Origin of the sequence: Rhodopirellula islandica, assembly GCF_001027925.1 — a bacterium.
Classification (GTDB): Bacteria; Planctomycetota; Planctomycetia; order Pirellulales; family Pirellulaceae; genus Rhodopirellula; species Rhodopirellula islandica.
This window is the reverse complement of record NZ_LECT01000044.1, coordinates 230,686-461,371: the sequence shown is the minus strand read 5'-3', so window position 1 is coordinate 461,371 and position 230,686 is coordinate 230,686. Positions and strand designations below refer to the sequence as shown.

168 protein-coding genes (2 of these 168 running past the window's edge) are annotated in these 230,686 nt (G+C 56.8%); 77 read left to right on the top strand and 91 right to left on the bottom strand.

The genetic code is table 11. From position 1 onward, the window contains the following. Window positions 1-1,074: the 3' portion of an IS110 family RNA-guided transposase gene (locus RISK_RS22985; protein ID WP_047816602.1), read on the top strand. It extends 60 nt beyond the left edge of the window; the window shows 1,074 of its 1,134 coding nt (coding positions 61-1,134); the start codon falls outside the window, past its left edge; its stop codon occupies window positions 1,072-1,074. Between the two features lie 1,230 nt (window positions 1,075-2,304). Here RISK_RS22985 and RISK_RS22980 read toward each other — a convergent pair. The 7 genes from RISK_RS22980 to RISK_RS22950 all read right to left on the bottom strand — a co-directional run bounded on the left by RISK_RS22980 (window position 2,305) and on the right by RISK_RS22950 (window position 11,753). Beyond that, window positions 2,305-3,870, bottom strand: coding sequence for a proprotein convertase P-domain-containing protein (locus tag RISK_RS22980; protein WP_047816601.1), 1,566 nt, complete (start codon window positions 3,868-3,870; stop codon window positions 2,305-2,307). Beyond that, complete coding sequence (locus RISK_RS22975; protein WP_047816600.1) at window positions 3,867-6,527, bottom strand: secretin N-terminal domain-containing protein; 2,661 nt, start codon at window positions 6,525-6,527, stop codon at window positions 3,867-3,869. The genes RISK_RS22980 and RISK_RS22975 overlap by 4 nt, the downstream gene beginning before the upstream one ends. A 347-nt stretch (window positions 6,528-6,874) precedes the next feature. After that, window positions 6,875-7,330, bottom strand: coding sequence for a hypothetical protein (locus RISK_RS22970; RefSeq protein WP_047816746.1), 456 nt, complete (start codon window positions 7,328-7,330; stop codon window positions 6,875-6,877). A 135-nt stretch (window positions 7,331-7,465) separates the two neighbouring features. After that, on the bottom strand, window positions 7,466-8,917 hold the full coding sequence (locus RISK_RS22965) for a GntP family permease (protein WP_047816599.1): 1,452 nt from the start codon (window positions 8,915-8,917) through the stop codon (window positions 7,466-7,468). A 44-nt stretch (window positions 8,918-8,961) separates the two neighbouring features. Then, window positions 8,962-9,708, bottom strand: a complete 747-nt coding sequence (locus RISK_RS22960) for an arginyltransferase (RefSeq protein WP_047816598.1) — start codon at window positions 9,706-9,708, stop codon at window positions 8,962-8,964. A gap of 70 nt (window positions 9,709-9,778) precedes the next feature. Then, window positions 9,779-10,978, bottom strand: a complete 1,200-nt coding sequence (locus tag RISK_RS22955) for a DUF1559 family PulG-like putative transporter (RefSeq protein WP_083435131.1) — start codon at window positions 10,976-10,978, stop codon at window positions 9,779-9,781. 16 nt (window positions 10,979-10,994) lie between these two features. Next, on the bottom strand, window positions 10,995-11,753 hold the full coding sequence (locus RISK_RS22950) for a DUF2306 domain-containing protein (protein ID WP_083435130.1): 759 nt from the start codon (window positions 11,751-11,753) through the stop codon (window positions 10,995-10,997). A 60-nt stretch (window positions 11,754-11,813) separates the two neighbouring features. Here RISK_RS22950 and RISK_RS22945 point away from each other — a divergent pair, with 60 nt between their 5' ends. After that, window positions 11,814-12,032, top strand: a complete 219-nt coding sequence (locus RISK_RS22945) for a hypothetical protein (RefSeq protein WP_236696599.1) — start codon at window positions 11,814-11,816, stop codon at window positions 12,030-12,032. Between the two features lie 168 nt (window positions 12,033-12,200). Here RISK_RS22945 and RISK_RS22940 read toward each other — a convergent pair whose 3' ends face one another. After that, window positions 12,201-13,511: a hypothetical protein gene (locus tag RISK_RS22940; protein WP_047816596.1), complete on the bottom strand. Its 1,311-nt coding sequence runs from the start codon at window positions 13,509-13,511 to the stop codon at window positions 12,201-12,203. 407 nt (window positions 13,512-13,918) lie between these two features. Here RISK_RS22940 and RISK_RS22935 point away from each other — a divergent pair, with 407 nt between their 5' ends. Then, window positions 13,919-15,127 (top strand): M24 family metallopeptidase, encoded by a 1,209-nt coding sequence (locus tag RISK_RS22935; RefSeq protein WP_236696617.1) that lies wholly within the window; start codon window positions 13,919-13,921, stop codon window positions 15,125-15,127. Window positions 15,128-15,341: 214 nt separating this feature from the next. Next, window positions 15,342-16,916, top strand: coding sequence for an acyltransferase family protein (locus tag RISK_RS22930; RefSeq protein WP_083435129.1), 1,575 nt, complete (start codon window positions 15,342-15,344; stop codon window positions 16,914-16,916). Here RISK_RS22930 and RISK_RS22925 read toward each other — a convergent pair. The 5 genes from RISK_RS22925 to RISK_RS22905 all read right to left on the bottom strand — a co-directional run bounded on the left by RISK_RS22925 (window position 16,910) and on the right by RISK_RS22905 (window position 27,539). Next, window positions 16,910-18,136, bottom strand: coding sequence for a pyrophosphate--fructose-6-phosphate 1-phosphotransferase (locus RISK_RS22925; RefSeq protein ID WP_047816593.1), 1,227 nt, complete (start codon window positions 18,134-18,136; stop codon window positions 16,910-16,912). The genes RISK_RS22930 and RISK_RS22925 overlap by 7 nt on opposite strands. Window positions 18,137-18,372: 236 nt before the next feature. Continuing rightward, window positions 18,373-21,885 carry a pyruvate carboxylase gene (locus tag RISK_RS22920; RefSeq protein WP_047816592.1) on the bottom strand — a complete coding sequence of 1,171 codons (3,513 nt, stop codon included), beginning with the start codon at window positions 21,883-21,885 and terminating at the stop codon, window positions 18,373-18,375. Between the two features lie 125 nt (window positions 21,886-22,010). Further along, window positions 22,011-24,683 (bottom strand): MGH1-like glycoside hydrolase domain-containing protein, encoded by a 2,673-nt coding sequence (locus RISK_RS22915; RefSeq protein WP_047816591.1) that lies wholly within the window; start codon window positions 24,681-24,683, stop codon window positions 22,011-22,013. Beyond that, entirely contained in the window at window positions 24,680-25,831 is a 1,152-nt protein-coding gene (locus tag RISK_RS22910; RefSeq protein WP_047816590.1) for a hypothetical protein, read from the bottom strand. Before RISK_RS22910 ends, RISK_RS22915 begins: the two co-directional genes overlap by 4 nt. 52 nt (window positions 25,832-25,883) lie before the next feature. Next, entirely contained in the window at window positions 25,884-27,539 is a 1,656-nt protein-coding gene (locus tag RISK_RS22905) for a sulfatase (RefSeq protein WP_047816743.1), read from the bottom strand. A 353-nt stretch (window positions 27,540-27,892) separates the two neighbouring features. On the opposite strand from RISK_RS22905, the gene RISK_RS22900 reads away from it, so the two are divergent. Then, complete coding sequence (locus tag RISK_RS22900) at window positions 27,893-28,645, top strand: hypothetical protein (RefSeq protein ID WP_236696598.1); 753 nt, start codon at window positions 27,893-27,895, stop codon at window positions 28,643-28,645. 125 nt (window positions 28,646-28,770) lie between these two features. On the opposite strand, the gene RISK_RS22895 is transcribed toward RISK_RS22900, so the two are convergent. Further along, window positions 28,771-30,141: a Gfo/Idh/MocA family protein gene (locus tag RISK_RS22895; protein ID WP_047816741.1), complete on the bottom strand. Its 1,371-nt coding sequence runs from the start codon at window positions 30,139-30,141 to the stop codon at window positions 28,771-28,773. 303 nt (window positions 30,142-30,444) lie between these two features. Beyond that, the gene (locus RISK_RS22890) at window positions 30,445-31,638 is read right to left on the bottom strand and encodes a phosphoglycerate kinase (RefSeq protein ID WP_047816589.1); all 1,194 of its coding nucleotides are present in this window, start codon (window positions 31,636-31,638) and stop codon (window positions 30,445-30,447) included. A gap of 398 nt (window positions 31,639-32,036) precedes the next feature. Between RISK_RS22890 and RISK_RS22885 the strand changes: the two genes are divergently transcribed. Then, window positions 32,037-33,050 carry a hypothetical protein gene (locus RISK_RS22885; protein WP_047816588.1) on the top strand — a complete coding sequence of 338 codons (1,014 nt, stop codon included), beginning with the start codon at window positions 32,037-32,039 and terminating at the stop codon, window positions 33,048-33,050. A 388-nt stretch (window positions 33,051-33,438) separates the two neighbouring features. On the opposite strand, the gene RISK_RS22880 is transcribed toward RISK_RS22885, so the two are convergent. Next, entirely contained in the window at window positions 33,439-34,707 is a 1,269-nt protein-coding gene (locus RISK_RS22880; protein ID WP_047816587.1) for a lactate racemase domain-containing protein, read from the bottom strand. A gap of 129 nt (window positions 34,708-34,836) precedes the next feature. On the opposite strand from RISK_RS22880, the gene RISK_RS22875 reads away from it, so the two are divergent. Continuing rightward, window positions 34,837-35,766, top strand: a complete 930-nt coding sequence (locus RISK_RS22875; RefSeq protein WP_236696597.1) for an ATP-binding response regulator — start codon at window positions 34,837-34,839, stop codon at window positions 35,764-35,766. Window positions 35,767-35,770: 4 nt separating this feature from the next. After that, window positions 35,771-38,302, top strand: a complete 2,532-nt coding sequence (locus tag RISK_RS22870; protein WP_047816740.1) for a PAS domain-containing hybrid sensor histidine kinase/response regulator — start codon at window positions 35,771-35,773, stop codon at window positions 38,300-38,302. A gap of 49 nt (window positions 38,303-38,351) precedes the next feature. On the opposite strand, the gene RISK_RS22865 is transcribed toward RISK_RS22870, so the two are convergent. The 5 genes from RISK_RS22865 to RISK_RS22845 form a co-directional block, all read right to left on the bottom strand. Next, window positions 38,352-41,336: a RecQ family ATP-dependent DNA helicase gene (locus RISK_RS22865; RefSeq protein WP_047816585.1), complete on the bottom strand. Its 2,985-nt coding sequence runs from the start codon at window positions 41,334-41,336 to the stop codon at window positions 38,352-38,354. 176 nt (window positions 41,337-41,512) lie between these two features. After that, window positions 41,513-41,914, bottom strand: a complete 402-nt coding sequence (locus tag RISK_RS22860; RefSeq protein WP_173442716.1) for a DUF3467 domain-containing protein — start codon at window positions 41,912-41,914, stop codon at window positions 41,513-41,515. A gap of 181 nt (window positions 41,915-42,095) precedes the next feature. Further along, window positions 42,096-44,333 (bottom strand): hemolysin D, encoded by a 2,238-nt coding sequence (locus RISK_RS22855; RefSeq protein ID WP_315852661.1) that lies wholly within the window; start codon window positions 44,331-44,333, stop codon window positions 42,096-42,098. Window positions 44,334-44,410: 77 nt separating this feature from the next. Further along, window positions 44,411-45,322 carry an efflux RND transporter periplasmic adaptor subunit gene (locus RISK_RS22850; RefSeq protein ID WP_236696595.1) on the bottom strand — a complete coding sequence of 304 codons (912 nt, stop codon included), beginning with the start codon at window positions 45,320-45,322 and terminating at the stop codon, window positions 44,411-44,413. Window positions 45,323-45,385: 63 nt separating this feature from the next. Continuing rightward, a complete protein-coding gene (locus RISK_RS22845; protein ID WP_047816583.1) occupies window positions 45,386-47,437 on the bottom strand; it encodes an efflux RND transporter periplasmic adaptor subunit in 2,052 nt (683 codons plus the stop codon). Window positions 47,438-47,798: 361 nt separating this feature from the next. Here RISK_RS22845 and RISK_RS22840 point away from each other — a divergent pair, with 361 nt between their 5' ends. The 6 genes from RISK_RS22840 to RISK_RS22820 all read left to right on the top strand — a co-directional run bounded on the left by RISK_RS22840 (window position 47,799) and on the right by RISK_RS22820 (window position 50,329). Beyond that, window positions 47,799-48,332, top strand: a complete 534-nt coding sequence (locus RISK_RS22840; protein WP_236696594.1) for a hypothetical protein — start codon at window positions 47,799-47,801, stop codon at window positions 48,330-48,332. Between the two features lie 148 nt (window positions 48,333-48,480). Then, the gene (gene rplM / locus RISK_RS22835; RefSeq protein WP_047816736.1) at window positions 48,481-48,915 is read left to right on the top strand and encodes a 50S ribosomal protein L13; all 435 of its coding nucleotides are present in this window, start codon (window positions 48,481-48,483) and stop codon (window positions 48,913-48,915) included. Between the two features lie 42 nt (window positions 48,916-48,957). Further along, the gene (gene rpsI, locus RISK_RS22830) at window positions 48,958-49,371 is read left to right on the top strand and encodes a 30S ribosomal protein S9 (RefSeq protein ID WP_047816582.1); all 414 of its coding nucleotides are present in this window, start codon (window positions 48,958-48,960) and stop codon (window positions 49,369-49,371) included. A 12-nt stretch (window positions 49,372-49,383) separates the two neighbouring features. Beyond that, window positions 49,384-49,605 (top strand): translation initiation factor IF-1, encoded by a 222-nt coding sequence (gene infA, locus RISK_RS22825; protein ID WP_007328023.1) that lies wholly within the window; start codon window positions 49,384-49,386, stop codon window positions 49,603-49,605. An 86-nt stretch (window positions 49,606-49,691) separates the two neighbouring features. Further along, entirely contained in the window at window positions 49,692-49,790 is a 99-nt protein-coding gene (locus RISK_RS33695; protein ID WP_390173962.1) for a 50S ribosomal protein bL37, read from the top strand. A gap of 2 nt (window positions 49,791-49,792) precedes the next feature. Next, window positions 49,793-50,329 (top strand): 3-hydroxyacyl-ACP dehydratase FabZ family protein, encoded by a 537-nt coding sequence (locus RISK_RS22820; RefSeq protein WP_047816581.1) that lies wholly within the window; start codon window positions 49,793-49,795, stop codon window positions 50,327-50,329. A 512-nt stretch (window positions 50,330-50,841) separates the two neighbouring features. Here the strand turns inward: RISK_RS22820 and RISK_RS22815 are convergent. Further along, the gene (locus tag RISK_RS22815) at window positions 50,842-52,131 is read right to left on the bottom strand and encodes a glucose-1-phosphate adenylyltransferase (RefSeq protein ID WP_047816580.1); all 1,290 of its coding nucleotides are present in this window, start codon (window positions 52,129-52,131) and stop codon (window positions 50,842-50,844) included. Between the two features lie 71 nt (window positions 52,132-52,202). After that, window positions 52,203-53,177, bottom strand: a complete 975-nt coding sequence (locus RISK_RS22810) for a ferredoxin--NADP reductase (RefSeq protein WP_047816579.1) — start codon at window positions 53,175-53,177, stop codon at window positions 52,203-52,205. A gap of 174 nt (window positions 53,178-53,351) precedes the next feature. Between RISK_RS22810 and RISK_RS22805 the strand changes: the two genes are divergently transcribed. The 3 genes from RISK_RS22805 (at window position 53,352) to RISK_RS33415 (ending at window position 56,993) form a co-directional block, all read left to right on the top strand. Beyond that, window positions 53,352-54,806 (top strand): hypothetical protein, encoded by a 1,455-nt coding sequence (locus RISK_RS22805; protein WP_047816578.1) that lies wholly within the window; start codon window positions 53,352-53,354, stop codon window positions 54,804-54,806. A 13-nt stretch (window positions 54,807-54,819) separates the two neighbouring features. Next, window positions 54,820-56,277, top strand: a complete 1,458-nt coding sequence (hemG, locus tag RISK_RS22800) for a protoporphyrinogen oxidase (protein ID WP_047816577.1) — start codon at window positions 54,820-54,822, stop codon at window positions 56,275-56,277. Window positions 56,278-56,564: 287 nt separating this feature from the next. Next, window positions 56,565-56,993, top strand: coding sequence for an RNA recognition motif domain-containing protein (locus tag RISK_RS33415; protein WP_047816575.1), 429 nt, complete (start codon window positions 56,565-56,567; stop codon window positions 56,991-56,993). 136 nt (window positions 56,994-57,129) lie between these two features. Here the strand turns inward: RISK_RS33415 and RISK_RS22785 are convergent, their stop codons facing one another. Genes RISK_RS22785 through RISK_RS22770 form a run of 4 tightly spaced genes read right to left on the bottom strand, consistent with a single transcriptional unit; the run spans window position 57,130 to window position 69,267 of the window. After that, on the bottom strand, window positions 57,130-58,419 hold the full coding sequence (locus RISK_RS22785; RefSeq protein WP_047816574.1) for a hypothetical protein: 1,290 nt from the start codon (window positions 58,417-58,419) through the stop codon (window positions 57,130-57,132). Window positions 58,420-58,478: 59 nt separating this feature from the next. After that, a complete protein-coding gene (locus RISK_RS22780; protein WP_236696592.1) occupies window positions 58,479-59,276 on the bottom strand; it encodes an SDR family oxidoreductase in 798 nt (265 codons plus the stop codon). After that, the gene (locus RISK_RS22775; protein ID WP_047816572.1) at window positions 59,269-60,456 is read right to left on the bottom strand and encodes an aromatic ring-hydroxylating oxygenase subunit alpha; all 1,188 of its coding nucleotides are present in this window, start codon (window positions 60,454-60,456) and stop codon (window positions 59,269-59,271) included. Before RISK_RS22775 ends, RISK_RS22780 begins: the two co-directional genes overlap by 8 nt. Before the next feature lie 3 nt (window positions 60,457-60,459). After that, a complete protein-coding gene (locus tag RISK_RS22770; RefSeq protein ID WP_047816571.1) occupies window positions 60,460-69,267 on the bottom strand; it encodes a type I polyketide synthase in 8,808 nt (2,935 codons plus the stop codon). 592 nt (window positions 69,268-69,859) lie between these two features. Here RISK_RS22770 and RISK_RS22760 point away from each other — a divergent pair. Then, a complete protein-coding gene (locus tag RISK_RS22760) occupies window positions 69,860-71,527 on the top strand; it encodes a B12-binding domain-containing radical SAM protein (protein ID WP_047816735.1) in 1,668 nt (555 codons plus the stop codon). 319 nt (window positions 71,528-71,846) lie between these two features. Further along, window positions 71,847-73,424: an undecaprenyl-phosphate galactose phosphotransferase WbaP gene (gene wbaP, locus RISK_RS22755; RefSeq protein ID WP_047816569.1), complete on the top strand. Its 1,578-nt coding sequence runs from the start codon at window positions 71,847-71,849 to the stop codon at window positions 73,422-73,424. 39 nt (window positions 73,425-73,463) lie between these two features. Here wbaP and RISK_RS22750 read toward each other — a convergent pair whose 3' ends face one another. From RISK_RS22750 to RISK_RS28440, 6 genes are all read right to left on the bottom strand, one after another. Further along, window positions 73,464-74,672, bottom strand: a complete 1,209-nt coding sequence (locus RISK_RS22750; protein ID WP_047816568.1) for a glycosyltransferase family 4 protein — start codon at window positions 74,670-74,672, stop codon at window positions 73,464-73,466. A 10-nt stretch (window positions 74,673-74,682) separates the two neighbouring features. Next, window positions 74,683-75,780, bottom strand: coding sequence for a polysaccharide pyruvyl transferase family protein (locus RISK_RS22745; protein WP_047816567.1), 1,098 nt, complete (start codon window positions 75,778-75,780; stop codon window positions 74,683-74,685). A 377-nt stretch (window positions 75,781-76,157) separates the two neighbouring features. After that, the gene (locus tag RISK_RS22740; RefSeq protein WP_160311491.1) at window positions 76,158-77,414 is read right to left on the bottom strand and encodes a lipopolysaccharide biosynthesis protein; all 1,257 of its coding nucleotides are present in this window, start codon (window positions 77,412-77,414) and stop codon (window positions 76,158-76,160) included. A gap of 8 nt (window positions 77,415-77,422) precedes the next feature. Next, window positions 77,423-78,052, bottom strand: a complete 630-nt coding sequence (locus RISK_RS22735) for a sulfotransferase domain-containing protein (protein ID WP_047816565.1) — start codon at window positions 78,050-78,052, stop codon at window positions 77,423-77,425. A gap of 226 nt (window positions 78,053-78,278) precedes the next feature. Further along, a complete protein-coding gene (locus RISK_RS22730) occupies window positions 78,279-79,709 on the bottom strand; it encodes an oligosaccharide repeat unit polymerase (protein ID WP_047816564.1) in 1,431 nt (476 codons plus the stop codon). Beyond that, window positions 79,702-80,547 carry a sulfotransferase family protein gene (locus RISK_RS28440; protein WP_053061275.1) on the bottom strand — a complete coding sequence of 282 codons (846 nt, stop codon included), beginning with the start codon at window positions 80,545-80,547 and terminating at the stop codon, window positions 79,702-79,704. Before RISK_RS28440 ends, RISK_RS22730 begins: the two co-directional genes overlap by 8 nt. A gap of 156 nt (window positions 80,548-80,703) precedes the next feature. Between RISK_RS28440 and RISK_RS22720 the strand changes: the two genes are divergently transcribed. After that, on the top strand, window positions 80,704-81,963 hold the full coding sequence (locus RISK_RS22720) for a polysaccharide pyruvyl transferase family protein (protein WP_083435127.1): 1,260 nt from the start codon (window positions 80,704-80,706) through the stop codon (window positions 81,961-81,963). Window positions 81,964-82,120: 157 nt separating this feature from the next. Here the strand turns inward: RISK_RS22720 and RISK_RS22715 are convergent, their stop codons facing one another. Together RISK_RS22715 and RISK_RS22705 are read right to left on the bottom strand one after the other, a co-directional pair. Next, window positions 82,121-82,801 (bottom strand): glycosyltransferase, encoded by a 681-nt coding sequence (locus RISK_RS22715; protein WP_160311489.1) that lies wholly within the window; start codon window positions 82,799-82,801, stop codon window positions 82,121-82,123. A gap of 891 nt (window positions 82,802-83,692) precedes the next feature. Then, window positions 83,693-85,105 carry a membrane protein gene (locus RISK_RS22705; protein WP_047816560.1) on the bottom strand — a complete coding sequence of 471 codons (1,413 nt, stop codon included), beginning with the start codon at window positions 85,103-85,105 and terminating at the stop codon, window positions 83,693-83,695. 434 nt (window positions 85,106-85,539) lie between these two features. Here RISK_RS22705 and RISK_RS22700 point away from each other — a divergent pair, with 434 nt between their 5' ends. Beyond that, window positions 85,540-86,421 (top strand): hypothetical protein, encoded by an 882-nt coding sequence (locus RISK_RS22700; protein WP_236696591.1) that lies wholly within the window; start codon window positions 85,540-85,542, stop codon window positions 86,419-86,421. 64 nt (window positions 86,422-86,485) lie between these two features. Continuing rightward, on the top strand, window positions 86,486-87,814 hold the full coding sequence (locus tag RISK_RS22695; protein ID WP_047816558.1) for a polysaccharide biosynthesis/export family protein: 1,329 nt from the start codon (window positions 86,486-86,488) through the stop codon (window positions 87,812-87,814). Between the two features lie 261 nt (window positions 87,815-88,075). Here RISK_RS22695 and RISK_RS22690 read toward each other — a convergent pair whose 3' ends face one another. Continuing rightward, a complete protein-coding gene (locus RISK_RS22690; RefSeq protein WP_047816557.1) occupies window positions 88,076-90,436 on the bottom strand; it encodes a polysaccharide biosynthesis tyrosine autokinase in 2,361 nt (786 codons plus the stop codon). A gap of 220 nt (window positions 90,437-90,656) precedes the next feature. Further along, window positions 90,657-91,955, bottom strand: a complete 1,299-nt coding sequence (locus tag RISK_RS22685) for a phenylacetate--CoA ligase (protein ID WP_047816733.1) — start codon at window positions 91,953-91,955, stop codon at window positions 90,657-90,659. Between the two features lie 264 nt (window positions 91,956-92,219). Here RISK_RS22685 and RISK_RS22680 point away from each other — a divergent pair, with 264 nt between their 5' ends. The 4 genes from RISK_RS22680 to RISK_RS22665 all read left to right on the top strand — a co-directional run bounded on the left by RISK_RS22680 (window position 92,220) and on the right by RISK_RS22665 (window position 97,801). Continuing rightward, a complete protein-coding gene (locus RISK_RS22680; RefSeq protein WP_236696590.1) occupies window positions 92,220-93,164 on the top strand; it encodes a shikimate dehydrogenase in 945 nt (314 codons plus the stop codon). An 8-nt stretch (window positions 93,165-93,172) separates the two neighbouring features. Then, window positions 93,173-93,937, top strand: a complete 765-nt coding sequence (locus RISK_RS22675; RefSeq protein WP_047816555.1) for a hypothetical protein — start codon at window positions 93,173-93,175, stop codon at window positions 93,935-93,937. A gap of 2 nt (window positions 93,938-93,939) precedes the next feature. Beyond that, window positions 93,940-94,746 carry a uracil-DNA glycosylase family protein gene (locus RISK_RS22670; protein ID WP_047816732.1) on the top strand — a complete coding sequence of 269 codons (807 nt, stop codon included), beginning with the start codon at window positions 93,940-93,942 and terminating at the stop codon, window positions 94,744-94,746. A gap of 142 nt (window positions 94,747-94,888) precedes the next feature. Next, window positions 94,889-97,801, top strand: a complete 2,913-nt coding sequence (locus tag RISK_RS22665; protein WP_047816554.1) for a leucine-rich repeat domain-containing protein — start codon at window positions 94,889-94,891, stop codon at window positions 97,799-97,801. An 89-nt stretch (window positions 97,802-97,890) separates the two neighbouring features. Here the strand turns inward: RISK_RS22665 and RISK_RS22660 are convergent, their stop codons facing one another. The 3 genes from RISK_RS22660 to RISK_RS22650 all read right to left on the bottom strand — a co-directional run bounded on the left by RISK_RS22660 (window position 97,891) and on the right by RISK_RS22650 (window position 101,522). Continuing rightward, window positions 97,891-98,559: a hypothetical protein gene (locus RISK_RS22660; protein WP_047816553.1), complete on the bottom strand. Its 669-nt coding sequence runs from the start codon at window positions 98,557-98,559 to the stop codon at window positions 97,891-97,893. Further along, entirely contained in the window at window positions 98,540-100,615 is a 2,076-nt protein-coding gene (locus tag RISK_RS22655; RefSeq protein ID WP_047816552.1) for a serine/threonine-protein kinase, read from the bottom strand. The genes RISK_RS22660 and RISK_RS22655 overlap by 20 nt, the downstream gene beginning before the upstream one ends. A 73-nt stretch (window positions 100,616-100,688) precedes the next feature. After that, window positions 100,689-101,522 carry a hypothetical protein gene (locus RISK_RS22650; protein WP_047816731.1) on the bottom strand — a complete coding sequence of 278 codons (834 nt, stop codon included), beginning with the start codon at window positions 101,520-101,522 and terminating at the stop codon, window positions 100,689-100,691. Window positions 101,523-101,854: 332 nt separating this feature from the next. Between RISK_RS22650 and RISK_RS22645 the strand changes: the two genes are divergently transcribed. The 6 genes from RISK_RS22645 (at window position 101,855) to RISK_RS22620 (ending at window position 107,819) form a co-directional block, all read left to right on the top strand. Continuing rightward, a complete protein-coding gene (locus RISK_RS22645; protein ID WP_047816730.1) occupies window positions 101,855-102,091 on the top strand; it encodes a hypothetical protein in 237 nt (78 codons plus the stop codon). 306 nt (window positions 102,092-102,397) lie between these two features. After that, the gene (locus RISK_RS22640; protein WP_047816551.1) at window positions 102,398-103,300 is read left to right on the top strand and encodes a DUF1571 domain-containing protein; all 903 of its coding nucleotides are present in this window, start codon (window positions 102,398-102,400) and stop codon (window positions 103,298-103,300) included. A gap of 191 nt (window positions 103,301-103,491) precedes the next feature. Further along, window positions 103,492-103,926 carry a thioredoxin family protein gene (locus RISK_RS22635; RefSeq protein WP_083435124.1) on the top strand — a complete coding sequence of 145 codons (435 nt, stop codon included), beginning with the start codon at window positions 103,492-103,494 and terminating at the stop codon, window positions 103,924-103,926. Window positions 103,927-104,128: 202 nt separating this feature from the next. Continuing rightward, complete coding sequence (locus tag RISK_RS22630) at window positions 104,129-104,797, top strand: signal peptidase II (protein WP_047816549.1); 669 nt, start codon at window positions 104,129-104,131, stop codon at window positions 104,795-104,797. Next, window positions 104,794-107,121, top strand: a complete 2,328-nt coding sequence (locus RISK_RS22625) for an efflux RND transporter permease subunit (protein ID WP_047816548.1) — start codon at window positions 104,794-104,796, stop codon at window positions 107,119-107,121. Before RISK_RS22630 ends, RISK_RS22625 begins: the two co-directional genes overlap by 4 nt. A 32-nt stretch (window positions 107,122-107,153) precedes the next feature. Beyond that, complete coding sequence (locus tag RISK_RS22620) at window positions 107,154-107,819, top strand: HAD family hydrolase (protein ID WP_047816729.1); 666 nt, start codon at window positions 107,154-107,156, stop codon at window positions 107,817-107,819. 33 nt (window positions 107,820-107,852) lie between these two features. On the opposite strand, the gene RISK_RS22615 is transcribed toward RISK_RS22620, so the two are convergent. From RISK_RS22615 to RISK_RS22605, 3 genes are all read right to left on the bottom strand, one after another. Next, entirely contained in the window at window positions 107,853-111,092 is a 3,240-nt protein-coding gene (locus tag RISK_RS22615; RefSeq protein WP_047816547.1) for a serine/threonine protein kinase, read from the bottom strand. Window positions 111,093-111,191: 99 nt separating this feature from the next. Beyond that, the gene (locus tag RISK_RS22610) at window positions 111,192-112,517 is read right to left on the bottom strand and encodes an AAA family ATPase (RefSeq protein WP_390173959.1); all 1,326 of its coding nucleotides are present in this window, start codon (window positions 112,515-112,517) and stop codon (window positions 111,192-111,194) included. 135 nt (window positions 112,518-112,652) lie between these two features. Next, window positions 112,653-113,453, bottom strand: a complete 801-nt coding sequence (locus RISK_RS22605) for a 16S rRNA (uracil(1498)-N(3))-methyltransferase (RefSeq protein ID WP_047816545.1) — start codon at window positions 113,451-113,453, stop codon at window positions 112,653-112,655. A gap of 143 nt (window positions 113,454-113,596) precedes the next feature. Between RISK_RS22605 and RISK_RS22600 the strand changes: the two genes are divergently transcribed. Beyond that, window positions 113,597-114,472, top strand: a complete 876-nt coding sequence (locus RISK_RS22600; protein WP_236696588.1) for a hypothetical protein — start codon at window positions 113,597-113,599, stop codon at window positions 114,470-114,472. Here the strand turns inward: RISK_RS22600 and RISK_RS22595 are convergent. Together RISK_RS22595 and RISK_RS22590 are read right to left on the bottom strand one after the other, a co-directional pair. Continuing rightward, window positions 114,448-115,059: a hypothetical protein gene (locus RISK_RS22595; RefSeq protein WP_047816543.1), complete on the bottom strand. Its 612-nt coding sequence runs from the start codon at window positions 115,057-115,059 to the stop codon at window positions 114,448-114,450. The genes RISK_RS22600 and RISK_RS22595 overlap by 25 nt on opposite strands. Continuing rightward, the gene (locus RISK_RS22590; RefSeq protein WP_047816542.1) at window positions 115,056-116,804 is read right to left on the bottom strand and encodes a membrane protein; all 1,749 of its coding nucleotides are present in this window, start codon (window positions 116,802-116,804) and stop codon (window positions 115,056-115,058) included. The genes RISK_RS22595 and RISK_RS22590 overlap by 4 nt, the downstream gene beginning before the upstream one ends. 220 nt (window positions 116,805-117,024) lie before the next feature. Here RISK_RS22590 and RISK_RS22585 point away from each other — a divergent pair, with 220 nt between their 5' ends. The 3 genes from RISK_RS22585 to RISK_RS22575 all read left to right on the top strand — a co-directional run bounded on the left by RISK_RS22585 (window position 117,025) and on the right by RISK_RS22575 (window position 119,143). Next, the gene (locus RISK_RS22585; RefSeq protein WP_047816728.1) at window positions 117,025-117,516 is read left to right on the top strand and encodes a thiol-disulfide oxidoreductase DCC family protein; all 492 of its coding nucleotides are present in this window, start codon (window positions 117,025-117,027) and stop codon (window positions 117,514-117,516) included. Window positions 117,517-117,610: 94 nt separating this feature from the next. Next, complete coding sequence (locus RISK_RS22580) at window positions 117,611-118,168, top strand: DinB family protein (RefSeq protein WP_047816541.1); 558 nt, start codon at window positions 117,611-117,613, stop codon at window positions 118,166-118,168. Between the two features lie 147 nt (window positions 118,169-118,315). Further along, window positions 118,316-119,143: a class I SAM-dependent methyltransferase gene (locus RISK_RS22575; protein ID WP_047816540.1), complete on the top strand. Its 828-nt coding sequence runs from the start codon at window positions 118,316-118,318 to the stop codon at window positions 119,141-119,143. Between the two features lie 102 nt (window positions 119,144-119,245). Here the strand turns inward: RISK_RS22575 and RISK_RS22570 are convergent, their stop codons facing one another. After that, window positions 119,246-119,791: a membrane protein gene (locus tag RISK_RS22570; RefSeq protein WP_047816539.1), complete on the bottom strand. Its 546-nt coding sequence runs from the start codon at window positions 119,789-119,791 to the stop codon at window positions 119,246-119,248. 808 nt (window positions 119,792-120,599) lie between these two features. Between RISK_RS22570 and RISK_RS22565 the strand changes: the two genes are divergently transcribed. The 8 genes from RISK_RS22565 (at window position 120,600) to RISK_RS22530 (ending at window position 131,009) form a co-directional block, all read left to right on the top strand. Continuing rightward, window positions 120,600-122,159 carry a sigma-70 family RNA polymerase sigma factor gene (locus RISK_RS22565; RefSeq protein WP_047816538.1) on the top strand — a complete coding sequence of 520 codons (1,560 nt, stop codon included), beginning with the start codon at window positions 120,600-120,602 and terminating at the stop codon, window positions 122,157-122,159. Next, window positions 122,159-123,619 (top strand): tetratricopeptide repeat protein, encoded by a 1,461-nt coding sequence (locus RISK_RS22560; RefSeq protein ID WP_047816537.1) that lies wholly within the window; start codon window positions 122,159-122,161, stop codon window positions 123,617-123,619. Before RISK_RS22565 ends, RISK_RS22560 begins: the two co-directional genes overlap by 1 nt. Then, window positions 123,616-124,350, top strand: a complete 735-nt coding sequence (gene uppS, locus RISK_RS22555; RefSeq protein ID WP_047816536.1) for a polyprenyl diphosphate synthase — start codon at window positions 123,616-123,618, stop codon at window positions 124,348-124,350. Before RISK_RS22560 ends, uppS begins: the two co-directional genes overlap by 4 nt. Before the next feature lie 80 nt (window positions 124,351-124,430). Continuing rightward, window positions 124,431-126,092 (top strand): serine/threonine protein kinase, encoded by a 1,662-nt coding sequence (locus RISK_RS22550; RefSeq protein WP_047816535.1) that lies wholly within the window; start codon window positions 124,431-124,433, stop codon window positions 126,090-126,092. A gap of 13 nt (window positions 126,093-126,105) precedes the next feature. Then, the gene (locus tag RISK_RS22545) at window positions 126,106-126,480 is read left to right on the top strand and encodes a hypothetical protein (protein WP_047816534.1); all 375 of its coding nucleotides are present in this window, start codon (window positions 126,106-126,108) and stop codon (window positions 126,478-126,480) included. Between the two features lie 3 nt (window positions 126,481-126,483). Then, window positions 126,484-129,069: a hybrid sensor histidine kinase/response regulator gene (locus RISK_RS22540; RefSeq protein WP_047816533.1), complete on the top strand. Its 2,586-nt coding sequence runs from the start codon at window positions 126,484-126,486 to the stop codon at window positions 129,067-129,069. Further along, window positions 129,066-130,319 (top strand): protein kinase domain-containing protein, encoded by a 1,254-nt coding sequence (locus RISK_RS22535; protein WP_047816532.1) that lies wholly within the window; start codon window positions 129,066-129,068, stop codon window positions 130,317-130,319. Before RISK_RS22540 ends, RISK_RS22535 begins: the two co-directional genes overlap by 4 nt. A 6-nt stretch (window positions 130,320-130,325) precedes the next feature. Next, complete coding sequence (locus RISK_RS22530; RefSeq protein ID WP_047816531.1) at window positions 130,326-131,009, top strand: class I SAM-dependent methyltransferase; 684 nt, start codon at window positions 130,326-130,328, stop codon at window positions 131,007-131,009. Here RISK_RS22530 and RISK_RS22525 read toward each other — a convergent pair. The 5 genes from RISK_RS22525 to RISK_RS32345 all read right to left on the bottom strand — a co-directional run bounded on the left by RISK_RS22525 (window position 130,991) and on the right by RISK_RS32345 (window position 136,258). After that, window positions 130,991-131,374, bottom strand: coding sequence for a translation initiation factor (locus RISK_RS22525; RefSeq protein WP_047816530.1), 384 nt, complete (start codon window positions 131,372-131,374; stop codon window positions 130,991-130,993). The genes RISK_RS22530 and RISK_RS22525 overlap by 19 nt on opposite strands. A 27-nt stretch (window positions 131,375-131,401) precedes the next feature. Beyond that, window positions 131,402-133,096: a SulP family inorganic anion transporter gene (locus tag RISK_RS22520; protein ID WP_047816529.1), complete on the bottom strand. Its 1,695-nt coding sequence runs from the start codon at window positions 133,094-133,096 to the stop codon at window positions 131,402-131,404. A gap of 249 nt (window positions 133,097-133,345) precedes the next feature. Beyond that, complete coding sequence (locus RISK_RS22515) at window positions 133,346-134,713, bottom strand: sigma-54-dependent transcriptional regulator (protein WP_047816528.1); 1,368 nt, start codon at window positions 134,711-134,713, stop codon at window positions 133,346-133,348. Further along, on the bottom strand, window positions 134,710-136,089 hold the full coding sequence (locus tag RISK_RS22510; RefSeq protein ID WP_047816527.1) for a two-component system sensor histidine kinase NtrB: 1,380 nt from the start codon (window positions 136,087-136,089) through the stop codon (window positions 134,710-134,712). Before RISK_RS22510 ends, RISK_RS22515 begins: the two co-directional genes overlap by 4 nt. Beyond that, on the bottom strand, window positions 136,082-136,258 hold the full coding sequence (locus tag RISK_RS32345; protein ID WP_160311488.1) for a hypothetical protein: 177 nt from the start codon (window positions 136,256-136,258) through the stop codon (window positions 136,082-136,084). The genes RISK_RS22510 and RISK_RS32345 overlap by 8 nt, the downstream gene beginning before the upstream one ends. Window positions 136,259-136,475: 217 nt before the next feature. On the opposite strand from RISK_RS32345, the gene RISK_RS22505 reads away from it, so the two are divergent. The 4 genes from RISK_RS22505 (at window position 136,476) to RISK_RS22490 (ending at window position 144,069) form a co-directional block, all read left to right on the top strand. After that, window positions 136,476-139,733, top strand: a complete 3,258-nt coding sequence (locus RISK_RS22505) for a DUF2309 domain-containing protein (RefSeq protein ID WP_083435123.1) — start codon at window positions 136,476-136,478, stop codon at window positions 139,731-139,733. Beyond that, window positions 139,730-141,139, top strand: a complete 1,410-nt coding sequence (locus tag RISK_RS22500) for a proton-conducting transporter transmembrane domain-containing protein (RefSeq protein WP_047816526.1) — start codon at window positions 139,730-139,732, stop codon at window positions 141,137-141,139. The genes RISK_RS22505 and RISK_RS22500 overlap by 4 nt, the downstream gene beginning before the upstream one ends. Before the next feature lie 11 nt (window positions 141,140-141,150). After that, window positions 141,151-142,608: a proton-conducting transporter transmembrane domain-containing protein gene (locus tag RISK_RS22495; RefSeq protein WP_047816525.1), complete on the top strand. Its 1,458-nt coding sequence runs from the start codon at window positions 141,151-141,153 to the stop codon at window positions 142,606-142,608. A 120-nt stretch (window positions 142,609-142,728) separates the two neighbouring features. Then, window positions 142,729-144,069 carry a sugar porter family MFS transporter gene (locus tag RISK_RS22490; protein ID WP_047816726.1) on the top strand — a complete coding sequence of 447 codons (1,341 nt, stop codon included), beginning with the start codon at window positions 142,729-142,731 and terminating at the stop codon, window positions 144,067-144,069. 6 nt (window positions 144,070-144,075) lie between these two features. Here RISK_RS22490 and RISK_RS22485 read toward each other — a convergent pair whose 3' ends face one another. From RISK_RS22485 to RISK_RS22475, 3 genes are all read right to left on the bottom strand, one after another. Continuing rightward, window positions 144,076-145,002 carry a GGDEF domain-containing protein gene (locus RISK_RS22485; protein WP_047816524.1) on the bottom strand — a complete coding sequence of 309 codons (927 nt, stop codon included), beginning with the start codon at window positions 145,000-145,002 and terminating at the stop codon, window positions 144,076-144,078. Window positions 145,003-145,084: 82 nt separating this feature from the next. Then, the gene (locus tag RISK_RS22480; protein WP_047816523.1) at window positions 145,085-146,134 is read right to left on the bottom strand and encodes a threonine aldolase family protein; all 1,050 of its coding nucleotides are present in this window, start codon (window positions 146,132-146,134) and stop codon (window positions 145,085-145,087) included. 40 nt (window positions 146,135-146,174) lie between these two features. Further along, window positions 146,175-146,579: a DUF2853 family protein gene (locus tag RISK_RS22475; protein WP_236696583.1), complete on the bottom strand. Its 405-nt coding sequence runs from the start codon at window positions 146,577-146,579 to the stop codon at window positions 146,175-146,177. A 121-nt stretch (window positions 146,580-146,700) separates the two neighbouring features. On the opposite strand from RISK_RS22475, the gene RISK_RS22470 reads away from it, so the two are divergent. After that, window positions 146,701-149,748, top strand: a complete 3,048-nt coding sequence (locus tag RISK_RS22470; protein WP_173442720.1) for a DUF5060 domain-containing protein — start codon at window positions 146,701-146,703, stop codon at window positions 149,746-149,748. Between the two features lies 1 nt (window position 149,749). Here the strand turns inward: RISK_RS22470 and RISK_RS22465 are convergent, their stop codons facing one another. Then, window positions 149,750-151,045, bottom strand: a complete 1,296-nt coding sequence (locus RISK_RS22465) for an ATP-grasp domain-containing protein (RefSeq protein ID WP_236696582.1) — start codon at window positions 151,043-151,045, stop codon at window positions 149,750-149,752. Window positions 151,046-151,161: 116 nt separating this feature from the next. Between RISK_RS22465 and fae the strand changes: the two genes are divergently transcribed. Next, window positions 151,162-151,659, top strand: coding sequence for a formaldehyde-activating enzyme (fae, locus tag RISK_RS22460; RefSeq protein ID WP_047816521.1), 498 nt, complete (start codon window positions 151,162-151,164; stop codon window positions 151,657-151,659). A gap of 105 nt (window positions 151,660-151,764) precedes the next feature. Next, window positions 151,765-152,649 (top strand): NADP-dependent methylenetetrahydromethanopterin/methylenetetrahydrofolate dehydrogenase, encoded by an 885-nt coding sequence (locus tag RISK_RS22455; RefSeq protein WP_047816520.1) that lies wholly within the window; start codon window positions 151,765-151,767, stop codon window positions 152,647-152,649. A 156-nt stretch (window positions 152,650-152,805) separates the two neighbouring features. Here the strand turns inward: RISK_RS22455 and RISK_RS22450 are convergent, their stop codons facing one another. Next, on the bottom strand, window positions 152,806-154,554 hold the full coding sequence (locus RISK_RS22450) for a hypothetical protein (protein ID WP_083435122.1): 1,749 nt from the start codon (window positions 154,552-154,554) through the stop codon (window positions 152,806-152,808). A 601-nt stretch (window positions 154,555-155,155) separates the two neighbouring features. On the opposite strand from RISK_RS22450, the gene RISK_RS22445 reads away from it, so the two are divergent. Then, window positions 155,156-156,067, top strand: coding sequence for a dihydrodipicolinate synthase family protein (locus RISK_RS22445; protein WP_047816519.1), 912 nt, complete (start codon window positions 155,156-155,158; stop codon window positions 156,065-156,067). 117 nt (window positions 156,068-156,184) lie between these two features. Here RISK_RS22445 and RISK_RS22440 read toward each other — a convergent pair whose 3' ends face one another. The 3 genes from RISK_RS22440 to pyk all read right to left on the bottom strand — a co-directional run bounded on the left by RISK_RS22440 (window position 156,185) and on the right by pyk (window position 158,749). Next, entirely contained in the window at window positions 156,185-156,565 is a 381-nt protein-coding gene (locus RISK_RS22440) for an Hsp20/alpha crystallin family protein (protein ID WP_047816722.1), read from the bottom strand. Window positions 156,566-156,672: 107 nt separating this feature from the next. Next, on the bottom strand, window positions 156,673-157,098 hold the full coding sequence (locus tag RISK_RS22435) for an Hsp20/alpha crystallin family protein (RefSeq protein WP_047816721.1): 426 nt from the start codon (window positions 157,096-157,098) through the stop codon (window positions 156,673-156,675). A gap of 220 nt (window positions 157,099-157,318) precedes the next feature. Next, window positions 157,319-158,749, bottom strand: a complete 1,431-nt coding sequence (gene pyk, locus RISK_RS22430) for a pyruvate kinase (RefSeq protein ID WP_047816518.1) — start codon at window positions 158,747-158,749, stop codon at window positions 157,319-157,321. 105 nt (window positions 158,750-158,854) lie between these two features. Between pyk and RISK_RS22425 the strand changes: the two genes are divergently transcribed. From RISK_RS22425 to RISK_RS22385, 9 genes are all read left to right on the top strand, one after another. Next, a complete protein-coding gene (locus RISK_RS22425) occupies window positions 158,855-159,598 on the top strand; it encodes a hypothetical protein (protein ID WP_047816517.1) in 744 nt (247 codons plus the stop codon). Between the two features lie 38 nt (window positions 159,599-159,636). Then, entirely contained in the window at window positions 159,637-160,716 is a 1,080-nt protein-coding gene (gene bioB / locus RISK_RS22420; protein WP_047816516.1) for a biotin synthase BioB, read from the top strand. 1 nt (window position 160,717) lies between these two features. Beyond that, the gene (locus RISK_RS22415; protein ID WP_047816515.1) at window positions 160,718-161,542 is read left to right on the top strand and encodes an SDR family NAD(P)-dependent oxidoreductase; all 825 of its coding nucleotides are present in this window, start codon (window positions 160,718-160,720) and stop codon (window positions 161,540-161,542) included. A 120-nt stretch (window positions 161,543-161,662) separates the two neighbouring features. Next, the gene (gene rnhA / locus RISK_RS22410; RefSeq protein WP_047816514.1) at window positions 161,663-162,139 is read left to right on the top strand and encodes a ribonuclease HI; all 477 of its coding nucleotides are present in this window, start codon (window positions 161,663-161,665) and stop codon (window positions 162,137-162,139) included. 107 nt (window positions 162,140-162,246) lie between these two features. Further along, window positions 162,247-163,815 carry a phytoene desaturase gene (locus RISK_RS22405; protein WP_047816513.1) on the top strand — a complete coding sequence of 523 codons (1,569 nt, stop codon included), beginning with the start codon at window positions 162,247-162,249 and terminating at the stop codon, window positions 163,813-163,815. A gap of 266 nt (window positions 163,816-164,081) precedes the next feature. Beyond that, on the top strand, window positions 164,082-164,879 hold the full coding sequence (locus tag RISK_RS22400) for a phosphatidylinositol-specific phospholipase C/glycerophosphodiester phosphodiesterase family protein (RefSeq protein WP_236696580.1): 798 nt from the start codon (window positions 164,082-164,084) through the stop codon (window positions 164,877-164,879). Window positions 164,880-165,126: 247 nt separating this feature from the next. Then, window positions 165,127-166,689, top strand: coding sequence for a Gfo/Idh/MocA family protein (locus tag RISK_RS22395; protein ID WP_047816511.1), 1,563 nt, complete (start codon window positions 165,127-165,129; stop codon window positions 166,687-166,689). 30 nt (window positions 166,690-166,719) lie between these two features. Then, window positions 166,720-167,790, top strand: coding sequence for an S-methyl-5-thioribose-1-phosphate isomerase (gene mtnA / locus RISK_RS22390; RefSeq protein WP_047816510.1), 1,071 nt, complete (start codon window positions 166,720-166,722; stop codon window positions 167,788-167,790). 393 nt (window positions 167,791-168,183) lie between these two features. After that, entirely contained in the window at window positions 168,184-168,429 is a 246-nt protein-coding gene (locus tag RISK_RS22385; protein WP_047816720.1) for a carbon storage regulator, read from the top strand. A 337-nt stretch (window positions 168,430-168,766) separates the two neighbouring features. Here RISK_RS22385 and surE read toward each other — a convergent pair whose 3' ends face one another. The 4 genes from surE to RISK_RS22365 all read right to left on the bottom strand — a co-directional run bounded on the left by surE (window position 168,767) and on the right by RISK_RS22365 (window position 172,937). After that, a complete protein-coding gene (gene surE / locus RISK_RS22380) occupies window positions 168,767-169,621 on the bottom strand; it encodes a 5'/3'-nucleotidase SurE (RefSeq protein WP_047816719.1) in 855 nt (284 codons plus the stop codon). Between the two features lie 61 nt (window positions 169,622-169,682). Beyond that, complete coding sequence (locus tag RISK_RS22375) at window positions 169,683-170,405, bottom strand: hypothetical protein (protein WP_047816509.1); 723 nt, start codon at window positions 170,403-170,405, stop codon at window positions 169,683-169,685. A 290-nt stretch (window positions 170,406-170,695) separates the two neighbouring features. Then, a complete protein-coding gene (locus RISK_RS22370; RefSeq protein WP_047816508.1) occupies window positions 170,696-171,709 on the bottom strand; it encodes a mechanosensitive ion channel family protein in 1,014 nt (337 codons plus the stop codon). Between the two features lie 109 nt (window positions 171,710-171,818). Continuing rightward, entirely contained in the window at window positions 171,819-172,937 is a 1,119-nt protein-coding gene (locus tag RISK_RS22365) for a GNAT family N-acetyltransferase (RefSeq protein ID WP_047816507.1), read from the bottom strand. 190 nt (window positions 172,938-173,127) lie between these two features. Here RISK_RS22365 and RISK_RS22360 point away from each other — a divergent pair, with 190 nt between their 5' ends. Next, window positions 173,128-174,642 (top strand): PDZ domain-containing protein, encoded by a 1,515-nt coding sequence (locus RISK_RS22360; protein ID WP_047816506.1) that lies wholly within the window; start codon window positions 173,128-173,130, stop codon window positions 174,640-174,642. A 245-nt stretch (window positions 174,643-174,887) separates the two neighbouring features. Here RISK_RS22360 and RISK_RS22355 read toward each other — a convergent pair whose 3' ends face one another. The 3 genes from RISK_RS22355 to RISK_RS22345 all read right to left on the bottom strand — a co-directional run bounded on the left by RISK_RS22355 (window position 174,888) and on the right by RISK_RS22345 (window position 178,494). Further along, a complete protein-coding gene (locus RISK_RS22355) occupies window positions 174,888-175,817 on the bottom strand; it encodes a triphosphoribosyl-dephospho-CoA synthase (RefSeq protein WP_047816505.1) in 930 nt (309 codons plus the stop codon). Next, window positions 175,807-176,763 (bottom strand): alpha/beta fold hydrolase, encoded by a 957-nt coding sequence (locus RISK_RS22350; RefSeq protein ID WP_047816718.1) that lies wholly within the window; start codon window positions 176,761-176,763, stop codon window positions 175,807-175,809. The genes RISK_RS22355 and RISK_RS22350 overlap by 11 nt, the downstream gene beginning before the upstream one ends. A gap of 99 nt (window positions 176,764-176,862) precedes the next feature. After that, window positions 176,863-178,494: a hypothetical protein gene (locus RISK_RS22345; protein ID WP_236696579.1), complete on the bottom strand. Its 1,632-nt coding sequence runs from the start codon at window positions 178,492-178,494 to the stop codon at window positions 176,863-176,865. Between the two features lie 124 nt (window positions 178,495-178,618). On the opposite strand from RISK_RS22345, the gene RISK_RS22340 reads away from it, so the two are divergent. Continuing rightward, the gene (locus RISK_RS22340; protein WP_047816504.1) at window positions 178,619-179,635 is read left to right on the top strand and encodes a DnaJ C-terminal domain-containing protein; all 1,017 of its coding nucleotides are present in this window, start codon (window positions 178,619-178,621) and stop codon (window positions 179,633-179,635) included. Window positions 179,636-179,645: 10 nt separating this feature from the next. Here the strand turns inward: RISK_RS22340 and RISK_RS22335 are convergent, their stop codons facing one another. The 4 genes from RISK_RS22335 to RISK_RS22320 form a co-directional block, all read right to left on the bottom strand. After that, entirely contained in the window at window positions 179,646-181,085 is a 1,440-nt protein-coding gene (locus RISK_RS22335; RefSeq protein ID WP_047816503.1) for a DUF1559 domain-containing protein, read from the bottom strand. 95 nt (window positions 181,086-181,180) lie between these two features. Continuing rightward, window positions 181,181-182,905, bottom strand: coding sequence for a DUF1559 domain-containing protein (locus RISK_RS22330; protein ID WP_047816502.1), 1,725 nt, complete (start codon window positions 182,903-182,905; stop codon window positions 181,181-181,183). Between the two features lie 26 nt (window positions 182,906-182,931). Further along, a complete protein-coding gene (locus RISK_RS22325) occupies window positions 182,932-183,477 on the bottom strand; it encodes a cysteine hydrolase family protein (protein WP_047816501.1) in 546 nt (181 codons plus the stop codon). A gap of 116 nt (window positions 183,478-183,593) precedes the next feature. Continuing rightward, window positions 183,594-185,165, bottom strand: coding sequence for a sulfatase family protein (locus RISK_RS22320; RefSeq protein ID WP_047816500.1), 1,572 nt, complete (start codon window positions 185,163-185,165; stop codon window positions 183,594-183,596). Window positions 185,166-185,540: 375 nt separating this feature from the next. Here RISK_RS22320 and RISK_RS22315 point away from each other — a divergent pair, with 375 nt between their 5' ends. After that, the gene (locus RISK_RS22315) at window positions 185,541-187,133 is read left to right on the top strand and encodes an FG-GAP repeat domain-containing protein (protein WP_160311487.1); all 1,593 of its coding nucleotides are present in this window, start codon (window positions 185,541-185,543) and stop codon (window positions 187,131-187,133) included. Beyond that, window positions 187,130-188,452: a tetratricopeptide repeat protein gene (locus RISK_RS22310; RefSeq protein ID WP_083435120.1), complete on the top strand. Its 1,323-nt coding sequence runs from the start codon at window positions 187,130-187,132 to the stop codon at window positions 188,450-188,452. Before RISK_RS22315 ends, RISK_RS22310 begins: the two co-directional genes overlap by 4 nt. A 15-nt stretch (window positions 188,453-188,467) precedes the next feature. On the opposite strand, the gene RISK_RS22305 is transcribed toward RISK_RS22310, so the two are convergent. After that, window positions 188,468-189,739, bottom strand: coding sequence for a thymidine phosphorylase (locus RISK_RS22305; protein WP_047816497.1), 1,272 nt, complete (start codon window positions 189,737-189,739; stop codon window positions 188,468-188,470). 261 nt (window positions 189,740-190,000) lie between these two features. Between RISK_RS22305 and RISK_RS22300 the strand changes: the two genes are divergently transcribed. Both RISK_RS22300 and RISK_RS22295 read left to right on the top strand, forming a co-directional pair. Beyond that, on the top strand, window positions 190,001-191,203 hold the full coding sequence (locus RISK_RS22300; RefSeq protein WP_047816496.1) for a type IV pilus twitching motility protein PilT: 1,203 nt from the start codon (window positions 190,001-190,003) through the stop codon (window positions 191,201-191,203). Next, window positions 191,204-192,544 (top strand): ATPase, T2SS/T4P/T4SS family, encoded by a 1,341-nt coding sequence (locus RISK_RS22295; protein WP_047816495.1) that lies wholly within the window; start codon window positions 191,204-191,206, stop codon window positions 192,542-192,544. It begins immediately after the preceding gene. A gap of 1,034 nt (window positions 192,545-193,578) precedes the next feature. Here the strand turns inward: RISK_RS22295 and RISK_RS22285 are convergent. The 10 genes from RISK_RS22285 to RISK_RS22240 all read right to left on the bottom strand — a co-directional run bounded on the left by RISK_RS22285 (window position 193,579) and on the right by RISK_RS22240 (window position 202,007). After that, window positions 193,579-193,965 carry a F0F1 ATP synthase subunit epsilon gene (locus RISK_RS22285; protein WP_047816493.1) on the bottom strand — a complete coding sequence of 129 codons (387 nt, stop codon included), beginning with the start codon at window positions 193,963-193,965 and terminating at the stop codon, window positions 193,579-193,581. 3 nt (window positions 193,966-193,968) lie between these two features. Continuing rightward, a complete protein-coding gene (gene atpD, locus RISK_RS22280) occupies window positions 193,969-195,408 on the bottom strand; it encodes a F0F1 ATP synthase subunit beta (RefSeq protein WP_047816492.1) in 1,440 nt (479 codons plus the stop codon). A 150-nt stretch (window positions 195,409-195,558) separates the two neighbouring features. Beyond that, window positions 195,559-196,449, bottom strand: coding sequence for an ATP synthase F1 subunit gamma (atpG, locus tag RISK_RS22275; protein WP_047816491.1), 891 nt, complete (start codon window positions 196,447-196,449; stop codon window positions 195,559-195,561). Window positions 196,450-196,470: 21 nt separating this feature from the next. After that, window positions 196,471-197,994, bottom strand: coding sequence for a F0F1 ATP synthase subunit alpha (atpA, locus tag RISK_RS22270; protein ID WP_047816490.1), 1,524 nt, complete (start codon window positions 197,992-197,994; stop codon window positions 196,471-196,473). Between the two features lie 73 nt (window positions 197,995-198,067). Then, window positions 198,068-198,751 (bottom strand): ATP synthase F1 subunit delta, encoded by a 684-nt coding sequence (gene atpH / locus RISK_RS22265; RefSeq protein WP_047816489.1) that lies wholly within the window; start codon window positions 198,749-198,751, stop codon window positions 198,068-198,070. A 10-nt stretch (window positions 198,752-198,761) separates the two neighbouring features. Beyond that, window positions 198,762-199,490 (bottom strand): F0F1 ATP synthase subunit B, encoded by a 729-nt coding sequence (gene atpF / locus RISK_RS22260; RefSeq protein ID WP_047816488.1) that lies wholly within the window; start codon window positions 199,488-199,490, stop codon window positions 198,762-198,764. A gap of 10 nt (window positions 199,491-199,500) precedes the next feature. Further along, complete coding sequence (gene atpE / locus RISK_RS22255) at window positions 199,501-199,758, bottom strand: ATP synthase F0 subunit C (protein WP_007327179.1); 258 nt, start codon at window positions 199,756-199,758, stop codon at window positions 199,501-199,503. Between the two features lie 256 nt (window positions 199,759-200,014). After that, complete coding sequence (gene atpB / locus RISK_RS22250) at window positions 200,015-201,064, bottom strand: F0F1 ATP synthase subunit A (protein WP_047816487.1); 1,050 nt, start codon at window positions 201,062-201,064, stop codon at window positions 200,015-200,017. A 26-nt stretch (window positions 201,065-201,090) separates the two neighbouring features. Continuing rightward, window positions 201,091-201,537: a hypothetical protein gene (locus RISK_RS32340; protein ID WP_047816486.1), complete on the bottom strand. Its 447-nt coding sequence runs from the start codon at window positions 201,535-201,537 to the stop codon at window positions 201,091-201,093. Window positions 201,538-201,770: 233 nt separating this feature from the next. Then, the gene (locus RISK_RS22240) at window positions 201,771-202,007 is read right to left on the bottom strand and encodes an AtpZ/AtpI family protein (RefSeq protein ID WP_047816485.1); all 237 of its coding nucleotides are present in this window, start codon (window positions 202,005-202,007) and stop codon (window positions 201,771-201,773) included. A gap of 393 nt (window positions 202,008-202,400) precedes the next feature. Between RISK_RS22240 and RISK_RS22235 the strand changes: the two genes are divergently transcribed. The 4 genes from RISK_RS22235 to upp all read left to right on the top strand — a co-directional run bounded on the left by RISK_RS22235 (window position 202,401) and on the right by upp (window position 207,245). Beyond that, the gene (locus RISK_RS22235; RefSeq protein ID WP_047816716.1) at window positions 202,401-203,711 is read left to right on the top strand and encodes a DUF4912 domain-containing protein; all 1,311 of its coding nucleotides are present in this window, start codon (window positions 202,401-202,403) and stop codon (window positions 203,709-203,711) included. A gap of 3 nt (window positions 203,712-203,714) precedes the next feature. Beyond that, a complete protein-coding gene (locus RISK_RS22230; RefSeq protein WP_047816484.1) occupies window positions 203,715-204,509 on the top strand; it encodes a ThuA domain-containing protein in 795 nt (264 codons plus the stop codon). A 417-nt stretch (window positions 204,510-204,926) separates the two neighbouring features. Beyond that, entirely contained in the window at window positions 204,927-206,303 is a 1,377-nt protein-coding gene (locus RISK_RS22225) for a dihydroorotase (RefSeq protein WP_047816483.1), read from the top strand. Between the two features lie 306 nt (window positions 206,304-206,609). Next, window positions 206,610-207,245 carry a uracil phosphoribosyltransferase gene (upp, locus tag RISK_RS22220; protein WP_047816715.1) on the top strand — a complete coding sequence of 212 codons (636 nt, stop codon included), beginning with the start codon at window positions 206,610-206,612 and terminating at the stop codon, window positions 207,243-207,245. A 459-nt stretch (window positions 207,246-207,704) separates the two neighbouring features. Here upp and RISK_RS22215 read toward each other — a convergent pair whose 3' ends face one another. The 4 genes from RISK_RS22215 to larC all read right to left on the bottom strand — a co-directional run bounded on the left by RISK_RS22215 (window position 207,705) and on the right by larC (window position 213,767). After that, entirely contained in the window at window positions 207,705-209,252 is a 1,548-nt protein-coding gene (locus RISK_RS22215) for a sugar ABC transporter ATP-binding protein (RefSeq protein WP_047816482.1), read from the bottom strand. After that, a complete protein-coding gene (gene pepF, locus RISK_RS22210) occupies window positions 209,249-211,057 on the bottom strand; it encodes an oligoendopeptidase F (protein WP_047816481.1) in 1,809 nt (602 codons plus the stop codon). The genes RISK_RS22215 and pepF overlap by 4 nt, the downstream gene beginning before the upstream one ends. Window positions 211,058-211,139: 82 nt before the next feature. Beyond that, the gene (locus RISK_RS22205) at window positions 211,140-212,426 is read right to left on the bottom strand and encodes a hypothetical protein (protein ID WP_047816480.1); all 1,287 of its coding nucleotides are present in this window, start codon (window positions 212,424-212,426) and stop codon (window positions 211,140-211,142) included. A 117-nt stretch (window positions 212,427-212,543) separates the two neighbouring features. Then, window positions 212,544-213,767 carry a nickel pincer cofactor biosynthesis protein LarC gene (gene larC / locus RISK_RS22200; protein ID WP_047816479.1) on the bottom strand — a complete coding sequence of 408 codons (1,224 nt, stop codon included), beginning with the start codon at window positions 213,765-213,767 and terminating at the stop codon, window positions 212,544-212,546. A 154-nt stretch (window positions 213,768-213,921) separates the two neighbouring features. Here larC and RISK_RS22195 point away from each other — a divergent pair, with 154 nt between their 5' ends. Beyond that, window positions 213,922-214,995 (top strand): LOG family protein, encoded by a 1,074-nt coding sequence (locus tag RISK_RS22195; RefSeq protein WP_047816478.1) that lies wholly within the window; start codon window positions 213,922-213,924, stop codon window positions 214,993-214,995. 314 nt (window positions 214,996-215,309) lie between these two features. Continuing rightward, window positions 215,310-216,779 carry an aldehyde dehydrogenase family protein gene (locus RISK_RS22190; RefSeq protein WP_047816477.1) on the top strand — a complete coding sequence of 490 codons (1,470 nt, stop codon included), beginning with the start codon at window positions 215,310-215,312 and terminating at the stop codon, window positions 216,777-216,779. 29 nt (window positions 216,780-216,808) lie between these two features. Here the strand turns inward: RISK_RS22190 and RISK_RS22185 are convergent, their stop codons facing one another. Beyond that, entirely contained in the window at window positions 216,809-217,534 is a 726-nt protein-coding gene (locus RISK_RS22185) for a pyridoxal-phosphate dependent enzyme (RefSeq protein ID WP_261340230.1), read from the bottom strand. Window positions 217,535-217,699: 165 nt separating this feature from the next. Here RISK_RS22185 and RISK_RS22180 point away from each other — a divergent pair, with 165 nt between their 5' ends. Beyond that, entirely contained in the window at window positions 217,700-218,821 is a 1,122-nt protein-coding gene (locus RISK_RS22180) for a DUF1573 domain-containing protein (protein ID WP_083435117.1), read from the top strand. Between the two features lie 603 nt (window positions 218,822-219,424). Then, window positions 219,425-220,384, top strand: coding sequence for a hypothetical protein (locus RISK_RS22175; RefSeq protein ID WP_047816475.1), 960 nt, complete (start codon window positions 219,425-219,427; stop codon window positions 220,382-220,384). Between the two features lie 55 nt (window positions 220,385-220,439). Here the strand turns inward: RISK_RS22175 and RISK_RS22170 are convergent, their stop codons facing one another. Continuing rightward, window positions 220,440-220,727: a hypothetical protein gene (locus tag RISK_RS22170; RefSeq protein WP_047816474.1), complete on the bottom strand. Its 288-nt coding sequence runs from the start codon at window positions 220,725-220,727 to the stop codon at window positions 220,440-220,442. 179 nt (window positions 220,728-220,906) lie between these two features. Beyond that, complete coding sequence (locus RISK_RS22165) at window positions 220,907-221,878, bottom strand: cysteine synthase family protein (protein WP_047816473.1); 972 nt, start codon at window positions 221,876-221,878, stop codon at window positions 220,907-220,909. Between the two features lie 433 nt (window positions 221,879-222,311). Here RISK_RS22165 and RISK_RS22160 point away from each other — a divergent pair, with 433 nt between their 5' ends. Then, a complete protein-coding gene (locus RISK_RS22160) occupies window positions 222,312-225,458 on the top strand; it encodes a transglutaminase domain-containing protein (protein ID WP_047816472.1) in 3,147 nt (1,048 codons plus the stop codon). Between the two features lie 33 nt (window positions 225,459-225,491). On the opposite strand, the gene RISK_RS22155 is transcribed toward RISK_RS22160, so the two are convergent. The 3 genes from RISK_RS22155 to RISK_RS22145 all read right to left on the bottom strand — a co-directional run bounded on the left by RISK_RS22155 (window position 225,492) and on the right by RISK_RS22145 (window position 229,592). Next, window positions 225,492-226,397: an alpha/beta hydrolase gene (locus RISK_RS22155; RefSeq protein WP_236696576.1), complete on the bottom strand. Its 906-nt coding sequence runs from the start codon at window positions 226,395-226,397 to the stop codon at window positions 225,492-225,494. 133 nt (window positions 226,398-226,530) lie between these two features. Further along, window positions 226,531-227,562: a hypothetical protein gene (locus RISK_RS22150; protein WP_047816470.1), complete on the bottom strand. Its 1,032-nt coding sequence runs from the start codon at window positions 227,560-227,562 to the stop codon at window positions 226,531-226,533. A 209-nt stretch (window positions 227,563-227,771) separates the two neighbouring features. Continuing rightward, window positions 227,772-229,592, bottom strand: a complete 1,821-nt coding sequence (locus RISK_RS22145) for a SulP family inorganic anion transporter (protein WP_047816469.1) — start codon at window positions 229,590-229,592, stop codon at window positions 227,772-227,774. A 427-nt stretch (window positions 229,593-230,019) separates the two neighbouring features. On the opposite strand from RISK_RS22145, the gene RISK_RS22140 reads away from it, so the two are divergent. Continuing rightward, on the top strand, window positions 230,020-230,686 hold the 5' portion of the coding sequence (locus RISK_RS22140) for a 3-keto-disaccharide hydrolase (protein WP_047816468.1). 137 nt of this gene lie beyond the right edge of the window; the window shows 667 of its 804 coding nt (coding positions 1-667); the start codon lies at window positions 230,020-230,022; its stop codon lies off the right edge, out of view.

Here is a 230,686-nt window from a genome sequence, read left to right as displayed (position 1 = left end):
GCCGTCGGCACGCAAGTGCCCCAGCAACTTGCCCACGAAAACAATCCATCGGGACGCCGAAACATGATCGCGCGGATCAAACGGCTCGCTGACAAAGAGCGGTGCCAGCGGATTGTCTTTGCATACGAAGCCTCCGGGCTCGGGTTCGGACTCTCCGACGAACTGCACGAAGCGGGCATCGAATGCTACGTCCTTTCGCCATCACTGTTGCCCACCACCCCGAAGTCCGCCAAGCTCAAGACGGATGCCAAGGACGCTCAAATGCTATTGGAACAAGTCCGTGGTCACGTTTTAGCCGGTAATTCGCTGCCGGTCGTCTGGACACCACCCCAGCGACTTCGTGATGACCGGGAGCTCGTCCGGGCTCGGATCGACGTCGGCGACGAGCTGACTCGCGTCAAACTGAAAATCCTCTCGGGGCTGAAACGACGCGGCATCACCAAGCCGTCGTGGTATCAAACACACTGGACCAAGCGATTCGTTCGCTGGCTGCGAGAAGACGTGATCGCTCAGATGGACTCGGTCGTCGCCGCGACGTTCGAGCGACTAGCGGATCGTTACGAAGCGTTCCGTCAGGAACAGACCAAACTCGACAGCGCGTTGCGAAAACTATCGGGCGAATCGCGTTACGCCGCTGCTCACAAAAGGCTGCGTGAGATCCCTGGTGTTGGGCTGTTGACGGCGATGGCGTTCCTGACCGAGATGGGTGACCTGACGCGGTTCAGCAATCGCCGGCAAGTTGGTGCGTATTTGGGGCTGGTTCCTTCGAGTCATGAAAGTGGGGAGAGTGACAATCGCAAAGGCCGAATCACGCGTCAGGGGCCTGCCAGACTTCGCAAATTGCTCTGTCAAGCGGCCTGGGTATCGATCTCGCGGAGTGAGTCAGCGGCGAAGGACTACCATCGCATCAAACAGGGCCAAAGCAAACGAACCAAGAAAGCACTCGTGGCGATGATGCGGAAGCTCGGGGTGGTGATGTGGCATCGTGCCTTGGAGTGCGGTGTGTCGAGCGAACTACTCGGGCGGAGCGGCCCAGTTGATCTTCAAGAGGCTTCGAGGATGCAAGCTGCCTAGAAGAGAGAACGACCACCGTGCGATGCCACTGAATCCGCAATTGAAGTTGAACCACATCCAACAACCGAACCGTCAGCTGCTAGGAGAGGAATTTTCGTCACAGGGTTGATGCTTGAAGTCTTTTGAAGAGATTCCCGCATTGGCCAAGAGTCCTTCGAGAGTCGCGATCGAATCGTCGCTGGGTCCTACCCGTCGCGGAGAATGATCCGGCTCTCACTTGAATCACCCGCTTTGCGAAGCGAACTCGTTTACTGATCTGACGGCAATCCTGTCACGATCGAATAGCAGCTTGCGATGCAGATCGGAATCTCCCAGCGAGATCCAAAATTCACCCTTGACGAAAAAACCTACATAGCAGCGACGAAAGCCTTGGGTTTCAACCCAAGGTCATCCACGCCTCAACGCACCTCCCAAGTCGCGGAGCGATGACAGCTGGGAACACCCTCCGAACACCTGTCGCCACTCCGTGGCTTTCCTGTCCCGGGGGCGTCACTCCCACCTCGGGTTGAAACCCGAGGCTATCAACTATCACCGCTCCGCGGTTGAACCGACACACACAGCACGCCCAACCAGACCCACCCAAACGCCACCGCGTGAAATCCCCGAGGCCCGTGTAGCAATTGAACTTTCGGCGCGCCCGCCACAACAGTCGCGGAGCGACGAAAGCCGAAAGCCTTGGGTTTCAACCCAAGGTCACCCACGCCTCAACGCACCTCCCAAGTCGCGGAGCGACGACAGCTGGGAACACGCCCCGAACACCTGTCGCCACTCCGCGGCTTTTCCTGTCCCGGGGCGTCACTCCCACCTCGGGTTGAAACCCGAGGCTATCAACGATCACCGCTCCGCGGTTGAACCGACAGACACAGCACGCCCAGCCAGCCCCACCCAAACGCCACCGCGTAAAATCCCCAACGCCCGTGTAGCAATTGAACTTTCGGCGCGTCCGCCACAACAGTCGCGGAGCGACGAAAGCCGAAAGCCTTGGGTTTCAACCCAAGGTCTCAAACGTCTCAACACACCCACCAAGTCGCGGAGCGACGACAGCTGGGAACACGCCCCGAACACCTGTCGCCACTCTGTGGCTTTCCTGTCCCCTCACTCGCGCCGGCCTGAACGGCGTCGCTCCCCTAAAACTTCGTTTTGGGAGAGGTGCATCATGTGAAAACACGCTGAAAAGCGGCGTTGATCAACTGCACGACCTCTGGGAGGGTGCAGCAAGTGCCATTCGGCTCAGGGCTTCGACGTGTCCGGTGTGATGTCGAGGCTCCAGTTGTGTAGCAGGCCAAACCGTTCACTTCGTGTTCCCACGATGACCAATTGCCAAACTCCTTGAACGCTTTTTCCGTTGAATGAGCTGAGACTGGGTTGGTTCTTCAGCCGGCCTTCGGGAATGAACGTGCCTTCGAACGGTGGGCGAGCTTTGGTAATCGGGATCTGCGCGTCGTCATCGAATCGCGTCCGATCGAAGTGATCGTCGTGCCCGCCAACGCTGGTAAAAAGTTCGATCTTGGTTTCGTCGGGGCCGACCAGATAGGCGTCGAGCGATTCATCTTGTGTGTGCGTGATCGACAATTGCAGATTGATATCTGCAATCACGTAATCTTCTTCGATGAAGATCTCGGAGATGACCGTTTTGCGAGGCGGCAAGGCGGAAGCGATATCACTGCGATAGTTGCCGCCCATCAACGAGGTCGATCCCGCCAGCTCGCTCTTGGTGAGCAAACCATCGGCGTTCTGGTCGTACGACTCAAACTCGGCCAACAATTCAGAGGTCCATTCCTCGGCAAACTCGGGCATTGAGATCTGTTGGTCACCGTCCGCGTCGCGTTCAAAGAACCACGGTGGCAAACCTTCCGCGTCCTGGTCTTCTCTTTCCTGGAGTTGGAGCAGATGGACATTGAGTTCGTCGCGAGAAATTTCGCCATCGCGATCCAGGTCGATGCGGCCAAATGGGATCCCCATCGCAACGGTTTCGCTGGCTTCCAGACGCCCGTTTCGGTTTTGGTCGAATCGTTCCATCACGGTGGAAGCGAGGTAATACCGACGGTCCCGACGCCACGAGCGTGAGTCGTCAACCCGTCGAGAAGGCTCGACTGCGCGAACCTCGCTGCCAACTCGCCGGCGTTTCCGGATCAGTTCACTGGACGCGTCGGAAAGCAAGCGTCGGCGAGCGTAACGCTGTGCCAATTCGATGGTGCTGAGCCGGTTGTCTTTGTCGTAATCTTCGTCGAAGGGATCGCGAAATTTCCAGTCGGCGCGCTCGACTTCACGACGGTCGAGGAAGCCATCGCGATTGCGATCGCTGCGTGCGAGCGTGCGTTCGGCTTGGCGGTAGTCATCAGCGGTGTATTGAAACTTCATCTCTCCCAGGCCGAACTCGGGAACCATGGGTTCGTTGTCGAGAGGGCCAAAGGGACGCACGGTGATGTCGGTTTCGGGGTCGACCTCTTGGCCTGAGACGCCGTTTTGCAAGGCGTGATAAATCCTCACGGCTTCTTGCCAGCGCTCGATCGAGTTGTCTCGGTTCAGGTCCATTCGGCGTGCTTCGGCAACTCGTTCCAAATAAGGACGAGAAAGGGCTGTGATTTCTTCGGGTTCGATGTCGCCATCTTGATCACGATCAAGACGCTCCAACGACTCACGAAGTCCCGACTGGGCGTGAGCGACGGTGCCGCCGGAGATCACGGCACCGGACATCAGTGCCAGCGAGGCGGGCAAAGCGAATTGAAGAGCAGTGCGTCGCACGCTTGGAAGGAACTGCGAGAACAGGATGGCACTCCAGGGAGGTCGCATCATCGGCCTCCTCGGTCTCGCGAACGATCGCGGGAAGAGGTCGTTGGGCGGCTGGAGGTTGTCGAAGCGCCGAGCACTTGTTGAAGCACTGCGCCCATCACTTCATCGCTGCTGGGGATGATGACTTCGACCGCTTGTTCACCACGCGAATCAATCGTTTGGACAAGCGTTTCCACCTCAGCAAACAATTGCGGAGGTGCGGTCACAATCAAGGAGTTGCTGGCTTCGTGAACAGCCACGGTCATCTTGGGTTCTAAATCCCGTGCCGCCTGGGAAGCTGATTTCTTTGGCGGGGCCTTCGAGTTGCCACGGTTGTCGCCATTGCGAGCTGCGTCGCGTGCGTCCGCATCGTTTCCGCCACCAGCAGCCGCGTTGGCTTTGCCGGCCCCTTCGATCATGCGGCTGGCGTAGGCTTCTTGAATGGCTTCCGCGACATCCGCGGCGCGAGTGTGTTTGAGCTCGATGACACTCGAGGTTCCGTAGGTTTGCACGGTCGTGATGCTGCGGTCTTTGTCGATGATCTTGAGGTAGTTCTCGATCAGGTCGATGTCGTCCGAGGATCCCTGCGCGATCAGCCGATTCAAACGCGAATCGGATACGATCGTGATCGAACCGAACAACAAGGTCATTGTCCCGTCGCGAGTGGTCAGGAAGCTTCCCAGATAACCGCCCGAAGAAACGGAGGTCATGGTTCCGTTGATCAGTGTTCCGGCTTCACCTTCTTTGGCTGCTTCACCGCCCTCGAGCAGTTCCGCCAGCATTCGAAGCGCGTCATCCGGCCGAATGTGCTTCAGATAGAACGCGATCGGTGGTGACGATGCTGGCTGCAGGGATGTGCCCAGTGAACGCAGGTGCTGCTCGAACTCGTCCAAGGCATCGGTGTCTTCGGACTGCAGGACCAATCCCCGCGCCGTGATTTGGCAAGTGATTGGCTCCGATCGCGATCGCGTGACGGTCGTTAGCAACCGAGCGTCGGCGGGCTCGTCTGTCAGGTTTCGCTTGCTGGTCAGTTCGAGAGCTTTCTGGCTGGGTGGGGGATCCGAGCTCTCGGTGGCACCTGCATCGTCGTCATGGGGGACGCGTTCGAGCACATTGGGTGAATCGGACTCGTGCCCAGGATAGAGAATCACCGGGTTCGCGGACTGCCAAAATTTGGCGCCGGTTTCCAGCAAACGTTGTGCGTTTTTGCCTTTGAAGGGGAGCACGCGCACTTGGTTGGTATCGCTCGAGACGCTGCCCGCTTCGAGACCTTCGACGATGGCTTTGATTTGGTCGATGCGATGTCGTTTACCGCGAACAAACAGGCGTCGATTGCCGGGATCCGCATCGATTCGCGGCATGTCTGGATCGATTTCGTCTGGATCGGCGTACTCGTCCGGCAGGTCCAGCATCTGATCGATCAAGCTGATCGCGTACGTGGGATCGACCGAGTTCAGTTGAATGACTTCGAATTCATCCTCTGCGGTTTGAAGTTCCTCGACCGTTTGGCTGATTTCCTGTTGGGTTTCCGCTGACGCCAAAGCGACAATCGTGCCTGCATCGTCATCCATCGAAAGGCGAACTGTCTTGCCCGACAGCAACGTTTGCAAAACGTTGTAGACCGTGCGAACGTTGCCACCGGGAACCAGGTACGAGCGAAGCTGCATGGGTTCGTTGGAGGTGGCGTTTGACGCATCGGGTTGATCAACCGCTTTGACCAGACCTTCCAACAATTTGACTTTGTCTTCGATGCCAGTGACGAAGATGCTGTTGCCGCCCAGGTCGGCCGACAAGCTGACATCGATCCCGATCATTTCATCCGTGGCCAACCCCAGGTGCGGGCGAGCGACGGTCAAAACATCTTCGGCAGTGACGTGTTGCAACTGGAACGATTGAACGATCGTGCCGTTATCCATCTGGTCCATCTTGAACGCAGACAGAACACGCTGAACGCTTCTCAGTTTCGCAACGGAGTCGGTGACGATCAGTTGGTTCGTTTTGTTGAGAACCGTGGGATTGGTCATCAAGTTCAAGGCGGACAACTCTTGCACCGCGTCTTCGCCGTCAATCTCACCCAAGGAGAAAATGCATTTGACGACGTCGTGCGGCTTTTTTTCGACGAGTTGTTCAGCTTCGATGAACTCGGCCAGCGTTTCCAGCTGTTGCACACCACGCGGATCGGTCAGGTCGATGACCGAAAGCAAGCGACCGCTGCGTACCAACGTGAACCCTTCGGAGATCAAGAACAGGTTGACTCGGTCGATCGCTTCTTGGACCGTGAATTCGCTGTTGTCGGTGTAGGTGAAACTGCCCGGCGGCAATTCGCCGATGTGCAATGCCAAGTCCGCTTCGTCGGCCAACCACTGAACGACTTCACGCCAAGGCACACCGTTGAAGGAGAATCGAATCGTGGCCGCAGTTTGCGAAGCCACCGGTGTCGCGGGAGTCTCGACGGCTGTTGCTGGCGTTGGCACGATCACATCGTCTGCCAAGCATCGGCCGGAAAGAACGGGTGCGGCAACGCCACTGCCGATCCACATCCCACCCAAGGCGGCCCAAGCGATCGCAGCACGAACACGCTGCTTGCGTTTGCTCAGGACTCGACCGTCAGAGGCGGTTTGCGATGAGAAGCATCCATCCAAAGCGACCTGTCGCTTTGGGAAGTTCAATGCATTGTTCATGAGACTGGAAGCTCGGTGGCGATGAAACCAACGGCTTTGATTCGGTGGGAGGCGGGGAGCGGTCGGATGATTTGTCAGCGAAGACGACCGCGGGGGGGAATCCTAGGGTAGTGAATTGTCAACAGAAGTCAATGTTTTCCAGGGGTTTCGGACTTCCGAAGACCGCGGGAAAAAGCAGCCTGTGGCATTCTCACGGCGAGGCTTTGCGACACATTGAGGGTTCTCCCAGCACCCCCCCCGGCACGGAATTCAAAAACGCTTCCCCGAAGAGGTCTTGCGGCTTTTCAAGGCCATTGCACGCGGCAAGCCGCTGGTTGAATTGGACCTGCACGCCTTGGGCGGCGGTCTCAGACGGATTGAATTTGCCGAATCAGGTCGAGAATTGCCTGTGCCTGCTCAATTCCCCCGGCCTGTTTGACGAATTCAGCTCCCACCTGCAGTGTTTCCATGCTGACAGCCCCCGGTTTTGGTGCTGGCGCGGCCGGGGTGCTCGCCGGGGTTGCGACTTCAGGCTTGGCGACGGCTGGCCGGCGTTTCGCGGGGGCAGCCTTCTTGGCTGCTTTGCGTTTTTCTTGCGAGCGTACGTTCCCAACGTCTTGGTATTTGATGCCGTGCTCTTCGAGTGCCGCAACGATTTCCGTGTTTCGAGCCTCGGGATGAGCCTGGATGTAGCGGCGAATTCGCTCGCTCTTGCTCATCGCTGGCTCGTCCGACTTCGACGAGGCTTGGAAGCCGTTGGCGGAACTGGAGGCGGAGTTGTCCGCGGTCGGTTCGTTGATCAAATCGGGTTGCGTCGTATCCATGCAGGTTCGTTCTTGTCGATTTTGGGGCAAATCAAAACACCCCATTTAAATCACTGGGGCCAGAATTTGAAACCGTTCATCGGTACATGTGTGACATCCGGAGCCATTTCTACCGTCGCCTCTGGATCCGATCCATCACACGGCGGGGAAGATCGCCGCGGCAATCACCGTGACCAACAACGCTGAAACTCCCAACGCCGCGCTCATTGGCGAGATCGTTCGCAGGGCTTCTTTCTCTGTCATGCCAGTCATTTCCGAGATAATCCAGAACGCACTGTCGGTCATCCAGGAAATCGGTTTGCTTCCCGCTCCGATCGCCATCGCCAGGTAAACCGGGTGAAAAGGAAGCTCGCCACTGGTTGCCAGCGATTGCAAGATGCTGGCCGAAGTGATCATGGCAATGGTCGCAGAACCTTGGATCGTTCGAATCGCGGTCGTGACCAGGAACGCCAACGGCAACAACCAAAGCCCCGGGAATCCTTGGGCGATCGAACCGACCACTTCGGCGATCCCGGCGTGATAAAGCATTTTGCCCATCGCCCCGCCCGCTGCGGTGATCAAGATGATCGATCCCGCTGAGGCGATGGCGGCGGACACCACTTTTCGTCGTTGGTCGTTGGGGACCCACCGGATCAACCCGAACGCAACGAGGCACCCCAGTCCCAACGCAAGATTTTTATCGCCCAAGCGAATGATCCAGCCCAACAGTTCTGATTCCGCGACGGCTTCGCTTCCGTAGATCGATTTGATCGTCGATCCCAGAGCAATCAAGACCACCGGCAAGGCAATCGGAAACAGTGCCAGCCACAGTGGCGGTTTGGGCGGGATGTCCGCCGAATCCTCATCGGCTGACGCCAGACGTTGAGTTTCCGGCCGAATCTCTTCACCGTCTTCGTCGCGAAGTGGCAAGTCGACAAAGTGGTTGATCACTCTCGCGGCGGCCAGAGCGATCACGCTGGTCACGCTCCCAATCCCCAGTCCGGCGATCAACATCGCACCAACTTCGACTTCCAAGAACGCGGCGACCTGCAGCGGTCCCGGCGTCGGTGGGATCAACGAATGCGTGATCGATCCGCCTGCCAAGATAGCCAGGATGAACAGCACGTAATTCTTGCCTGTTTTGCGTCGGAGGGACCGGGCCAGCGGCAGCATCAAGTAGAAAACGGTGTCGAAAAACACCGGGATTCCCAGCACAAAAGACGCGGCAGCCATCGCCTCAGGAGCTCGTTTTTCCCCGGTCCAGCGAAGCATGGTGTCAACGATCCGCGCCGCGGCACCGGATTGCATCAGCAATCCACCGATGACACTGGCCAATGCAATCACGATCCCGATGGAAGCTGCCGTCGCACCAAACGCATCCGCGACTCGCTCGGATGCACTCTGCCCGACAAAGTCGGCGGCCTCCGATTCTGTGAATTTACCTTCGGCCAATCTCGCCGATGCAAAGGACGACAACTGAGCCGGCGTGGTCAGCATGGCCACCATGATTGCCGTCGACAGCAGCGCCAGAAACGGGTGCAAGCGAAACGCGAGGATCGAAACCAGCACCATCGTCACGGCGAGCGCGACCAACCACCAAATCGTCAAGACTTCTTCTCACAGCGTGGGGAATGGATGTGTGACGCCAGAGTCTACTCCAAGCAGACACGCCATTGCCCGTCGATCAAACGTTCCTGCGGTACGAATCGTGATTTGTAATTCAGGTGTGGGTTTTCGGCGACGTACAAACCCAAGTACACCCAAGTGCGACCGTTGTCTTTGGCCCACTGAATTTGTTGCAGCACCGCGAAGGTTCCCAGGCTGAACTTGGATGCGATCGGATCAAAATGGGTGTACACCGCGCTGACGCTTTCTTGGCCGATGTCCATGATCGAAACGCCGACCAGTTGGTCTTGGTAACGGATCTCAAGCTCAAGCGTTGGCCAACAGGTTGCGATCAAAAAGGTTTCGTAGTCCGACGCACTGATGTCGTCATCGTGTGCCAAGCCGCGAACGTTGCGATGATCGTTGTAAAGTCGTACACGATCCGCATCGACTTGTGGGACTTGCCAACGCCAGGTCAGTTCCCGCTCTGCTTTTTTGAGAACACGACGCAGCGATTTGGTCAGTTTGAAATCCTCGGCTCGCAATCGAATGGGCTGGCAGGCACAGCAGTTCGGGCAATTCGTGTGATAGACAAATTGGCTGCTGCGACGAAAACCAGCCGCCAGCAGCATGTCCGTGTCTTCGCTCTGACGCGGAGGCATTGGGAAGTACAACGGCATGCGAGCTGGTTCGCCATCGATGTACGGGCAGTCGCTGGCAGCATCCTGGACCAGCATCATTCGATGACGCAGGGGAGCAGCACTTTCAGGAAAACTATCGTTCGCGGGAATCATGTCACCCAGCGTATCGGATCGTGGCGGCGATGGATCGGACTACCATTTTATTCCCAAGTTCCGGTCGGAATCAAAGGCCGCTGGTCACCAAGTCCTCGCTCCGGGCAGTCCCGAGTGCGCCCCACACACCATACGGGCTCTCCGGATGAGTGAACGAGGTTGGCGATGAAGAGTCCGCTTGATTGGAAGAGTTGCCAGCAGCTTCATCGACCGATTCGGAGGTGGTGCTGGCGTTGGATTCAGCCGCTTCCGTCAACCGAACCACCGCGGCGGTCGAATCACCATGATCAATCGATTCGATGATGAACTTGACCGCGCCATCCGCCATCAGCACGTTTGCTCCACCCGCATGAAAACTGCCCGCCGAATGGAGGCCTGGGCTGGTCAATTGTTTTCCAACGGAACAACTTGGTGAATTCGGTGGCAGGATCGTGTTGACGGCCGCAATCGCCGCAACCCCATCGGCCCACCGACCGCCCCGCCCGACGCTGGCGAGTTGAACGGATGATTCGTAGAAGTCAGGTCGGTCGACATCCAACGTTTCTCGGCAAGTGCTGGGCGATTCAAAGATTGCCCCGGTTTGTTGAATCGCGGTTTGACCGATGTCATAACCATCGCCGAGATCGTTGCCGATTTCACACATGGCAATGGTGTTGGAGAGGCCATCGGTGATTGTGCGAAAGTGGGGGACATGGGTCCCGGCGAAGATGCCGCGCACCGATCGTGTTGACGAGTGTTCGGCATTCAGCAGGTCGACTTGATCGCCCACGCAAAAGGCATAACTCGTCAATCCAAATGGCTCGGGCGTGGCCGGCGAAGCGGGACACTGCAAGGTTGAAATCTGTGTCGTCCAAGGTTCGTACTGTTCGACCCAGGGTGCCGGCCCCATTGGCGGGTAGAACATTCCGTTGAACTCAGCGGGGTTGGAGATTGTTTCCCACAAGCTGGAGGCTTCAAAGAACGGCAGCAACGCCACCAATCCGCTGAGACGCCGTGAGTTCCCGTCCCGTTCGGATGGGCCTCGAAGCGTGCCTCCCTGGGCAGGAGGAAGCTGCTTGTAGGCGGAGTGGTAGTTGTGCAGCGCGAGTCCAAGTTGTTTGAAGTTGTTGCTGCAACTCATTCTTCTGGCGGCTTCACTGGATGTGCGTACCGCTGGCATCAGCAATCCGATCAGGACAGCGATGATGCCGATGACCACCAGGAGTTCCAGCAGCGTGAATGCATGACGCTGAATCTTGACCGCAGCCGATGTCGACGAACGATCATGCATTCTGTCGATTGGGTCGCTACACCGAGATGGGGATGGAAGCCGTCGCCGGCGTTGTCCTGGTTGTGTTCCGTGACATTGAAGCAGCGTCATGACATTTTCTCCCAACCTCGAAAAGAAACCACGGGACCAACCAACTGGCCCAAGCGAGAAGACGGTGTGCAAAATCAGTTTCTGTTCCCGTGAGAATCGTGAACCCGACGACGACTCGAAGCATCAACGGCGAGCACAGCAGCAGAAAACAGCGTGTTGCCCAAAGACGGTGCTGACGGATCCTCCCGCTCATTGCACTGCGGATCGCGAGCGCCATCGTGATCGCCGTTGCCAGTGACAGCAGTGTGAAGGCGACTTCCGCACTCGGGCCAGCCATGGCGTGCTGGGCCATCACCAAACCGCTAGGAAACAAAAACAACAGGACCACAACGGCTTGAACCCGCCCGATGACACGGTGCCATCTTGGAGTCGGTTTCCGCTTCGATCCACTGAAGAACAACGCGGCACCTTGAACCAATGCGATCGGCCCCGCGACAATGTGAACGTAGAACGCGATGGAGTACCAACCGTGGAAGTGACTTCGGTGAGCCGACAGGAAAACCGAGTCCTTCAGGTTGGCAGGGAAATAGTCCTGGTACGGGAGCAGGAGCTGGACCAAGACACTCACGCCGAGCACGAGCGTCATCGCGGTTGCCACTCGCACCAGCCGGTTCAGTCGTGACGCATCACGGTTGAAAACGGTTCCGCGAGGAGAAGCTTTGAAAAGGGAATGCTCGGAAGCCATCGATTATCCTCCTGCTGGAGTCTAACCGTTTTGAAATCAGCACACCAAATGGATTGCAACATGAACGAATCGAGAGCTCCCAAATTGAACCATCCATCAGCAGAGGGTTCATCGCAGTCCGATGCGCCGCACCAGTGGAATCAGTGCTCCCCCGCGGATGCGACGCTGGGTGTTTGCCCCGTTTGTTTGGGGCGAACCCTGATCGAAATTCGCGGCAAGTTGCAGTGCGAGCGATGTCACACGATTTGCGAAACGTGCTGCGAAGGCGGCCGCACTTGAGGTATTGGTAAGCTGCCACGCATCCTATGGATGCCGTGCATCGTGGTCTGTTCCAACTCAATTTCAGGGTAGCGGAACTCGTCAAGAGTTTCGTTGGTGGCGGGGAAACCGAAAGTCTTGACGACTTCCGCTACGGCCGTAACCCTCATTCCTAGGCGTATTGGACCACTAATGAGGCTGGCGAACGAAACGCCAGTTCGGAACTTCCGCGACACGCTGGGTGGGAGTGCTGTCGGCCGCCGCTGCGGTTGCGGTTGCTTCTCCGGACGGTTGCCGGATGAAGTTCCGCGAGGAGTGTGCCGATGCGGGAGACGGTGATTGATGGCTCAACGAGTCGGTTGCCGAGCCCGTTGGCCAAGACGCTGGTCCAGCCGCATCAGAGGGCAGGAGCAAGTCGTCTTCCTCAGGGTAGGGCGGCAGCAGTTCTTCGAGCGAGGTGTCGAGCAGGTCGCTGGGACTTGCCGGCGAGTCCTCCTGCTTTTCATTTTCGCTGGCCGAAGGCGGGGGTAGAAGCTGCGGCTTTTCTTTCAGCAATTCCTCCACCTTCCGCTCGTCGAGCGAACGTCGCTGCTCGCTACCGACAGGCGGGCCACCGAACGTTTGCGAAGGTTCGATTTCCTCTGGCTCAATCAAGTACTTTTTGTACTTCTTTTCCAACCGTTGGTGTTCTTGGTATTCACGAAAACGCTGGATCTCTTCTGCAGTCAATTGCTGCTTTGGGAGTGGCTCGTTTGCGACCGGGATGTCGCTGGTCAGGGCTGATTTTTCGAGCGTTGGTTCCGACGATGATGTTGTCGAGGGATCCTCGTTTGCCAGGACAGAGAACCCATGGTGCGTGAACTGATCGATGTGTTTCGAGTGCAGCTGAAACCGAGGCGAGTTGGTCTCGGGATAGTGACTTCCGATTGTTTCGTGATCGAGGATCGGGTCAACAGGCTGGGCACCCACTTCGGCCGCAGCGGCTTCGAAGCTGACTTTTCGAGCGTACTCGTCAAAGCGGTCGTAGAATGTCGGATGATCGGCGGTGGGCAGCATGGTTGGACGCAATCTGCTGAAGCCATCGCGAAGTTCGCTTGATTGCAGCGAGTTGGCTTGACACGTTCCCTGGCAACTTGGTGACTGGCACGTCTTGCACCCCATCACTTTGTCACCCAGGTTGCCGGTGCGTGCCGGGTACGAACGCGGCGGCAGATTGGCCATCGGTCGCATGCCGCTGCTGTGGCAGGCGTGGTACCCGTCACCCCAGCTGGCTCCGCAAAAGCGTCCGACCCGCTCGACCATCTCCGGGAACCCAGCTGAGCTGGTGCCGGTCAAACCTGGGCCAGCTGACAACATGATGCCCCCCAACGCGACGGCGCTAATCCAGCGACGTCGAAGCAGGCGATTCACGCGACGGGCCGCGGGAGCGGTCGGGCGTGCGGCGGTTGCTTCGTGGGCGCTGGGAGCGGGCGTGTCAGTGGGTTTTGAAAACCATGTCATGAAACAGACTCAAGCGATGGCGGCGGGGCGAGACGCTTGGCCGCCGTAGCGAGACCAGGCGATCGCATTGGAGCGACGTCCCTCCCAACGATCGGCATGAGCCACCCGACCGCTTCATCTGCCAGAACAGTCGCAAGCGAATTTCGCAAACGCTCTGTGGGTCAGCACGGTTAGTGAATCTACAAGGATTCTGCCAGGAAACGCGAGCGTTGCTGGCGGAGGCTGATTGGCGAGATTGACCAGCTGGCTCGCCGTTTCCAGGAAAAACCAAGGCAATTGAGGCGACTTCCGTTCCGCCAATCCCGCCTTGTGTCGGTGATTGAGTGGTTGCCAACTCGCTCAACTGGCGGTCTCTCGGCAGCTTCGGCTCGGTCGGTTAATTTGGGTGCATGATTCACTCTAAATTGATGGTCGCCATGAGCGACTCCGCTGACGGTTCTGTATCCAACGACGCTCGTTCAAGTCTCGGCTCCGAGGGAGCCCAGGTGATGGCGGGCCTGGCCGATCGAAACGCAAATTTGTTTCGACGTTTGGGAATCGCGCTCGGTGATCCTGCTGCGTGGGTGCGCCTGCCCGACGGAAAAAACATCGGCATCGTGCGTGACTTGGAAATGGACCGAACTCGCGCCGCGGGACAATTGGATTCCGTTCAATGTCCGGCTGATTTTCCGCCCGTCTCGGGATCCGCCAGTGGCGATCGCGAAACCGCGTCCGCTCAATCCGTCGCCCGATTCCTTCAGCTTCAATCGATCGATCAGGTCGTCGTCGACCGAGCGTTCCCGCTGATCTACGCCTGGCACTTGGCCGACGCTGGGATCTCAATCGCCTACGACGATGACTTGGGCGTGATCGATCGCCGCGTCAAAACGGAGCAAGAGATCGAATGGCTTCGGAAAGCTCAGTCGGTCACGGAGTCGGTGATGCGGCAGATGTGTGAAATGATCGCCACCGCGGAGGTCGGTTCAGAAGGTCGATTGATGGTCGGTGGCGAACCGTTGACCAGCGAACGAGTTCGCACGATGGCGGCGGAAGCGTTCATGAAACGTGATTACACGATGAGCCACGGTGCGATCGTTGCGACGTTGCCGGAATCAGCGGATTGCCACCACCGAGGCGACGGCGATTTGTACACCGGGCATCCGGTCATCGTCGATCTTTTTCCACGCGATGAGTCAACTCGCTACAACGGCGACTGCACGCGAACCGTGGTCCATGGAACGCCTAGCGAGACCGTTCAGAAAATGCACACGGCGGTGGTCGCATCCAAGGAAGCCGCCGAGGCAGTCTTGTTCCCCGGAAGAACGGGCGAAGAAGTCCAGTTGGCCGTTGAGAAGGTCTTGGTCAGTCACGGGTACCCGATCTCACGAGGGGAGCAGACGGACGGGCCCTCGATTCAACACGGCACCGGCCACGGGATCGGTCTGGAAGTTCACGAGCCGATCCTGCTGGATCATGGCGGAGGTGAAATGCTCGCCGGTGAAGTTTTCACGGTCGAACCGGGGCTCTATGGACGTCAACATGGTGGTGTTCGCATCGAAGACATGTTGGTCGTGACGGCGGACGGTCCTGTCAACTTGAACCAGTTGCCGATGGGGCTGGATTGGAATCCAAGCTGACGCAGGTAAGCAGGAGTCTTTCGGCCGTCGCGAAAGTCGTCAAGACTTTCGGCGATTGAGGGTGCAAATCAAAACTCTTGACGAGTTTTGCGACCCGAAAAATTCGTTGTGACGCAGCACTCTTGCTTGGTTTTCGGGTCGCGGGATTCAGATCGGTACAGTTCGTTACCAAAGCAACGGTGCGTGCGCCCCCGACATCGAGGAAACTGAAGCCATGAGTGATTCAATGACTTCTGTTTCGTCTCGCCGGCACGACCTGGACGCGTTGCGAGGGATCGCCATGTTGCTGGGGATTTTCTTGCACGCAGCAATCGCCTACTCGCCCGATGCCGGGCGAGGGTGGCCGATCCAAGACTCGCAAAGCAGCGATTTGGTTTCGATGTTCATTGCGCTGGTGCATGGTTTTCGAATGCCGTTGTTTTTCTTGCTCAGCGGCTTCTTCACGATGATGCTGTTTCGGCGCCGCGGGGTTTCGAAGCTGATCGAAAATCGCATCCTGCGAATTGCGATTCCGTTTGTGATTGGAATGTGCACGATCATTCCCGCCATGTGGATCGTTGCTGGCTACATCCAGGCCCACCCTACGGGCATTGTCACCGCCGTCGACCCAACTGATCTGTTGACTCCCGTCGTTCAAGATGACTTGGCAGGAGTGGAAAAAGCGTTGTTGGCAGGCGCCGATGTCAATCAACGATCCGAGCAAGGTGACTCACCCTTCTTGGTGGCCGCGTTCCTGGGACGCGATGACATTGCCAAGGTGTTGTTGGATCACGACGCGGACCCAGAACTGGGAAACCACAAGGGAGAGCGGCCGATCGACGTGATGCGGGCACCCTGGGGAACGACCGAGTTCGTGGCCGGGTTGTTGCAAATCGAAGTCGATCAGGAGGACGTGGAATCCGGCCGGCAGAAAATCGCGACGATGATGGGCGTCACCTTGTCGGAACCGGTCGCCGGTGGCGGCATGGACGCCGTGGACTGGGGCGGATTGATGTTTCTGTTGTTCGAATTTCCGGTGACCGGTCACCTGTGGTTTTTATCGTTCCTGTGCTTCCTGGTGACGGGGTTTGTACTCGTCCTGACGTTGACCCCGCGGGCATGGCGTTCACGATGGGATCTGGCGTCCGTCGTTCGTTCGCCGCGCTGTTTGTTGTGGTTGATCCCGCTGACGATGTTGCCACATTGGTTCATGCGGCACGAAGGCTTCGGGCCGGCGACATCGGTCGGTCTGCTACCGATGCCATCGGTGCTGGCGTACTACGCATTGTTCTTTGGCTTTGGCGCGATTTACTTCGACGCCAATGACCGCGACGGGGATCTCGGTCGCGGATGGAAGATGAGTCTGCCGCTGTCGTTCACCATCCTGTTTGCAATCGGATGGACGCTGCGTGGGCAAACGGAGGGCGGAGGGTTGGTCGCTTCCGTCTTCGTTCAATCCGCGTATGCCTGGATCGTGTCCTTCGGCATGATGGGAATGTTTCGAACCCTATTCGCTCATCCCAGTCGCACACTGCGGTACCTTTCGGATTCGAGTTACTGGTTGTACCTCGCTCACCTGCCGCTGGTGATGTACCTGCAGTTTTGGGTGCGAGACTGGGAGGTCCCGCTATTGGTGAAGTTCACGATTGTCAGTGGGGTCTCAAGCGTGGTGCTGTTGCTGAGCTACCAGATCTTTGTTCGCCACACTCCAATCGGATGGTTGCTCAACGGGAAGCGAAAGCCATCCGTGCCAGGCGCGAACGACGCGCTCGGCACGGAGGTTGTTGCCGCTCAGTTGGTCCGTCAGTGAGACGTTTCCAGGACTTCGCCCTTGGGTTGTCCCATTTGTGAGAGCAGGTCACCAAACCAGTCCACGTTGATGTCGAATGGTTTGCCACCGGCGATCCGTTCAAACTCAATTGCCCGAAGTTCGTTGCTTTGGTCTTCGTCTTCTCCGATCACACCACCGATGCCTTGCATGGCACACTCGACCGCCTTCTTGGCACAGCGACCGATCAAGGCAATGTCTTCGGCGTTGGCAGCGGCGGCGCGACTGAAGTAGCCGCTCTTTTGCACGAGTGTCTTCTCAGCACCCAGCATGTCGGCGAATTGCTTGCCGAACCATTTGCCGGGGTTCACGGCGTCCAGTTTGTAGTGACCGAATGCATCTTTGGGAACGCTTTCGCCTCGCGATTCCATTTCCTTGACGATGGTGTCCACGCCGGCACCTTCCGAGATGAAGATGTTGACGCAATCGTTTTCATCCATGATCGCGCGCAAACGCTTGGCTTCTTCTTCGAGATCAAAACTCATCTCAGGAACGAAGACACCGTGCACATCGCGACGTTGTTGACTGAGTCCCATTTCGGGCAAGAAGTTCAGCTTCTGCAATCGCTCGCGATATTTCGCAGCGGTGGCGGCGGTCAGCCAACCACAGTTGCGTCCCATGACTTCGTGAATGATCAGCATGCGTGGGTTGGCGCTGTGTTCACCCACCACGTTTTCGAAGAACTTGGCACCTTCTTCAGCCGCCGTCCAAGCACCGAGACTTTGCTTGATCGGAATGACGTCGTTGTCGATCGTTTTGGGCAAACCAACCACGGTCAGTTGGTATTCGTGTTTGGCCAAGTAGGCCGCCAAGTCAGCGGCGGTCGTGTTGGTGTCGTCACCACCGATGGTGTGCAACACGTCGACTTCGTCGGATTGCAATCGCTCAGCAGCCACCTGCAGTGGATCTTGGCCTTCGCTGACCAACCCGCGTTTCACGCAATCGGCGACGTTGGTCAGCTTGACCCGACTGTTGCCGATGGGACTGCCACCGTGCTGGTGCAAGATCGCCGCATTCTTTCGCGAATGATCATCGACGACGAAGCTGTCGCCGAGCAGCAGACCTTTGTAACCGGATCGATAGCAGAGGATTTCAATTTCAGGAGCCTGCTCCGTGTAGGCTTCAAGCAGGGCTCCGATGGCCGACGACAGACACGGGGCCAAGCCGCCGGCGGTGAGGATTCCGACACGTTTGATCGACATGAGGTTGGTTTCCGAAAGCTCAAAGGGCGCGAACGCGTGAATTTTCTAAAAGCCTATCGAATCATCGGAATTTCGTCGCCCCGTCAGGAGTGGCATTCTCGGGCGGTCAATTGCTGGTGGGGTTCGAAGTTGCGTTTTGGCCATCAGCTGAAATCGTGCAGATCCAACGCCCGAGCTCCGATTTTACAATTTACAATTGTCAATTTAACTTTTTCAATTGACCGCACGCTCCTCCCTCACTCCACCACCGCCAGCAGATCTCCCGCTTCGACTTGGGTTCCTGGAGGTGTATGGATTTTGGTGACGACGCCGTCAGCGGGCGCGTTGATGGTGGTTTCCATTTTCATGGCTTCCAGCACCAACAACTTTTGCCCCGCCTTCACCTTTTCACCTTCGGCCGCAGCCACCGTGATGACCATCCCAGGCATCGACGCAGCGACATGGGTGGCGTCGGATGGATCGGCTTTCACCGCGGCTTTGATGTCCACGTCCAACGATCGATCGATGACCGAGACTTCTCGGGGTTGCCCGTTGAGTTCAAAGAACACCGTGCGTGTGCCATCGGGATAGGGCTGTCCAACGGCTAGATATTTGACGATCAAACGTTTGCCGGGTTCGATGTCGACGGCGATCTCATCACCCGGTTCCTGCCCATAGAAAAAATTGGGGGTCGGAAGGGTTTCCACGTCTCCGTAGGTGTTGCGATGCTGCGAGTACTCTTCGAATACTTTGGGATACAGCAGGTACGTCACTGCATCACGGTCACTGGGCGCTTCGTGGGTCAGTTCGGCCGCTTGGGCCTTGGCCGCCTCTAAGTCGGCGGGTGGCATGGATGCACCTGGGCGTTCCAGCACGGGGGCTTGGTCACCGAGAATCTTCTGCATGACTTTTTCGGGGAAGCCGCCTGGTGGTTGTCCCATCCGGCCACCAATCAGATCCAGCACACTGGCGGGAAACGCGAGTGCCTTGTTCGTCGTCAGGACCTCTTCCGCCGACATTTCATTGGCGACCAAGAACAACGCCATGTCACCGACGGCTTTGCTGGTGGGAGTCACCTTGACGATGTCGCCGAACAATCGGTTCACGTCCGCGTAAGCGCGGCAGACGCCAGCCCACTGATCCGCCAATCCCAAAGCACGGGCTTGTTGAAACAGGTTGGTGTATTGGCCACCGGGCATCTCGTGGTCGTACAGGTCACCGGTCGCGGGCAGCACATCACTTTCAAACGGCTTGTAGAATTCACGAGCGGCTTGCCAGTAGGTTGCCAGCTGAGTCAACGACTCACCATCCAGCGAAGATTCACGGTCGGTGAAACGAAGGGCTTCGACCAGCGTGTTCAAGTTCACTTGGCTGGTTCCGCCTGACAAGGGCGCCAGTGCCGCGTCGGCGATCTGCAACCCTTCGCCGGCAGCGGCCATCAACGTGGACGCTTGAATTCCACCGGTGTCGTGAGTGTGCAAGTGAATGGGCAGGTCGACTTCGTCACGCAAGGCTCGCAGCAGCTTCACCGCCGCGGCTGGTTTGAGCAGCCCTGCCATGTCTTTGATCGCAATCATGTGAGCGCCGCCCGCCTGCAGCTTCTTCGCCAGATCGACGTAGTACTTCAGGTCGTACTTGGTCCGCCGCGGGTCTTGCAAGTCACCGGTGTAGCAGATCGATGCTTCGCAGATACCGCCTTCCTCGATCACGGCGTCCATCGCCACCCTCATGTTCTCTTCCCAGTTCAGCGCATCGAACACGCGGAACACGTCCATGCCTGCCTGCACGGCTTCGCGAACAAACAGCCGCACGACGTTGTCGGGGTAGTTGGTGTAGCCAACCGCGTTGCTGGCCCGCAGCAGCATCTGCGTCAGAATGTTGGGAACGGCTGCGCGGAGGTCAGCCAGCCGTTGCCAAGGTGATTCCTTGAGAAAACGCATCGACGTGTCAAAGGTGGCTCCTCCCCACATTTCCAGCGAGAACAATTGTGGGGCCAGGTGAGCGTAGGCCGGCGCGATGCGAAGCATGTCATCGGTACGAACTCGAGTGGCCAGCAACGATTGATGCGCGTCACGCATGGTCGTGTCGGTCAGCAGCAGCCCTTTTTGTTCGCGAATCCAACGCATCAATCCATCGACGCCTTCCTCGCGAAAAATGTCGGCGGTTCCGCGAGGTGGCGTGGAGGTGGGCGGGATCTCGGGAACCGGGGCTGGTTCGCGGCGAACAGCGGGTGGACGCCCTGTGACGAGCGGGTTCCCGTTGACAATCGTTTCGCCCAGGAACGTCAGCAACTTGGTGGCTCGGTCACGCCGGCGTGGCAAGCGGAACAGTTCCGGTGTTGTGTCGATCAATCGCGTCGTGGCTTCGCCGGCCAAGAACGTGGGATGATTGACGAGCCGCGTCAGGAACGGAATGTTTGTTTTCACCCCCCGAATTCGAAATTCGTGCAGGCATCGATCCATCCGCCGGGCGGCGGCGGCCAGGGTAGGGGCTCGCGCGGTGACCTTCACCAACATGGAATCGTAAAAAGGATTGACGACCGCGCCACTGAACGCTGTGCCCGCATCGAGACGAACGCCCAGACCAGCTGCACTGCGGTAGTGACTGATTCGGCCGTAGTCGGGACGGAATTCGGCGGCGGGATCTTCGGTCGTGATCCGGCACTGCATCGCGAACCCCATGGTTCGGATGCCATCCTGGGATGGCAGGCCGACCTCTTCACTTTCCAGCGGGTATCCCTGGGCGACCAGGATTTGGTTGCGAACGATGTCGATGCCTGTGACCTCTTCGGTCACCGTGTGCTCGACTTGGATTCGCGGGTTGACCTCGATGAAGTAGAACTCGTTTTGGTCGACATCGAGCAAGAACTCGACCGTTCCCGCGTTCTCGTAGCCACCGCTTGCTTTGCCGACCGCGCGTCCGATTCGCAATGCCGCGTCGCAGATGGCGTCACGCATTTCGGCAGGAAGATTCGGTGCGGGGGCGAGTTCGACGACCTTCTGATGCCGGCGTTGGACGCTGCAATCGCGTTCATACAAGTGAACCAAGTTGCCGTGGCGGTCACCGAGCAATTGCACTTCCAAGTGCCGGGCTCGTTGGACAAAGCGTTCCAGGAAGACTTCGTCACTTCCAAATGCCGTTTTCGCTTCGCGCTGGGCGGCTTCGAGGGAACTTCCCAATTCGCTGGGGTCCATCACCACACGCATGCCCCGACCGCCACCACCTTTGGCGGCTTTCAACATGATCGGATAGCCCAGATTCTCAGCCGCTTCGATCGCTTCGTCGACCGAGGTGACGGCTTGAGCGGTTCCGCCCAACACGGGCACGCCAGCGATTTCGGCCAAGCGACGGGCGCTGGTTTTATCGCCCAGATCTCGCAAGCTTTGCTCGCTGGGACCGATGAACAAAATGCCTGCTTCCGTGAGCGCCTTGGCGAACTCAGGGTTCTCAGACAGGAAGCCATATCCCGGGTGCACCGCATCGATGTGGTGCTTCAAGCACAAGCCAACGATGGCGTCGATGTTGAGGTAAGAACGAATGGGCTCGCCGGGCGTCCCGATTTGGTAGGCCTCGTCGGCTTTGAATCGGTGCAGGGCGTAGCGGTCTTCGTGGGAATAAATCGCGACAGTGCGAATGCCCAGTTCGTGAGCCGAGCGAAACACCCGGGTGGCAATTTCGCTGCGATTGGCAGCCAGGATTTTTCGAATCGGGCGAATGGGGGCGGAGTCAGTGGCAGCAGTCGATTCAGCGACGGTCATCAGGGCGTCCAATGCGGGGAAGTCATAGTCGAATCGTTAATCTACACGTTTCGAAACGCCCGTTCAGCAACCGAGATCGACTTGTTCGGCCACAAAAGCATTTGAATCTCTGAGACCGGTTTCTTCTGCGTCGTCGCTCACTCGACGCCTTCGGTGATGCGGCCGTGCAGATGCTCGATGCAGGTTGCAATCAACGCAGTCCAGCCGGTCTGGTGACTTGCGCCCAAGCCTTCGCCGGTGTCGCCATGGAAGTACTCGTAAAACAAGACTTGGTCCTGCCACAACGATTCGTCGCTCTTCATCCCGCTGCCACGCAAACAGGGCCGAGAGCCGCCTTCTGCGGGCGTGGAAAAAATATTCGACATCCGGCGATTCAGTTCATCCGCCACTTCGCGAAGGTTCATCTTCACACCCGATCCCGTCGGGCATTCGACTTGGATGTCATCGCCGTAGAACTCGTGGTACCGCTGCAGGGCTTCGATCAACAGGTAGCTGGTCGGGAACCAGATCGGCCCTCGCCAGTTGCTGTTGCCACCAAACATCCAGCTGTCTGATTCGCCTGGCACGTAGGCAACGGTGTGTTCTTTCCCACGGACCGTGACGCGAAACGGTTCGCTTTCATGTTTCTTGGAAAGAGAACGAATCCCAAAGTCGGAAAGGAACTCCGCTTCATCGAGCAGGATCTCCAGGACGCGTTCCAAGCGTTCTTGAGTCGGAATGGAAATCAGCATTCGGTGGTGGCGTTTGGTCGTCTGGCAAAATGTGATGTGTTGCACCAAGTCATGGCGATTGTTCAGGAACCATTCCAAGCGGTTGCGGAATCCGGGCAAGTCCGCCAGCAAGTCCTCGTCGAGAATCTCCACCGCGATCAGAGGCAGCAACCCGACCAACGATTTGACTCGCATCGGATGAGTCTCGCCGTCGATCTGAAGCTGGTCGTAGTAAAAACCGTCGTCTTCGTCCCACAGCCCGCCGCTCTCGCCACCATTCATGGCATCCACGATGCGGATGAAGTGATCCAGGAACTTGGACGCCATGTCGGAATACGAACGATCATGGCGAGCCAACTCGAGCGCCATCGACATCATTGTGCCGCAGTAAAACGCCATCCACGCGGTTCCGTCGGCCTGTTCCAGTTCGGCTCCCTCGGGCAGCCCTTTGCTGCGATCGAACACGCCGATGTTGTCCAGTCCCAGGAACCCTCCCGCGAAAACGTTGTCGCCGTTGCTGTCGACCTGGTTCACCCACCAAGTGAAATTCACCAGCAAACGCTGGAACGCTTGCGAGAGAAATTTGTAGTCGCGTTTGCCGGTCTCGGCTTCCATTTGGAAGACTCGCAAACACGCCCAGGCATGCACCGGCGGGTTGACGTCATCAAAGTAGAACTCGTAAGCCGGCAATTGCCCGTTGGGATGCATGTACCATTCCCGCAGCAGCACCATCAATTGCTTCTTTGCAAACGCCGGGTCAATGCGAGCCGCCGGGATCATGTGGAATGCCAGATCCCACGCTGCGAACCAAGGGTATTCCCATTTGTCGGGCATCGACAAAACATCGCGAGCGTACAGGTGACGCCAATCTTTGTTGCGACCGCTGTGACGCGCCACCGGGGGCGTCATCACGTCGCGATCGCCGTCCAACCAGTCGGCGACGATGTAGTGATAAAACTGCTTCGTCCACATCAATCCCGCGTAGGCTTGCCGCGAAACCAAGCGTTGCTCGTCGGTTGCCTTGGGCGGAATGATGGCTTGATAAAACTCGTTGGCTTCTTCACGTCGTTGCGTCAGGACGTTGTCAAAGTCGTCGCCGAGGTCCGGATGAAACTCGCCGACCTTTTCCTTCACGCTCAAGCGAACTTTGACGTGCCGCGTTTCGCCCGCCGCCAAATTCCAACGATAGAGCGCAGCGACTTTGGTGCCGTGTCGCTTGGGATTCACCGCGTCGGTTTGTTCGTCGATGACGTACCGATGGAAGGCGTCTTTGGTGTACGGCGAGAAGTTTTCGGTGCCGAACAAGTGTTCGGAATTGGTTTCGTTTTCCGTGAACAGCAACTCGCTGTCCGGTTGATTCTCAAACGCACAAACAAACGGTTCCAGCGTGTCGTGTCGCGTTTGAACGATGTGAGAATCGATCGCCTGAATGGTCGGCTTTGCCGTGCAGCCTTCGTGCAAGCAACCCCAAACCCAGGTGTTGCGGAACCACAGCGTTGGCAGCAGCGTGATCTCGTGAGCGTCGGGACCTTGGTTGGTGATCGCAATGTCAATCAGCAAATCGTTGTCCGACGCTTTCGCGTACGTCGCCGTCACATCGAAGAAACGATTTTCATCCAGCAAGCCTGTGTCGATCAGTTCGTACTCGCGATCCTTCAGCCCACGATTGGCGTTGATGCTGACCAATTCACGATACGGGTATCGCTGTTGTGGGTAGCGATACATCGCCTTGGCGTAGGAATGCGTCGGCGTCGAGTCCAGGTAGTAATAAAGTTCCTTGACGTCCTCGCCGTGGTTGCCTTCCGGGCCCGTGAGACCGAACAGGCGTTCTTTCAGAATCGTGTCGTTGCCATTCCACAATGCGATCGAAAAGCACAGCCGACATTGGCGGTCCGTGAACCCGAGCAACCCGTCTTCGCCCCAGCGGTAGGCGCGACTGCGAGCGTGTTCGTGAGGAAAATCACTCCACGACTCACCACCCTCCGAGTAATCCTCTCGAACCGTCCCCCATTGGCGCTCGGAAAGGTACGGCCCCCAACGTTTCCAGTTGTTCTCGCGGCGTTCGTCTTCGTCGAGTCGTTGCTGTTCGGCCGTCGTCATGAAGATGCTCGTTGTCTGCGTCGCCAAAGAAACCCATCCAGAACGTAGTGCGTGATCTGGGGAACCGCCAAGGCGGGGGCCAGCCAAACGGAGGCTTCCGCCAGGGTTTCGCCGGCTGAATCGGCAAACCCACCCGGCATCCAAGCAAACAACCAACCGCGTTCATGCCAGATACCAAAGTCCCACAGCAACTCTTCTGCGTAGGCAAGCATCCAAACCACGCCCAGGAACATAGCGACTCGACCGGCGTTGGTTTGCCATCGCGAGGTCGGGCCAGACGGATGAGCAGACACATTTCCGGCTTCCGACCCAGAGGTGTTCTCGGAGGTCTCGGCGATGCGGCACCAACGAAACCAGTAGATCAGCACCATGTAGGGCACGCCGTGGATGATCACGTTGGTCACCGTGAACGCGTAGTCGGAATTGAAGGTGATGATGCCGATGTACCAACACACCGCCGTCGTCAGGACCACGATGTCCTTGCCGGGATTCCAGGCACCGTGGCGGAAACCTCGGTGCAAACTGCGAGCGGCGTAGGCCAGCATGCTGGCCCAGTAGAGCGGCAACGCAATCGTCGCCAGAACGGCCGGCAACCGAATGAAGTCACCCTCGGCAAACCACCAAAAGTGCCTCGGCAGATGGGCGTGCCAGTGGATCAGCGGGTACAGCGTGGCCAGGTAGATCGCAGAAGCATCGATCCACCACCCCACGCTTTCAGCGTCGTGCTCACGGGAACGATAGAGAGCGACCCATCCGTATTGCTGCCGAATGAAATGAAAAACGGCCAGGTACGCAAGCAAACTCCAAAACAGCGTCACACTTTCGCTGTAGATCGCACCGCCAATCGCAAACGCCAACACTGGGGTCAATCCATACAACCAAGGTCGTCGGCGAAGTTCGGCCCCGTCGAAGTAAACACGGAATCCAGTGGAATAAACATGAGCGACATCGATCAGCAAGATCGTCGCAACCCAGGTCCAACCGGGCGTTTCGCCGTGCAGAAACCCGAACGCCGCACCGATGGGCAGCATCGCCAAGGCAACCAAAGCGCTGCCGCCAAACGTCGCCAAGTCCACCGCGGGCGAGAACAACCACGGCAAATGATCGAGGCTGTGTCGCGAATTGGATGCGGAGTCGCAGGTCGTCATTCGCGGTCACAGCGTGGTATGGTTGGATCCAGAGAGAGCAGAACTCGGGCGTTCAATCGACCGTGCTTCCCCACCAGTCCTTGTTCGGTTGCCAGTTGGGTTCCAGCATCGCCGCTTCGCGTTTTTCCAATCGGTCTTTGCTGGGGCCGTGGGCGCGAGCCCAACGCTGCTTGGCCTTTTCAGCATCGAAGCGGGGGTCCGGTTGAGGGAATTTTGCGTTGACCGATTCAAGGTATGCCAGCAATTCCTTTCGCATCGACGCGACTCGTTCTGGTTGCTCCGCGGCAAGGTCGTTTTGTTCGCCGATGTCGGTGGGCAAATGATACAGCTCGTCGTGTGAATCCAAGTGGTAGTGAATCAGCTTGTAATCACCGGTTCGGATCACCGACGATGGGTCACCACCTTGGTTGCCGTAGTGCGGGTAGTGCCAGATCAGCGATCGTTGCTCCAGCGATTGGTCTTCGCCGTCGGTCAACACGGTTTCAAGTGACCGGCCGTCGATGTGTTGCTGAGGACGCAGAGGCAAATCGCAAACGTCCAGGATGGTGGGATACAGATCCGATCCAATCACCGGCACGTCACAGGTCGATTCAGCAGCGATGCTTGCGGGCATTGAAACGTAGTATGGCTCACGCAGGCCGCCTTCCCATTGTCGGCCCTTGCCGCCGCGGTGGGGCAAGTTGCTGGTCGAGTAGGCGTCGCCCGAGGAGACACCGCCGTTGTCGCCGGTGAAGATGACCAGGGTGTTGTCGGCTTTGCCGGACGCTTCGATCGCCGCCATCACGTCGCCGACCGCGTCATCGAGTGTTTCCATCATCCCGGCGTACACCGGGTTGTCTTGAATCTGACGAACGGGCAACGTGCGATCGATCATGAATCGATTGCCGTCGGCGGGTGGCGCAGGTGCTGATTCACGGTACTTCTGCCACAGTTCTTGCGTGGTTTGGATGGGACCGTGAACGGCGTAGAAAGACAGCATCGCAAAGTACGGTTGGTCGTCTTGGCCCTCGATGAACGAAGCGGTTTCTTTTCCCAAACGACGCGTCAGCGATTCGCCATCGGGACCGCTTTCCATCACCGGGTTGTTGTAGGGTGCGAAGAAGCCGCCTGGAGGGCTGCCGCGATGGTGACCACCGATGTTGATATTGAAACCGTGATCGGTCGGCATGGAATCGTCGCCGCCCAGGTGCCACTTCCCGGCAAAGAACGTTTGATAACCAGCTTCGCGAAGGGCTTCCGGCAAGGTCACATCTGCAGCAGGTAGCTCATGAACGTACTCAGCCGGCAGCAGCTCATCACCGCGATTGAATTTCTCACCGGATGCGGCACCGATCCAGTCGGTGATTCCGTGACGGGCCGTGAACTGGCCCAGCTGAATGCTGGCTCGCGAAGGACTGCAGACGCGACAATTCGCGTAGCCCGCCGTGAACCGCATCCCACGTTTCGCAAGTGCGTCGATGTGCGGTGTTTGGTGAAATTTGCTGCCTTCGATTCCAATGTCATGCAGTCCAAGGTCATCGACCAAAATCAGCACCACGTTGGGACGAGCTTCCTCGGCATTGGTTTTCGCCGCCGAAAGGAAAGCGAGCGTGACGACCAGTGTCCAAAGCAGGACCGACAATCGGGCGCTGAAGAGGCGGATCGCAGCGGTTTCCAGACAATCAGATCGTCGCGAAAAAGGGTTGGAGCGGGAGGTGAAATGTCGCATGAAGGGAGCTCTCGGAGGCAGGGACATCAGGGTGGCCACCAATGTAGCTCCGAGGATCGATGAGGTGCAAATTGCGAGGCCGGCAAACCGAGCGCCATCAAAACCGCACCACCTTGCGAGATCCCGCTGACGACAATGGAATCACTTCGACCACACACACGCCCTTCTGAACGGCGATGTCCTGCGGGAACCAATTTCCGTAAGTCGTCTGCAATCAATCACTTGCGTCCCGAACATGACATACGCCCCAAGCGTTTGGCATCCGACTCGCATGAGGGAGAGTTGTCTCGATGAGGATGTCGGGGAATGGATCAAGGACGGCTTCTCCCACTGGATCACTCGGACCCCCACACATGTCACGCTCACTTTGGACTTTCGTCTCGGGCACCTGCTTCGCCGCCTTGATTGCCGTGTTGGCCGGACCACAGACCGCCCAAGCGGGACACGATTCGCCGCTTTACATTGCTGCGGATCACTACCGCGATGCGGTCAGCCACTTCGAGGACGAGGCTCGGCGAGTTCGGACCATCGATCGCACGGTGCTGCGTTTGATCGATGACTTCGAAGACCAAACAAGCGATGTTCGTTCGGCCGCTCGTCATCCAGATCGTTCGGATCGATTGGCACGGGAGTTCAATGACGTCCAGTTTCTGCAGGCCCGAACCGAGCAAGCTGTTTTTGGATCCGGATGTCCCATCATCGCTCAAGCGTTGACGCCTTGCTGGGGGGATGTGCTGGGTTCATTCGCAGCACTTCAGCAGCAAATGGCCTACGTCCAGCCCTACGTTTCCGGTCGCCCGGCGCTGAACTGCGATGTTCATCACGGGAGCGGCTATTTGACACCGGCCTATCCACCGACTCCTTCGGTGGTCTTCCCCGGTCGAACGCCGCTGCCACTTCCTCGCACCGTTCCCCACGTGCAACAGAAACCGATCAGCTATCCTCATCGAGGTTCACGTGACAACTCACGCGATTTCAATCGCGGTCCCTCGCATCGCGACGCACCTCGCCCCGGCAACTACCGAGCCTCCATTCCTTCGCGGAAATCGGTGCCCAAAGGTGCCGAAATTGGCTTGGTGTTGTTGAACGGTTTTCTGAATCGATAGAGGCATTTGGTTGATCTTATTCGCCACGTCGTTTGATGCTCCACGAGCCCCCAGGATTCTTGTTGAATCCGGGGACTTGGTGCATCTGGTTTGGATCACAGGCTGGAAGCCTTTACCACTTTCGGTCAGACCAGCTTGGTCTTGCCGGGGATCGCGAAGGCTGGCTCGGGAAGGGACGCGTTCATGTCCAGGTTCTCGGGGAACAGATCCAACTTCGATTCGTTCACAGCGAAGTCCCACGTCACTTGCTTGCCTGTGTAGGCAGCCATCCGCCCCAGCACCGCGGTCAATGAACTGTCCGCCGTCTCTTTGAACTCGACAATTGGTTTTCCGGCACGAACACTATCGACCAAGTCCTTGTGCTCTTGCTTGTAGGCCGCACCAATGTCGCCTTCCATCGACCACACTTCGTTGCCGTCGTGGTCGCGAATTTCAGCACCGCGGTTCAATCCGTAGATCGTGCAGATGCCTTTGCTGCCGTAGATGACATTGGAGTTGTCGCCTTGAGCATTGGGAATCTGGCGGCACTTGAACGAAACGGTTCGATTGCCGGGATACAGGTAGTCGATGCTCATGCTGTCCCACATCTCACTGCCTTCGGGACGAGTGAAACGACCACCACTGCCGTAAGCCAACTCAGGCGGTCCGCCCATGATCCAGTTGATCGCATCAATGTTGTGAACTGCTTGCTCAGCAATCTGGTCACCGGACAACCAAATGAAATGCATCCAGTTGTAGATTTGGTACTGGGTGTCGCTCATGCCTTCCTTGCGAATCTTGTTCCAAATCCCGTTGCTGCAGTAGCGCGAGGTCGCCGAGATGATGTCCCCAATCGCACCATCGTGCAGTCGTTTGACCGCTTCGACGTAGTTCGTTTGCCGACGATACTGGGTACCGGTCACGATCGATGTTTTGTTGGCGATGGCTTTGTCATTCGCTTCGACGCAAACGCGATAGCCGGCCGGATCGACGCAGGTCGGTTTCTCGGCGAAAACATGCTTTCCCGCGTCAACCGCATCCAGGACATACTGAGGCCGAAATCCCGGCGGTGTTGCGAACAGCACCACGTCAATTTCGGGATCATCGAGAATCCGCTTGTAAGCATCGATGCCGCCGTGCATCTTGGCGGTCTCGACAGCGACCTTGTCGCCATGCCGTTTCGCAAGCGACTCGCAGATCTTGCCAAGCTTGTCGCCTTCCAAGTCCGCGATCGCGGCGAGTGAGACATTGTCGTTGATGGTGAGCGAATCGTTGATCGCTCCCGTTCCGCGGCCGCCGGCTCCCACCAACGCCAATCGAATGTGGGAGTTGGGTGAACTGCTGACGGATTCGGCAGGTTCCGCCCCGCGAATCGGACGGGCCGCTGCCGTGGCGGCGACTCCGGCGGTCAGAGCGGCACCCGTGCCGAGGAAGCGGCGACGGGTCGGTGTTTTGCTGTCAGGGACAATGCCTGTGGCAGCGGGCGAAGCAATGTTCGAACGGGTGTTTTGGGGCATCATTGGCGGGCTCCTGGTGGAGAATGCACGGGAGGGAAGAACACGAAGTTCTGCCTAGTTTAATGCAATCCCACCGCCGCCGCCGCAAATGGGCCAAAACCGGATGACTCGCGTCATCCGGGCTCCTTCTCGTTGCCAGGCTCTGCCTGGCAACGCCATGCACTTCAGGCTCCGCCTGCTGAGACACAAGCGGGAGGCGGAGCCTCCAAGACAGTGTGTTCCCAGGCAGAGCCTGGGAACAAGGGATCTTGAAACCTCCAACGGGCCCATTTCAAAGGGACCGACCTGAAAACTCTTCTCTGCTCAGGCTTCGTCGAGCAAATCGACGGCTGCGAAGGCTTGGCCTTCCAACATTGCCAAGCTGGCTCCGCCGCCGGTGCTGACGTGGCTGACGTCGTCGGCGAATCCGAGTTGGTCCACGGCAGCGGCACTGTCACCACCACCGATGATGCTGACCGCGTCGCCATCCGCAATCGCTTGAGCAACCGCTTTGGTGCCGGCGTCCATCGGTGGTTTTTCGAACACGCCCATTGGGCCGTTCCAAACGATGGTTTTGGCCGACTTGATCACATCGGCGTACAGCTTGGCGGTTTCAGGACCGATGTCCAAACCTTCCATGTCGTCTGGAATCTCACCTGCAGCAACCACCTTCTTGTTGCAGCCAGCGATGTTCCCGAAGTCATCCCCGCAGTGCGTGTCGACGGGCAGGTGCAGCTTGTCGCCGCCTTTGGCGATCAACTCTTTCGCCAATTCGACCTTGTCCTCTTCGACCAACGAATTGCCGACTTTGCCGCCACTGGCCAACGAGAACGTGTAGGCCATCGCGCCGCCGATCAAGACCGCGTCGCAGATGCCCAACAGGTTGTTGATCACGTTGATTTTGTCGCTGACTTTCGCACCACCCAGGATGGCAACAAAAGGACGCTCTGGATTGCTGATCGCATCGGTGAGGTACTGAATTTCTTTGGCGACCAAGTGACCGACCACGCGAGGCTTGCCGGCCATCGCTTCGGGGACAGCGACCATCGATGCGTCTTTGCGGTGACAGGTTCCGAACGCATCGTTGCAGTAAGCGTCGGCCATGGCAGCCAACTTGCCTGCGAACTCCGCATCGCCTTTCTTTTCGCCTGGATTGAAACGCAAATTTTCCAGCACCAAGACCTCGCCAGCAGCCAATGCTTTTGCTTTGGCCGTTGCGTCTTCGCCAACGGTGTCAGTCGCGAAGTGCACGGTGCTGCCGAGCAACTCGCCCAAGCGTTTCGCGGCCGGGGCAAGCGAATACTTTTCGTCGCCTTCGCCACCGGTCGGGCGCCCCAAGTGGCTCATCAAAATCACCTTGCCACCGCGATCAATCACGCTCTTGATGCTGGGCAGCGCCATGCGGATGCGACGGTCATCGGTGATTGCCAGCGATTCGTCCAACGGCACGTTGAAGTCGACTCGCATGAGGACGGTTTTGTCTTGAACGTCGATTTGGTCAATGGTTTTCTTGGCCATCTGCCGGGAAACTCCGAGGGGGTGTTGAGTGGGGTCGATTTCAGCGACCAAGTATCGGGCAGCAACCCAATTTCGCGAAGGGGACCGATGAAAACCCCTGTTTTTCGCGACCAGGCCCCGATCCCCCCACCCAGAACATCCCACCGAGGCTTCTTTTTCTCACGTCGTGCCACCGTCACAACCGAAACAATGAGTGCGGTGACGAAACGCTTGCGGGTCGTCAACAGCACCGGTCCGCCGTGAGTTTTGGTGGAACTGACACACGTCGACCGGGGGTCATTTTGGACGGTCGCTCACACGAGCGATCTTTTTCGCGACAGGAAAATCCATCGGGTTTTTCTTGATCGCAGCCGATTCCAGCGGGGGTGGTGCGAGTGAGAACTGGCACCGGGATTGCAATGCGCCATGACCAAACGGTCACATCATCGCGAGACACCCTGGTCCGAGACAGCCTGGCGGCCAGCGCCACGGGTTGTTCTCCCATCGGAGCCCGCGTGCGAACCGATGCCCGGGTGACTTCGCCGGACCGAGTTGCGGCCGGACAAATGGCTGGTCGCAATCGTTGCAAGCACATCATGGGCGCGATGTTGCTGACGCTGGTCTGCGGCGCCGTGTCAGCGCAATCCCCCGTGGATTCGTCGCCGCGTCGATTCTCGCTGCTGCCGACATCCGGTCCACCTCGCGTGGGATCCACGGCGCATCGACAGGACATTCTCGATGCGTTGCCGATGGATCGCCTGACGGTCGAAGCCAAGCAGCGCATTCTGGGAATCGCCGAAAAGCCAACTCTGTTTCGACGTCTGCCATCGCAAATCATTCCCTGCGACCGGGACATGTTCCTGTTCTTGACTCGCAATCCCGACGTCCTGGTGGGGCTGTGGGATTTGATGGGGATCACCCAAGTCCAATCCACTCGGACCGGCCCTTATCAACTGGACGCCAGCGACGGCGTGGGCACGCTTTGCCGAGTCGATCTGGTCTACGGCGATGCCAACAAACACATCTTTGTGGTCGATGGTTCTTACGATGGCAAAATGACGCCAACCGAAATTCGCGGCAAAGGTGTGTTCGTGCTGGAGTCCACGTACACCGTTGGCGAAGACGGACGCACACGAGTCTCAGGAACCCTGGATTGCTTCGTGCAACTCGATAGCCTGGGCATCGATTTGATCGCTCGAACGATGAGCCCCATCATCGGGCGTTCCGCCGACAGCAACTTTGAGCAGACGGCGCAGTTCATCGCCCAGGTCAGCGAAGCGAGTGAACGCAACCCATCGGCGATGCTGGACATCGCCGCTCGTTTGCCACAAGTCACCCAGCCGATCCGGGACGATTTCTCGAAGACCATCCTGGACGTTGCGCGTCGTGGGCAGCAGGTTGCCGCCCGTGAACGTGAGCAATCGACCGAGTGAGTTGGCCCCCGGAAAGTTCTCTACCAACTGTCGTCGCTCCGCGACCAAGCAGGTTGGCAGGAATGATCGGGTGCAACGATGTGAGCCGTTTGGGCATTCGCCCCGGTTGCACGTGGGAGCAACGACGCTACCCAAAACATTCCAAATGATGAACGACTCCTGCCGAACTGCTTAGGGCGATTTTTTTGGCACGGTTGACCCTTGGGTTGAAACCCCCAAGGCTGTTCGAATGCCGTCGCTCCGCGACTTGGAGGCATGGGATGCAAACCCAGCCTCGGGTCGAATCCCAAGGCTTCGCATCGCGTGACACCATCTCTTCACCCTGGTTGGGAACATGGCGGGCACCTTCTCGTCCTTCTGCAACAACCACCTCTGCACGGCGAGTGCGTCAGTTCAGCGGGGCTTCCCACAATCCCAACGCGGGATTCTGCACGAAGTAAAACTCGGATCCATCGACGTCCGTGTGGAAACCATCCTGCAACGAGTGAACGTCGTAGCGATTCATCAACGCCTCCAGGTCACCCGGAGTGAACCCGACCGAGGCGATCTCTTCATCGCTCAGTTTTCCAGCCGCGTAAACGACTTCGAATCGATTCTCCGGTGAGCCGTGAACCAGGTGAGCCGCTGCGGAGGGATCGCCGGCCAAATCTTCGTTTTCGGCCACTAACTGCATCACCTCGGCTTTGGTGCGATAGCCGTACTTGCGAATCAGCTGGTCGATGCGAGGGTCTTCGCCGAACTCTTCCACGGCGGGACCAATGACCGTCAACCGCCCCCCCGTCGCGATCGCTTTGCGTGTCCGATAGATCGCCTTGTTGCCTAACCAAGTGCTTTTGAATTCGTCTGGGTCCAAGTAGGCGACGACATGCTTGGGTGCCTTCGGCAGATGCGTGATGTTGACCTTGCGAGCCAACTCGGCTGCCCGGAAGAACGTCTCGTGATCGTCGCCGATGTACAGACCTCGCGTGTGCTTGGTCCCGTCCTTCATTTGCTGGATCACGGTCAACGCGTACAGCAGCGGCATGTCATCGCAGAAATGGTCCGAGGCGTAGTTCAAAATCTTTCGCAGAGGCGTGTCGGCGATTCCCAGCGTCTCATCAATCCCAACCATCGCGCTGAGGTAGTGACTTTCGTTGATGCCTGCAACGCCGCCGGTGCCAACGAACACGTTCTTGTTGTAGTTCGCCATCCCAATGACTTCATGGGGAACGACTTGCCCCAACGAAAAGATCAAATCGTGACCTCCATCTCGCAACATGCGATTGACTTGCGCGGGCCAGCTTTGGGTGTAAACGCCACCAGTGACTTCGCTGACGTATTCCGCTGGCACTTGGCCTAGCTCCACCACGTCCTCTCGCCAACGGTGCGGGCGGAACAACTCGTGAGGCACGCCGGGAAACATGTGATCCAATTGGTGCGGCTTCATCGGCGTGTGTGTGCCGAGGGCGGGCATGATGTCCTTGACCCGGTCGCCCAACAATTCATGACACAGCACCGTCAGTTCCCCCGCCCGGCTGAACAATCGCGTTGCGTCGGGAGGCAACAACAGCACGCGTTCGGGCCGCTTGATTGCTTCCAACGTCTGCTTCAGAGCGTCACGAAGATCCTCTGTCGTCAGCGAAGTGGTTTCCGATCCGGAAGAATAGTAGAGGGTCATTCAGCTCGCTCCAGCGACAATTTTGAAGGGGATAGCACACGGTCTCCACCATTGGCCGTAAGATTAGGGGTGGTTCGCTCACCTGAACCACGCCTGTCCTGCTTGCTCAATATGAAAGAGGTAGATGCGATGGCCAAGATCTTACTCGTCGAGGACAGTGCAACCCAGGCGGTCGAAATGACGATGCTGCTTCAGGCAGCCAACCACGAAGTCGTTCACGTGGCCAATGGACAACTCGGGCTCACGCATCTCAAGACTCAAGCTCCCGACTTGGTCATCACCGACTTGGAAATGCCCGAAATCAATGGACTTCAGCTGGTCGAGAACATGCGAGCCAACTTCTCGCACATCCCCAGCATTTTGGTCACCAGCCACGGCAGCGAAGAACTGGCGGCCGAAGCCCTGCGTCGCGGGGCCGCCGGTTACGTCCCGAAAACCCGGATGTCCGATTTACTCAACGACACCATCGTCGATGTGCTGGGGGTCATCCGCAGCGACGCGTCCTACGCGAAACTGATTTCGACGTTGAAAAAGAACGTCTTCGTGTTTGACCTGCCATCCGATCCCGAATTGATCTCGCCGTTGGTGGGCTTGCTGATGCAGGTCAGCGCGGGGATGGAACTGCTACCCAGCATCGAAATGGTGCGACTGGGCGTCGCCGTGGAACACGCTTTGACCAACGCCATGCTGCATGGCAACTTGGAAGTTCCTCGTGACCAACAACCATCCCATGGTCAAGTTGCTCGCGAAGGCCTGATCAACGACGCGATGAAAAGACGGTTGTCGCAGGAACCCTACAAAAGTCGGCTGACTCACGTGGAAGCCACCGCATCCGAACACGCCATTCGCATCGTCATCTCCGACCAAGGCCCTGGGTTCGACACCTCCCACGTGCCGCAAGCCGGTGAACTCGATGCCAGTTCCCTCGCGGCCAGCGCCGACGGGGTGGGACAAGGCGACAAACAGGGCCTGCTGTTGATCGCCAGCTTCGTGGACCAAATGTGGTTCAACGACACGGGCAATCAAATCACACTCGTTAAACGATGCGGTGCAGAGTGAACTGATGAGTAGTGTCTCCGAGTTTCAAACGTCCTCGACCTACCGCGCTCTCGCCAACGCATTGCCGCTGAACTTGTTGATCAAGGCAGCCGACGGGCGACGCGTCTTTGCCAATGACTCCTACCTGAAATGGCGGGGCGTCACCTGGCAAGAACTGGCGGGCAAACACGACGAAGATTTGTTCCCCCCGGAACTCGCTCGCCAATACCGTGAAGATGACCACAAGGTGATGCAAACGGGTGAGTCGTTGCACAGCGTCGAGTCCGCCAAATTGGCCGACGACTCGATCGGATGGATCGAACGCGTCAAAACCGCCGTTCACGACCACGACGGCAACCTGCTGGGCGTCCAGGTTCTCTTTTGGGATGTGACCGCCAAGGTCGAAAAAGAAAAGGCGACCCAGTTCGAACAGTCGCTGCTGACAACGCTGCTGGCCAACATCCCTGATTCCATCTACTTCAAAGACATTGACAGTCGCTTCATCCGTGTCAGTCACGCGATGGCAATGAAATTCGGACGAGCCAGCGTGGATGAGGTTCATGGCCGAACCGACGCCGATATTTTCACGCCGGAACACGCCGAGGGCGCCCGCCTGGATGAACTGCGTGTGATCGAAACAGGTGAAGCACTCGTTGACCGAGTCGAACGCGAAACCTGGCCAGATCGAGAAGACACGTGGTGCATGACCACCAAGATGCCGCTGCGGAATGACGCGGGCGAAATCATCGGGACGTTTGGAATTTCTCGCGACATCACCGACCTCAAACGCTCCGAAGCGGCACTGCACGAAGCCGTCCGAATGGCCGACGCCGCCAACCGATCCAAGAGCGAATTCCTGGCCAACATGAGCCATGAGATCCGCACGCCAATGAATGCGTTGATCGGCATGACGGACTTGCTCTCACAAACCGACCTCGATCCCGATCAACAGGACTATGTCCAGATCATTCAGGAATCCTCCGACGGATTGCTCCGGCTGATCAATGACATCCTCGATTTCTCAAAAATCGAAGCCCGGCGACTCGAACTGGAATCGGTTCCGTTTTCACTCAGCAAGACCGTTGAATCGACGCTTCGGTCGTTTTCACTCAGCGCCTCTCAGAAAGGATTGGAATTGCAGTGCGAACTCTCGCCCAAAATCCCTGATCAGTTGATCGGGGATCCAGGACGAGTCCGCCAGGTGCTCACCAATCTGGTCGGCAACGCGATCAAGTTCACCGATCACGGCGGCGTTCGCGTGCAAATCGAAGTCCTCCGCCAAGCCCCTGCTGCGGGTGGTGATCCCAAAACGTCTGCCAATGGCACCGAGTCGCCCGGTCGCCAAGACACGGTCGAACTACGCTGGAGTGTTTGCGACACCGGCATTGGAATCCCGCCCGCTCAGCAGGATGCGGTTCTCAATCCATTCACCCAAGCTGACGCGTCCACGACTCGTCGCTTCGGCGGAACCGGCTTGGGACTGAGCATCAGTCGCCAGCTCGTGGAGTTGATGGGCGGCCAACTGCAATTGCAAAGTGAAGTCGGCGTTGGCACGACGTTCTCATTCGATCTCAGAATGCCCGTGTGCCCGGCCTCGATGCGGAGCGAAGTGGACGACGAAGAAGAAGATTTGGGCGGCCCCGCCCGCCAACAACTCGCGCCGCTGCACGTCCTTGTCGCGGAAGACGGAGTCACCAACCAACACGTGATCGCCGGGTTGCTGCGTTCGCTCGGCCACAAGTGTTCGATCGCCAGCGACGGGCGGGAAACGTTGTCGAAGTGGCGATCCGAACAATACGACATCGTCTTGATGGACATGCACATGCCCGTCATGGACGGACTCGAAGCCACACGTGCAATCCGCCAAGAGGAATGGGGCACCGACCGACACACGCCCATCATTGCACTCACCGCGGCGGCAATGAGCGAAGACGCCGCTGCCTGCCGCGAAGCAGGCATGGACAGCTACCTCACCAAACCGATCCACAGCCGAAAACTGCGGGACGCCTTGGCGGCCTTTCAGAAAGAACTGCCTCCGGCGACAGATCTGTCACAGGAAGAAACGCTGGTGCAATCGTTCTCGCCCAAACTGCTGCTGGCGAGCGAACAAGATTCGACCACGATCAATGCCGCTCACGCCGCGTTTCCCTCCGCAGGATCCACCTCCAATGCGATCACGCTGTCACCCGAAAACATCGGGTGCCTGGACCTCGATTCGGCACGCTCCCGCATCCCCGGCGGAACGGCCGGCGTGTTGAGACTGGCGTTCGTCTTTCGAACCGAGTGCGCTCAGTTGGTGGACAAGCTTTCCCAAGAGATCCCCGCCGGACTCAACGATGAAACTCGCCGGAACGCTCATACGCTGAAGGGAGCCTGCGGTTTGCTCGGCGCAAAACAATTGCAAGCAGCCGCCGAACGAATCGAGGAAGCCGGCCGAGAAAATCGAGTGCAAGAGACCCCGGAACTGCTCGCCAATTTGCAACGCGAATCGGAACGCGTGCTCAGCGCCATCGATGAACTGCTCCGCCAATCGGACAAAGCTAATCCACCCAAATGAGACTCAATCGGATCCACTGAGCGGCGTCAGCGAGTCAAACCGCCACCCCCTACAGATTCCGCAGTCGCTTGGCGTTCGCCGGTGTGTCCGCCCAAGCAGGATCAATTTTCTGCCCGGCTCGAGCGGCGGCAATCAAATGCTCGACCAACGCCTTGGTGTCCTCGCCGCGAATTTCTGCGACTTGCTGCAACGTGTATCCATCGCGGCACAATCGCCAGGTCCAGTATTCATGCCGCCACGCCGATGGATCAGCCGCTGTCTCATCCAGACGCTCTGAATCCGGACTGGGCTCGGGTTCGATCGCGACAACCTCGACCGGCTCGCTCGGTGGCGAAGCAACGGGTTCCGGCGGGCAGTCGACCTCGTGCTCCGCCAACGTGTTCGCAATCAACTCGAGCAAATCGCTGCCGTATGCCTCGATGAACTCGCTGGATATCCCCTGCACGCCTTCCAGCTGAGTCGCGTTGGCAGGCTTGGTCTGGATCAATCGTTTGATCGTCGATTCGGAAAGGATCCGGTGTGGCGCCACATTCAACGCCGCTGATCGCTTGCGTCGAAACCGTTTGATCCGATCCGAGAGATCTTGATCAAGCAAGTCCTGTGCGTCATTCGAGCTCAAAGGTTCCGCGGCCACGACGCTGACGTCGGCTTGAGGAGTCTCTTCCGAGGGCGGTGTCTGCGTCACTGAAGAAGCAGGCTGAGTTGCAACGGATGGCTCGATATCGCCGGGTTCTTCCTCGGCAACGTCACCAGATTCAATCTTACTAGCCACCTTGGCCAACTTCTTCGCGAGCGGGAATTTCAACTGCAACGACGGCGGCAACGGAACCTGACCGTTCATCACTTGGCGTCCCAGGTCGGTCATGTGAACGGTTGGCCGACGCTCATTCAGTTCTTTCTGATCCAGCAACCCCACCGTCAACAAAGAGTCCATCGCGTCGGTCAACTCGCCTTGCTTCAGCCCCGTCAGCATGCCGTAGGTGCTCAGCCGACTCAGTCGCAACTGCGTGACCTTTTTGTTCTTTGATCCAGCCAGCATCTGAGCAATCAGATTCTTTCCCAATCGCCCGTGCGTTCGTGTGACTCCGCTGAGGATCACGCGAATCGCGGTCGTCAGGGCGACCATGTCGATCCCAGACTGCTCGCTCAACGCGCCGATCGAGCCACTTTCCCCCAGTGCCTTCGCGGTCGACACATTTGCGGCCGCCAAGGCGGAAGGATCCACCTTGGGCATGCATTCGCCCGCCGGGTCACAGTGGTCACATTTCCCGCAATTCTCCGCGTTGGGATCCCCAAAGTATTTCAGAATGACGTGCTGGCGACAGGACGTCGAACGCGCGAACTGGATCACAGAATCCAGTTTTTCATATTCAGCTTGCTTGCGTCGGGCCAGCTCTTCAAAGTCGATTTTCAGCTGATGAAAAGGGACGTCCCGCCGCATGATGTGAACGGCACGACCGCGAAACGGCGGGATGTAGTCGAACGTCTTCAGCTTGGTCAATTCTCGCAACGTGCGGGTCAATTGGACCCGTTCCACACCCGCTCGAGTTGCCAGATAACTCAACCGAACGAACACATCTTCCCCGCGACGAGGCCCCACGATCTTCTCGATCGCGGTCATGACCTGACGCTTCAGCTTGGCTTCGCGAGGCAAGAAATCCAGCAGCGTTGGCACATCGCTATCGATTCGCAGCACCGCTTGATTGGAACTGGCGTCCAACCGTCGGAGAGCACCGGCTTTGGACAACAACGTTTCGGAAGTGCCAATCGCTTCACTGCCGTCACGAACAGCAATTGCCTCCCGCACCTGATCCAGCGTCAACTCAATCGGGTCTTCTTCTCGAGAAAGCAGGTACTCGTAAACCTTCTTCACCGTTTCTCGGGATGGGTAGCGGTTCTCGATGAAGAACTCTTGGATCTGACGATCGGCGTAAGCAAACAGCAGCAGGCACTGGCTCATCGCCCCATCCCGTCCGGCACGGCCCGCTTCTTGATAGTAGGCCTCCAGCGAACCCGGCATGTTGTAGTGCACCACAAACCGGATGTCCGATTTATCAATGCCCATCCCAAACGCATTGGTCGCCACAATCGCGGACAAGTCTCCTTTCATGAACGCCTCTTGCACGCGGCGGCGTTCTTCCGGATGCATGCCGGCGTGATAGACACCGACTTTGCGTCCGGTTTTCTCAGGCAACCACTCAGCGATCTCTTCGCAACGCTTGCGAGTCGCGCCATAGATGATGCCCGCTCCCGATTGCTTCGAAAGGTAATCCCGCAGTGCGTTTTGTTTGGCGACATCGTTGTTGCAGGGCGTGACGGTGAACCGCAGATTCGTTCGCGCGAAACCGGTCACGAACACGCGAGGTTGCTTCAGGTTCAACAACTCGCAGATGTCATCGCGAACCGTCGGTGTCGCGGTCGCGGTCAATCCGATCGTCTGGACGCCGCCCAAGTAGCGATCACGAAATCGCCCCAGACGTGAGTAATCCGGTCGAAAGTCATGGCCCCACTCGCTCACACAGTGGGCTTCATCGACCGCCAACAGACTCACGTTGGCTTTGGGAACCACATCCAGAAATCGACCATTCCGCAAACGTTCGGGAGCCACATAGATCAGGTCCAACTTCCCAGCGGCCATTTCGTCCATGACCGACTCTTGTTGCCCGGGTGATTGCGTGCTGTTGAGCAATCTCGCCTGGATGCCCCGCCGCTGGAGCGTGTCGACCTGGTCTTTCATCAAAGCGATCAGCGGCGACACAACGATCGTGGTCCCCTCTCGGGCCAACGAAGGCAACTGATAACACAGGCTTTTTCCGCCACCAGTTGGCATCACGCACAGACAATCCGCGCCCGAAGCCAGAGCATCGACCACGTCCCGTTGGCCGGCTCGAAACTGGCTCAACCCAAATCGCGGCAACAACGATTCGGGGTCGATGGGCAAATTGGAATTGGATGCGAGAGACGACATCCGATCTTTCGTTCGGTGGGTGAAGGGCGGGCTGGACAGAACTGCGTCCCGGCGACGCAGTGCCATCTTCCGCGATTCAGCCCCCTTTTGCCACCTCGAACCGCTTCCGCGTCAGGGAAGCGATCGGTTTTGACAGCGGCGATCAGATCGCGGTCCAACGCCCGCTGGATCAGCGCACAAAAAAACCACCCCGCTGATAAACAAGCGGGATGGCTTTTGGAATCTCAATTCTCGCGGGTCGATTACGACTTCGCGGGAGCTTGCTGCTGTTGCAGGCCTGGACGAACGCGTTTGTTGATGTCCGTTTCCAGAACGCCAAAAACCGATTCGTGACGAGCGACCGACATTTGCAAAGCGGCGAGCAAACGTTTCGCGGTGAAGAAGTTCACGATGATGCGTTGCTTGACTTGAATGGGGTCCTTTGGCACACCGATTGGCTGTGGGTTCAGGCCGAAATCGATGATCAATTCTTCAGGCGAACCAGTCACGCGGCAGAAGTTCGCGTAGGTTGCGATGGCATTGTCATCGTTGACCTGAACTTGAACAGGAGCCTGAGCTTGAGTTTGTGCCTTCTCAGCGGGAGCGGCTTTTTCTGCGGCGGGGGCTTCAGCCGTCTTGGTTTCGTCTGCCATTAAAATCTCCAAAAAATCAAAAGGGAAACAGGTAAGTTGAGATTCGCGTGTTTTGAGGCCAATGTAGTGATCCCCCCCTGCGTCGCAACGCGAAAGCGACGGTGAAGGATCAAGAATCCAAATTTTTGAATCGCTTGCAAAAACCAAACGTTAAACCACGTCAAATGGAAAGGATGGTGGAAGCCTAGCTCACTCAGAAGTCAAAGTTGAAAGTTTTAATGATCACTCGCCATAAACGTGATCCAAGCGACATCGGGTCCACGTGAACCTTGGCCGCACCGCGAAAACCAGGCCGCAATGGCCAATCAATCCCATCGATCGGCACCCGAGCTTGGTACGAAACACTGCGAGGTTTGATCTGTCCGGTTTGAGGATCGATTTCGGTCTGCAAACTGCCGCCCGTTTGACTGGACATGGATGCGGAGGCCGCTTCGAGGGGCTTCTTCGAGATTTCCTCGATCGATCCGTGGAACGTTTCCAGTCGCCGTGAATCAAGCTTCAGATCCACCTCCTGCGATTCGCGAACCAGTTGCCGATCACCTTGGTCGATGATCAACACCGCTTCGAATGCTTCGGGCGATCCAATCTCGCAGATCAAATCGTCGGCTGTCAGCAAGGCACCTCGATTGCGTTCTTGAAGGGGTGTCCCACTCCAACTTGGTAGACGCCCATCACCGGGATCTTGTTCCTTCTTTTCTGGAGGAGGAAGCACAAAACCATCTCGCTTGGCTCGTACGTTCAGCCGGTCCAACTCCTCCTGTGTCTTGGCCAACAAGCCTTCGATCGATTCCAGCATCTCGACTTGAGTTTCGATCTGGATTTTGGCTGATGTGTCATCGAGCCGTCGCGATTTCAAGTTCGCCAGTTGCACTTGAGCGAGCTTGCGTTCGCCTTGCAAATCAGCGAAGCGAATTTCGAGCTCGGGGTTTTTCAACAGTGCGATCGTGTCGCCGGTGCTGACCAAGGTCCCCACCGGAACAGTCTGCTCCACACGCCCCACGACGCCGGCATAAACCATCCCCGCACGACTGGGGCGAATTTCAAACGCCGCGTCAATGTGGTGCGGCAATGGGATGTAGCACACCGCGGCGACGACCACGCCCAACACGGCGAGCGATGTTAACAACGGTCCGCGTTTCACTTTTGACAATCTCCCAGGTGTGCGGATGAATTTCCACGTTTGAATGACGGGTTGAGCGACCAAACCGGAGAACCCGATCACAGCGAGGATCCGCCCGAGTGCCTGCAGGCCATAGGGTTCGAGAACCTGCATCACGAACCATACGATCGAAAACACAACCACCCAGCGATAAATCACGCTGGCGATCGTGAACAACCCAAACATGAATTGATTGCGAGTGGGCAAGAATGGATCGTCCTGCAACTCCAATCCCAAACACGTCTTTTGGAACCAACGCTTCAGCACTTCCGTGCTCTTTTGACGAAGGTTGGGAATTTCCAAGTAGTCCATCATGATGTAGTAACCGTCAAACCGCAGCAGCGGGTTGCCGTTGACCAAGATCGTGCTGACGACGTTCAAGAACATCATGTTCAAACACAAGTCGTTGATCGTGGTTCCCTGTTCACTGAAGAACCACACAAACGCCGCAATCGACGCCAAGATCATCTCGACGTAAATCCCGCCGGCACCGATCCAGATCCGCTTCCACTTGTTCGGCAACATCCATGAATCAGACACGTTGCAGTACAGGCAAGGCGTGAAGACCAACAGCATGAAGCCGATTTCGTGACACTCACCGCCGAATTTCTTGCAACTCAGCCCGTGGCCAAATTCGTGAATGACTTTCACGATCGCCATCGTTGCGGCCAAGATGATCCAACGATCCGCAGCGAAGAACTGATGGAACGTGGGCAACTTGGCGTAGACCGTCTGGTACTGCGTCGCGAGCAACAAGGATGCCGCCAACAACAACCCAGCAAAGAAGATCAACGCTGGAACGGTGAAGATCCATCCGAAGATGGGCAACATCCGATTGAGGATTTTCTCGGGGTCAATCCCGCGAAAACGAACGGCGAAGACGTTGGACATCTTCCCCATCAATTCCTTGTTCTTTTTCTTTCGCCCACGCTCGCGAAGCGACTTTCCTTGACCGGGTGAATTGCTGATCACCAAACCGCTGCGGTGCAGCATGCCGATGAACTGTTGCAAGTCGCCAAAGGTGATCTTCTGCGGCGCAAACCGCTGTTCGAAACCGTCTTTGATATGCTGCAGACTGACGTGACCATCCAGCATGTTCAGGATGAAATACTCTTCGTCATGAAAACGAAAGTACTGCAATCCCACCGGCTCTTTGACCACCCAATACCCTTGCCCTTGGTAGTGGTGGCGGCTGGCGGTCAAGTCAGGACGTCGGCGCACCGTCAGTGCACGTGACGAACTGCTTACCAGTGATTCAGCCAGAGTGGTCATGGGGCCAGGTGTCGAATGAAAAGGTCAGGAAGAAGCGAGTAACAGGGAAAAGAGCGATCGAACGATCGTTTGGGAGATCACTGAAAGATGATTTCAGCTTCCATCCCGGGCTTGATCATCCAGTTGCCGTTGCTGTCCTTTTGGTTGTCGACATCGACCCAAATGCGATAGCGTTTTTGACCGTCGACTTCACTGCTCACAAATCCAAGGGGAGCTTTCACTTCAAAATTCTGGTCGGGGTCCGCTGTGTTGAACACGCGAACCAACACGGGAACTCCCGCGCGAACAACTCCATTGGATGCCAGCGCGTCGATGTCGCCACCGACTCGAACTCGGTCCAACTGAACCAGCGTCGCGATTGGCGAACCGGGCTGAACCCATTCACCAAGCTGTGCGATTCGCATTTCGATGTAGCCATCAAACAACGCGGTGATCCGCCGGCGGTCCAGTTCAAACTCCGCGATTTCGCGTTCGCTGCGTTTCGCGATGTACTGTGCCTCGGCGATCTTCTTTTGCATTTCCGCCAAGTCGATCCGAAGCAACGCGCGGATGGCTTCGAGGACCTTCTTCTTCATTTCGTAGTAAGGCGTGGCCCCCTTCTCGTAGAGCTCACGGAACGACTCGGCTTCGGCGCGGGCCAACTCTTCGTTGTTGCGAGCGTCCTTCAAGTTGACTTCGTTGGCGGCGTTGAGCTGAGCTTCTTTCTCTTCCGCTTTCTTGAACTCGAGAGCCAAACGTGCCGACGTGTCATCGACCAAAGCCAGCAGATCGTCCTTGGCGACATTCATGCCTTCTTCGATGGGCAAATCAACCAACTTGCCCTCGACTTCAGCGGGAATGTCGACCTTGCGGATGTATCGAACTTGGCAATACTCCGCGATCAATGGGGTCTCGCCCCTCAGACTGGTTTGCGCCGTGGCTGGCTCAGCGCTGATTGCGGCAACGCAAACGCTGGCCAGTGCAGCAACGATCAATCGCCAGGATTTCATCAATGGGAACTCGTGGTGGAGGGACAAGGAGAGAAGATTCGAAGGAGAAGAGAAGGAGGGGAATCAGAAAGCGAACTTGTAAGCCCACTCAAAGACTTCGTGCAGCAACACAAACCCACTGGCTCGTTTGCCGCATTTGACGTCGGCGGTCAGCTTGGTCCCGGGACTCGGAGACACCTTGCTCAGTTCGGTGAGGTCTGGCAGCACTCGCATTTTGATGACCGAGCCATGTTCTTCATTGGATTCCGCTCGCAGCGAAATATTCCCGATGGGCAACTTGGCGGGCAACGGTTCGTCCGGGTTGGACGCCAGGATGTAGTCGACGTCCAATGACTGGATGTTGTTGTCTTGGATGTATTGGTCCAGGTGACCTTCGCGTTTCTCAGGCATCTCGATTTCGAGATACATGGGCTTGGAAAGGTCAGCGATTTCCATCAGCACCTGCCCCGTTTGAATGGGGCGGTTGAGCAGCATCTTTTCGACTTCCCAAGAAACCACGATGCCATCGATCGGCGAACGAATGATCAAATCCTCCGCACGCTGTTCCTTCAATTTCAATTTGGCACGCTGCGCTTCCAGCTTGGTTTGAACCTCCACCTCTTCCAGTTCGATTGCACGCCGCTCGGTGGCCTTCAACTGAGATCGATTGCGAGACTGAGTCCGAATGCGCTGCAGTTCCGCCATCGTGGTTCGGATTTGACCGCGAAGGTCTTCCAGTTCAATGCCGATGTCGGGGTTGATCATCTTCACCAAGGGATCGCCCGCAGCGACGATCGAGTTGTGATCGACCAGCACTTCCCGAACTTCGCCGTCGATGCCCGCGAAGACTTCGCGGCGAGCTTCGGCTTTGAGTGTGCCGTCGGCCTCGAGGTCGAACTCCATCGGAATGAAGATCAGCCCACAAATCAGAGCCGCGATTGCGCCGATCACGCCGAGTGTCTTGGGCAGTGTCCGTGCTCGTAGAACCCAAGTGGCTCGGCCGAGTGTTCGCCACACGGGCATCAAGAACAGGTTCGAGTGAGCTTGCGAGTTGGCGATTGCGCGGGTGCCGTGCTCATAAACCAAGTCACAACGCTGGCGGAAGACTTCCGGAGGAAGATCCGTTTCAATCTGTTCGACAATCAATGCCCCAATGACTTCGCCACGGTGAGCGTCATCGCGATCCACTTCGCCGGCAGCACCCATCTCGGCTTCATGGCCGAGTTTGCGCTGCGGTTCGCGAAGCGGAAGGACAGCCAAGTTCCGGCCGTAAGAAAGGTCCACGTAGTCTTCGAGAGCTTCTTCGATTTGCGGTGGCAAATCTTCGGTGGACCCGTCGTGCCACAAAGGTTCCCCAGCCGCGACAACTCGTGTTGCCAGCAGATTCAATGCTGCAACGATGTTGGAGCGGTTCTCGATTGTGTCTTGGCCGCTGATGGCTTCGACCTTGCACTTGCCGCCCTTTTTGATCGCCACGCTGACTCGGTCGCAACCGATCAAACGCCGGCCTTCGTTGGCGACGATCGCAGCCGTTTCTTTCAAGTCCAATGATTCGTGAGCGGCACGTGCAAACGAGTCGGCTTGCTGCCAAAGCGTTTGACGATCACCGAGCGTCCGCAGCTTTTGACTGCGAAGCCATTCCGCAGCCAACTCGCACATCTGCTGCAGGAACCGCAAGTAGCCGCGTTGTGTGTCCGGAGCGGTGTCGGGGCGTTGAAAGATTTCGATCAAGCCATCTTTTTGGCCGTCGTGCTGCAAAGCACCGAGCACCAGCAAGTAGCGAGTCGGGTTGCCTTCGGCATCGCCGTCGGTGGTGCCACTGTAGGGCGGCACCAACAATGATTGCCCCGACGCAGCGGCGCGGCGGATCAAGCGATTGTGGCGATCGGCGTCTTCGGTGCCCTCGGTCAAAATCGACGGCTCTGCGTTGATCTGGTACTGCAACCGAAGTTGCTGATCTTCGTCGAGCAACCACACCGCACCACCGGCCGCAGCCAGCGCAGTGATGACCTTGGAAAGCAACTCCGGATAAAACTCCGAAGCGGTGGCACCACTCTTGGTAAGAGCTGCGATTTCGTTGACCAAACCGCGGATCTGCGCTTTGGTTTCTTCGACCGTTTGTTGGTTGACCGACATAGGCCTGTCTGACTGCTCGGGCGAGAAGGGGGCGGAAACGTCCAGTGGGCCGACACTACTTAAAAATCCGCTTGGATCGCCACTGGAAGTCGCTTCAAAAGCGGAGTTTGCATTCTTCGCTGGCTAACTGCGCCGCTCAAAAGGAAAACGCCGGTTGACCCGGTCCTTCCCCCCAACGCGACTCGTCGGACAACTCCGAAAACACAGAGAAAATCGATTGCAGCGATTCCCGCTGGACAACTTATACATTTTGTATAACCTCTTGTCCAGAGCCGCATCGGAAAAGTCGCCCAACCCATTTGGCTGTCTTCCGAGTGCGTCCACGATTCCAGCCAACGACCTCGCCGTTTGGACGCCCGTTTTGGATGCCCCCCCTGACCGCACCGCACCCACCGATCGCCAAACGCCCGAGAACCCCGAATCCACTCCAGGCCCCCAAATCTCACCAACCGCTGAATCGCTTCGGTGCCAAGAACTGGCCGAACCCGGTCAGATGCTGAAGTCACTGCAGTGGGAACTGAACCGAATCCAACGCACCGTTCGGCAAACGCTCCAGTCCAAACTGCAGGGACTGGTCGGCCAATCGCTTTCGTCGCTCAACGAAAACCGAGAACTTGCCAGTTCCATCCAAAAGATGTTGGACACACATAGCCTTCGGATTCGATGCCCTCAATGCGGACATGCGTCAATCTTGCGTGTCTCGCCGCGAAAGGGGATGCCAGGCGGAGCGTTTGTGCTCGACCACACCATTGATGGCAAACGCACTTTCCATGGTGGATCGTCTTCCGTCCCGCCAATTCAACTGACGGCAAAACCCGAGCGAAAAGCGACGGCCGCCGCCAAGACTCAAGCTCAACCCGCCGCGGCGGGGACGCCTGAGACCAAGGTTGGCTAGCACGGCTATCCCATTTCGCCCAAAAACCCTACAAACGTTTCCCAAATAGCCCTTGCCGAATTCGGGTTCCGTCGAGTAGGTTCTGCGATTCAAATTTTCGGTGTCCTTTTGTCAGAAGTTGTGAGCAGTGGCTGTTCAACGAACCTACATGGCCAAACCCGGCCAAATCGAAAAGCAATGGCATGTTGTGGATGCCAGCGACGAAGTTCTCGGTCGACTCGCCAGCGATATCGCTGTCGTGCTGATGGGAAAGCATCGTCCTGAGTACACCCCACACGTCGATTGCGGTGATTTCGTGATCGTCACCAACGCCGAAAAGATCGGCATGACGGGCAACAAGATGCGTGACCGCCACTACACTTGGTACACTGGCTACCCAGGCTTGCGTCTGGAAAGCTACCAAGATCGTCGCGACCGCAAGCCTGAAGATTTGCTGTACCACGCCGTCCGTCGGATGCTGCCCAAGAACAAACTTGCTCGCCAAATGCTGAGCAAATTGAAAATCTACGCTGGCCCTGAGCACCCCCACACCGCTCAGCAACCCGTCGAATTGGCTCGCACCGGCAAAAAAGCCAGCGCCTAGTTCCCACATGCCCTCACCGACCGCATCACGCGGGTCTGATCCATGATTGCAGTAAAAAAAGACAAGATCAACGGCGACGCACTGGGAACAGGACGTCGAAAAAGCAGTGTTGCCCGAGTACGCGTTCGTCCAGGCAGCGGAAAAATCACTATCAATGGTAAGTCGATCGAAGATTACTTCGTCAACGACCAACATCGCTACGCGATCACTGAACCCCTCGAAGCCGCTGGCTTGACCGAAACGGTCGACTTGCTGATTCGAGTTTCGGGAGGCGGCATGACCGGCCAAGCCGGCGCTGTCCGCATGGGCCTGGCCCGTGCTCTGTGCAGCCACGACGAGGCATTGCACGACCCGATGCGTGAAGGCAGCTTCCTGACGCGTGATTCACGCATGAAGGAACGTAAGAAACCAGGCCTTCGTGGTGCTCGCCGTGGCGTTCAGTTTAGCAAACGCTAAGAAGGTTCAATTTTGGGTAAGAAAGAAGAAGCTTTTGAAGTCGAGGGCACCGTTACACAAGCCCTCGCCAACACTCGCTTTCGTGTGCAATTAGAAACCGGCAACGAGGTCATGGCCCACGTTGCTGGTCGAATGCGGAAGCACTTCATCCGGATCGTTCCAGGCGACAAGGTTCGCGTGGAGCTTTCGCCATACGATTTGACCAAGGGTCGCATCGTTTACCGCGAACGCTGATCTATGGTCCCGTTGGCTGACGGTTTCAATCGCCGATTTGCTTGCCATTTTCACACGTCTCTCCTCTAAAAATAGCGACCGATACAGTGGCCAAGCCCCACCGGAAAACTAAGAAAGCCAACCACGGCAAACGCCCTGCGAATGCGAAGGCACGCAAGGCAAAGCGGAAAAAAATCAAGACTTGATCGTGGCACGTAGCGAATACATCCTTGATCCGGCCCTGCTGGACGTTGACAAACCGATCGCCGACATTGAAGCGATTCGTGAGTTCAACCCGCAGCGGCACGAGATGGAACAACTGACCGCAATCCTTTACGAGGATCTCGATCAGCATGCCTGCGCGGCTTACAAAGCGATCACAGAGAATGAGTTCTGGGTTCGTGGTCATATGCCTGGCATGCCGCTGATGCCCGGCGTTGTGATGCTGGAAGCCGTCGCTCAACTGTCCAGCTACTACACCCAAAAACATGACCTCCTCGGCGCAGCCATGGTCGGTTTCGGGGGCGTGGATGAAGTGCGTTTTCGCGGGGTCGTGACCCCCGGTGACAACCTGATCGTGATGGTGAAGCTTGAAAAAGCCCGTCGCGGCCGGATGATCGTCGCCCGTTTCCAAGGCGTCGTTGGCACCGACCTGGTTCTGGAAGGCTGCTTGCGGGGGATCCCGATCCCAATTGAAGCCGTCACGCGGCAACTTGGCGTCTCCAAAGAATCCGCCGGCTCTTAAGCCGCCTCGGGGCTTCCTCCCTGAGTCGAGGTCGTTCAGTTTTCTGGTGCTGCGTCTTGACGGGTTCCGGATTTGAGAAGCTCTCCCGAAACAAAGTTTTTGGGAAGGTCAAGCGACGCCGTTCAGGCGTATGCGAGGCCGAAGGGGCCGGGCATGGGAAGCGGCGCATATGGCGCTCCACCGGAAAGCGCGCTGAACGCTCGCTTTCCGACTCCTCCCAACTTCGCCGGGCGTGCCGTTTTGAAGTCTTGCGGTGCCCGACGCTTGTCATCACCCTCCCCCTGGGAGGGTCGAGCGTAGCGAGGGCTGAGCATTGGATCCATTGCCTTCAGCTGGCACCAACTAGCTCGGCGGCGAACCGCCGAGCCACCAACCACTGCAATGACTAAGCAGGTCGGCGGCAGTCTGTTGGCATTTGGACTGTTATGGCAAACGCAACTGTCCCCACGTACAACCGGGGCTAACGCCCAAACGGCTCACATGGGTTTGCCTGATCATTCCTGCCGACGTGCTTAGCAGTTGAACCCGTTTGGAATCTGGCCGTCCTTGATCACAATGCTGATTCCCTCGCGAATTTGCAGGTCATCATCCTCTCCCTGGTGATCGATTTTGGCTTCGTTCAGGATCCGAACGTTCTCGCCGACGCGACAGTTCTTGTCGAGAATGGCACCCTGAATCACGCTGCCAGCACCAACACCGACAGGCAATTTGCCACCGCAGTCGGCATCTTGCATTTCGATGAAGTCGGCTCCCATCACAACGCTGTCTTTGATCGTCACGTTGTCACCGATCACGGTTCGCAGACCGATCACGCTGTTTTCGATCGTGACGTTGTCGCCAATGAGACAACCATCCGCGATCAAACTGCCAGTGATCTTTGCGTCGCCCATGATGGTTGGCGGCAAGAATCGTGGCCGGCTGTAGATCGGTGCATGACGATTGCGAATGTCAAACGGGGGATTCTTGCCGGCCAACGAGAGGTTGGCTTCGTAGAACGAACGAATCGTTCCGATGTCTTCCCAGTACCCGTCAAACAGGTGCAACTGAACCTTGTGGGTGTTGATCGCTTCCGGGAAGACTTCCTTTCCGAAGTCGCTGTGCAGGCTGTTTTCGAGCATGTCGACCATCAGGTCTTTGTCGAAGATGTACAGCCCCATGCTGGCCAGCAAATCCCGACCTTGGCTCTCAATCCCGCGAGCATCAATCCAGCTCGGTTCCATGCGGACCTTGGCGATTTCTTCCTCTGTTTGGGGTTTTTCGACAAATCCCGTCACGCGACCGGTGTCGTCCACCTGCATGATTCCCAATGCCGAGGCGTCTTTCCGTGTCACCGGAATGCCAGCGATCGTCGCGGCCGCTCCCGACTCGATGTGAGTACGCATCATGTCACGGAAGTCCATTCGGTACAGTTGATCGCCCGACAGGATCAGCACGTGTTTGATCCAACTTTCACGCAGGTGCACCAGGTTCTTGCGAACTGCGTCGGCGGTGCCTTGGTACCAATCGGTGCCGGAGTTGACCGTCTGTTGAGCGGCGAGCAACTCGACGAAGCCACCGCTGAAGTGGTCGAAGGTGTACGTCTGACGAAGGTGACGGTGAAGACTCTCTGACAAGAACTGAGTCAACACATACGCGCGATTCAGCCCGCTGTTGATGCAGTTGCTGATCGGAATGTCAATCAACCGGTACTTGGCGGCCAACGGCACCGCGGGTTTGGCGCGGATCTTTGTGAGCGGGAACAATCGTGTTCCGCGGCCACCGCCAAGAATCAACGCGATTGTATTGTTCAATTCCATGATCACTCTCGTGGGATGACGTGCTAGTTAGTGTGAATGGTCGGTAAACGGGAACGTTTGCTTCGGAACGAGCTAGCTTACCAATACTTTTCGAATCGAATGGTGCCGGGACCAGGTGTTTCTGTGGCATCATGAAAACCGGCGGCTCTCAGCAAAGGCAGCATTCCGGGCTGATCGGGAATCTCACCGCCGGGCGGCACATAGCCGATCATGTCTGGGTTGCCACACAAGAACACGTGCGTGTTGGTGGGAGCGAGCGGATCACCGACAAGCTCGGCCAACTTGCCAGAGGTGAACATCGTTTGCAGATACTGTTTTCCGACGTAGTCCGGTCGGTCGGGTTCTAAATTCTTGGGTTCGCGAGTCGTCAGCGGCAGGTAGCAATAGTTCGGGAATCGACGCATCAACTCGTCGTGCTCGCTTTGGTAGGCGATATCGGAGCAGTAGCGGACGCTGGTTGCGATGACGATTTTCCCGAGATGCCCGCGTGACAACAACGTGGTCGCCATCGCATTGTGAGGTGCCTCCCCCGTGCCGGTTCCGAGCATCAAGACGTTCTCGTTCAGGGGAATGTCCCCCAACAGATATCGTCCCGTGATTTTCCGTTCGACACAAATTCGGTCGCCTTCTCCCTTGCCAAATAGTCGCGGCGTGAGTGCCGGCGGCTTGCTCGCAGAGGTCGCTCCGTGGCGGACCAATGTGATGTAGAACTCCAGGTAGTCGATCTGATCGACCGGCGCCAGTTCTCCCGCCTTTGGCGAGTCGGCATCATGCAGCATCGGACATGAAATCGAATACGCTCGGCGCACCAGTTTCCGCGACTTTTTAACAGGGACGTCCTCGGCCTGAGTGCCTCGCAGTCGAGGTTCCCAGTTCCCCAGCCCGATGGCGACATACTGCCCGGGTTCAAATGGCATCACCGGCTCGTCGCACTGGATCCGATACCGAGCCAGATCCTCGGTCAGGTCCATCCGTTTGACGATCGTCGCGTTGTAATGCTGCTCGCGAAGCCGCTGCCTCTCTTCCTCGTCCGGGTAGCCCTGTTCATCCATTTCGTTTTCAACTCCCAGATGCCTTTTTCACGTCGGCGACCCCGCCCGCCTGAGTTACTATAGTGGATGGGGTCGGGCGGCGTGGCAGTGTTCACATCGCAACCACCACGACTGAGTTCGTCCGTCTCGACTTCGCGACTTCACCGCCTCACCTTATCATTCGGACCTCCGATCATGTTTGATCGCCAAGTCTTCTTTCGGCAACTTCCGCATCGACTCTCGATCCGATCAATCACAATTGGCCTCTCGGTCGCCTTTGGCATCACGCTGGGGACGCCGTCGAGTTTGCCTGCGGAAAACTGGACCAGCCTCACAGGCAATCGCACCATCCAAGCCCAGATGGTGGGGCTGTGGAACGACAACGTCATCCTGCTGATGTCCAGCGGACAACGAGTCAGCGTTCCGATGAAATCGCTGATCGCCGAAAGTCGGATTCAGGCGGAAGAGATCGCGACTCGATTGAAGGAACAACGCCAATCGCTGAGCGAAGAACTTCGCCAAGTCGCTGACGCGGAATCCGCCGCCGCTCCGGATCCACTGCCCACGCCACCAGCGCCGCCCGCGTACCAACCGCTGGCTCCCAATCTGCCCATCGACGAAGCGATCGAACAGATCCAATCCCAAATTCGCGAAGGACATTTGGCCGTTGTCGTTGACGCGCTGCCCCCCTCGTTCCGCAGCGAGCTCGATCAACTGGTTGATCTGGCAATGCAAAAGATCGATGCCAACGAATGGAACCAAGGCAACGAGCGTCTGTACCGTTTGGTCGACCTGATCGTGACTCGCCAAAATTGGATTCAATCGCATCCCCGATTGGCCTCGGGCGATCCCAATTCTCCCAGCGCCTTCAATGAAGCGTTTGACGAATTGATCCTGCCGATTGCCAATGCGCTTCGTTCGGGCTTGGCAGACGATGCGATGACACCTGACAACATCCGGCAAAAGGGATTCACCAATTGGGTCCGGGATCGAAGCGAATCAGTGGCTCCTTACTTCCGCCAACTGACTCAGGCCTTTGCCTCTTCGGACCCTCAGTGGGAAGTCGCCAGTTTCCAAGAGGACACCGCGACAATCCAGCGTGCCGGTTCAGGCAGCCAACAACCCGGCCAACGGCGTCCCAACCGCGGCCCAACGCATGAAATGGTTCGAGTGGAGGGCTACTGGATTCCCAAAGCCTTGGCGGATCACTTCCCGAAGTGGGTGGAAGAACAAACGCAGAAGCTCGAAGCGATGGCTGACGGAGGAACCAGCATGGCCGAATTGGCTCAAAACTCCGGCAGCATGAATCCGATGGCGTCGAGCACCATTCAGCAATCCACTCAAATGTTCGAGACGTTCTTGCAGCCGCTCGAATCCGCGGCCGACGCCACCGCCTTCCACGAAGCTTCTGAACAAATGATCGCAACCGTCCAGCCCATGATCAGCATGTTCAGCGCCATGGCGAACATGGGCGGTGGTCGAAACCAGAACGGGATGTCAGGCTACGGCAACTCTGGTTACGGCAGCGGCGAACCTGGGTACGACGACATGAACATGGGCATGGACCCCAGCTACGGCGAACCCATGATGGAAGACGGAAGCATGGACCAAAGCGGTCCGAGCTACGGCATGGAACCGATGAATCAATGAGCCCAATGAATCGATGAAAATTGCGATCATCGGTGGCGGACTGTCAGGATTGTCCACCGCCGCTCACCTGCGTTTGCTAGCTCAAAAGCAGAACAAGCCTCTTCCCCAAATCACACTCTTTGAAGCCGCTGAGCGACTCGGAGGTGTGATTCACACCGAGACGCTGACCGACGACCAGGGCCGCACCTTTGTGATCGATCATGGGGCGGACATGTTTGCGACCGCACCGCCGGCAGCGATTGATCTTTGCGAACAACTCGGCGTTGCGGATCAGCTCCTGCGTCCCAATCCGCTCGGTCGCGGTGCCATGATCGCTCGAGGCAATCAGTTGATTCCGATCCCGGAAGGCTTTGTGTTGATGCGTCCGACCAAACTTGGGTCGATGCTGACGACATCGCTGCTGAGCCTCTCAGGCAAATTTCGCTTGCTGCGAGAACGTTTGATTCCTCGCCGCGATGACAGCGTGACCGACGAGAGCGTGGGATCGTTTGTCCGTCGTCGACTCGGCGAAGAATGCCTCGACAACATCGTCGCGCCCTTGGTCGCTGGCATCTACACCGCCGATGTCGATCGCCTCAGCATGGCGGCAACGATGAAACCGATCTGGGACATGGAGACCAACGACGGTTCGCTTGCCAAGGCAACGTTGCGACGGATCCGAACCGGGGAGGACTCCACCGAGCAAGCCAGCAGTGGCGCTCGCTACGAGAAGTTTCGAGCGTTTCCCAATGGCATGAAGCAATGGATCGACACGCTCGCCGATTTCACTGGGCGTGAGAACATTCGCTTGAACACGGCCGTTCGCTCGATCGTCCCGCTTGCGGATCGTCGCTATCGATTGGAGATCGAATCCGTCGACAACAGCCCATCACCCCAAGAGTTTGATCAAGTGGTTGTTTCAACGCCCGCGCACATCGCGGCGAACCTACTGCAACCACTCAGCGATGAAGCCGCGTCCACGCTTCGCTCAATTCCATTTGCTTCCACGGCGATTGTGGTCATGGCAGTTCGGCGAGATTGCATCCAACGTTTCCCAACCACGTTTGGGTTTGTGGTCCCTCCCAAAGAGAACCGCCGCGTCCTGGCAGGCAGTTTCGCGAGCACCAAATTTCCCCAGCGCGCTCCCGATGACTACGTGATTGTGCGGGCGTTTGTCGGCGGCATGCTGCAACCCGAAATCCTGGAACACAGTGACGACGAGATCACCGAGATCGTTCGAGCCGAACTGGGTGACCTGATCGGACTGGACCAAACTCAGCCACTCAAGGACATCGCTGCGGTGGTGCAAGTGGTGCGTTGGAACAATGCGATGCCACAGTACGAGGTCGGCCACTTGGACAAAGCCCAGCAGATTCGAACCGCAATCGAATCCCTCCCAGGCTTGCACCTGAACACAAATGCACTAGGCGGCGTTGGGATCGCCCCGGTCATCGCAGCATCCAAACGGACTGCGGAACGTATCCTGAAGTGAGATCAAGACTTCGGGTTTGCGGCGGAATCCGAGGGATGCGAAAGGATTGCGATCCGTCCAAAACCCCAGTGGAAACCGTTTTGAGAGCTCTCGAACTGTTTCGTGAATTCCGAGGGAGGGGCAAAAAGATGGGATTGACTGGGGTATCGGGATGGTTCACGCTGCGCAGTCAGTTGAGCACCACATTTGGGTTGGTTGGTTTGTTTTGGAAGCGTTTTCCAGTGAAACGAGCCCGAATGCGAGAGGCATCTTGCCTCGTTGGTGACGGTTTGCAGGGTATCAGATAAGTGACGAACATTTATGTCGGGAACCTCTCGTTCAAGGCCACCGAAGAAGAACTCCGTGGCGCGTTCGAACAGTATGGCGAAGTGTCAGCTGTGAACATCATCATGGATCGAGAGACAGGACGTAGTCGCGGATTTGCCTTCGTCGAAATGGCGGATGCCGAAGGCGCCAAGGACGCGATCGAAAACCTGAACGGTCATGAAATTGATGGCCGTGGTGTGACGGTCAATGAAGCTCGACCTCGCGAGCCACGCAGTGGTGGCGGCGGCGGCGGTGGTGGAGGCTACGGTGGTGGCGGCGGTCGCAGCGGCGGCGGTGGTTACGGCGGTGGCGGTGGCAACCGCGGCGGTGGCGGTGGCTACGGCGGCGGCGGTGGTGGTGGATACGGCGGCGGCGGTGGTGGCGGCTACGGTGGCCGCGGCGATCGCTGAGCCCGAAACCTACGACGAATCATATGCATGAGCGGAAGCCAGTCTGATATCAGATTGGCTTCCGTTTTTTTGCGCCCACTCCGCTTTCGCGCGTGCGCCATCGCCCGCTGATTCGAACTGTCACCTCCGAAGTCGCTCAGTCATCCAAGCCGGTCATCAACGGACGCATGGATGGCATCGAGATTTCGTCATCCCGCGACACCTCTTCCCGCATCGCCCGCAAACGTTCGTACTTCCGGCGAGCCGCTTCGGCCACTTCCGCGTCTTCGTACTTCGGCGAAGTGTCGATGGGCGACTGCATCGAGAGCTTCCCAAACTCATCCAAGATCTCCGTCAGACTCATCGCTGTGCGTTCACTCGTGCCTCGCGAAAGCCGAGTGATCATTTCCATCGACAGGATGCCGGCCGATCGGAAGTGAATCTTGGTGACCACGGGTTCCGCAGGGTACATCCCCATCAAAATCATCTTGTCGAAACGAACCTCCGATGAGATCGTCGGGAGCGGCGAATTGACCGCCTCGTTTCCCAAGTCCAACCGATGCAAACTGGCTCGCTCATCGCTGGTGATATAGACCTCAATCTTGAAGTCATCCGCGGTGGATTCCGGAGGCAAATGCAAGAGCATCAACTCCAACGCCTGACGACCGCCATCGGCGACTCCAGACACCGTGTCATCGCTCTTCTCGAATGCGAACATCAATGCCAACGTCCGCCCCAGCAACACGCCAGAATCCTCCGGCATGCCAACAATCCCCAGCGTCCGAAATCGACTGACCGCCACATTGATCATCGGCTCCGGCTCGATGGTGTAACCGGGACGTTCAATTTCGAAGAATGCTGCCGCGCAATCGGTGCCAAAGTAAACGCGTTTTTGCTCGTCGTAAAACATCTGCGGCTGGACCGACAAACGATGATCCTCGAAGTACTGGTCCACCTGCTGACGAGTGACGGCGGGCAATTTCTGACGGCCTTGCGACGCCATCTCCAAACCAATCGTGATCGCAGACAATCGCCCCAACTCACCGTGCTGGCCGGTGCGAGCCATCGACAGCGGCGCTGAGACGGATGCCCCCGGAGCAACGATCCGACAAGCGTTGGCTTTCGCCATTGTGTAGGCACGCGTCCATTCACGTTCCGAGTCCGGCAATGATTTCAACACCGTGATCTCATCGCGGCGCGGCGCAGATCCAATTTTGCCAACACGAAGGGTCAGTTCGCCGCGTGCATCGTCAGCTGCGTCTTCTGACTTCGAAGAGAAGGACGGCTGCGCAAAACTACCAAGGTTCAGTTCAGGCACGTTCGGCTCACGCTCCTTGCTCGCAGCAGGCTGCTCAGACGTGGACTTCACCACCTGCCACGCAACCATTCCTGCCAACAGGATCACGAGAGCGATCGTCGCTCGTCGAAGAATCAATGGGTCAATCATCGGACTCCCAATCGCCTAAAAACATCTGTCATGAAAACTTGTTTGGGTCCACCTTCGCATCACACGCGAATGCTGACGCCACCGTCGATCACGAGCGTTTGCCCTTGAATCAAATCACTTCCTTCGCCGCACAGAAATGCCACCACGGACGACACGTCTTGTTCGCACAAGCGGCGTTTGCCGACCATCATTCGCTCGCTCGCTGCTTCGATCAGCCCCTCGGAACCCGGCATGCTGGCGATGGCATCCGTGGCAATGATGCCCGGCAACACGCAATTGAAGTTGATCCCACGGTCTCCAAACTCAAGTGCGAGGTGACGCACCAAAGCTTCGAGTGCCGCCTTCGATGCACCGATGGCCCCGTAGTGAGGCACGGCCCAATTGGAACCGTGACTGCTGACTGCGACCAACTTCCCGTGCGAATCCCCGGCCGCCAAATGCTTCCATGCCGCCTGAGCCAACCACACCACAGGGGCCGAATTGCTGCGAAGCACCGCTTCGAAGTTGACGGGCGTCAGGTCATTCAAATCGCGAAAACCGCCGGCCGCAGCATTGCTGACCACAATGTCCAATCCGCCCCATTTCTGCGAGACGCTCTCCACCATCGCTTCCACGTCTTCTTTCGATGAGACGTCGGCTCGCACCAACATCACCGTTCCGCCTGAGTCAGCAATTTCCGTCGCGACTTGGACCGCTTGTTCCTCGGACTTCAAAAAGTTGATCGCAACGCAAGCACCTCGAGCGGCCAGCTCCAACGCAATCGCACGGCCAATGCCACGACTGGCGCCGGTAACGAGCGCTCGCTTGCCAACTAAATCCGCCAATGGTTTCATACTTGATCCTGATCCCTCATTCATGATGATCTTCCAACGAATCTTTGTTTGACTTCATGCTCTCAGCCTTCATCGATGCGTTCCAGTGCACATGAAAGGCATGCAGCCTCTCTTCACAGCGTCCAAAGATCCGACTTGCCTTCTCGTTCATCCCGGCCGCGCCGGCTGAATCCATTCCGGCCTGAACCCGTGGAAAGATCGCTGCATCTTCGGCCAACACCTTTCGAGCCATCGATGCGGCGCTGCGTCCCAATCCGTTCGCAACCATCTTCCCGACAACGCCCGAGCGTTTGGGGCGACGCGTGAATCCGAACACCGTCATTTTGCTGGTTGATATTCCGATGGGAGTGATCTGATAGACCAAACTCATCGTGTCTGTGAACGAAGCCATGATATTTGGGAACACATGCACATGCTGATAATGAGGCCCGAATTCTCCGACCATCCAACGCATCACACGTTCCTCCATCCGAGCTAAAAAGGAATCGTCTCGGGCATCCGTGCGGAATCGAGTTCCCCACGCCATCAACTCATGCGTGCTCTCGCTTTCACCTGGATCGCTGCCAAACGTTTGCGAGTGAACCTCACTGAGATGATAGCTCTCGAGCGAACCTTCAATCGGAATTTTCCAATCACAGGGATACTCCAGTTCCTCTTGCAGAACTTGCCTCCACGACGTCGCATCCGTGTTCGCTGCGAAGTCGCTCACCCAATCATCGTCGCCGAGCGTCGCGAGATCCGATTCATCCGCTCCCTGACTGGCTCCACCAGACAGATTCACGAAGACCAACTGGCCAACCACTCGTACCGGAAAACTCCCCAACCGATAGAGCTCCCGATCGAAGTGCGGAAAATTCTTGGCGGCAGGAATCTTGCGAGTGCGTCCATCACCGCCGTACTGCCAACCGTGGTAAGGGCACTTCAACTCTTTCGCGTGGCCGCCGCCTTCCGTCACCAATTGGCACTGCCGATGCGCACACACGTTTCGCAGAGCCACCAATTCGCCGTCGTGATTGCGAACGATCAGCGGCACGCCCAATCGGTCCAGCGCTTGGTAGTCGCCGGGCTTCGATAGCTCGGTCGTGGTTGTGACCAATTGCCACCCTGCCTGACGCAGCGCAATCCGCTCGCGATCATGAATCGATGGATCGGTGTACCAGTTCGACGGCAACAATGCCGGCTGCGAATTCGTGGCGTGATACATGGCTTAGCGAAGCCAACCGATTCGATAGCCACCGATTCGCAAGATCAGTTCCTGATTCTGACCCACCAAAACCGCCGACATCATGCCGCCGTCGGAACCGCCAGAAGAACCCGTGGTGGTCTCACCTTCCCACTGCACGTGAACTTTCAATGGCTCGCCGGGATCAGGCAAGCGACCGATTTCGATGGAATCAAAGGAGATTGGCAAACTCGGCCGATCAGCAACCCGGTAAGCGAGCATGCCCGCCGCGTACAAGACCGCATCCATCGTGGCTGGCGACAAAACCCATCCCAACAACGGACGAGCCTCGCCTGCCAAGTGAGCGGGACTGGGCGCGACGATGGTCCCGACCGCACGAGGTCGTTTCGCGGGATCTCCACCTGACAAACCGGCGTCGGCATTCCCGAATCCGATCGACCGCAAACACTGAAGCGATGGACCGTGATAGATCGGCGCCTGCTCGCTGGCGTATTCCACCGCAGACTCGAGCATCTCGTCGTTGCCAGGCGACACAACAGGAACACTGTCGTCACCCAACTCGATCGTCGCTGCAAAATGCGGGCGTTGAGCTTGGACCAATCGACCATCTCGGCGACGCAAATCGCTGACCAATGACCAACGGCCCGGCACCGACGGATCTCGCAACAACTCCACCGCGATCGCGTCGTCTGTCATGAACTTGAGCGGCATGGTGGCCGAAACCTCACGGCAACGCACGACCTTGTGATCGGTGCCCCAGCGAGCCGATTCGGCCAGCAGTTCGATCGCCATCACGAACGGCAACGTGGGACGTCCGTTGACCAAGTGGTGCTTCAAAAACAGATCGCGTTCGGGGTCCAATGTCACCGCGAAGGAATCTTGCGCTGTCGCTGGCATGCGTTCCGTCGGATCGATCATGGGCGAGGGACCGGGCAACGTGTTCCCCGCTCGCGACGATTCGGCGGGGAAGAATTTGCGAACATAACGGCGGTCCGTGATCAGCACCTCGGCCTCCTCCCCACCGTGCTCGACTTCGTTCAAAAAGTGCTGCAGACCCTCTTCGGCCGGCATGAATTCCATGCCAATCATATCGAGCGCCAACTTGGCTTCAGGCTTGGTCGCCATCCCAACGTCGCCCCAAGCGTGCCAGTGAAAGGTCACGCATCGCGTCTCGGGACGCTGCTGTCGCAATCGACCGATCAACTTGGCAAGCATCTCGTTGGCAGCGGAATAGTCCGTGTGCCCATTGGCACCGAAACGTCCGCTGATCGAACCGTAGCCGATGAACCATTCCAATGGATCGTTCTGCGTCGCCGATGCCAACGCGATCGTGCCATCGATTTTGGCGGAAAAACACTGCGCCACTTTATCGGGTCGCTTGCGATCAAACCGCGCATCTTGGCCGGAACCGGCACCCTGAATCACACCCCGGATAGGACCGTCCATGCTGCGGATTTTGGCAACAACCTCCGCCACCGCTTCGAAGTCCGAAACATTGACGCTGTGATAGGTGGCCTCAATCGAACGTTCGCGACACTCCTCAAGCGTGAGGTCAATCTCAATGGCCTTTTCGAATTGCCGCCAAGTCTTGACGGGGTTGCCGCCTTCTCGCTGAATGCGCGCCATCTCGGATCGGCGCAAGTCCGCTCGATCTCGCTGAGCATGTTCCCGCACGGACGGGTCGATGTGTGGCACCGGGGCCATCCCCAGTAAATGCAGTTTCAACCCGTGACGTTCGGCCAATGCCATCGCCGTCATTGCCGTGATCCCACGACCTCCGCCGGCAACGATCCAAGTGCCGCCGGGGGTGACCTGAGGCATCTGCGATGAAACATCGAGCGGAGAGTAGCGAGCTTCCGTTGCCAATCGTTTCTCACCGGCGACCGCGACTTCCTCGTCGTAGGACGGAACGGCTAACTCACGAAACACGCCCTCGGCCAACTCATCCGGGCTCGCAGCCTCGATCTGATCAATGATCAACATCGGCGTGTCGCGGTAACCACGCATCCAGGCCTCGATCAACATCGCTTTGGTCAAACCAGCCAATCCGCCGGACTCGGCTGAACGACCATGAATCAGCTTGGAAGACTGAGCCAATTCCGACATCGCGTCGAAACCAAACCCTCCTCCCATCTTCAAGGTGGAGACCAACGACGCCTGAGCCATCCGGTCTTCATCGATCGTTCGCTGCATCCAACGCTGACAAACGCGATAGGGAATCGCGAGCGCATCGGATTGACGCCGCTTCCAACTCGCCGCGTCCAACGTTGTCCAACAAGCCGCATCGTCGTGCGGCGTGGTCAGAAAAAGGTGCGGCGTGGCATCAACAGACCAGACGCGATCCAGTTCGGCATCGAGTTCAGTCAAAGTCAGCTGAGCTGCGATGCGATGAACCGGGACACCTGCCATTTGACACCGATTCGCGATTGCATCGGCGACCGAATTGTTGCCAAGAATCAGCGCGGCCCCGTTCAGTGGACGCATCGCTGGCATCCCGTCGCGTCGCGGTGCCGATTTCGTTCGCATCACGAAACGATGGGTCCCCGAGGCGGGTGCCTGAGACGTCACTTCGGATGAGTCAGAACTGAGATTCAGCGAGGCGTTTTTTTTTTCGTCCGCAGGCTGACCAATCTGCTCCATCACAAACGCGTGGATCGAAGTCAACGTCGGAAAATCCGACAGCTTCAAGTTCGACTCGCGAAGCGATTGCAACTCGTACTGCTGTTCCAGCTCGCCCAGCAACTGAGCTCGCTTGATGCTGTCGATCCCAAGCTCGCCTTCCAAATCCGCGTCCATGTCGATGATGTCTTCGTCGTAACCGGTTTGATCCACGACCAAGTCGATCATCAACCGTTGCAACGATTCGGCGGTGGTGTTGAAGTCCTCTGTGGGATTGGATTCGGGCTGGTCGTTGTGCCCGCGTGCATCGATTGGAGCGGAGACCAACTCGGTGTCTTCGAGTCCTGCTGGATCACCGACCAGTTGCAGGATGTCGTCGAGCGAAGCGAACTGAGCCAACCGCATGGACTGCGTGTCGACTTCCAAGTTGCCCCACTGAACGATTTCACCGATCAGCTGAGCCTTCTTGATGCTGTCGACACCCAGCTCGGCTTCCAAGTCCGCGTCGAACTCGATCACCTCTGGGTCGTACCCCGTCAAATCGACCACGAGGTCAAACAAGAACGATCGAGCGGACTGCAGACGTTCTCGCATGCCGGTGTCGGCAACAGGATTCGCCGCGGTGGTGACCGTTGCCATCGGCTGCATTGGACTGGAAACCACATCGCCATTTTGCATTCCGTTGCGATGATCACTTCCGTTCTTACCGACCGAATGAACGGTCACGGATTCCGCGACGGCAGAGGATGCCTTGACGCCCGAGTCCTGCGCAGATGCCGAACGGGGCTCTTCCTGCGAGACTTCCTGCTGACGTCGACTCCGCCGGGTGACATCGACGACTTCGAATGCTGGCCGCGACGCCGTCAGCGTGCTCGGCTGATGGACATGAGTTTGTGACGACACCACGGAGGCGCTTGCTTTGGAAACCGATTCACTCGATGCACGGGTGGATTGACCAAGTGACTCGTACGCCAACTCGATCAATTGTCGCTGACGATTTGGATCGCGACCGCGGTCATCCGCCGACATGCAGAGCACGTGCGGAGCAACCGTTGCGGTGGCCAATCGAGTCAGCACGTTGTTGGGGCCGACTTCAACCAGTAACTCGCAACCATCGTGAACCAAACGCTCCGTCGCACCGCTGAAGCACACCGGACGCGTCAACTGCGTGACCAAATTGTCAACGATCTCAGATGGCTCGGCCAAATACCGATTCGACACCGCCGACAAAAACGCGAATCGTGGCGGACGCGCGTTCTGGCCCGTGAATCGAGCTCGCAGCATTTCTTGAGCTGGCATCATCTCGGGAGTGTGAAATGCAGCCGGCACAGGAATCACCACCGACGCCATGCCAGCAGACGCCAATTGCTTTTTCGCGGCCGTCATCTGCTCGGGGTCACCAGCGATCACGGTTTGCTGCGGTGAGTTGTGGTGCGAAATGGTGTAGCGAATTTCGGAACCCTGCAAAGCAGCGTCGACCGCCGAAGGCGCTCCACGAACCGACAACAATTCACCTCGTTCACGTGTCGTCATCACCACGCTATCGCTTCGCGACTTGGCAAACTCGATGGCTTGCCGAGTGGTCACAACGCCAGCGCACCAAGCGGCGGTGCATTCGCCAAAGCTGTGCCCCAGCACCACATCGGGACGCAATCCGCGACGCAGCAACGAATCCGCAAACATCGAACCAACTGCCAACACCCACGCCTGAGTCCACCACACATCACGACCGAGTTGCGAGTCGGGATCGTGCAGACGATCCGAGACCACAGGCAAACCAAGCGATTTCAGCTGTTGATCGAAACCGTCCAAGAACGCCCGGCTGGCAGATGAATCATTGGTGTCCAACCAAGCCGGAACAGCCGAGTACTGCGAACCTTGCCCCGGGAACAACCAACCAACACGTGGACTGGCACACTCACTGGAGCGAGCGTTTGGTAGCCAAACCCAACCATCCTTTTTCGCCAAAACCCCGGAGACTTGCTGACGAATAGGCCCTGCAATTGCCGCTGACGCCGCTGCTGACAACTCGCTGTCGTCTTTGCCCAACAAGACCGCTCGACAGGCTGTCACAGAGGAGGAAGTGAACGCCGGCACGCAGCTTTCGCTCGCCGACTTTCCTGAGGCAACCTCGCTCAGAGCAACTCGCAACCCTTCCAAGGTCGCACACTGCAGACGAACAACGAGCGTTCCCGACGACCCAAGCCCCGACTCCTTCACCAAGGCGTCGGCAAGCGATCGCGTCGACACGGAAGAAGTCGGCTGCGGCGTGGATACGAGTGAGGTCGAAATCAAAGGAGTCTCGCCGGTAGGCAAAGTGGACGGCTCATAGTTCATTTGGGGGGAGACACTATAATTAACCCGATATCCATCGTCGGCAACTTCTCCGATCGGAATTGAAACGCTCGAAGAAGACTCGCTGCTGAACTTGGGCGTCAAAGTCGCCGCTATTGCACGAATGATACCCTGACCGCCGCCCAAGTGACCGATTTGGCCGACCAGCTTTTGTGAAGAAATAAATCCTGGCATCCGGGAACGAAGAGCCGATTCGGCTCGCGCCGCCACCACATCACTCGAAAAAGCCTCGGTCGGCTTGGACAACACGCCCAAAATGGTTCGCCCCTGTGCCTTGGCATCGGACAAACGCTGAAGCGTCAAAACCGCCACGCCCTCGCCAGGAATGATCTGGGATCCATCGTCGGGCAAATCTTCCGGGCGGCCCGATGGCAACAGTTGCTCTTTGCGTGCGAGTTGCTCGAAGGCGACCAAGTCCATCCCCCGTTGAGTCACACCGCACAACGCCAAATCAACCGCACCGGCATGCAACTGCTCCATCGCAGTGATCAACGCCAACCCGCCGGAGGCTTCGTCCGCATCGACCGCAAACGCCCCGCCCATCAAGTCAAATGTTCTCGCAATTCGCGATGCGAGCGTGCTGGCCGTGAACCCGCCGGTTTCATCCAGCAAAGCACCGTACTTTTCAAGCGTCAACGTTCGCAGCTCATCAGCAACGACATTTGTTTTTGAATCATCCCACCCCATCGATGCCAGGCTACGGCGGAGGTGCTGAGTGATCTCAGGCAACCGCAATCCAATTTGCAACTCGTTGCTGAACTGGCCGCCAAAAATCGTTCCAACGACCACGCCGACTCGCTCGCGATCAACGGACCATTGCCCGCCGTCGAACTCATCCATCGCCTGTCGAACCGCCTCGATCAGCATCAACTGAGCCGGGTTGGCATTGGCCACCATTTTCGGCGGGATTCGATACGACTGAGCATCGAACTTGAAATCCCGAACGTATCCGCCGCGGCAATGTGGCGTCGTGTAACTCGATCGATCCGAGCCTGGGTTCACACCAAGCCAAGCTCCGCTGCGAGTGCCGACCCATCGGCCTTCCGGCGGATCGCTGATTGCCGATCGACCGCTCTGCAACAACTCTCGAAATGCTTGAAGATTCGCAGCACCTGGCAACACCACACCACGACCCACAATCGCGATCGGCTCCTCTTCTTGATTTGTTTGAGAAGTTGAATGGCGGACCGAAGGCTTCTCTTCGATCACCGCATGAGCATTCAATCCGCCGATACCAAACGCGTTGACCGCCGCCACACGACCATCCGAGGAGGTGCGTTGTTGCCACGGTTCCACGCGGTCAACAATCCGAACCGGTGCGTCAGTCCAATCGTGACGTTCGGTTGGCAAAGCGAAATGGATCGATGGTGGAATCTGTCCGCGACGCATCGCCAACAAACACTTCACCACACCGACCAAACCGGCCGCTTCCAACAAGTGTCCCAGGTTGCTTTTGACGCTGCCGATCGGCAACACACCCTGCTGACTTTGGTTGGCTCGCAACAGCGAAGTCAAACTTTCCAGTTCAGTGGCGTCGCCCACTTGCGTGCTGGTGGCGTGGCACTCCAAGTAATCAATGTTGAGCGGATCCGAATCAACGGCGCGTCGCATCGCCGTTTGTTGACCTTCGCTTCGCGGCGCCCACAGACCTTTGCCTTTGCCATCCGACGCGACACCCACACCTCGCAACGTCGCCAGGACGGGCAGCCCATTGGCCTCCGCAACGCTTCGTCGAGCCACAACGACGGCCACGTAACCTTCGCTGCTGATCAACCCGCTGGCACGATTGTCGAACGGGAACGATCCCGTTTCGCTGCACGCACCTGACTGCGAGAACAACGCCAAGTTGTCGACGTTGTTGAACGTTGCGCCACCGACAACCGCCAAATCCAACCGGTTCGCTTCGATGGCGGACGCCGCATGCTGCAGCGCCAACAGAGACGACGAACACGCCGCATCGATCACCTCGCGACGGCCTTCAAATCCCATCAGTCGCGCGGCCAAAGAAGCCGCCGAATAGGCGTTGAAAGCCGGTGAATGCCCCGGTTCATACCGCGGCCGATCTTGACGAATGGCGGATGAAATCGATGCTTTGACCTGTTTTCTCGAATCAGAATCGACGGATTGCAGCGAAGGAACTTGGTCAACCAACTCCATCGTCGTGTCTGCCATCGTCGCCATGGCAAGCGGACCGCCCAACTCAGTTCCACCACTGTGCCCAACAAAAACGCCAGCCCGAACGGGATCAACTGCGAGCGAACGATCGGATGTGCGATGCAGTGCCGAGGCGGACGACAAACGGCATGTCCCCGAAGCTGCCTTGAGCGCCGCCACCGCGACCTGAGCAAACTGCCGATGCGTCAGATCAAATACCCCGAGCGACCCAATCGCCTGCTCAACCGCAACATCCAATGGTTCAGGTGAAACACAGCCACCAAGTTGCGTGTACGTCTTTCCTGGAACGCCTTTTTGATTCTCGAAGTACAACTCGCGGTTCAAGCGATCTTCCGGCATCGGCGCGATCACCGAACGACCTTCAAACAGCATCTCCTCGAACGCTTGTGCGCTATCAACGCCGCCCGGCAAACGAACCTCAAAACCACAAATCACGCAGTCATCAGGATCGCCACCTTGCTGGACTGTTGCTGGTTTCGCCTTGGGTTGCCCCGTCGCGGAAGCCGGTTTCGCCACCTTGGGTGCTTTCGATGGAACGGCCGACCAGTTCCCGATCATCTGCAACAGTTCCTCACTGCCGATCTCAGGCGTGTCGTCCAAGTGCGTTGTTGCAATCACGTCATCGATGTTTGCACGATCAAAGATGGGATCGTCTCGAAAGTATGGCAAAAACGTTTTTACAAACGGACCAGCCATTTGATCCAACTCTTGCCGTTCGCTGCCTGCCCCAATCGATGCGCTGCTGAGTTGCCGCGGTCGTTTCAGCCGATCTGGTTTTCGAGTCTGCAACCACTTCGTCGTCGCAGAATGAAATGCCGCGTCCAAGGACTGGATTGCCGTGCCCTCGCGTGTGGTCAGATGATACGTCCGGCCATGCAATCGAGGCGTGCTCATCACCTTGCAAATGGCTCGTGCGATCCAGTCCACGTCCACAATGTTCTTGCGTTCGCTTCCTGAAAACCCCAGGTCGCGAAACCACTGCCCATCTTCGGGCAAACCAAATCGCGACGCCAACATTTGGTACATCGAGAATGCACCGTAGATCGTTCGATCGCCTGATACCGGCGACAACCCCGTTCGATCGATCACGATCGAGGGCCGATAAACCGTGAGACTCGACTCGCCGAATGATTCGCGAACGATCCCTTCCGCAATCAGCTTGCTGCGTTCGTAATCGTTGGCAAACGATTGGCCGACCGTTCCTTCGCTTTCCTTCACGCGTCCCGATCGCTTGCCGCAAACGTACGCGGTGGAGACATGGTGGAACTGCGAGATTCCAACCTTCTGGCAAAACGCCACGACGTTCCGGGTACCGTCGACGTTGGTTCGGTAGGGCTCGTTGTCGCCCTGCGGGTCAGCCGGCAGAAAACTCAGGCTCGCTGCACTGTGTAAAATTCGATCGCAGTTGGCCCGCACCCACTCGCACGACTCCTCCTTCAAACCCAAATCGTCTCGGTTCAAATCGCCTTCCAAAATCTTTGGACGTGGCAGAGACACTTGCCAAGCATTCTCGAATCGACCGAGGATTTGCTCCATCCGTTGCTCGGCGGTGAGCTTGCCCTTCGCTCGTACCAAGACCGCGCATTCCGTCCGGCCCCGCAATAACTCAGCCACCACATAAGAACCGAGCATTCCGCTGGCTCCCGTGATCAAGGGCATTCGTCGATAGGCTGAGTCGGACATGCTGAAAGCAGGGCGGTGTTAGCACGCCCTCAAATGGCTGAAGAACAAATGTTTCGTAGTGCCCAAGTCTATTCACCGAATCCCCGGTGCAAATGTCGTGACACAAAAAGATGGCGTTGCCTCATGACCCAAAACCAAAAATCCGAATCAATCGGATCACGCGGGCTGAGTGGATTGTGGCGATCGTTGCTGCCGTGACTCCTGACACCGGCGACCTCTTCCCAACGCGTCATCGAGAATCCAAGCCCGCCAAACTCGTCCGTGCCCGACATCCTGCCGCCCTCAAAACATCGGCTCTTCGGTTCACCGCAGTGCCAATTCACGTCAGCCGCACCAATCTGTCCACTTCGCTAAATCACGAAATTCACGTTGAAAACAGGTTTCTGGTTTGGCTGCCCCACCCAAAGAGACTAGTTTGATTGAGACCCATGGAAGCATGTTCACTCGAACATCCAAGATTGATTCGGCTTTGCTCTGCTCCTGATTTCCTCTCTCAGCTAGACCTGCGATCATGCATTCGACGCCCAATCCGTCCCGGTTGCCGGCATCACCCAGATTGCCCGAGAGCCCCGATTCGCCCGTTCGTTGCCTGATGATTCAGCCCTGCTTCGAACAAACGAACTATTGGAATTTCGTTGAAAGCGCCAAAGCCATTGGCGCGAAAGCCACCGCCCCGCCACTGGGCCTGATGACCGTCGCGGCCTTGTTGCCCCAGCAATGGGAGTTTCGGATCGCGGACCAGAACGTCGCGCCAGTGGAGGAATCCGATTGGGAATGGGCCGACGTGATTTGCACCGGCGGCATGCTGCCCCAGCAACCTGGCATCCTGCACTGGGTGGAACGCGCCAACGCGGAGGGAAAGTTCGTCGTCGTCGGTGGACCGGACCCAACCAGCCAACCACAGATTTACCAAGACGCCGATGCGGTCGTCGTTGGCGAAGGTGAACTGACCATTCCGATGTGGCTGGATGCCTGGCGAGATGGCAATCCCAAAGGTCAATTTGAATCACCGCACAAACCCGATGTGACCACGACGCCGACGCCGCGTTTCGACTTGGTGGACTTCAATGACTACCTGCACGTCGGGGTACAATCCTCCCGAGGCTGCCCGTACAACTGCGAATTCTGCGACATCATCGAGCTGTTCGGCCGGCGTCCTCGCGTCAAAAATCCCGATCAGTTCCTCGCCGAACTGCAACGACTCTATGACTTGGGCTACCGAGGCTGGGTCGACTTCACGGACGACAACTTCATCGGCAATCGCAAACTCATCAAACCGTTGCTGGTTGCACTCAAGCAATGGAACGAAGAGCACAATTACCCGTTTGTGTTCTCCACCGAAGCCAGCATCAACCTGGCCGACGACAAAGAATTGCTGGAACTGATGCGAGACGTCCAGTTCCGCTATGTCTTCCTGGGAATCGAATCACCCGATGAAGAAACGCTGATTCACACGCAAAAACGAATTAACACGGTGCATCCGATCATCGATCGAGTGCGAACGATCTACGACCACGGGATCTCCGTCGCGGCCGGGTTGATCATCGGATTTGACACCGACAAACCGGGCACCGATGTCCCCATGATCCGCTTCATCCAAGAAAGCGGCATCACACTATCGATGGTTGGATTGTTGTCAGCGCTCCCCAACACACAGCTCACCCGGCGGCTATCCAAAGAACGCCGTTTGATTGATTCCGAACACAATTGGATTCAAGACACGGGCGCAAAGTACGAGCTTCGAAGTGTGGAGTCCAAGGATCAAACGATCAGCGGAATGAACTTCGTCACCACACGAGATCGAGTGGAGATCTACCAAGAGCTTCGCAACATCATTGAAAACGTCTACTCGCCGCGAGCCTTCATGGACCGGGTGATCGACACAGCGGCGCGAATCAAAATCGTCAACAAACACGTGCCCAACGCGTGGGAATTCCGCCGTATGTTCAAGGGGTTCCGGACCATCGCCTGGCGAATGCTTCGCGACAAACGCACGCGGTCGCTCTACATCCGCAACTTCGTTCGTGCAGCGATGATGGGACCGACCAAGTTCGAGTACGCCCACACGGTCATGGGCAGCTTCCTGCATTTTGATCTGCAAACCCAGAAGATGCTGGAGGCCCTCGATGTCTCCATCGACTTCGCCAAGCACCACGCCAAATACCCACGAAGCGTCGCCGACATGCCAGCCATGGCCACCCAAAGCCAAGTCGTCTCGCTACCACTCGCACAATCCGAGGGCTGCACCCCTCCCAACTAACTCGTAGCCAGCCAATTCACCCGCAGCCGGATTCGCCAGAATTCGGTTCTGACCACACTGAGATCACATTCGCGACACCCCTGTCGTCAACTTAAGTGTCCGGCGGTTCATTCCCGCTCCAACGAACGATCCGTATCGATTGCGGGACCCTGACCACCCTTAGAAAGGCTTGATGGCACAGCGACTCAAATCCGGTTGAAAGCATGATGAACATCCCTTTTTTTCTGGTCATCGCAATTAGAATGCCCTCGCCCACGCAGCCCCCAGGCCGAGCGGGCCAACTCCTCTCATCTTGACCGTCCAACTTAGTTAGCGATTGATGACGCACTTAGACACGAATCCGCTGCCGGTCGGTGTCGTTTGCACAGACACGATCGAACAACTGGACCCATTTGTCCCCAGCGCCGCAGTCACCGACCATCGCCGCACCCAACGAAACACCTCCAGCCCCAATCGTCGCCGCGCAACTCGGAATCAAGCAACCGGATCGATGCAGGTCTTCCTGACCTGTGTTCCGCTGGTTCTGGGCGACTTGACCGCACTCCTTGCCTCGGGTGCCATCGCTGCAATTCCGCTGATCTTGGCCAACTGGCTCAACCTTCATTCAGGCCTAGGACTCCAGGCTGTGTGCCTATCCGTCTGCTATTTGGTCACCGGATCCATCTTGGGTTTGTACCCAGGCACTGGCATCAGTCCCGTTCTGGAACTTCGTCAAACAGTTCTTGCCGCGGCAGCATCCTTTGCCTTTGTGATGCTTGCCAACATGACCCTGGCAACTCTCAGCACCGGCGAATTCCTGCTCTGCATGCTCGGCATGGCGGTGTCCGCCTTCTTGGTACCGATCGTACGCCTGATCACTCGAAAGCTTTGCTCGAAAACCAGTTGGTGGGGCGAAAACACAATCATCGTTGGCTCCGGCCCTCAAGGGCGTGCCCTGTTCCGATTCTACAATCGTGTCCCGCAACGCGGCCTTCGACCGATTGGAGTGGTGGACTTTCCTCGACAATCCGTGGACGGGCAGTCGGAAGAACTCAACGGCATTCCGTACCTCGGATCGGTGCAGCGACTGGACCGCCTACGCCGCAAACTCCAAATTCGCTGGGCGATTGTCGCCCCGGGTGGATGCGAACAAATCGACATGAACGAAGTCATGTCGCACGCCGGAAACGTTCCCAACCTGCTCGTGCTGCCCTCCCAAGTGTTGCTGCCGAGCCTGTGGACCAACACGCGTGAATGCGCCGGTGTCATGGGAGTCCATCTTCGCGATCACCTTCGAAGTCCCATCAGCCGTTTCGTCAAACGGACCGTGGACCTGCTCGTTTCCGGGACCGCTCTGATCACTCTTTCCCCACTGTTCATTCTGGCGATGCTTTTCATCAAATGGAAAAGCCCCGGCCCGGTCTTCTACGGTCACAAACGAATCGGCATTGGCGGAGAAACATTCAAAGCCTGGAAGTTCCGCACGATGGTCATCAACGCGGACGAGGTTCTCGAACAATACCTCGAGCAAGACCCCGAGATGCGTCGCCAATGGGTGGAGGATCAGAAACTCAAGAACGACCCACGAATCATCCCCGGCATCGGGCACTTTCTACGCAAGACCAGCCTCGATGAAATCCCTCAATTGTGGAACACGTTCAAAGGCGAGATGAGCCTGGTCGGGCCGAGACCAATTGTGTCCGACGAGATTGGCCGCTACCGAGAGATGTACCCGCTGTACCTGCGAGTCCGCCCAGGGATCACGGGCCTCTGGCAAGTCTCCGGCCGCAACGACACCAGCTACGAACAACGCATCCGTCTGGACAGCTACTACGTCTGCAACTGGTCCCCCTGGCTCGACACCTACATCATCTTCCGAACGTTCCGAACAATGCTCTTCCGAGAAGGAGCGTATTAAGGTGGCAAACCACGAACTGCAATCGGCCTCAGGTACTTTTTAGATCGGCTTATGCACGATCCGCTCAATTCCCTCGGTGAATCGGTCCGCGATCTGCTTGATGTCGAAGTGCTGTTCAGCATAGAACCGTCCATTGCGACCAAGCTGCATCCGCATGTCTTCGTCACTCAAAAGACTCATTGCTGACTCAACAAACTCATCATCCGCACCAGGCGGATGGACCAGCCCAGCATTCGCCGAAACAACGGTTCTAGCAGCAAGGTTCTCGAGAGGAACTGAAAGCAAAACGGAGCGTCCAGCGCAAAGGTAGGCAAGGACCTTTGATGGAACGGAATAAAGCCCAGCATCCGGCTCAAGTACGGCAATTAAAATATCCGCAGTCCCCATGACATCAGGGACTTGCTCGAATGGTGTGTAATCATAGACCAGAAGATTATCGAGCTGCTGTTCCCTGGCCTTTTGTTTCAACCACTCCGCACCCAACCCTTCCGATACAACCACAACCCGAGTATCAGGTTCTTGCTGAAGCGAGCTCGCCAGCCTCAGCAAGAGGCCGGGATTGTGCTTCATTCCCATGGTGCCGGTGTAAATCAAACACCGCTTGTCATCCAGTCCTTTTTCTACCGACCACTGGTTCCGCTTGTCACACGGAGGCAACCGATGAATTGGAGCCCAATTCTCAATAACTGTCACTTTTTGTTCAGCTAGTTCCCATTCCTTGGCTAGCGGGAGGAAATCTTCCGTGATCAATACATTCCAGTCGCTTTGCTGAAGCAGTGAACGCTCCATATTGAGATAGTGCCGGCCGATCCATTTCCCTACGACAGGAATCTTCTTACGGAGCAGTTTGTCCGTGGCCACCCCTAAGACATCTTGTAGCCAGAATACAAATGGAACCTGCTCTGTCTTGCATGCCGCAACCAGACGCCGCTGCGCATCCAACGGAGTGTTCGCTGAAACAACGACATCTGGTGCGTATTTTTTCGCTAGCTTGCTGACAAGCATTCCATAATGATTCTCCTGTCTCCATCGCTTCACAAAAGAATACTTATCAAGGGTCTCTGGCAATAAAACCGGCATAACCTCAAGCGTCTCGGAATCATCCGGTGCCTTCTGATGCTCCCCACCAGGAGTGGTCTTGATGGAACCGCAGTACGCGTGCATCACCTCGTTACCGCGGCTTGCTAACTCCCGGCTGAGCTCGATAGGAAATGGATACCCCCCAAAATCATGGATCAAAATTCGCATGGTGCACTAATCAGCTGGGAAACAACTGTTCGCGAGCCTTCCTTAGAAAAGCGAGTTCAGCCTCTTGTTCTGCATGGAGCAGGTCTGGACTCAAGGTCATCGGATGCTTACGAATATCCTGGACTCCCAAACGCTCAAACAAATGAGCACGGGGTGTTGGGTGGCAAAAAAATGCCGGTTTGCCTGCCGCAAGCGTCGCGACGCATGCGTGAACTCGGTCCGAGATAGTCAACTCAGTACCAGCATAAATGGTGAAATAGGTATACGGTTCATCCGATACAACCGCGCCTGGCTGACCATATATTTTCCAAGTCATGTGAGGGCTGAAGCGATGTTCCGGGCGAATGACGGTCAAGCCATCCATCGTTACTGGAAGACGACGGTGATCCAACCGCGCTCCCAGGTAGCACTGCCACTGCCCAGCGGCCGCGAACTTTTTCAGCCATTCTGGCTGCTTGAGAGCCCAATGTCGGTCTAACGCCTCAAATGAAATATCCGCTGCACCAACCACGTTCGCATCGAGCGACGACCGCGACACCGTCATATTCGGCTCGGGATACTGATCGAAATTAACAGTGATGTAAGGATCCATCTTCAACGCGACAGGCTTGTAAGCCCGCGGCCAAAAGAAAGCACTATCGATCCCGCTGTAATTCAACTCGCACAGATCCTTGACATGCTCATACGCATAGGGATCACGCGTGCTGATCATGTCCGGAGGATACTGCTTCAAAAAGTCCCTCGCAGCTGAGATTTCTTCATCCGTATACTTAAAAAACCCCGCCGAAAGCAGGAGTATTTTCACACCGCGGGCTTTCAGTGCCTTGAACGTCGGTTCCCAAATCGCTCGAAACGAGGTGGTCAGCATCGGGCCCTGAAGGACCACATAGTCGACATCAATGTACTTCAATAGCTGAATGTCATTCTTCGGATTACCCGAGTGCTTTTTGTGAAAGGTTCGATAAGCGGGCTGGTCCTGAATTTCGCTGACGTTTCCACCGAACGTTTCTTCCACGATCCACTTGCCACCGACATTGAAGAATGCATTGCCAATGTTCTGGCCCCAAAAACCGTAAACGAGGGCGCCACGTGGTTCCGTTTGCGTCATGACCGTTTATTTTCAGTGTGAGTAGTATTCGGAGAACAGAGAATCGAGATATCGAGCCCTGGAAAAAGAACGCCAAGGAAGCGTACTGAACAAAATCAGGTTCCTTCTTGGAAACGGACCATCGGGTGCTTAACGCAAAATGTACCCGATACTGCTTGCCGCTCATTCCAATCACCGCATTCGACTAACAGAAATCTTAGTCAGCTAAGCGTCAGACTGAAAGAGAGTTCGGTGCTCAAACCTTGACGAATTCCGTTGTGGCAAACAAACCTTTCTAAGCGTCCCATTCCGTAAAATCGCCCCCCAGATCATCTAGAAAAATCGAATTCAGTCGACGTTAAAAACTAACCCTAGTCCAGCCAGAACTCCAAAAATGATTATCCTCGTTCAACCGCGAATCCAAACTCAGAGCGAGCGAGGTGGGCAGCTCCCAGCATGAAGACAAAGTGACTGATCATCACGGAGTAGACAGCGCCCACTAACTCGTATTTGTGAATAAGAAACGGAGCGACGAACAGCATTGGCAACGCGGCGACAAAATGGAGTTTTAAAGATGCTGCGAAGTTTCTTTTCGCAGTAGGAACCAACTTGAGCGTCGCACCCAAATATCGAAAACTCCACGCGACCGCCAAGAGCGTGAACTCACCGGAATAATTGGCGTAGACTGGGCTGTACATCAACGATAGCACTTGATCTCCAGCAAAAAAAGCCACGCAGATTCCAATCAAACAGACGCAGGCGATGGCTGTTACTGCCCTGAGCAGAATGCGAGCTGACTGAATGTTTCGTCCTTCCTGAGCCGATTTCGCTAGAGGTTGCAACAGGGCCTCCCCCATTGACTTGACGATCATGTTTGCAGCTTGAAATGGATAATAGATCGCGGTATAGACCCCTGCTATCTCGAGGGGATGCATGCCCTCCAAAAAGACCGTCGGCAGCGCCCCAAGTATGTAGGCCAGCAACCCCGCAACTCCAAGTGGACACAGCCGCTTCGTCAGATGCCACAACTCATGCTCGCGGACTTGATGCCCGACATTCTCTTCGGTGACTTGAGTGGAAACAACCAACGCCATGGCCTTGACAACGAACCAAGCATCCAGCGTGATCGCAACCAGTAGCCACGCGGCCCCCATGGCGAGCACGGCGGTCAAGAGCGACTTAGTAATCCAAAGCATGCCGATGAAACCAAAAGTGCCGGCAACACCTCGAGCGAGCAGTGACACACCCACCCATTCCACTCGATTGGCGCGTTGGTAAATCCCATAGGTGAATGTCGACTGTGACTCAACCAATTTTGGAAACAGCAGTGCCAGACAAATAATCGCAGTTTCATTTAAGCCGTAGGCAAAGAATACAATACCTATCAAAGCCATAGCGGCGGCCAAATTCAGACACCATCGAAGCCGGTAGTAGTCTCGCAATTGATACTCGCCGTGGATGTCGGTCGTCACTGCACCAACAATCCCGAAATCGGCAAATCGAAACACCATTGTCGCAACTGCCAATGCGGTTCCATAGACTCCAACCGTGGCCGGACCAGTCAAGTGCACAACGCTGGCCAACATCAGCCACTGGAAGAATGTAAACAGCGCCCGCGCGATGACCAGAATCCCGACCCGCCTTTTCAGATTCAAGCTAGGCTTCACGCGTCGCCGTACCCTAACTCTTGAACAAGATCGCCGAACCGCTGCTCGAATCGTTCCGTTAGCAGGGGGGTAAAGTGAGATCTCCATTCGCCGTGCTTACCACTGCGATACTTCTCCGTCTTTGCCAACGACTTTCCCCCGGGTGGCTTCAATCGTGAGTGGTGATAAAACGACAGAATGGACTCAAGCGTCGATTCGGGAACTTGAACATCAAGATGCTGCAGCATTTCATGCCACACCGCCGCGTTGTTTTTAGCAGTTAAATCCTCGAAACGAACGATGCGCATCCGGCTTTGATTCCCCTCCTCTTGAACTGCCTTGATCCACGACTTGATGATATCAGCCAGCTCTTGAAACCGCTCCTCAATGGTATAAACGAGGCCTTCTTCGTCGGTCATCGCTGACATCAATTTGCGGACATCCGCGATGTTCCCAATTTCTCGATGAGAAAACCGCGCCGAGTGATAGCGTGATACGACCAAATCACGTGGGTCTCGTACCACGAAAAAGGAACGCCATTGTTCAGGCTTTTGAAGCTCTGCGAAAGTGTCGTAGCCGATCATCATACTGGTGCACACCGTGTGTTGCTTGACCACCGCAGGCGAGAGCGAACTATGATGCTTCATGACGATCGGACCGTGATGTGGCTTCAAACCACTGGATCGATAGAACCGAGGGTCTGACAAAACAAGACGGACCCATTGGCTTGCAGTCTTCCACACGCAGCAGTGCAGCAAACAATCGACCGTGGGCTGCTGCGATGGAATGAGCGAGTACAACCCGCGACGAAGGGCATATTCTGGACTAGTCGAAATAAAAGGTCGCAGCTTTCTTAAGTGATACAGCACAAATTCACCGACTTCGACTTAGGAACAATGGAAAAGTAACGATCCAAAGAGAGGCTCCTTCCGTCAACAGTCGCACTACCATTTCCGAGAAACCACTATTGACAAACTGACAAAGTGGCGGCATCAGCACGACATACATAGCGACAGCAAGCGGGTTGGTTGAAAATTCGCTCTGGAATGAATTCCACAACATCCGAGCCAAAAAACCGAACCCTACCGCGGCAAAAACCAACCCAATCGGCCCAAAATTAATATACCCTTCTCCGAGAAAGCCTGGAGGCCTGCCGGACTGTTCTCTGGCGTCGCTCGCAACCAACTTCGCTTTGATTTCACGCCCCAACCCAACGTTTGGCTTCTCTGGCCAATAGCTTCGTGGTATCGGCGTGGTAACCCAAGTCAGGTAGGAAAAGCCCCACTTGTATTCCATTTGTTCGGGCACTCTCCCGGTGATGATCGATGTGCCCACAACGGACAGTCCGTTTCCAGATGACGCTAAAGACATGATTGGATTTGAATCACCACGTTCGATCCGATTGTTTCTCAATGAACGGTAGTAACTCATGACACCAAACAAAAAGAGCATCACGAGCGCACACGGCATAATTACACGAGGATTCAGGCCTCTCACAATTACCACGACGACCGCCACTTCCAACACAATGAACACGACGCCACTGCGTGAATTACTCAGAAACGGCATAGCGATCGCCGAGCCAAAGAGCAGCACCAACACACTAATGTCAACCAGACTCGGTCTTCGACGGGTATGCAGCAAAGATGCAACGTGCAGCAAAAGCAAGGGCACGGGAAGGCCGGCAAGTGCGCGGTAGTAGCCCCCGCCTCCATACACGGTACCTGATTCACCCTGAACTTCCTGCCACCGTTTCTGGGAAAGCTGGTCGACTGAAATCCCACCAGTCATCTGAACAAACTTCACAGTTGCTAACAAACTGGCCGTGGCCAAACACAATGCTAGAATGAACATGGATGCAGGGCGATAACTTCCCTTCCCATACCCCACCAACCTAACAACAGGAGCCCGCATTCGGGTGGCAAGATAAGCGATCACGAAAGCAACCACTCCTAAAAGAACCCAAATCGCCCCCCGAATGAAAAACGAGAGGACTTCACCAGACAGCAAAAATTCCCGCCGTGCTCCTTCGCCGAAACTAAGAAAAACAGAAGCCCCCGTCGTCCCAACGATCATGTACAACAAGATCAAATGGACCGGTTCTGCCCAGTGCATCTGTTTGTGGATGACGCCAAGCAGACCGCAGAAGACACACGGCGCAAAAACACCAATTGCGACCAGATGAAACCGGTTGTCCATCAACAGCCAACCACACACAGCCAAGCCAACCGCAAGCGGCAGCGTTACTACCGCAACGAACTTGTAGATGTTATTGGGAGCTAGCAGCTCCCTTGCGTCAATCACGAATCAACCCTAGATGCTTTAACCCGAGCTCATTGAACTTCTGTTGGTCGTCTGATATTACGCTTCGAATTCGGTCCAAGGTGCCCTCGCGTGGCTCCGGTACCTGGACCCGCGAAGGCCGAAATAGCTTTTGTGACAAACTTCGGCGGAGATGCCAAGGAAAGAACATCTTGATCCGTCGCTGATACACATCGCTGTCTCGAAAACGCTTGAGCAACGGATTGCGAATCATTGGCTTTCCTGAACTGGCGTTGAATGCAGCCCCCTTTGAGTCTGGCCAAGTATACCGCGGCACCACCAGAAAGTCTGTAATCTGATCGAGAGTTTCAACGCGATTGGCAACATAGTGCTCAAACTGAACAACGAGAATTGAATTCCTACCAAACTGCTCTACCCATGGTGAGATTTGATGAAAATAGCGAGAAAACCACACAAAGCGACTATCGATCGACAACTCCTGATCAATATCGGCACCGGCCTTTTCCTGCTGAAATTCGTGATGGTATTGAGAGAGGATCCGTCGAATAGGATCACGCACGATGTAAATCAATTTGACGTCGGGACCGAGGCATCGAACGGCCCGCTCGGCCGCCCCCTCGTAACGGGGCCGTTTCGTGTACGAGGTTGACGCTTCTCCACAGATTTGATCGGCCTTGGCACTACTAAACAATCGGGCATAATTCGCGAGTCCTGCCTCGGAGAGCACATCGTCGCTAGCCAAGTCGTCCGGTTCCTTGGATTCCGGAAGAAAAACACTTGGATGTTCATAGAGATCGCGATACAGGGTTGTCGTACCCGCCTTCATCGCTCCGATGATCAAAAAGTCTGGAAGTTTCATGCGTCGATAAATTACAATTTAACCTTAAAGCACCTATGAGAGGCACCGTTTCGGACTAACTTCACAAGCTGCCACAATACTCATCGAAGAAATTTCGAGCGGCAAGCTATTCTCAATCGAAAGACAAGATACCGTCTCGCCGGCACTAGCAAAACCATGAAAATCGCCCTGATCAATATATTCGGATCTTACAATCGTGGTGATGCACTGCTGCTGGAGTCACTCCACCATTCGGTGCGCTCCGTGTTTGGGGACAAAGCCGAAGTATCCGGAATTGCCCACTTCCCAGAACTTGAACAAGTTCACTTTCCAGACGTGCAATGGAACACCCCACCCGGGCGAAGCTATGCAGAAAACCGCTGGTTAAGACGGGCTGAAAACGCGATCAACACAGCTGGAATCTCCCTATACAGCCACATACCGTCCTCCACTTGGCCGTTACCGCTTCCACCAATGCAGCAACGCACTGGCGTTGACGCGATTCGGCGCAGTGACCTAGTGATTAGCAGCGCCGGTGGATTCCTGCTCGACGTGAATGTGTCCATTTACGGAAATCTTTTACAACTGCATTTGGCCAAGCGCTTTGGAAAACCAGTCATTTTGGCCCCGCAAACAATCGGGCCGATCAAATCAAAATACCTGAAACGACTGACCAGGCATGTCCTGAGCCGCTGCGACTTAATCTGCGCGAGAGAGCAACCGACGTACGACTTCCTCACTCAATCACTACAACTGAACCCACATCAAGTGTTTCGGACTACGGATCTAGCATTTGAGCACGATCAGATAGATGCCACAGCAGGACACCAAGCACTTCGTGAACTAGGGATTTCCGCAGGTGATCGCTTGATTGGCGCAAGTGTCGTTGACTGGCCCTTTAAAGAAGAAGCCAATCGCCAGGAGCACCGTCGGCAATACGAACAGAAGATGACTCATGTACTGGAAACACTTTCCAAAGCCCACGATTGCACGGTGCTATTAGTGAACCAAGTCTCGAGCGACCTGCCGTTAGCGAAACGGATCGCCCAAAACGCATCGCAGGAGGGTGCGAGTGTGGTTGCCGACGATGCAAATCGCTCCACTGGAGCAATGCGTGGAATGATCAACCAATGTGACGCTTTTTTAGGCACTCGATTCCACAGCTGTATTTTTGCGATGCTGCAGAACGTTCCAACAACCGCGATCGCATACACTCACAAAACAACTGGGATCATGAGCGACCTCGGTCTTTCACACCGCTCTCATAAGATCGGCTCATTTAACACGCAACAAATAATTGACATCGTCACTGCCGACATTTCGAATCGAGATCGAGCAAGCGACCAGATGAAAAAGGCACGTGAAGGATTGAATTTTCCCAAGTTCGAAAGCATCCTTCGTGACTTTGCTACTCAGCACAACTTGACTCCCAGTTAAGACAGGACAAAATCAAGAGACCAGATGCTTGGGTGTTCGCTCCAGACTCTCATGAGAATGGGCCTCAAGTTAGTACAGGCACTAGATGGCGAACTGCTCGTCGGCTGCGAAGTTCAAACTCCGCCCGACCGGACGCAGCAACCAGAACCACACTCGGCTACTCCACGACGATTCGCTGTAGCGTTTTGTCAAGTGACTCAGAACTCGGCTCAAAAGCATCCACCCAACATTGGGGAGCTTTTGCGGGCCATTGAGCAATCTGTGCGGCTGCCCAAAACACGAATTCATCGACCGACGGAGCGACACCTTCGGTGGGCAACTGATCAGGAATACAGCCCATCGGGGTCGCCAAAACTGGAATTCCACGATCAAGTGCTTCATATACCACAAGAGGCTCTGCTTCGTTCTTGTAACGGGTTGGAAAGACAAGCATATCGATCGAATCGAAAAAGTCTTTTTTTGCCTCACCATAAACCGGACCAAGATAGCTGCGGCGATCAGGTAGTTCACCAACGAACCAGTCAATCGCAGCTTGAGTATTTAGATTTCCCGCTGGACCTGCAATGGTGGCGTTGATCGGCACCGTGGAACATAGTTCCATAAATGCTGCGATCCCTTTCTCTTGCGTTATGTTGCTGAGGAAACCAATGCGACGTATCGATGCGGGCCAGGGTTTCAACGCTTGACCTGTCTCGTCCACAAAGAAGAGGCGATTCGACAATATCACGGTATCAATACCAGGACCGTAATGCTCGCAAATCCCATCCACCATCTTTCGCCCTAATACGATGTGGCGTGAACGGCGACCCGCGATCCAAAAAAAGACAGAAGCAGACAACCTGCGCTGTCGACAGTAAGCAAAGACATGATGATGCGCGAGCAAACGAACCCCACCCAGTCGAGCGACCAACGCGGACACGACCGACCCCCACATCCCAATTCCCGAATCAGGAACCAGGTATAGCCAATCTGGACGCTTCCCCACGACAACCTTCACCACCGTCCATGTTATCACGAAGTGCTTGTAGAGACTCCAAAATCGAACAGCGATCGCTGACTGTTTCTGAATGGGTTTCACAACTAGATGACAGACACCTTTCAGAGCCTGGGCCATTAGCTCGCTGACCGTTGTCTGTCCAGTTTTAGGCGGAGGCAGCACGGTCACCATAGTAACTGCCGGCTTAGAAACATGCATAAATCACACGCTGAACGAAGAAAACGCTAACTGGACACTTAGCTGCAGAATGAAAGACATCTAGGTCATAGTTGGCTTGCGATTCCGTCAGTTGAGACGTGGAGCTCATCGACAGTCACCACATACAGTGAAATCCATTTGACCACAAGAAGGAACAACGGCGAAGCGGGGCCATATGCGACCAAGTTTACTTCGACCGGCTTGAAAGGCATCATCAGTTCGCAGAAAACGCGCAATTGCAATCCGGTTGGATACGTTCAACAGCGTTTCGCCGCGAAAAGCGGCCTGTACAGCATGGATCTTCTTGCGACGAGAGTGAGTGTCAAGAGCAAAACCGCCCCCCCCATTCGTCGGTTCACCACGTCCGCAGGGTTCACCACGCAAGACAAACCCTAATGGCAGCCGGTCCATATTTCCCCGTCGCCTTCAACGATAGAAATAAATTCCCCTCCAATCCAGAGCCATTGGGAAATTCCGTAGTTTGATCTATACCGTCTAAGATCACGAATGAGCCAATATTGAACGACCAATCTATCACGTTACAACTGCTATCCGCTTCATTTGCGATGACAGACCAGCAATCGATCCAAACGCAGAAAGCGTCCAGAAGGCATAGTCATAAGACCAAAACACAGTGACCACTTCAAAGACCAATGCAACAAAGAGCGTTGTAGAAATGACAAAGTAACGTTGGTCAAGCGGGAAGAAGTAGGTGCTGGCTCGACGGGAGAGTTGGAATGCGGTCGATGCAGCTGCGATGAACAAGCCTGTGAACAAGGCCAATCCAACCCAGCCAAAACGCAACCCATTGTTCAAGAATGCATTGTCAACAACCCCTAGTCGCTGGCGTACTGTTGGATCAGTTGGCAATCCGGGTAGGTTTTCGGGTGGGAATCCGGTGCTGTCGACGGTTCCATAACCCAACGGGCCTCCCTCGACAACGATCGGCACATAGACCTGCAAATTGACCAACCGGTTGCGGGTTCCGGTGTAGACAATGGCCTCCTCCTGCTCATCAACGACGAGCACCGCTGCCTTCTTTCGGTCATTGGAATCCGTTTCGAGCAGGCGGACAAATCCGTCCCAATCACTGGCAATCCATCCCGCTGAACCGAGGAAGATTGCAAGCAATGTCCACGCGGCTGGGCGATAAAGCCAGGCAATCGCGAAGCAAGCCGCCAGGACCAGCGTAACGATTGGACCGCGTGAGATTGAGGAAGCCACTCCCAACACAAGCACGATCAGAAGGCCGGGACCGAGCCATCGATTCCACTTCCTCAGCTTTGGAAACCAATCCATTCCCCTCTGAGTCATCAACACTGCAAAGGGGACGAGCGTGAGCAGCACGTTGCTCAGGAAGATTGCGTGGCGAGTGGGTCCACAAGCGCGATAAGCGATCCCGTAACGCAATTGGCCACCAAAACGCACCAGATCATCTCGTGGTGTGAAGACCGTTTCCCAGAGATTGATGCCGGTCCAGGATTCCGCCAGGCAAAGCACTGATATGATCGCACCCACGACGGCGAAGATCGGGGCAAGCCTTGGCAGTGATTCTCGATGCAGGAAGGCGTAGCGTCCCGCTGCGTAGGGCAGCATCCATTGTCCGTAGGCTTGCGCCGCAACGGCGAGTGGTTGCTCTCCGTAGTAGGTATCCACGACGACATGCCAGATTGTGATGGCTCCGATCAAGTAATCGAGCGGCCCCAACAAACGAAAGATCTCGTGCCACGAGTGCGTGCAATAGACCACGAGAAGCACGATCGCAGTCGCCATGGTGACGTTGATCCGAGTGTCCAGCACGACGATTTCGAACCACGTCCCGGCGAGTAGCGAGGCAGCCATCCCAGCCCCTAATGCGGAGTGCTTGCCGTGCTTCCAACCGAACCATCCTGCGAACCCCAGCGACACGGCCAGCATGATCCAGAACGAGATTTCAGCGGTGAGCATGTGCAGGGGAAAGTCGAAGGAAGGGGGGAGATAAGCCAAGTCGATGAGCGGAACGTTCCGTTGAGTTTAGTCAACCGCACAACCACGTGTCGTAGTGGAACCCGGAAGGCTCTGCGACGCACATCCGACAAAAAATCGCTTGCGCGGTTCACTCAGATGCCGGAGCGGCACGGAAGCAGCTTGATCCGGCCTACGAGAGAAAGACGGGACGACGATTCAAACTGGCTTCAGGACTGAACCTCAAACGACTCTGCCAAGCAGGCAGACTTTGCGGACTGTCGGGCTCAATCCGATTTTAAAGCTCGCACGATGGGGGGATTGGTATTCGACCGTCTTTTCTCGACTTCTCCGCTCGCAATTCGCTTGACTTTCCGAAAACACCGGTAGCGATCCCCATCTACGGGCCTCGAACGAGCCACGGTGCAAGTATGAAAATGAAACGAAAACTTTTAGCGACCATGCTGCTGCTGGTCCCGTTCGGCGGTTGTGCATCGCTGGACGACTGCTGCTACGAACACACTCAATCGGCTCGGGCGATGGTCCAGTACGTCAAGTGTGGAAACCCCGATTCGTCCTGCTACCCGCACGACTACAAACTGGGCTGGATCGACGGCTTCTACGAAGTCTCCACGGGCGGAAGCACTTGCCCACCGGCCGTCGCCCCGGCTCGCTACTGGAAGCCTGGCCAGATCCTCAAGGATTGTGACAACAAACGTCACGCCTACTACAGCGGATGGCAGGACGGTGCGGCTCGCGCTGAGCAGTTCCCCGATACACACACCATTCGTATTTTCGAAACTTGCGAATGCCCGTTCCCGCGTTGCGAAGAACCCTGTGCCGATGGCACCAGTGTGCCTTGTGGCATGCCAACGATGGGGATGCCGGTTTCAGACGAGATGATTGAAATGGCCCCGGTTCCCATGCCGACTGCCGAAACGACGGACATCGAGAAATCCTTCAGCGATTTGCAAGCAGCCGCTGCAAAGAAGAATGCGGCAACCAACTTGGAAGTCGGCGTGCTTCCAAACATCGCCGAAGATGGCAACAAACCGTCTTCGACCGAAGTCTCGGCCGGTTCCGTGACTCGCCCATCAGCTCCTGCGAGCGAGCCAGAACTCGTTGCGAGAAAGAACGTTCGATCGATCGAGGCCAAACCTGCTTCGGCTCGAACAACGATCGTCCGCATGGCGGAGCCGATTGCCCAAAGTTTGAAGGCAACCACGGAATTGAACGACGCCAGCGGCAACGCCATCGCCTTGCCCGCCGGCTTCTTTGAAATGATCGAAACCGAACCGGTTGTCAAACTCGCCGAATAGTCGAGTTCCCGTTTTTGCAACACTCATCACACATACATTCCTTGCATTGCGAAGGGACTCAGCAATGACTCGCTCAAAAGAATCGATTCTGAAAAGCGTGGCACAGACCGCATGCGGATTGCTTGCACTGGCTGCGATCAGCACCACTGGCTGTCACCAACACTTGGTTTCATCAGCCGCTCACGCGGTTCCTGCCCACCGGCTCGACCCAGAACTGTTTGCTTGCTCACGTGAAGATCTGGGCCCATTGCCTTATGCAACGCTTGGACAACCGAAACCAGCAGCCCACCGGATTGCAGCTGGCGACACACTCAGCGTTTATGTCTTCGGGGTGTTCCCACCCAACGAAGATGAGACGCCCGTTCAACAACGGACCCAGGCTGTCAACCAGCGTTACTACCCACCACGCGGCAGTGTCGTTGCACCAACCACTGGCCTTCCCATTCAGGTTGACGCCGACGGCAGCATCACGCTTCCGATCATCGGCCGGCTGGATGTCAATCGCCTGACGATGAACGAAGCAATCGAGCGAGTCACCAATCGTTTGATTGAAGAAGAAGTCGTCCAAGAAGGCAAGGAACGGGTCACGGTGGATCTGCTGATCCCACGTGTGAAACGCGTCGTGGTGCTTCGCGAAGACACGCCAAGCACTGCGGTCGCCTTGGTTTCGCCTCAAGCGGTTGATGAAATCCATCGTGGCTCCGGCGAAGTGATTGACTTGCCGATCTATGAAAACGACGTGTTGCACGCCCTGGCCTCGACGGGCGGATTGCCCGGCACAGACGCGGCTCGTGAACTGTACGTGATCCGTGCCAGTGCAGGACTCAACAACAGCTTCATCAGCGGTGGACAGCTGCAGAGCATCGTCTCCGGTGGCGAAGGTGGGCAGTGCAATGCGGGTGTCATTCGCATCCCGCTCGCTGGATGCCCTTGCGACAGCCTTCCGTTCACGCAAGAAGATGTGATCTTGGAAGAGGGTGACGTGGTCTTCATCCCACGTCGCAACGAATACTTCATTTCCGGTGGACTGCTTCCTGGTGGTCGTGTGCCATTGCCACGTGACCAAGACGTCGATGTGATCGAAGCGATTGCTCTGGCCAGCGGATCGGCGGGTGGTCCTCTTGGACGCGATGGAAGTGTCCTGGCAGGCGGAACCCCTGGCTACCTTCGTGAACCCAGCCGAGTTTTGATTCTTCGCACTCTGCCCGACGGTCGTCAAATGACAATTCGTTGCGACCTCGATCGTGCGATGAAAGACTCAAAAGAACGCATTCGAATCCTTCCCGATGACGTGGTGATGTTGCAACAAAAACCAGGCGGAGCCTTCTTCAACGGGTTCCTGAACTACTTCAGTGGCGATTCGATCTTGGTTTCCCTCACACGCGGCGACTGATCTTCGGTTGACCAGCCATAGCCAAAAGGCCGCGAACAAGATTCATGTTCGCGGCCTTTTTTCATTGATTCACATCCATTGCTCGATGTTGGATTCGAAGCAGGTAGGCAGGAACGATTGGGTTGAATTCGGTGCGTCGTTTGGCGCGCTGCCCCCCGGTTGTGCGTGGAAACCGTGGCTAACGCCAAACGGCTCACATACCCGATGACAACTGCGTACCTACTTGGCATCCACCCACGGATGCAATTGGGGACAATCGTTCTACTTTGATTTTGGCTGGCCGTTGGCAGAAATGGTGGCTGCTTTCGGTGCAGCCTGACGGGTTGCTGACGATGTCGGTCGGGTGTAGTCACTCTTGTAGTAACCGTAGTAGCCACCATCGGAGTCGAACTTCTTCCCGGCACCAAAGGCGTTGAGCATGCAACCGAGCATCTCCCCACCAGAACTGTCGATCCGGCGGAGCGTGTTGACCACTTCATCGCGGCGAACATTGGCGACTTTGACCACCAGAATGCCACCGTCCAAACGGGGCATCACCACCACTGGATCCGAGACAGCCAAGACAGGCGGCAAGTCAACCAGAACGAGGTCGTAGTCTTCTTTGACGACTGCCAGAACTTCGTCGAGTCGTTGCGACTGCAACAATTCCGCTGGTGTGTGACTGGACGACCCGGAGGTCATCACAAACACGTTGTCAGCTTCGGTTGCTTTGATCGCCTCAGAGATCTCAAGACGGTCTTCGAGGACATCGCACAGACCATCTTCTTTGCCAAGACTGAAGTAGCGATGAGCACTGGGACGGCGAAGGTCGGCATCGATGACCAACACCTTCAATCCAACCTGAGAAAACGAGACCGCAAAATTAGAAACCACGGTCGACTTCCCATCACCCTGCATGGGGCTGGTGAAACCAATCGTGCGTACGCTTCCGCTTCGAATATCGGGCAGCAAAACAGTGCGTCCCAACCGGAAAGCTTCGGCGTCAGGCGAAAGCTCGGTGGCAATCAGGCCCTTGATGCCTTGGTTGATCGAGTTCAGCTTGCCAACTCGACCGAGACTCGGCAATCCAATGGCATCATCCAGTTCAGCAGCCGATCGGAATCGTCCATCACGAACGTCATTGGCAACCGCCAGGAACAATCCCGAAAACAGTCCCAACATCAATCCACCCAAGCCGCACAAGGGCAGCTTTGGCCAAGACTTTTCACCCGTTCGCGGAACAGCCAGGAACTCATACAGATACCCTGTCAATCCACTGGCGGTATCCAACGCTCGCAGTTGTTGAACAACGCCTTCAAACAACGCCTCTTGTCGGCCGATCTTCTTTTGCAAGATCATGTCCGTGAGTTCGTACTCGATCAGTTCTTTCGCTTTTGTCTCTGCGTCAGCAGCCAGATACGTCAGTTCCTTGCGACGTTCGGAAAGTGCCGCCAGGTCATGCTGAAGAAAACCGACATAGGCTTTCAACAACCCCTCCGGCGTGAGAGCACTGTCGCCAAACATCTCCGCGGGACTGGTGAGATCCTTTTGGTCTTGCAAGAACTCTTTGACCAACGTGATCTCACTTTCGAGTTCCTGCACCTTGGGATGGCCGGGACCAAACACCGAAGTCAAGCGTTGCTTCTCACTGTTGAGTTTCAAAAGGTGAGTGATCTGCGTCCGAGCTTCTTCCGCCTTGGCTGGCATTGCGGCTTTGAATTCAGCGGTGTTGGCTGAGTTCATTTGCAGGCCAGCAAAGACACCGAGACGCTCCAAACTGTCGCTGTCGATCAATGCCAACTTGTCGAGTTGATCGATCGGGTCGGTCGACTCATCCATTTCCTTCAAGGTCTGGTCGACACGCGTCAAACGTGTTTTGACCGTTGATTCTTGGATGTCGAGGTCGAGCAGCTCGTCTTGCAATCGGCGGTAGCGATCTTGATAGATATTGCTGCTGCCTTCTCCCTGAAAGAACAGCGGCGCTTCTTGGCGAGCTTTCAAGTGCTCTTGTTCAGCAGCGATCAAATCGGTTTCGACCTCCGTCTTGGCCTTGTTCACCATCTCGTTGGCGCGGCCCATCACCTGTTCGACCTGATCGATGATGAATTGCTCATAGCGTTTCATCACAGCGGTCAAGATCAACTTGGCGTCATCCGGATCCGTGTGAGTGAATGTGATGTTCAGACTGCGAGCGGTTTTTGCTGAACCATCGCCACCCTTGACGATGGAAAGCTGATCGATGACGTAGTCAATCGCATCCGTCTTCTCATTCAAATGTGTTTCAATCGATGGCAAATCCAACAGCTCATTCTGCTCCAATGCCTCGCCGACAATCATGCGGCTTTGGATGAGCTCCATGTGGTTGGCGAGAATATCCTCGTCCACCATGTCAGTGCCGGTGCTGTTGCCACCCAAACCAGCGCTCTTCTGGTTGATCAAAACCTTGGCGTTGGACTCGTACCAGACCTGCGCGTTCAGAGCATACGCCACACCGGCAGCCAGTCCCGCGATCGACAGAAAGGCAATCAACCAGCGTTGCCGACTCAAAATCTGCAGGACATCCAGCGTTTCTTCCCCGTCAGATGACGCACTGGAGGGGCCGCGGGCGGGAAGTCGGTTGGTCGGTTTGGCAGACTCAGCCATAGATACTTTCTCGAGATCGATCGATTGTGGACCGCAGGGCATGAAGGAATCCCCCTACCGTGACAAACCGATGTTCACTTGCGCCTCCGATATCGTCAAGCGAAAAAGCTGTTTTGCCCTCTTTTCCGGTGCGATGCGTGGTCATTATGACCTCATTCGCTCTCGGGTAGTCGCGCAATCCGGACGATCCGCTCAAATGGCTGGGTGTGGCTACCGTCGTTCATCGACGGTCCACAAAGCGTTTCGATTTCCCCTCGGAGCGTGGTAACGATCCAGCCGGAACCAATGTGATCTCGACTCGCAAAGCCAGACGCTCGCGGAACGCATCTCTCAATTCCCTCATCTGCCCCAAACTGCCAGGCTGAGACTCATTTGAGTCCGGAGATTCAATTTCAATGGAAAGTTGGTCCAAATGATCCTGCCGGGTCGCGATCATTCGAAATTCGGCTTCGGGCACCACCTGGCGAACAATCGCTTCGATGCTGGCGGGAAAAACGTTGACGCCACGAATGACCAACATGTCATCGGCTCGTCCGATCACGCCACCATCCAACTTGACAAACTGACAAGGCAAACCGTGCTCCCAGACTGGACGCACTATGTCACCGGTTCGATAACGTATCGCTGGTCCGCCATGGCGTCCCAAATTGGTCATCACCAATTCGGATGCCTCGCCTGATTCTGCTACGCGCCCCGGTTGACCATCTTCGTCGAGCACAAAGAACTCAGCGATGAACTCGGACTCGATGACATGCAGGCCGCGGTCTTCAGCGCTTGGAAATCCCCAGGCTCCGAGCTCGCTCGCTCCCGCATGATCGATCACTCGGGCTCCCCAGGGTTCCTCAATCGCACGCCGAATCTCCGGGACGCTTCCGCCGGGTTCCCCCGCGACAATCAAGCGTGAAACGCTGCTGCCTTTCAGATCGATTCCGTGTTCGTTCGCAACCGAAACCAAATGCAACGCGTAGGTGGGCGTGCAACACACGACGGTGCACTCGCGATCCAGCATCATCTGCAAACGGGCCGAAGAAGACAAACCGCCGCCGGGAACCACCAAGCACCCTCGTTCGACCAGCGCATCGTTGGCAGACCAAAAGCCAATGAAGGGGCCAAACGAAAACGCCATCATGACGGTGTCGGCTGGACGGACGTCGCCGGCATCCAAAACGTACTGCCAACATTCCAGCCACCAACGCCAATCCTCGGGAGTGTCGTAAATGGGCATCGGCCAACCGCGAGAACCGCTGGTCTGGTGGGCTCGTGAATACGCCTGTCGCGGCTGCGTGAAAAGTTTGGACGGTTCTTCCCGAGAGTTGCCGAGCAAATCTGACTTGGTCAGAAACGGCAACGACTGGAACGTTTCCCAATCACTCAAATCAGGAGCAATCTGAAGAGCCTCGCGATAAAGCGGGTGCTCAGATTCTTTCAGGCGTTGCCAAACGACTTGCAGCCGATCCCATTGATGCCGTCGGAGGCTGGCACGGTCCAGCGAACAGAATTCAGATCGAGAAGGTTGCATGAAGATGTTCGTCGGGTCACGGCAGCGTTCCGGCTGCAAACGGGGGGAGAAAACAACACATTTAAAACCGCAGCCAAGTGCCCAGCATAGCAAGGTCGTGCATCAAGATAGATGACGGTAGACTGGACGCTGAGAGAAGCGACCGGGATCGCATCCTCGACCAAACGCGAGACGGGCAACACCGGTTGATGACGTTTTGACTCCAATCTCCGCTGCCTCGCGTCGCACCCCTCCAAAATCATTCAACGCCTTCCCTGTCACGGCATGCCTCCATCCATGGACGAAAAGATCGAGCCCGTGCTTGCGGTGATCGGGCATCCGGTGGCAGGCAATCCGACGCAGTTCGCACTCGAAAGTGCGTTTGAGCAAGCCAACGTGGATTGCCGCGTCCTGTCGTTTGACTTGAGCCCACAGCAACTGCCCGTCGCTGTGAACGGCATGCACGCAATGAGTTTCCGAGGCGTCTGGATCGACTCCAGTTGTCGCGGCCAGATGTCGGAGGACTCCAACACCGCAAGCAATCTGGGCATCACAGGGATGGCCCCATTGTTGCCTGCCGAAGCACTGCGAAGCACGCCCGAATCCAAACCGGGACAGGCTCCCCCATCGCATTGGCAAGCGATCTCGGTCCGAGAACAAACCTGGACGCAATTGATTCGAGACCAGCTGGAGTTCGGTGGTTTTTCGGTTCAGCAAGTGCTCGTGATCAGTTCCGACACCGCCTCTCGCAAACAGCTCGCGCAAAGACTGGTGACAGAGAATCAACTCGCCGCGAAGGCGTCGATGCAAACCGGGTCATCCGAAAAAGCAATCGCTGCCAAAGACACGGATCCGGATTGTCCGCCAGCCAATGATTCGCCCGCAGAGACCACACTCGATCGCGTCGTGATGGTCAGCTCTCCCGAGGAAATCACGACGACCTCGCTGGCAAATGTTTGGTTGGCCGTGGATGGCCCCGCATCGGAAATCATCGATGCATTCCGCAGCTCGACGACGCCGCCAGGCACAGTGTTGGTCGATCTCAACGAAAACTGGGACGCCAACGACATCAGCGAATGGGAACGCTGCAAAATGGACGCGGGCAGCAACTGCATCACTCGCTGGGACATCCACGCCGCCTGCTTGGCGAAGGTGGTCCCCCTTTGGCTGGGCACCGAAGTTCGCGTCGATGTGCTTCGCGAAGCCATGGAAGAGTACCTTTCCGTTTGAAGGTTCCGATGGAAAAACAATCGTCCTCTCGCTTGACCCTGCAAGACACGCAAATCGTGGAAACGATCGCAAAATTGCAACGTCGGATCAGCGAACGATTCCCCGACTCGGGACTGCAGCATTTGTGCGGCGAATTGCTCGAGGTTGGTCGCAGTGCCTCGCAGCGATCTCAAGAAATCGGTCGCCCGATTCGACGCATTCGCTTCGCCAGTTACCTGTTGCTCGCCGGATTGATCGGATCCTTGGTCGTTCTGATCTTCTCCATCGCACAACCGGCGACGACGGAGTTGTCCAGCGATGACATGAAGCTTCCCAACCTGATCGCGATGGCGGATTCGTCCAGCCAAGTGATGCTGCTACTCAGTGCCGGCATCTACTTTCTGATCTCGCTGGAAACACGATTGAAACGCCGCCGTGCTTTGACTGCCATTCACGAATTGAGATCGATGTGTCACATCATCGACATGCATCAACTCACCAAAGACCCCGAGCGAGTGCTATCCAATTTCCGCGGCACGGACAACTCACCGCGACAAAAGATGACGCCTCTGGAGCTGAACCGGTACCTCGACTACTGCAGCGAGATGCTGTCGCTGACAGGGAAGATCGCGGCGCTCTACGTCAAGAACTTTGACGACACCGCTTCCGTCGCAGCGGTCAGTGAAGTCGAACAACTCTCGTCCGGTTTGTCGCGAAAAATCTGGCAGAAGATCATGATCCTCAACCAGTCGATTGGAATCGCGACTCCGACACGCAACCCCAACCCACAGTGACCATGTCGCCAACCAAATCCCCGAGCCCGAAACCGATTCAAAAGCGACTGCTCGACGCTGCGAGAGAACTTTCCGATCAAGTCGACAAGCTCGAATTCGCAGAACCGGTCACGCACGTCTACAACCCGCTGCGATATGCCTGGGGACTTCATGAACAATACGTGCGCCAAATCGGCGCCAACGCTCACGTGCTGTTCCTGGGCATGAACCCGGGACCGTGGGGCATGGCGCAAACCGGAGTGCCGTTTGGTGAGATCAATGCAGTCGTGCAGTGGATGGGATTGGAAGGCGAGGTCGAACGGCCTGCAAACGAGCACCCCAAACGCCCCGTCGAAGGCTTGAATTGCGCTCGAAGCGAAGTCAGTGGGCGCAGGTTGTGGGGACTGGTTTCAGAGAAATACCCTGACCCGGCTGATTTCTTTCAGCAGCACTTCGTCGCGAACTATTGCCCGCTCGTGTTCATGGAAGCGGGTGGAAAGAATCGAACCCCCGACAAATTGCCCGCCGCCGAACGAGACTCCCTGCAAGCCATCTGCGACGCACACTTGGCAAAAGTCATCACGGCAGCCCCATGGACCGATTTGGTCGGGGTCGGTGCGTTCGCTGAAAACTGTCTCAAGCGAGTCGTGAAATCCATTGAAGGATCCAGCGAACCTCGCACGCCGAAAGCATCGGTTCGGCAAAAAAGTGCCAGCCAACCGCCTTTCCACATCCATCGAATCCTGCATCCCAGTCCCGCCTCCCCCGCGGCAAACAAAGATTGGGCTGGAAAAGTGACCAGCCAACTGACCGACGCCAAAATCTGGTGATCCAGCTGCCCCTGGGGTTTGACCGAGGGTGCAAATTGAACATGTCTCGTCCGCCAATTGGGTCTGCTAGACTGACGCTGTTCGACCATCGGGGGCGGAATTCCCCCCCTCGAAGGAAAATGCACTCGCATGGGGCAACGAATTGGTGGATTCCGTTTCGCAGTATCGCCGTCGCACCCGGCTGACCGCTTACGCAGTCAGTTCCTTGATCGGAATCCTCGTGGTGCTGCTCAATGTTCCCTGGCGGTACACGCAAATCAGCGAGAGCTGGATGGGCGAACCGTTCACGCTGGTGCAACGGGTGCCGGTCTTGGACCCGGACCAAATCGTTCGGGCCGGTTGGCCTTGGCGATACCAAGTGTTGATCGACGAGGGATCCCAAGGCACCTCGGCAAAGTCAAAGCCCAGCAACGCTCTGGCCGCAATTGCGAATCACACCCCACAGTATTGGTCCGGCCGAGCTTTGCTGGGCGACATCCTCTTTGCTTCGGCGCTTATCTATTTCGCGTTTCGACTGTGGTGTTGGCGAGGTGAGCGCATCGCAATTTCTGAAGCTCCCGAACGGACGCGACGGAGATTTGACATCGCCGTTGCCTCGGGATGCTTTCTGCTGCCAGCCAGCCTGGTTTTCAGCAGCAACTGGATTGCCAAGCACCACTTGGCGAAGATTCAATCACTGGAATGCCGTGGTGGTTATCAATTCACTTTTGAAGCCCCTCTATTTCTCGAGAAGAGAATTCCGATCCAACTGCACGCGTCCTTTTTGCGACTGCGTACGGTGGAGCTTTATTCGCCCTCTGAAAAGGCTCTGCAAACGCTGCTTGGCACACCGACACTGCGATCGGTTTTGGTCTTCGATGGGCATTTGCATGAACATTCGCTCGATCCACTTGGTGATGCCATCGAGCTGACCAGTTTGTCGCTCAACCGTTCGCCTGTTTCGGAGAAGGTTTGCGAGGACATCCGAGACTGCAAGCGTCTGATGTACCTCGGAATCGAACAATGCAATCTGGATTCCCAGATGGCAGCGTTGATCAACCAGATGGACAAGCTTCAGCACGTCGATTTGCGCCGCAACCCTTTGAGTCTCAATGCCATCTCCAAACCAAAGTGGGCGTCCACCTGTCGCTCACTGATCCTCAGCCGTCCGAAACCGGGCCAACAGGGACACCTGAATCTGTCCCAGTGGCCGAACCTCGAACGCCTGTCCATTCGCGATTCGATCCGAATCTACAACGATGCGACGCTCCAATTGTCGCTCACGGACATGCCTTCCCTGGAAACGATTGAGCTGGATCGCTCGCAAAAACATTCCTTGCACGCACAGAACCTGCCGCGATTCCGACAAATCGTTGAACCAATTGATCTGATGCTGCTGTATGGTCGTGAGGACCAATTGAATGGCCTGACTCGGTTTGAATCCGTCCACCTGGTGAATGTCCCCAACTTCCGCCGGCTGGAATGTCATGCCGCGGACTTGAAAGAGCTTCGGCTGGAGGATGTCGGTCGCCTGAAAGAGATCTACTTGGGCGTGTACCGGTATGACTCACAGGGCCAGATCACGGCCGAAGATTCGATCGTTGCGGGCGACGATGCGTGGCTGCAACAAATTGCTCAGACGCCCTCCTTGAGCAAAGTTGATTTGGCGGGTGTTCAGTTTCCGCCGGAATCTTACGAACGGCTCGCCTCGCTTTCTTATTTGAAGCACCTCCACCTCCAAAAAGCCAACCTCAAGCACTCTGATTTGGACTGGGTTTTTGGCCTGAACCAACTGCAATCCCTTGCCATCCGCGATTGCCGAATCTCGGCAGAATGGCTTGAGAAATGCCTTGTGCAGCTGCCCAAACTCCGAAGTCTCCACGCCGATCTTTCGGACCTGGATCAGCTGACCATCGCCGAGAATCGAAGCCTGACTTCGTTGGATCATTTCGAGGTTTCCAAGCTGAATCGCCTTGAGCTTCGAAGCCTTCCGCGACTTCGAGGATCGATTCAAATCCGTGGCGAGATCGAGGATTTGCAGTTGGTCGACCTGCCGCTTCTCGATGAACTTTTGATCGAAAGCCCTTGGCCTCGACAGGCGAAGCTGGAAGGGCTCACCAAACTGCGCTACTTCGGCGGTGGCGGTCCCGAGCTTGACGACAGCGTGATCGACCAAATGCTGAAATTCAAACACCTTGATCACTTGATGTTGGCCTACCCCAACATCTCAAAGGAACGACTTCAGGCGTTGGGACAGTACCGGTATCTGACTGGCTTGGAGCTCCCTGGATGTCGTGTGGACGATGACGTGGCGTCACATTGGTCAAAGCTGCTTCGGTTACGAGTTGCGAATTTCGACGACACGCAGGTGTCTTCGCGCACCTTGCATTGGCTGCGTGCGATTCCGTCGCTTCGCAGGCTCTCCATCGCTCGCGTGCCCTTGGACGCCGATGCAAAACGCATTGTCAGCTCGCTTTACCAGCTGTCTTCCTTGAATCTGAGCGGTGTTGATTTCCCAGCTGAAGATCTCAGACGTCTGCTCACGGACGGCAACCTTGAGGCTCTCGACTTAGCTGGTTGCTCCCTCAGTGAGGCACATCTTCAAGTCCTTGCCGACTCCGAAACTCTCCGCCGCGTGGTCTTGAAGGACTGTTTCTTAGAACCAAAACAGATCGCAAATCTGCTTCAAATTAACCCGCAACTGACCTTGGATTTGGGTGTGCACGACCAATCCTTCTTCGTCAATTTTGCACCTCCCTATCGCACTCGATTGATCGGCTGTCGCGTTCGTCGGCCATCCTTTGTGCTACCGAGCAGACGTCCAATCCCCTTCCCTGGATCGATAAACAGCATGATACTGGAAGACTCGTCCTTCCCAGATGACAGCAGCGATCTTTCCATGCTGGAAAGCCAAGACAACACGGTGCAGCTCGTGTCGGGCAGTCAGGCCTCGGAGGATCCCCCGGAGCCACACCAACACATTGTCGTGGACTTGGCTGAGTTTCGGATGCAGTCCGAACGTGCCTTCTCAACGGAGTTGTTTCGGTCGGTCAACGAATTGGCTGCCAACAAGTGAGCGACTGACGGTCACCCAATCCAATCCTTGCGTGCCAACTGCAAACGCACTGATCAAGCGACAACACGAATGACTCACGTCATTCCGAATCAAACGATCGAAGTGGTTCTCTGCTGACGAGAAGCCAACCCACCTAGCACGATCGATCCTCCGACCAGCAACGTGAAACCACCCAGGATCACGATTCCGGTTGCGGTCAAACGTTCCCGCAGCTGCCGATCGGCAATGGCCATTTCAACGACCTTTTTGTCGTCTGGCTCAATCCGAATCAGGATCGCTTTCTCGTACTTCGTCTCATCGCCCACTTGGACACTGCCTTCGTAGCGGCGCACCACCAATTCGTCGCGAATCCAATCAACGTCCAGCGGAATCATCTCGGGCGCGGTCGCCCAATCGTGTTGGGACATCAACGCGTCAACGTAACTTTGGACGGCCCCGCGAGCGTAAACGACGAGCAACTCGTCGGCTTCTTCCACGGAATCACTCGGTCCCGACGTCACCACCACGCTGTATTCGTCTCCATCATTCTTGGACGGCTCATCGATCCATCCGGGGCGGTCAGAGGGATAGATCAAATGCGACAGCGGCGCGACGCTGAGTTCAGCCGCGTCATTCTTGTCCTGTTCCAGCTCGACTTTGATTTCATCGTCGGCAAAGCAGTGACAGGTGGTCGAGGAATTCCAGCCTGGCAGACCGCTCAGGAAGAACATGGCTGCCGCGATCGGCAACCATCGGTATTCAGACGGTTGAGATTGCATCGGCTTTCACCCAAGGAGCTGACAATTGAGTCATCACGATCACGCCGCCGGCAATCAACATGCCCGCGGGTTGAGGGACGGGAACGATTTGGTGCACAACCCATTCACCCACCACCGCGACGGTGACCGCCCACAGGCTCAACCGAACGCGACGCAGGGGGTCGACAGGTTTCCACATTCGAAGCAAAGCAAACAGCAACGCGAAGTGCCCCATCATGGCGGCCGCTTTGGGGACGCCTGATTCCAAGTAGAACGAAACGGGAAGCGCGGTCGCATCAATGTCTCGTCCCAAACCTTCATCCATCGGGACCATCAAAAAATGACCGAGCACGAACGCGAGCAAACCCAAACAGGCTCCCCAGGACGAGGACACCAGGCGGCGGACCAAGCCTTCTCCGTCGCTGCCTTCCCAGAACTTTCCAATCCCTAGCAATCCGAATGCTCCCAGCCAAATCACCAGGGCCATCCACACATAAGGTGCCAAAGCCATTGGCGTGAACGGGGTGCTGCGCATCCCGATCACGGAACTGAGCAACAACAGGACCCCCGCCACAATCATGGAGGTCATTCCCGACGTGGCCCATTCGGCCGACCGTGACAACCGAGTTCGGTCCGACAAGCTGGTTCTCAACAACGATCGAACTTGAGCTTTTGTCATGGTCGGTTTGACCGCTGGGCGAACATTCGCAACGGCGTGAGCATGGGGGCCGCCCTGCCGCAGGCCTTGCGAATCCGTTGACGTTGGCGAATAGGACGTGGGATCCGACAGCTGCAACACGACATGACGAATCACGTAATAAGGAACATAGAAAAATCCCACCATCGACAGCACCGGTAGCAACCAATGCGTGTTGATCAACAAAATCGCGACCGCAGAAACAGCCAAGACCAATTTGATGCCGGGGGACGTTTCCAACGCTCGCCACCACGCTCGTGCATCTGAAAAACTGTTGCGAACAGCTCGAGCGATCGGTTCTTCCCCTGCCGATGAATTCAGAACCATCGACGCACCGCCAGCGTGTGGCGACGCCAATCCGGCGGCAATCACAGGATCGGCGTGTCGACGTTTCTTCGACTGGAAACGGGAGGAATCGCTGTCGAATGGCTTCGATTCCGAAGTCACCACTTCCGCCAAAACTGGCGTTTGGTCCGAAGGCATCGAAGCCAACGAAAGCATCTCCGCGACGTCACGTGGACGTTTGCTGGGATCCTTTTGCAAGCATCGATGAATCACATTTCGATACGGGTTGGGGACCCGGGACAAGTCCGGTGAGTCGGTCAAATGTTTGACGATGATCTCTTGCGGGGTCTCACCATCAAACGGCAGTTCGCCCGTCAGCATCTCGAACAAGATCACACCGAGTGCATACAAATCGATCTCGCGTCCATACTGTCCCCGACCAATCTCGGGGGCCATGTAATGGAACGTTCCAATGCTCTCGGTGTGCCCACTGCGATGGGACGCGGAAATGAACTTGCTGAGCCCGTAGTCTCCGACTTTGACAATGCCATTGTCGTCAAAAAGGTTGCCAGGTTTGATATCACGGTGAACCAAACCGGCCGAGTGCAAATGAGCCACCCCGGCGGACGCACCGGCAAACCAGTGCCGGACTTGCGATTCAAACAAACCGCTGGGCAGCACGTTGCGAGAATCCGATTCGGCGGACTTCGCTGCCTCATCCATCACCTCTCGCAGGTTGGGCCCCGCGACGTATTCCATCACGACCCAAGCTTGGTCATCGGCGTCGCGACACACATCGTGAAGCGAGACCAAATTCAGATGCTTGAGGTTCAAGCAGTGCGAAACACCTCGCAGCTCCACCTCGAGGTTTCTTTGAATTCGTTTGAGCGCGACTTCCTTGCCCGCTTGGCTGACCGCGAAATACACCTCACCAAATCCCCCCACGCCGATGCCACGACGAATCGTGTATCGGTCCAGGACCAGATCGTTGGGGGAGTGGGTGAATTTCATCGGGCGAGATGTTGCCAAAGGATTCGAGTAGTCTGCGGGAAGTTCCATTGTATCGGCCAAAGCACTCATCGCATGCCTTTTCATCTAGACGAGAACGTTCCGTCAGGTTCACTCGGACGGTCACACGGGGAGCCCGATGCTCCCCGTGCCAGACGGATCACAGCGATGAATCGCTGTTTTCTTCATCCAACTGAATCGAAACGTAGGCCTGATTGTCGCCACCATCCAGCTTTTGCATGTAGGAGGTGACATCATCGAGCAGGTTCTCGTCCGAGGGCTCATCCAAGTTGATCTCGCCGAAATACTCGACATCGACCTTCATCGTTTCCTCTTCGACGTCGATTCGCGTGGCAATGTCGTCCAGCAAGCGTCGCGTGTCCGACAATGCACTGTCGTCGAGATGCAGTTGCGTGCTGGTTTGCGCCACACGCAGGGCACCCAAGCGAGCCTGCAGGTTCTCCACTTCGACTTCCAACTGGCGTTTGGCGTCCAGCATGGCGTCCATTCGCTCGGAAGCAGCGGCCAGCGAAGCTTCGCGAGCGGAGAGCATCTGCCGGATCTTTTCCGAGGTTTGCTGGCGAGTTTGGAATCGTTTGAAGCGATTGCCCAAATCTGATTTCACTTGGGCCGACGTGTAAGTGACTCCCCCGTAAGAATAAATCGAGCTTTCGTCACGCAAATCGTTCGTCAGCCGTTCGATGTCCGTTTTCGCTTTCGCCAGCTTCTCGTCCGTCGTGGACAACTCACGTTGCAATCGAACCACTTCGGTTTTTTCCTGAGCGATTCGGCGAGCATTTTGTTGAATCTCGGGTTTCAAATCCACGATCAATTGGCGGGCGCGATTGAGCTCCCATTCCAATGGAACCGCGTCGCTGGCGGAATTGGTCAGGTAAGACCACCCGCAACGAGCGTAGCTGCCAACTGGCGTGGCAATGGACAAACCGGACAACAAAGTGGCAGCGGTTCCTGCCAGCACTAGTTTTTTGAGCATCGTTGTTCTCCTGAGAAAACATTTCGTGGGATTTCGGGGCGGAGTCAGTGCCGCATCATCGTGTTCTTCGTTCCAGGCAGTCGCGTCTTGGCAAACGGGCGCAAAAAAACCGAAAATCCCACTTTCCGGGTGAATTTCGGCGACCTGCAACGGGTCCGATCCGTAGAAAGGCTGTGCCTCAAACTCCTGTTTTCTCTTCCTTTCACGTAATTCCCACGTGTTTCAATCGCGTTCAACGTAGGTTTTCGATAAACCACATTGATTCTTCGGCCCCGATTTTGCCGAACCTAGACCTGGGTGAAGCCATCTGGAATGGTCCTGGGGAAACAACCATGTCAACTTCATCGCCAACACCGAATCCGTCTGAATGGGTGCCGTCTGATACCGGCTCACCACGGCATAAAATCCAGTGCCTCGACTGGGGACGAATCACCGCCCTGTTCGACGCTGAATCGGTCCACACCGCCTTGGGCGATTGGATTGACACGGATCTTTCAGAAATGGAAACACGATTGTCTGCGTTTCAAACGAAAAGCTCCGTCCTGCGTGGTTTAAAAGAATCGCGTTGAGTCATCTGAGCGATTTCACCGCAATCGCCACCGCCATGAACTTTTCGTGACGTCTTTTCACGATTGGATTGGTCCTCACGCTGACATTTTGCTATTGTCGGCCCCGTTCCAGCTTGGTTTTCCGCTGCCTGGATCGCAAATTCCTCCGGATGGTTACTCGGATTGTTCGGGTTGTAGTTGAGTCGACCACAGAATTGGCTGATGCACACTCAGTCGGTCGATCTTGCTTGACGCAGACACATGGACCGCCTTCCCGTGGCGTTTCTCCCACTCAATGCCTGACCCACACCCAGCAAGGAAGCTGAGATGAATACCCCTCGTCGTCAATTCTTGGGACTCGCCGGCGGATTGCTGGCTGGTGGACTCTCTCAATCGAACCTCTTCGGACAAGATCCTCAGTGGACCAAACCCGTCCACCGGGTCGCCAACGCCGCCTTGTCCGCACAGAAGGCTTCACCGGCCACCCCCGTCAGTTCCGCGAAAGCCGCTTTGGTTCGTGGCTTGGAAATGGCTCGTCAATCGCTGACACGTTCCAAAACGGAAGTCAATGATTACACGGCCGTTCTGGTCAAACGGGAACGCATCGGTGACACCATCGGCGAACACGAATTCATGACCATCAAGGTTCGCAATCGCAAAGAGGCGAACGGTCGTTTGGTGCAACCATTCAGCGTTTATTTGGCATTTGCGAAACCTACCTCGGTGAAAGGTCGCGAAGTCATTTACGTCGAGAATCAAAACAACGGCAACATTGTCGCTCACGAAGGTGGCTTCAAAGGCCGCTTTTTGCCAACCGTCTCGATTCCGCCAACCGGGATGCTTGCCATGCGTGGCCAGCGATATCCGATGACCGAGATCGGTGTCGAGAACATGATTTTGAAATTGATCGAACGAGGCGAGAAGGCTCTTCAGTTCGAAGATGTACACGCAGAGTTGCGCAATGGGGCTCGCTTTCAAAATCGTCAGTGCACTTTGCTGCGTTTGACTCAGCCGACCCGTCGCCCGGACGCGGAATTCCATACCGCCGAGGTATTCATGGACGATGAGCTGAACATGCCCATTCGCTACATTGCCCACGATTGGCCGAAGGCCGGCGGTGAACGTGGCGAGGTGATTGAGGAGTACAACTACCTCAACTTGAAGGTCAACGTCGGGCTGACGGACGCCGATTTTGATCCGTACAACGAAGCCTACAACTTCCACTCGTAAAAGCATCTCTGCTGAAAAGCGGACAGAATGCAAACGGAATCCGATGCGGGGAAATCTCGGAAACAGTCATTGCTCTTATGGGAGTACAATCGGTTGTTTCCTTTTCCCTGCCTTGCCTTTCCCTCGGCCGTCCAATTTGGCGGCCGCCTTCCTTTCGGCCACCCCGGCCATGCTGTTCGCGGAGTCTGATCATGCCGTCCATTTCTCGCCCCGCATCACTCGCCGTGACTTCGATCACAGCGGCATTCATCGGCCTGGTCTCGCTGTTTTTCATCGGTTGCAATGGACCGAGCAACTCGGTCCCACCAGCGAATATTCCTGCGGATGCGATCCAGCAAGTCGTCGGCTCAGCGGACAACGAAAGCCTGGTCTTGGTCAAGTTTGGTGCCCCCTGGTGTGGTCCATGTCGACAGGTCGACAAAGAAATCGCTTCCCTCGCATCGACTCTGCCAAAGGACGTTCACGTCGTCACCGTTGATGTGGACGAGCGTCCAGAAGTCGCTGCGAAATTTGGTATTCAGGGCATCCCCCGAATGTTCTTGGTCCGAAATGGCGAAGTCCTGGCTGACGAAGTTGGGTATCGCTCGGAGTCGGAACTGCGGAATTGGGTCGCAAGCTACCAGTGACCTCGGCCTGAGCCCGTCTGCGTTTTTGCAACCGCAGGCCCTGGGACCCCAATTCAAATTTGGGACCCACATTCTGGAACGTTTGCCGGATCTTCTCGAATAGTCATCTGGGAATTTCTGCCGCAGCAATCTACGGTGCTGGCTGATTGAAGCACCACGAACAGGCGACCGAGCCTGGCGTTCCTCCATTTGGCCCGCCCGAATGAATTCAGCCAAAGAGAATCTTTCCGGATACGAATCCGATTCGTCGAACACCGCTGCCCAAACAGCGGCCTTCCCCGCCAGCCGCTACGCACTGTTCTTCGGGCTGGCCGTCGCCGGAGGGGCACTGGACCTGTGGAGCAAAGAAGTCATCTTCCGCTGGCGCGGCCTGCCCGGAACCCAAGATGTTCACTGGATCATCGAAGGCTACTTTGGAATCGAAACCGCTGTGAACATTGGCGCGGTCTTCGGCTTGGGAGCCGGCCAGGGATTGATGTTCGCAGCCATCTCAGTGATCGCCGCCGTGGCGATCGTCGCCTGGCTGTTCTTCTTCCAGGCAGCCCGATCGAGTTGGTTGACATTCGCTTTGGGATGCATCACCGGGGGGATCATCGGCAACCTTTACGACCGCCTAGGATTCTGGTGGGAACCCGGACTGCCCGATCAGTGGCAAAGCGGCGTTCGCGATTGGATTCTCTGGCAAGCGTCGGAGCAATGGAAATGGCCCAACTTCAACATTGCGGATTCCCTGTTGGTCACCGGAGCAATCATGTTGTTGATTCAATCTTTTTTCTTCCCACCTTCGCCGCACAACGAACCTGCTGGCACCGCCTCTCCCGACGATGACATTGCGGCCCCTAGCGAAGGTGCGAAGCCGGCTGCCTCGTGAGAACTTCGTTGATCGCTGCCCCGCGTCACGGACTCGCCCGATTCTTGTGGGTGGGGCGTTGGTGGCTGTTCTGCATGGGGTGCCTGTCGGCGATCCCGCTGGCGATTTACCAGACCGACCTGGGCATGGATCGCTCTCTGGCCGCGATGTTCTCGCCGTCCGATCCCACTCTGAACCAGTACCAACATCTGCAACAAACCTTCGGCGGCAATTTGGTCGTCATGCTGGTCTACGATGACACGGAGCTGATGACACCGGAGGGGGTCGCACGCAACCAAAAATGGACCCAGTCGGCCGAATCGATCGAGGGCGTACGGGGGGTTCTTTCCGTCGCGAAATTGGTCCAGGCATTTGCTTACATCCGCCCCCAGTTCTCACTCCTGGGCGGATCCATCCCATCGAATCCGGAGGCCACTCCAGCACCGTCGAAGATGCTCGCGGAAGACGACCCCGTCGCGAATTCATTTCGAGAACTTTTCGCGGGATACACGCACGGCCGAGATGAGCAGACCGCTGCCATCGTCGCGATGCTTCAACCGGGCCACACCGAGTCAGCCATCAAGGACTTGCAGCGGCTGGCCGACCAAATCCCTTCCCAGCGGGCTCCGGTTCTAGTCGGCGAACCGGTGTTGCTCGATGATGCCTTTGACATGATTCAAGCGGATGGCAACCGACTGGCACTGGGGACAATCGGTTTGCTCAGCCTGGTCATGCTACTGACCCTGCGAGACTACCGAGTCGTTTTGTTGGCCGCGATGGCGATCGCCTGGGCGACGGTCTGCACCCGAGCCTCGATCGTTGCTTTGGGGATGGAAATGTCATTGGTTTCGACCATCTTGATCGCAATCATTGCGGTCATTGTGGTGGCCGCGGTGATGCACCTTGGTGTCCGGTCTCGCGACAGCGCGGGCGAGAACGTGTCATCCAATTCAAGCGAATCGACCGTTCGAGTCATTGCCTTCTTGGCCATTCCGATCCTGTGGACGTGTCTCACCGACGCGGCTGGTTTCGCATCGCTGCTGAAATCGGACGTTCGGCCGGTGCAGCAGTTTGGCGCGATGACCGCCGTGGCCGCCGTAGCCATTGTCGCCGCCTTGATCTGGTTCACCCCTGCTTTGATGAGCCTGCCTTCTGGGAAGCGCGAGCAGTCACATGAGACGCCTCTGGATGATCGACGCTCGCCATCAAAACGATTCCTCGTTCACCTGGTCTCGACCAGTTTGCGTCATCGAAAGCTTTTGTCGATGGCCTCTGTCATCGCCTTGATCTTGTGCACCATCATGGTAACGCGACTCAAAACCGAAACCAGTTTTTTGAGCAACTTTCGTGACAGCAGTCGCATCGTTCAGGCGTACGAGAGGGTGGAACAACAACTGGGTGGGGCGGGCGTGTGGGACGTCGTCCTGCCAGCTCCCGACACCATCACCCCCGAGTACGCAAATCGTGTTCGGGAATTCGAAACTGAGCTGCGTGAATTGGAAGTGGTCGATTCAGTCACGGGGCAAACTCATGGCCTGACCAAAGTCTTGTCGCTCGCGGATGCCGATGAGGTTGCGGCAATGAGTCCGTTGTTGTCGCTCGTCACGCCGGAGGTCCGGCTGGCTGGAATGCGAACCGCCATCCCAACCTTCGCGGACGCGTTGCTGACGTTTGATCCGCCCCAGGAAGGCAGCCAACGTCAATTGCGGATCATGCTGCGCAGCGAAGAAGGTCTGCCCGGTGAAGTCAAACGCAAACTGATAGAGCGGGTCTCCCAGGCGGCTCAGGGCTTTGACGAGCGTTCACTCGTGACGGGCTACTCGGTGTTGATGTCGCAACTGGTCAGCAGCCTGCTGCGTGATCAGTGGAACGCACTGGCGATCGCCTTGACGTTGGTGGGGTTGCTGATCGGAATCGCGACAGGAAGCGTGCGATATGCAATCGTTGCGTTGTTGACCAACACGCTGCCGGTCATGTTCGTCCTGGCTCTGATGGGATTGGTGGGAGGTGGCTTGGATTTGGGATCCGCCATGATTGGTGCGGTCTCCATCGGGTTGTCGATCGATGGTTCCATTCACTTTCTGGCCGGCTACCAACGCGGCCGAGTGGCGGGGCTGGATCCCTCGACCGCAGCCACGGAGGCGGCGACGGATGTGGCGACTCCAATCTTGCTGGCGACATTGGCATTGGTGGTTGGCTTCGGGATTTTGATGACCAGCCCTTTCATTCCCACCGCGACCTTTGGCATGTTGATTGCCGCCACCTTGGCCGCTTCTGCTGCGACCAATCTCATGCTGTTGCCCGCCGTTATCGTTGCCGTCGACCGGCGGACAACCTCCCCTTGATTCCAATCTCACCCTGAAACTCAAGAATGAACATGCACCTTCTCGGCGTCGCCTTGGACATGGACGGGCTGTTGTTCGACACCGAACGAATTTACTTCCAAGTGGGGCAAGTGTTGTTGCAACGTCGTGGGCACACGTTCACATTGGAATTGCAACAAAAGATGATGGGTCGGATCGGGTTGTCAGCGATCGGCCAAATGATTGAGCACCATCGGCTGGATGACGATCCAGTGTCATTGCTAGCTGAATCCGACGTTGTTTACGGTGAGCTATTGCTTGGTGAACTTCGACCGATGCCAGGTCTGGAAGAATGGATCGGGCGTTTGAAAAACAGCGGTTTGCCCTTTGGTTTGGCGACCAGCAGTCGACGCAAGTTTGTGGACCAAATTTTGCCCACCACGCAGTGGGCCAACGACCTGGCATTCGTCTTGACGGGTGACGACGTCACGCACGGCAAACCCAATCCAGAGATGTACTTGAAAGCCGCTGATCGACTTGGTGTGTCGCCATCTCAAATGCTGGTTTTGGAAGACAGTGGCAACGGTGCCAAGGCGGCAGTCTCAGCCGGCGCGGTCACGGTGGCCGTTCCGAACGAGCACACTCAATTGCATGCGTTCGAGGATGTCCACCTGGTCGCCGACTCACTGGCAGACCGAAGATTGTGGGAGCTGCTGCCTTCGAAAAGCGACGTTTCGTAAACGCCAATCAAGAAGGGAGTGTCTCGAAGCGACTCAGTCCTTCCAGTCCACATCCGTTCGAGCGTGCAAGCGTTTGCTGACCTGCGTGTTGCCTCCGGAAACCAAATCCAACTGTTCCAAGACATTGTCAATCGGAATCTGCTGCGCTTCGTGAACCAGAATTGGCGTGACGCCAGGAATCACCACCGTCGTCAAAGATCCCGTGTGAGCAGCTGACACCTTGGGTTCCAACCGTTCTCGCTCCGATTCGCTTCCGACCAACAGCAACAAACGCTGGCGGCCGCCACAGTGCAACAACGGCGGAGAGGCAACTTGCAAAGCGGACTCAATCGTTGTCTGCTCGGTCCACAAGGAATTGCCCCCCGGCTTGCGTTCAAACGTCTGCGTTTCACAAATGCCTGTTTTGACGAGTTGCGCCGTGTTGGTGTCTCGTGAGACGGGAATGGTTTGCGTGTTGGTCATTTCTGATTCATGAGTCAACGCCGCTGCCGCTGAAGTCGATGTGTCGGTGAGATTTTCGGAAGAATGTCGATGCGAGTCGATCACATTTTCGATCACCGGCAAACACTTGGCAACCAAATCGGCCGCCATCGCTTGCTCGTCCCATTCGACCTTGGAGTCCCGCAACGGGCCAAGCAACCAAGTGGACGCGGTCTGCGAATGCAAATCCTCCAGCACAGGATTGAAACGCATTTGGATTTCTTGCGGCATCTCTTCCCAAGGGTTTTCTGTGTCCCGATTGTCACCGGGAACACAACGGATCGCTTGTGCAATTCGAATCGCCATTTTGGTCAGCGTTTCATGCAAGGTCTTCACACGCTCTGTGAATGCCTTCAGTTGCTCCGCAGCTAGTTCCGATGCGATCACATCCAGTTCCATCATCGCCAACTTCTCGACCGACTCGATCTCCATTTCCAGATTTTGCTGGGAGGCTCCCTTTTTGCGTTCTTCGTCTTGTTGACGTCGCAGATCCAAACGGAATTGTCCCAACTCTTGCACCGCGTCGTTGCACCACTTCATCAGCCCTTCGGTGGCTTGCACACTGGAGGTGACATCAATTCGCCCATCGTGCATCCGCACCGAAATTTCGCGGCGCAGCATCACCATTTGAGTTGCAGCCCGACGATCCAGTCGATGCAGAACGTCGCATTCACTCAGCGTCTCTTTCAACAACCGTGTGATCTTGGTTCCTTCCAACAATTCCGGCACAGGAATGCGTGAAATCAAATCGGAAAGGTGGCGGGTGATCGCATCGCTGTCTTGACCAAAAGGCGACTTCGCTTCGTCCAGGTAAGAAGCGACATCCAGGCCACATCGTTTGCGTAGACGCTCGGCGGTCAGCCCGGCGATCTGCCGTGATTCATTCGGATTCCCCAACCAACGAAGCAACAAATGCCTTGCCGTGGTGGGAGCCAACAGGTTTTCTTCCAAAGCCCGAACGCATTTCAGACGCGACACACCAACCGAACGCAACATTGGCTTGGCGAGCATCCCCGCGTCGGCTTGGTCACTGCGGCGAGCTTCCGCCAGCAAGTCCCCAGCGCCGGTGGCATCCACCCACAGGTAATCCACGATGGTTGCCGCTGCGGAACAAGAATCAGGCAGAGCATGATCTCCATCCACCACCACATACGCGTTGCGAAGCGGGTTTCGTGATGCCGGCACACCTTGCCACTGAATCCCCGAATCGCCGGGATAACTGTTCTCCGGCAACATGTAGTGCCCGATTTCAGACACCGCTGCATGCGAATCATGCAACGTCAGCGGTTGATGCGGATTGCCCTGCAACGACACCGTCGAAAGCAACGGCAAAACCGAAGCACTTTCCAGCCCCGCTTCATCCAACAACGTTCGAATTCGTGGCGCCAGATCCATCACCATGCCGCTGGCGGTTCCTCCCGAAAGAGAACCCACGATGTAAACGGAAGGCACGCGGTCACCACAGACGGCCGCCAAGTGATCAATTGATTCGCGAAGTCCCGTGTCAATGCTTTTCGCATGGTCAACCATCGCCAAGCGCCCCAGAGGACGCATGCCTTCGGTCGCGCCGCTGCGCGGCACGTTGTAGATCCAACGTCGGGACAACGAACGAAAATGATCGGTTCGACCTTCTCGGTATTGCTGAGCAGACTTCAGCGGCGTGTGCAGAATGGTTGCGGGAGGGATGCGATCGGATGCCTCCGCCAGACGGGCGGCATGAATGGCGTTCATGTCGGTGTCAATCAACACCGAATGCAAATCCAGCGGGCATGCACTGTGCAGCGTCGCGACGCGACTCCGCAGTTCGTGCAGGCATTCGGCCCCGGCACCGCCGACGGCGACCACCAAGGCGTGACCGGTGACACGTCCATGAAAGATTGCACACCTGGATTGCAAACTTGGCAGATCTTCCACCGCTTCTTGCCGGGTGAGAACGCTAGCCTTGGTCGTTGTCTGAACCACTGTCCCTTCGCGTCCACGCGGGGTGCGGAGAGCCTCGACAAAATCCTTGCAAGATTCAAAACGCCGTTCAGGATCTTTTTCAAGGGCGCGAGCCACGGCCACACGGTCCGCCGCTGGCAACGAGTCCAGCACAGGCGCAGCATGAATGTGTTGTGTCGCCAACTGAGCGATCGTGCGCCCAGCAAACGGCCGCGTTCCCGTCAGCAACTCTTGGTACATCACCGCCAAGGAGTACTGGTCGCTGTTGATGCTGGGCCGGCCATCAAACAATTCGGGCGGCGCGTAGATTGGTGTCAGACCGCCGATCACCGAATGATCGATCTCGCGTAAATCTTTCAGCAACCCAAAGTCACCCACTTTCACGTGCCCACCGACAAGCAACAAGTTGCCTGGCTTCACGTCGAGATGCTGCAATTGGTAGCTGCCATGCAGATAGTCCAGTGCATCCGCCGCGTCATGCAAGTACGAAAGCAATGCCGCGCGAGGGATTCCACACGACCCACGGTCTTGGTGTCGTTTGAGAACATCTTCGAGTGATCCGTCGGCCAACTCCGTCACGATGACCAACCGGTCATTCACAATGCCGAACCGCTCGAGCGTCAACAAGAACGGGTGGTGGACCCCTTTGATCCGTTCCAACGACTTCAATTCGCGGGAACCACGCTTGGCATCTTTGGCACCAAAGACAAATTTAACCGCCTTCTTGAGCCCGCCTGGCGCATTGGCGCGCCACACCTCACCAAAGCCGCCTTCGCCAATCTTCTTTTCCAGCCTGTAACCGGAGATGGGCTCGTAACCTGGTGCGATCGTGTGGGTTGTTTTGACGGTCATCGGGCGACACTGAACAACAGTGAAAAGACTTGGAAGAGAATGATTTGAGTTGTCGGCGAAGCGGATCACCACCTCGTTTTTCAATCCGTCGGGAAAGAATCAAAGAGCACTGAAGTAACTACGGCAGGCTTGATCCAGGTACTCAGGTCGCAACGTCAAAGGCAATCGACGATACCTGCAAAAATTGGCAACCTGTGTCAGCAAATCTCGTGGATGGCAGCGACGTGGCGGGCGATCGTTCTGTTGGTAGTAAGCCAAGAGATGATTGGCCGCTTCCGGGGTTTCTGGAAACCCCATCTGAGAAGCAACGGTTTTCATCAGCGAACGAAACTCTTCTGGGGATGGATCGTTCACAAAAATTTTGTACGGCACACGACGAAGGAATGCTTCGTCGACCAGATCATCTGGATTCAGGTTGGTTGAAAACAAGATGAGCTGCTCGAACGGAATTTGAATTTTCTTGCCGGTCGGCAACGTCAAGTAATCGCAACGATTCTCCAACGGCACGATCCAGCGATTGAGCAATTCTTCCGGCGCGATGCGTTGACGCCCGAAGTCATCAATCAACAAGCAACCACAGTTGCTCTTCATTTGAAGCGGAGCTTCGCAAATGTTGGAGCGGTGATCGTGGCGGACTTCCAGGTTCTCCATCACCAACTCGCCTCCCACCACAACGCTGGGCCGTTGAATCCGCACCCACCGCTTGTCCCACTCTTGAGACTTCAACAATTGACCGTCGCCTTCTGGCACGGGTGCCTCTTTGTGATAGGCATCGTCCTTGACTTTGATCAGATTCCCGTCGTCCAAAATTGCATGCGGGATCCAGATTTCTTGTCCCAAGCACTGCGTCAAACTGCGGGCGATGGTCGTTTTCCCATTGCCGGGAGGACCAAAAAGGAACATCCCGGTGTTGCTGTTGATGGCGGGGCCAATCTGATCGAGCAGTTCGTCTTGATAAGAGATCTTCGAAAGCGAAGCTTGCAAATCATCTCGCTCAATCGGATCCACACCGGCCGCTTGAGCTTCCACACTGAGTGTGTAGTCCGCCAAAGGCACGGGAGCAGGCCCGATGTAACTGCATTGCTGCAGGTGAGTCTGCGCTCGCTTCTGTCCCAACTCGGTCAATGAATAGTAGTAGTCGTTGAACGCAGCCGGTCGCACGTGCGCCACAAACTTTCGGGTTCGCAGTGCATCCACAATTGGCTCCACCAACCGGAACGGCAATCCCATCATCGTCGCCACGTTGCGGCCGCTGATGGTGCCAATCTGATGGATGGATTTGATCGTCAACGCTTCGATGAAGCTGACCGACAACCCGAGTTCATTGAGCGAACGGGGTTCGGCCGGCCAAAACGTATCGTCCGTCAACAAACCGCCAAGCGCGGCGGATTCGAAATTGTGAGTGTCGGTGAGCAGAGCATTCATGCGTGGAGCAAGCAATTGGAGTTGTTCGCAGTGGTACCAAACGACCCTCCCCATTGGGATGGATCCGTCGGCCATGCAAACCTAGCTTGCAATTTGAAACCGAACCGATGTCGGCCTCGATGGTGTACAGAACTCTCAATCGACCACCAGACGCGCCGCCACAACCGATGCAGCCGTCTCAATCCGCAATATTCGGCTTCCCAAGCCAACCGATTCGACACCCAACTCGTTGCACCGTTGCTGTTCCGCCTCGGACACCCCTCCCTCGGGACCAATCAACACCAAGGTCCTCGGTCGTCCATCGAAATTGGATTGGTCGGCCTCGGAAGCTTTCAACGCTTGCCATGAATCCTCCATTGCGATCAGCGGCGGAGAATTTGGCATCGCAACCAAGACACGCTGCCAAGAGACCACGGGAGACTGCCCGGTGGGCTCCGTTTCACGGCTCGCTTGGCCCCCCGAGATTCTTTTCGCCAACGATTCAAATTCAATGGGCGACTCAATCTCCATCAAGGCGTTGCGTCCAGATTGCTTGCACGCCTCGATCACGATCCGCCGAAGTTTGCTGAGCAAATTGTCGGCTGGAGGTCGCTGCGTCCGCTCAAACACCACCGGGAACACGCGGGCGACCCCCAGTTCCGCCAGACGTTCCACCATCTCTTTGGCGCGATCTGGTTTTGGAAAACCAATCGCCAAGTCCACCGCGACAAGGGGTTCCCGATTCACTGTCTCAATCGCATCGCATCGGACCACGCACTCCCGCTTACTGACCGAGACAACTTCTGCACCGGACTGATGGCCGGTTCCATCGAACAACTCGATTCGGTCACCAGGTTGAACTCGCATGACCCTCGCCGCATGAGACGCTTCTTCATCAGGCAATTGCACCACGGGTGCCTGGGTTCGCAAATCGGGTACGTAGTAGCGTCGAGTCATGGGTGTCGGTTCAAACCAAAATCGAAAAGTGACAAGAGACTGAAAAGGTGCAATCGTGCCGGTTGCAGCGATCGATGCAAGGTAACCGAAACAGAAAGTGCTCGGCGAGCGGGGCAGTCGATCTGACTGAATAGCAAACCCCGGTGGCACACGAATCCGAAGAGCGATGCGTGCATCAACACGCTGCGACGGCAGCTTGGCACATGCACCCTCCCACCGGGACAGCCGATTCTTCCCCCGAGAGACCGCCGTCGATGCCGATCCCGTTGCTCAGCCAGGCCGATCAAAGCCACTGGGGATTGTTCCGTCAACCATTCGCGAATTCCCCCGGGATGTCGTTCCCGTCAGAACCTGGGGAGTTCCTGTTTGCGACCCCGGAACACTCGCAAGCTCGCATCTGGTTGGAAACCGTTCTGCGAAACCATGTCGGAATCGCGAATTTGCATGCCCGTCCGGGTGCGGGGGCGACCACTTGGGCGCGGCAGTGGATGGCGACTCACGGTTTGGATGACTTGCCGTTGGATGTCATGGGCACGGATGCCGCGGACTTCGATCGCGACCTTTGCCAGCGATGGTGGTCAGTCGCTCGAGCGAACCAATCCCACGGCATTCACACGTTGTGCATCGTGGATGGATCACCTCCCTCATCGACCCTCCAGTGGTACCAGCAATCTCTGAAACTGGATCCAAGACAAAGCCCCATGACGTTGCTGGTGATGGGGCAGGCAAAATCCTCCGGCGTCAGTCACTCAATGGATGTCTCAACCCAGTCGCTCGCCGGTTGTGTTTTGGCTGCCCTCACTCATGCGGGTCAGTTCCAATCCCGGCTCTCAGAGAGAGCAGCTCAACTGATCGCCGAATGGGCCGCAGGAAACTACCGACAACTCGCGTTTTGGACGCACTTGGTTTTGGCCTGGGGAGCACACTGCCAATGCCAGCGAATCGGCAGCCGAGACCTTCGCCAGTTCAATCAACAACGGCAACGCTGGACCGCTCAACGAGCGACGGAAGCTGCCTGATCTGAAAACGTCCATCGCCATCGAGGTTGCTTCGAGAGATTCGAAGCATCGGTCAGGCTTCCCGATCGTTCCGCCATGAACGTTTGCTTATCGGAGAGAACAAACGTGCCGCGATTGATGATTCGAGCATTCGACGGATCGAGTTGTTCAAAGTCGGGATCCAAGGGCGTCAAGCAATGGTCGTCGCTCCACGCGGCACCAAGTTCGCCCAGGTCATCAACCGTGCCATCTTGGTTGTCATCCCAACCATCCCAGCCCGGTTTGCCATCGGGCCCCGAAACGATCCACACCGCTGCGTCAGGATCAAACCGCTGAACCGACTCCAACTGCCACTTGGATGAACCAGCAACAGGACGAGGCGAGGCGGTAGCGTCCGTGAAAAAAGCCAGCACCTGAACGTCGTTCCAATCGGTTGAGCGGGGCAGGTTCCTATTCTGCGTCCACGCGTCGTTCACCTGATTCAGCAATTCAGCACGCGTCGTATCGGCCACCGACGTTCGATCGGCCACTCCAGCGGACAACCACAAGCCTCGCCAAATGCATCCGGCGAGGACCAAGGCAAGCGTCCAAACGTTCCCGCGGCTCATGAACCCTCTCGCAACCGGTCAAAATATTCACGGGTCTGTTCGCGTTCGTCGCGTGGCAACACCTGATCCTCCAGCGGATCACTCTCTTCGCTGAGATTCGATTCAATCGCGGATTGAATGTCTTCGCGAGTCACGCCTTTGCGGTTGGGGCCGTCGGCGAAACCAGCGATGATCGCTCGGCCGCGTTTGACCTTGCCGCGAACCTGGGTGTCATAGGTGTTGATATCGGTTTCTTCTTCAGGCCGGTCACCTTCGCCCTTGCCGCGTCCCATTCCCATCCCTGGTTGGTCGCCTTCGCCGAATCCATCGCCTTGGCAAGCCTGGCAGCCATCCCCATTGCACTGCTTGCAGTTCATTTGGTTCTTGGACTGCGACAGATCCCCCAGCGCCGACTCGAGGTCTTCCAACTCTGACATCGCTTGCTGCATTTCGCCCAGCTGCCCAGACATTTCTTCCATCGCCTGAGCCGCCGCAGCATCGTCGCCCTGTTGCATTGCGTCGGCGGCTTGCTGCATCGCATCCGCCATCTGTTGCATTTGCTGCATCTGAGAATCGGCCGATTCCGCTTCGTTGAGTTTCTGTTGCAACTTCGCCGCGTCTTCGTTGCGGCCTTCGCGTTTGGCTTGCTGAATTTTTTCTTGCAGCTGCTGTTTCTTTTGCTCGTGATCTTTCGCGGCCTGCTTCATCTGCTCGGCCATCTTTTTGATCTGATCGTTCAGTTTTTCTTTTTGCTGCTCCGTCAGCTTGCCGTCTTTCACTTGATTGGCCAGCTTCTTGATTTCTTCGGCGGCTTTTCCGAAGTCACCCTTTTGAATTTGAGACAACACCTTTTCAGCGGGACCACCTTCGAGCCCTTTCATCTGAGCAAGCGTTTTGCGGATTTCTTCCGGTGACCCGAGTCGATCTTTGCGAGCTTGGATCTGTTCTTTGATGTCATTGAGTTCCAACAACGCATCTTTGCGGTTGAGTGTCTTGCTGTCGGTGATCTTGTCGAGCTGTGATTCCATTTTCTCAAACAGCTCACGGGCTTCGAGCAAACCTTTCGCATCCGCTTCGCGTTTTTGTTGAGCCAGACGCTTCTTCAATTCCGCGGCAGCAACTTTGACTTGTCGAACTTCGCTCGCGTTGACCGCATTGTTCAGCTCGGAAGTGGATTCAGTCGCTGGCTGGATGGCGAAGACCATGACGGCCAAAATAGGAAGGATCGCAAGCGGCAACCAAGAGACACGCTGAGGCGACAGAGAAAACTTCTGCGCCACGTCGAGTTTGCTTGCTCGCCGGGCGGCGTCCTGACGCAACGCGTTTCCGGCGGCGGAGTTGGCATCGGTCGCGGCGCTCGATGAGAGCGCGCTGCTCAAGCGTTCTTTCAGTCCGTATCGCGAATCGACTTCGGCTGCCACGCGCATGACCGAGGGGGCGGAGACCCACATCACGATGGCGGACACCAAGATGGAGATCACGGTGACGGCGGCGGTCCAGCCCATCGCCCATGTCTGAACCGTCACCTCGGACGCATCCAAACCCAATCGATCCAACGGCAACGGCGTGATTGCCATGGCGGCAACAGCGATCGTCGCCACGATCAAGCCAACGAACCACGTCACCGCGAAGGTGCGGCCGAATTGGCCGAACATCATTCGTCGGCGAGCCGCGCGGACCTTCGATTCGACCAGGGTCTTGGCTTCGTCGGGTGACCACTGGGTCAACTCGTCGTGCGGATCCTGCGATGGGACAACGCTGGTCATGGAAAGCTCCGTGGGTGGCCCGCAGTTGTGAACTCGGGACGGGTGCGGTCTTGTTCTTATCATTATAGCGCGGCGGACGCTTTTCCCGCATGCGGAATCTGATTCTCGCGGGCGGAATCTGGTCCTCCCTCGAAAACGGCTCGCCAGATCGGAATCCTGATTCGACTCTCGTCCCAAAATCCTGGGGCCAGAGGTTCCCCCATGACGTACACTTCTGATGATGTCAGCACCCTCCACGACCACCGACGCGAAAATGGCCTCCCAGCCCCCAGTCGACGCTTCGCACGCCCCGGACCGATCCAGCGATTTGCCGGATCCGGACCAGTGCCCCGCGTGCGATGTGGTGATCTACGACGGCCAATGCAACTTTTGCAAAGCGGGGGTGCGAAGCCTTCGGAGGCTGGATTGGGGCGGCAATCGACTGGCTTTTTTGTCGCTGCATGACGAACGGGTCCAACAGCGCTACCCCGATCTGACTCAAGAACAGCTGATGGATCAGATGTACGTGATCGATCAACACGATCAGCGTCACGGCGGTGCTGACGCCGTTCGTTATCTTTCGCGGCGACTGCCGATGCTCTGGTTGGCCGCTCCGGTGCTGCATCTGCCGGGCACCGCCAAGCTATGGCGACGGCTGTATCACGAGTTGGCCAAACGCCGGTATCGATTGGCGGGCAAGTCCTGTGACACCGGCAGTTGCTCAATTCACTGACACGGATCCGCTCAGGCGGGCGTGAAAGTCCGAGCCCGCGCACCACAAGGGAACTCTGGGTGACAGACCCGCACGGCCGGGCTAAAGTTCTTCGATGAGCCAGACACCCCCTTCTTCCGTTCCCAAACCGTTGCCGGAATTGTCCGACGCGATTCGGATGTTCGAGGCCGCACGCGGCCAAATCGAGTTCTCACGGCAGTACCTCCTGGAACTCCTGCAAGCGACGCCGATGGATCGCTGGTTCGAGATCCCGCCGGGCGGCGTGTCCCATGTCGCTTGGCAAGTCGGCCACTTGGCCGTCAGCCAATACGGGTTGCTGATGTTTCGAATGCGGGGTCGCCACCCCGATGACTTGGAACTGATCCCGGGTCGCTTTCGCAAAACCTTTGCTCGGGGCAGCAAACCATCTGCGACGACCGACGGACAACCGTCCGCGCAAGAGTTGCTGGACAAACTGAATCGGGTGTACGAATTGGCGATGGCGGAGTTGGACTCACTGGATCCCACCGAGTTGCTGGTTGAGATCGACATGCCCTACGCGGTGTATCCCTGCAAACTGGGGGCGGTCCTCTTCTGCCCAATTCACGAAGGCTTGCACGCCGGCCAGATCGGAATGCTGCGACGCGGGCTGGGTTTGGAATCTGTTCGGTAAGCAGGTTGGCAGGAATGATCGAGCACAATCATGTGAGCCGTTTGGGCGTTAGCCCCGGTTGTACGTGGGAGCAACAACGCTTACCGAAACAGCCCAAATGCCGAGAGACTCCTGCCGACCTGGTTAGAAATGAAAGAAACTGAATCCATGGAAGTGCTCGAAGAATCCATCTACGACCATCCCAAGTACTACGACTTGGTCTTTGGAGCCGACATTGCCGCTGAGACGCAGTTCATCTTGGAATGCGCCGACACGTTCCTGACTCGCAAACCCAAGCTGTTCTTCGAGCCCGCCTGCGGAACGGGGCGGCTGATGGCTTCGCTCTGTCGCAAAGGCCATGCGACCTGCGGATTGGATCTGAACGAAAAAGCCGTCCAGTTCTGCAACCAACGATTGGAACGCGGCGGGTTCAAACCCACCGCGATCGTCGCTGACATGTGCGACTTTTCACCGGCCGACTTTCGGGCTGCGTTGGGGAAGGCGAAAACGTCCAAGGAACAAGGGCCCGCCTGCGTCGCATTCAACACCATCAACAGTTTCCGACACGTCAACACCGAAGCCGCCGCTCGTGGGCACCTGCAAAGCATGGCGTCCATGGTTCGCAGTGGCGGGATCTACTTACTCGGCGTTCACCTGACCCCGACCACCGTCCCCCCCAGCGAAACAGAATCCTGGTCGGCTCGTCGTGGCAACTTGGCGATCAACACCCACATGTGGACGATCGATCGGAACAAGAAGAAGCGGATGGAGCGTTTTGGAATTCGCTTTGACGTTCACACGCCGAGCCGGAGTTTTCGGATCAACGATGAGCTTCACTTGCGGAGTTACACGCCCGCACAAATGAACCGACTGATCGCAGCGGACGGTCAATGGGAATGCTTGGCGACCTATGACTTCGCCTATGACCTGGACGAACCCATCGCGGTCGACGCGTCGAGCGAAGACGTGGTTTACGTCTTGCAGAACAAAGGTTGAGTCCGAAAATTCGCGATCACATCGGTCCCCAACCAAGTGTCCCTTCGCGGGAACTGGTGGAATGAAATCGGCGCGAATTTTTTTTCTGGATTCTGAAAGGTCTCAAGCACCGCTTGCCCGACCCGATCGACCGACAAAAACGGCTCCGATGACGGCCAACAAACCGGCTCCCGAAAACAGTCCCGCGTTCCGCAGCCAAGCCCATTTGTCGAGCTCCATGACCCGGTACTGGTACATCGCGGGCAGGTCGACTCCATTGCGATTGATTTCTTCCCATTCGCGAATCATTTGGGCCGAACTGACCTCTTGGTAAGCTTGGCGGAACTCGTCGATGTGCCCTTCGGTGGTCATCGGGATACGGATTGTTGCCCAATTCACGGCACAAAACGCTGCGGCAAGAAACAACCCCGCCGCTAGCAAACCCAGTGCCGTGAACAGCACTGTCGGCCGGTTGGCACGGCCCTCTGCTGCTCGAGCGTTGGACTTTTCAACCGTTTCGTCGCCCTCAGCGGTGGGAAGTTGACGCAATTCACCAAGCTTGGGAACGGCGATTTCCTGACCGCAATGCGGGCATGCGATTCGGTCACCCGCTCGAGCGGGACTGACGGCGGCAGGAACTTCACAATGCGGGCAGGGAAGCAAATACATGGCTGAAATCGCGGGTCAAAAGAACAACGCCCGGGTGGACCGAGCCATTCTGGGAACTAGAATCACGGTGTGCTGAGGGTAACACACGACCAATCGCTCCCGTCAGGACGTCACTCTCGTCGAACGGCCTTTGGACGGCAAGCAGGACCAGAATTTCATCTGATTTTCTTCTGCTTGTCTGACCAGTCGATCTCGAGAATCACGTTTGCCTGACCGGACATCCTCTGGATGAGTCGCGATACAACCACAACGAGCTATCGTTCGTCTTCGCTTCCGAATGGGATTCGGTTCGCGCAACAAACGGTCCACCGTCCCTTTTCAGCCTCCAGGATGGAATACCGGGTCAATCGGAAAATTTTTCCAATTGGCAGTTGTTCGGAGGTTCGCAGGTTAACGGGTGGTAGAGTCACTGTGTGTCGGAATTTTCTTCAATGGATGTCGTCGGTCGATCAGTTGATCTGCACCCGCGTCCCTCGCCCTGGCCAGATTCCCAACACATGGACTGTTTCGAATTCGTTATTGATTGATTGTTCTTCTCGAATCCCAAGTGCTTCTCGAACTTCTCCTGACCGACTTCACCAGTGACCCCATGCCAGGCGGCAGATTACGTCTCGACCTCACATTCGGCGTAATTACACTCCGACGACGCGCTGCTCACACGAGTGTCGCCGCCCCCACGACACGGATGTCCCAAAACGAACCAAATTGCCCCGAACGCTGATTCGCCACAGCGTTCTTTGTGACGACCCACCAAACCAACCGCGGTCGTCGACCATAGAAAAGACAGCCACCTAAAGGAGTATCTACTTTGTTTGATCCGATGATGGATGATTTCGACGACGTTTCGGCACAAAGCACCGACGTGGTCACAGGAGGATTCCGCAAGTTACCAGTCGAAGACAGCGAAGACGACAACGCGGTCAGTGTTGCCGATGCGCCCGAAGGCGAAGTCCAATTGGACAGCCCGGACGAACTGATTGCGCTCGACGAATCGGAAACTTGGTCGGACGACCCTGTTCGCATGTACCTGACGCAAATGGGTGAAATCCCTTTGCTGACGCGCCGTCAAGAAATCGAGCTGGCCAAACGCATCGAAGAAACTCGCCGCCGCTTCCGCACGAAGTTGCTCGAGAACCACTACGTGTTGGTCGAAGCCTACAAGACGCTGAAGAAGGTCTATCGCGGCCAGTTGCCATTCGACCGAACCGTTCAGGTCAGTGTGACCGACCGTTTGGAAAAAGAGCAGATCATTGGTCGTTTGCCTCACAACCTGAAAACCCTTCAAACGTTGCTCAACCGCAACCGTCACGACTGGAAAGTCGCGATGAGCAAGAGTGCGCCCGCTCGCCGTCGTGCCGAAGCTTGGCGTGCCCTGGCTCGCCGCCGCCGCCGTGCCGTTCGGTTGGTCGAAGAACTCGGTCTGCGTACCCAACGCATCGAAACGCGAATCGCCTTGCTGGAGAAATTCTCCCGGCGACTCGACGAAATTGATGAGTTGGTGCGTCAGCAAAAACGAACCAAACACGGCCGTGAAGTCCGTGAGCAATTGCTGCACGAGCGTCGTCAGATCCTGACCGCCTGCCAGGAAACGCCCACCTCGCTTCGCAACCGCGTCAAAATGTTGGGAACCGTTTACAGCGATTACCAACAAGCCAAGCGGGAACTGAGCGAAGGCAACCTGCGGTTGGTCGTCTCGATCGCGAAAAAGTATCGCAACCGGGGCCTGTCGTTCTTGGACCTGATCCAAGAGGGCAACGCCGGTTTGATGCGAGCAGTGGACAAATTCGAATACCGTCGTGGATTCAAGTTCTGCACCTACGCCACCTGGTGGATTCGCCAAGCGATCACCCGGGCCGTTGCCGACCAAAGCCGCACGATTCGAATCCCGGTTCACATGGTCGAAACCATGAGCCGTGTTCGCAACGTGGCTCGCCAGTTGTTGCAAGAACTCGGTCGTGAACCCTCGATCGAAGAAACCGCGCGTCGTGCCGATGTGACAATCGAAGAAGCTCGTCGTGTTTTGACGATGAGCCGTTTCCCAATCTCGTTGGACCGTCCCGTTGGCAACAGCGAAGACAGCCAGTTCGGCGACCTGCTGCCCGATGGCACCGCAGAGAGCCCCCAGATTGGTGCGACACAAGAAATGCTTCGTCAACGAATCACCGGCGTGCTGAAGAGCCTGTCCTACCGTGAACGCGAAATCATCAAACTGCGTTACGGCTTGGGCGACGGTTACAGCTACACGCTGGAAGAAGTCGGGCACATCTTCAAGGTGACCCGCGAACGGATTCGTCAAATCGAAGCCAAAGCGGTTCGCAAGCTTCAACAGCCCAGCCGCAGCCAAGACCTCGTTGGCTTCCTGGACTGATGCCAACCTTGGCCGAGATCTTGCAGCAAAGCTGGCAAGTTCATCAATCGGGTAACGTGGACGCCGCGATGCAAATGTATCGCGGCGTTTTGCGTCAAGTGCCCCAATCTGCCGATGCCTGGGTCTACCTGGGCATCGCTCAGTTTGACAAACGAGACTTCACCGGTGCGGTGGACTCGTACCAAAAAGCGATCGACCTGCGTTCCAATTTTCCGATCGCGTGGAACAACCTCGGCAACGCCTTCCGAATGCTCGGTGAGGTCGACCGGGCCGAGGAAAGCTTTGCCAACGCACTGCAGCAGCAACCCGGCTATCTTTCCGCGATCAAGAATCGTGGCACGCTGTGGATCTGGAACGGCGAAATTGAACGTGGCCTGAAATGGTACGAAGAAGGCCTCGCCATCCAGCCCGACAACGCGGAACTGCACCGCAACCTGGGTGTGATCTCATTGCTGCAGGGTGATTACGACCGAGGTTGGAACGAATACCGTTGGCGTTGGCGAATGCCCGGTGTTGGCCGCCCCGCGATCGCAGATCACTTGCGGTCCGCTGGCGGACATGTGCCCGTGTGGTCCGGCCAACCGCTCGATGGCAACACCGTTTTGATTTATCCCGAACAAGGGCTCGGCGACGCGATTCATTTTCTGCGGGTCGCTGGAGCACTCGCTCAGGATGGCGCCCGGGTCATGGTCGTCTGCCCACCGAAACTGATTCCGCTGTTCTCGTCCGCCGTCGGCAGCACCGGACTTGGAATCGAATGCCTGATTCCAGACGTCGATGCCCAATCCGCCTTGATGAGCCTGCCGGCCGGGGCAACGATCGATTTCCAAGGGTCATTCCTCGAAGTGCTGGACGGTCTGTACCAACGCGATGGCAAGCTGCACGACGGCGCCGATTTGTTTGAGAGAACAGAGCCAGGGCAGTACGTGGGCTACTTGGATGTCCCTGCATCCACTGTCCACTACTGGGGAAATTTCCTTCAGCCGTTGAGACAATCCGGCAAGAAATTGATCGGGCTCAATTGGCAGGGCAACCCAGAACACCACGCCGATGTCTATCGCAGCATTCCGTTGGAAACGTTCCGGCCGTTGATCGAGACGCCAGGCCTGAAATCCATCAGCTTGCAATTTGGCCACGGATCGGAGCAACTTGACCAAAGCGATTTGGGAGATTTGGTTCACCGCTTGCCTGACAAACTGGACCAATCCGGTGGACAATTCGTGGACACCGCCGCGGTGCTTCGCAATTTGGATGCCTTGGTCACCACCGACACGGCCATTGCCCACTTGGCGGGATCGCTTGGTGTACGCACGATATTGCTGCTGGGCAAAGTTCCCGATTGGCGTTGGCTCCGATCGGGGGAGACGACTCGTTGGTACCCCAGTGTTGAAATCGTTCGCCAGACCGAACTTGGGGATTGGAAACCGTGTGTCGAAGCGGTCCTATCCAAACTTGCATGACTTCTGTTCCACTTCTCAGCATGAATCTTCCACGTCACGTCGCGATCATCATGGACGGCAACGGCCGCTGGGCGCAGGCACGCGGTTTACCTCGCATTGAAGGGCACCGGCGCGGCGTGACGACGGTGCGTACCGTCACCGAAATGGCCAGTGAACTCAAGCTTGACGCGTTGACGTTGTATTGCCTGTCAAGCGAAAACTGGAAACGCCCGCAGGCTGAACTCGATTTTCTGATGCACCTGCTTCAGCAATATCTCGTCGAGGAACGGCGAACCATTCGCGATCAGAACATGCGTTTGCGATTCATCGGACGACGCGATCGTCTCAGCGAGGAAGTCCTCAAAGAAATCGCGAAGACACAGGCGATAAGCGAGAACAACACCGGCACCGAACTGGTGTTGGCGGTCGACTACGGCGGTCGCGACGAGCTGACACGCATGGCTCGGAAAGTTGCTCAGCAGGTCCAAAACGGCGAGCGGTCCATCGATGAGATCACAGAATCGTTGGTGGATGAAACACTCGACACAGCGGGACTGCCGGATGTCGATTTGATGATCCGGACTGGCGGGGACATTCGCATCAGCAACTATTTGCTGTGGCAAATCAGCTACGCCGAACTGCACTTCACACCGAAATGCTGGCCGGAATTCGAGCGAGACGACTTCCAGGCAGCTTTGGATGAATTTGCCGGCCGACAACGTCGCTTTGGCGGGTTAAACGTGGGGGCCTGATCGACTTCGCGACCCAATCTCCTGCATCGTGGGTATGATAGAGAAGGTGCTGATTTCATTCCGTTTTCTTTCGTTGCCCCATGCCTCGCAGTCGTCTCGGTCCGCTCGCCATTGAATCCCCGCTGGGTCCGGACCCGTCGGCGAGGGACGCGCGTGTGTGGCGTGCCGTGCATATCAAAATGCGGAAGGCAGTCGCTGTTCGCGTGTTCCAAATGCCCTTTGGCGGAACCTTGGAATCCCGGCAAGCCTTCGCGGAAGAATGGGATCGCCTGAAACGGCTCGATCATCCCGCGATCGTCAAATGCTACGGCGGTGGTTTTGAAGAATCGGAAGCCTACCTGGCTCACGAATTGGTCGAAGGACCAACTCTGGCGGAAGAGCTCCAGCGCCGAGGACGATTGCCATGGGAATCGGTTTTGGAATTGGCAGAACCTCTGATCGATGCGTTGATGTATCTGCACGACCGCGACATCGTGCATGGAAGGATCACACCCGACAAGGTCATCATTGCTGGATTGAGTCCGGTGCTGATCGATGTCCGTGATGTTGACGGAACGCCTCCGTTCCGAAACGGCCCCTACCACATTTCACGACCGCCTTCGATCGACCAGATGATGCGGTCGGCCCCCGAAGCCCCCACTCAGAACGATCCGGTGACGGCTCGCACCGATCTCTATCTGTTTGGTGCGTTGCTGTACGAAGCGCTCACGGGCGCTCCGCCAATCACCGGTTCCACGGTTCAAGAAGTCACCAGCAACCTGAAGTATCAATCACCGACGTCGGTGGCGTCCACGGTGATGGAATGTCCGGTGTGGATGGATCGTTTGGTGATGCAGTTGCTCCACAAAGATCCTGGTCAGCGTCCCGTGTCCGCCGCGGCGGTCAAGTTGCAGTTGGCCGAGGTTCGCAGACGTGCGATGTCTCGCAGTGGTGTCGCCGAACATGCCTCCAGTGGATTCAGTCCGTTGTCGGTCACGGACGATGCGGATCGCCAAGAAGCTCGCAAACTGCTGGGCAGGAAAGAGATCACCGCGGACATCGATGCCATCCCGAATGCAACTCCGTGGCATGATCAAGCCTTGGTGCTGCTACCAGTCTTGGCCCTGTTGGTGGGGATGCTGGTCTGGATCGCTTGGCCGTTGAATGAATCCAAGATGCGAAACGAAGCGGAGGAATTGCTGGCCGAAGACACTCGATCCTCGATGTCTCAAGCTCGCATCAGCTACCTCGAACCGATGCTGGCTCAGTTCCCGGATGGCGAACATGCCGAATGGGCCTCCGAGCAAATTGATCGCGTTCGAATGGTCGAAGCTGAACATGCCCTGACTGTCAAAATGAATCGAAACCTACCGCTCCAGAATGAAGCGGAGCGTCTCGTTGCCGAGGCCATGCGGTATCAAACCTTTGGCGACAATGCGACCGCGGTCGACAAGTATCAGTCGATGATCACGGTGCTCGGTGACGAAGAACAGTACAAGCCTCTGGTCAACCTTGCTCGCAGTCGGATCGCTCGCATCTCGCAGTCCGACACCGACCAAACCGAAGCCGCGCGGATCATCACGGACCGTCTGAAAGAAGCCGATCGAATGTTCGTGGAAGGACGGACCATAGCGGCCCGAAAAATTTGGTACAGCATTGAAGAACTGTATGGTTCCAATGCGGCGGTCGAACCACTTGTCGCCACGGCGCAAAGTCGACTGGCAGAAACGTCTGCCGGTGCCGCCATCGACCAACTTCCTTAGCGAGATCGTCTGGATGACTTCCGCCAAAGCGAACCTGGGAATCCCAGCTGCCAAGCAAGGTGTTGAGCCAACCGCTCAGGATCCCCACCGCGTCTCAGGCGATGCCCACCGTTCGATCGTGATTCAACCGGGCTCGGTTGCCCCGGCTTACTGGAGCGAATCTCGCGCCGACGATGCGGCGGAGTGGTCCAACCGCCCTGCGGCGACACTGGCGGTGCTGTTCTTTGTGACGGGAGCCTTTGGGATCCCGCTCTTGTGGCGCAACCCAAACTTCGCAACTTGGCAGCGATTCCTTTGGTCAATCGTGGTGCTCGTTTACACAATCGCACTCTTCGCCGGAGTTGGCATGCTGGTGCTTCACACGCTCGCCCCCGCTGGAGGCAACTGACCGATGTGGCAAGCGTGGTACGAATTTCGAATCGACTACGTTCTGTTCAGCGTCGTGTTCTTGGCCGGCCATGCCTTCATTCTTTCGCGCGTTCGCCGCGCCATGCCTCCCGCCTCATCCACGCATCCGGATTCAGCGACTTCCCCCGCAGCCATCGGGTCGAGTCGCCGGCCGAGGTTGTCATTCTGGATTCTTTTGCTGTTGCTGACCGGCGGGTTCCTCGCAGTCGAAACCGCCGACCGTCTTCAGCGATCTCGATTGCGTCAACAAGTCTTTGGCATCGCCCCCACTTACGCCGCCGAATTGCAACAGCTCGGCCACGCGGGAATCAACAAGGAAACATCGCCGGACGATCCTGTTTATCGGCGCATGATCAACGCCCAAAAGCGTTGGCTGTCGGTCAATCCACAAGTCACCGACATCTACACCATGCGGCATCTCAGTGAATCGGAACTGGCCACTCACTTGCTGACGGAACAAGACCGTCCCACCGGGCAGCCCTTCCAAATCATCGTCGACTCGGAAACGGACTACAACGGCGATGGGAAGATCGAAGGCGTCCGGGAAGGACAGACGGAAATTGGTGAGATCTTTTACGACAGCAGCGTTGAGCAGATCGAAAGGGCCTTCCGTGGCGACACAACCTTTGCCGATCAACCCAGCCACGATCGCTGGGGAGAATGGGTTTCCGCTTACGCACCTCTGTTTGATTCGAAGGGCAAGGTCGAAGCCCTGGTCGGAGTCGACTTCCCTGCCAAACACTACATCCACTCAGTCATCCTCACGCGTCTCGGCGTGATTGGAATGATCGCCGCGCTCATCACTTTGTTCCTGGGCGCGGTCACCAGCATTGGGATGCTCAAAGCCGGCATTGCCGCCCAACAACGCAGCCACGCGTTGCTACAAGACCAACGTGACCTGGCAACGCAAGCTGCCTCGCAAGCGAGACAAGCTGCCGTCACGAAGAATCAATTCTTGGCCAACATGAGCCATGAAATCCGCACCCCCATGCATGGCATCTTGGGCACCACCGAGCTGATGACCCGCTGTTCACTCAACGAGGAACAACGCCACTACATGCACATGATCCAAACGTCGGCAAAAGGACTGCTGACAGTGCTGAACGACATCCTTGACTTTTCAAAGATTGATTCCGGCCTGATGACTTTGGAATCGGTGCCGTTTGAATTGAAAGATCTCCTCAGTCAAACCATGCACGCGGTGGCGAATCTCAAGAACGAGAATGTTCAACTCCAATTCCAACCACCTGTTGGCGTCCCCGAAATCATCGTCGGTGACCCCACCCGACTCCGTCAGGTCTTGATCAATTTGGTCGGCAACGCTTTGAAGTTCACCGAACAAGGACGAGTCACGGTCTTCATCGAAAAGGAGTCCCAGGACGCGACGATCTTGGACACTTCGGAGGACCAAAGTTCACGCATCGTGTTCACCATCACCGACACCGGCATCGGGATGACGGAACAACAGCGAGCCAACATCTTTGAAGCGTTCACCCAAGGCGACTCGTCCACCACGCGCCGCTTCGGCGGAACTGGATTGGGATTGTCGATCAGTTCCCAACTGGTTGAATTGATGGGTGGCCAGCTTCAAGTCAGCAGCGTTCTGGACGAAGGCAGCAGCTTTCGTTTTGATATCCCGTTGCGGACGCCCATTGGCACGACACAGCACGAGATTGAGAAACTCCACCCGCCCAGTGCACCAACGAACTCGTTCGGGCACTGCGCCCAAACACGCGAGTTGTTGCTGGTCGAGGACGGTGCCATCAACCGTACCGTTGCGGAAACGATGCTGCGTGCTCGTGGTCACCGAGTGACTTCGGTATCCAACGCGAAAGATGCGTTGAAACATCTGCGGTCGCAAGCGTTTGATCTGGTGCTGATGGACGTGCAGATGCCAGAAATTGATGGCCTGACAGCCACCCAAATCATTCGAAACGACCTGCCATCGCCGGCCCGCGATATTCCGGTCATTGCACTGACCGCCCACGCCATGCGAGAGGATCGCCAACGCTGCTTGGACGCAGGAATGAATGAATGCCTGACCAAACCCTACCCGCCGGAACTGTTGTTTGACACGATCGAATCATTCACTATCTCTCGCCAAGATGACCAAGACGATCTGCTTTTGCCCCCCACCACAAGCAGGACAACTTCCTCGCCAAGCTCCCCTGTGGATCGAGCTTCCCCCCTGAATCACGAGGTGATTCTTCAGAATGTCGGTGGAGATCTTCAGGTGCTCACCATGTTGGCCCAAACGATTTCCGATGAATTGCCATCCCAAATCGAACAGCTGCAACGGGCAATCCACGCAGGTGCCTGGACTCAAGTTGCTCGGGCAGCACACACTCTGAAAGGAACCGCGGCAGCCATCGGAGCGACTCAGGCGCAAGAAATCGCGGACAGCATGGAAACCTTTTGTTTGGGGGAGACGTCTGAAGAAGAGAGGTCACATTTTCTCGAGAATCGCATGAATGCACTCGTCAGTGCGTTCGAATTGGCCCAAACTGAACTGAAGAAATTTTTGCGTTCTTCGTCCGGATCCGACCACCCCGGAAACGAAACACCATGAAATTGTTGATCGCAGACGACAATCCGGTTTGGCGTAATTTGATTTCGGCAGCCGTCGAAACCTGGGGCTACCGAATTGAACTGGCTGCCGATGGCAACGAAGCGTATCGGCTCTTGCGATCTGAAGACCCGCCCCGCTTGGCGTTGCTGGACTGGTTGATGCCCGGCATGGAAGGGGTCGAGATCTGTCGCCGGATCAAACAGGATCCAGAGCACCCTTTCACCTACATCATTCTGTTGACCAGTCGCGACCGTGACGAGGACATGATTCAGGGTTTGGATGCGGGAGCGGACGATTACTTGACCAAACCGATCGTGGCGCCACTTCTCAAGAGCCGGTTGGCAGCCGCTCGCCGAATCATCGAAGCGGTGCCACCGATGAAATGGACCAAGCCACAAATCGAGGGCTTCGACGTTGAACATTTGATCGGCCGTGGCGCGTTTGCGACCGTTTGGAAAGGCATGCACCGTGCTTCAGGCAAGCCCGCCGCCATCAAAATCATTCGCGCGGACCTTGCAACGGACTTGGTCTTCGAACGCTTCGCTCGCGAAATTCAGGTGATGCGAAAGATGAATCACCCTGGCATCGCCACCATCTACGCCAGCCACCTCGAACGTGACTTGGCGTACTACGCGATGGAATTGATCGACGGCGAATCACTGGCGAATTACATCACCTCGGAATCACCGCGAGCGACGCGGATCATCGAGATGATGGCAACGGTTTGCGATGCGTTGCAACACGCCCACGATCACGGTGTGATCCATCGTGATGTCAAACCGTCCAACATCATGGTGGGCCCTGACGGGCAGCCCAAGTTGGTCGATTTTGGGTTGAGCAAGTCCATGTTCCGCATGAAGCTCCCCACTTCCAACAGCAGCACTCACGACGGGGCTGTCCTTGGAACGCCGCTCTACATGTCACCAGAACAAGCCCGCGGCGACGCCAACAGCGTGGATCATCGATCGGACCTTTACGCGGTCGCGACGATCCTTTATCTGTTCCTGCTTCGCGAGCATCCACACGGTGCGTTGTCGCTCAGTCGAGAGGAAACGATCGACGCCATTGCGAACACGGATCCGCGACCCGCGACAGAAATCAATCCGAAATTCAACCCAAAACTCGAATCCATCCTGTCTCGATGCCTGTCCGACGATCCCGACGAACGACCGCAATCGGCGGGACAACTGGCCCGAGAACTTCGCGGGTTCCTGGACGATCGCGCCGCTTCGCGAATCCCAACTTCTTGATCCGTCATGCCTCGACTTGATGACCGCCTGAAATTGGTGGCGTCCCTGATTCGAGGAACCAACCATGCCGACATCGGTTCGGACCACGGTCACCTGCTGGCCGCTTTGCTGGCAACCGGCAGAATCCAGCGTGGCATCGCGGTCGAAAACAAACCGCAACCGCACCGGAATTCAACGGCCACCTTGCAGGGCCTGAACGCGGAAGTCCGGCTGGGAGATGGGTTGAATGTCATCCAAGAAAACGAACTCGATTCGCTCAGCATTTGTGGCATGGGCGGGCAATCGATCGTTCGCATTCTTGCCAACCATTCCAACCGGTTGCCTGACCAGATGATCCTGCAACCCAACAAAGCCATCGGCTCGGTCCGGCAATGGGCACTGAACAACGGCTACTGGCTGGTCGACGAACAGTGCACCGCAGGCACCCGTCGTTTTGAAGTGCTGCTGCTGAGGCGATCTGGAATGGCTCTCGATCCGGTTTACCGCCGTCTAGCGAGCGTTCGCTTGGAGGAATCCCTGGGCGTGATGTTCGGCCCTTGGTTTCTGCTGCGAAGGGACGAAGACCTGCAGCAACGTTTGGCGGAAGAGCAACGTTATCTTCACGCCAAACAGAAATTGACGGCACCCAGTCGCCAGCGAATGGAAGCGATCGACCGACTGCTGTCCCACGATCACTTTCTGAGTCGGTAGCCGATCTCGCCGAGCTTTTGCCGAACCCGATCCACGTGATCGCCTTGCAACTCGATCAGTTCGTCGGCCTTCTTCACCGTTCCACCTGCACCACAAGCGGATTGCAACTTGCCGAGCAATTCGGGCAAGTCATTGGCTCGCGACGTGAGACCTTCGACCAAGGTCACCGTGCGGCCACCTTTGCGTCGATCCAGTCGAACGCGAGCGGTTTGCTTCTCCGGCGGCAACCGGTCCGCTTCCCGCTGTTTTTCAGCCTCCACGTCAGCTTTTTGCAGCGGCGTGCACTGGCACTCGGATTCCTTCTGACCGCACAAATCGCAGGTCGGTGGAATATCAAACGGGGTTCCCGCGAAAAGACGCGTCATGACGTCGGAGGGGGCAAAAGGGTCGAATCAATGACTCACGAGCGGTCGCTTTCGGGCGGCCATCGGATGTCGTGAGAACGGTTGGTGATGATCCATCCCCACGACGTTCAATTCAATCCCTTCGCGAGCAAATTCGCCTTCGAGTTCATGCAATTTTTCCATCACGCTGTGGTCGATCAGGTGAACATCGCTGAAATCAACAGTGCAGTTCTTGCCTTGTTTCAGGCTCTTTTCAACCACTCGACGCCGAAAACTGATCCAGTTGCTGAACACGGCCGACTCGGTTGCATGAACGCTGACTTCGGTTTCGGATGTTTCATCGAATTCCAGCGTCGGCACAAACAGCGATCGAAGAGGAACACCATTGAACAGGTGAATTGCGAATTTGGTGCCGATCCCGATGCCGATCCCGATCAACAAATCGGTGGCGAGAACAGCCACCAAGGTTGTTGCGAAGATGATCAATTGCTCACGTCCCACACGGTACACACTTCGGAATTCACTGGGCGATGCCAAACGAAATCCGGTGAAAACCAGCATCGCAGCCAACGCGGCCCGAGGGATGTTGTGGATCAATCCAGGCAACAGGGCAACGAATCCGAGCAAAAAGACACCGTGCCACATATTCGCGAATCGCGTCTTGGCTTGATTGTCGAGATTGGCTTTGCTCCGAACGATCTCTGAGATCATGGGCAAACCGCCGATCAAGGAGACTGCCATGTTGCCGACTCCGACCGCCCACAAGTCTCGGTCCAAGTTGGTTTTTCGTTTGTAGGGATCCAACATGTCGACGGCTTTGGCGCTGAGCAACGATTCCAAAGAACCAATCAATGCAAACATCAACACCCACCCCAATGCCGTGGGCAGTGTTTCACTGTTGAGAAACACACTGAAGTCAGGAAACGTGATCGCACCAAACAAATTGAAGGGCACGGTTACCAAGTCGCTCTCACCAACCGCGAATTCTTTTCCCATCAATGTGTACGTGTGGTCGCTGGTCAAATTCATCGCCATTCCCAACGGGATCGCGACCAACAAAACCACCAAGGGGCCGGGGACTTTGTCGATGAAACTGATACTGGTCCGACTCTTTAGAAACGCCAGACCAAACAAGATCACCAAGGACACGCCGCCGATCAGCGCGATCTCGGGGTTCGCGTTCATCAAGAGGTGCGGCAACTCACGTAAAATTTCCAGCGGTTCGCCGGTCGCGGACTGCCCCACAACGATGGGCAATTGCTTGACCATGATGATGACGCCGATCGCCGCCAACATGCCGTGCACGGCCGCGGTGGGGAAGAAGTCGCCGAGGATCCCCGCCCGCAACAACCCGAAGACGATCTGGACCAAACCGGCCACCACGCCAACGGCAAGCGCCATTTTGTAGGCTTGCATGTCCGCCACTTGGTCCACCCCTGCGGTGTAGCCGAAGCTATTCACGGCTCCGAGCACGATCACGATCATCCCGGCCGCGGGGCCTTTGATCGTCAGTTCGCTGTTGCTCAGAAACGTCGTCAGGACCGAGCCGACGATCGCGGTGAACACGCCAGCGATGGCGGGGAAACCGGACGCCAGTGAGATCCCCAAGCACAACGGCAAGGCGATCAAGAACACCAAACCGCCAGCGATCAGGTCGTCTTTGAAATAGCGTTTGAAACCGTTGAGATCGCCTCGTGGCGGCTCGTCGGTGGGGGTGACGGAGGGGTCCGAGGGAGCGTTCATATTGAGATCGGCATCGCAAACTGAGTGAAAACCATTGCCGCCGGAGCGGTCGGCTCACTCAAGAGCATGCATCGTACCAAGGCGGTTCCAGAGCCCGGGCACTCAGCTCCAAGCCGCAATCTTCCCCCGTAAATCACGGCGTCAAACCCAGCGAAGTTTTCCTGCGAAAATCCGTGACAGGATTCGCCAACAGGCTCTCATCGAGGGAACGTGCAAGCGTTTGCGTGAAGACTGCAAAGAATTGCAGGGTCAGTGCAAACCGTAGCGGCCCATCTTGTAGTGCAGCGTTCGGACGCTCACGCCGAGCCGTTTTGCCGTGTTTTCACGATGGAAATCACACTCGGCTAGAACCGCCGAGATCATCTCACGTTCACAGTTTTCGACCGCTTCGCTCAAGGAGGCGGGCAGCACCTTGGTGCCACTGCCCAGCGTCGCGGGCTGCAAATCCGCCGGCAGCTCATGAGAATCGATCACATCGCCCGTGTGCGTCACCACCAAACGCTCGACCAGATTGCGAAGCTGTCGAACGTTCCCCGGCCACTGAGCCCCCACCAACACCCGCATCGCGTCCGGAGCGATTTGCTTCATCGGACGGCCGTGTCGCGAGCAAAAGTGTTGAAGGAAGTGTTCAATCAGCAGCGGAATATCATCGCGGCGTTGACGCAGCGATGGCACCTCGATTGGAATCACATTCAACCGGTAATAGAGGTCTTCGCGAAACGAGCCGTCTTGGATCATTTCCGGCACAGACTTGTTGGTGGCCGAAACCACTCGCACGTCGGTTTCCAAAACGGTTTCACCACCCACGCGTGTGAATCGCCGCGATTCCAACACACGCAGCAAATCCACTTGGCTCTTCGCGGACATTTCGGTGACCTCGTCCAGAAACAACGTGCCGCCGCCTGCCTGTTCGAAGCACCCCGGCTTTTGTCGTGAGGCGCCACTGAACGATCCTTTCTCGTGACCGAACAACTCACTCTCGAGCAATGTTTCCGGCATCGCGCCCAAGTTGACCGCCACGAACGGACCACCACTGCGGTCGCTCAGGTCATGCAACGCACGAGCGACAAGTTCTTTTCCCGAACCACTTTCTCCTTGGATCATCACGGTCGCTTCGGTGGCGGCGACTTGACGGATTTGGTGAAAGACATCCTGCATCGCGGCGCACTGCCCAATGATATTGGACAGTTCCCCCGCATCGGCCAACCGGGTTCGCAGCGTTTGATTTTCCTGACGCAGTTCTCGGTGTTCCCGCGCTTTGCGGACCTGCTGCCGAACCAAGTTCAAATCCAATGGCTTGGAAATGAAATCAAACGCCCCGGCGCGCATCGCATCCACGGCGGTTTCAACGGTGCCGTGCGCGGTGATCACAATCACCGACACTTCCGGGTCGATGTGCCGCATTCGCCCAAGCAATTCGATGCCGTCCATGCCTCCGCCCAATCGAACGTCGGCGATCACCAACTGGAAGTGCCCCGATTCAAACTTGGCCAAACCACTTTCGGCGTCCACGGCGGTTTCGATTCGGTCCGCTTCCTGGACCAAACCTTTTTCCAACCCCGAACGAATGTTGGGTTCATCATCGACGATCAAAACCGAGAATTCGCTGCGGTTCATGCTGATTGACTCAGTGGAAGGAGGACCGTGAACTCGGTGCCTTGAACGGAACGGTGTGTGTCGGATGCGTCGTTCTCAAGCACCCGAAAATCAATGCTGCCATCGTGTTGCCGGACAATCTTGTCACACAAAGCCAACCCCATGCCAGTGCCGTTGTTGCGGGTTGTGAAATACGGATCAAAGACGCGAGATCGAATTTCCTCGGGAATCCCGTTGCCTTCATCACGAACATCGATCCGAACAAATTCATCTTGGCGACTGAGGCGGAACGTGAGTTTTCCGCCGTCAGCCATCGCAGCCATCCCGTTCAATGCCAAGTTCAACAGGACTTGTTCCAAACCGACCGAGTCACCCTGGATCAAACCCACCATTTCAGCCGGGAGCTGAACGTCCAGCTTCACCGATTGCTGCTCGGCTTGTGGACGCAGCAACCGCACCAATCGTTCGATCAAAATCGCCACGTCCACTGACGTGAGACCGATTTGGTTGGTCGACGCGTAATTCCGGAACCCGTCCAGGACATCGTTGATGCGATGAACCTCGGTGTGCAAGACATCCAACAATTCGTCGACTTCCGCGTCTTGTGTTGTCGCGTCCAACCGCTCACACAGCAGTTGAATGTGCAGGGACAGGGCACTCAGGGGGTTCTTGATTTCATGCTGCAATCCTGCGGCAAGCGACCCCAATCCCATGTAGCGTTCCATCCGGCGGAGGCGTTCTTCAATCAATTCCTTTTCCGACACATCCCGCACATGCAGCACGGTGCCAATTTCTTCTCCACGTCGGTTTCGAAGCAAGGTGCATCCCGCTCGCAACGTTTGACGGTGACCTTGGTTGTCGACGGTGTAATCACGATCGCGAATGGGATGATGATACGTCGCGACCTCGTCACGAATTTCGGCGAGCAACGCGTGACGTTTTCCGAGTGATTCCAACGTCCTTCCCAGATGCTCTTGGTCGCAGTTGACCAGTTGCAATCCGCTGGGATTGATGCTGGTCATCCGGCCATTGCGATCCGTGGTGATGACCCCGGCATCCATGCTGGCCAGCACGTCGGTGGAGTAGACTTTGACATCTTGCAGCGTTCGTTCGCTGCTGAGGTAGCCGCGAACAACCCAGGCCAAAGCGATCGCGGTTCCGATGATATTCAGCCCCAGCAACACGACCAATCCGCCCTGCAAACTGAGTTCGCCCGACAATTCGCGAGCGGCTTCGAGGTCGCTCTTGGGCAGGTGTTCGGTCAACTCTGCGAAAATTTCCTGCTCGTGTTGCACGTGGTACAACATCGCCGCTGTGACCGCGAACGCCGTCAAGCTCAACAGTGCAAGCCCCGCGGCGAAACGCCGGACACTGGGTCCATCGTGGTTGTCAAACATCGAGATCGGGTGGTTGGAAGGACAGTTTCATTCGCGGGCGTCGATGCAAGGTTTTGCAGTGCAGGTGTGCAAACAACTGCACACCTGCCGATGACATCCCATTGTCGCTGAAATCGAACACGGGGCCAAAAACCGCGTCATTCCCGCCCTGCAAGCTCACCAGTTGCATTCGTTTTCACCCAAACCTGGCCTTGGCACAACACGTGCTTCGCCAAGCAACCTCTGTTTTCTCGCACACGCCCCCAGAACGCCCAAAAAGGTGTCAGGTACCTTTTTGCGAATCCTGGCCCTTTGGGTCACTTCGGCAAAATTGATTTTGACTTATCTTCTTTGTCATTCGCGTTCGGATTCCGTGTGCCACGCCAGACTGGCCAGATGAAGCTCGCATGACCCAACCCACCCCCTCCACATCGATTGCATCCGGCGTGACCTCCGACAACCGCGATCAAACGGCTCTTTCCTCCGCAGACTTTGACGACACATCACTGCCCAGTGGTCAGATCGCCTCTCCGGCGAAAACGGACCCTCCGCCCTTCGATGTGGTCCATGCGATTCAGCATGCCAGGCACTTTCTACCGGCTCAGGGGCCCATTTCGGTTTTCGTTCACCACAACACCTTGCATGCTTTCGACGACATGCCGTTTGAAGAAGCTGTGCTCGAAGGCGGACGTCGATTTGGATGCGAACCCTATCTCAGTGAGGAGCGTTACCACGAAGAACTTGCCCGAGGTCGGATCTGCCGAGAAGACCTTCGCGAAGTCTTGATGGCTGACTTGCAAGAAGACGCAGACAAACTCGTGGCGACATTTGGAACTCGCTACACGTTGCGTTTGTCAATGTTGCAAACAGAGCTTCAGCCCATGCCGGAATCAGGACTGAGCTGGGTGTTGGCTGAAACAAAATTGTTGGATCGATTCCGGAACGAGGTTCCTGCTCCGTACCGTGAAAAAACAATCACTCAAACTCGCAGCTGGGTGATGCGGCAACTCGAACCGCTCGCGAACACGGAAACAACCGCAGCGAGTTCACCAACTCGGCCATCGCCTCTTCCCTCTTCCCTGCGTGATCGATTGCAGGCGGCGGGCGAATCCAAAATCCATCGCTGGAACGACGAGCAATGGGAATCTTTCGTTCTGCACGCTCTCTGGGAAGCTTGTCGGCAGGGGATGGAGCAAGCGGAGGTGCCGCCACCTGCGGAAACACACGTTGATTCGCTGAACCATTTGATGCTCGGCGAATTGGGAGTCGACCTGAACACGAAGATCGATGATGTCCTGATTCGTTTTTGCGGCAGCTTTCTCGACCAGGGCTTTGCCGATTGGGCACTGCCAGAACGAGAAGACGGCTTTGCCAAAGCCTTTGCCAATTTGTTCTTGGGCAGGTGGGCGATTCGTGCGGACTGGATGGTGGGCATCGACGCGGCGCTGCGTGAAGTCCAGCACACCGATTGGGATGCGATCCAAAGCATCGAATGTTCACTCAACAAACTTGGAATTCCGAACAACGAATGCGAGAGTTTTCTCTCGGAGTGTCTGCTCACGCTGAGAGGCTGGGCAGGCATGATTTGGCAGATGGAAACGAACAGCCCATTCTTGCCGAACCCGGTCCCGGAAGGTTCTCTCAACCAGTACTTGGCCGTTCGTCTGATCTTGCTCACGCACGCGGTGGAGCACTTTGGCAATGCAAAATTCAGCGTTGGAACCGCCAGTGAGATCATTGGGCTCGCCTTAAAATCAGCGAGTTCCCGGTCCACTCCGTCCAAGCGTTCACGCACCCACACCGTCTTTCAATTGGCACAATTGGGCGGATGGACCCCCGAACAATTGCTGAACATGTCAGCCGCACAGTGGCGGTGCTTGATCACTGAGATCGAATCGTTTCCGTCTTTGGATCGTCGTCGTTTGTTGCACGCAGCGTACGAGCGTCACTATGCCAAACAAGCTCTCGATGCGATCGCGATTCACTCGCGCCGTCGACGTGAGCTGAAGCAACCGCCCCCGCCTCCGGCTTACGCAGCCATCTTTTGCATTGACGATCGAGAGGAGTCGTTCCGGCGTCACTTGGAAGAGGTCGATCCAGAATGTCGGACCGCATCAGCGGCTGGTTTCTTCGCGGTTGCGATGTACTACCAAGGAGCCGACCACGCTGATTTCCGGCCATTGTGCCCGGGGATCATTTCTCCTCAACATTATGTTCGCGAAGAACCTTTGTTCTCGTCGATGGCGGCGGGTGAACGAAGAGCACTCCGCAGACGACGGTTGGGATGGTTCGCACATCAGATCCACCAGAACTCACGGACTTTGCTTGGCGGTTGGGTCACCGGTCTGTTCGGCGCTGTGGCGACGGTCCCCATGGTCGCCCGAATCCTGGCACCACGATTGACTTCACAAATCCGAGAGTCGATGGGGAATTTCGTGCGGCCACCGAAAACGGAATTGCACCTGGAACGTTTGGCAGCGGAACCGGGTTCCGCTCCAGAATCGATGGGTTACAGCCTCGACGAGATGTCCCAGATCGTTGTCCGCATTCTAGAAGACATCGGGATGGTCCGTGACTTCCCACCGATCATCGTGTTCTTTGGTCATGGCAGCGGCAGCCTGAACAACCCCCACGAATCCGCTTACAACTGCGGGGCTTGCAGCGGTGGCCGCGGTGGGCCCAACGCACGTGCTTTCGCGGTGATGGCCAATGACCCCAGGGTCCGTCGACGCGTGGCCGAACAGGGCATTGAGTTGCCCGAGGAGGTGCGTTTTGTCGGGGCCTATCACAACACGTGCAGTGATGACGTGGACTACTACGACTTGGATTCTTTGCCCCGATCGCATCGAGCCCTGTTTCGGCGAATTGAATCGAAGGTCAATGAAACCCGAACGCGAAACGCACATGAACGCGCTCGTCGGTTCGAGTCTGCCCCCTTGGATCTGACACCGCAAGAGGCTCTCGAACACGTGGAAGAACGGGCGGAAGATCTGTCGCAGGCACGCCCCGAATACAACCACGCAACCAACGCGTTGGTAACGGTTGGTCGGCGTGATTGGTCGCGAGGGTTGTTCCTGGATCGACGCGCGTTCGTAACCGAATACGATCCTGCGGTGGACGATGAAGACTGCAGCGTGCTCACCCGTATTTTGCAAGCGGCCATACCGGTTTGTAGCGGCATCAGTTTGGAGTACTACTTTTCGACCGTCGACGTGGAAGGCTACGGGTGCGGTTCCAAACTACCGCACAATGTCGCGTCCATGGTCGGCGTCATGACGGGCGCGGCCAGCGATTTGCGTCCCGGACTTTCGCAGCAAATGATTGAGATCCACGAACCGATGCGGATTCTCTTTGTCATCGAGACCACCCCTGAAAAACTATCGCAACTCGTTGCCAAAAACGAGGGCATTCGCCGTTTGGTGGAGGGCAACTGGGTCCAGGTCGCGGTCATCGATCCGGTCACCTCCATCATCCAACGTTATGTCGATGGACATTACGAACCGCATGTGGTTTCCGGGTCCGAAATCCCGATCGTCGAATCCTCGATGCATTGGTACCGGGGTCAGCGAGACCACCTGGGCTTTGCGACCATTCAAGAAACTGAGATCAAACAACCGATGACTTCATCCGAATCGAACGCAAGTCCAGCGGGAGTTCTGGCATGAGCACTCTGGATATCTTCTTTCACTCGCTGGGGACCGCCGTGGTTGCCAGCCCCGTGTTGCTCCTGGCTGTGCTGGGTTTGTCGCTGCTGTTCAATCGTCCGTTCAGCGAAACCGCCACGGTTCGTCTGACACAAATGTCGGTGTTGCTGTCGCTGCTGCCAGCCATCGCGATTTTGATCGCGATGTTGGCGACCGGCATTCGCAACGTCCCGATTGAATTTGGAAACTGGGTCACGATTCCTGAGCAAGCGTTTCACTTCCATCTGAAGTTCACCTTCGATCGATTGAGCATTCCGTTCTTAATGCTGTCATGCGTTTTGTGCGGCGTCGTCGGTGAATTCTCGCGGCGATACCTGCACCGCGAGCAAGGCTTTGCCCGGTTCTTTTTGTTCTATGCCATCTTTTATTGTGGGATGGTGCTGTCCTCCTTGGCAGGCACGATTGAGACCCTGTTCGTTGGTTGGGAGATGGTCGGTCTGTCGTCAGCGTTGTTGATCGCCTACTTCCATGAACGCGAAAATCCGGTTCGCAACGGGCAACGCGTCTGGACGATCTACCGACTCTCAGACGCCGCCTTGTTGATCGCCGCGATCACCATGCATCACATGGTGGGGGAAGGTGACTTTGGCGGGTTGATGAGTTCAGGGATCTGGCCCGAAGGCACCGCAGCGGTGACGCCTTCTCAGGCGTTGCTGGTCGGCACATTGTTGTTGATTGGTGCGGCAGGGAAATCGGCGTTGTTTCCGTTCAGCGGATGGTTGCCGCGAGCAATGGAAGGCCCCACTCCTTCGAGCGCCATTTTCTATGGTGCATTGTCAGTGCACTTGGGTGCCTATTTGTTGCTTCGACTCAGCCCACTGATTGAAGCCTCGCTCGCATTGCAAATGATGGTGTTGTCACTGGGAGCAATCTCTGCGATCGGTGGCGCGTTGATGTCTCGGGTTCAGAACGACGTGAAGACATCGCTGGCGTACGCCTCGCTCACCCAGGTCGGAATCATCGTGGTCGAAATTGGGCTGGGACTCCGTTATCTCGCGTTGATTCACATCATGGGCCACGCGACGTTGCGAACGATGCAGTTGCTTCGTGCTCCAACACTGCTTCGTGACTACAACGACCTCGAAAACAAGATCGGCTCGCGTTTGACGCAACCGTCTTGGTCGGGCGTGCGTTGGCTGCCCCAATCCGCTCAACGTTGGTGCTACCGATTTGGTTTCGACCGCGGCTTCATGGACATCGCCCTGGACCGCTGGGTCGCGGGTCCGTTTGTGAAGTGTTTCCGCGCCTGCAACGAGTGCGAACAAAAAATCACTCGTTGGCTTTCACGGGAACCGGACGCAAACACGGAAGAGACTTCGCCGGACTTAGCCAACGACACATCACAAGACATCTCCACCGCCGCTTAGGAATTCGACCGTTGTCTGAACTGCATTTTCCCTGGATCGAGTGTTCGATCCTTGTTCCGCTTCTCGGCGTGTTGTGGCTGCAATGGCGTGGCAATGGCGAACGCGCCTTGCGTGACACCGTCGTGGTGTGCGTTGTGACGTTGTTGCTGACGATCGGCGAATTGGTGGACTTCACCATGATCGGCGCCTTCGAAGCCCATGATCATTGGGCGTTTCTGCGCTGGATTTTTCCGCCGGATGTCTTTGTCATCGACGAGCTGAGTGCCTTTCAATTGCCATTGGCGGCTTTGATCTTCATGGTCATCGTGCTGTCAACGCTCCGCACGAAGGCGCCCCGGTTCTCACTCGAACTGGCATTGATATCCGAATCGTTGGTCTTGGCCACGTTCAGCTGTCGAGCGTCTTGGGCTTTGATCATTTTGCTCGTCGCTTCGACGATCCCTCCTTTCTTGGAATTGCGCCGTCGCAAACGCTGCACCCGGATTTATTGTTTGCACATGGGATTGTTCGCCGGATTGCTGGTCGTTGGTTACGGATGGTTGACAATGGTCGATCCCAGTTCATCTGCGGTTCTGATCCCGGGTGCGTTTTTGACAGCCGCCGGACTGCTTCGAAGCGGTATTTTCCCGCTGCACTTGTGGATGACAGATCTATTTGAAAAAGCCACCTTCGGCACCGCGATCTTGCACACGACTCCATTGGTGGGTGCCTACGCGGTGATGCGTCTGGTGCTGCCGATCGCTCCGTCATGGGCGCTGCAAAGCATCGCGGTGTTGTCCTTGTTCACCGCGGTGTATGCCGGTGCGATGGCATTGGTGCAATCAGATGCTCGCCGAATGTTTTGCTTTTTGCTGCTGTCTCAGTCCTCCTTGATTTTGGTGGGCTTGGAACTGGTCACCCCAATCGGTCTGACCGGCGCGCTGTGTTTGTGGCTGTCGGTGGCGATGTCGCTGACGGGGTTTGGAATCACACTGCGATGCATCGAAGCTCGCATCTCACGAATCTCACTCGATGAATTCCATGGCCTGTACCCGCAGATGCCCATGCTGGCCGGTTTCTTCTTGCTGACAGGACTGGCGTCGATTGGGTTTCCAGCGACGGTGGGATTTGTCGGGATGGAATTGCTGATCGAAGGTGCGGTGGAGGTTTATCCACTGGTGGGAACCATGGTGGTGATCGCGACTGCATTCTGTGGTGTCGCGGTTTTACTGGCTTACTTTCGCGTCTTCACCGGCTGCGAGAACCGAACCGTGATTTCAATGCGAGCCCGGCCTGCTGAGCGATTCGCCATTTTGCTGCTGACGTTGTTGCTGCTGGGAGGCGGACTGTACCCACAACCCGGGATCGCGTCTCGCTACCACGCCGCGAAAGAGTTGACTCGTTTACGGAGCAACGCATCGTTTGAGGATGCTCCTGCGGAACCGGCGGCGCATGGGCACGCGTTGGCCGCAGCACACATTTCGGAATGAAGTCTTGCTAGACTTGGAACGAAACGCATGCTGGCGGTCTGCTGCCATCTGCTCATGAAGCGGCGGCAGATCCCATGACGAAGATGCGTCCCTCCTCGTTCCGACAGCAGGCAATTGAAATTGAACCAGCGCGTTTTCTTGTGGAGTTTGACTTCGTCCTTGGCGGGATTCCTGTTTGGTTTTGACACCGTTGTCATTTCTGGAGCAGAGAAAGCCATTCAGAGTTTGTGGGCGTTGGGAGACTTTCAGCACGGACTCGCATTGAGCGCTGCCCTGTGGGGAACCGTTGTGGGGTCGTTGGTAGGCGGCTGGCCCACCGACAAGTTCGGGCGCAAGAACACCTTGTTGTGGATTGGGATCCTGTACTTGGTGTCGGCCATCTGGTCGGGGCTCGCGACCGGCATGAACTCTTTCATGCTCGCTCGATTCATCGGCGGGTTAGGAGTTGGCATCTCAACGGTCGCTGCGCCGCTCTACATCTCCGAGATCTCACCGCCGGAACAACGTGGCACCCTGACTGGGATGTTCCAATTCAACATTGTCTTTGGAATCCTCGTCGCGTTTGCGTCCAATTACTTGATCGGGTCCTGGGTCACCGAGAACGCGTGGCGATGGATGTTGGCGGTGGAATCCCTGCCGGCATTGATCTTCACAGCCATGTGTTTCCAACTGCCCGCCAGCCCCCGATGGCTGATCGCGATTCGGAAAGATCGGTCCGCGGGCGTGACCGTCCTGAAACAGTTGCGTCCCGAGGCGTCCGAAGCCGACATCCAGCAGACGGTCGACGAGATTGTCGCGTCCGTCCGAGCGGAGTCTGACACAACGCCCGCCGAGCCCTTTTGGAGTCGGCGATTGTTCACACCGATTTCGATCGCGTTCCTGGTTGCGTTCTTCAATCAGCTTTCCGGGATCAACGCGATTCTGTACTTCTCGCCACGCATTTTTGAATTGGCGGGGATGGGTGAACAGACCGCTTTGCTGAAGTCCATTGGGATTGGTGTGACCAACCTGATCTTCACATTCGTCGGGCTGTACTTGATCGACCGACTGGGCCGGCGCACGTTGTTGCTGATCGGATCGGTGGGCTACGTCCTGTCGCTGGGCACCTGCGCTTACGCGTTTCAATCCGAAACGTTTGCCATCGTTCCCGCGTGTATTTTTGCTTTCATCGCGGCGCACGCCATGGGACAAGGGGCCGTCATTTGGGTGCTGATTTCAGAAGTCTTTCCCAACGAACACCGTGCTGCGGGACAGGCGCTGGGCAGCTTCACTCATTGGATCTTTGCCGCGATTTTGACATTGGTATTCCCGTCTGTCGTCGATCATTTCCAACCGTCGATGATCTTTGGGTTCTTTTGCTTCATGATGATTCTGCAAGGACTCTGGGTCTTCACGATGCTGCCGGAAACCAAAGGCATTTCATTGGAGCAAATGGAAGCGAAACTCGGCATTCGCAACTGAACAAGCTCAGGCAATCTGCCCGTTGATCGCCGGTCGAATCGCAGTCTCAATTCGGCATTGATTGCGACCGGCTTTCTTCGCGGTGTACAGCGCAGAGTCGGCGCGTTGGAAGGCAGATCGGTTGTCGTCCGATGCCAACACACAGGTGGCGCCGATGCTCACGGTCACTTTGATCTCTTCTGTGAGAGATTCCAATTCCTCGATCGCGCGTCGGTGTTTTTGCTGAAGAGATCCCAGCTCATCGATCGTGGTGTCCGAGAAGATCACCGCGAATTCTTCGCCACCAATCCGGGCCACCAAGTCCTTCGGTCGGCAGGTGTCACGAAGGCTTCGTGCGACTTGGCGAATCACGCGGTCGCCCAAATCGTGCCCACCTGAATCGTTGACCGATTTGAAATGATCGATGTCAACGATGCCCACGCAAAATGGAACACCATCATGCGAGAGAATTTCTGAACGGCGTTTGAATTCGATGTCACAGCAGCGGCGATTCGCGATCCCAGTCATGGAGTCACGAAGGGAAGCTTCCTGAAGTTCGAGCATCTGCCGTTGCCGCAGAATTGCATGGACCGTCAGACGGGTCAGCAAGTGATCCTTCAAGTCGTGCTTGGACAGGAAATCTTGAGCCCCTGCTTCGATCGCGGCAAATCCTGTTTCGATTCTGTCGTCACCGGTTTGCACCACGATTGGGATCGAAGTGGTGCGTTCGCGAATGGCTCGAATCGATTGCAAACCATTGCTGTCCGGCAACCCCAAGTCCAACAGGACGATGTCGAAATCACTTTGACCGAGCTTTTCAAACGCTTCCCCCAACGAAGAGGCGCGTTCAATTTGGGCATCGATCACGGTGGCGCGTTCGAACACACGCGTGATGAACATCGCATCCAAATCGTTGTCTTCGACCAATAATAAACGAAGGGATTCGATGGGCATGAGCTTGGATCAGTCCGCGAGATGAGTGCCAACATTTGAGAGTACGATCAAACCTACGACACGATCTGGACTCAGCAGCTGACTACCCCAACAAACCCAGGAATTGATCGATTTCGGCGGGATCCGTGCAGAAGGAAGTCACGAATCGATACATACCATGCCCCTCGGGAGGGTCTGTGGTGGAGTCGTTGGGGGTTGGCCAGGCGTAGAAGCGTGCCCCTGCCGATTGCAGACGTTCGGCGTGTTCTTTCTCGATCACCACGAACACCTCGTTGGTTTCGTTCTGCCAAGCCAGTTCTGCCTGGGACGATTTTTCAATCCCTGTGGCCAATCGAGCGGCCATCGCGTTGGCATGCCGGGCCAATCCCAGCCAGAGGTCATCGTCCAAGTAAGCATGAAACTGAGCGGCGATGAATCGCGTTTTCGAGAACAGCTGGGCGGCTCGCTTGCGGATGAACGGCATCTGCTTGGCGAGCTCAGGGCGAAAGAAGATGATCGCCTCGGCGCACCAACACCCATTCTTTGTCCCACCAAACGACAACACGTCCACGCCAGCCTTCCAAGTCATCTCGGCCGGAGTCAGGTCCAGATGAACAAGTGCGTTCGCGAATCTTGCCCCATCCATGTGCAGCGGAAGTTTGTGTTCGTGAACAATCCCGCTGATCTCTTTCAGTTGATCAACGTTGTAGACCGTGCCCACTTCCGTCGCTTGCGTGATGCTGACCGCCATCGGTTGTCCATGATGGACAAAATTAGGGTCAAACCGTCGCAATTGCTTCTGCAAGGCTCGCGGGCAGATCCTTCCATGATCACCAGACACGGGTGCCAAGCGAGCCCCCGAGGTGAAGAATTCAGGTGCCCCACATTCATCTTCAATCAAATGAGCATCGCGGTGGCAGAGCACAAACCCACCCGGTCGGTTCACGGCGGACAGCGCCAGCGAATTCGCGGCGGTACCGGTCCCGACAAAGAACACTTCCAAGTCCGTTTCGAACAACTCATTGAATCGTTGTTCGAGGCGGCGATCCAGATCGCTTGTCCCGTAGGCGGGGGACATACCCTTCGCATGGCGACTCAAGGATTCCGCAATCGGGTCGGCGGCGCCGGCCCAATTGTCACTCGCAAAAAACATGAACCGACACCTCACCAAAATTCAACGTGTTAATGAATCATCATCCCGCCACTCGGTGCATGGTATCGCTTTCCTGTGCCAACAAATAGTAGAACGTGACGCGACATTTCGCTTTGTCACCCTTCATGATCTCGCACACCTTTTGGATGGCCGCGTCGGCTTGTTCGGACGTCAGGTCCAAGTTCACTGAACAGTAACCGCTCCTGATACCGGCGAGTTCTTCCGGGTCGGTTGCCGCAACGGTTGACGAGTCACGGTTTGCCAAGGCCAACCGCAGGTGGTTGACCAAGGATTCCACCGCGTCTTCGATGGGATTGGGGACATACTTCTTCACGTTCGCCAGGTATTTTTCCATGACTGTGTCTCTGGTTGGGAGCAAAAAAGGGGCGTAATTGACCACCCGTTTGTAGTGGACAGTGACCGACGAAACAACCTTGAAAGCCATCGCTGTCAATTCCGCAACCACTGAACTAGATTGTCCGCTCCCATCACCCCCCTTGAGGAGTTCCACCATCATGCAAGTGTGTAGATTACGCAAGATTCTTGTGCTGCAATCGGTCGTTGCAATGGCAATGACGTTTGCCTGTTGTGTCACCGCCTTGGCCCAAAAACCGAACACAGTGTTCGAGGAAGCCAAAGGATTTGTGAAAGTCGAGGCGGAAGATTTCGCGTCGCAAACGAACACCGACAAACGCGCCTTCTATTTGACAACCGCAGAGTCGACTCCCTCGATCCAACCTGACGGAGACCCATCGCACGCGGAGAGCGCCAGCGGCGGCGCTTACCTGGAAATTTTGCCTGACACACGGCGCACGCACGCGGACAAATTGATCCACGGCACCAACTTTTCACCGCAGCCCGGCAAAATGGCCGTGTTGACCTACCGTGTGAACGTGCAGACTCCTGGTCGTTACTACGTGTGGGTACGAGCGTACTCGACCGGTGGTGAAGACAACGGGTTGCATGTTGGCCTCGATGGGACTTGGCCCGAATCGGGACAACGTCTGCAATGGTGTCAAGGCAAACATTCGTGGTACTGGGACAGCAAACAGCGAACCGAGGCACAACACTGCGGCGAACCAGGCAAGATCTTCCTGGACATTCATGAGCCCGGCGAACACAAGATCCACTTCTCGATGCGAGAAGACGGGTTCGAGTTTGACCAATGGTTGATGACCACCGATCCAAATTTCAAACGGCCCCCAGCGGGACCTTCCGCGAAGCCCCAACAAGCTTCCGAAAAAGTAACCCTTGCATTGCCCGCCAAAGAATTCGAATTCAAGAGCGATGGCTACTACTTGGACCAAGGCAAATGGTTGGCGATCAACCCTGATCGCAACAAAAAGGCTGCTGCACAGAAGGTGTTTCCGTTTCCTAGCGGCCGCTATGACATCACGTTGAAGGCCGTGGGAGAAAACGATGGCCAATCGACCTACACGCTGTCTGCTGACAAAGAGTCCATCGGTTCGTTCACTTGCCCATTGGCTGACCAGACTTACGCCGAAGGCGAACAGTTCCACAAAACCTTTGCGAACGTCCAGGTCACCGAGGGTGCTGAATTAGAAGTCACTTCTCAGATCGCATCGGCAGACGGCCAAGAGTTCAGCCGAGCACGCTGGAGCGAATTGACGTTCACTCCCGCGAATGCTGCGACCGCCAAGGTCGCAGCCAAATTCGCGAAAGAGAATAATCAGTCCGTCGCGAAAGCGTCTGCCAAGTCCGATTCGAAAGATCGCAGCGGCAGTCCCACCAAACCGGTCAGCGATCAACCGCTCCAAATGCCTCGCGAAAAGGATGGCGACGGCACGGTCAAAGTCAGTGGCGAAAAACGCATGTGGCACAAGATCACGCTGACACTCGATGGTCCGTATGCTCACGAGAAAGACAACGCTCCGAACCCATTCTTGGACTATCGATTGGATGTCGAGTTTCAACACGAGAGCGGCAAACAGCACTTGGTCCCGGGATACTTCGCCGCCAATGGCGATGCCGCGAATTCGTCTGCAGAATCAGGCACTCAGTGGCGTGCTCACTTTGCTCCAGATGAAACGGGAACCTGGACCTACACCGTTCGATTCGTCAAAGGCAAGAACGCTTCGATTGATCGAGATGCCTCCTCAGCAGCATTGGCACCCTTCGACGGAAAGACGGGGAAGTTCACCGTCGCCAAGACCAACAAGTCCGGTCGTGACTTGCGTGCTCACGGACGCTTGCAATACGTCAACAAACCTCACCTGCAATTCGCGGGCAGTGAAACGTACTTCCTCAAAGCCGGCGCCGACGCGCCTGAAACCTTGCTGGGCTACGCTGAGTTCGACGGGACCGTTGCTGGCAAACCGGGCAGGGTGCCTTTGAAGAAGTACGCACCACACATTGGCGATTGGCGACGTGGCGACCCAACCTGGAAAGACGGCCAAGGCAAGGGTTTGATCGGTGCGGTCAACTACCTTTCATCGAAAGGCTGCAATGCGTTTTCATTCTTGACCTACAACGCAGGCGGAGACGGCGACAACGTTTGGCCTTTCATCCAGCGTGACGACAAACTGCATTATGACTGCAGCAAACTGGACCAGTGGGGCATCGTCTTTGACCACGGAACCCAAAACGGCATGTACCTGCATTTCAAGTTGCAGGAAACCGAGAACGATGACCATCGCCAAGGTCAAAAGTCCAACGGCTACAAACCGGAATCGCTCGATGGTGGCAAACTCGGCACGCAGCGAAAGTTGTACTTGCGAGAAATCATCGCTCGCTTCAGTCACAACCTGGCATTGAACTGGAACCTTTCCGAAGAGACCACGCAAACCGCCGACGAACATCTCGCGATGCTGAACTACATCGAAGAAATGGACCCTTACGGGCACCATCGCGTCTTGCACACTTACCCCGGTCAGCAAGACCTCAAGTACGATGCTTTGATTGGTGACAAGTCCAACCTGACTGGCGTGTCACTGCAAAACAGCCACATCAAGGACACTCACTCACAAACCGTGAAGTGGTGTGAAAAATCACGCGAGGCTGGCAAACCTTGGGTGGTTGCCTTTGATGAATCGGGATCGGCCGCCCACGGCCAGTGTCCCGACCTTGGTTACCGCGGTTACGACGGCCACGACAAAACCGGAAAGATGACCTACACCCAACATGAAGTCCGCAAGCAAACCTTGTGGGGCAACTTCATGGGTGGTGGTGGCGGAGTCGAATACTACTTCGGCTATCAATACGACGAGAACGACCTTGCGTGCGAAGATTGGCGAAGTCGCGATCAGAGCTGGGACGCGTGCCGGATCGCGATTGAGTTCTTCCAAAACAACTCGATCCCGTTTTGGGACATGACCAACGCCGACGAACTGATTGGCAACGACAAGCACGACAATTCGAAGTATTGCTTGGCGAAGACTGGTGAGGTGTACGTGGTGTATTTGCCAAACGGAGGCACAACGTCCATCGACCTGAGTGATGCCGATGGCGAGTTCCAAGTGCAGTGGTACAACGCCCGCAGCGGGGGCGATCTGCAATCGGGTTCCGTCAAAACCGTTTCGGGCGGCGGTTCGGTCAACATCGGCAATCCTCCCGCCGACGCCGATCAAGATTGGGCCGTGTTGCTACGGAAGTAGTTCACCTTGCACCCTGAACGATCCGAATGGCCCGGCGCAACTGCGCCGCGGCCATTCTTTTTGCGCGGTCATCCTTCCTGAGCAACACCGTCAGGATCGGTTCGCCTGCCTTCACAAAGGCGGTGGACGACGAGGGCAGGTCCGCCAGTTCCACGGCGATCGAATCTGCGCGAAACTGCTTTTGAATTTTCTCGACGTCGACCAAGACATCTCGATTGGCAAACACGATTCGCTTGACCCACTGAGCGGATGCGTTCCGACCGTGCAACCATTCGGAACTCGATCGGCAAGCCAGCAGATCCGTCTGATCGCGTCCATCAATGGCGTCCAGATGCATTCGCATCAGGGAGTGATCCGGAGACAACCATCCGGCCTCGGTGGCCCAACGCTCGATGATCTCGCACGATGCACTGGGACGAGGGTTCAGTTCCAGCAACCACCATCGACCTGCCGAGTCACGAATGAAGTCGAGATTGAAGAGTCCGCGAAGGGAAAACTCCCGTGCGACTCGTTCACTCAGAACTTGCAGCGACCGCCAAGGCACGTTGCCGGGATCAGCGCCACCCCCCTCGAAGATCGGGCCTCGCGAACCCGAGTAGACAAACGGCCGGTCACCGGACCGGTGATGGAGCCCGCGAGACAGCCCCAGCACCCGTGTCTGATCGGATTCCGCAATGGCCACCAGCCCGTACGAGCGACCGTGAACCCGTTGTTGCAACCATCCGTCGCCCGATGTCGCGATCGACAGGTCCTCTGGCAGCACCCGACGAATTCCCAAACCGCCGGTCGAGCCGATTTGCTTCCACAGCCAGTCGATGGATCGGCCAGATGCCCCGTCCACCCAATCCGCCAGAGGTGCGTCCTCGCCGGCAGCTCCCGCCAAACAGCCCCGCCCGGCAGAACACTGGTAGGTGAGAGGAATCGTCACCGGGAACTCATCGACGCCGGATTCGATGGCCAGTTTGCAAACAAGGGAACGCAAGCGGTTCCAGCCCTCCCACGGATTCGCCGCCCCGGCGACCTGCAGCCCACCCACGTGGACCACTCTCGCGGCGTGCAAATTCGCGACCGAATCGATCTGTTCGGACAGATTTCGCGAGGGTTCCTGGTCCGACTGAAATGCATGGAATCGGTCGCAAACCATTCGGGTGTCGGAATCGCCGAACCAATCCAGGCCAATGAGCCGTGAATTAGGCTGCCCACGACGCAGCGATTGGGCGGCCCATCGAACCGACGCCCCCACCAACAGAATTGCGGGGCGGTTCTCACCGTCGCAGGGGTTTGTTACCGTTTTCAACCTGCCCGACCCACCCATCGCCATTGGTGTGTTCATCCTGCGTGTGGGGTAAGGACCATGTGTTCCCACCGGTAAATCTTTGGGCGTTTGTTTCCCCTCTCCAAAGGCATCTTGTCATGCAATTCCACATTGGTGAATCCCTCGTCGGTGACGGCAACGAAATTTCTCACATCGATCTGATGATCGGTAGCAAAGACGGACCCGTCGGCGCAGCGTTTGCCAACGCATTGGCCAATCAAAGCGAAGGTCACACAAACCTGTTGGCCGTGCTCGAGCCCAACGTGGCTGTGAAGCCATCGACCGTGATGGTGACCAAAGTCACGATCAAAGGCATGAAGCAAGCCGTGCAAATGTTCGGACCTGCTCAAGCCGCCGTCGCTCAAGCGGTTGCCGACGCTGTCAGCGAAGGCATCATTCCAAAGGATCAGTGCGAAGATCTGGTTTGCGTTTGTGGTGTGTTCATTCACCCCGCCGCCGAAGACGACGAAAAGATCTACAAGTACAACTACGAAGCCACCAAGGACGCCCTCAAGTCGGCCATGCAAGGCAAACCGACTGTGGACGACATGCTGGCAAAGAAGGACACCGCTGCTCACCCCTTCAAGGGCTTCTGAGCCAACACTTGGTCCAAAGCAAAATGACGAACAAGCTTCGGGCGTGAGCCCGAAGCTTTTCTTTTGTCTTCTACGAACCCATCTTTCTGCACACTGGTGACGACGATGCCCAAGAACATCCTCTTTCAACTGGACGTGGATCCTCACCCCAGTTCGTTCGATGCGGTTGTCGCCGTGGACGCGGGCGTTGACCACTTGTTCCAGTATGGCAGTGTGCAAGCGGACTCGGTCGAATCACTGGTACACGGCGCCATGTTCACTCGTGGTGGTGACGACCTCAAACACTCCGCTCTGTTCATCGGCGGGAACGATGTGGTTCAAGCCGAAGCAATCTTTCGCCGTGTTCAAAAAGCTTTCTTTGGCCCCGTTCGCGTTTCGGTGATGCTGGACGCTTCCGGATGCAACACCACCGCTGCCGCTGCGGTGGCCTCCGCCTCCAAGCACGTGACACTGGATGGCTGCACCGCCGTGGTCCTGGGCGGCACCGGTCCCGTTGGCAGGCGTGTTGCTCAAATGCTGGCGAGGCAAAACGCCAACGTGCTGCTGACCAGCCGTTCGCTCAACCGCGCCGAGACCGCCTGCCAAGAGATCGGCGTCCACGTCCGATCCGGCAACCTGGAAGCCGCCGCACCCGAGAAGGAAGACGACTTGAAAGCCTTGCTGGAACGCGCCGATGTGATCATCGCCAGTGGAGCGGCCGGCGTGGAACTGGCGTCCAGAGAACTGATCCTCGGCCTGACCAAGTTGCGGGTTGCAATCGACCTCAATGCGGTCCCACCCGCCGGCCTGGGCGGCGTCGAAGCGTTCGACAAGTCCAAACCGCTGCACGAAAGCCAGGCGGACGGCCCAGTCGCTTACGGTCCCATCGGCGTGGGTGGACTGAAGATGCGAACACACAAAGCCGCGATCGCCAAGCTCTTCACGTCGAATTCATTGGTGCTGGACGCCGATGAAATTTATGACCTGACGATGGAACAGATGAATCGCTGAGCGCTGGATGCCACCATCGGTGATCGCCACCGTGGCGGCTTTCGAAAGAGCCACTCTCGACCGAGACACCTGAAGAAACGCGAAAAGGCGAGTCCCGAAAGACTCGCCTTTTTGATGCGTCAACTGGTTTGGAAGAACCCTGTTTTGCCTGTGAACTTACAACTCACGAGCGAAGGTTGGGTTCCAGCGAACGCGGTGCGAAATGTTGCGGACACTGGCGGGTTGGCCCTCGATTCCGCGACGTTTCCAACTGGCCTCTTTGTCATCCAATTGAGGCTGTTCGACTTCGTCTGAATCCTGTGGATCAAACATGTGGTCGTAGTTGTCGGGCAGGTCGCTGTTGGAATCCGGTTCCGGGGCATCAAATTCGACTTTGCCCATCGTGGAACTGGGCTCGGACTCATCCAACTGATAAGGAGCATCGAGTTGCGTTTCTTCCGAATCCAAAATGGGTCGTGAACTGGTCACTGAACCGGGCTCGGTGATGACCGAGGGACCGAGGTAACTCGAAGTGCTGGGGTAACTCGACGAATAGGGTGCCGATTCGACGATCGGACGGAACGATGAGTAACCATTTGTAATCGCGGGACTGAACGGATCGACGTACGACAACGGCACACGTTCGACGACGGTCCGCGGGACCATTTGCTGGACTTGATACTTTTGGTATCGCGGAACCGAAACCGGCCGACGAACGACTTGCACGACTTCTTCTTGCTCGTAGTACTTCACCGTGATCGGTTCGCGACGAGTCTTGTAGACCACGCGACTGGTTTGCACGGGAACCTTGCGAACCACTTCTTCAGCGACCCAACGTTTGCTTTGCACTGGCACTTTCCGAGTGGACGTTTCCGTCACAGGACGCTGCACAATGTAGGGCACTTTTCGCACAGTCGTCTGAGGAACCATCTTCGTCGTTTGCACGGGCACGTTTTGCGTGACCATTTCGGTTTGCATTCGCTGCACGGTCACCGGCACGTTCTGCGTCACCATTTCGGATTGCATCCGGGTCACTTGGATCGGACGCTGGACTTGCTGCACTTCCGGCATGTATTGCGTTTGAGCAATTTGTTGATTGATGTAGTTCGGACGATAGACCATTTGAGTCTGGACCTGCGGCGGTGTGACCACGGGCACTGCGGTCGCCGCACCACGCGGATACGCCAACAACCCGAGCGGACCAGGCTTGTAGTAGGCCCGTGGGTTCCAGCCCAAACCGTACTGCAATTGGCTCGGCGTGACGGTCGTTTGTGGCACGTAACCACCCGCGTCGACCGTTTGCTGCTGAACTGTTGTGACAGGTCGGTACGAGGTGACCTGTTGGGTTTGCATCTGGGTTTCAGTGACCGGTCGCTGAACCATGTACTGCTGCTGAACCATCTGCGTTTCGGTGACCGGGCGTTGCACCTGGTACTGCTGTTGGTACATCTGCGTTTCGGTCACGGGACGGTAAGTCGTGACACGTTCTTCGCGTTCGGCGGTCTCGTTGACGTACCGGGTTTGCGTGACCGTTTCTTCGCGGTACGAAGTTTCCGTGACCGGTTTGTAGATCGTGTAGCGTTCTTCGCGAAACGCGGTTTCGGTGACGGTTTCTGGGACCGTGACTTCGCGTTCTTCGACCCGGGTCTTCAAGACCGGCCGATAGCTTTTGACCTCTTCTTCGACGTACTGGGTTTCATAGGTCAGACGCATGCGTTCGACCACTTCGGGCTGCATGATCGTCTGAGATTGCAAGCGATATTGCGGTGTGAAGCAGCACGCATCCTGAGCCGATGCGGTTCCAGCGGCCAACAGGCAACTCAGCGCCGAGAGTTTGGCAAATTTCGATGACAGGACAGAGTGATTCATACGTTCATTCAAACAGAGGTCTTTGAGGCGAAGGCCGATACGAGTCGAAACGGTCATGGTGGCATGTCTCAAAAAGGAAAACCCAGGCGTGGCACCCAGGTCTCGATGGATCGAGACGACAGGTGCACAAACCGTGAGTCACAGCCGGATTGTTGCAATGGCGAACCCAAAGGAAAGGGCAAGCCGTTGGCGCGGCAGGCATCCTTGGGCCCAAAACAGCCGCACAAATAAGAGTAGGCAAGACTTGAGCCATTTGCAGAAAAAACCCGCGAAAAACGACACTTTTGCGACCTCCCTGGAGTCGCAAACTCACTATTTTGCCGAGACCGTCCCGCCAAACACACAGGCGTTGCATTTTCGCAACATCGCACAACCCGCCCAAACCTCCCCTTCGTTCGGGGCGTCATTTTCGATCGGCCCAGACCGCGAACATCGAAACACCAGCCAAGACATGGGGCGGAGACCTCCCGCCCCATTCGTCGTCTCCGGCCGCTGCTCCCGTCGCTTCGGCGTGACGAAGGAGTTACTTTGTGGGCCAAGATTTGAGTGTTCTTCCCCGCCCGTTGCCGGACTGCCCTGTCACCGGCGCATCGTCGCCCGCGCGTTGTCTCCCAACGGGCCCCCACCGACCAAGTTTCCCGTCCTCTGAGTTCCCACCATGAAAACCGGACCGTTCAATCCCAACCTGTTGTCTGAATCTGTCTTTGCCGTGCCACCGTTGGCTCGTGATGCGGACTATCAAATCGATGCGGACGAAAACGAAAAGATCATCCGATTCCTCGAAGCGGGCGGCGTTCGCTCGTTGCTGTACGGTGGCAACGCGGTGCTCTACCACACCAGCCTGGCTGACTTCGACGATTTGCTGGGGATGATTTCCGACTCCGCAGGACCAGACACCACCGTCGTGCCATCGTTTGGCCCGTCTTTTGGAATTGCCTCGGACCAGATCAACATCCTGCAAGAATTTGATTTCGGGACCGCGATGCTGTTGCCTTCTCGCGACATTGTCGATTCGGCAGGCATCGCAACGGGCATCCGAAAGTTGTCCGAACAGTACGGCAAGCCCATTGTCGTTTATCTGAAGCACGACCGATGGTTGTCACCTGACGACCTGAAGTCACTCGACGATGACGGCGTCATCTCATGGATCAAGTACGCGGTTGTTCGCGAGAATCCCGCGGAAGACGACTACCTGCGTGAAGTCCTCGACGTCTTCCCCGCCGAACGAATCGTCAGCGGCATTGGCGAACAGCCCGCAATCATTCACTTGCGTGACTTCGGCATCACCGGGTTCACCAGCGGCTGCGTGTGCGTCGCGCCTCGCAAGAGCATGGATATGCTGGGATCGATCCAAGGCGGCGACATGGAAATGGCGGAATCCATCCGCCAGTACTTCCTCCCGCTGGAAAACCTTCGCGATGGCATTCACCCGATTCGGGTTTTGCACGAAGCGGTCGCACTCGCCGGCGTTGCGAACACGGGCCCGATCCAGCCCATGCTGAGCAACGTTTGCGACGAAACCAAATCGAAGATTCAAGAAGCACTGCGGACGATGAAGGTCATCCACTGAGCTGGCTTGCGTCGCCTTGACAGCAGCCTCAAACGAAGGCTCCCCCACGAAAGACCGTGCGGTCATCCCGCACGGTCTTTTTCATGGACACACCCTTCGTTCCTTCGGTCACAGGCTTCAGCCTGCCTGAACCTGGATGCGTCGGGGCTTGGCTTCTTCGGATTTCGGCAGATGCAGGGTCAGCACACCGTTTTTCATCTCCGCCGTGATCCCAGCTGCATCAATTTTTTCACCGATCGTGAAGCTTCGCTGGAAGTCGCCGACTTCGTACTCCGACTGCAGGTAGGAATCCGGTGCTGCATGGCGCGTGACTGAACCGCGAATGGTCAACAACCGGTTCTCAAACTGGACGTCCAGGTCCGCTGGATCGACACCGGGCAAATCGCCCAACAGCGTCAACTCCTGCTCGCCTTCCCAGATATCAAATCGCGGCGTGAACGTCGTGCCGCGACGGGGGTTCTGGGTGCGTTCGTTGGAACGGGTGTTGGGACCAGCCATGGTGGTCGTCTTGTTTTCTGACCCATTGGAATGGGTCGTCATGGCAGTGCTCATGAGTTTCTCCAATCAATCAAAAAAGGGGGGTGGGTCGAGGACGAGCCAACCGATCAGCTCGACTGAACCTCGATTCGGCGTGGTTTGGCAGTTTCACTTTTGGGGAGCGTGATCCTGAGGATGCCGCATTGAAAGTCCGCCGAGACTTGCTCGGCGTCGATGTCGGCGGGCAACTCCATCATTCGATGAAAGCTACCGAACCCACGCTCTTGGCGGTGCCACGTTCCACCTTCCATCTCCGGCGCAGATCGCTCGCCTTTGAGCGTGAGCTGGTTCGCATCGACGTCGATTTCAAGCTGCTCGGTTTCAAATCCAGGCAATTCCGCTTCGACATACACCGTGCCGTCGTCTTCCCAGACATTCAGAGCTGGGAAGGTGATTGCGGACGTGCCGGATGGAACACCGCGAGTGAACAGTCGGTCCATCTCACGCGAAAGGCGGTTCAATTCGTTCCAAGGTTCCCAACGTGTCGCTAACATTTTTGATCCTCCGTTCACACAAGTGTGCAAGCAAAGTTTGTTGAAAGAATCTTGCTCAACGCGGGATGTCAAACTGACAGACGGCGTCGAGCTGGAGCTTCAAAAATGCAACGGGCGTGCCAAATCCCCGCCAAACGAACTCGTATTTCGGAAACCGGCAACGAACCAAACCGTGAACCGGAGCCGTGGATGGAATCATCCACCACGGTTCGCAGACTGGCTACTCAACCTGGCGGAGTTGCAGTGTGTCGATGATCTTTTCGTCGGCCAGAGCGTTGGTGATGACCCCCAACCAAACGCCTGGTTTGCACCAACCACTTTCCTTCAGGACATCCAACGCGTTGGTGATCGTTTGATCGTGATCCTCCGAAAACTCCATGAAGAACGGCTCCACACCCCAAGGCAGCATCAGATGATGAAACGTGTGTTCAACGTCGGTGAAGGCAAAGATTGGCACGCCACGAGGCCGGAGCGCACCGAGCACATAGGCCAAAAAACCGCTGCGGGTGAAGACAACGACTCCCGAGTCGCCCATTTCCTGCGCCAACGTGCATGCCGATCGCAGCATCATTGACTTTGGCTCACGGAGCACGATCTTCGAGTTCAATTGACGGCTGACGGTTGGCTCGATACTGGCAACGATGTTTTGCAGCACACCGACGGATTCCAGCGGGTATTTGCCCGTGGTGGTTTCCCCGGACAGCATCACCGCATCGGCTTGTTCGCGAATCGCGTTGGAAACGTCAGACACTTCCGCGCGGGTTGGAACCGGGGAATGAATCATCGACTCGAGCAAGTGCGTGGCGATGATGACCGGTTTGCCATCTTCTTGGCAGGCACGAATCAGCTCGGTTTGAACGAGCGGCAGGCGGTGGTAATCGATTTCGACGCCGAGGTCCCCGCGGGCGACCATGATGGCATCGGATTGCCGGATGATCGCCTTCATGTTGCGAACGCCAGCTTGGTCCTCGATCTTCGAAATGATGCGGGCGGGCGAATCGTGCTGGACCAAGAACTCTCGCAGTGAGTCGACGTCCGCCGCTTGGCGAACAAACGACAGTGCAACGAAGTCGATGCCCGCTTGGATCCCCGCGACCAAGTCCGTTCGGTCCTTGTCCGTGATCGCAGGCAAGTTGACTTGGACGCCGGGCAGGTTGATGTGCCGGCGAGAGTCCAATTCGCCGGTTGTGATCACGCGGCAGCGGACCGTCGTGGCGTCCTTGCTGACCACGTGCCAGTGCAGCAATCCGCTGTCGACCAAGATGGTGCTGTCCAAATCAATCGCCTTGGGCAGACCGGGATAGTTCACGCTAACCCGCGGCGTTCCATCGGACTCCACCGCCGATTGGTCGGGACAGTCTTCGGTGAACAGCACCAGCTCATCACCGGTCTTCAGATCGATCGGTGCAGCGACCGCACCGGTTCGAATCTCAGGGCCTTTCACGTCCATCATCACCGCAACATGACGGTCAATCTGCTTGGAGACCGCTCGAATTCGGGCGACGATTTCGCCGACCCATTCGGGAGTTCCGTGAGCCATGTTGAGCCGCATGACATCGACACCCGCTTCGATCAACGCCGCCAATTTTTCGGGGGACTCGGTTGCTGGTCCGATCGTGGCAATGATTTTGGTGTGACGGTAGTCCTGCACGGTTGCGTCTCAGTGAGCGGAAAAAGAAGGGACGAGGCGGCGAAGTGTCGCGGGCAACGGCCTGACAAACAAGCTACCGAGCCGACAACGGACCGCATCCCACCGATGGCGGCTCAGTTGGTTGCATTTGCCTCCATTCCGTTCACCAGCCACAATGGCGAGCAGTTCCCTAGCGTCCGTCAATTTGGATTTGGCACGATGTCCCCTCTTGAAATGCAACCCACGTTCTCTATGGACTTTCCGGTCCCATCCGACGCGATGGTGGCGGGGGTCCGCACGGCCATTGCCACTCTGGGCCCCACCACGCGAGCTGTCGCGGCGGGCAAGTGCCTGGAAATCGCTCCGCCACGGAACGAAACTCGGTTTTGGTCCCCGCACCTGTCGATCCAGTTCAGCGATGTGCGTCCCGAGTCGTCTGGGAACGCGGAATTGCCCCACCTCAGCGACCATTCGGTGCCAGCAGGGGCCTCGCCGGACAATGCCTCGGACGTGAACTGTCAGCTGTTTGGCCGGTTCTCGCCGAGACCTGAAATCTGGACGTTCTGCATGTTTCTCTATTTTGCCATGGCATTGATCCTGTGTGGCGGATTGCTGATCGCATACGTGCAGTGGAGCCTCGGTGCCTCGATGACGGGGCTGTGGATGGTGCCAATTTCTCTGTTGGTGATCGTCGGCCTGCACGCAGCGAGCTTGATCGGACAAGGTCTGAGCCGCCATCAGATGATCGAGTTGCGGCAGCAGTTGGACCAGATTTTGGCGTTGGCGGCCCCAGAAACTCCCACTGCGGAACGCCCCGCCTTGTCGACGGCAGACCAAACGCCGACGATGCGGGTCGAAATCACGTCCTGATCTTCCTCCATCTCCTTCCCCGCTGACCCCCTGGTTCCATGAGCGTTGCTGACTCCAGTGCTGCCGATTCTGTTGCTGCCCCGGACACTGCCGACACGTCATCGTCCGCCGGTGCGTTTTCGCCTCCGGGATACTACGACGCGTTGGCTCAACAGGTCCTCGACGGCACGCCGATCACGCGTGAGCAAGCGCTCGGAATGCTGGAAGCGTCTGACCTGGATGTGCCCGCGATCATCTCGGCCGGCTATCGAATTCGCCATCAGCACTTTGGCAACACGGTTCAGCTGTACTTCTTGATGAATGCCAAGAGCGGATTGTGCCCTGAGGATTGCCACTACTGCAGCCAATCCAAGGTCTCCGACGCGCCCGTCCCCAAGTACAACATTCTCAAACGCGACGCGTTGATGGATGCCGCCAAAGTTGCGGCAGAGCGAGGTGCCAAGACGTACTGCTTGGTGATCTCCGCTCGCGGGCCAAATGAACGCGAAATGAAAGCGGTCGAAGCGATCGTTCCCGAGATCAAACAGAAATACGACTTGGACATCTGCGCCTGCTTGGGCTTGCTGGATGAATCCCAAGCGGCACGGCTGAAGGCCTGTGGTGTCGACCGAGTCAACCACAACCTGAACAGCAGCGAATCGCATTACGAAAAGATCTGCACGACGCACACCTACGAAGACCGCGTTCAAACGCTGCGTCACGTTCGCGATGCGGGCATGGAAATGTGCAGCGGTGGCATCATCGGCATGGGCGAATCCAAGTCCGACATCGTGTCGATGGCGTTCGATCTCAACGAACTCGGTGTGCAATCGATTCCCGTCAACATTCTCAATGCGATCGACGGCACGCCGCTGGAAGGCACCGAGGCTCTGACGCCTCAAGACGCGCTGAAAGCCCTGGCGATGTTCCGGTTCGTGAACCCGGATCGTGAACTACGAATCGCCGGCGGTCGTGAACTGCACCTGCGTCAGCTGCAACCCATGGGACTGTACGTTGCCAACAGCGTGTTTGTGGGCGATTACCTGACGACGCAAGGTCAAGCACCTCAAGCAGATTACGACATGATTCGCGACCTCGGTTTCGATGTCACCGGTTCGTGCGAAGAGATGAGCGTCTGAGGTGGAAACCACCACTCGTCGTTCACGATTGCAAGGCGTTTTCGAAACGGATGATCCGGTTGCCATCGTCACGGGCAGTGGTTCACCGCGAGTCGGACGTGTCATCGCGGAAGAGCTGTCGCGGCGTGGATGCCATGTGGCCCTGCACGCCAACACCAGCGTTGACGAAGCGGAGCAAGCCGCCTCGCAGTGGCAACGACAATTCGGCCGAGAAGCGATTGTGACGCAAGGTTCACTCGAAGAAGACGCGACCTGCGATGCGATCATCGATCAAACGCACCAGCACTTTGGCCGGCTCGACATCCTGGTCAACAGCGCTGCGATCTGGACCCCCACGCGATTGGAAAACATCACCGGGGACGAGATCCGGCGGTACTTCCAAATCAACTCCGTCGCCTCGCTGTTGTGCGCTCGCGCCGCCGGTCGTCACATGGTCACGCAGTCCCGTGGTGGCTGCATCATCAACCTGGGTGACTGGGCCACGGTGCGACCTTACGCGGAACACGCCGCGTACTTTCCCAGCAAAGGGGCGATCGAAGTCATGACTCGGTCGTTGGCGGTGGAACTCGGAGCCAACAACGCAAACATTCGAGTCAACTGCGTGCAGCCAGGCCCCGTGCTGCTGTCCGAAGATGTCTCCGCAGAGACCGTGAAAGAATTGGCCGACAGCACGCTGGCTCGGCGAGTCGGCACGCCAGAGGACGTCGCTCACGCGGTTGGCTTCTTGTGCGAAAACACATTTGTCACCGGAGTCTGCTTGCCGGTCGATGGCGGCCGCAGCGTCTTCGCCCCCGACGGACTTCAAATTGGCCGCAACACCGGCTGAACCCAGCCGAAGTTGGAGCGTTGTGACTTCGCCCCAGAGACTCGAAAACGAGCGGTTCGAAAACCCAGCGACTTGAACCCTGCAACACGGACGCACCCCCATCCAACGGACTGAACCGACATGACTGAACCAAAACCTGCCGCCAACTTGAAACCCGTGGAGCTGTACACCGATGGTGCCTGCAGCGGGAACCCTGGACCGGGTGGTTGGGCATTTGTGTTGCGATGCCCACGGACGCTGAAAGAGATCCAGCGTTCAGGCGGCCAACCGCACACAACCAACAACCAAATGGAATTGATGGCTGTGATCCGTGGACTGGAGGCTCTGAAACAACCCTGCGCTGTCGCTCTGTACTCCGACAGCAAATACGTGGGGCAGGGGATGTCGAGCTGGATGGCTGGCTGGAAGAGCCGCGGTTGGAAACGCAAAGAGGGTTCCAAACTGGTTCCGGTCAAGAACGTCGAACTGTGGCAAGAACTCGATCAGCAGATGCAAGACCACGTGGTGACCTACCATCATGTCAAAGGTCACGCCGGGCACACCGAAAACGAACTGTGCGATCAATTAGCGGTCGCGGCGTACCAGCAGTATCTCTAACACTGGCCGCACGCGTAAGATAATCCAGTTGCTCGCGGCAAACGTTAGAAGTCAAAACCGCGGGCTGGCTCTCGGTTGGTGTTCTTGGTCTGGTCAGTAAGGTTGTCATGTCGCAAAGGAAAGTCGTTGTCGTTGGAGCCGGCCCCGGTGGGTTGGCGTCGGCGATGCAGCTCGCCGCAGGCGGTTGCGACGTGACCCTCTTGGAACGCCGTGGGCAAGTCGGCGGCCGGACGTCGGCCATTGAAATGGATGGTTTCCGTTTTGACTGCGGCCCCACGTTCTTCCTGTACCCACGCGTGCTCGACGAGATTTTTCACTCGACCGGGCACGACTTGATGGAGGAGGTCCCGATGGAGCGATTGGACCCTCAATATCGACTGACATTCGGTGGGGGCGGCCAACTCGATTGCACTCCCGACATGGATGAGATGGATCGTCAGATCGCTCAATTTTCACCGCAGGACGTTGGGCAACTGAAGCGGTACATGGACGACAACCGGATCAAGCTCGAAAAGTTTCGTCCGATCTTGGAGTCGCCATTCAATTCCGCGATGGACGTGATGAAGCCGTCCTTGTTGGGCGCGGCCAAGCACCTGCATCCGTTCCGAACCCTGGGCAAAGAACTCGAACGCTACTTCAGCGACCCACGACTCGTGATCGCGTTCGCATTCCAGTCCAAGTACCTCGGGATGTCGCCGTTCAATTGCCCGAGCCTGTTCAGCATCCTGTCGTTTCTTGAATACGAATACGGCGTCTTCCATCCCATTGGTGGCTGCAGCCGCGTGAGCGAAAGGATGGCGGAACTCGCCGAACAAATGGGTGTGAAAATCCGACTCGATGAACCCGTCGAGTCGATCGAAATGGAAGGTCGTCGAGTTCGTGCGCTGCACACCCACCACGATCGCTACGACGCCGATGCGTTTGTCGTCAACGCCGACTTCGCGGACTGGATGACCAAGACCGTTCCCAACGCTTCCCGCAAACGTTGGTCGAACGAACAGATCGCCAAGAAGAAATTTTCCTGCAGCACTTACATGTTGTACCTGGGCATTGAAGGTCTGTACGAAGACCTACCGCACCACAGCATCCACATCAGCAAAGACTACAACCGCAACCTTCGCGAAATTGAAACGGATCATGTGCTCAGCCAAGATCCCTCGGTGTATGTCCAAAACGCGGGCGTGACCGATCCAACCTTGGCGCCCGCCGGACACAGTTCGTTGTACGTGTTGGTCCCAGTCACACATGACACCGAGAATGTTGACTGGTCCAAAGAAGCCTCCGGTTTTCGCGAGCTGACGCTGGACAAGTTGGGCGAGCTCGGCCTGACCGATTTGCGCGACCGGATTCGGGTGGAGCATCAAATCACGCCCGACGATTGGCAGAGTGACTACGCGATTTACAAAGGGGCCACGTTCAACTTGGCTCATAACTTGGGCCAAATGCTTCACAAGCGACCTCACAATCGTTTTGAAGAACTCGACGGCGTTTACTTGGTCGGCGGCGGCACGCATCCGGGCAGCGGTCTGCCTGTGATCTATGAATCCAGCCGGATCAGTTCCCGACTGTTGCTGCAAGATCTGGGGATGGACACGGGCTTCATGGACGAAGCCGCGCGTGGGGTCCCACCTCGTCCTGAGTCGGCCTCTCCTATCGCTCAACCCGCCACGGTTTGAGTGTTCCGCCGCAGGAGTGGCATCCGTTTCCAGACCGTGTGATTCACCCACAGACTGGAAGCCCACGCACGCTCCTTCGCGAAAAACGGAAATGCCAACAGGACCCGACAAAGCAGATAGAATCGTGGCTCTGAATTCGCATCCCCACCCCATGCGTCCACCACGAGCCCCACGTGAACATTTCAACACCAATTCGACGCGGAGCGAGCCTCTTCGCGGTCACTGCATTTTGTATCGCCGTCTGCTTCGCTAGCCTTTGGACTGGCGTGACAACGATCTCCTCGGCTCAGGAACCTGGTTCCGCCGCAGCAGCTCACCCCCAGGCTCACGCTCACAACGACTACCTGCACGAGCGTCCGCTGCTGGACGCCCTCGACAACGGATTCCGCAGCGTCGAAGCAGATATCTTTTTGGTCGAAGGGGACCTCTGGGTCGCGCACTCCACCTCGGAACTTTCCGCCGAACGGACCTTGAAAGCGTTGTACCTCGATCCACTGCGGCAACGCATGCGATCGAGCGCCCAGGCGGATGGCTCTTCGGACTCTTTTAAAAGCGTCGAAGGCGATGGCCTGCCCGTCACGTTGCTGATCGACCTGAAGTCCGAGGGGGAGTCCACCTATCGGGCGCTCAATCAGCTGCTTTCGACCTACGACGACGTGTTCACGCATGTCGATTCCGAAGGAGTGCATCGCCGCGGCGTCACCGCCATCATCAGTGGCAACCGCCCGATCGAATTGGTCCGGACGGAATTGCCCCGGTTTGTTGGCGTGGACGGCCGACTTGGTGATTTGGAAGGTGATTACTCAGCCGACCTGATGCCGTTGATCAGCGACCACTGGGGCCGCAATTTCAAGTGGCGTGGGAAGGGTGAGCTGCCCGAGGCCGATCGTCAAAAGCTGAGCCTGATTTTGGAACGAGCTCACCAGCAAAATCGCCGCGTCCGCTTCTGGGCGACGCCCGATCATCCAGCCGCTTGGACAGTCCTCCACAACGCGGGAGTCGACCTGATCAACACGGATGACCTCCAGGGCCTCAACAAATTTCTGCAATCACAATCCAAGTGACCCAGATTGGAAGCCCGTTCCGCTTGAAGTCCAGCACCTCCCTTGCCGACACCCCAATTCCACCCACTTGAGGAAATCTGGGTTCCACCGTCGAACCGGCCTGATCGGCGAGATTCCTTGGCCGACGAGTAAAATTGCGTGTCTTGGGACTTTGGAGGCGTAAGGTGGATGAATACGCCGCACGAAGCATGCATAATGTGTATGTCTCCCCATCGTCCCACCTTCCTCTTCCTTCCATAGGCCCGCCATGAAACCTGCCCCAGCTTCCTCCGCCCGTGCCTCGCGAATCAGTCGTCGTCAGTTCACCGCGACCGGAATCGCGGTCGGGGCGGCCGTCGGTGTTCACACCAGCCGGTCCGCTTCCGCCCAAGCCACCTCGCCCAGCGAAAAACTCGGCGTGGCGATCTGCGGCGTCAACAGTCGCGGCGGAGAACACATTCGCGGATTCGACAAAGACCCTCGCACCGAAATTCGAGTGTTGGTCGACATCGATGAAAAAGTTGGCAACAGCCGCGCTGACAAAGTCGCCGATTTGCAGGGACTTCGCCCCAAAGTCGTCAAGAACTTTCGCGAAGCCTTGGACATGGACGACGTTCAGATCCTGACCAGCGCCACGCCCAACCACTGGCACGCGTTGATGGGTGTCGAAGCGATGCAGGCAGGCAAAGACGTCTACATCGAAAAACCGATCAGCCACAACATTCACGAAGGACGGGCGCTCGTCGCCGCCGCTGCCAAGTACGGCCGCATGTTCCAAACTGGAACCCAGTGCCGCAGCAGCTCCGGCTGTCGCGAAGGCATGCAGTTCTTGGCTGATGGCGGAATTGGCGAAGTCAAACTCGCTCGCGGCCTGTGCTACAAACGGCGCAAGTCGATCGGTCCTTTGGGCGACTATGAAATCCCCGCAGGCGTCGATTTCAATCTTTGGAGCGGACCGGCGTCCTACACCGATCCCAAGCTGACGCGTCAACGTTTCCACTATGACTGGCACTGGCAGCGTCACTACGGCAACGGCGACTCCGGAAACCAAGGCCCTCACCAAACCGATGTGGCTCGCTGGGGACTGGGACTGGAACGCCATCCCAACGCCGTGCTGAGTTATGCCGGTCGACTGGGCTACCAAGCCGAACGCAAAGACCCCGATTACGTCGATGCAGGCGACACCGCCAACACGCAAGTTTCGATCTACGATTACGGCGACAAAACCATCGTGTTTGAAACACGTGGGTTGAGCGTCGACGAATCGGCTGATCAAGAAATCAACGAGTTGTTCGGTTACAGCAAAGGCAACAAGATCGGCGTCATCTTCTACGGGGAAGACGGTTACCTCGTGCAGGGTCCCAGCTACAACCGCTGCGCCGTGTTCGACAAACAACGCAAATTGGTGCGTGAGTTCAAAGCGACATCGAACGTGGGAGACGACCACTTTGCGAACTTCCTCGATGCGGTACAGTCTCGCGATGCCTCGACGCTGCATGCGGATGCACGCTGCGGTCACCTGTCCGCCGCGATCGCTCACCTGGGCAACATTTCGTACTACGTTGGTCAAGAAAACCGGGTCGATCCCAAAACGATCTCCGAGTCACTCGCGAAAATTTCGTCGTTGGATGACGATCAAGCCACACTCGACCGAACGCTGCAGCACCTCCGGGACAACAACGTCGATCCGGAAAAAGAGCAGTTGTCGCTCGGGCCCGTGCTGAAGTTTGATCCTGAGGCGGAAACCTTTGTCGACAACGACAAAGCCAAAGCGATGGAAACTCGCGAGTACCGCGATGGGTTCGTCGTTCCCAGTGCGGCTGACGTTTGATTTTCCAAACCTCGCGCAACGGTCCCTGATGTGAACGATGCTGAAACGATTCGATATCACGCCGCCCACAACGGGCGGCCCGCAGAACTGGATCTGCTGGATCAAACCAAGTTGCCTGGAACGCTGACGCGTTTGGTCTGCACCACGGTTGACCAAACGCACGATGCGATTCAACGATTGGTCGTTCGCGGTGCGCCGGCCATCGGCATCGCTGCGGCCTACGGGGTCACACTGACCCCGGTCAGTGTGAATGCCGACGCGAGCCTGCCAGAAGCGCAGACTCGGTATCGGCAAACGATCGATCACCTGGCGACCAGTCGCCCCACGGCGGTCAATTTGTTCTGGGCCCTGGATCGCATGCGGGCCATTGTCGATGGGTTTTCCGGTCAGGTCGCCGAACTCCGCGAGCGATTGGTCGCGGAGGCGGTTCGCATTCACGATGATGACCGGCAAATGTGCCGGTCCATCGGTCGACACGGCGCGACGCTGTTGGCCGATTGCCAACGCGTCATGACGCACTGCAACGCAGGGGCGCTGGCCACCTCGATGTGGGGAACGGCTCTGGCACCGATCTACCACCTGCAAGAATCGGGTCACACACTGCAAGTATTTGCCGATGAAACGCGGCCATTGCTGCAGGGAGCCCGACTGACGGCCTGGGAACTGCATCAAGCCGGAATTCCCGTGACGGTTTGCACCGATTCGATGTCAGGCAGCCTGATGCGGCAGGGGCTGGTCGATGCCGTCATCGTGGGCGCCGACCGAATCGCGGCCAACGGGGACGTCGCGAACAAAATCGGCACCTACCCTCTGGCGGTGCTGGCCAAGCACCACAACCTCCCGTTCTACGTCGCAGCACCGACAAACACCTTCGACCCGGAACTGGAATCAGGCGATTTGATTCCGATCGAGCAACGCGACGGCGACGAGGTCTCGTACCCCTGCGGAACCGACTCACCGCGACAAACTCCCGAGGGTGTTGCGGTGGTGAATCCGGCGTTTGACGTCACGCCGGCTGATTTGGTGACGGCATTGGTCACTGAAAAAGGCGTGATTCCAGGCCCCAACACCGAAAAAGTCCTGGCTCATCTGCGTGCGTGACCAAACGTGTCACGCCCCAAGCTGATACTACTTGTGTGGACGAGAGACTCAGTTGTCTCAGGGTGAGACGGCCTCTCGTTTTGAAATGAGTTTGGTGAGACATCCATCACCTGGTGGATGATCGATCCGAATCAGATCGGTTCTCAAAGCGATTCGAAATCGATTTGAGATGCAATTTTTTAGCACGAGCGAAATTATTGCGAAGATTCGGTGGTTTGGGCGAACTTTATGGCGCAGGTATTGCTCATTAAAGTTTCCACAGGAAGCGAGTTGCTTCCTGTTGCAAACGGGTTCGGCATCGGCCCTCTCACATCAGAGAGGTTGATCTTGAACGACCAACACTTGAAACGATTTTCAAAACGCAAAAGTATCCCTCCGGGAAAGGATTCAGAAATGTTGGTACTCAGTCGAAAAGAAGGCGAAAAGCTGGTCATCGGTGACAACATCGTGATCACGGTCAATCGCATCGCTGGCAATCGCGTCGCCATTGGGATCGAAGCTCCACGAGAAGTTTCGATCGTCCGTGGTGAGTTGGACAAAAAGGAGAGCGTTGCTCCTGTTCAGCAGCACAAAGCGGGTGCTCCGAACTCTGCGGTTCTGGAACATGACATCGCTGTCGCGGGTCAAGCCGAACGTTGAATGCCGCTTTCTCACACTGGATCCCGGTCCGCTCTCGCACCCTGCCTGCATGTTCCTCGGAACACGTCTGAGGGTGAGTGAACGACAGACGACGATGGATCAACTCCATCCATGAGTCCCGCAACTGTGCTTTAAGGGACCAGTGTGAACCTGCGGTTGGTGCGAAATCGCTCACCGTGTGAATCCGGCCTTCGGATCCTCCGAAGGAATTTGGCAAAAAATTCAGTCTCGAAGGTGCCCCCATTCGAGAACCTCCACGGCCTTGCGCTCAACCAGCCCGCCGCTTTGGTGAACTTGGAACCCCGCCAATCATGCTGCTCCAATGCGGCATTGGCCCTCAAGCGGGATAAGGACTGATCCGGCTGATCGTCAGATGGCCCGAAAAACAGCGTTCCACATCGGTTCCCGACGTCCTGGGGCGTCCATGAAAGTCCGATTGAATCCGAATCGGTTGCTGACTCGCAAACCCGACTGATCCACTCGCAATTTGAGACGTGCCGTCGCTCTCGGTGTGCCCCGTCCGCGTTCCGGCTCGCTTCATCGGTTGCCGCTCCACCTCGCAGTCGAAAACGGGTGGCATCTCTGTCGCGGGATCGATTGCTGGCAAGTTGACATTCCATAGCTGCCCTGGCTGATGCTCGTCGTCCTCCCTCGTCAACCTCGAAGCGTCACGCCCAGGGGCCGGAGGGTTTCCGACCAACGGGATGTCGTTGAAAAACGAATCCAACACCGGCCGCAGCCAACGCCCCGTGTGATCCCATGTCTTGGGCACATCCGGTCGGCGATAGTGCGACACCGCCATGCTGTGAACGCCGTGCAGCGCCGCTTCTCGAGCCGCGGCAAACGTTCCGCTGACCAACAGATCGACCCCCAGGTTCGCCCCCGCATTGATTCCTGAAAAAACCACCGAAGCGTGGGGACACAGCACCGTCATCGCGGAGCGAACGCAATCCACGGGCGTCCCGTCCACCGCGAACCATCCGGTTTGTGTTTCGGTGACGGTGAGGTCGCGGGTTGTGGTGACGCTGTGACCGCATTCACTGCGACCTCGATCCGGCGCGACCACCGTGATCTCATACCGGTCCGCGTTCCCGGTCGCACGAATCCACTGCGTGATCGTGCGATGCATCGCGAGCAAACCGGGAGCATCAATCCCGTCATCATTGGTCAAGAGAATCGCGTTGCGTTTCATCAATTGGGTCGGTGAGTTCGTCTGACGGGATTCTTGAAACGGGATCGGGGAGCCGTCTTCTTCAGCGTGGTTTGCGGCGGATCAACGCCTGCGTTGCTGACACCAACGAGGGCATCTCGCTGGGCCGCGGATCAGGAGGGATTTGCACAAAGTAATTCGCGTCGATTCCCATCACTTCCCGACGGGTGGCGGATCGCCGAGGGTCTTCGTCCAAAAACAGCGAAGCCATTTCAAAATCGCGATCCCACAAAATCTGATCCGCGAGCGATTCGATCAGATCATCCCACGCGAAGCTGTCCAGCGAATGCAGATCGGGAATTCGAAAATCAGTCGGCAACACCTCGTCCACTTGAATGACGTCGTCAGCCGGTCGGTCCATTCCCAACAAATCATCGCGGACGAGGCATTCGATGGCTGCGTCGCGAATCAACTGTCGCCAATGAACATTGTTGACGTCCAACGACAGATCCAATTCCATTTCCACGTGGTGATGCAGTTCCGCAAACAGAGCTGCCACGGTGGCTTCGGCAATCGCACTGAGAGTCATGCCCTCAGGGGTGGGCTCGAGCAAGTGATGGGCGACATCATGCAGGAGCGCGATTTGTTGTTCACTGTGAAGATTGTCGAACAGTTCCACCCCGGTGTCGCAGGACCAATCGGCATCGGGTTGCCACTCTTCATCAAACTGCAACAACAAATCTTCGAGCAGCGATTCAATCAATCGCTGCATCAATTCCGCTTCGGCACCGTCGAGCGTGCGATCGCCTTGGCTAGTGTGCCACATGGTCGTACCGATGGATGGTTTGATGGAACGGCATCTACGAAAAAAGGCCACCGATCTGACTCGGTGGCCTCAGCATACTTCACAGCGTCACCGCCGGGCTAGCCGACAGCGGTTTCGTTCGCGGATTCGCCGTTTCCCGAACTTCCCATCACCGTAGCGAAAGTCGTCAAGACTTTCGGGATTTCGTCACGCAAATCAAGACTCGGGACGAGTTTCGCTACCCAAACCATTCGCTGGCACAGACCACGGGGCTGGTGTCCTCATTTGCTTGATTCACAGGCGGTTGCCCCTCAGCCAACCATGCGATCTGCGCCACGACGGGTTGGTCGCGTGCGTCCAGCCTTTTCAGCATTTGCGGCGGCCTCTGCAAATTGATGCACGTGCACATCCATTTGAGGGAAGGGGATACCGATCTCGGCGGCATCCAGTTGCATTTTGATTTCGCCGGTCAATGCTTCTGTCATCGGCCAAAAATTGGAACCGGCGACCCACATGCGGACCTTCCAATTCACGGCACTGTCACCCAGTCCAGCCAGCACGACAGCGCTGCCTCGGTTTTCGCCTTGAATCACATTGGCGGCCAACTGATCCACTGCTTTTTGAAGTGCCGCTCGGGTGGTTTGTAAGTCGGCGGAGTAGTCCACACCGACGGGCACTTCGACGCGGCGATGTTGGTGATGACTGATGTTTTCAATCGTGCCGCCTGCGATTGCGCTGTTGGGAACAATGATGCGTCGGTTGTCAGGGGTGTCCAACGTCGTTGTGAACAAATCGATCTCATCGACTTTGCCTGTCACGCCAGCTGCGTTGACAACGTCACCGACTTTGAATGGACGGAAGACCAGCATCAGCACGCCCGAGGCGAAATTGCTGAGCGTTCCTTGGAATGCCAAACCAATCGCGAAGCCAGCCGCTGCGAGCATCGCTGCCAAGCCACCCAGCGGGGCGCCCAACTTGGTCAACACAGCACCGACGACGGCAAACATCACCGAATAGAACACCATCTTGCCGACAAACTTGCCGAGCGTCTCGTCCACACGTCGGCACACAGGACGACTGATCACGCGCATCAAATACTTGGCAACCAAATACCCGATGAAGACAACAAACAAACCCAGGCCCGCTGAAAGAAGCGCGGGCGCCAGATGTGTGGTGGCGTAGTCCGTCAGGCCATTGAAGTTGCCTTCGGTCATCTGACTGACCAAGTCCGACGTGGCGTCGGCAAAACTTGGTGGCGGAACTTCGGCGGCTCCCAAGTTCATTTCGGAAGCAAGGTTGGTTGGTGAGAGAGAGTTTTCAGACATATCGAATCACGACAGCGCATGGAGCGGAAAAGGGAGGCACGTTCTGCAGAACGTCGATACCTCATTCCGGCGAGGGGATTCAAGATCGATGCACAAGTGTTTCGTATTCTCAGGCGGTAGTATTTCTCGCCCAAACTGATTCTCGCAACACGGTTTGCATCGGCAAACGCATGTAGGCGTCTCGGGCGGGACGATTTGATCGATCCACGGCAAGGATCATTCGGGCGGCAGATTCTTCACGACAGCACTGCAGCGCCAACGAAAGGATGTCACGTGAGAAACCGCGGCCTCGCGCATCAGGGACCACGCCCATGTAGACCACTTCTAAAACCGATGCGGGGTCGCCGCCGTGGCGTGCCATCAACAAGCAACCCAGGGGTTCGCCGCCTGGACGTTCTGACAACATGAACCACAAATCCGGCGCGTACGTGGGGACCTCTTGGTAGCCGTCCATGATCTGCGCCGCGGTCCGAAATTGTTCCAGCGCGGGACAATCCATCGACCCGAGGTAAGTCCGCTGGACCAAATCCCGCATTTGGTTCATCTGCTCGGCATCATTCACGTCGACCGAAAGAGCGTCCAACTGCAGCGGGGCGTCCAAGGACGCCAACGAAGACTCCAACGAAAATGAATCGCTGAGGTCGAGCGCGAGATATTCCAGGTCGCCAACATTTGTGAACCCCATCCAATGCGGCCACGAACCCTGCAAATCAAGGGATTTGGCACCCGGGCCGCCCGAGTCTAGCCCGTCCGAGGTCGCTTCTTCCAGTGGCCAGGCCGTCGCCCACTGCAGGAACTGAATGCCCCGTTGCTGGCAAATCTGACCAAGTGTCCGGCCAAGCCCAACCGCCAACTGTGAATTTTCGGTTGCTCGATGATCGGGCCGGGATGCTTGCTCCGTCGGCAAGACGATCGGGCCGGCGTGCAAAACGGTCGCCATGTCGCTGTCCGCGGCTCCCAGCACGATCGCAATCGCGTCAGAAGCCTCGCTGACTAGCAATATCAGCTGGTCGGTGACCTGCCGCGAGATCGCCGAACGAATTTGGTCCGCGACCATCACCGCTCGACCTGGCGGGATTCGTTCCAGCGCCGCGGGCAGCAGCGTGGGCAACTCCGCCAGAGCAAACGGGCGAAACCGCAGAGCCTGGTCCTCCGCATCACCGAGGCGGGCCGCCTGGGTTCCACTGGACCGTTCATCGAACCCGAATTGGTTGGCGTTCCCCATCATTCTCTCTATGATCGATTGACCGCGTCCTTCTGAACCCGCTCCCACACGTCGGGAAGCGATGTTTCGAAGGAACCTTCCGTCATCCGAAAAGGGGTCTGACCCTCTCCGGCGAGGCCGCAAACTACACCAAAACAGCACACCTCCAAAGGGTCAGACCCCTTTTCGGATCGCTTCTAAAGTGGAGAGACAAATGCTTCGATCAGGTCGACGCTCGAACTGGATTCGCTGGGCCGTCTGCCTGTCGATGATTTCGTGCCTGCATGCGATCGACGCTTCGGATGCGTCGGCCCAACGTCTGCTGGAACGCTTGCGGAACCGCATTCAATCGCCTCCGCCATCTCCGCTTTCCCAGCCACCGTACCAAAACCCCGCGGCCTCCAACCGCGCCAGTTCGGCACGCCCCCGAACCCTGGCAACGCCGATCCCGAGGAACAACGCGTCAGCCGACCGCCGCACCTCGGCAACCCTGCGGAGTGCGTCCACGGTCGATGGCCAATCCGCCACCACAGGACGCGCGGGTGAAATTGCATCCGATGACGTTCAGTTCGGCATGCGAGTCTCGCCTGCGGTCGTCGGCGGCTACCAAGGCCTGCGTGTCGATGGCTTCTCGTCGCAATCACGAGCCGATGAGGCTGGTGTCCGCCCTGGCGACTTGATCGTCGCGATCGGAAACTCGCGAACACGAACGCTCGATGAAGCGGTTTCCGCCCTCGACGACATTCGATCCACGCCCGGCCAAGCGCCTGCCGTCGCCATGCAATTGTTCCGAGGCGGGCGTCTGTATCGCGGAAATGTTCCAGCGATCAGCAGCGCTCGTGTCGCTGCCAAGCCACCGATCACACTCCCCCCTTCCAGCCAAAGCGTCCTGGACAACACCAATCGCAATCAGCCACGGGCCAACGAGTTGCCCGCGCCGCAACTTCCCCCACCAGCCTCCGAACGCTTGTCACCGCCAACGAACAACACCACTCCTAGGCTCGCCCGTTCACGAGGTTCCCTCGGAATCGAAGTTCGTGACGCGACACCGCAACGAGGCGTCTCGGTCGTGTCAGTCCCCGAGAACACCGCGGGCAAAGTCGCGGGACTCGCCGTGGGAGATCGAATTGTCTCGGCCTCAGGTCGGCTCATTCGTGGCACCGACGACTTGCTGCGAGAAATTTCGATCCTCCAACCAGGTGATCAAATCGAATTCGGTTTGATTCGGGGCGACGCCATGCTTCAAAAGCAAATTGAAATGGGTGGTCCCGGTGGCGCGCCCACACGGTCCGCGATCGCGAACTCCGAAAGGGATGCCGCGAATGCCAACGAAGAAACCCCCGAGGCCAGCGGCACTGAATCCGGCGGTTTCCTTGGCGGGATGGGATCGGTGTTTGGCAAGATGCTCGGTGGCAACGGATCGAATTCGCAAGCACCCACTGGCGAGGAGTTGCCTGCACCGAGTGCCGAACCCAAGGCGTCGTTCACACTCCCGGCTCCCACCGAAACCCTGCCATCGCCCAAGCCCACCGCGCCGCCAACCGTTGAGATTGATCCGCTCGCGTTGCCGGCCGATGGGGCCGTATCCGGCTCCGAAAGTCTTCCGCCCGCGAAGCCGACTCCCGTGGCTGAACCGGACACCTTGCCCGCCGAAGCCAAGTCACCCACGGTGGAAGAGTTGCAGCGAGAAATTGAACGTTTGAAGCAACAACTGCAAGCCAAGGAATGAGGCCGTGCAGTTTTTAAGTGCTGTGCCAGTAGCGCCTTGAGAACCCCGCCCGCGCAGCGGGAGGGGTCGGAAAGCGAGCGTTCAGCGAGATTTCCGGGGGAGGGCAATCCGCGCCGCTTCCCATGCTCGGCCCCCTCCCTCGCGTACGCCTGAACGGCGTCGCTCGACCTCCCCCCAAACTTCGTTTCAGGAGAGGTGCATCATCAGAAACCCGCTCAAACGCAGCCTCGATAAACGGCACGACTTCAGGACAGGTGAGAGCGCATTCGCAAACACACGTAAACCGCAGCGGCGATGAAGTCGGCCGTCGTGCCTGGGTTCAGCCGGTGACCGTCGCTCCGCAAGTGATGGTCGAACGCAACGATTGATTCAAAGTCACCCTCGCTTGCAAAAGCGTCCAGGCAACGCTGAGCTCGATCTCGAATTTGCCGCTCGGCTTCGCGACCGTTCTTGCGAGCGATCAACGAGTCACCCCGATCAGCCAACAGTTGCAAATGAGCCAGCGCGATCCCTGACAGAAGGTCGCCGGTGTCGCCCGTGGACGCTTCCACGATCGGCACAACCTCGGCAAAAAAACTCTCAAAACCGTTTGCGTATTCGGCCGCGATCAAGTCCCGGTCCTTTGCTTCTCGCATCCCGGCCATCACGTCAAACGATTTGGACGCGGCGTGAACATCCAACGCCGGGTCCTCCGGTTGATAGTCCCCGTCCATTCCCCCGGCGGCGGCCATCGCGATCGCTTCTCCCATCCGCTGGCTTTGATCGCTCGACAGCGTCGACAGCACATTGGCCGTGGCCTCACGCCACGCGTCCAACGTCCACGAGATGTCCGAGGTTCGATACCGTTCTTCTGCCACAACGATCGGGGACAACAACAACGCGATGCCCAGATTGACGTTGGTGTTTGTCCGGGATCGCGTTTGCTGGATCACCGCGTGAACGCGGTCACCCAACCCCAACAGTGTGGCACCCAAATCCAATGTTGTGGCCGTCAATTCGCTCGCCGCGATTTCAGCGGACACAACAAAGTCGGCAAAACAAAGATCATCAAACTTGGCGACAGGATGAACGTTGCCTGCTTTGGGTGCAGTCGCCTCCAGCACACACGCGTACTGAATCGCATCCGCAGGACTGCGAACGGTTTTCGCAATCCATTGCCACGGATCACGCCGCACCGATGCGTTCCTTGACACGACTCAGCAAGGAGTCGATGGCTTGCAAAGTTTCTTCGGGTGAATCTTCGATCACATAGTGACCGGTTGTAGCCAGTTCGGTGACTTCCGCGTCGGGCCAAACCGCTTCGAAACGTCGCAAGCATTCCGGTCGGAAGCACCAATCCTTCATGCCCCAAATCAGCGAGATCGGCAGCGACGCCAAGTCAGGCAAATCGGATTCCAACTGACGAAGCGTTTTCATCGTGGGATGCGAATCATTGAGCGGGATGTCGCGCACAAACCGATCGATCGCGACTCGGTTTTTCCAACTGTCATAAGGAGCCAACAACCCGGCCGCGACATCCGGTTTCATCTTCGTCCGCGACATCGCCATCGTGATCGCGGCGCGAGCAAACAAATTCAATCCGCGAACGGCAGGGGTCCCCAACAGTGGCATCCGGCAAGCCGCGATGCGCTGTGGCATGTACGGGGGTGGGAACGCGGCGGTGTTCAGCAACCCGATCCCCGCCAACCGTTCGCGACGAGCATGCATGGCCGACAATCCAATCGCGCCACCCCAATCGTGAGCGATCAGGATCACGTTCTTCAGATCCAACTCATCGACCAACCGAATCAAGTTGTCGCGATGCGCCGCCATCGTGTAGGGGAAATCTTCTGCCGACGGTTTGTCGCTGCGACCGCAGCCGATGTGGTCGACCGCGATCACGCGTTGCTGCTTGCCATATCGCTCAATGATCCGGCGATAGTAAAAACTCCACGTCGGATTGCCGTGCACGCAAACAAACGTCGGCAGGTCGCTTTGTTTCTCGGCTCCAGAATCCGGTTTTTCGACTTCGGAACCCGCGAATTTGGCTTCGGCCGCCGTGTCGATATAGCGCAGGGTGTGACCGTCGATGGAGAATTCCGACGACGGGTGGGGAAACAGATCGCTAGCAAGATTCGTCATAACGAGCAGTTTCGACGATCCGCGGCAGTTTGACGAGAGGCGGCAATTCAAATCTCGCTCGCGACCAATCCCCCAATCCAAACCCCATCCGCAAATGGTTCAGGACCCTGCCAGCGCGGCCCGCTCCGCCCAAAACTTGCGAGCCGCACGAACGTAGGGCACAAACGCATTCAGTTGGTCGGGTGGCAACTTCGCCAATCGCTGCTCGGTTTCGCCCAACCATTCCTTGAAAAAAGCCACGCTGCGTGCCGTGATTCGCGGCTGCCCGCCGACTTCAAAATACCACGGCGACGAAATCACCGCCCGGTAATGGTCCTCGTGCAACGTCACCACTCGGACCGTCGCCCAGCCGGATTCTTTGATTTTTAGCGGCGGAATCCGGCCACCAGCCTTGGCGAATTCGTCCAACTTCGCGCTGTAGTGCAACCGGCCGTTGTGGATGACCTCCAAGTATTCGACCGGGTCACGGACATTCAGAATCACCTCCGCAGTCAGCTCCACCGATTCGCCTTCGCCGACTTCCGCGGGGTTGATCTCGAACACATGCCCGGGCAAACGCCCGTCCAAGTTGGTCCGCATCAAGGGTCCGTTGGTCGCGAAACTGCAACCTTCCCAGGCCGCGTCCCACCAATCTTCCTTTGTGCCCACCGGGACTGCTTCTTCCCGCGAATCAAACGAGGAAGCCTGCGAACGCCCGGCCACGTACAAACGGTTGTATCCCACGGGTGAATTGCCTGGGTCGTCGCCGGATCCCGCCATCGGTGCCAGGCGAAAACCGGACTCCAACAATTGCCAGTGGATCTGTTCGGCGTCACGTCCGAGCTGAGTCGCATCGTTTCGATTGGCAGGTTGAAGCATGCGTCCCTCCGGCACGCGCGTCACCGATTCATTCAGTTGCAACCAATCCCCCAGGACAAACACACCGTCGATTTTCTCGCTGGCCAACCAGATCGGCAGCAACCACGCGAATGGATTTTCAACCGCAACACGCGTGGAAGAATCCGCCGGCAAACCTGCCAGCCAACCTAGCGAAGCCAGTTCCTCCGAAGCGAATTCTCCCGATGCAGTCGGTTGCCAATCGGAGTCCGCCAAATCCCGGTAGAACGCCAACCCTGCCAGGCAATCGACGTTCGCATCGATCCACAGAGGTTCCGTCGGCCAACCCTCGGGCGTGAGAATCGAATCGCCCTCTCCAAACAATTTGCCCGCCTTGCGACGTGGGATCGGTTTTTCTGTCCCCCGTCCAGCAACGTCGGGATCTCGAATCACAGTCGCCAGATGCAGATCCTCCGCTGTCATCCGCATCGGCAAACTTTCGGGGGAGCGAGGCAGCAGGCAATCGCCGCTGGTCCAACCTTCCGGTCGCATCCGAACCATGCGTGGCAGAGCGAGCTGATGTTCGTCCTCGCTGCCGCGTTGGACATCGAAGGTGCCCCGCAAAACCCGCGACTCGGGCCCTCGTGTCAGCTTGAACTCGTACGCGCCATCCTGCAGCGACAGGTCCGCGAATTCGTCGAGCACAAACCCAGGCCCGGACGACAGCGATCGTCGTGGAGCCACCGCAACGGTCTTTGGCCGGGATGTCCGCCGCGTGGTGACGGGCAGTTGACGCGTCAATTCCATTCTCGCGATGGTCGGTTCGCCCGTCGATTCCTCCACCACCCGCAGCGTCAAATCGCCATCGGCCCAAATCGGAGCATTTGTGACGAAACCGCACGAAAACAGTGCCAAAAGGGGACAAACCAACTTCCAAACCTTCCCCCATCGGTCTGTGGTTCGGTGTTTGCTATGGTGAATCCTCAAACGACTGTTCCTGTCAAAATGACACCATTGCCTTCCAAATCATTGACACACTGTGGCTGAAGATCTGTATCAAACGCTGGGAGTTTCTCGCGACGCCGAGAAGGCTGAACTGACCAAAGCCTATCGCAAATTGGCCCGGAAGTACCATCCGGACATGAATCTCGATAACCCCGACGCGCAAGAAAAATTCAAGCGTGTTCAGGAAGCTTACGAAGTTCTCGGCGACGAGGAAAAGCGTGCGGCGTACGACCGCTACGGTTCCGACTTCGAAAAAATTCGCGGTGGATGGAATCCGAATGCCGGTGGTGGCGGCGGCGGAGGAGCAGACCCATCCTTCGACGGATTGGATCTGGAACAGATTTTCGGCGCAGCTGGCCGTGGCGGCGGCGGTGGTGGAAGAGGAGGAGCTGGATTCGAAAACGGATTCAACGACTTCTTTGAACAAATTCTCGGTGGTGGGGCGCATGCGGGTGGAGCTCGCGGAGGCCAAGGGTCACCGTTCGGTGGCGGCCAGCGATCCGCGCCCCCGCAACGAGGCCAAAACATTCGGCACGAGTTGTCCGTCACGTTCCGCACCGCGGTGCTGGGCGACAAAGTCGAGTTCTACCTCGCTCGTGGAGGCAAACAAGAAAAACTGTCGGTGACGATTCCGCCCGGAGTCAGTTCAGGCAGCAAGATCCGTTTGCGAGAGCAAGGGCAACCCGGATCCGGTGGCGCAGGCGACCTGATCCTGATCATTCAAGTCGACAACCACCCGTTTTACAAACGCAACGGCAACAACTTGGAACTCAAGCTGCCGATCACACTGGCCGAAGCCGCCTTGGGTGCCAAGGTCGACGTGCCGACTCCCGCAGGGACGATCGCACTCTCGATTCCCGCTGGCAGTTCCAGTGGCAAACGTTTGCGGCTCAAGGGGCAAGGCGTTCGCAACCCCAAGGGCACAGACGGAGACTTGATGGTCGAACTGCAAATTCAATTGCCGGAATCGATCGACGACGACTCCAAGAAACTGATCGAGCAATTCGACGCGGCCAATCCAATGCAGCCACGTGAATCGTTGAAGTTCTGATTGCCTTCGATCACTCCGGCTTGGCCGCAGCTTTCAATTCCAACCCCATCTCATACATCGTCACCGCCATCACAATGCTGCTGTCTGACAACGTGTTCAGAGGCACGCGGTGCAGGATGCCTCGACTGTCCTCCAGTTCAACCGTTTCACGATCGATGATCCGGTTGACCCTTGCCTTCAAGCGATGCTTGCCATCGCGATCGGTCCACGTCGCCCATCGGCGTTCAGGATCGTTCCCTTGGGCTTGACCGTTTCGATTGCCAACGGGCCCCGTTTCAACAGGCTTCAAATCTGGATTCGGGTTCGGCAACACTTCTTTGGAAGCTCGCGTTCCCAACGCGCCCCACACCCCATACGGACTCGGCGACCCCGGACGCGCGTAGTCTTCACCGACGGAAACTCCCGGCTGCGAAGGATCACCGCAATCGATACTGTCGCCAATGAATACAACCCGTCCGTCCAGCATCAACGCGTGAACGCCGCCAGGATGCCGACTCGATGCGGAGGCAATTGGATCCTCCATTCCCAAATCTGACAAACAGGTCGGTGAATTGGGTGGCAACACGGTTTGGAAACCGCTGATCGCCAGCGTCCCATCCGCCCATCGAGATCCCCGGCGAACGTCCCACCAATCCGCATGGTCACCATCGCGTGTCTTCAAACACAGCGATGGATTCAAACTCAAACCCTTGATGCCCTGGGCGATGTGAGATTCTTTCGCGTCATTGATTCCGGGCGAAATCGTTTCGGACATCCCGATCGTATTGGACAACCCGTCCAACATGTCTCGAAATCGCATTCGCTGGTTTCCACAAAATGCACCCCGCATCCCAGCCCGCACCCGATTCACTGCCTCCACATCATTGATGTCAATCATCTCGCCCATCAAATAGGTTCCATCGCCGTAGCACATCACGTAGTTGCACAAGGTCGTTGAGTCGATTGCCCCCGGTGGAAGATCGGGCATGGCTAAAGTCGTGACCACGATCGGTTCTTGTTTCGGCGTTTCCGGTTGCGTTTCCATGTCATCAGGACAACGCAAAGTCGAAAACGCAGACGCCCAAGGATCGTATTCCGCCGCATCAAACCAAGGCGCTGGTCCCATCGGCGGGAACCGTTTTCCGGTTTTGGGGGACACGTACGGATTGGCGATTTTCTCCCACAATGCCTGCTGTTCCAGGAAGGGAGTGAAACCCACGATCGGACCGAGTCGACCTTGATTGCAAGTGTCGTCTTCCCCGCCAACCGTTCCCCCCAATCCCGGCGGCAATTGATTGAAGGCCGCGTGATAGTTATGCATCGCCAATCCCAACGCCTTCAGGTTGCTGGCGCACAGGGCGTTACGAGCCGCGGCACGCTGACGCAAAATCGCGGGCAACAGCAAACTGAATCCGACTGACGCCATCACACCGACGATGACCAGGTCGATGAACGAAAGCTTTGACTTCATCGGAGAACTCCCAAGGAAAAGGCGACTGCATCCGTGCGCGAATGGCAGGGTACTCAACGAGACACCATGGTTTCGGCTCACTGGTTCGAGGGCACCTACCGAGCACCAAAAGGATCGTTGGCAGGCATCACCGCACGCATGAACTGAATCGGCTGGGGAACACCGCGTTGACTCACGTGGACGTCGAGGATCAGCTTCCAGCGGCCATCCAAAAACTCCATGGCAAATTTACGAACCGGTCCATTCCCCCTCGCCAAAGCATCTTGCATCTGACTGAGAGCGACCGGGTTCATTGTGACGAGCACTTCCAGCATTTGGTCATAGCGAGTGATCAGCTCGCCACGTCTTGCTTTCACGATCGCTTGGATCGTCGCGGGATCGTTCGGTTGCTCTGCATCCTGAAGAACAACCCACTCGCGGACAAAGGTTTCGAACTGCTTGTCTTCCAACAAATCGAGCTGCTTCGACAAATGCTCGACCATCAGCTTTGCTTTTTCTCGCATGCGTTGCCGGTGAGTGGTCACCGCTCGGTAGGCATCCTGGCTGCTGAATTTAGACAGTCCCAACCGACGAATGTCGCCTTGCTCCGACAAGAGAACCAAGATTCCCTTGTCAGACAGATCAACCTGCCGGGCTTTGATTTTTCCGGTGCCTTTGGCTGCATGCCAAGTCTCCAGTTCGAATTTGGCAAATTCAGCCAATTCTGCTTTTGAAAAGGAGTGCACCGGGTCGGACAGGACGCTCCGATCGAAAACTTCTTGCGAGGCACGTGTCCCCATCGCTCCCCAAACTCCAAACGGACTGGGACTGCCAGGGGGAAGCGTTTTCCCGCCGTCCAAGTGCCCTTCGGCAACCGTCGGAGACTCCTGATCACCCGCATCAATCGAGTTGCTCGCGAATCGAACGGCTCCATCTGCCATCAACACATGGGCGCCTTCACCGTGCAGGCTGGACGCTGACATCACGCCTTCGAGTTCGCCCTTCTTGGACGTTGCGGAGGGTGAATTTGGCGGCAAGATCGTTTGCACTCCCATCGACAACAGCGATCCATCGGCCCAACACGCACCTCGTCCCTCCGGCCAGAACTTGGTTGAATCGTCCTCATGAGCTTCGATGCAAACCGCCGGTCGTTCGATCAATCCGGAAACGTTCTTGGCAACCCGGACGCCGCCAATCCGAGCTTCGCTCATCAACAACGTGTTGGACAAACCGTCCAATACATCGCGAAAACGAAACACCATTTGATAGCCGAACATTCCTCTTAGAGCACCCGGCGTTCGGTCATAGGGCGGCATGTCTTCGAGCGGTGAGGCCCCCACGTTCATGACCGCGTCGCCATAGTTGATCGTGTAACTCGCCGCCGTCGGAAAGTCTTTCGCCGTTGGATCGGCGGGACAGACCATCCCCTCGGGCCGCTGACGCCAAGGTGTGTATTTGTCTGGATCAAACCAAGGAGCCGGTCCCATCGCCGGGAAGCTTTCCCCGTTCACTCGCAATGGGTTGGCAATCTTTTCCCACAGTGCTTGCTGTTCCATGAAGGGCGTCAAACCCACCAGCGGACTCAGCCGATTCGCGTTGCCCAAAAGTGGCTGTTCCAGACTTCCGGACGAGGTCCCGCCGCATCCCATCGGCATCATCCGGTACGCAGAATGGTAGTTGTGCAATGCCAACCCCAACTGCTTGAGATTCATCTCGCACGTTGTCCGCCTCGCGCTTTGTCGCATCCGAGGGACGACGCCGGCCAACAACACCAAACCCACCATCGACGCGATGCCGATCGCGGTCACGTCCACTATTTTCGCGGAGTGCGTTGTTCTCATGACTTCATCTCAAAAGGGGAGGAGACCTACAAACGTGACGACCATTCTTTCCGATCGATCACATCGCTAATGAACATCTGCTGCGCGACCAAGATCGATTCATGCAGTTGTTCCGCGGTCACAGACCCGGCTTTGTTGGACACATCCAACGTCCCGGTTGCGTCACTTAGAAATTCAACCTGGTACCCACGATGAAAGGCTTGTCGGGCCGTCGTGTCGCAACAAACCTGAGTCATGTAACCCGCGATACTGACCGTGTCGATCTCGTTGGATTTTAAAAAATCCTCGAGGTCCGTGTTGGTAAACGACCCTGGCAAAGCCTTGTCGATCAACGCGTCTCGGTGCCGCGATTCCACCTCGGGATGCAGCTGCCACATCTCGCTGCCTTTGCAAAACACAGGCGACTCTGGATCGGGTTGGTGGTGCCGGATCACCGCCGTGGGAACCTTGGCGTCACGGGCCTGATCCATGACTTCCAGGATTGATTCCAAGTGCCCAACGGGATGTCGAATTGGAAATGCACCATCGAAGTATTCACGCTGGACATCGATGACCAACAAAGCTCGCTTCATTCGTTTGCCTTTACGAAAGCTAAAAAGGGGGAGGGTGGAAACACCCTTGGAAAGATCATGGCACTTTGGCCGCTTGAATGCAAATTGTCGTGTTGATCACACCGACCGGACCGTTGTCATGGACGAATTTGCAAATTCAGCAAATCGTCCCGCAGTTTCCCCTCGGTCAGTTGAGGGTCTTTCATGAGGTCGCCGTACCGCAACATGGACTGCGCCAGCCTCGCGGCGATCGCTTGGTTTTCCGGTTTGCCGATGTGATTGGTGATTTCGTGCGGGTCCTCCTTCAAATCAAACAACCAGGGCCGATCGCCTGCCGACACAATCAGCTTGTAGCGATCCGTCACCGCAGCGACCCAAGCCGCCTTGCTCGAGGCGGCTCGCAAAAACGTGACACTGTTGCCTTGGGGCTCCTCATCACCCGACTCCTGCTTTCGAAACCATTCCGAAAGGTTGCGTCCCTGAGTTCCATCCGGGACTTCTTTCTCCAGCAATGACAGCAGGGTGGGTGCGAAATCAACGGTGCCCATCGCTTGATCGATTCGCAACCCCGCCGGAACGAAGCCCGGCGCGGCGAGGATCATGGGAACCTTTGCACTGCCTTCGTAAGGATTGCCTTTGTTCAATCGGCCGTGTTCGTAACAGAGGTCCCCGTGATCCGAAGTGAAGACCACCACGGTTCGCTCGGTCAAACTCAGCTCTTCCAACAGAGCCAATAACTTCCCAACGTTGTCGTCGATGCAACGAACCATTCCGAAATACTGTGTCATCAAGCGGGCGTTGAACCGTTGTTCTGCGTTCCGATTTGTCGTCGGCAACCACCCCGGTTGTTCCCCCTCCAGCTGGAATGTCATCGGCGGACGGACGGCCATGTCTTCATACATTGTGTCGTACGGTTCCCGGACCGTGTTGGGGCCGTGAGGATCCGGCAATGACAAGTGATAACAAAAGGGTTCCGCCGCATTTTCACGAATGAAGTCAGCCGCTCGATCACACAACCAATCGGTGCTGAAGGTCTTCTCGTCCGCACCCGCTAGGTCGTAGCTCGGTTGACCGTTCTTGTTGGTCGCTGCCACGATCGGTTGGCCGTCTTGGAAATCAAACTTCTTCCAGTGCCCTCGATTGAACATGAACCGATTGTCAGTGAAACCGAACTGACGTTCAGGTCCCCACTGCGGTTTCCCGGGCCCATCCAAATGCCACTTGCCCGCGTAACCGGTCGCGTAACCCTCACGCCGAAGAACTTCGGCAAACGTCACCATGTCGCCGCGAAGGGGCCGGTCATTTTGATAGGCGCCGGTGTTCTGCGGGTACCGTCCTGTGAAGAACGCGGCTCGCGAAGGCGTGCACACGGGGGATGTCGCGTAAAAGGATGTGCAGATGGCGCCGCGGGCCGCGATGGAATCGATGTGGGGTGTTTCCACGACAGCACCGTTCCCCCAAATCTCCGCTTCCTCGATCGGCAACGTTTCTCGGTAGCACCCCAAGGTTCGAAAGTTGTGCTCATCAGTTTGAATGATCAACACATTCATCGGTTGGCCACCGTTGGAAACCGACGACGCGGCCCCCAACAACAAACAACCCGTCACCGCCATCGCCAACCCCATCCGAATTCGCGAGCGAAAGGCGAGGCCACCGCGACGACTCGCAGCAACAAGCGTGGTTCCAAGGCCGACAAAGTTGGGTGACATGGCGTTTCTCAAAGGGAACGAAGGAGAGGCCCACTTTAGCCGATTCGAGATCACCGCGGTTTCCGTGCACAACCGGACGTTCGTCATGCGAAACCCAATGCGGATCGAAATCCGTGGCTCTCAGTTCCCCTGAGCAGACTGTTGATATAGTCAGCCGGAACGCGATGGCATCCGGTTCGTTTCTGGTAACCGTGAGCTATCGCCCATCGGCTGATCGCTCAATCTTCCAACCGGATTCAATCAACTGCCTGCCAGGCCACGTTAAGATGAGCGGTCTGCTTTGTTGCCATTTGAATCAGCCGTTTCACGGACCTCGCTCAATCCATGCCACCCGTTCCTCATCCTTTCTGTCGTTTGCTGCCAACCCATCTCCTCGTGGCGTTGTCCTCCGCCGCGGTTTTCGGATTGGCGGGTTGCGACACCGGTGACAGTGTTGAGCCACAGCTCGTCGATCGCCTGATCGCCACCCCCACCCATGCTCGGCCAACCGATCCGGAATCGATCCGGGCATTTTGCGGTGACTGCCACGCGTCGCCCGACCCTGGGATCTTTGAATGGGATCGCTGGGAAGAAGAAGTCGACCAAGGGTTTCGACTGTACCGAGAATCCTTGCGTGACGATTTGGTGCCGACGGATCGTGACGCCACCTTGGCGTACTACCGTGATTCATCGCCGCAAAAATGGGACATGCCGCTTCCAAAGCGAACGCTGGACAACCGCTTCGAACGACACGTCATCGAGTGGCCGGGGAAGCCAGCCATCAGCGCCGTTTCTAGCCTCTTGAGGTTGCCAGACCAGGATCAAAACCCGGTGCTGGCACTCACCGACATGTGGACCGGCACCGTCGCGAAATTCGTGGCGAAGCAACCAAGCATCGAGCAAATCAAAGTGGAACAGCTCGCTTCCGTTGCTCATGCATCCCACGTGGCGGAATCCGATTTGGACGGCGATGGGCAACGAGATTTCCTGGTGGCCGACCTGGGAACTCACAACCCACAAACCGAACACGAAGGCAACGTGTGGTGGTTGAGACCGGTCCAAGCTGACGCCGGCAACTCCCATTCGGGCATCATGTCCGAACTGAACTACGAACGAATCCCGTTGCGACTGGCCATGTCGCGTGTCGCCGATGTGCGGCCGATCGACTACGACGACGATGGGGACCAAGACATCTTGGTCGGCGACTTTGGCTTGCACTTCGAAGGCGGCCTGCACCTCGGTTTGAACCAAGGCATCGATGCCCAAACAGGCATTCCGCAGTTTGAGTGGCGAACTCTGGACGAACGACCGGGCATCATCACGATTGAAGTCTTGGACTTCGATCAGGATGGCAAGCAAGACTTCCTCACGCTCCTGACACAGCACTACGAAGCGATCCAGTTTCACCGCAACAAAGGCGACGGAACCTACGAAACCATCGTGCTGCATCAAGCACCCAACCCGGCCTACGGTTCGAGCAGCATGGAAATCGTCGACTTCGATCAAGACGGTGACTGGGATATTTTGGCAACCAACGGCGACACGTTTGATGATTCGTTGGCGAAACCCTATCACGGCATTTGGTGGCTCGAAAACAAAGGTTCCTTCCCGCTGACACGCCACGAGGTGGCAACCATGCCAGGTTGCTACCACGCCGCGACCGGCGACTTCGACCATGACGGTGACCTGGACATTGCAGCCACGTCGTGGCTGGGCAACCAAGAGATCGCACGCTACCCCGCGGACTCGTTTGATGGATTGGTGTGGTTCGAAAACAGGGGCCAGGCTTCGAAGGATTCAAGCTTCACGTTCCAACGCCACACCCTCGAAATGAATCGCTGCCAAGCTGCAACGTTGGAAGTCATCGACTGGAATGGCGATGGTCACGATGATCTGTTGGTGCCCCAATCGGTGATGGCGTTTGATGTGACTCAGCCTCTCGTCGTCTGGATCAACCGCGGCGATGCAACGAAGGAGCCCAACGAATGAGCTCCTCCAAACACAATCGCCGCCGACCAACGACTCCGCCATCCGCTGCATCGGTCGCGCCTTCTTCATCGACACGGTCTCGCAAACCAATCCTTTTCACGATCGCCGCCTGCATGGCGGGTTTGCTGATCGCGTTGATGTTGCCTTCTCGATTGCACTGGCATCGCTACGAAACCCATCTTCGCAACACCAACTATGCCGCCGCGACCAGGTCGCTCGAGTCCGCTGAACGTTGGTGGGCATCGACCGCCAGCGTCACCTTGGCAAACGCGAACATTCTGGCACAGCAAGGATACGACGACCGAGCGATGGCGGCGATCGTTGCCGCCGAGAACATCGGCGCGGACCCAGCGGTCGCCGCCGCGATGAAGTCCCGACTGAAATGGCAGAGCGGGAATCTGGATTCGCGAGCCCAACGATATGACGCCCCTGACCTCACACCGGATGACTTCGCTGCCATCGCAATGGGATACATCGTACGTGGAAACGAGGCCGATGCCGCGAAGGTCACGCGGGCTTGGCAACAACGGGATCCCCAGGATGCCTCAGCAGATGTGATCGCGTCGCTGATCGCCCAGAACCGCGAAGACGTCGAACAAGCCGACAAACGTCTCCGAGACGCGATCCGAAAGAATCCCGAACACGTGACCGCCCGTTTCGAGTTGGCTCAGCACCAGTACGCTCAGCGAAACTTTGACGCCGCCTTGGCTGGTTTTGAATCGGTGATCGCAACGCTTTCACCGCACGTCCCTGCCGGCGATCGCGTTTCGATCAATGGAGAACAACTGCATGCGTCCCAATTCATTCGCGCGTTGATCTTGCAAGAACAAGGACGCATCGAGGAGGCCGAAGACCAATTCAAAGGTTTGCTCGAAAACTTTGAAGACGATTTCGCGATTCGTTACTCGCTGGCCAACATGCATGCCTTGCACGGACAGGGCGATCAAATCTTGGAGACACTGAAACCGATTCTGGGTCGATTCCCCGATGACATCTCGCTGAACTACTTGATGGCCACCGGCGAAACGCTTCGCGGAAACGTGTCTCAGGCCAACGACTGGATCAACAAGTACTTGAAGGCCCGCCGTCAACTGAACCAGCTCTTGGAAGCCGAACGAAAGCGAGGCAATCGCCCACCCGATCCCGAGTTTTACATGCAGTTGGCGGAAACCTACCTGCGTTTCAAATGGGATGACGCGAAACCTTGGTTGGACTTGGCCGCCTCCTTGCAACCCCGATCGCCTCGCGTGCGACGTGGTTACCAGCAGTTCTACGAAAACTCCGGCAACTTCGAACAAGCCGCCCGATACAGCAACTGACAATCGCCATCGCATTCAATCATTGCGGCTGAGCGGAAGAATCAACGGCCGAGCAGGGACGTTTGTTTCCGACAACTGAACCGGCGTGATGGGCGGGCAGGGCTTCGGACCTTCATGCACCGTCCACAAGGGCTGGCCGGCTTCGACACGATCGCCGATGCGAACGTGCAGGTCGATTCCCACGGAAGGGTCCACTGAGTCGGTCGTTTGACGTCGGCCTCCTCCCATCGCAATGATCGCGTCACCGATCGCGGGACAGTCGATCGATTCGACCCAACCGGATCGTTCGGCCACGTGTTCGCTTCGCCGCCCCAGCGGCAGATGCCCGGAAAGCTTGCCGCCTTGTTCATGCACCATTTGTTCAAACCGCTGCATCGCGTCGCCCGAATCCAGCTTGCTGGCGAGCAATTTCTCAGCCGCTCGCAAATCGCTGGCCTGCTTCGTTGCCACTAACAGTTCCGCTGACAATCGTAACGTCAACGCTCGCACCTCTTTCGGTCCACCACCACCGAGCACATCGAGCGACTCGTTGACCTCGATCGCGTTTCCGATGGCGCGTCCGAGCGGTTGATCCATGTCGGACAAAAGGGGAAGGGTGGGCAGCCCAGATTCCGCACCCACCTCCTGCAAGCATTCCGCCAACTCCGACGCCTGCTCGATTGTCGGCATGAACCCTGCCGACCCGACTTTCACATCCATCACCAACGCATCCAAGCTTGCGGCCAGCTTTTTGCTGAGGATGCTGGCCGTGATCAGCCCCACGGATTCGACCGTCCCAGTCACATCGCGCAGCCCATACAACCGACGGTCCGCCGGGGCGATGGACTCGGTCGCTCCCACGATGAAGCATCCCACGTCTTTCAGGACTCGGCTGGATTGGTCGATCGTCAGTTGAGTCTCGTAACCCTCGATGGCTTCCAATTTGTCGAGCGTCCCGCCGGTTCGCCCCAGTCCGCGACCACTGATCATCGGCACATCCACGTCGCAACACGCCAGCAGCGGAGCCAGGATCAGCGAAACCTTGTCGCCCAGTCCTCCGGTGCTGTGTTTATCGACGCGGGGACGATCGTTCACGCGAGGCAAGCGTTCACCACTGTCGACCATGCAGCGGGTCAACTCCGCCGTTTCACGTCGGGTCAATCCGCGAAAGTAGATTGCCATCGCCAGGGCTGACATCTGGTAATCGGTGACTTGGCCGTCGCAGTAGCCCTCGATCAAAAAACGCCACTGGTCAGCGTCCAGCACCCCTCCATCCCGCTTGATCCGGATTAAATTGGCGGTCAGCATCGAAGGCTTGCCTTGAGAAAGACGAGGGAAGAGGAAGCGTGTCAGAAGACGCAAGCACGGGACGCAGGGGAGATCCACCGGGGCCCAGTGGAAAACCACCCAGGGACATCCTACAAACATCTGGCTTGTCTTTCGACAATTGGCCTCGATCGACTAAGCTAGGGCCTGAGCTCCACCTGAAGATTCTTTTCCTCCTTCCTCCGATTCACGGGAGATTTCGCCGATCGGGCGGACATTCCCCGGTCACGCGAGAACAAACGTATGGCACACGGCGCAGCGAAATCCGTTCCCGCAGGCCCCCCCCGCGATATGTCACCCGATGCGGTTGCAGCGCGGCTGAAAAGCAGTTTGCTCCAGGAAAAGAAGGAACTGGAAGTCGACAAAATCTTCCGGGCCCTGGTCAAACTCGAGGGTTCCGACCTCCACTTGAAAGTCGGCCAGCCTCCCTTGGTCCGGGTCGGTGGTGAACTCAAACCGCTCAACCGGGGACCCATCGAAGCCGAAGAAATGGTGCGATTGCTGCTCCCGATGATGGATGAGCGCAACCTGGTCATCTTCGAAGAAGAAGGCGGGGCTGACTTTTCGTACCAAATCGACGTCGACGGGGTCCGCTGGCGGTTCCGGATCAACATGCTGAAATCGCTGGGCAACATCGGCCTGGTCGCCCGTCGGATCAGCAACTTCATCCCCGATTTTCGCGGTCTGTTCCTTCCTGATTCCATCGAAAACCTGTGCCACTATGACCAGGGCATGGTCCTGCTCGCTGGGGTCACCGGTTCGGGAAAAAGCACGACGATCGGTTCGATGCTGAACTACATCAACAGCATCTACCGCAAACACATTCTGACGCTCGAAGACCCGATCGAATTCATTTTCACGGAAGACAAATCGCTGATCAACCAACGAGAAGTCGGCCAAGACGTGGTCAACTTTTCAGTTGGAATGAAGCACGCTGTGCGGGAAGACCCCGACATCATTCTGGTGGGTGAGCTTCGCGACGAAGAAACGTTCATGACCGCGATTCACGCCGCCGAAACCGGTCACTTGGTCTTCGGAACGATCCACGCCGCGAGTGCGTCGACCTGCATCGGCCGGATCCTGGACTTGTTCCCCGAAGAAATGCACAACGCAATCCGCAGCGCCATCGCCTTCAACATGAAAGGCATCGTCGCTCAGAAACTGCTCCGGAGCATCAAGCCCGGCGTCTCACGTGTGCCCACCTGTGAAGTGATGACGTTCTCGCCGATGATTCGCAAACTGGTCCTCGAAGGCCAAGACAGCAAACTACCCGATGCCATTCGCATCGGTGCCGAAGACGGCATGCAAGACTTCACCATGAGTTTGAAAAAATTGATCGACGACGAATTGATTGATCGGCCGACCGCGTTCGCAGTCGCACCGAACAAGGACGCGCTGAAGATGGCGCTCAAGGGAATCGACGTGAAAGCACCAGGAATCCTGTAAGTGGCCAAGCAATCCAACGACGAAGTCCAACTCTGGCAAACCGTCGCTCCCGTTGAATTTGTTCCTCGGGTCAAAGACAACAACGAACTGCAAGCGTTGCTGATCAGCACCCGCCAAGGCGCCGGCAATGCCATCGCTGGTGGCCAAATTGCGCACGCGATCGCCTCTCGAGCCACGCACATGTTGCTGGACTTTTCGAAGTCGGCCTGTGCGATTCGCTATCAGATCGACGGGGCCTGGGAACAACTCCCGCCGCTGGATCGCGAAAGCGGCGACGCGATGCTGTACGCCCTGAAACAGCTGTGCTTGATGAACCCAGCCGATCGTCGCGGCAGCCAAAAGGGCGGCATGCAGGTCAAACTGGTCAAGGACAAGTACCAATTCAATGTCCAATCGCAAGGCGTGCCCACCGGCGAACGCGTGATCTGCCGTCTCGAAGCAGAGGAAATGCCATTCAGTAAATTGGCCGACCTCGGGATGCGGGACAAAATGATCGAACAGTTCAAAGAGAAATTGAACGGTTCGGGCAACATCGTCTTGATCACAGCCAAGAAGAGCGAAGGGGTCTCGACCTTCTGGAACGTCGCCATCAGTGCCGCCGACCGCTTGGTCCGCGACTTCCAATCGTTCGAACCCGCGGAATCACCCGACCCTGAGATCATCAATATCTCACCCAACTTGTTCGGAGGCGACACCGGGAAAACCGAACTGGAGATGGTCAAACGGATGGTTCTTCGCGAACCCGATGTGCTGTTGTTCCCCAACCCTCCACAACCTGAATCGCTGCAAATCGCCCTCGAACAAGTCGCCGAGGCGGATCGACAAGTCATCCACCGGATGGCAGCCGAGGGTGCCATGCAAGCCTTGCTGACGTTCGTGGGACGCTACCCAGACTGCCGCAAATTGATTGCCGAAAACATCGGCTGCGTGATTCACCAGAGACTGGTTCGTCGCTTGTGCGACAACTGCAAAGTCGGTTTTGAACCGCCACCCAAGTTGCTCGCTCAACTTGGGATCCCAGCGGGTCGAGTGCCGTTGCTCTACAAACCATTCATCCCGCCACCGATCGAACAGCAAGTCGACGAGAGCGGCCGGCCCGCACCGATCACCCCGTGCCCCGTCTGCAATTCAAGAGGCTACCACGGTCGCATCGGACTGTACGAAATGCTGACGCCAGGACCACAGCTCAAAGCCGCTTTGGGCAAAACACAGGACGCCGGGCAGTTGACCGCGATCGCCAAATCCGAAGGCTTCCGCCCCGTCCAATCCGAAGCCGTCCTCACCGTCGCCCGCGGGCTGACCAGCCTGGACGAACTCAAACGAGCCTTCGCCAAACGCTAGTCCGCCATTCCGGACACGTCGCCCCACATTGGCACAAGCAGCTCCACCCTTCGTAGGCCGGATCGCAGCGGAGCGACGGACTCTGCATGGCGGCACTCACCTTGGTTCCACTCAACAAGGCCCGATGGGTCGGTCGACCGACCCATTGCCGGGGCCGTCAGGCCCCGGACCGGTGAACCGCCCAACCAGGCAGAGCTTAGGCACAAGGTGGTCCTCGCTTGTACCCAGGCTCCTGCCTGGGAACGCCATGCACCGCAGGCTCTGCTGCTAGCCTGCCGCGTACAGGAGGCAGGAGCCTCCAAGACGATGTGTTCCCAGGCACAGCCTGGGCACAAGGTGATACTCGCTCGTACCCAGGCTCCTGCCTGGGAACGCAATGCACGGCAGGCTCTGCCTGCTAGCCCGCCGCGTACAGGAGGCAGGAGCCTCCAAGACGATGTGTTCCCAGGCACAGCCTGGGCACAAGGTGCACGCATAAAGGGGACGGAGGTAGTTTAACCATATTTCTGCACCGGAGTGCTGCGAAAGCATTCTCGCTATCGGATTGGCGGAGCCCGTGTCAATCACCATCGTTCGGCTCAACAAGGAACGATGGGAGTGGCGTTTTACTAGAAAACGGGTGTGGTTGATCGGTTTCGAAAACCATCGCACGGGGACGTGAAACGGGGGATCGCCTGGCGACGGAGCGGCAAACAACTGCCGTCGCTCCGCGACTTGGGGGCCTGGGTGTCGACGAATGACCTTGGGTTGAAAACCCAAGGCTTTCGGCTGTCGTCGCTCCGCGACTGGTTGTGCGTGTTGGGGTGGGAGCCAACAACCGCGAAGCGGTGACAGTTGTCAGCCTCGGGTTTCAACCCGAGGTCTCGGTTGCAAACCACCGCCCACCAAGTGGAACCGAATCGTGCCAACCACGATCTCGGGAGGCTGGTCGAGTTGGGCATCAACGATTCAGCAGTCCAACTCGGCGCAAACAAAAACACGTCAGCCAAAGCTGCCGTGTCAATGTTGTTTCTGATTCGAAGCGTTTGCGAAGCCTAGCGGCTGGCTCGCAGTTGCCCGCGAGCTCGACGCACAGCGGCGTCTTTGATTTGAGCTTGCTCGGGAGTGGTGCTGGGCATGTCCAGTGCTTCCGCCAATGTCTTGGTGGCTTCGTCGTTGTCGAGCAAATCGACTGGGATCGCTCGGCTAGTCAAAACGTTCACGACATCATCTTCGACTTGGGCGAAACCGCCGTCGACGAAATAACGTTCGGGTCCGCTGACCGTTTGCAAACGCAACACACCGTAGCCGAGACGGCCAATCATCGGTGCACGACCACCTTGCACACCCAGTTCGCCATCGAACATGGGCAGGGCTACAAAGTCAGCTTCCCGATCCAATTCCGTTCGTTCGGGGGTGACGACGACACATCGAATGGACATCGGTTACTTGGACTCCATCTTTTTGGCTTGCTCTTCGGCTTGCTCGATCGCACCGACATACATGAACGCTTGCTCGGGCAAGTGATCGTACTTGCCATCACAGATTCCTTCGAAGCTGCGAATCGTGTCTTCGAGCGAGGTGATCTCACCGGGTTTGCCGATGAAGACTTCCGCCACGAGGAAGGGTTGCGACAGGAATCGTTCGATGCGACGTGCGCGGTGAACGATGGTCTTGTCCTCTTCGCTGAGTTCGTCAACACCGAGAATCGCGATGATGTCTTGCAGTTCGCGGTAACGTTGCAAGATCGTTTGAACGCGGCGGGCGATCGTGTAGTGACGGTCGCCGACGTACTGAGGGTCCAAAATTCGCGAGTTCGAAGCCAACGGGTCGATGGCGGGATAAATCCCTTTTTCCGAAATCGAACGCTCAAGATAAATGAACGCGTCGAGCTGACCGAACGCCGTGGCCGGTGCGGGGTCAGTCGGGTCATCGGCAGGCACGTAAACGGCTTGCACCGATGTGATAGCACCTTGCTTGGTCGAGGTGATTCGTTCTTGCAGAGCACCCATTTCGGTTGCCAGCGTGGGCTGGTAACCCACAGCCGATGGCATCCGTCCCAGAAGTGCGGACACTTCCGAACCCGCTTGCGAGAAGCGGAAGATGTTGTCGACGAACAACAGCGTGTCGGCACCGGTTGTGTCGCGGAAGTATTCCGCCATCGTCAGTGCGGACAGGGCAACACGAAGACGCGAACCTGGTGGCTCGTTCATCTGACCGAACACCATGCAGGTTTGCTCGATCACGTTGCGACCGGTCGAACCGATCTCAGTTTCTTGCATTTCCAACCAGAGGTCGGTGCCTTCGCGAGTTCGCTCACCCACACCAGCGAAGACCGAATAACCACCGTGGCTGGATGCGATTCGAGCAATCAATTCGGTCAGAATCACGGTCTTGCCCAGACCGGCACCACCGAACAAACCAGCCTTCCCACCACGAACAAAGGGGGTCAAAAGGTCGACGACCTTGATGCCCGTTTCGAACAATTCCGTGTTCGTCGACAGTTCGTTGAGAGGCGGTGCTTGACGGTGAATCGGCCAGTAGTCGTCCGCTTGCACGTCACCCCGTTTGTCGATCGGTTTGCCGAGCACGTTGAAGACGCGGCCCAGCGTTGCTTTTCCGACAGGAACCGAAACCGGGCTGCCGGTATCGATCACGTCCATGCCTCGCATCATGCCTTCGGTCGAACCCAAAGCAATCGCCCGAACACGACCACCACCGAGGTGCTGTTGCACTTCGCCGGTCAAGTCAATGGTGACCCCTTTGTGCTCGCTTTGGATTGTCAAAGCGTTGTAGATCTTTGGCAGTTGACCTTCAGGAAACTCGGCATCAAAGGTCGAGCCGATGACTTGAGTGACGCGGCCGGTGGCGGTTGCAGTGGACATGGGGGAGAAGCTCCTAGCGGTTAGCTACTAGCAGTTAGCTTAAAGATTGAATGAGGTGGTGTGTTTTCGTGGTCGGTTGGTCAGTTCAAAATCGGTGTCTCAAAAAAGCTAGTGGCAAGTCGCTCGAAGCTCTTGATCGGCCCGCAGGCATCAGCCTTCCAGGGCCTCGACACCACCGATGATTTCCATGATTTCGCCGGTGATCTGACTCTGACGGGCACGGTTGTAGGTCATCGACAACTGCTTGATCATGTCGCCGGCACTCTCGGTCGCTCCCTTCATCGCGATCATTCGAGCGACTTGCTCGCTGACGGCGGAATCCAGGAAGCACTTGAACAACTTGACTTTGAAACTGGTCGGAACGACTTCTTCCAAGATGCTTTCGGCCGAGGGAAGGAATTCGTATTCCGCATTGCTTTCGTCGGGGCCACCCGAGGCAGACTCCGATTCATCGCCCAGCGAACCAAGCGGCAACAACGTTTCGATCACCGTTTGTTGTTTCGAAGTGCTGATGAACTTGGTGTAAACGACATCCAACCGATCGATTTTACCGGTGATGTACTCGGCCAAGTAACCTTCCGCAATCTTCTCAACATCGTCGTAAGCAGGCTGATCTTCAAACTGCAGGAACTGCTGATCCGTTTCGATCCCGCGGAACTTCAATCCGTTGACACCGCGTTTGCCACTGGCATCGATGATGACGTTCGGAATCGACTCACGAAGCGTTTTGATACGTGGCATCGCGGTCCGCAAAACGGACGCGTTGTAACCACCGCACAAACCGCGGTTACTGGCCATAACCAGAACCCGCGTGGTGTTGATCTTTTCGCGTTGTTCCAACAGCGGGTGCTGCACGTCCAACCCGGCATCCGCGAGGCGCGAGACGATTTTGGTGATCTGCTCGGTGTAAGCCGTGGCCGCTGCTGCGCGGTCCATTGCTTTTTTGTACCGAGCCGTTGCGATCAGCTCCATCGTCCGCGTGATCTTGCGGATGTTGCGAATCGACTTGCGTCGTTTATCAAGGGCACGTGCGTTGGCCATGAATCAATCCGCCTTTCGGGTTCAGGCTGCAGGGGTGGCGGGTTTGTAGACAGTCTTGAACTCTTTGATCGCCGCAACAATGCGTTCGACAATCTCATCGCTCAAGGCCGGCGTCGCAGTCAGATCGCTGATCAGCGAAGAGTGCTTGTCATGAACGTACTGCAGGAATTCCTTCTCGAACCGCTGCACTTCTTTGACAGCCACGTCATCGAGGTGACCGTTCGTGCCGGCGTAAATGCTGATCACTTGCTCAGCAACCGAAAGCGGTTGGTACTGTGGCTGCTTGAGCAACTCGACCATGCGGTAACCACGATCCAGCTCAGCTTGGGTCGCGGGATCCAAGTCCGTCCCCAGTTGGGCAAACGCTTCCAAAGCACGGAAGGCGGCCAGTTGCAGACGCAAACCGCCAGAGACCTTTTTCATGGCCTTGGTTTGAGCCGCACCACCCACGCGGGAAACACTGATCCCGGGGTTCATGGCGGGGCGAACGCCCGAGAAGAACAAGTCGGGCTGAACGTAGATCTGACCGTCGGTGATCGAAATCACGTTGGTTGGGATGTAAGCCGAGACTTCCCCTTCCAGTGTTTCGATGATTGGAAGGCTGGTGATCGATCCGCCACCGAGCTCATCGGACAACTTCGACGAACGCTCCAGCAAACGACTGTGACAGTAGAACACGTCCCCGGGGTAAGCTTCGCGGCCTGGTGGGCGACGCATCAGCAAGGACATCTGGCGATACGCCGTGGCTTGCTTGGACAAGTCATCGTAGACGACCAAAGCGTGCCCGCCATTGAACATGAAGTGTTCAGCCATCGCGGTGCCGGCATAGGGAGCGATGTACTGCAACGGAGCAGGAGCACTCGCACCAGCGGCGATGACGGTGGTGTATTCCATCGCACCGTGACGTTCGAGGACGTCGACGACCGAAGCAACGGCGGAGTCCTTTTGTCCGATAGCGATGTAGAAACACTTCACGCCCTGACCCTTTTGGTTCAGGATCGCGTCGATCGCGATGGCGGTCTTGCCGGTCTTGCGGTCACCAATGATCAGTTCGCGTTGACCGCGTCCGATCGGGGTCATCGAGTCGATGGCCTTGATCCCGGTTTGCAGAGGCTCGGTGACCGGTTTGCGTTCGGCAACACCCGTTGCGATGATTTCCACCGGGCGTGTGATGTCGGTTTGAACAGGTCCCTTGCCATCCAACGGGTTCCCGAGTGGATCGAGCACACGGCCGATGACCGCGTCGCCAGCAGGAACGGACAACAGCGTGCCCAGAGCTTTGACTTCTTGACCTTCTTCAATCGTCAGGTACTCACCGAGAATGATGACCCCGACGCTGTTTTCTTCCAAGTTGAAAGCCAGTCCGATCGAGCCGTTGGCAAACTCGACCATTTCGCCAGCCATGACGCCGGACAGGCCGTACACGCGAGCGATCCCGTCACCAACTTCCAAGACCGTTCCGACTTCTCGGACGTCAACTTTGTTATCGAATTGTTCGATCTCGGCCTGCAAGACAGAGGCGATCTCGTCGCTATTGAATTTCACTGGACCGTACCGTGTTTTCCGATGGTGGTTTGTGCGTAAATGGTTTGAGGAGGGCGTTCAACAAACGTGATGATCACGATGTTGAACTGAATCGATCCGAATGTTCCAGCAACTGCCGGGCGAAACCAGCTGCGGCGGACTTGCCAAGTTTGTCCAATCGGCTGGCCACCGACGAATCGAAGACCGTGTCACCGACTCGGATCACCATGCCACCAACCAAGCCCGTGTCGACGGACTCTCGGAGGCGAACGGTTTTGCCAAATCGGGTTGAAAGCTGTTGGGTGACTTCCCCACGAAGCTGTTCCGTCAATGGAACCGCCGTGCGTACTTCTGCGACCAGTCGACCAGCCGCTTCGTCGAACAAATCGACCGCCGCATCTCGAACCGCGACCAAGTAACCGAGCCGACCACGTTTGGCCATCACCTTCATCAACTTGATCAAGAGGGGATGACTGTTTCCACCAAACAAACGGTCCACCACCCGGCACTTTTCAGCAGCGTCGATTTGAGGCGATTCAAACGCCAGTTGCAGCTTGGGGCTGTGCAACAAGGCTTCATCACAAATCGCATTCAAGTCGCTGACGACCGCATCGGTGGATCCATCCGCTTGAGTCGCAGCGAGCAACGCCCGTGCGTAGGTCTTGCCGAGTTGTTCGGCGCCGACGTCAAGGACGGTGGAATGCGAGGCGGTTTCGGACACGTTGGGGGTCTCGTCGGTTGAGCGTCGTAGGAATTTCAGGGAAGGAAGTTTGACCACGTCAACGGCGTTAGTTTTGGCTGGGCAGCCGTTCCATCGATTGACGAATCAAATCCGCATGGTCATCAGCCGACAATTCGCGACCGACAACGCTGCGAGCAACTTGCATGGCCAACTTGGACGTTTGTCCGGCCATTTCAGCCATCGCAACTTTCTTCGCGTTCTCGATGTCCGACAAAGCACGCTCGCGTTGAGCAGCCGCTTCCACTTTGGCAGCATCGACAATTTTCTGTCCGTTGGCTTCGGCGTCGCGACGAGCATCTGCCAACATGCTTTGAACTTGGCCGGTGGCCTCATCCAATTTCAGCTGGTAATCGCTCAGCATCTGCTTCGCTTCGGCACTGGCCTTTTCAGCCGATTCCAAATCTTCGCGAATCTTTTCTTCGCGAGCCTGCAAACCGCCCAAGACGGCTGGCCAAACGAATTTGGACAGAATCGCCAAGACACACAGGAAGATGATCAGGTTCCAAATGGCCGACCCGACGTCAAACGACAACAACGGAGTCGTCGCATGGTCTTCGTCGCCGTGACCATGTTCGTCTCCGGCGGCTTCATCGTGCCCATGGTCATCACTTTCGTGATCATGGTCATGATCGCCACCTTCGTTGTTCGCCGCGTCCGCATGAGCGTCCACCACGGTCACTTCATCTTGTGCTGCCAAGGATCCTGCAGGTGAAACCACCAACAGCGCCAACGAGGCCAGCAAAGTGAGCGAGCTAATTGCAAGCAAGCGTTTCATCAATTTCGACCTAGCCGCGGCACAACAGAATGAACACCAACGCGATGACGGTTGCACCTTCGATCAGTGCCGCCGCGATGATCATCGCTGTTTGAATTCGTCCACCAGCTTCAGGCTGACGCGACATTGCGTCGACAGCACTGCCACCAATGCGACCAATGCCCAAAGCGGCACCGATAATGATCAATCCGATTCCGATCCCCAGACCCATGCGGCCGAAGTCGTAGGAAGCGATTTCTTGGGCCAACATCATTGCCAGTTCTAACATCTTCAGATTGCTCCGTAAAAATTTTGAGCGAGTGAAAGGGGAAAGGTGTTTTTTGAGTGCCGAAGAATAGTCCAACCAAGTCGAACCGTCATGCCACCCTGCTGCAGTTTCGTCAGAAAGGAGTGGAAAAAGCTTCCGCTCCCAATCGCCTGACGGCGTGAATCAAACAGTTTGCCGACCTGGGGCTATTTCCTCTGCTCCAAGCCTCGAAAGCGAGCGACAAAATGCCACATCGCTTTTCAGTCCACCAAACCGATCAAACACCCGCTGGATGACTTGCACCCACAGCAGGACTGATACGGCTGGGATCAAAAATCTTGTCAGGGTCCATCTGGTTGGCGTCGGTCATCGCGTTTGGGTCATGGTCCAATTCCTCATCATGCTCGTGAGTGGCCATCGCAGCGATGAACAGCACGGTCAGGAACGTGAAGATGAAAGCCTGCAAGCAGCAAACAAACAACTCCAACAACGTCAGCGATGTCGCGACCAAAACCACCGGCACGCTGACCGCATAAGCCATCCCGTCACTCGCAGCACCCGCCGCGAAGATCAGACCGACGAAAGCGGCGAGCACCAAGTGACCCGCCATCATCGTGCCGAACAACCGCATGGCAAGCACGAAGCACTTGACCAGCAAACTGAGCCACTCGAGCACGTACAGCATCAAAGCGATGGGCAACATCATGATGCCGCCATCCCAGCCAATCGGGTTGAAGTGGTTGAAAAAGTCTTTGGCACTGGTTTCGCGAATCCCAATGAAAATGATCGCGAACAAGGACGTCAACGCCAACACGCTGGTCAACGACAAGTTCCCGGTGGCACTGCCGCCCCAATGCGAAAATGCCTGGTTTCCTGTGATCAACTGCAACATGTAGCCAAACGGGATCACACCCAAAATGTTGGCAAACAGGATGAAGAAGAACACCGTCCAAATGTAGTGAATGTATTTGTCGGTCAGCCCGTGCAAGTTCGGGTAAGCGACCTCGTCGCGAATGAACGCGCAGATCGTCTCAAACAATTGCGACAGCCGACCGCGTGTTTGATAGCGGCCCAAACCTTCGCCATGGAAGATGCTGATTTTTCGCGAGCACAACACGCCCGTGATGATCAGCAGCAAGCCCACCATGGCGGACATCATCAAGTGATTGGTGATGAAAAATTCGTAGAAGCCATCCCGAACACCCAAGGCGGGCACGTCGGTGCCGTCGCCACCAAATGGGATCTTGAGCAACGGCGAATCATGCAACGCGTGCGGAATCGCGTGATCGGTCGGGTCGTGACCAGCTGCGGCTAAAAATGGCAACATGACAGTTGGATTGGGTCGGGATGATTTCAGGCAACGTCACGGCAAGCGAACCGTGCGATCACAACGACTTCGACCGACAGCAAACTGACGTGCCAAAACAGCACCCAGGCGGCGGACCAAGTCTCGGGAGCGTCCAAGTAATAACTACTGGCCAAAAACAAAGCAACGGTCCCTACGATCCGAATCAGCATCCCAGCCAAAAAGCCTTGCGCCGCCAACCACCGATCGGCACTGATTTGAACCGACATCAACCGCGGAAAGACCGATGCCAGCGAAATCGCCCAACTGGCGATTGCCAGCTTCCGCCACACCGCCCAGGGACTGACCAGCGACACAATGCCCCAGGTCAAATCACCAAAAAATTGGCTCTCCGCCCATTTTCCCAACGCAATCAGCACGTACATCAACAACCACGCCAGCGTGATCGCCATCACCGTGATCAGAATGACTCCGTACTGAGTTCGTCGCTTCAAAGGTCATTGCCTGCGAAGAGGTCGTGCGGCTTTTAAATACTTTGCTCGTAACATCTTGCGAACCCCGACCGTTGGCAACGGGAGGGGTCGAAAAACGAGCGTTCAGCAAGATTTTCGGGGGAAGGCAGGACGCGTTTCCCATGCCAGTTTCCGTCCCTGACGCACGCCTGAACGGCGTCGCCCGACTTCCAAGAGAGAGAAGGAGTGTCCGGAACGCGTTCCGAACGCAGGTTTCACGACGGGAGCTGATTCACCATCAGAATCAGCCGGTAAAACCCCAAGCAGAACCCGACCAGAACCCCGGCGATTGCAATGAACGGGGTCTCGTACCCCATCCACGGATCCAGCCAGTAATACCCGATCGCCCCCAAAATGAGCGGGAACGAGGCAAGCTCAAACCCGGCCGAGGCCAACCGCAGCATCGGCTGCGTGTTCGATGGGTCCTCTTTTCGCTGCTTTGGATCATTCATACACACCCCTCTCATGAGCCATTCGCTCGATTGTCGCGTTCGGCAGGTTATAATGTCGCGAAGTTGATCGCACACGCCATGCAAGCGGTCGATCGCTCAAACGATTGCAAAGATTGGACGATCAGAGGGTTTTTGTCATCCGAGGATCAGGCTTTTCGCTTCTCAATCCGGCTTTTCAACAATCGGACACTAGAACAATGAGCATCCCCTTGCCATAATAGTTGGGCAGCGGATTCCCCCGTTAAGGTGCGTTCACTAACCGATTTTGCCTCCTTCCACAGCGGTACGGGTGGATGCACTACGGCATCCATCTGTTGCCTCAAATCAACCATTCACGCCTCGTTGCCCTTGAGTTGGGAAGATCGGCCAGGCGTTCATCTCGAGGAGCCCGCCTTGATTAGTACTGTTGATCTACCGTCCCAAACCCGTCGTGAATTGGCTGAAATCGCCAAGAATTACGGGATCACAGGCTTGCACTCGATGCGGAAGGACGATTTGATCAGCGAGATCAAAAAGGCCCAACAGCGTCTCCGCCGGAAAGCCTCCAGCGACGCCAAAAAGAGCCGGGCGGGAGCTGGCGCTGGTTCCGCCAAAGCGAAAAGCACGTCCAAAACCAGCGAAACGAGAGTTTCAGCCACTGCCAAGAAACCTCGGTCCACCGCGGCGAGCAAGACCTCTGCGAAATCACCGGCTCGCAAAGCGACCACCAGCAAACCCAAAACGACCGTGCGATCGCGTCCCGACGCACCCATGACTGACCTGACCGAACCCAAAATCTCGGCGAAAACCGAACGCATCCGGGCCGAAATGCGTCGCCGCCGCGAATTGGTTCAGAAGCACAAGGACCTCTCCACCGGAACCCTGGTTGCCGGTTCGGCTGTCACCGATGGTGCCCAACGTCATCGTGCAGCAGCTCCTCACAAAGATCGCATCGTGCTGGTCGTTCGCGACGCTTTTTGGCTGCAGGCCAGTTGGGAAATCACCCAAACCAGCGTCCAACGCGCCCAGTCAGCGATGGCCGAAAAATGGCACACCGCCGTTCCAACCCTGCGTTTATTGGCCGTTGGCGACGTGACTAGCAACAGCGCTGAAACAGTCGCTCGCGACATCACGGTGCACGGCGGCGTCAGCAATTGGTACGTCGACGTCCAAGACCCACCGTCGCGATTCCGCGTCGCCATCGGGTACTTGGCCAGCAACGGCGAATTCCACTGCCTGTGCCGCAGCAACGTGGTCGAAACCCCGGTCCCCGGCGATTGCCAACGCCTCGATGAGCACTGGCAAGACATCGCCGAAGACTACGAGCGAATCTACGCTCTCAGCGGCGGCTACGAATCTCGCAGCAACGATCTGCGAGAAGTCTTCGAAGATCGTCTGCAACGAAAAATGCCTCATCGCAACGATTCTGGATCGACCACCGGTGACCCCTCGTTGCTGCGTCAAACCAAGCTGCGACTGGACGTCGAAGCCGAACTGATCGTGTTCGGGAAAGCCGACCCCACGGCATCGGTGATGGTGGGCGGGCATCCTGTCAAACTTCAAAACGATGGTGCTTTCACCGTCCGCATGGAATTCCCCGACAAACGCCAGGTGCTTCCCGTGACCGCTGAAACACGCGATGGTTTACGCCAACGCACCACCGTGATCGCGATCGAGCGAAACACCAAGGTCATGGACACCGTCGAACTTCAAGAGAACAACTGAGCTATGACGTCTCACTCCACCCTGTCGCGGCGTTTCGCCGCGACTTTTTTGTTGGCATCCGCCGTCCTCGTTTCCGGGTTTGCCTCGGCCGACGAAGCCCCCGATGCCAAAGCGGACAACGATTCGCTGAATGTCCTGATCATCACCAGCGGTTGCTGCCACGATTACGACTTCCAAGCCAAAGCGATCCAGTTGGCGGCCACCAAGGCCGGTGTCGAAGCCAAATGGACCGTCGTCAACGATGGCGGCAAAGGCACCCAAGCCGAAATCGACTTCTACGGCGATGAAAACTGGGCCAAACCATTCGACGTCGTCATTCACAATGAATGCTTCGCTGCCACGACCAACCCCGACTACATCCGCCAAATCACGAAAGCCCACCACGCCGGTGTGCCAGCCGTGGTCATTCACTGCGCCATGCACACCTACCGTGACGCGGAAATCGACGATTGGCGTGAGTTCCTGGGCGTGACCAGCCGCCGCCATGATCACCAAAGCCATTACCCAGTCGAAGTGGTTGCGAAAGACCACCCGGTCATGCGTGAGTACCCCGCCGCTCACGTGTCCGCCATGGACGAGCTGTACATCATCGAAAAGGTTTGGCCCAACACGACCGTTTTGGCAACCTCCAAGAGCGAACGCGATGGCAAGTCCCATCCCGTCATTTGGACCAACCAATACGGCGACGCTCGCGTCTACGGAACCACCTACGGGCACTCCACCGAAACGTTCCAAGACAATGTGTTCCTGGCCAACCTGGTCCGCGGCATGCTCTGGGCCGCTGGTCGAGTCGAGTAGCCTGAGGCCCGGCCGCGAAGAGGTCGTGCAGTTTTTAAATGCTGTGCCAGCAGCGTCTTGAGAACCCCGACCGCCCAGCGGGAGGGGTCGGAAAGCGAGCGTTCAGCGAGATTTTCGGGGGAGGGCAACACGCGCCGCTTCCCTTGCACGGCCCTCACCCTCGCGTACGCCTGAACGGCGTCGCTCTCCCCAAACTTCGTTTCGGGAGAGGTTGCTGAGCGAAGCGAAAACCAACACCAGAGATTCGCTCCCGACTGCTTCGCATTCGAATCGGTGGCTAAATCGCATGCGTCGCTGAAATGGCGGCGAACCGTGATTCATGACGCGTTGGGTCACGATGAGCCCACGCATCGGTGCTAGACTGACAACCAAACATTGACACTCGTCCGGTTTGGTCTTTTCAGCTTGGTCTCCTTGATGGCTCGCACTCTGATTCGAAACGCGCAGGCGGTTTTGCCTGGCGATGGCATCCACAGTTCTTCCGGCACCGTCGACCTTCGCCACGTCTTGATCGAAGACGGCAAAATTCTCGACGTGGATGCTTCTTCCACCGCTTCCTGCGATCATCTGATCGAAGCGGATGATCTGTTCCTGATGCCGGGCGTGATCGACGATCAAGTCCACTTTCGCGAACCAGGTCTGACGCACAAAGAAGACTTGGCGACGGCGTCTCATGCGTGTGCCGCCGGTGGCGTGACCACGTTCTTGGAAATGCCCAACACGAAACCACCTGCGGTCACCGTCGAAGGTGTCCAAGCCAAAGAAGCACTGGCAGCCGAAAAGTCGCTGGTCAACTACGGCTTCTACATCGGCGCGACACCGGACAACGTGGCCGAGTTGAATGCCGCTCAAAACGTTCCCGGCATCAAGATCTTCATCGGTAGCAGCACCGGAAACCTGTTGGTCGACGAACAAGCCGCCTTGGAACGCATCTTCGCCGAGACGACTCTGCCGATCTGCGCCCACTGCGAAGACGAAACGACCGTGCGAGCCAACGCGGAACGACTGGCCGGGACCACCGACATTCACGATCACTCCCGCATCCGCGATGAAGCCGCTGCGGTGATCTCAACCGCACGAGCCACCGAGTTGGCCCGTCGGCATCAACATCGTTTTCATGTCTTGCATGTGTCCACCGGCGCGGAACTCGTGTCGCTCGCGGATCCATCGCCATACCTGACCGCGGAAGTCTGCCCACACCACTTGTTCTTCAACGTGGATGATTACGACCGCTTGGGTTCACGGATTCAAATGAACCCCTCGATCAAAACCGCGGCGGACAACGCCAAGCTTTGGCAAGCACTGCAAGACGATGTCATCCAAGTCATCGCGACCGACCACGCGCCTCACACGCTGGAAGAAAAAGCCCAACCCTACCCGCAGTCACCATCGGGTTTGCCAGCGGTCGAGAACTCGCTGGCGTTGATGCTGAATCAATGCAACGCTGGCAAGGTCACGATGCCACAGATTGCTCACTGGATGAGCGATGCCCCCGCACGGGTCTGGGACATCACCGGCAAGGGCCGCATTGCCAACGGCTACGACGCTGACTTGGTGTTGGTCCGCATGAATTCCGAGCGCACGATTCGCGACGAAGACCAACACACGAAGAACCGCTGGAGCCCCTGGAACGGCGAGACTCTTCGCGGATGGCCGGTCACGACGATCGTGAACGGTTCCATCGTGTGGTCCATCGACGGCGGTTTTCGCGAAAAGATCCGCGGCCAAAAACCAACCTTCGATCACGCCCGCGGCGGCTTCTGGAACACAGCCGATGGCATCGGCCCGACCTAAGTCACTCGTTCCAAGGCTCCCGCCTTGGAACGCACTGCCCCAGAGGCTCTCTACTAGGTCACTCGTTCCAAGGCTCCTGCCTTGGAACGCACTGCCCCGGAGGCTCCCGCCTCCCGTCGCATTGGAAAACATGACTCCATAGTCAGTGCCCGACACCGTCCACTCGCACTTGCCCCTCACCGCAAGCGTCGCATTGATTTCGACCTCAAAGACCAACACGTCCTTGACATCGATGACATCGATCAGAAACGTAAACGGTTTGGCAACCACTCTTTCAACGCTCACCCGTCGGGACCAGCCCAAGCCATGTCGCACGTTCACGTTTTGCAGCACCCTTTGGTTTCGCATCACCTTTGTCAATTGCGAGACAAACGGACGCGACCGTCTGAGTTCCGCGCGGCGGTTTCGCGGTTGGCAATGTTGATCGGAGTTCGCGCGACGGATGACTTGCCGACACAACCCGTCACCATTCCAACTCCGGTTGCCGACGCACCGTGTCACGAACTGGCGACCGACATCGGGATCGTGCCTGTGCTTCGAGCTGGACTGGGGATGGTCGATCCGTTGTTGGATTTGATTCCCGACGCCTCGGTGTGGCACCTCGGTTTGTATCGCAACGAGCAAACTGCCGAACCGGTTGGCTACTACGACAAACTGCCGAAGAAGGGTGCACCGAACGTTGCCTTGGTGCTCGATCCGATGCTGGCCACCGGCGGCTCGATCGACATGGTCGTTCGCCGTTTGATGCGGTGGGGCGTCGAAGACATTCGCGTGCTCAGCATCATCGCGTCGCAACCCGGACTCGACCGCGTCGCAAACGATTTCCCCCACGTCAAACTGTTCGTCGCTGCGGTCGATCCCAGCTTGAACGAACAAGCCTTCATCGTCCCCGGCCTCGGCGACGCCGGCGACCGCATCTTCGACACACCGCAAAACGACTGACAGTGTGTTACGTGAGTTTTCGAGCAGCGAATTCACGATTCAATGCACCGTAACGGATTCGCTCCAGGCCCGATTCGCCACAGGCCCAATGGGCCGAGCCCATTTTAGCCCAGGGCAACGCCCTGGGTTTCTGGGGCCGAACAGAACAGATGCGGTCGCCCCAACGAAACGAGGCGGCGCTCGTCAGACAGCGATGGATAGGGCCGCCCCGTTGGGACTATGGCGTGGTTTTGCCGCCGGTTTCCCAGGGCGTTGCCCTGGGCTGAAATAGCGGTGCCCCGTTGGGGCGGACGGAGACACAATGCAGCTTCGCTGCACATTCCCCAGGCCCAACGGGCCGAGCCTAATCTAGCCCAGGGCAACGCCCTGGGTTTTCAGAACGGCGCGAATGTCGGTAGCCCCAAAGGGGCGGCGTTAATCAGATAGAGTCGTCCCGTTGGGGCGGAGGCGTCCCATGACTCACTCGGTTGTGGCCGCAGCGCCGAGCGCTTCGGTCAGCAGACTGTGTTCGGTCCACTCGCTTGCTGGGCGGATGCCGGTCAGGCGTCCTTGGTGAATCACGCCGATTGAATCGCAGACGCCGAGCAACTCGGGCAAGTAACTGCTGATCAACAAGATCGCTTTGCCTTGCGCCGCCAACTCACCAATCGTTTGATAGATCGTGCGTTTGCTGCCGATGTCGATGCCCCGAGTGGGCTCATCGAGCAACAGGATCTCACAATCGTGATGCAGCAAACGAGCCAAGGCGATTTTCTGTTGGTTCCCGCCTGACAACTCGCCGATCGCCTGATCGGGGTCACTCGCCCGAACCGCCAATTCTTTCATCCAGTGCTCGGTCGCCTTCTTCATTTCCGATCGGCGAAGGAACGGGCCTCGTCGGTAAGGCTCCGTACGAGTCAGCGTCAAGTTCTCGGTCAGACTGCGTTCCAAGAACAACCCTTCGTTCTTGCGATCCTCGGACACCAAACCCATCGCGTCTCGGATCCAACTCTTCTGCGGATCCCGTCGCGCATTTTCGCGGCCCATCACGACGACTTTGCCAGACGCCAATCGATCCAGCCCAAACAGAGCACGAACGGTTTCGGTCCGTCCCGCGCCGATCAACCCGGCCAGCCCCAAGATCTCGCCGCGATGCAGCGTCAACGAAACATCGGTTGGCAATCGTGACCCGCGAACGTTTTCGAGTTGCAACACGGGTTCGCCGCGAACGTGATCGAGGTCGGGATAGAGCTCGGAGATCTCTCGACCGACCATCATCTGCACGATGGAATCCATCGGCATCCAGTCCGAATCGGTTTCCATCAAGCTGCCTGAGCCGGCTGTCACGCCATCGCGGAGCACGGTGAAGCGATCCCCGATCCGCTGACACTCTTCGAGGAAATGGCTGATGTACAGCACGCTGACGCCTTCGGACTTCAGTCGCTCGATCACCGCGAACAGGTTCTCGGTGTCGACCTGGGTCAGGCTGCTCGTGGGTTCGTCCAAGATCAACAGTTTCAGCGTGCGATCGGCCACGACCGCCCGAGCGATCTCGACCATTTGCTGCTGAGCGATCGACAATTCGCGAACGGGTTGCGCCGGATCAATGTCTTCGCAGTGCAACCGCTTCAAAGCTTCCTTGGCGATGGCATTTTGCCGGCTACGATCCAGCCAACCACCGCCCCGTCCGCCCCAACGAGACGGTTCGTCGCCCAGGGTGATGTTGTCCGCGACCGACAAATCGGGAGCCAAGTTCAGCTCCTGATAAATCATCGCGATGCCCGCGGCCTGGGAGGCTCGCGGGTTGCTCAGATCGACTTCTTCCCCATCGATTTGAATCCGACCGGCGTCCGGGCAATGGGCACCAGACAAAACCTTCATCAACGTGCTCTTGCCAGCACCGTTTTCGCCGATGATCGCGTGCACTTCCCCCGGACCAACGACCAAGTCCACGCCATCAAGCGCCTTGGTCGATCCAAAGTGTTTGCGAATTCCGGTCAGTTCCAGACGATGGGGAGCGTCGGTCACAGCAGTTCGTCGAGTTGCTTGGAAAGACTGGCGAAGTGATCCAAGGTCGTCTTCACCGCTTCGGGCTGGGTCATGTCGACACCAGCACCACGAAGCAGATCCAATGGGTCTTGGCTGCAACCACCACGCAAGAAGTTCAGGTAATCATTCAGTTCCGATTCGCCGCCACCGAGCACGCGACGACTGAGAGCCACGGCGGCACTGAGTCCGGTGGCGTACTTGTAGACGTAGAACGCACGGTAGAAGTGAGGGATGCGGAAACATTCCAGTTCCAACGCATCATCGACGATGAAATCGGGACCGAAGTAAGCGTCGAGCAATTCGCGATACACCGCGCGGAATGACGCGACCGTCAATGGCTCACCGGCTTCCGCCATCTCGTGCGTCTTCTTTTCGAACTCCGCGAACATCGTTTGCCGGACCACGGTGGCGCGGATGCTGTCGAGTTCATTGTTGATCAAATAGGCTCGCTCGGCATCGTCTTGAGCATTCTCAAGCAAGTGATGCGACAGCAATTGTTCGTTGAACGTGCTGGCCACTTCCGCCACAAAGATCGTGTAGTCGTAGTACTGATAAGGTTGGTTCTTCGACGAGTACCAACTGTGCATTGAGTGGCCGGCTTCGTGCGTCAGCGTGAACACATCGTTGAGCACTTCCTCTTTGAAGTTCATCAAGATGAACGGGTCGCCGTCGAATGATCCGCAACTGAACGCGCCGCTCTGTTTGCCTCGGTTGGGATAACGATCGGCCCATCGTCCACGCATGCCCGCTTCCAACGTCGACACATATTCGTCGCCGAGCGGTTGCAGTGATTTCAAAACCACATCGACCGCTTGGTCCCACGTGTGATGCTTTTTGATCCCGGACAGAATCGGCACGTAGGTGTCATAGTGATGCATGTCGGGCAAGTTCATCTTGCGACGACGCACGTCCAAGTACTCATGGACGGCTGGCAACGAATCTCGCACCGCTTGGATCAAGTTGTCGTAGACCGACACCGGCATGTTGTCGGGGAACAACGACGCTTCCAAACTGCTCTCGTAGTTGCGAGCCCGAGCGTAGTACACATCCCGGTGGATGCTGCCGGCCAACGTCGCGGCGAGCGTGTTCTCGTGTTCCGAGAAGACTTGGTAGTACTGATCAAACGCCTTCTTGCGAACGTCGCGATCGGTGCTGTGCAAAAACTGGATGAACGTCGCGTGCGACAACTCCATCCGTTGTCCGTCTTCATTTTCCAGCTCACCGAACCGCAGGTCAGCGTCATTGAGTTGCCGAAACGCATTGCCCGCCGCACCGGCCATCTCGCCTTGCATCGCCAACAAACGTTCTTCGCGATCGGTCAACGTGTGCGGGCGATACCGAACGATTCGCTCGAGCAACAACTTGTAGGGTTCCAGAACCGGATCGTTCAAAAACGATTCCATCTTTTCCGGTTCGATGCTCAGCAATTCGGGACGGACAAAACTGCTGGCCTGCGACGCCTTCACAGCCAAGTTTTGAAACCGCGACTTGCGAGCCTGGTGATCGCTGTCAGATTGATTCTCGGTCGTTCGCAAAAACGCGTACGTGCCGCAGCGTTCTGCCATCCGATCGAACTCGCCATCGAAATCCAAGAATTCACGGATGACTTGGGCCGATTCGCCCAAGCGTCCACGAAAGCTTTCGAAGGTGTCGGTTTTCGAGGTCAACGTGTCGAAATCAGCCTGCCAACCCTCCTGGGATTCGTACAGGCTGGACAGGTCCCAGCAATCGCTGGCGGCGACTTCGTCGCGAGTAGGCAATTTCGTGGCGGCGGGTGCGTTCATCCGTGGAGCATCGTTGGTGAGAGGAGTGAAGATGAGTTCAAGCCGGATAGTTTAACATCCGACTCAAACCGCCATCACCGCCTCACGGGGCAAGTCCCAGATCCTGTCCATTCGCCTGATTCGCGGTGTTTTGGAACGGATTTGGCCCCACAGAATGAACTCGCCATCCCTCGCCGGACACGAGTTGCCCTGGTTCAGTCCGCCCAGGTTCTGTCCGCCCGGGCTCGATCTCGACAGGCTCGAACTTCAAAGCTTGGCCGGAATACGGGTCCCGCGTTGCCTCGGCCGGCAAACCCAACCGATCGAGGTTCACTTCCGACGCCGTCAGCCCCTTGTCTCGGATCGCGTTGAGAATCCGCAAGCACCGACATCGAATGCGATCTCGTTCGAACGATGCACGACAGGAGTCCATCGCCGTCATCGCTGCTTGCGTCATCACTTCCGTCGGTGGACCACGATTGGCCGACCAATCACAGGGAGGCGTTTTGCCTCGGTCGATTTGACTCTGCATCGCGGCCAAGTAATCCGGCATCTGGTTCGAAAACACCCGCAACACCGCGGGCATGGATTGAATCGAAGCGATCCCGTAAACCCGTTCGGTTTTGAGAGTGTGCAAGAACGCGTCGCTCGATTCGCGTTCCGTCAACACTTTTTCGATGGCAGCGTGCGTGCCGGGATCCAGCGGCGAGACCTGCATGATCGCATTGAGTTGATCGATCGCGGACTGCCGGATCGCAACGTTGGTTTGATAAACAACGACTGTCGGACCCGTCTCTTGCAAACCTGTCAAACGCATCAAATCAACGCACAGCATCGCGGACTCATCAACCTTGCCCTTGGTCGCCAAAAACCGAGAACCACAGAGCATCAACCGGCCAACCATTCGCAATCGGCTGACTTCTTTCAGCAAGACTTGCATGTATTGATCGGGCGGCATCACACCGGACGGCGCTAGCGGCGAGGGCCACGCGTACCGCTGGCAATGCGACGCGTCTCGCAGAGCGGGCAAGACCTGTGGATGTTGTTGAAAAGCATCCTCCAGCAAAACCAAATGTTCCGCCGACAATGGCTGCTGATATTCGTAGGCTGCATCTGAATTCAGATACGGATGGAGAGTCTTGGCGAGTTCTTCCGCCGACTCGATGACCTGCAGTATCTCCCGTCGCGCATCCACTTTGTCCGCCATTGGCCAAACGGACACGGGAGTCGGATCCCCCAGCTCTGAGAGCGAAACCGGGTCACCGTTCGATGCAATGGTCAGCAACTGAGCCTGGACCCGGTACTGACGGAGCCCAATCGGGAGCCCCACCACCAACAGGCCGATGCACAGCAAACCCAAGCAGCCGAGTGAAGTTGTTTTTGCGTTCATGCTCCCCCAGGCCAGATCACCCGCTAGCAGGGGCGCGAAAAAATTCTGGCTTCTCTCTTTGTAGCGGCACGGCGCGAGCCGTCCGGTGCCCGGCGGTAGAACTTGCCACGTTGAGTCTCAAGCGGGACCGGACGGCTCGCGCCCTTCCGCTATCAATCCGGCAAACGCTGCCTGGGCTTCCGCACGAATTTGGTCGGCTGATTTTCCGGTCGCGGCGGACAACCGTTTGACCTCGTCGTTTTCCAACGAGAACCGCAGCGTTCCGTCAGGCAATCGCACCGTCTTGCCCGTCGCGGGTCCGTCCGGCGTTTGCACGGTCTGACTTTCGCGAGCCAGCTTCGAACGATTCATCTCCGTCCGACGAATTCCAATCGTGCTGGTTTGGGTGAAGAGCAACGTTTGCAACGCACCGATTCGGCCGGCGTCGCACAGCACCGAGACGGTTGTCGCCAAGCGTCCCTTTTTCATCACGATGGGAGTCTGCCAAACATCGAGCGCTTCCGCGTTCATCAACAGCTCGCTGACATTGGCCAACTGCTCCGCCGTCGCATCGTCGATGTTGCTTTCCAGCAAGGTGACTCGATCGGTTTCGATTTGACCTTGGGAAGAGCTCGCTTCGGCAAGCTCACCCAGCGTCACCCGCAACACGTTGGCCTGGCCTTCCAGATCACGCGTTCCCGATCCGTAGCCCACTCGCAACGGAGTCATCGCCGGAGGCGGACCAAACGATCGAGCCAGCGTCTTGATGATTGCGGCCCCGGTGGGCGTGGTCAGTTCCGATTCGATGTCGCAAGCCATCAACGGCACACCCGTCAGGATTTCCGCGGTGGCAGGCGCAGGCACAGCAACGCGGCCATGATCAATCGTGATCGCACCGGTCCCGGTGGGAATGGTCGATGACGTCGCGTGTTGAATGTCCAACGCATCGATCGCGATCGCCACGCCGACGATGTCCGCGATGGAATCGATCGCGCCAACCTCGTGGAAGTGAACTTTCCGAAGCGAGCAACCATGGACCTTGGCTTCCGCTTCGCCCACGCACAGAAAGATTTTTTTCGCGAGAGCCTTGGCGGATTCGTTGATCTCGCTGGCCTCGTCGATCATCGCATCGATGTGGTGCAGATGCCGATGAGCCTTTTCCGGCGGGTGATCGATGTGAATTTGCACGGCTCGAAAACCGCACTTTTTCACTTCCTCGGTCCGCAGCTTCAAATCCGGCAGATTCAGCGATTGCAGCCCCTGCTGGATCTGGTCCACGGACACGCCCAAATCGATCAGGGCGCCCAAGGTCATGTCGCCGCTGATTCCCGATAAACAGTCAAAGTGCAGTGTTTTTGTCATGCCGATAATGGAGCAAAACGAGCTGGAATTACCAAGCCGACCATTCATCAAAACCTCACCTGGGGCCTCCACAAATCGCGTTCCGGTGAACCCCTGATTCGTGGTAACTTGTCTGCCTACCGCAACTTGCTTGTCATCTCCTCCGGAACTTTTCATGACCGACGAAAACGAAAATTTGCCAGCCGAAGCCATTGGCGAAGATGAATTGCAACGGCCGCAACCGATCGATGATCCGATCTCCGACAACCAGTCGCAGGACTTGTACCAAGTCATGCGGCACACGATCGAGCGATTGGAAAAGGACAACACGGCTCGCGGTGATGTGAAGATCCTTTCCCGAACGATCCGGGAACTGCGGTACGCATTCAAAGTCTTTCGGCCATATCGTCGGCGACGCAAAGTCACCATCTTCGGATCGGCCAGAACGGCTCCGGATCGTCCGGATTACCAATCCGCGGTCGACCTGGGCCGGCGGATGGCGGCTCACGGTTGGATGATCATCACCGGTGCCGGCGGCGGCATCATGGAAGCCGGTCACAAAGGCGCCGGACGCGATGCATCGATGGGCCTGAACATCATGCTGCCGTTCGAACAAGGCGCCAACGAATACATCGAGAACGATCCCAAGTTGGTCACGCTGAAGTACTTCTTCACTCGCAAGTTGATGTTCTTGAAAGAGTGCAGTGGCATCGTCTGCTTGCCCGGCGGATTCGGAACGCTGGATGAAGGCCTCGAAGTCCTGACGCTGCTTCAGACTGGCAAGCAAACCATGATGCCGTTGATTTTCCTCGATCATCCCGGCGGCAGTTACTGGAAGGACTTGGGTAAATTCATTGACAAGCAACTGATGTGCAACGGCATGATCAGTCCCGAGGACGTGGCCCTCTACAAAATCACCAACTCGGTCGATGAAGCCGTCGAAGAGCTACTGACGTTCTATGACGTGTATCACTCCCAACGTTACGTCGGTGATCAGTTGGTGCTGCGGATGAAGCGAGCGTTGTCGGAAGAAACCTTGGAATTGATCCGCACCGAATTCGCGGACATTTTGAAGAGCGGCACGTTCGAACAAACCGGACCGCTGCCCGTCGAATCCAGCGAGCCCGAACTGGCGGATTTCCCCCGCTTGATCTTCCACTTCAACCGGCGTGGCCTTGGTCGATTGCGAATGTTGATCAACCAAATCAACGGCCATCCTCTGACCACCACCCCCGATCCCGAGTGCTGAACAGAGACTTAACGCTTTGAGGCCCGACGGGCCGGCACAGCCCTTGCCGGTGCCGTCAGGCACCGGAAACAGTTCCAGCTACTTCATCAGTCCCGGAGGGGCGACAGAGGACAGATCCGACAACCGAAAAATTCAGACTGTTGATATCAGATCAGCCGGAACGCGATCGCGTTCGGTTCGTCTTCAGAAACCGTGGGCTATCGCCCATCGGCTGATCGCTCAATCTTCGCGATCGCATTGGTTGGCATCCTCGCCTGCGAAGCCTTAAGCTGAAGGCTTGATTCCATTCCCATCGCAGCTGACGAGGATCTCTGATGTCGACAACACTTCCGGAATTCGCACCTCCCAAGGTTCGCCACACCCAGTTGTTCATCGACGGCCAGTGGCGTGATTCGGCCAGCGGAAAAACGTTCGCCACGATCAACCCCGCGACCGAAGAAGAGATCTGTCAGGTCGCTGAAGGTGACAAGGAAGACATCGACGCCGCAGTGGCCGCGGCACGCAGAGCCTTCGACTCGGGACCTTGGCGGACGATGGACGCTCGCGATCGCGGACGGCTGATGATGAAGCTAGCCGATGCGATCGAGAACGAGATCGATGAGCTGGCTCAACTCGAAACACTCGACAACGGGAAACCCCTTCGCGAATCGCGGCACGCGGATTTGCCCCTGGTGATCGATGCGTTGCGCTACTACGCCGGCTACGCAGACAAGATCCAAGGCGAAACGGTTCCCATTCGTGGCAACTACCTCTGCTACACCCGGAAAGAACCGGTCGGTGTGGTTGGGCAGATCATCCCTTGGAACTTCCCCATGCTGATGACCGCCTGGAAGTGGGGACCGGCTCTCGCCACCGGCTGCACGATCGTGATGAAGCCCGCTGAACAGACGCCGCTGACCTGCCTGCGAATGGCCCAGATTGCCAAAGACGTCGGCTTCCCCGATGGCGTCATCAATGTCGTGCCGGGCTTTGGCCCGACCGCCGGTGGAGCCCTGGTCGACCATCCTGGCGTCGACAAAATCGCCTTCACGGGAGAACACCGGACGGCTCAGTTGATCATGAAGAACTCCGCCCAATCGTTGAAACGACTGACGTTTGAACTGGGCGGCAAAAGTCCCAATGTGATCTTCAGCGACGCGGACTTGGACGCTGCTGTGCAAGGCAGCTTCGTGGGTCTGTATCTGAACCAAGGCCAATGTTGCTGTGCCGGCAGTCGCGTGTTCGTGGAAGAATCGATTCACGAAGCCTTCGTCGAAAAACTAACCGATTTGACAAACAAACGCGTCGTCGGCAACCCATTTGAACACACCACCGAACAGGGTCCTCAAATCGACCAAGCTCAATTCGACAAGATCATGAGCTACATCGACAAAGGCAACCAGCAAGGCGCGTCCTGCGTCAGTGGTGGCAAGCGTTCTGGTGATCGTGGTTACTTCATTGAGCCGACCGTGTTCACCGACGTTCAAGACGACATGGCGATCGCTCGCGATGAGATCTTCGGTCCTGTGATGAGCGTGCTGTCATTCAAAGACAGCGACGACATTCTGAAACGAGCCAACGACACGATGTTTGGATTAGCGGCTGCCGTGTGGACACAAGACATCAAGAAAGCCCACCACTTCGCCGCCAACGTTCGCGCGGGAACCGTGTGGGTCAACTGCTACGACGTCTTCGACGCCGCCGCTCCGTTTGGCGGATTCAAGATGAGTGGTCAAGGTCGTGAGCTAGGAACCGAAGGCCTGAAGGCTTACCTGGAAAGCAAAACCGTCACGGTCGCTCTTTGATTGTCACTCGATTCAGTAATCGGTCCTGGTCAGCAACATGTCTGGGCAGGATCGCATTCCAACTCTTCCACTGAGTCGCTGAACAACGGCGTCGAGAAGTAGCGTTCCATGCGGTCGGGAAAGACCGTGACAATCGTTGAATCGGGCGGGAGATCGCGTGCGGCTTCCAGGGCCGCGGCGAAGTTCAACCCTGAACTTGGCCCGACGGGAAATCCACGCCGGATCAGTTGGCGACAACACGCCAAAGCCACGCTGTCTTTCACATCGACTTGTCTGAGTCCGGGCAGATGGGCATCGCGGAAGATTGCCGAAGCACTTTCCACCACTCCCGGTATCTTCTTGCTGAAACTGGAACACTCCAACTCGTACAGGCCATCGGAGCAGACCGGCCGAGCCAGCACCGGCCGAGTGTTGCATCCGAAATCGCAGAACCCCTGGTACAGCCCGACCAAGGTGCCACCCGTTCCGACCCCACTGACGACCGCATCCACCGAACGAGAAGGAACTTGAGCGATGATCTCCGCGGCGGTTTGATAGCGATGTGCCGCCGGGTTGTCTGGATTCTCAAACTGCTTGCTTGCGAACGCCTCTCCTCGACCGGCGATCTCATCTGCCAATGCCATCGCTCCGCCCACGCCTTCCTCCGCGGGTGTCAGGATCACTTCGGCTCCAAACGCTCGAATCATCTTGATCCGTTCGGAACTCACCCCGCGCGGCATGACCGCAGTGAATCGCAAACCAAACTGGGCGCACATCAACGCAAGCGAGTCAAGGTTAGGTGCGCGGCACCATCCAGCGGTGCACTGTACGAACAAAATAACTATTCGCGACCCGCACCTCCCCACTTGCACCCCCCCCAGTAACCCCCCGTTAGAATACAGCAAGTCAGTGAAGCCCGAAAGCACCACTCGAGGAAATAAATGGCTACTCCAATTCCGTTGGGCTTGGGTGATCTCCCTCGCCTATTGTCGATCGCTGCGTTGTCTTTCGGATTTTCCTCCTTCGGTTCAATCGCCCCAGCAAACGGTGAATCGATAGAAGAACTAAAAATTGACTCCGCATTCGCATTGGATGCGGATTCTGGAAAAGCGGTTGCCCGCCTGGAACTTGGGAAGCTCGAAACAGGAAAGGAATACCGCATTCGTTGGAATGCAACCAACAAGTCTGGAAAGAAAATTAGCTTTGACAAAGCAGAACTGACATGCAGTTGCACAGATCTCTCACCAAGATTTGCAACACTCTTGCCTGGCGAAACATTCAATGCCACCTTCTCAATCCGCACCAACATGAACCCCGGCACGAATGAAAGCGGAGGAGGCTTCTGGCTAAAACACAGAGAGAAACCATCCGCTCACGTAATTTACAAATACCAGGTCAAAAACTACCTCGGGTTTGGCGATGACATGGTCATCGTTGTCTTTCGCGGAGAACAAACCACGCAAAATTTCGAATGCACCATAGTAGGGGACCAAAAACACCGCCCGACTGATCTCCGTTTCAGCCAAGAAGGGCTTTCGTCCAAAGTTGAGCTGCAGTTTGACCCGTCAACATCAATACTCAAAGGAACCGTGAAGTTAGCTCAAGGTATCGACCAAGGTGAGACAGAGGCAGGATCGCTAAAGCTATTTGCTGAAGGAGATGTGCCCGGAAAGAAATCTGTGCCAATTCTAGTTCAGCGTGAACCCAAGATATCCGTTACCCCGAAGACCTTTCGTTTTTTCCCAACTGAAATAACGGAAGAGACAGCCGACAGCGAGGACTACAAAGCATCGGTTCTGGTGAGCGCATTTGGGGATGACTTAAAGGGAAAAACGATCACAGCAGCTATTCGAATTAACAACCACCTCCACCCCGCTACGGTCAAGCGACTCGCAAACGGGATATGGAGAGTGAACACACAACTTAAGAAGCCGTTTTTTCTGAAACACCCTGACTACACACCTGGACGTTCTTTCGTTCTACCTGCGCATTTAGAGATTCAACTCGGTGACTCCTCAAATACCGTACCCGTTGTTTTACGTTTCCCACCTCAAGAGAGCTAGAGAATTACCAGGAAGCTTTGCTTTTCTGTTGCGGCACTATTTGTTGCGATCTGTTTTCCCGTCAACGTGAATGCGGAATGCTACAACATAAAACCCATTACTTGTGATGATATTGTCGACGATCCCACCCCAGACGGATGCGAATCAAGAGAATGTCTCGAGGTCGCGCACAATGTGTTTGTTTGCACTCATGCACTTGAGACCCGAATCAAGTCAATAACTAAACAGAGAGCCGTTACCGAGCCCACAGGCCCCTCAAACGTAGGTTACACACAGCATTACAACGACCCCAATGACTCGGGGGACTATTGTCAAGAAAACCAAGTTTGCTCAAATTATGGTCAGGAATGTGTGGGAGCCGCAAAACGATGCACAGGAGGCGACGTCTCCGACACGGGAATAAAATACTTTGACCAAAAGTTGAGAGAAAAGCTAGAACACATCTGCTTCTTCTAATCAAAACATCTGACAAGAAAATCCCTATTCCTGTCGATTGATTAGCAATACATGCTGCAGCAGCCAAAGTGCCGCTGCGGCATACAGTAGCAGTGGAATACTGAGCCGAATGGCCCGACAAACTTCAGCAAGGGACCTTTATAAACAATGAACTCACTCACACCGAAACAACTCTGGTTTCATCTGCAACTCACTGCAATTTTCCTTTCTCTGTTCACAACTATAAAAGCAACTTCGGCTGATGAGGCGACCAAGCAGGAGGCAGTAGGCTTGCTAGAGGCCTGCATACTCAACACAAAGTCATTGTATCCAGTCGATGTCCAGATCCAGACTGTAATCACGGACTACTACAATGATGAAGCAACGCTGTCGCAGTCCGAGTCCTATCGATTGCGAATTGACCTGGAGGGCGAACTTGCGATGCGAGCCGGGGAGTCACGCCTTGCCAGCAATTACCGCCTTGACGAAACAGCCCCGGTGGCGATTGAACCTAAATACAACGCTGTGATCGTAGACGGAAATGTAAGGCGAATTATCCGGAATGGGTCTGTCAGTGAAAATCGCTACGTTGGGTTCAAAGATGCAATGCACGACACAAACAGTATCTCACCAGTCGGGTTCTGGTCGGTAGCGCATTTCCCGCAGCAATTAAACTACATTGATTGGTTTGCAGAAACGAAATTCCATCTTCTTCATCCGGATTCGGATGTCCAGCTGATCAACAATGGAAATCAAACAACAACTGTTTCTTGCCGATTTTATACGGAACCAAATTCAAAGTCTAGCTTTGAGAAGTACGTGTGGAGAATCGACACCAAACACTATCAAGTACTGGCGTGGCACGCATCGCGTTCGAAAGATTCAACGACTCGAAAGGTCTGGCAACAGGAGATAGACTACAGCAATTCACAAGAGCTGCTTCCATTGCTGATTACCTCACAGGTCGGTGTAGCGAGGCAGGTCGATGGCGTTTGGGAGGTCGGAAAACGATATATAGGAACAGAAATCAAAGCGGTAGAATCTAAAGATAATGATTGGAAAAAAACATCTTCTTCTATCTCTTCAGTCGCGGATATTATTGAGTTCTACAAACAGCCCTCACTATAGTGCGGCAATGTGCTGCCTCTCTGTAACCGTACATCAGAGTATGTGTTCGGTGCGGCTAGCGTCGGCTTAGTTTTCTTCGTCGGGCGCGGCGGGCTTTGTTTTTGGCGGCTCGGGCAAGGGATTCTTGTTGGCGGTAGGTTCGGACGTTCTGGGGATTTGCTTTGGCCCATCCGTCAGGCAGCGGCGACTCGAGATCGGTCTGACCACCGGCAAGTTTGCGAAGCACGTCGTCCAGGTACGCCCACGGGTCCACATCGTAACGATGGGCACTGGCCGTGATCGTGTACAGCCGAGCCGCATCCGCGCCGCTCGCATCTTGCCGGGATCGGAACCGATCGACCATCTGCACCAAAACGAGAACGGGTTAGTTTCCCAAGTCCAATTGTCGGTCAACTGACGCGTTCGTTTCGACGCCTCACTTCGCCGATCGTCATTATTGGGCAGCAGCCATCAAGCTAAATCACAATGCAAAACCGTGACGGTCGCACTTTGATTGACACTCGATTCAGTAATCGGTCCTGGTCAGCAACATGTCTGGGCAGGGTCGCATTCGAACTCTTCTACTGAGTCGCTGAACAACGGCGTCGAGAAGTAGCGTTCCATGCGGTCGGGAAAGACCGTGACAATGGTTGCATCGGGCGGGAGATCACGTGCGGCTTCCAGGGCCGCGGCGAAGTTCAACCCCGAACTGGGCCCGACAGGAAATCCGCGTCGGATCAGTTGGCGACAACACGCCAAAGCCACGCTGTCTTTCACATCGACTTGTCTGAGTCCGGGCAGATGGGCATCGCGGAAGATTGCCGAAGCACTTTCCACCACTCCCGGTATCTTCTTGCTGAAACTGGAACACTCCAACTCGTACAGGCCATCGGAGCAGACCGGCCGAGCCAGCACCGGCCGAGTGTTGCATCCGAAATCGCAGAACCCCTGGTACAGCCCGACCAAGGTGCCACCCGTTCCGACCCCACTGACGACCGCATCCACCGAACGAGAAGGAACTTGAGCGATGATCTCCGCGGCGGTTTGATAGCGATGTGCCGCCGGGTTGTCTGGATTCTCAAACTGCTTGCTTGCGAACGCCTCTCCTCGACCGGCGATCTCATCTGCCAATGCCATCGCTCCGCCCACGCCTTCCTCCGCGGGTGTCAGGATCACTTCGGCTCCAAACGCTCGAATCATCTTGATCCGTTCGGAACTCACCCCGCGCGGCATGACCGCAGTGAATCGCAAACCAAACTGGGCGCACATCAACGCAAGCGAAATGCTGGTCGACCCGCTCGATGCTTCGACCACCGCATCACCACGGCCCAGCAACCCGCTTCGGATTGCCTTTCCCAAGATGAAACGAGCGATCCGATCTTTGGTGGAGCCACTCGGGTTGTGATATTCCAGCTTGCACCAAATGACTGGCCCATCATCGGACAGTTTCACCGGCGCAATCGGAGTTGAGATCGCTTCGGTTGCATAGCTGTACGAAGCCGGATGATTCGTCATAGTTCCATCGCGGGTTGCGAGTTCCTGGCGGTGACACCATTTGTCAAACCAACAATTGACATTCCAAGTTTGGCGAATGCCACTGTTTTCTGCAGCAACATAAAAAACGGACGACCGACCACCCTTAACACGCCGTCTTGGGTGATGATCCAAACAACAAAAGATGACTCCTGGTTTGTCAAAGTTAAAAGTCAGGGTTGACCGTCGTGGACGAGGCGAGGAGTCCTTGGTTTTGACGCCAGTTCAGGACTCGTCGCCTCGTCCACTACCCTAAAAAAGTCCATTCGGCGAGGACCGTTCATCAGTGGTTGCGTGTGCTTTGGCCAGTCATACTGTTGACCTGACCGGGCGTTTAAAAGGGAGCAGTGACCGCTGCTGCAATCAGATGCCAGTTCCAAACCATTGCCTGACACTTGAACGCTGAGTCCATCTCATGAGACAGCCGTTGATTGCCTTGATTCTTCCGACGCTCCTCCTCGGCCTTTCTGGACTCGCATCGGCGGAGTTCGACACCGATCGACTGGCTCTGGCGGGAGACAACCGTGCGGAACTGGAACAAGCGCTGGCAGATGCACCAGCGGATCAACGGGAAGGGATCGAGTTCCTGATTGCGAATATGCCCGAGAGTGATCTGCAAACGCTTTCGGCGGACTACCTGTTGGAAAACACTCGACTGGCCTATCAAGCTTGGACCGATGCACCGTGGGCAAAGGAGATTCCCAAAGACATCTTCCTCAACAATGTTCTGCCCTACGCGAGCATCAACGAGCGACGCGACGAGTGGCGAGCCGATTTTCGAACACGATGCCTGCCGATGATGGAAGGAGCGAGCTCACCGAGCGAAGCGGCCGCTTTGATCAATCAAAAACTATTCAAAAACGTCGGCGTCAAATATTCCACCCGGCGAGTGAAAGCGGATCAAAGCCCACTGGAATCAATGGAGACCGGATTGGCGTCGTGCACCGGTTTGTCGGTGTTGCTGATTGATGCTTGTCGATCCGTTGGGATCCCCGCTCGGTTTGTGGGCACGCCCCTGTGGTTCAATCAATCCGGAAATCACTCGTGGGTGGAAGTCTGGGACGATGGCTGGCATTTCACAGGTGCCGCGGAGCCAACCGGAAACGAACTGGATCGTGGTTGGTTCGTCGCCAATGCAACCAAAGCAGACCGTTCGTCAAAAGCTCACGCGATCTATGCAACCAGTCTCAAACAGACCCCGCTCTCGTTCCCATGCGTTTGGAATCGAAAGCTACGAAGCATTCCCGCTGTGAACGTGACCGACCGCTACGTTGCTCTTCAAAAGTCATTGCCGCCCGGCATGACTGAGTCGTTGTTCGTGGTGCATGGTGCGGATGGGAACCGAGCCAGTTGCCGATTGCGAGTCCTGGATGGCGACGAAGTTGTCTTTGAAGGTCAAACCAACGACGAAGGATTCGATGCCAACGATCATCTTCGCGTGGAACTGAAACAACAACACAAGTACTCGGTCTTGATTGGCGAAGGCGATCAAGTCATTCGTGACACCATCATCACCGATGCGGATGAGGAGTTGCATGAGCACCACCTCGTCTCCGTCGATGCGGTTTCCGAATCACAGGCGAATGAATCCGTCGCCGCGATCAAAGCTCTCCGCGATTACCTCCAGTCCCAACCGGCAGCGGATCTCAAGACGATCCGCGCTCAATCGTTCAGCGATGTCGCACTGACCGCGGACGATGTTGTCCGCGCCAGAAAGATCCTTGCAGAGCATCACAAGCAAACTCTGCTCAAAACGCGTTCCGAGGAAATGAAGGCTCGGGTGTTGGTCCACGGCGATCATGAGATGCCGTTTGACTATCGCGTTTTTGGCGAAGCACCCGAAGAAGGTCGCAGTCTCTACATCTCTATGCACGGCGGTGGTGGTGCCCCGAAAGCGGTCAACGATCGTCAGTGGGAAAACCAGAAACGTTTGTATCAACCCGAAGAAGGTGTCTACGTGGCTCCGCGAGCTCCGACCGACACCTGGAACCTGTGGCATCAAAAGCACATCGATCCGATGTTCGTGCGTTTGATTGAAAACATGGTCGCGTTTGAAAACGTCAATCCAAATCGCGTTTACGTGATGGGTTATTCCGCTGGCGGTGATGGCGTGTATCAACTGGCACCTCGTTTGTCCGACCGCTGGGCAGCCGCCGCGATGATGGCGGGACATCCCAACGAAACGTCGGCACTGGGTCTCCGCAACGTTCCCTTCGCGTTGCAAATGGGAGGCAAAGACGCGGCCTACAAACGCAACCAAATCGCTGCCGATTGGCAAACGAAGCTGGCCAAACTGCAGGAAGCTGATCCCGAGGGATACGAACACTTCGTGAAGATCTACCCGAACAAAGGGCACTGGATGGATCGCGAAGATGCAGTCGCGCTTCCTTGGATGGCCGAGCACACTCGAAACGTGACCCCGTCCAAGATTGTGTGGGTCCAGGACGATGTGACCCACTCGCATTTCTATTGGTTGGGCGTGGAAGAGTCGTCGGTCAAAGCCGGTGCGACCATCATCGCAGCCGTCGACGGTCAAACGATTGACTTGATCTCCTCAGACGTGAACAAGATCAACGTCTTCTTGGATGACCGATTCATCGACTTGGACCAACCGATCCAGATCACCAGCAGTGGTCAAATGCTGTTCGAGGGCCAAGTCACGCGAACTCTGAAAACACTCGTGACAACCCTCGACGAGCGATCCGATTCCGAGCTCGCATTTTCGACTTTCGTCGAAGTGGAGATGCCCAAGCCGTTCCCTCAATCGTTGGTCCCTGCCAAGGATTTGCCGCGATACACCGCGGCGAAGATTGATACTGAGCTGACGATCGATGGTCGCTTGGACGAGGAAGCTTGGCAGCAAGCCCGCAAGACCACCTCCTTTGTCGACTTGGTCAGCGGACAACCCACTCGCTACGACACCCGCTCATCCATCCTGTGGGATGACGAGTTTCTTTACATCGGATTCTGGTTGGAGGAGCCCAATGTCGACGCGGAGTACAAAGACCGTGACGATCCGATTTACTACGACAACGACGTCGAAGTCTTCATCGCTGGAAAGGACGCCTACTACGAGTTCGAGATCAATTCCTATGGAACCGTCTACGAAGGTTTCTTTGTATGGCAGGAAGCGTACGAGAAAGGTGGTTATGCATCCGACCCACAACTCGCCAAAGACGCTCCGAATCAACAGGAGTTCGATGGCGTTGGGTTCACCGACCATCCACGCGGTAAACGCATCGCGTTTCTAGGCTACGACTTTCCCAATTTCAAATCCGCCGTTCACATCAACGGGACCTTGAACGACGATTCCGACGTCGATCAAGGCTGGACGGTCGAGTTGGCGTTTCCATGGAAAGAGATGAAATGGCTTGCCAAAGGCGACAACCGATCGCTGCCACCCAAGGTCGGCGACCAGTGGCGAATCGACCTCTTCCGATTCAACAAGACCAAGGCCCCCGAACCCGCCACCGACTCCAGCGGTTGGGCCCTCGGCAAACACGGAGTCTGGGACTCCCACATTCCCGAAATCTTCCCCATCATCACCTTCGCGGAGGAGTGATGATGGCGTCGAAGTACAAAGTCAGCCTGTCGTCTACTTCAACCAACCATTCAATTGCAGCCAAGCTTTGAGTTGGTTGGGCCATTGGTCGACGGGGCGGTCGCCGCGGAACATTCCGAAGCCGTGGCCGCCGGTGGGGAAGAGGTGCATTTCGGCTGGCACGCCGTGTTCGATGCAGGCGGCGTAATAACGCAGGCTGTTTGCGACGGGAACTCCTTTGTCGTCACCAGCATGAACCAAGAACGTGGGGCAAGTCAATGAGCTGACTTGTTCGTCTCGCGACATCTGATGCACCAACTCTTCACTGGGAGATTCACCCAACAGGTTCTTCTTGGATCCGCCGTGCGTGATTTCCTTGTCCAAGGAGATGACTGGGTAAATCAACGCGGCAAAGTTGACGCCGGTTTGCGGGTCCGTCGCGATGGTCGATGCCAAGTGACCGCCTGCGGAGAAACCCATGATGCCGACTTGATCCTTCGCGAGTTTCCATTCGTCCGCGTGATCTCGCATCAGCTTGACGGCTTGGCGAGCATCGCCCATTGGGATCGGATGCTTGTGTGCACCACCGCCGCATCGGTACTTCAAAACGCCAGCCGTCACGCCTTGTTCGGCGAACCATTCCGCCACCACGTGGCCTTCTTTGTCGATTGCCAGCCCGCCATAACCACCGCCGGGGCAAATCACGATCGACGTTCCTGAATGCTTGGCTGGGTCAGCGTGGTAGACCGTCAAGGTCGGACGCGAGATGTCCGTGACCCAGGAATTTCGATCGCCTCGATCGTTCAAGACTTCGGTGTCATCGGCTTCGGTGGATCCGAGTTCTTCATCGGTCCAAAGCGGAAGCGTTTCGGGTTCCGCCGATTCGGCGAGTGAGCAGAGAGGCATCCAAGCGGCAGTGAGAACGACGAGCGTGAGAGGAAACTTCCAGGAGGTGTTCATGGGCAGGGCATTCGCGAACAAGGTGGGATGATTCGTTGGGAGAAACGAAATCATAACTCGTCGCGCCGCGAAAAGTGCGGGTGGGCCCGTCTGCCCCGTGAGACAAAATTCGCGTGGGGGCTCCTCCGCTGCGTCAGCGCGTCGTCGACGCTGGCGATTCGTTGCTGCCCACTTGGCTGACCTGGGGCGGGTTCAGTTGCGATTCGTCCCACATCGGTTGTGGTTCGGGAACAGACCACTCGGGCTGTGACAATCCAGGCTGGGAGATGCCAGGGACGGCTTGCTGCGGTACCGGTTGGCTGCGGAACATTTGGTGGTAGTCAGCCAAATGCTGATCCACGTCCCGCGACAGCATGCGTCCGTTGGCATGACCTGCGATCACGCACCCGTAGTACAACGCGGTTCCGCCACCGGGAATGAACCAGCTGGCCGTGCCCGCCACATAGGTTCCGTAGGCGGGGTACAGAATGCGATTGGCTTCGATGATCCCGGCTCGGTCGTGACGATCGTAGAGATGCGCCATCACGTCTCGCGAAGCGATCGTTTCGTGCCACGTGGGGAAGAACATGTACGCCAGGCCATAAGTGCCTTGATAGCGACGACGCGTGAAGTCCTTGGCGTGAGCCAGTTCATGCAGCGCGATCGCGGGAACATCACTGTACAGATGCACCGTCTGCGTAAACGGGTTGAAATGGTCACCACCAAAGAAGCGACCCGGCAGAATCGTTTCGCCACCAACCGACAACAAACCCAAGGTGTAACGGTAAGGCCACGCGACGGTTTTGTTTTGCTGCAGTCGGTGAAAGTCTTTCAAAGGTGCGTATTGGTTGACTCGCACCTTCACGTGAGGCAGGTTGTTTTCATCCAAGTAGCTGGCGACCGTTTCGATGGTCGGACCGGTGATTTGGTGATTGTCGACCCGATGATCCCACAGCAAGATTTTGTCGGGGATGCCCCAGATCCATCCCGCCGTGTCGAGCACCTTGTGGGGCTCGCCGAACTCCACCTGGCTGGTGGAATCGTTGAGCAGCTCAGGGGCGATGTATTGCGGGCGTGTCGGAATGTGGGCGGGCGTCAACACGTGACAGCCGGTGGAACTGAGCAGTCCCAACGTTGCCACCACGAGAGCCAAGAGTTGGCAACGAATCGCTGCGTGCACCTTCATTCCGCCAATCCCTTCACCGAATTCGGATGTCGACTGAGACTCACGAAGTGATTTTCGCGAGCGAGTCTGTCCCTGTACCGAAGCGAACCAGCACCTGGCTCGGCTCCGCAGGATTTCTATCGGAAGGGAACCCGGTCCAGGACAAATGGAACTGGACCGGTCATGCGAAATTCACGGCCTTTGACGGCAGTGGTTTCACGCTGGCCGTTTCACGCCAAGCGGTCGGTTGCCACGTGATAGTGCGGGTCTTCGGAAACATTGACTTCGACCAAGTCACCGGCTTGATTCAACAACGAACGACATTCTTCGCTGAGGTGAGTCAGGTGCAAACGTTTGCCAGCGGCTTGATACTTCTCCGCCAGCCCATTGATGGCTTCCAAGCCCGATTGGTCGTAGACGCGGCTGTAGTAGAAATCGATCACCACGTCGTCGGGGTCTTCGGCAACGTTGAACATTTCTTTGAACGACGACACGGAAGCGAAGAACACGGGGCCGTGCAGCTGATAGATCTTGCTACCGAACTCGTTGATTTTGACATCCACGCCGATGTGCGTGGCGTGTTGCCAAGCGAAGACCAAGGCCGAGACGATCACACCCAAGATCACAGCGGATGCCAAATCGTGCATGAACACGGTGTAACCAGCCACCAAGATCATCACAAACATGTCACTGCGAGGCATACGGCGAAGCATCTTCAGCGACGCCCATTCGAACGTTCCAATCACCACCATGAACATGACGCCGACCAAAGCCGCCATCGGAATTTGTTCAATCCAGGGTGCCAAGAACAACACGAACAACAACAGGCAGATCGCGGCGGTGATCCCCGAGAGTCGACCACGACCGCCCGAGTTCACGTTGATCAGTGACTGGCCGATCATGGCACAACCGCCCATGCCGCCGAACAACCCACACACCATGTTGGCGGTGCCTTGTCCGATGCATTCGCGGTTGCCTTGTCCGCGAGTTTCCGTGATTTCGTCGATCAAGGACAACGTCATCAGAGACTCGATCAGTCCCACGCCGCAAAGCACAATTGCGAATGGGAAGATGATTTTCAGCGTGGCCCAGTTGAAAGGAACCATGTCAAATTCCATCCAGAACGGCATTGGCAAACCGCCACTGATGCCGGAATCCGAGTCGGAAGATGCTTCGGCAGCCGGATCCGCCGGTGGCATTTCGATGTCTGGCGTGTCGGTTGCTGCCGCAAAGGAATCTTTGATCGAAGGGCCGTCTTGAGCGACAACCGCACTGATCAAAGTGTTGGAACCATCGGCTGCCGTGAGCGGATTGAATTGTTGAGCGTGCAGGGCTGCTTCGGCTTCCTCGGCCGCCATCGCTTCCTTGGCTGCTTTGGTTTCCGCCGCGATCGTGTTGGTTCGTAGCATGTCGCCGACGGTGGCAAGCAAATTGTCGCCGGTCTCGGTCCGTTGCGATTCGTTCACCGCGACTGCGATCAACGTGATGCTCAGAATCGCTGCCAAGGAGGCAGGAATCGCTGTCGTGACTTTGGGCAACAACCAGATGATTGCCATCGTCAAACCAACCAACGCCAGCATGGCGAACAAAGGCAACCCATTCAGGTAGACCAAGGTTCCCGATTCAGAAAGCGTTTTGAAACTGCCCAACTGAGCCATCCCGATGACGATCGCCAATCCATTGACGAACCCCAGCATCACGGGGTGAGGCACCATGCGGATCAGTTTTCCTAACCGCAGCAAGCCAATGATGATTTGCAACACACCGCACAGGATCACGGTTGGGAACAGGTATTCGACGCCGTGATCGGCCACCAGAGCGACAACGACCACCGCCATGGCTCCGGTCGCACCGGAAATCATGCCCGGTCGGCCACCGACGACGGCGGTGATCAACCCGATGAAGAAGGCTGAGTACAAACCGATCAAAGGCGACACACCCGCGACGAACGCAAACGCGATCGCTTCGGGAACCAGCGCGAGAGCGACGGTCAGGCCAGAGAGCAGGTCGTTTTTAAAGGAACTGGTTTGTTGACGGAAAAAGTTCAGCATTTTGGTTTCCGAAGCAGCGACTCATCGGTTCAGTCGCAGGTTCTGCTAAGTCGTTACGGATGGAGCTTCCTTAAACGTAGGCCACCGTGAGACAAAAGCTCGACCGAATGAACATTCGGGCCATCAGCAGAAACCCAATCGACTTGCCAGTGAGGCAGCGAGGGCGGGTATTCAAACCCAAGAAGCGACGCGGGTCAGTCCATTGCATTCCCACGCGAAAGCCGGACTATAATCCTGTCCTACCTTGGGTCAACGCGAATTCGCCTGGCTCGACCGACCACGCACCGGCGTCTCCAACCCACCTCGCCGGTCATCCGAAGGAATGGGCGCAGATTAATGCGCCTCATGCCCTCTTTAAGTTCGTCCGAGGTGATTGTTCGCCCCGGTGCCCGCCCCTTCCTCCCCTCCAAATCCACAGAGTTCGATCATGCGGCTCGTTTCAGAATTTTTCGGTTCGCTTTCGTTTCTTCAACGAAACGCCCTGCCATCCAGGTGGATGACGTTGGCCATCGCTGGTTGCTGCGTGCTCGGTGATCCATCCGCGTCGGTGTTGCACGCGGATGAACCTAACGAAACGGGCTCGAACGTTTCGGTCCAAGTCTTTGACACCGACGCTCCCGGTTGGCGGCAATTGGACGGCGACGACTTTGTGCGAGTCAACGGCGACGATCAGACACTGGTCTGGGAAGGCACCGAAGCGCTCGGCAGCGGCCAGCCCATCGGCGTCACTCGAACCAAATTCGAAGTCAAAAACTTTGAGTTGGTCATTCAGTGGAAGCATCTCAAACCGGCCGGCAACTCTGGCGTGTTCGCTTGGGTGCCCATGTCGGCTTTGGAAGGCCTGCCGCCCAACCGTTTGCCCAACACTGGCATCGAGGTCCAGATGTTGGACCTCGACTACGGCCGCAAGTACACCGAATCGACCGGAAAACCACCCACTTGGTTCACCAGCCACGGCGACATTTTCGCGGTTGGAAAATCGTCGATGCAGCCGTTTCCTCCGCTGTCGCCCGACGGTCACCGAAGTTTTCCCTCGGCAGAGACCACCCATCCGCACGGAGAATGGAATCAATATTACGTCCGCGGGATCAACG

Coding starts and splice junctions, on each gene's coding strand:
- RISK_RS22560 (WP_047816537.1), top strand. CDS start 122,159: ATGCCAACCTTGGCCGAGATCTTGCAGCAAAGCTGGCAAGTTCATCAA.
- atpD (WP_047816492.1), bottom strand. CDS start 195,408: ATGTCCACTGCAACCGCCACCGGCCGCGTCACTCAAGTCATCGGCTCG.
- RISK_RS22480 (WP_047816523.1), bottom strand. CDS start 146,134: ATGTTTTTTGCGAGTGACAATTGGGCCGGCGCCGCCGACCCGATTGCG.
- RISK_RS22585 (WP_047816728.1), top strand. CDS start 117,025: ATGTCAGCACCCTCCACGACCACCGACGCGAAAATGGCCTCCCAGCCC.
- RISK_RS22940 (WP_047816596.1), bottom strand. CDS start 13,511: ATGACATGGTTTTCAAAACCCACTGACACGCCCGCTCCCAGCGCCCAC.
- RISK_RS22435 (WP_047816721.1), bottom strand. CDS start 157,098: ATGTTAGCGACACGTTGGGAACCTTGGAACGAATTGAACCGCCTTTCG.
- RISK_RS22870 (WP_047816740.1), top strand. CDS start 35,771: ATGAGTAGTGTCTCCGAGTTTCAAACGTCCTCGACCTACCGCGCTCTC.
- RISK_RS22530 (WP_047816531.1), top strand. CDS start 130,326: ATGCCTCGACTTGATGACCGCCTGAAATTGGTGGCGTCCCTGATTCGA.
- RISK_RS22540 (WP_047816533.1), top strand. CDS start 126,484: ATGTGGCAAGCGTGGTACGAATTTCGAATCGACTACGTTCTGTTCAGC.
- RISK_RS22910 (WP_047816590.1), bottom strand. CDS start 25,831: ATGACGACCTGCGACTCCGCATCCAATTCGCGACACAGCCTCGATCAT.
- RISK_RS22535 (WP_047816532.1), top strand. CDS start 129,066: ATGAAATTGTTGATCGCAGACGACAATCCGGTTTGGCGTAATTTGATT.
- RISK_RS22330 (WP_047816502.1), bottom strand. CDS start 182,905: ATGAGAACAACGCACTCCGCGAAAATAGTGGACGTGACCGCGATCGGC.
- RISK_RS22605 (WP_047816545.1), bottom strand. CDS start 113,453: ATGACTCGACGCTACTACGTACCCGATTTGCGAACCCAGGCACCCGTG.
- RISK_RS22690 (WP_047816557.1), bottom strand. CDS start 90,436: ATGGCTGAGTCTGCCAAACCGACCAACCGACTTCCCGCCCGCGGCCCC.
- RISK_RS22945 (WP_236696599.1), top strand. CDS start 11,814: ATGAACGAATCGAGAGCTCCCAAATTGAACCATCCATCAGCAGAGGGT.
- RISK_RS22700 (WP_236696591.1), top strand. CDS start 85,540: ATGAAACGAAAACTTTTAGCGACCATGCTGCTGCTGGTCCCGTTCGGC.
- RISK_RS22975 (WP_047816600.1), bottom strand. CDS start 6,527: ATGAACAATGCATTGAACTTCCCAAAGCGACAGGTCGCTTTGGATGGA.
- RISK_RS28440 (WP_053061275.1), bottom strand. CDS start 80,547: ATGAAACTTCCAGACTTTTTGATCATCGGAGCGATGAAGGCGGGTACG.
- RISK_RS32345 (WP_160311488.1), bottom strand. CDS start 136,258: ATGCAACTGGTGAGCTTGCAGGGCGGGAATGACGCGGTTTTTGGCCCC.
- RISK_RS22930 (WP_083435129.1), top strand. CDS start 15,342: ATGAGTGATTCAATGACTTCTGTTTCGTCTCGCCGGCACGACCTGGAC.
- RISK_RS22300 (WP_047816496.1), top strand. CDS start 190,001: ATGGCACACGGCGCAGCGAAATCCGTTCCCGCAGGCCCCCCCCGCGAT.
- RISK_RS22515 (WP_047816528.1), bottom strand. CDS start 134,713: ATGAACCGCAGCGAATTCTCGGTTTTGATCGTCGATGATGAACCCAAC.
- RISK_RS22230 (WP_047816484.1), top strand. CDS start 203,715: ATGACGTCTCACTCCACCCTGTCGCGGCGTTTCGCCGCGACTTTTTTG.
- RISK_RS22385 (WP_047816720.1), top strand. CDS start 168,184: ATGTTGGTACTCAGTCGAAAAGAAGGCGAAAAGCTGGTCATCGGTGAC.
- RISK_RS22750 (WP_047816568.1), bottom strand. CDS start 74,672: ATGCGAATTTTGATCCATGATTTTGGGGGGTATCCATTTCCTATCGAG.
- bioB (WP_047816516.1), top strand. CDS start 159,637: ATGAGCGTTGCTGACTCCAGTGCTGCCGATTCTGTTGCTGCCCCGGAC.
- RISK_RS22160 (WP_047816472.1), top strand. CDS start 222,312: ATGAGACAGCCGTTGATTGCCTTGATTCTTCCGACGCTCCTCCTCGGC.
- RISK_RS22950 (WP_083435130.1), bottom strand. CDS start 11,753: ATGGCTTCCGAGCATTCCCTTTTCAAAGCTTCTCCTCGCGGAACCGTT.
- RISK_RS22865 (WP_047816585.1), bottom strand. CDS start 41,336: ATGGCACTGCGTCGCCGGGACGCAGTTCTGTCCAGCCCGCCCTTCACC.
- RISK_RS22195 (WP_047816478.1), top strand. CDS start 213,922: ATGACCGACGAAAACGAAAATTTGCCAGCCGAAGCCATTGGCGAAGAT.
- RISK_RS22325 (WP_047816501.1), bottom strand. CDS start 183,477: ATGAAGCGAGCTTTGTTGGTCATCGATGTCCAGCGTGAATACTTCGAT.
- RISK_RS22510 (WP_047816527.1), bottom strand. CDS start 136,089: ATGTTTGACAACCACGATGGACCCAGTGTCCGGCGTTTCGCCGCGGGG.
- atpF (WP_047816488.1), bottom strand. CDS start 199,490: ATGAAACGCTTGCTTGCAATTAGCTCGCTCACTTTGCTGGCCTCGTTG.
- RISK_RS22225 (WP_047816483.1), top strand. CDS start 204,927: ATGGCTCGCACTCTGATTCGAAACGCGCAGGCGGTTTTGCCTGGCGAT.
- uppS (WP_047816536.1), top strand. CDS start 123,616: ATGACTTCTGTTCCACTTCTCAGCATGAATCTTCCACGTCACGTCGCG.
- RISK_RS22180 (WP_083435117.1), top strand. CDS start 217,700: ATGGCTACTCCAATTCCGTTGGGCTTGGGTGATCTCCCTCGCCTATTG.
- RISK_RS22980 (WP_047816601.1), bottom strand. CDS start 3,870: ATGATGCGACCTCCCTGGAGTGCCATCCTGTTCTCGCAGTTCCTTCCA.
- RISK_RS22615 (WP_047816547.1), bottom strand. CDS start 111,092: ATGACCGTCAAAACAACCCACACGATCGCACCAGGTTACGAGCCCATC.
- RISK_RS22905 (WP_047816743.1), bottom strand. CDS start 27,539: ATGCGACATTTCACCTCCCGCTCCAACCCTTTTTCGCGACGATCTGAT.
- RISK_RS22170 (WP_047816474.1), bottom strand. CDS start 220,727: ATGGTCGATCGGTTCCGATCCCGGCAAGATGCGAGCGGCGCGGATGCG.
- RISK_RS22370 (WP_047816508.1), bottom strand. CDS start 171,709: ATGTCTGAAAACTCTCTCTCACCAACCAACCTTGCTTCCGAAATGAAC.
- RISK_RS22935 (WP_236696617.1), top strand. CDS start 13,919: ATGGTCGCCATGAGCGACTCCGCTGACGGTTCTGTATCCAACGACGCT.
- RISK_RS22955 (WP_083435131.1), bottom strand. CDS start 10,978: ATGCATGATCGTTCGTCGACATCGGCTGCGGTCAAGATTCAGCGTCAT.
- RISK_RS22360 (WP_047816506.1), top strand. CDS start 173,128: ATGCTTCGATCAGGTCGACGCTCGAACTGGATTCGCTGGGCCGTCTGC.
- RISK_RS22895 (WP_047816741.1), bottom strand. CDS start 30,141: ATGCCCCAAAACACCCGTTCGAACATTGCTTCGCCCGCTGCCACAGGC.
- RISK_RS22185 (WP_261340230.1), bottom strand. CDS start 217,534: ATGTGCGCCCAGTTTGGTTTGCGATTCACTGCGGTCATGCCGCGCGGG.
- fae (WP_047816521.1), top strand. CDS start 151,162: ATGCAATTCCACATTGGTGAATCCCTCGTCGGTGACGGCAACGAAATT.
- RISK_RS22310 (WP_083435120.1), top strand. CDS start 187,130: ATGAGCTCCTCCAAACACAATCGCCGCCGACCAACGACTCCGCCATCC.
- RISK_RS22440 (WP_047816722.1), bottom strand. CDS start 156,565: ATGGCTGGTCCCAACACCCGTTCCAACGAACGCACCCAGAACCCCCGT.
- RISK_RS22705 (WP_047816560.1), bottom strand. CDS start 85,105: ATGCTCACCGCTGAAATCTCGTTCTGGATCATGCTGGCCGTGTCGCTG.
- atpE (WP_007327179.1), bottom strand. CDS start 199,758: ATGTTAGAACTGGCAATGATGTTGGCCCAAGAAATCGCTTCCTACGAC.
- RISK_RS22885 (WP_047816588.1), top strand. CDS start 32,037: ATGCGCCATGACCAAACGGTCACATCATCGCGAGACACCCTGGTCCGA.
- RISK_RS22645 (WP_047816730.1), top strand. CDS start 101,855: ATGTCAACTTCATCGCCAACACCGAATCCGTCTGAATGGGTGCCGTCT.
- RISK_RS22735 (WP_047816565.1), bottom strand. CDS start 78,052: ATGAAGCATCATAGTTCGCTCTCGCCTGCGGTGGTCAAGCAACACACG.
- RISK_RS22470 (WP_173442720.1), top strand. CDS start 146,701: ATGGCAATGACGTTTGCCTGTTGTGTCACCGCCTTGGCCCAAAAACCG.
- RISK_RS22155 (WP_236696576.1), bottom strand. CDS start 226,397: ATGAACACCTCCTGGAAGTTTCCTCTCACGCTCGTCGTTCTCACTGCC.
- RISK_RS22450 (WP_083435122.1), bottom strand. CDS start 154,554: ATGACCGTTTCGACTCGTATCGGCCTTCGCCTCAAAGACCTCTGTTTG.
- RISK_RS22305 (WP_047816497.1), bottom strand. CDS start 189,739: ATGCTGACCGCCAATTTAATCCGGATCAAGCGGGATGGAGGGGTGCTG.
- RISK_RS22375 (WP_047816509.1), bottom strand. CDS start 170,405: ATGTGGCACACTAGCCAAGGCGATCGCACGCTCGACGGTGCCGAAGCG.
- RISK_RS22350 (WP_047816718.1), bottom strand. CDS start 176,763: ATGACGAATCTTGCTAGCGATCTGTTTCCCCACCCGTCGTCGGAATTC.
- RISK_RS22550 (WP_047816535.1), top strand. CDS start 124,431: ATGCCTCGCAGTCGTCTCGGTCCGCTCGCCATTGAATCCCCGCTGGGT.
- RISK_RS22810 (WP_047816579.1), bottom strand. CDS start 53,177: ATGGATGAACAGGGCTACCCGGACGAGGAAGAGAGGCAGCGGCTTCGC.
- RISK_RS22695 (WP_047816558.1), top strand. CDS start 86,486: ATGACTCGCTCAAAAGAATCGATTCTGAAAAGCGTGGCACAGACCGCA.
- RISK_RS22650 (WP_047816731.1), bottom strand. CDS start 101,522: ATGCTCAAAAAACTAGTGCTGGCAGGAACCGCTGCCACTTTGTTGTCC.
- RISK_RS22635 (WP_083435124.1), top strand. CDS start 103,492: ATGCCGTCCATTTCTCGCCCCGCATCACTCGCCGTGACTTCGATCACA.
- RISK_RS22915 (WP_047816591.1), bottom strand. CDS start 24,683: ATGACGACGGCCGAACAGCAACGACTCGACGAAGACGAACGCCGCGAG.
- RISK_RS22165 (WP_047816473.1), bottom strand. CDS start 221,878: ATGACGAATCATCCGGCTTCGTACAGCTATGCAACCGAAGCGATCTCA.
- RISK_RS22760 (WP_047816735.1), top strand. CDS start 69,860: ATGATTCAGCCCTGCTTCGAACAAACGAACTATTGGAATTTCGTTGAA.
- rnhA (WP_047816514.1), top strand. CDS start 161,663: ATGACTGAACCAAAACCTGCCGCCAACTTGAAACCCGTGGAGCTGTAC.
- RISK_RS22190 (WP_047816477.1), top strand. CDS start 215,310: ATGTCGACAACACTTCCGGAATTCGCACCTCCCAAGGTTCGCCACACC.
- RISK_RS22855 (WP_315852661.1), bottom strand. CDS start 44,333: ATGACCACTCTGGCTGAATCACTGGTAAGCAGTTCGTCACGTGCACTG.
- RISK_RS22335 (WP_047816503.1), bottom strand. CDS start 181,085: ATGAAGTCAAAGCTTTCGTTCATCGACCTGGTCATCGTCGGTGTGATG.
- RISK_RS22660 (WP_047816553.1), bottom strand. CDS start 98,559: ATGCAATCTCAACCGTCTGAATACCGATGGTTGCCGATCGCGGCAGCC.
- RISK_RS22630 (WP_047816549.1), top strand. CDS start 104,129: ATGAATTCAGCCAAAGAGAATCTTTCCGGATACGAATCCGATTCGTCG.
- RISK_RS22970 (WP_047816746.1), bottom strand. CDS start 7,330: ATGGATACGACGCAACCCGATTTGATCAACGAACCGACCGCGGACAAC.
- pepF (WP_047816481.1), bottom strand. CDS start 211,057: ATGAACGCACCCGCCGCCACGAAATTGCCTACTCGCGACGAAGTCGCC.
- RISK_RS22525 (WP_047816530.1), bottom strand. CDS start 131,374: ATGACGCGTCTTTTCGCGGGAACCCCGTTTGATATTCCACCGACCTGC.
- wbaP (WP_047816569.1), top strand. CDS start 71,847: ATGACGCACTTAGACACGAATCCGCTGCCGGTCGGTGTCGTTTGCACA.
- RISK_RS22780 (WP_236696592.1), bottom strand. CDS start 59,276: ATGAATGAGGGATCAGGATCAAGTATGAAACCATTGGCGGATTTAGTT.
- RISK_RS22520 (WP_047816529.1), bottom strand. CDS start 133,096: ATGAACGCTCCCTCGGACCCCTCCGTCACCCCCACCGACGAGCCGCCA.
- surE (WP_047816719.1), bottom strand. CDS start 169,621: ATGAAACGCAACGCGATTCTCTTGACCAATGATGACGGGATTGATGCT.
- RISK_RS22670 (WP_047816732.1), top strand. CDS start 93,940: ATGTCGCCAACCAAATCCCCGAGCCCGAAACCGATTCAAAAGCGACTG.
- RISK_RS22320 (WP_047816500.1), bottom strand. CDS start 185,165: ATGTCACCCAACTTTGTCGGCCTTGGAACCACGCTTGTTGCTGCGAGT.
- RISK_RS22610 (WP_390173959.1), bottom strand. CDS start 112,517: ATGAATGCTCTGCTCACCGACACTCACAATTTCGAATCCGCCGCGCTT.
- RISK_RS22545 (WP_047816534.1), top strand. CDS start 126,106: ATGACTTCCGCCAAAGCGAACCTGGGAATCCCAGCTGCCAAGCAAGGT.
- rplM (WP_047816736.1), top strand. CDS start 48,481: ATGGCCAAACCCGGCCAAATCGAAAAGCAATGGCATGTTGTGGATGCC.
- RISK_RS22845 (WP_047816583.1), bottom strand. CDS start 47,437: ATGTCGGTCAACCAACAAACGGTCGAAGAAACCAAAGCGCAGATCCGC.
- atpB (WP_047816487.1), bottom strand. CDS start 201,064: ATGTTGCCATTTTTAGCCGCAGCTGGTCACGACCCGACCGATCACGCG.
- RISK_RS22175 (WP_047816475.1), top strand. CDS start 219,425: ATGAACTCACTCACACCGAAACAACTCTGGTTTCATCTGCAACTCACT.
- RISK_RS22285 (WP_047816493.1), bottom strand. CDS start 193,965: ATGTCCATTCGATGTGTCGTCGTCACCCCCGAACGAACGGAATTGGAT.
- RISK_RS22875 (WP_236696597.1), top strand. CDS start 34,837: ATGGCCAAGATCTTACTCGTCGAGGACAGTGCAACCCAGGCGGTCGAA.
- RISK_RS22505 (WP_083435123.1), top strand. CDS start 136,476: ATGACCCAACCCACCCCCTCCACATCGATTGCATCCGGCGTGACCTCC.
- RISK_RS22570 (WP_047816539.1), bottom strand. CDS start 119,791: ATGTATTTGCTTCCCTGCCCGCATTGTGAAGTTCCTGCCGCCGTCAGT.
- RISK_RS22680 (WP_236696590.1), top strand. CDS start 92,220: ATGCCTCCATCCATGGACGAAAAGATCGAGCCCGTGCTTGCGGTGATC.
- RISK_RS22685 (WP_047816733.1), bottom strand. CDS start 91,955: ATGCAACCTTCTCGATCTGAATTCTGTTCGCTGGACCGTGCCAGCCTC.
- RISK_RS22445 (WP_047816519.1), top strand. CDS start 155,156: ATGAAAACCGGACCGTTCAATCCCAACCTGTTGTCTGAATCTGTCTTT.
- RISK_RS22365 (WP_047816507.1), bottom strand. CDS start 172,937: ATGATGGGGAACGCCAACCAATTCGGGTTCGATGAACGGTCCAGTGGA.
- RISK_RS22580 (WP_047816541.1), top strand. CDS start 117,611: ATGAGCCAGACACCCCCTTCTTCCGTTCCCAAACCGTTGCCGGAATTG.
- RISK_RS22595 (WP_047816543.1), bottom strand. CDS start 115,059: ATGAGCCGCGGGAACGTTTGGACGCTTGCCTTGGTCCTCGCCGGATGC.
- RISK_RS22425 (WP_047816517.1), top strand. CDS start 158,855: ATGGCGGCTCAGTTGGTTGCATTTGCCTCCATTCCGTTCACCAGCCAC.
- RISK_RS22575 (WP_047816540.1), top strand. CDS start 118,316: ATGGAAGTGCTCGAAGAATCCATCTACGACCATCCCAAGTACTACGAC.
- RISK_RS22205 (WP_047816480.1), bottom strand. CDS start 212,426: ATGAACGCAAAAACAACTTCACTCGGCTGCTTGGGTTTGCTGTGCATC.
- RISK_RS22785 (WP_047816574.1), bottom strand. CDS start 58,419: ATGATTGACCCATTGATTCTTCGACGAGCGACGATCGCTCTCGTGATC.
- RISK_RS22455 (WP_047816520.1), top strand. CDS start 151,765: ATGCCCAAGAACATCCTCTTTCAACTGGACGTGGATCCTCACCCCAGT.
- RISK_RS22405 (WP_047816513.1), top strand. CDS start 162,247: ATGTCGCAAAGGAAAGTCGTTGTCGTTGGAGCCGGCCCCGGTGGGTTG.
- RISK_RS22640 (WP_047816551.1), top strand. CDS start 102,398: ATGAATACCCCTCGTCGTCAATTCTTGGGACTCGCCGGCGGATTGCTG.
- RISK_RS22720 (WP_083435127.1), top strand. CDS start 80,704: ATGAAAATCGCCCTGATCAATATATTCGGATCTTACAATCGTGGTGAT.
- RISK_RS22805 (WP_047816578.1), top strand. CDS start 53,352: ATGTTTGATCGCCAAGTCTTCTTTCGGCAACTTCCGCATCGACTCTCG.
- RISK_RS22500 (WP_047816526.1), top strand. CDS start 139,730: ATGAGCACTCTGGATATCTTCTTTCACTCGCTGGGGACCGCCGTGGTT.
- larC (WP_047816479.1), bottom strand. CDS start 213,767: ATGACAAAAACACTGCACTTTGACTGTTTATCGGGAATCAGCGGCGAC.
- RISK_RS22145 (WP_047816469.1), bottom strand. CDS start 229,592: ATGCTGAACTTTTTCCGTCAACAAACCAGTTCCTTTAAAAACGACCTG.
- RISK_RS22850 (WP_236696595.1), bottom strand. CDS start 45,322: ATGAAATCCTGGCGATTGATCGTTGCTGCACTGGCCAGCGTTTGCGTT.
- RISK_RS22485 (WP_047816524.1), bottom strand. CDS start 145,002: ATGCCCATCGAATCCCTTCGTTTATTATTGGTCGAAGACAACGATTTG.
- RISK_RS22590 (WP_047816542.1), bottom strand. CDS start 116,804: ATGACCAGCGTTGTCCCATCGCAGGATCCGCACGACGAGTTGACCCAG.
- RISK_RS22880 (WP_047816587.1), bottom strand. CDS start 34,707: ATGACCCTCTACTATTCTTCCGGATCGGAAACCACTTCGCTGACGACA.
- RISK_RS22925 (WP_047816593.1), bottom strand. CDS start 18,136: ATGTCGATCAAACGTGTCGGAATCCTCACCGCCGGCGGCTTGGCCCCG.
- RISK_RS22655 (WP_047816552.1), bottom strand. CDS start 100,615: ATGAAAAGGCATGCGATGAGTGCTTTGGCCGATACAATGGAACTTCCC.
- RISK_RS22395 (WP_047816511.1), top strand. CDS start 165,127: ATGAAACCTGCCCCAGCTTCCTCCGCCCGTGCCTCGCGAATCAGTCGT.
- RISK_RS22620 (WP_047816729.1), top strand. CDS start 107,154: ATGCACCTTCTCGGCGTCGCCTTGGACATGGACGGGCTGTTGTTCGAC.
- RISK_RS22890 (WP_047816589.1), bottom strand. CDS start 31,638: ATGGCCAAGAAAACCATTGACCAAATCGACGTTCAAGACAAAACCGTC.
- RISK_RS22775 (WP_047816572.1), bottom strand. CDS start 60,456: ATGTATCACGCCACGAATTCGCAGCCGGCATTGTTGCCGTCGAACTGG.
- RISK_RS22960 (WP_047816598.1), bottom strand. CDS start 9,708: ATGATTCCCGCGAACGATAGTTTTCCTGAAAGTGCTGCTCCCCTGCGT.
- upp (WP_047816715.1), top strand. CDS start 206,610: ATGTCGCACGTTCACGTTTTGCAGCACCCTTTGGTTTCGCATCACCTT.
- RISK_RS22240 (WP_047816485.1), bottom strand. CDS start 202,007: ATGAATGATCCAAAGCAGCGAAAAGAGGACCCATCGAACACGCAGCCG.
- RISK_RS22675 (WP_047816555.1), top strand. CDS start 93,173: ATGGAAAAACAATCGTCCTCTCGCTTGACCCTGCAAGACACGCAAATC.
- rpsI (WP_047816582.1), top strand. CDS start 48,958: ATGATTGCAGTAAAAAAAGACAAGATCAACGGCGACGCACTGGGAACA.
- RISK_RS22475 (WP_236696583.1), bottom strand. CDS start 146,579: ATGGCTTTCAAGGTTGTTTCGTCGGTCACTGTCCACTACAAACGGGTG.
- RISK_RS22745 (WP_047816567.1), bottom strand. CDS start 75,780: ATGACGCAAACGGAACCACGTGGCGCCCTCGTTTACGGTTTTTGGGGC.
- RISK_RS22770 (WP_047816571.1), bottom strand. CDS start 69,267: ATGTCCGACTCAGCCTATCGACGAATGCCCTTGATCACGGGAGCCAGC.
- atpG (WP_047816491.1), bottom strand. CDS start 196,449: ATGGCCAACGCACGTGCCCTTGATAAACGACGCAAGTCGATTCGCAAC.
- RISK_RS22150 (WP_047816470.1), bottom strand. CDS start 227,562: ATGAAGGTGCACGCAGCGATTCGTTGCCAACTCTTGGCTCTCGTGGTG.
- hemG (WP_047816577.1), top strand. CDS start 54,820: ATGAAAATTGCGATCATCGGTGGCGGACTGTCAGGATTGTCCACCGCC.
- RISK_RS22900 (WP_236696598.1), top strand. CDS start 27,893: ATGTCACGCTCACTTTGGACTTTCGTCTCGGGCACCTGCTTCGCCGCC.